Annotated in this window: 242 protein-coding genes, 4 tRNA genes and 2 pseudogenes (2 of these 248 running past the window's edge); 138 read left to right on the top strand and 110 right to left on the bottom strand. The window is 61.2% G+C overall.

Annotation, left to right across the window (positions count from 1 at the left end; all coding sequences use genetic code 11):
- Window positions 1-49: the 5' portion of an acyltransferase family protein gene (locus ACX82Z_RS11210; protein ID WP_459588781.1), read on the bottom strand. Its footprint begins 1,061 nt before the window's first position; only the first 49 of its 1,110 coding nucleotides appear in the window; it begins with the start codon at window positions 47-49; the stop codon falls past the left edge of the window.
- 278 nt (window positions 50-327) lie between these two features.
- Window positions 328-2,466: a histidine kinase dimerization/phosphoacceptor domain -containing protein gene (locus tag ACX82Z_RS11205; RefSeq protein WP_459588779.1), complete on the bottom strand. Its 2,139-nt coding sequence runs from the start codon at window positions 2,464-2,466 to the stop codon at window positions 328-330.
- Between ACX82Z_RS11205 and ACX82Z_RS11200 the strand changes: the two genes are divergently transcribed.
- Entirely contained in the window at window positions 2,413-3,273 is an 861-nt protein-coding gene (locus tag ACX82Z_RS11200) for a biliverdin-producing heme oxygenase (protein WP_459588777.1), read from the top strand. The genes ACX82Z_RS11205 and ACX82Z_RS11200 overlap by 54 nt on opposite strands.
- Here ACX82Z_RS11200 and ACX82Z_RS11195 read toward each other — a convergent pair.
- The gene (locus tag ACX82Z_RS11195; protein ID WP_459588775.1) at window positions 3,242-4,627 is read right to left on the bottom strand and encodes an MmgE/PrpD family protein; all 1,386 of its coding nucleotides are present in this window, start codon (window positions 4,625-4,627) and stop codon (window positions 3,242-3,244) included. The genes ACX82Z_RS11200 and ACX82Z_RS11195 overlap by 32 nt on opposite strands.
- 193 nt (window positions 4,628-4,820) lie before the next feature.
- On the opposite strand from ACX82Z_RS11195, the gene ACX82Z_RS11190 reads away from it, so the two are divergent.
- Complete coding sequence (locus tag ACX82Z_RS11190; protein WP_459588774.1) at window positions 4,821-5,795, top strand: tripartite tricarboxylate transporter substrate-binding protein; 975 nt, start codon at window positions 4,821-4,823, stop codon at window positions 5,793-5,795.
- Between the two features lie 53 nt (window positions 5,796-5,848).
- Here ACX82Z_RS11190 and ACX82Z_RS11185 read toward each other — a convergent pair whose 3' ends face one another.
- From ACX82Z_RS11185 to ACX82Z_RS11175, 3 genes are read right to left on the bottom strand one after another with little or no spacing between them, the layout of a single operon-like run.
- Window positions 5,849-6,694, bottom strand: a complete 846-nt coding sequence (locus ACX82Z_RS11185; protein WP_459588773.1) for an HTD2 family dehydratase — start codon at window positions 6,692-6,694, stop codon at window positions 5,849-5,851.
- Complete coding sequence (locus tag ACX82Z_RS11180; RefSeq protein WP_459588771.1) at window positions 6,691-7,815, bottom strand: CaiB/BaiF CoA transferase family protein; 1,125 nt, start codon at window positions 7,813-7,815, stop codon at window positions 6,691-6,693. Before ACX82Z_RS11180 ends, ACX82Z_RS11185 begins: the two co-directional genes overlap by 4 nt.
- Window positions 7,815-8,978, bottom strand: coding sequence for an acyl-CoA dehydrogenase family protein (locus ACX82Z_RS11175; protein ID WP_459588770.1), 1,164 nt, complete (start codon window positions 8,976-8,978; stop codon window positions 7,815-7,817). Before ACX82Z_RS11175 ends, ACX82Z_RS11180 begins: the two co-directional genes overlap by 1 nt.
- 134 nt (window positions 8,979-9,112) lie before the next feature.
- Here ACX82Z_RS11175 and ACX82Z_RS11170 point away from each other — a divergent pair, with 134 nt between their 5' ends.
- Window positions 9,113-10,060, top strand: coding sequence for a LysR family transcriptional regulator (locus ACX82Z_RS11170; protein ID WP_459588768.1), 948 nt, complete (start codon window positions 9,113-9,115; stop codon window positions 10,058-10,060).
- Here ACX82Z_RS11170 and ACX82Z_RS11165 read toward each other — a convergent pair.
- The gene (locus ACX82Z_RS11165; protein ID WP_459588767.1) at window positions 10,057-11,553 is read right to left on the bottom strand and encodes an argininosuccinate lyase; all 1,497 of its coding nucleotides are present in this window, start codon (window positions 11,551-11,553) and stop codon (window positions 10,057-10,059) included. The genes ACX82Z_RS11170 and ACX82Z_RS11165 overlap by 4 nt on opposite strands.
- Before the next feature lie 220 nt (window positions 11,554-11,773).
- Here ACX82Z_RS11165 and ACX82Z_RS11160 point away from each other — a divergent pair, with 220 nt between their 5' ends.
- Window positions 11,774-12,709, top strand: a complete 936-nt coding sequence (locus ACX82Z_RS11160; RefSeq protein WP_459588766.1) for a cation diffusion facilitator family transporter — start codon at window positions 11,774-11,776, stop codon at window positions 12,707-12,709.
- Here the strand turns inward: ACX82Z_RS11160 and ACX82Z_RS11155 are convergent.
- On the bottom strand, window positions 12,706-13,464 hold the full coding sequence (locus ACX82Z_RS11155; RefSeq protein ID WP_459588765.1) for an SDR family NAD(P)-dependent oxidoreductase: 759 nt from the start codon (window positions 13,462-13,464) through the stop codon (window positions 12,706-12,708). The two genes, ACX82Z_RS11160 and ACX82Z_RS11155, sit on opposite strands and share 4 nt — an antisense overlap.
- A gap of 157 nt (window positions 13,465-13,621) precedes the next feature.
- Here ACX82Z_RS11155 and ACX82Z_RS11150 point away from each other — a divergent pair, with 157 nt between their 5' ends.
- The 4 genes from ACX82Z_RS11150 (at window position 13,622) to ACX82Z_RS11135 (ending at window position 19,310) form a co-directional block, all read left to right on the top strand.
- Window positions 13,622-14,224, top strand: coding sequence for a TetR/AcrR family transcriptional regulator (locus ACX82Z_RS11150; RefSeq protein WP_459588763.1), 603 nt, complete (start codon window positions 13,622-13,624; stop codon window positions 14,222-14,224).
- Between the two features lie 113 nt (window positions 14,225-14,337).
- Window positions 14,338-14,943, top strand: a complete 606-nt coding sequence (locus ACX82Z_RS11145) for a TetR family transcriptional regulator (protein WP_459588761.1) — start codon at window positions 14,338-14,340, stop codon at window positions 14,941-14,943.
- A 57-nt stretch (window positions 14,944-15,000) separates the two neighbouring features.
- Window positions 15,001-16,134 carry an efflux RND transporter periplasmic adaptor subunit gene (locus tag ACX82Z_RS11140; RefSeq protein WP_459588759.1) on the top strand — a complete coding sequence of 378 codons (1,134 nt, stop codon included), beginning with the start codon at window positions 15,001-15,003 and terminating at the stop codon, window positions 16,132-16,134.
- A 32-nt stretch (window positions 16,135-16,166) separates the two neighbouring features.
- On the top strand, window positions 16,167-19,310 hold the full coding sequence (locus ACX82Z_RS11135; protein WP_459588757.1) for an efflux RND transporter permease subunit: 3,144 nt from the start codon (window positions 16,167-16,169) through the stop codon (window positions 19,308-19,310).
- 9 nt (window positions 19,311-19,319) lie between these two features.
- On the opposite strand, the gene ACX82Z_RS11130 is transcribed toward ACX82Z_RS11135, so the two are convergent.
- A tRNA-Ser gene (locus tag ACX82Z_RS11130) sits at window positions 19,320-19,410 on the bottom strand.
- A gap of 428 nt (window positions 19,411-19,838) precedes the next feature.
- Here ACX82Z_RS11130 and ACX82Z_RS11125 point away from each other — a divergent pair.
- Window positions 19,839-21,029 carry a porin gene (locus ACX82Z_RS11125; RefSeq protein ID WP_459588755.1) on the top strand — a complete coding sequence of 397 codons (1,191 nt, stop codon included), beginning with the start codon at window positions 19,839-19,841 and terminating at the stop codon, window positions 21,027-21,029.
- A gap of 851 nt (window positions 21,030-21,880) precedes the next feature.
- On the opposite strand, the gene ACX82Z_RS11120 is transcribed toward ACX82Z_RS11125, so the two are convergent.
- Window positions 21,881-23,977 carry a lytic transglycosylase domain-containing protein gene (locus ACX82Z_RS11120; RefSeq protein WP_459588753.1) on the bottom strand — a complete coding sequence of 699 codons (2,097 nt, stop codon included), beginning with the start codon at window positions 23,975-23,977 and terminating at the stop codon, window positions 21,881-21,883.
- Window positions 23,978-24,248: 271 nt separating this feature from the next.
- On the opposite strand from ACX82Z_RS11120, the gene dapA reads away from it, so the two are divergent.
- Together dapA and smpB are read left to right on the top strand one after the other, a co-directional pair.
- Entirely contained in the window at window positions 24,249-25,130 is an 882-nt protein-coding gene (gene dapA / locus ACX82Z_RS11115) for a 4-hydroxy-tetrahydrodipicolinate synthase (RefSeq protein ID WP_459588752.1), read from the top strand.
- Window positions 25,131-25,153: 23 nt separating this feature from the next.
- The gene (smpB, locus tag ACX82Z_RS11110) at window positions 25,154-25,627 is read left to right on the top strand and encodes an SsrA-binding protein SmpB (protein WP_459588750.1); all 474 of its coding nucleotides are present in this window, start codon (window positions 25,154-25,156) and stop codon (window positions 25,625-25,627) included.
- A 90-nt stretch (window positions 25,628-25,717) separates the two neighbouring features.
- Here the strand turns inward: smpB and ACX82Z_RS11105 are convergent, their stop codons facing one another.
- A complete protein-coding gene (locus ACX82Z_RS11105; RefSeq protein ID WP_459588748.1) occupies window positions 25,718-26,395 on the bottom strand; it encodes a uracil-DNA glycosylase in 678 nt (225 codons plus the stop codon).
- On the bottom strand, window positions 26,392-26,973 hold the full coding sequence (locus tag ACX82Z_RS11100; RefSeq protein ID WP_459588746.1) for a LabA-like NYN domain-containing protein: 582 nt from the start codon (window positions 26,971-26,973) through the stop codon (window positions 26,392-26,394). The genes ACX82Z_RS11105 and ACX82Z_RS11100 overlap by 4 nt, the downstream gene beginning before the upstream one ends.
- A gap of 204 nt (window positions 26,974-27,177) precedes the next feature.
- Here ACX82Z_RS11100 and rpoZ point away from each other — a divergent pair, with 204 nt between their 5' ends.
- The 9 genes from rpoZ (at window position 27,178) to ACX82Z_RS11055 (ending at window position 34,649) form a co-directional block, all read left to right on the top strand.
- On the top strand, window positions 27,178-27,576 hold the full coding sequence (rpoZ, locus tag ACX82Z_RS11095) for a DNA-directed RNA polymerase subunit omega (protein ID WP_459588744.1): 399 nt from the start codon (window positions 27,178-27,180) through the stop codon (window positions 27,574-27,576).
- A 111-nt stretch (window positions 27,577-27,687) separates the two neighbouring features.
- A complete protein-coding gene (locus ACX82Z_RS11090; RefSeq protein ID WP_459588742.1) occupies window positions 27,688-29,916 on the top strand; it encodes a RelA/SpoT family protein in 2,229 nt (742 codons plus the stop codon).
- Between the two features lie 10 nt (window positions 29,917-29,926).
- Window positions 29,927-30,502 (top strand): orotate phosphoribosyltransferase, encoded by a 576-nt coding sequence (gene pyrE / locus ACX82Z_RS11085; RefSeq protein ID WP_459911709.1) that lies wholly within the window; start codon window positions 29,927-29,929, stop codon window positions 30,500-30,502.
- Window positions 30,502-30,903: a holo-ACP synthase gene (gene acpS, locus ACX82Z_RS11080; RefSeq protein WP_459588740.1), complete on the top strand. Its 402-nt coding sequence runs from the start codon at window positions 30,502-30,504 to the stop codon at window positions 30,901-30,903. Before pyrE ends, acpS begins: the two co-directional genes overlap by 1 nt.
- An 83-nt stretch (window positions 30,904-30,986) precedes the next feature.
- Entirely contained in the window at window positions 30,987-31,730 is a 744-nt protein-coding gene (lepB, locus tag ACX82Z_RS11075) for a signal peptidase I (protein WP_459588738.1), read from the top strand.
- A complete protein-coding gene (gene rnc, locus ACX82Z_RS11070) occupies window positions 31,730-32,443 on the top strand; it encodes a ribonuclease III (protein WP_459588736.1) in 714 nt (237 codons plus the stop codon). Before lepB ends, rnc begins: the two co-directional genes overlap by 1 nt.
- Window positions 32,440-33,360, top strand: a complete 921-nt coding sequence (gene era / locus ACX82Z_RS11065) for a GTPase Era (RefSeq protein WP_459588734.1) — start codon at window positions 32,440-32,442, stop codon at window positions 33,358-33,360. The genes rnc and era overlap by 4 nt, the downstream gene beginning before the upstream one ends.
- An 18-nt stretch (window positions 33,361-33,378) precedes the next feature.
- Complete coding sequence (gene recO / locus ACX82Z_RS11060) at window positions 33,379-34,134, top strand: DNA repair protein RecO (RefSeq protein ID WP_459588732.1); 756 nt, start codon at window positions 33,379-33,381, stop codon at window positions 34,132-34,134.
- The gene (locus ACX82Z_RS11055) at window positions 34,131-34,649 is read left to right on the top strand and encodes a PaaI family thioesterase (protein WP_459588731.1); all 519 of its coding nucleotides are present in this window, start codon (window positions 34,131-34,133) and stop codon (window positions 34,647-34,649) included. Before recO ends, ACX82Z_RS11055 begins: the two co-directional genes overlap by 4 nt.
- Here ACX82Z_RS11055 and ACX82Z_RS11050 read toward each other — a convergent pair whose 3' ends face one another.
- Together ACX82Z_RS11050 and ACX82Z_RS11045 are read right to left on the bottom strand one after the other, a co-directional pair.
- Window positions 34,650-35,891, bottom strand: coding sequence for an MFS transporter (locus ACX82Z_RS11050; protein WP_459588729.1), 1,242 nt, complete (start codon window positions 35,889-35,891; stop codon window positions 34,650-34,652). It lies immediately after the preceding gene.
- A 104-nt stretch (window positions 35,892-35,995) separates the two neighbouring features.
- Window positions 35,996-36,433: a LysM peptidoglycan-binding domain-containing protein gene (locus ACX82Z_RS11045; protein WP_459588727.1), complete on the bottom strand. Its 438-nt coding sequence runs from the start codon at window positions 36,431-36,433 to the stop codon at window positions 35,996-35,998.
- 242 nt (window positions 36,434-36,675) lie between these two features.
- On the opposite strand from ACX82Z_RS11045, the gene ACX82Z_RS11040 reads away from it, so the two are divergent.
- Window positions 36,676-37,803 (top strand): GNAT family N-acetyltransferase/peptidase C39 family protein, encoded by a 1,128-nt coding sequence (locus ACX82Z_RS11040; protein ID WP_459588725.1) that lies wholly within the window; start codon window positions 36,676-36,678, stop codon window positions 37,801-37,803.
- Window positions 37,800-39,266 carry a RimK family protein gene (locus ACX82Z_RS11035; RefSeq protein WP_459588723.1) on the top strand — a complete coding sequence of 489 codons (1,467 nt, stop codon included), beginning with the start codon at window positions 37,800-37,802 and terminating at the stop codon, window positions 39,264-39,266. The genes ACX82Z_RS11040 and ACX82Z_RS11035 overlap by 4 nt, the downstream gene beginning before the upstream one ends.
- Window position 39,267: 1 nt before the next feature.
- Here ACX82Z_RS11035 and ACX82Z_RS11030 read toward each other — a convergent pair whose 3' ends face one another.
- The 6 genes from ACX82Z_RS11030 to ACX82Z_RS11005 all read right to left on the bottom strand — a co-directional run bounded on the left by ACX82Z_RS11030 (window position 39,268) and on the right by ACX82Z_RS11005 (window position 42,658).
- Entirely contained in the window at window positions 39,268-39,876 is a 609-nt protein-coding gene (locus ACX82Z_RS11030) for a YfbR-like 5'-deoxynucleotidase (protein ID WP_459911708.1), read from the bottom strand.
- Window positions 39,873-40,718, bottom strand: coding sequence for a CAF17-like 4Fe-4S cluster assembly/insertion protein YgfZ (ygfZ, locus tag ACX82Z_RS11025; protein WP_459588721.1), 846 nt, complete (start codon window positions 40,716-40,718; stop codon window positions 39,873-39,875). Before ygfZ ends, ACX82Z_RS11030 begins: the two co-directional genes overlap by 4 nt.
- Window positions 40,719-40,784: 66 nt before the next feature.
- A complete protein-coding gene (locus ACX82Z_RS11020; RefSeq protein ID WP_459588719.1) occupies window positions 40,785-41,420 on the bottom strand; it encodes a hypothetical protein in 636 nt (211 codons plus the stop codon).
- A 39-nt stretch (window positions 41,421-41,459) separates the two neighbouring features.
- Window positions 41,460-41,717 carry a hypothetical protein gene (locus ACX82Z_RS11015; protein WP_459588717.1) on the bottom strand — a complete coding sequence of 86 codons (258 nt, stop codon included), beginning with the start codon at window positions 41,715-41,717 and terminating at the stop codon, window positions 41,460-41,462.
- Window positions 41,718-41,840: 123 nt separating this feature from the next.
- On the bottom strand, window positions 41,841-42,215 hold the full coding sequence (locus ACX82Z_RS11010; RefSeq protein WP_459588715.1) for a TIGR02301 family protein: 375 nt from the start codon (window positions 42,213-42,215) through the stop codon (window positions 41,841-41,843).
- Window positions 42,212-42,658: an NUDIX hydrolase gene (locus ACX82Z_RS11005; protein WP_459588714.1), complete on the bottom strand. Its 447-nt coding sequence runs from the start codon at window positions 42,656-42,658 to the stop codon at window positions 42,212-42,214. The genes ACX82Z_RS11010 and ACX82Z_RS11005 overlap by 4 nt, the downstream gene beginning before the upstream one ends.
- A 44-nt stretch (window positions 42,659-42,702) precedes the next feature.
- Between ACX82Z_RS11005 and ACX82Z_RS11000 the strand changes: the two genes are divergently transcribed.
- The gene (locus ACX82Z_RS11000; RefSeq protein ID WP_459588713.1) at window positions 42,703-43,452 is read left to right on the top strand and encodes an SOS response-associated peptidase; all 750 of its coding nucleotides are present in this window, start codon (window positions 42,703-42,705) and stop codon (window positions 43,450-43,452) included.
- Between the two features lie 2 nt (window positions 43,453-43,454).
- Here the strand turns inward: ACX82Z_RS11000 and ACX82Z_RS10995 are convergent, their stop codons facing one another.
- On the bottom strand, window positions 43,455-43,625 hold the full coding sequence (locus ACX82Z_RS10995; RefSeq protein WP_459588712.1) for a transcriptional regulator: 171 nt from the start codon (window positions 43,623-43,625) through the stop codon (window positions 43,455-43,457).
- A 340-nt stretch (window positions 43,626-43,965) separates the two neighbouring features.
- Between ACX82Z_RS10995 and cysS the strand changes: the two genes are divergently transcribed.
- The 4 genes from cysS to rarD all read left to right on the top strand — a co-directional run bounded on the left by cysS (window position 43,966) and on the right by rarD (window position 48,533).
- Window positions 43,966-45,396 carry a cysteine--tRNA ligase gene (cysS, locus tag ACX82Z_RS10990; protein WP_459588710.1) on the top strand — a complete coding sequence of 477 codons (1,431 nt, stop codon included), beginning with the start codon at window positions 43,966-43,968 and terminating at the stop codon, window positions 45,394-45,396.
- On the top strand, window positions 45,393-45,881 hold the full coding sequence (locus ACX82Z_RS10985; protein ID WP_459588708.1) for a GFA family protein: 489 nt from the start codon (window positions 45,393-45,395) through the stop codon (window positions 45,879-45,881). Before cysS ends, ACX82Z_RS10985 begins: the two co-directional genes overlap by 4 nt.
- Window positions 45,881-47,494, top strand: a complete 1,614-nt coding sequence (cimA, locus tag ACX82Z_RS10980) for a citramalate synthase (protein ID WP_459588706.1) — start codon at window positions 45,881-45,883, stop codon at window positions 47,492-47,494. The genes ACX82Z_RS10985 and cimA overlap by 1 nt, the downstream gene beginning before the upstream one ends.
- Window positions 47,495-47,603: 109 nt before the next feature.
- Window positions 47,604-48,533, top strand: a complete 930-nt coding sequence (gene rarD, locus ACX82Z_RS10975) for an EamA family transporter RarD (protein ID WP_459588704.1) — start codon at window positions 47,604-47,606, stop codon at window positions 48,531-48,533.
- Here rarD and ACX82Z_RS10970 read toward each other — a convergent pair.
- On the bottom strand, window positions 48,517-49,128 hold the full coding sequence (locus ACX82Z_RS10970; protein ID WP_459588702.1) for an LOG family protein: 612 nt from the start codon (window positions 49,126-49,128) through the stop codon (window positions 48,517-48,519). The two genes, rarD and ACX82Z_RS10970, sit on opposite strands and share 17 nt — an antisense overlap.
- Window positions 49,129-49,254: 126 nt before the next feature.
- Here ACX82Z_RS10970 and ACX82Z_RS10965 point away from each other — a divergent pair, with 126 nt between their 5' ends.
- The 5 genes from ACX82Z_RS10965 (at window position 49,255) to ACX82Z_RS10945 (ending at window position 54,732) form a co-directional block, all read left to right on the top strand.
- Window positions 49,255-50,814, top strand: a complete 1,560-nt coding sequence (locus tag ACX82Z_RS10965; RefSeq protein WP_459588700.1) for a LysM peptidoglycan-binding domain-containing protein — start codon at window positions 49,255-49,257, stop codon at window positions 50,812-50,814.
- A gap of 62 nt (window positions 50,815-50,876) precedes the next feature.
- A complete protein-coding gene (locus ACX82Z_RS10960) occupies window positions 50,877-51,227 on the top strand; it encodes an ArsR/SmtB family transcription factor (protein ID WP_459588698.1) in 351 nt (116 codons plus the stop codon).
- Window positions 51,217-53,139 (top strand): ABCB family ABC transporter ATP-binding protein/permease, encoded by a 1,923-nt coding sequence (locus tag ACX82Z_RS10955; RefSeq protein WP_459588696.1) that lies wholly within the window; start codon window positions 51,217-51,219, stop codon window positions 53,137-53,139. Before ACX82Z_RS10960 ends, ACX82Z_RS10955 begins: the two co-directional genes overlap by 11 nt.
- Window positions 53,140-53,203: 64 nt before the next feature.
- Window positions 53,204-53,902, top strand: coding sequence for a phosphatidylserine decarboxylase (locus ACX82Z_RS10950; protein WP_459588694.1), 699 nt, complete (start codon window positions 53,204-53,206; stop codon window positions 53,900-53,902).
- Window positions 53,902-54,732, top strand: a complete 831-nt coding sequence (locus ACX82Z_RS10945; RefSeq protein WP_459588693.1) for a CDP-alcohol phosphatidyltransferase family protein — start codon at window positions 53,902-53,904, stop codon at window positions 54,730-54,732. The genes ACX82Z_RS10950 and ACX82Z_RS10945 overlap by 1 nt, the downstream gene beginning before the upstream one ends.
- Here the strand turns inward: ACX82Z_RS10945 and ACX82Z_RS10940 are convergent.
- The 11 genes from ACX82Z_RS10940 to rpsF form a co-directional block, all read right to left on the bottom strand.
- Window positions 54,715-56,922 carry an AMP-binding protein gene (locus ACX82Z_RS10940; RefSeq protein ID WP_459588691.1) on the bottom strand — a complete coding sequence of 736 codons (2,208 nt, stop codon included), beginning with the start codon at window positions 56,920-56,922 and terminating at the stop codon, window positions 54,715-54,717. The genes ACX82Z_RS10945 and ACX82Z_RS10940 overlap by 18 nt on opposite strands.
- A 113-nt stretch (window positions 56,923-57,035) precedes the next feature.
- Window positions 57,036-57,767 carry an SDR family NAD(P)-dependent oxidoreductase gene (locus ACX82Z_RS10935; RefSeq protein ID WP_459588689.1) on the bottom strand — a complete coding sequence of 244 codons (732 nt, stop codon included), beginning with the start codon at window positions 57,765-57,767 and terminating at the stop codon, window positions 57,036-57,038.
- 12 nt (window positions 57,768-57,779) lie between these two features.
- The gene (purF, locus tag ACX82Z_RS10930) at window positions 57,780-59,252 is read right to left on the bottom strand and encodes an amidophosphoribosyltransferase (RefSeq protein ID WP_459588687.1); all 1,473 of its coding nucleotides are present in this window, start codon (window positions 59,250-59,252) and stop codon (window positions 57,780-57,782) included.
- Window positions 59,253-59,314: 62 nt separating this feature from the next.
- Window positions 59,315-59,857 (bottom strand): CvpA family protein, encoded by a 543-nt coding sequence (locus tag ACX82Z_RS10925; protein ID WP_459588685.1) that lies wholly within the window; start codon window positions 59,855-59,857, stop codon window positions 59,315-59,317.
- A gap of 51 nt (window positions 59,858-59,908) precedes the next feature.
- Window positions 59,909-61,309, bottom strand: coding sequence for a DNA repair protein RadA (radA, locus tag ACX82Z_RS10920; protein WP_459588683.1), 1,401 nt, complete (start codon window positions 61,307-61,309; stop codon window positions 59,909-59,911).
- Window positions 61,302-62,486 (bottom strand): alanine racemase, encoded by a 1,185-nt coding sequence (gene alr / locus ACX82Z_RS10915; RefSeq protein WP_459588682.1) that lies wholly within the window; start codon window positions 62,484-62,486, stop codon window positions 61,302-61,304. Before alr ends, radA begins: the two co-directional genes overlap by 8 nt.
- Window positions 62,487-63,977: a replicative DNA helicase gene (locus tag ACX82Z_RS10910; RefSeq protein WP_459588681.1), complete on the bottom strand. Its 1,491-nt coding sequence runs from the start codon at window positions 63,975-63,977 to the stop codon at window positions 62,487-62,489.
- Window positions 63,978-64,172: 195 nt separating this feature from the next.
- Complete coding sequence (locus tag ACX82Z_RS10905; protein WP_459588679.1) at window positions 64,173-65,438, bottom strand: class I SAM-dependent methyltransferase; 1,266 nt, start codon at window positions 65,436-65,438, stop codon at window positions 64,173-64,175.
- A 140-nt stretch (window positions 65,439-65,578) separates the two neighbouring features.
- Window positions 65,579-66,190: a 50S ribosomal protein L9 gene (rplI, locus tag ACX82Z_RS10900; RefSeq protein ID WP_459588677.1), complete on the bottom strand. Its 612-nt coding sequence runs from the start codon at window positions 66,188-66,190 to the stop codon at window positions 65,579-65,581.
- A 196-nt stretch (window positions 66,191-66,386) separates the two neighbouring features.
- Window positions 66,387-66,635, bottom strand: coding sequence for a 30S ribosomal protein S18 (gene rpsR / locus ACX82Z_RS10895; RefSeq protein WP_252913465.1), 249 nt, complete (start codon window positions 66,633-66,635; stop codon window positions 66,387-66,389).
- A complete protein-coding gene (gene rpsF, locus ACX82Z_RS10890) occupies window positions 66,635-67,096 on the bottom strand; it encodes a 30S ribosomal protein S6 (protein ID WP_459588675.1) in 462 nt (153 codons plus the stop codon). Before rpsF ends, rpsR begins: the two co-directional genes overlap by 1 nt.
- A 334-nt stretch (window positions 67,097-67,430) precedes the next feature.
- Here rpsF and fabD point away from each other — a divergent pair, with 334 nt between their 5' ends.
- From fabD to gmk, 7 genes are all read left to right on the top strand, one after another.
- The gene (gene fabD / locus ACX82Z_RS10885) at window positions 67,431-68,372 is read left to right on the top strand and encodes an ACP S-malonyltransferase (RefSeq protein WP_459588673.1); all 942 of its coding nucleotides are present in this window, start codon (window positions 67,431-67,433) and stop codon (window positions 68,370-68,372) included.
- A gap of 23 nt (window positions 68,373-68,395) precedes the next feature.
- Window positions 68,396-69,133: a 3-oxoacyl-[acyl-carrier-protein] reductase gene (gene fabG / locus ACX82Z_RS10880; protein ID WP_459588671.1), complete on the top strand. Its 738-nt coding sequence runs from the start codon at window positions 68,396-68,398 to the stop codon at window positions 69,131-69,133.
- A 253-nt stretch (window positions 69,134-69,386) separates the two neighbouring features.
- Window positions 69,387-69,623, top strand: a complete 237-nt coding sequence (locus ACX82Z_RS10875) for an acyl carrier protein (protein ID WP_024586204.1) — start codon at window positions 69,387-69,389, stop codon at window positions 69,621-69,623.
- 55 nt (window positions 69,624-69,678) lie between these two features.
- A complete protein-coding gene (fabF, locus tag ACX82Z_RS10870; RefSeq protein WP_459588670.1) occupies window positions 69,679-70,941 on the top strand; it encodes a beta-ketoacyl-ACP synthase II in 1,263 nt (420 codons plus the stop codon).
- Between the two features lie 83 nt (window positions 70,942-71,024).
- Window positions 71,025-72,209: an endolytic transglycosylase MltG gene (gene mltG, locus ACX82Z_RS10865; protein WP_459588668.1), complete on the top strand. Its 1,185-nt coding sequence runs from the start codon at window positions 71,025-71,027 to the stop codon at window positions 72,207-72,209.
- A 25-nt stretch (window positions 72,210-72,234) separates the two neighbouring features.
- Window positions 72,235-73,125: a YicC/YloC family endoribonuclease gene (locus tag ACX82Z_RS10860; RefSeq protein WP_459588666.1), complete on the top strand. Its 891-nt coding sequence runs from the start codon at window positions 72,235-72,237 to the stop codon at window positions 73,123-73,125.
- A gap of 2 nt (window positions 73,126-73,127) precedes the next feature.
- Complete coding sequence (gmk, locus tag ACX82Z_RS10855) at window positions 73,128-73,784, top strand: guanylate kinase (protein ID WP_459588664.1); 657 nt, start codon at window positions 73,128-73,130, stop codon at window positions 73,782-73,784.
- Window positions 73,785-73,789: 5 nt separating this feature from the next.
- Here the strand turns inward: gmk and rsmA are convergent, their stop codons facing one another.
- The 6 genes from rsmA to lptF all read right to left on the bottom strand — a co-directional run bounded on the left by rsmA (window position 73,790) and on the right by lptF (window position 81,339).
- On the bottom strand, window positions 73,790-74,617 hold the full coding sequence (gene rsmA / locus ACX82Z_RS10850; protein ID WP_459588662.1) for a 16S rRNA (adenine(1518)-N(6)/adenine(1519)-N(6))-dimethyltransferase RsmA: 828 nt from the start codon (window positions 74,615-74,617) through the stop codon (window positions 73,790-73,792).
- On the bottom strand, window positions 74,614-75,621 hold the full coding sequence (gene pdxA, locus ACX82Z_RS10845; RefSeq protein ID WP_459588660.1) for a 4-hydroxythreonine-4-phosphate dehydrogenase PdxA: 1,008 nt from the start codon (window positions 75,619-75,621) through the stop codon (window positions 74,614-74,616). The genes rsmA and pdxA overlap by 4 nt, the downstream gene beginning before the upstream one ends.
- Window positions 75,622-75,623: 2 nt before the next feature.
- Window positions 75,624-76,547 carry a SurA N-terminal domain-containing protein gene (locus ACX82Z_RS10840; RefSeq protein ID WP_459588658.1) on the bottom strand — a complete coding sequence of 308 codons (924 nt, stop codon included), beginning with the start codon at window positions 76,545-76,547 and terminating at the stop codon, window positions 75,624-75,626.
- Window positions 76,548-76,640: 93 nt separating this feature from the next.
- Entirely contained in the window at window positions 76,641-79,049 is a 2,409-nt protein-coding gene (locus ACX82Z_RS10835; RefSeq protein ID WP_459588656.1) for an LPS-assembly protein LptD, read from the bottom strand.
- A gap of 20 nt (window positions 79,050-79,069) precedes the next feature.
- Complete coding sequence (lptG, locus tag ACX82Z_RS10830) at window positions 79,070-80,158, bottom strand: LPS export ABC transporter permease LptG (protein ID WP_459588654.1); 1,089 nt, start codon at window positions 80,156-80,158, stop codon at window positions 79,070-79,072.
- Entirely contained in the window at window positions 80,155-81,339 is a 1,185-nt protein-coding gene (gene lptF, locus ACX82Z_RS10825; protein ID WP_459588653.1) for an LPS export ABC transporter permease LptF, read from the bottom strand. The genes lptG and lptF overlap by 4 nt, the downstream gene beginning before the upstream one ends.
- 252 nt (window positions 81,340-81,591) lie before the next feature.
- On the opposite strand from lptF, the gene ACX82Z_RS10820 reads away from it, so the two are divergent.
- From ACX82Z_RS10820 to ACX82Z_RS10810, 3 genes are read left to right on the top strand one after another with little or no spacing between them, the layout of a single operon-like run.
- The gene (locus ACX82Z_RS10820; protein ID WP_459588651.1) at window positions 81,592-83,082 is read left to right on the top strand and encodes a leucyl aminopeptidase; all 1,491 of its coding nucleotides are present in this window, start codon (window positions 81,592-81,594) and stop codon (window positions 83,080-83,082) included.
- A 7-nt stretch (window positions 83,083-83,089) separates the two neighbouring features.
- Window positions 83,090-83,539, top strand: coding sequence for a DNA polymerase III subunit chi (locus ACX82Z_RS10815; RefSeq protein WP_459588650.1), 450 nt, complete (start codon window positions 83,090-83,092; stop codon window positions 83,537-83,539).
- An 18-nt stretch (window positions 83,540-83,557) separates the two neighbouring features.
- Window positions 83,558-83,977 (top strand): hypothetical protein, encoded by a 420-nt coding sequence (locus tag ACX82Z_RS10810; RefSeq protein ID WP_459588648.1) that lies wholly within the window; start codon window positions 83,558-83,560, stop codon window positions 83,975-83,977.
- Between the two features lie 5 nt (window positions 83,978-83,982).
- Here the strand turns inward: ACX82Z_RS10810 and ACX82Z_RS10805 are convergent, their stop codons facing one another.
- Genes ACX82Z_RS10805 through ACX82Z_RS10795 form a run of 3 tightly spaced genes read right to left on the bottom strand, consistent with a single transcriptional unit; the run spans window position 83,983 to window position 87,222 of the window.
- Window positions 83,983-84,789 (bottom strand): crotonase/enoyl-CoA hydratase family protein, encoded by an 807-nt coding sequence (locus ACX82Z_RS10805; protein WP_459588646.1) that lies wholly within the window; start codon window positions 84,787-84,789, stop codon window positions 83,983-83,985.
- Window positions 84,786-86,663, bottom strand: coding sequence for an ABC-F family ATP-binding cassette domain-containing protein (locus ACX82Z_RS10800; RefSeq protein ID WP_459588644.1), 1,878 nt, complete (start codon window positions 86,661-86,663; stop codon window positions 84,786-84,788). The genes ACX82Z_RS10805 and ACX82Z_RS10800 overlap by 4 nt, the downstream gene beginning before the upstream one ends.
- A gap of 46 nt (window positions 86,664-86,709) precedes the next feature.
- On the bottom strand, window positions 86,710-87,222 hold the full coding sequence (locus ACX82Z_RS10795) for a DinB family protein (RefSeq protein WP_459588642.1): 513 nt from the start codon (window positions 87,220-87,222) through the stop codon (window positions 86,710-86,712).
- A gap of 92 nt (window positions 87,223-87,314) precedes the next feature.
- Here ACX82Z_RS10795 and ACX82Z_RS10790 point away from each other — a divergent pair, with 92 nt between their 5' ends.
- Entirely contained in the window at window positions 87,315-88,043 is a 729-nt protein-coding gene (locus ACX82Z_RS10790; protein WP_459588641.1) for a glutathione S-transferase family protein, read from the top strand.
- 45 nt (window positions 88,044-88,088) lie between these two features.
- Window positions 88,089-88,511: a nucleoside-diphosphate kinase gene (gene ndk / locus ACX82Z_RS10785; protein ID WP_459588640.1), complete on the top strand. Its 423-nt coding sequence runs from the start codon at window positions 88,089-88,091 to the stop codon at window positions 88,509-88,511.
- A 71-nt stretch (window positions 88,512-88,582) separates the two neighbouring features.
- On the opposite strand, the gene ACX82Z_RS10780 is transcribed toward ndk, so the two are convergent.
- From ACX82Z_RS10780 to ACX82Z_RS10760, 5 genes are all read right to left on the bottom strand, one after another.
- Window positions 88,583-89,047, bottom strand: coding sequence for a molybdenum cofactor biosynthesis protein MoaE (locus ACX82Z_RS10780; RefSeq protein ID WP_459588638.1), 465 nt, complete (start codon window positions 89,045-89,047; stop codon window positions 88,583-88,585).
- A 4-nt stretch (window positions 89,048-89,051) separates the two neighbouring features.
- On the bottom strand, window positions 89,052-89,303 hold the full coding sequence (moaD, locus tag ACX82Z_RS10775; RefSeq protein ID WP_459588636.1) for a molybdopterin converting factor subunit 1: 252 nt from the start codon (window positions 89,301-89,303) through the stop codon (window positions 89,052-89,054).
- 1 nt (window position 89,304) lies between these two features.
- Entirely contained in the window at window positions 89,305-89,886 is a 582-nt protein-coding gene (pgsA, locus tag ACX82Z_RS10770) for a CDP-diacylglycerol--glycerol-3-phosphate 3-phosphatidyltransferase (RefSeq protein WP_459588635.1), read from the bottom strand.
- A 112-nt stretch (window positions 89,887-89,998) separates the two neighbouring features.
- The gene (gene uvrC / locus ACX82Z_RS10765; protein ID WP_459911706.1) at window positions 89,999-91,987 is read right to left on the bottom strand and encodes an excinuclease ABC subunit UvrC; all 1,989 of its coding nucleotides are present in this window, start codon (window positions 91,985-91,987) and stop codon (window positions 89,999-90,001) included.
- Between the two features lie 74 nt (window positions 91,988-92,061).
- On the bottom strand, window positions 92,062-92,826 hold the full coding sequence (locus ACX82Z_RS10760; RefSeq protein ID WP_459911704.1) for an SDR family oxidoreductase: 765 nt from the start codon (window positions 92,824-92,826) through the stop codon (window positions 92,062-92,064).
- Between the two features lie 387 nt (window positions 92,827-93,213).
- On the opposite strand from ACX82Z_RS10760, the gene ACX82Z_RS10755 reads away from it, so the two are divergent.
- A complete protein-coding gene (locus tag ACX82Z_RS10755; protein ID WP_459588633.1) occupies window positions 93,214-93,900 on the top strand; it encodes an outer membrane protein in 687 nt (228 codons plus the stop codon).
- Window positions 93,901-93,960: 60 nt separating this feature from the next.
- Here the strand turns inward: ACX82Z_RS10755 and ACX82Z_RS10750 are convergent, their stop codons facing one another.
- The 4 genes from ACX82Z_RS10750 to ACX82Z_RS10735 form a co-directional block, all read right to left on the bottom strand.
- On the bottom strand, window positions 93,961-94,557 hold the full coding sequence (locus ACX82Z_RS10750; protein WP_459588631.1) for a glutathione S-transferase: 597 nt from the start codon (window positions 94,555-94,557) through the stop codon (window positions 93,961-93,963).
- Window positions 94,558-94,625: 68 nt separating this feature from the next.
- Window positions 94,626-95,282 (bottom strand): ribonuclease T2 family protein, encoded by a 657-nt coding sequence (locus ACX82Z_RS10745; RefSeq protein ID WP_459588629.1) that lies wholly within the window; start codon window positions 95,280-95,282, stop codon window positions 94,626-94,628.
- Window positions 95,254-95,703 carry a hypothetical protein gene (locus ACX82Z_RS10740; protein WP_459588627.1) on the bottom strand — a complete coding sequence of 150 codons (450 nt, stop codon included), beginning with the start codon at window positions 95,701-95,703 and terminating at the stop codon, window positions 95,254-95,256. The genes ACX82Z_RS10745 and ACX82Z_RS10740 overlap by 29 nt, the downstream gene beginning before the upstream one ends.
- Window positions 95,704-95,775: 72 nt before the next feature.
- Complete coding sequence (locus tag ACX82Z_RS10735) at window positions 95,776-96,636, bottom strand: 23S rRNA (adenine(2030)-N(6))-methyltransferase RlmJ (protein WP_459588625.1); 861 nt, start codon at window positions 96,634-96,636, stop codon at window positions 95,776-95,778.
- 68 nt (window positions 96,637-96,704) lie between these two features.
- Here ACX82Z_RS10735 and ACX82Z_RS10730 point away from each other — a divergent pair, with 68 nt between their 5' ends.
- Window positions 96,705-98,810, top strand: a complete 2,106-nt coding sequence (locus ACX82Z_RS10730; protein ID WP_459588623.1) for a molybdopterin-containing oxidoreductase family protein — start codon at window positions 96,705-96,707, stop codon at window positions 98,808-98,810.
- Here the strand turns inward: ACX82Z_RS10730 and ACX82Z_RS10725 are convergent.
- Genes ACX82Z_RS10725 through purM form a run of 4 tightly spaced genes read right to left on the bottom strand, consistent with a single transcriptional unit; the run spans window position 98,802 to window position 101,177 of the window.
- On the bottom strand, window positions 98,802-99,086 hold the full coding sequence (locus ACX82Z_RS10725; protein WP_459911702.1) for a type II toxin-antitoxin system RelE/ParE family toxin: 285 nt from the start codon (window positions 99,084-99,086) through the stop codon (window positions 98,802-98,804). The genes ACX82Z_RS10730 and ACX82Z_RS10725 overlap by 9 nt on opposite strands.
- Window positions 99,086-99,358: a type II toxin-antitoxin system ParD family antitoxin gene (locus ACX82Z_RS10720; RefSeq protein WP_459588621.1), complete on the bottom strand. Its 273-nt coding sequence runs from the start codon at window positions 99,356-99,358 to the stop codon at window positions 99,086-99,088. The genes ACX82Z_RS10725 and ACX82Z_RS10720 overlap by 1 nt, the downstream gene beginning before the upstream one ends.
- A 56-nt stretch (window positions 99,359-99,414) precedes the next feature.
- Window positions 99,415-100,116, bottom strand: coding sequence for a phosphoribosylglycinamide formyltransferase (gene purN / locus ACX82Z_RS10715; protein ID WP_459588620.1), 702 nt, complete (start codon window positions 100,114-100,116; stop codon window positions 99,415-99,417).
- The gene (gene purM, locus ACX82Z_RS10710) at window positions 100,113-101,177 is read right to left on the bottom strand and encodes a phosphoribosylformylglycinamidine cyclo-ligase (protein ID WP_459588619.1); all 1,065 of its coding nucleotides are present in this window, start codon (window positions 101,175-101,177) and stop codon (window positions 100,113-100,115) included. The genes purN and purM overlap by 4 nt, the downstream gene beginning before the upstream one ends.
- A gap of 206 nt (window positions 101,178-101,383) precedes the next feature.
- On the opposite strand from purM, the gene ACX82Z_RS10705 reads away from it, so the two are divergent.
- The 4 genes from ACX82Z_RS10705 to ACX82Z_RS10690 all read left to right on the top strand — a co-directional run bounded on the left by ACX82Z_RS10705 (window position 101,384) and on the right by ACX82Z_RS10690 (window position 103,772).
- Window positions 101,384-102,463: an AI-2E family transporter gene (locus ACX82Z_RS10705; RefSeq protein WP_459588617.1), complete on the top strand. Its 1,080-nt coding sequence runs from the start codon at window positions 101,384-101,386 to the stop codon at window positions 102,461-102,463.
- A gap of 8 nt (window positions 102,464-102,471) precedes the next feature.
- A complete protein-coding gene (hdaA, locus tag ACX82Z_RS10700) occupies window positions 102,472-103,143 on the top strand; it encodes a DnaA regulatory inactivator HdaA (protein WP_459588616.1) in 672 nt (223 codons plus the stop codon).
- Window positions 103,144-103,228: 85 nt separating this feature from the next.
- The gene (locus ACX82Z_RS10695) at window positions 103,229-103,438 is read left to right on the top strand and encodes a hypothetical protein (protein ID WP_459588614.1); all 210 of its coding nucleotides are present in this window, start codon (window positions 103,229-103,231) and stop codon (window positions 103,436-103,438) included.
- A gap of 127 nt (window positions 103,439-103,565) precedes the next feature.
- Window positions 103,566-103,772: a hypothetical protein gene (locus tag ACX82Z_RS10690; protein ID WP_459588613.1), complete on the top strand. Its 207-nt coding sequence runs from the start codon at window positions 103,566-103,568 to the stop codon at window positions 103,770-103,772.
- A gap of 167 nt (window positions 103,773-103,939) precedes the next feature.
- On the opposite strand, the gene ACX82Z_RS10685 is transcribed toward ACX82Z_RS10690, so the two are convergent.
- Together ACX82Z_RS10685 and ACX82Z_RS10680 are read right to left on the bottom strand one after the other, a co-directional pair.
- Window positions 103,940-105,118, bottom strand: a complete 1,179-nt coding sequence (locus tag ACX82Z_RS10685; protein ID WP_459588611.1) for a tyrosine-type recombinase/integrase — start codon at window positions 105,116-105,118, stop codon at window positions 103,940-103,942.
- Window positions 105,115-105,681, bottom strand: a complete 567-nt coding sequence (locus tag ACX82Z_RS10680) for an Arc family DNA-binding protein (RefSeq protein ID WP_459588610.1) — start codon at window positions 105,679-105,681, stop codon at window positions 105,115-105,117. Before ACX82Z_RS10680 ends, ACX82Z_RS10685 begins: the two co-directional genes overlap by 4 nt.
- Before the next feature lie 107 nt (window positions 105,682-105,788).
- Between ACX82Z_RS10680 and ACX82Z_RS10675 the strand changes: the two genes are divergently transcribed.
- The 11 genes from ACX82Z_RS10675 (at window position 105,789) to ACX82Z_RS10625 (ending at window position 112,128) form a co-directional block, all read left to right on the top strand.
- The gene (locus ACX82Z_RS10675) at window positions 105,789-105,980 is read left to right on the top strand and encodes a hypothetical protein (protein WP_459588608.1); all 192 of its coding nucleotides are present in this window, start codon (window positions 105,789-105,791) and stop codon (window positions 105,978-105,980) included.
- Between the two features lie 134 nt (window positions 105,981-106,114).
- Entirely contained in the window at window positions 106,115-106,333 is a 219-nt protein-coding gene (locus ACX82Z_RS10670; RefSeq protein ID WP_459588606.1) for a hypothetical protein, read from the top strand.
- Window positions 106,333-106,545 (top strand): hypothetical protein, encoded by a 213-nt coding sequence (locus ACX82Z_RS10665; protein ID WP_459588605.1) that lies wholly within the window; start codon window positions 106,333-106,335, stop codon window positions 106,543-106,545. Before ACX82Z_RS10670 ends, ACX82Z_RS10665 begins: the two co-directional genes overlap by 1 nt.
- Window positions 106,542-106,826 (top strand): hypothetical protein, encoded by a 285-nt coding sequence (locus ACX82Z_RS10660; protein ID WP_459588603.1) that lies wholly within the window; start codon window positions 106,542-106,544, stop codon window positions 106,824-106,826. The genes ACX82Z_RS10665 and ACX82Z_RS10660 overlap by 4 nt, the downstream gene beginning before the upstream one ends.
- Complete coding sequence (locus ACX82Z_RS10655; RefSeq protein ID WP_459588601.1) at window positions 106,823-107,089, top strand: hypothetical protein; 267 nt, start codon at window positions 106,823-106,825, stop codon at window positions 107,087-107,089. The genes ACX82Z_RS10660 and ACX82Z_RS10655 overlap by 4 nt, the downstream gene beginning before the upstream one ends.
- On the top strand, window positions 107,086-107,973 hold the full coding sequence (locus ACX82Z_RS10650) for a ParB N-terminal domain-containing protein (RefSeq protein ID WP_459588600.1): 888 nt from the start codon (window positions 107,086-107,088) through the stop codon (window positions 107,971-107,973). Before ACX82Z_RS10655 ends, ACX82Z_RS10650 begins: the two co-directional genes overlap by 4 nt.
- Window positions 107,970-108,458 (top strand): YdaU family protein, encoded by a 489-nt coding sequence (locus ACX82Z_RS10645; protein WP_459588598.1) that lies wholly within the window; start codon window positions 107,970-107,972, stop codon window positions 108,456-108,458. The genes ACX82Z_RS10650 and ACX82Z_RS10645 overlap by 4 nt, the downstream gene beginning before the upstream one ends.
- Complete coding sequence (locus tag ACX82Z_RS10640) at window positions 108,455-109,945, top strand: DEAD/DEAH box helicase (protein WP_459588596.1); 1,491 nt, start codon at window positions 108,455-108,457, stop codon at window positions 109,943-109,945. Before ACX82Z_RS10645 ends, ACX82Z_RS10640 begins: the two co-directional genes overlap by 4 nt.
- Entirely contained in the window at window positions 109,935-110,888 is a 954-nt protein-coding gene (locus ACX82Z_RS10635) for a toprim domain-containing protein (RefSeq protein ID WP_459588594.1), read from the top strand. The genes ACX82Z_RS10640 and ACX82Z_RS10635 overlap by 11 nt, the downstream gene beginning before the upstream one ends.
- A gap of 77 nt (window positions 110,889-110,965) precedes the next feature.
- Window positions 110,966-111,532 (top strand): hypothetical protein, encoded by a 567-nt coding sequence (locus ACX82Z_RS10630; protein ID WP_459588592.1) that lies wholly within the window; start codon window positions 110,966-110,968, stop codon window positions 111,530-111,532.
- A gap of 179 nt (window positions 111,533-111,711) precedes the next feature.
- Window positions 111,712-112,128: a DUF983 domain-containing protein gene (locus tag ACX82Z_RS10625; protein ID WP_459588590.1), complete on the top strand. Its 417-nt coding sequence runs from the start codon at window positions 111,712-111,714 to the stop codon at window positions 112,126-112,128.
- Window positions 112,129-112,184: 56 nt separating this feature from the next.
- Here the strand turns inward: ACX82Z_RS10625 and ACX82Z_RS10620 are convergent, their stop codons facing one another.
- The 4 genes from ACX82Z_RS10620 to ACX82Z_RS10605 form a co-directional block, all read right to left on the bottom strand.
- Complete coding sequence (locus ACX82Z_RS10620; protein ID WP_459588589.1) at window positions 112,185-112,445, bottom strand: hypothetical protein; 261 nt, start codon at window positions 112,443-112,445, stop codon at window positions 112,185-112,187.
- Window positions 112,442-112,642, bottom strand: a complete 201-nt coding sequence (locus tag ACX82Z_RS10615; RefSeq protein ID WP_459588587.1) for a hypothetical protein — start codon at window positions 112,640-112,642, stop codon at window positions 112,442-112,444. The genes ACX82Z_RS10620 and ACX82Z_RS10615 overlap by 4 nt, the downstream gene beginning before the upstream one ends.
- Window positions 112,643-112,646: 4 nt before the next feature.
- A complete protein-coding gene (locus ACX82Z_RS10610) occupies window positions 112,647-112,820 on the bottom strand; it encodes a DUF3606 domain-containing protein (RefSeq protein WP_459588586.1) in 174 nt (57 codons plus the stop codon).
- A 108-nt stretch (window positions 112,821-112,928) separates the two neighbouring features.
- Complete coding sequence (locus ACX82Z_RS10605) at window positions 112,929-113,132, bottom strand: hypothetical protein (RefSeq protein ID WP_459588584.1); 204 nt, start codon at window positions 113,130-113,132, stop codon at window positions 112,929-112,931.
- A gap of 271 nt (window positions 113,133-113,403) precedes the next feature.
- On the opposite strand from ACX82Z_RS10605, the gene ACX82Z_RS10600 reads away from it, so the two are divergent.
- Entirely contained in the window at window positions 113,404-113,673 is a 270-nt protein-coding gene (locus ACX82Z_RS10600) for a PepSY domain-containing protein (protein ID WP_459588582.1), read from the top strand.
- Between the two features lie 85 nt (window positions 113,674-113,758).
- On the opposite strand, the gene ACX82Z_RS10595 is transcribed toward ACX82Z_RS10600, so the two are convergent.
- On the bottom strand, window positions 113,759-114,043 hold the full coding sequence (locus tag ACX82Z_RS10595) for a hypothetical protein (RefSeq protein WP_459588581.1): 285 nt from the start codon (window positions 114,041-114,043) through the stop codon (window positions 113,759-113,761).
- Window positions 114,044-114,561: 518 nt separating this feature from the next.
- Here ACX82Z_RS10595 and ACX82Z_RS10590 point away from each other — a divergent pair.
- From ACX82Z_RS10590 to ACX82Z_RS10520, 15 genes are all read left to right on the top strand, one after another.
- Window positions 114,562-114,765: a hypothetical protein gene (locus ACX82Z_RS10590; RefSeq protein WP_459588579.1), complete on the top strand. Its 204-nt coding sequence runs from the start codon at window positions 114,562-114,564 to the stop codon at window positions 114,763-114,765.
- A 156-nt stretch (window positions 114,766-114,921) separates the two neighbouring features.
- Window positions 114,922-115,401, top strand: a complete 480-nt coding sequence (locus ACX82Z_RS10585) for a P27 family phage terminase small subunit (protein ID WP_459588578.1) — start codon at window positions 114,922-114,924, stop codon at window positions 115,399-115,401.
- A complete protein-coding gene (locus tag ACX82Z_RS10580; protein ID WP_459588576.1) occupies window positions 115,370-117,085 on the top strand; it encodes a terminase large subunit in 1,716 nt (571 codons plus the stop codon). The genes ACX82Z_RS10585 and ACX82Z_RS10580 overlap by 32 nt, the downstream gene beginning before the upstream one ends.
- Window positions 117,085-118,299: a phage portal protein gene (locus ACX82Z_RS10575; protein WP_459588574.1), complete on the top strand. Its 1,215-nt coding sequence runs from the start codon at window positions 117,085-117,087 to the stop codon at window positions 118,297-118,299. Before ACX82Z_RS10580 ends, ACX82Z_RS10575 begins: the two co-directional genes overlap by 1 nt.
- Window positions 118,277-119,143, top strand: coding sequence for a head maturation protease, ClpP-related (locus tag ACX82Z_RS10570; RefSeq protein WP_459588572.1), 867 nt, complete (start codon window positions 118,277-118,279; stop codon window positions 119,141-119,143). The genes ACX82Z_RS10575 and ACX82Z_RS10570 overlap by 23 nt, the downstream gene beginning before the upstream one ends.
- 14 nt (window positions 119,144-119,157) lie before the next feature.
- Complete coding sequence (locus ACX82Z_RS10565; RefSeq protein WP_459588571.1) at window positions 119,158-120,375, top strand: phage major capsid protein; 1,218 nt, start codon at window positions 119,158-119,160, stop codon at window positions 120,373-120,375.
- 62 nt (window positions 120,376-120,437) lie between these two features.
- Entirely contained in the window at window positions 120,438-120,668 is a 231-nt protein-coding gene (locus tag ACX82Z_RS10560; RefSeq protein ID WP_459588569.1) for a hypothetical protein, read from the top strand.
- 2 nt (window positions 120,669-120,670) lie between these two features.
- Window positions 120,671-121,231, top strand: coding sequence for a hypothetical protein (locus ACX82Z_RS10555; protein WP_459588568.1), 561 nt, complete (start codon window positions 120,671-120,673; stop codon window positions 121,229-121,231).
- A complete protein-coding gene (locus tag ACX82Z_RS10550; RefSeq protein ID WP_459588567.1) occupies window positions 121,231-121,578 on the top strand; it encodes a hypothetical protein in 348 nt (115 codons plus the stop codon). Before ACX82Z_RS10555 ends, ACX82Z_RS10550 begins: the two co-directional genes overlap by 1 nt.
- On the top strand, window positions 121,575-122,231 hold the full coding sequence (locus tag ACX82Z_RS10545) for a hypothetical protein (protein WP_459588565.1): 657 nt from the start codon (window positions 121,575-121,577) through the stop codon (window positions 122,229-122,231). The genes ACX82Z_RS10550 and ACX82Z_RS10545 overlap by 4 nt, the downstream gene beginning before the upstream one ends.
- Complete coding sequence (locus ACX82Z_RS10540; protein ID WP_459588564.1) at window positions 122,231-122,641, top strand: phage tail terminator-like protein; 411 nt, start codon at window positions 122,231-122,233, stop codon at window positions 122,639-122,641. The genes ACX82Z_RS10545 and ACX82Z_RS10540 overlap by 1 nt, the downstream gene beginning before the upstream one ends.
- A 28-nt stretch (window positions 122,642-122,669) precedes the next feature.
- Complete coding sequence (locus tag ACX82Z_RS10535) at window positions 122,670-123,635, top strand: phage tail tube protein (RefSeq protein WP_459588562.1); 966 nt, start codon at window positions 122,670-122,672, stop codon at window positions 123,633-123,635.
- Window positions 123,635-123,793 (top strand): hypothetical protein, encoded by a 159-nt coding sequence (locus ACX82Z_RS10530; RefSeq protein WP_459588561.1) that lies wholly within the window; start codon window positions 123,635-123,637, stop codon window positions 123,791-123,793. The genes ACX82Z_RS10535 and ACX82Z_RS10530 overlap by 1 nt, the downstream gene beginning before the upstream one ends.
- Window positions 123,794-123,888: 95 nt before the next feature.
- Window positions 123,889-124,326 (top strand): hypothetical protein, encoded by a 438-nt coding sequence (locus ACX82Z_RS10525; protein WP_459588559.1) that lies wholly within the window; start codon window positions 123,889-123,891, stop codon window positions 124,324-124,326.
- Window positions 124,239-124,670, top strand: a complete 432-nt coding sequence (locus ACX82Z_RS10520; protein ID WP_459588557.1) for a phage tail assembly chaperone — start codon at window positions 124,239-124,241, stop codon at window positions 124,668-124,670. Before ACX82Z_RS10525 ends, ACX82Z_RS10520 begins: the two co-directional genes overlap by 88 nt.
- Here ACX82Z_RS10520 and ACX82Z_RS10515 read toward each other — a convergent pair.
- Window positions 124,628-125,041, bottom strand: coding sequence for a hypothetical protein (locus ACX82Z_RS10515; protein WP_459588556.1), 414 nt, complete (start codon window positions 125,039-125,041; stop codon window positions 124,628-124,630). The two genes, ACX82Z_RS10520 and ACX82Z_RS10515, sit on opposite strands and share 43 nt — an antisense overlap.
- 59 nt (window positions 125,042-125,100) lie before the next feature.
- Between ACX82Z_RS10515 and ACX82Z_RS10510 the strand changes: the two genes are divergently transcribed.
- Together ACX82Z_RS10510 and ACX82Z_RS10505 are read left to right on the top strand one after the other, a co-directional pair.
- Entirely contained in the window at window positions 125,101-127,821 is a 2,721-nt protein-coding gene (locus ACX82Z_RS10510) for a tape measure protein (protein WP_459588554.1), read from the top strand.
- On the top strand, window positions 127,821-128,465 hold the full coding sequence (locus ACX82Z_RS10505; RefSeq protein WP_459588552.1) for a hypothetical protein: 645 nt from the start codon (window positions 127,821-127,823) through the stop codon (window positions 128,463-128,465). The genes ACX82Z_RS10510 and ACX82Z_RS10505 overlap by 1 nt, the downstream gene beginning before the upstream one ends.
- Window positions 128,466-128,534: 69 nt before the next feature.
- Here ACX82Z_RS10505 and ACX82Z_RS10500 read toward each other — a convergent pair whose 3' ends face one another.
- On the bottom strand, window positions 128,535-128,954 hold the full coding sequence (locus ACX82Z_RS10500) for a hypothetical protein (RefSeq protein ID WP_459588550.1): 420 nt from the start codon (window positions 128,952-128,954) through the stop codon (window positions 128,535-128,537).
- A gap of 76 nt (window positions 128,955-129,030) precedes the next feature.
- On the opposite strand from ACX82Z_RS10500, the gene ACX82Z_RS10495 reads away from it, so the two are divergent.
- Genes ACX82Z_RS10495 through ACX82Z_RS10445 form a run of 11 tightly spaced genes read left to right on the top strand, consistent with a single transcriptional unit; the run spans window position 129,031 to window position 136,206 of the window.
- A complete protein-coding gene (locus ACX82Z_RS10495) occupies window positions 129,031-129,621 on the top strand; it encodes a DUF2163 domain-containing protein (RefSeq protein ID WP_459588548.1) in 591 nt (196 codons plus the stop codon).
- Window positions 129,618-130,013 (top strand): DUF6950 family protein, encoded by a 396-nt coding sequence (locus ACX82Z_RS10490; protein WP_459588547.1) that lies wholly within the window; start codon window positions 129,618-129,620, stop codon window positions 130,011-130,013. The genes ACX82Z_RS10495 and ACX82Z_RS10490 overlap by 4 nt, the downstream gene beginning before the upstream one ends.
- Window positions 130,014-130,020: 7 nt before the next feature.
- Window positions 130,021-132,585, top strand: coding sequence for a phage tail tip fiber protein (locus ACX82Z_RS10485; protein ID WP_459588545.1), 2,565 nt, complete (start codon window positions 130,021-130,023; stop codon window positions 132,583-132,585).
- Window positions 132,585-132,992, top strand: coding sequence for a hypothetical protein (locus tag ACX82Z_RS10480; protein ID WP_459588543.1), 408 nt, complete (start codon window positions 132,585-132,587; stop codon window positions 132,990-132,992). The genes ACX82Z_RS10485 and ACX82Z_RS10480 overlap by 1 nt, the downstream gene beginning before the upstream one ends.
- Window positions 132,989-133,432, top strand: a complete 444-nt coding sequence (locus ACX82Z_RS10475) for a hypothetical protein (RefSeq protein ID WP_459588542.1) — start codon at window positions 132,989-132,991, stop codon at window positions 133,430-133,432. The genes ACX82Z_RS10480 and ACX82Z_RS10475 overlap by 4 nt, the downstream gene beginning before the upstream one ends.
- 2 nt (window positions 133,433-133,434) lie before the next feature.
- Complete coding sequence (locus tag ACX82Z_RS10470) at window positions 133,435-133,893, top strand: hypothetical protein (protein ID WP_459588540.1); 459 nt, start codon at window positions 133,435-133,437, stop codon at window positions 133,891-133,893.
- 15 nt (window positions 133,894-133,908) lie between these two features.
- Window positions 133,909-134,115 (top strand): hypothetical protein, encoded by a 207-nt coding sequence (locus ACX82Z_RS10465; RefSeq protein WP_459588539.1) that lies wholly within the window; start codon window positions 133,909-133,911, stop codon window positions 134,113-134,115.
- Window positions 134,115-135,323, top strand: a complete 1,209-nt coding sequence (locus tag ACX82Z_RS10460; protein WP_459588538.1) for a pyocin knob domain-containing protein — start codon at window positions 134,115-134,117, stop codon at window positions 135,321-135,323. The genes ACX82Z_RS10465 and ACX82Z_RS10460 overlap by 1 nt, the downstream gene beginning before the upstream one ends.
- Window positions 135,323-135,649 carry a hypothetical protein gene (locus ACX82Z_RS10455; protein WP_459588536.1) on the top strand — a complete coding sequence of 109 codons (327 nt, stop codon included), beginning with the start codon at window positions 135,323-135,325 and terminating at the stop codon, window positions 135,647-135,649. The genes ACX82Z_RS10460 and ACX82Z_RS10455 overlap by 1 nt, the downstream gene beginning before the upstream one ends.
- Entirely contained in the window at window positions 135,639-135,887 is a 249-nt protein-coding gene (locus ACX82Z_RS10450) for a hypothetical protein (RefSeq protein ID WP_459588535.1), read from the top strand. The genes ACX82Z_RS10455 and ACX82Z_RS10450 overlap by 11 nt, the downstream gene beginning before the upstream one ends.
- Entirely contained in the window at window positions 135,874-136,206 is a 333-nt protein-coding gene (locus tag ACX82Z_RS10445; RefSeq protein ID WP_459588533.1) for a hypothetical protein, read from the top strand. The genes ACX82Z_RS10450 and ACX82Z_RS10445 overlap by 14 nt, the downstream gene beginning before the upstream one ends.
- A 791-nt stretch (window positions 136,207-136,997) precedes the next feature.
- Here the strand turns inward: ACX82Z_RS10445 and ACX82Z_RS10440 are convergent.
- Together ACX82Z_RS10440 and ACX82Z_RS10435 are read right to left on the bottom strand one after the other, a co-directional pair.
- The gene (locus ACX82Z_RS10440; protein ID WP_459588531.1) at window positions 136,998-137,294 is read right to left on the bottom strand and encodes a PRC-barrel domain containing protein; all 297 of its coding nucleotides are present in this window, start codon (window positions 137,292-137,294) and stop codon (window positions 136,998-137,000) included.
- Between the two features lie 55 nt (window positions 137,295-137,349).
- Window positions 137,350-137,475 carry a hypothetical protein gene (locus ACX82Z_RS10435; RefSeq protein ID WP_459588530.1) on the bottom strand — a complete coding sequence of 42 codons (126 nt, stop codon included), beginning with the start codon at window positions 137,473-137,475 and terminating at the stop codon, window positions 137,350-137,352.
- A 61-nt stretch (window positions 137,476-137,536) separates the two neighbouring features.
- Between ACX82Z_RS10435 and ACX82Z_RS10430 the strand changes: the two genes are divergently transcribed.
- From ACX82Z_RS10430 to ACX82Z_RS10410, 5 genes are all read left to right on the top strand, one after another.
- Window positions 137,537-138,385 carry an N-acetylmuramoyl-L-alanine amidase gene (locus tag ACX82Z_RS10430; protein WP_459588529.1) on the top strand — a complete coding sequence of 283 codons (849 nt, stop codon included), beginning with the start codon at window positions 137,537-137,539 and terminating at the stop codon, window positions 138,383-138,385.
- A 2-nt stretch (window positions 138,386-138,387) separates the two neighbouring features.
- Window positions 138,388-138,750, top strand: coding sequence for a hypothetical protein (locus ACX82Z_RS10425; protein WP_459588527.1), 363 nt, complete (start codon window positions 138,388-138,390; stop codon window positions 138,748-138,750).
- Complete coding sequence (locus ACX82Z_RS10420; RefSeq protein ID WP_459588526.1) at window positions 138,747-139,202, top strand: hypothetical protein; 456 nt, start codon at window positions 138,747-138,749, stop codon at window positions 139,200-139,202. The genes ACX82Z_RS10425 and ACX82Z_RS10420 overlap by 4 nt, the downstream gene beginning before the upstream one ends.
- On the top strand, window positions 139,202-139,516 hold the full coding sequence (locus tag ACX82Z_RS10415) for a hypothetical protein (protein WP_459588524.1): 315 nt from the start codon (window positions 139,202-139,204) through the stop codon (window positions 139,514-139,516). Before ACX82Z_RS10420 ends, ACX82Z_RS10415 begins: the two co-directional genes overlap by 1 nt.
- Window positions 139,517-139,819: 303 nt before the next feature.
- Entirely contained in the window at window positions 139,820-140,020 is a 201-nt protein-coding gene (locus tag ACX82Z_RS10410; protein ID WP_459588523.1) for a hypothetical protein, read from the top strand.
- A gap of 250 nt (window positions 140,021-140,270) precedes the next feature.
- On the opposite strand, the gene ACX82Z_RS10405 is transcribed toward ACX82Z_RS10410, so the two are convergent.
- The 7 genes from ACX82Z_RS10405 to ACX82Z_RS10375 all read right to left on the bottom strand — a co-directional run bounded on the left by ACX82Z_RS10405 (window position 140,271) and on the right by ACX82Z_RS10375 (window position 142,486).
- On the bottom strand, window positions 140,271-140,555 hold the full coding sequence (locus tag ACX82Z_RS10405; protein WP_459588522.1) for a DUF982 domain-containing protein: 285 nt from the start codon (window positions 140,553-140,555) through the stop codon (window positions 140,271-140,273).
- Window positions 140,556-140,588: 33 nt separating this feature from the next.
- Window positions 140,589-140,888, bottom strand: coding sequence for a DUF982 domain-containing protein (locus ACX82Z_RS10400; RefSeq protein WP_459588520.1), 300 nt, complete (start codon window positions 140,886-140,888; stop codon window positions 140,589-140,591).
- A 138-nt stretch (window positions 140,889-141,026) separates the two neighbouring features.
- Entirely contained in the window at window positions 141,027-141,362 is a 336-nt protein-coding gene (locus ACX82Z_RS10395; protein WP_459588519.1) for a hypothetical protein, read from the bottom strand.
- The gene (locus ACX82Z_RS10390) at window positions 141,359-141,535 is read right to left on the bottom strand and encodes a hypothetical protein (RefSeq protein ID WP_459588517.1); all 177 of its coding nucleotides are present in this window, start codon (window positions 141,533-141,535) and stop codon (window positions 141,359-141,361) included. The genes ACX82Z_RS10395 and ACX82Z_RS10390 overlap by 4 nt, the downstream gene beginning before the upstream one ends.
- Window positions 141,536-141,558: 23 nt before the next feature.
- On the bottom strand, window positions 141,559-141,846 hold the full coding sequence (locus ACX82Z_RS10385) for a hypothetical protein (protein ID WP_459588515.1): 288 nt from the start codon (window positions 141,844-141,846) through the stop codon (window positions 141,559-141,561).
- 58 nt (window positions 141,847-141,904) lie between these two features.
- A complete protein-coding gene (locus ACX82Z_RS10380) occupies window positions 141,905-142,129 on the bottom strand; it encodes a hypothetical protein (RefSeq protein WP_459588514.1) in 225 nt (74 codons plus the stop codon).
- Between the two features lie 96 nt (window positions 142,130-142,225).
- Window positions 142,226-142,486, bottom strand: coding sequence for a hypothetical protein (locus ACX82Z_RS10375; RefSeq protein ID WP_459588512.1), 261 nt, complete (start codon window positions 142,484-142,486; stop codon window positions 142,226-142,228).
- A 166-nt stretch (window positions 142,487-142,652) separates the two neighbouring features.
- Between ACX82Z_RS10375 and ACX82Z_RS10370 the strand changes: the two genes are divergently transcribed.
- Window positions 142,653-143,483 (top strand): DUF7946 domain-containing protein, encoded by an 831-nt coding sequence (locus ACX82Z_RS10370; protein WP_459588511.1) that lies wholly within the window; start codon window positions 142,653-142,655, stop codon window positions 143,481-143,483.
- On the opposite strand, the gene ACX82Z_RS10365 is transcribed toward ACX82Z_RS10370, so the two are convergent.
- The 8 genes from ACX82Z_RS10365 to ACX82Z_RS10330 form a co-directional block, all read right to left on the bottom strand.
- Entirely contained in the window at window positions 143,480-143,719 is a 240-nt protein-coding gene (locus ACX82Z_RS10365; RefSeq protein WP_459588510.1) for a hypothetical protein, read from the bottom strand. The two genes, ACX82Z_RS10370 and ACX82Z_RS10365, sit on opposite strands and share 4 nt — an antisense overlap.
- A 77-nt stretch (window positions 143,720-143,796) precedes the next feature.
- A complete protein-coding gene (locus ACX82Z_RS10360) occupies window positions 143,797-143,970 on the bottom strand; it encodes a hypothetical protein (protein ID WP_459588508.1) in 174 nt (57 codons plus the stop codon).
- 451 nt (window positions 143,971-144,421) lie between these two features.
- Window positions 144,422-144,853 carry a helix-turn-helix domain-containing protein gene (locus tag ACX82Z_RS10355; RefSeq protein ID WP_459588506.1) on the bottom strand — a complete coding sequence of 144 codons (432 nt, stop codon included), beginning with the start codon at window positions 144,851-144,853 and terminating at the stop codon, window positions 144,422-144,424.
- 155 nt (window positions 144,854-145,008) lie between these two features.
- Complete coding sequence (locus ACX82Z_RS10350) at window positions 145,009-145,317, bottom strand: hypothetical protein (RefSeq protein WP_459588504.1); 309 nt, start codon at window positions 145,315-145,317, stop codon at window positions 145,009-145,011.
- Between the two features lie 213 nt (window positions 145,318-145,530).
- Window positions 145,531-145,607 (bottom strand) — tRNA-Arg (locus ACX82Z_RS10345).
- Window positions 145,608-145,620: 13 nt separating this feature from the next.
- Window positions 145,621-145,926 carry an ETC complex I subunit gene (locus ACX82Z_RS10340; RefSeq protein WP_459588503.1) on the bottom strand — a complete coding sequence of 102 codons (306 nt, stop codon included), beginning with the start codon at window positions 145,924-145,926 and terminating at the stop codon, window positions 145,621-145,623.
- A gap of 22 nt (window positions 145,927-145,948) precedes the next feature.
- Window positions 145,949-146,025, bottom strand: a tRNA-Pro gene (locus tag ACX82Z_RS10335).
- An 81-nt stretch (window positions 146,026-146,106) separates the two neighbouring features.
- Window positions 146,107-147,273, bottom strand: coding sequence for a cystathionine beta-lyase (locus tag ACX82Z_RS10330; protein WP_459588502.1), 1,167 nt, complete (start codon window positions 147,271-147,273; stop codon window positions 146,107-146,109).
- Window positions 147,274-147,609: 336 nt separating this feature from the next.
- Here ACX82Z_RS10330 and ACX82Z_RS10325 point away from each other — a divergent pair, with 336 nt between their 5' ends.
- The 4 genes from ACX82Z_RS10325 to ACX82Z_RS10310 are packed head-to-tail and all read left to right on the top strand — an operon-like array spanning window position 147,610 to window position 151,882.
- A complete protein-coding gene (locus ACX82Z_RS10325) occupies window positions 147,610-148,638 on the top strand; it encodes an amino acid ABC transporter substrate-binding protein (protein WP_459588501.1) in 1,029 nt (342 codons plus the stop codon).
- A gap of 60 nt (window positions 148,639-148,698) precedes the next feature.
- Window positions 148,699-149,892 carry an amino acid ABC transporter permease gene (locus ACX82Z_RS10320; protein WP_459588499.1) on the top strand — a complete coding sequence of 398 codons (1,194 nt, stop codon included), beginning with the start codon at window positions 148,699-148,701 and terminating at the stop codon, window positions 149,890-149,892.
- A 4-nt stretch (window positions 149,893-149,896) separates the two neighbouring features.
- Window positions 149,897-151,054: an amino acid ABC transporter permease gene (locus ACX82Z_RS10315; protein ID WP_459588497.1), complete on the top strand. Its 1,158-nt coding sequence runs from the start codon at window positions 149,897-149,899 to the stop codon at window positions 151,052-151,054.
- 24 nt (window positions 151,055-151,078) lie between these two features.
- A complete protein-coding gene (locus ACX82Z_RS10310; RefSeq protein ID WP_459588495.1) occupies window positions 151,079-151,882 on the top strand; it encodes an amino acid ABC transporter ATP-binding protein in 804 nt (267 codons plus the stop codon).
- A gap of 9 nt (window positions 151,883-151,891) precedes the next feature.
- On the opposite strand, the gene ACX82Z_RS10305 is transcribed toward ACX82Z_RS10310, so the two are convergent.
- From ACX82Z_RS10305 to ACX82Z_RS10295, 3 genes are read right to left on the bottom strand one after another with little or no spacing between them, the layout of a single operon-like run.
- Window positions 151,892-152,356, bottom strand: a complete 465-nt coding sequence (locus tag ACX82Z_RS10305; RefSeq protein WP_459588494.1) for a GNAT family N-acetyltransferase — start codon at window positions 152,354-152,356, stop codon at window positions 151,892-151,894.
- On the bottom strand, window positions 152,356-153,573 hold the full coding sequence (locus ACX82Z_RS10300) for an FAD-dependent oxidoreductase (RefSeq protein WP_459588492.1): 1,218 nt from the start codon (window positions 153,571-153,573) through the stop codon (window positions 152,356-152,358). Before ACX82Z_RS10300 ends, ACX82Z_RS10305 begins: the two co-directional genes overlap by 1 nt.
- A gap of 1 nt (window position 153,574) precedes the next feature.
- Window positions 153,575-153,820, bottom strand: coding sequence for a zinc-finger domain-containing protein (locus tag ACX82Z_RS10295; protein WP_459588490.1), 246 nt, complete (start codon window positions 153,818-153,820; stop codon window positions 153,575-153,577).
- Between the two features lie 139 nt (window positions 153,821-153,959).
- Here ACX82Z_RS10295 and ACX82Z_RS10290 point away from each other — a divergent pair, with 139 nt between their 5' ends.
- The 4 genes and pseudogenes from ACX82Z_RS10290 to ACX82Z_RS10275 all read left to right on the top strand — a co-directional run bounded on the left by ACX82Z_RS10290 (window position 153,960) and on the right by ACX82Z_RS10275 (window position 158,994).
- A complete protein-coding gene (locus tag ACX82Z_RS10290; RefSeq protein ID WP_459588489.1) occupies window positions 153,960-156,158 on the top strand; it encodes an RNA degradosome polyphosphate kinase in 2,199 nt (732 codons plus the stop codon).
- 7 nt (window positions 156,159-156,165) lie between these two features.
- Window positions 156,166-157,678: pseudogene (ppx, locus tag ACX82Z_RS10285) on the top strand (exopolyphosphatase).
- Between the two features lie 28 nt (window positions 157,679-157,706).
- The gene (locus tag ACX82Z_RS10280; RefSeq protein ID WP_459588488.1) at window positions 157,707-158,081 is read left to right on the top strand and encodes a Rid family hydrolase; all 375 of its coding nucleotides are present in this window, start codon (window positions 157,707-157,709) and stop codon (window positions 158,079-158,081) included.
- A gap of 193 nt (window positions 158,082-158,274) precedes the next feature.
- Window positions 158,275-158,994 carry a DNA helicase gene (locus tag ACX82Z_RS10275; RefSeq protein WP_459588486.1) on the top strand — a complete coding sequence of 240 codons (720 nt, stop codon included), beginning with the start codon at window positions 158,275-158,277 and terminating at the stop codon, window positions 158,992-158,994.
- A 16-nt stretch (window positions 158,995-159,010) separates the two neighbouring features.
- Here ACX82Z_RS10275 and rnd read toward each other — a convergent pair whose 3' ends face one another.
- Both rnd and ACX82Z_RS10265 read right to left on the bottom strand, forming a co-directional pair.
- Entirely contained in the window at window positions 159,011-160,171 is a 1,161-nt protein-coding gene (gene rnd, locus ACX82Z_RS10270) for a ribonuclease D (protein WP_459588485.1), read from the bottom strand.
- Window positions 160,172-160,225: 54 nt separating this feature from the next.
- Window positions 160,226-161,461: an MFS transporter gene (locus tag ACX82Z_RS10265; RefSeq protein ID WP_459588484.1), complete on the bottom strand. Its 1,236-nt coding sequence runs from the start codon at window positions 161,459-161,461 to the stop codon at window positions 160,226-160,228.
- A gap of 142 nt (window positions 161,462-161,603) precedes the next feature.
- On the opposite strand from ACX82Z_RS10265, the gene ACX82Z_RS10260 reads away from it, so the two are divergent.
- The 5 genes from ACX82Z_RS10260 (at window position 161,604) to ACX82Z_RS10240 (ending at window position 165,296) form a co-directional block, all read left to right on the top strand.
- Window positions 161,604-161,882, top strand: coding sequence for a type II toxin-antitoxin system ParD family antitoxin (locus ACX82Z_RS10260; RefSeq protein ID WP_459588482.1), 279 nt, complete (start codon window positions 161,604-161,606; stop codon window positions 161,880-161,882).
- On the top strand, window positions 161,875-162,165 hold the full coding sequence (locus tag ACX82Z_RS10255) for a type II toxin-antitoxin system RelE/ParE family toxin (RefSeq protein WP_459588480.1): 291 nt from the start codon (window positions 161,875-161,877) through the stop codon (window positions 162,163-162,165). Before ACX82Z_RS10260 ends, ACX82Z_RS10255 begins: the two co-directional genes overlap by 8 nt.
- Window positions 162,166-162,284: 119 nt before the next feature.
- Entirely contained in the window at window positions 162,285-164,078 is a 1,794-nt protein-coding gene (gene aspS / locus ACX82Z_RS10250; protein ID WP_459588478.1) for an aspartate--tRNA ligase, read from the top strand.
- A gap of 4 nt (window positions 164,079-164,082) precedes the next feature.
- On the top strand, window positions 164,083-164,712 hold the full coding sequence (locus ACX82Z_RS10245) for a pyroglutamyl-peptidase I (protein WP_459588477.1): 630 nt from the start codon (window positions 164,083-164,085) through the stop codon (window positions 164,710-164,712).
- A complete protein-coding gene (locus ACX82Z_RS10240; protein WP_459588475.1) occupies window positions 164,709-165,296 on the top strand; it encodes a DUF922 domain-containing Zn-dependent protease in 588 nt (195 codons plus the stop codon). The genes ACX82Z_RS10245 and ACX82Z_RS10240 overlap by 4 nt, the downstream gene beginning before the upstream one ends.
- 13 nt (window positions 165,297-165,309) lie before the next feature.
- On the opposite strand, the gene ACX82Z_RS10235 is transcribed toward ACX82Z_RS10240, so the two are convergent.
- A complete protein-coding gene (locus ACX82Z_RS10235) occupies window positions 165,310-166,491 on the bottom strand; it encodes a hypothetical protein (RefSeq protein WP_459588473.1) in 1,182 nt (393 codons plus the stop codon).
- Between the two features lie 174 nt (window positions 166,492-166,665).
- Here ACX82Z_RS10235 and parC point away from each other — a divergent pair, with 174 nt between their 5' ends.
- The gene (parC, locus tag ACX82Z_RS10230) at window positions 166,666-168,951 is read left to right on the top strand and encodes a DNA topoisomerase IV subunit A (protein ID WP_459588471.1); all 2,286 of its coding nucleotides are present in this window, start codon (window positions 166,666-166,668) and stop codon (window positions 168,949-168,951) included.
- 41 nt (window positions 168,952-168,992) lie between these two features.
- Window positions 168,993-169,238: a PepSY domain-containing protein gene (locus ACX82Z_RS10225; RefSeq protein WP_459588469.1), complete on the top strand. Its 246-nt coding sequence runs from the start codon at window positions 168,993-168,995 to the stop codon at window positions 169,236-169,238.
- 29 nt (window positions 169,239-169,267) lie between these two features.
- Here the strand turns inward: ACX82Z_RS10225 and ACX82Z_RS10220 are convergent, their stop codons facing one another.
- From ACX82Z_RS10220 to ACX82Z_RS10200, 5 genes and pseudogenes are all read right to left on the bottom strand, one after another.
- Window positions 169,268-171,025 carry a DEAD/DEAH box helicase gene (locus ACX82Z_RS10220; RefSeq protein ID WP_459588467.1) on the bottom strand — a complete coding sequence of 586 codons (1,758 nt, stop codon included), beginning with the start codon at window positions 171,023-171,025 and terminating at the stop codon, window positions 169,268-169,270.
- A gap of 93 nt (window positions 171,026-171,118) precedes the next feature.
- Window positions 171,119-172,140 (bottom strand): annotated as a pseudogene (locus ACX82Z_RS10215) (sulfate/molybdate ABC transporter ATP-binding protein).
- Window positions 172,137-173,024 carry a sulfate ABC transporter permease subunit CysW gene (gene cysW, locus ACX82Z_RS10210; RefSeq protein ID WP_459588466.1) on the bottom strand — a complete coding sequence of 296 codons (888 nt, stop codon included), beginning with the start codon at window positions 173,022-173,024 and terminating at the stop codon, window positions 172,137-172,139. The pseudogene ACX82Z_RS10215 and the gene cysW overlap by 4 nt, the downstream one beginning before the upstream one ends.
- Before the next feature lies 1 nt (window position 173,025).
- Entirely contained in the window at window positions 173,026-173,850 is an 825-nt protein-coding gene (gene cysT, locus ACX82Z_RS10205; protein WP_459588465.1) for a sulfate ABC transporter permease subunit CysT, read from the bottom strand.
- 90 nt (window positions 173,851-173,940) lie between these two features.
- Window positions 173,941-174,942, bottom strand: a complete 1,002-nt coding sequence (locus ACX82Z_RS10200) for a sulfate ABC transporter substrate-binding protein (RefSeq protein ID WP_459588463.1) — start codon at window positions 174,940-174,942, stop codon at window positions 173,941-173,943.
- A 232-nt stretch (window positions 174,943-175,174) separates the two neighbouring features.
- Here ACX82Z_RS10200 and ACX82Z_RS10195 point away from each other — a divergent pair, with 232 nt between their 5' ends.
- A complete protein-coding gene (locus tag ACX82Z_RS10195) occupies window positions 175,175-175,654 on the top strand; it encodes a pyridoxamine 5'-phosphate oxidase family protein (protein WP_459588461.1) in 480 nt (159 codons plus the stop codon).
- Between the two features lie 137 nt (window positions 175,655-175,791).
- A complete protein-coding gene (locus tag ACX82Z_RS10190; RefSeq protein WP_459588459.1) occupies window positions 175,792-177,300 on the top strand; it encodes a helicase HerA domain-containing protein in 1,509 nt (502 codons plus the stop codon).
- Between the two features lie 3 nt (window positions 177,301-177,303).
- Here the strand turns inward: ACX82Z_RS10190 and ACX82Z_RS10185 are convergent, their stop codons facing one another.
- The 3 genes from ACX82Z_RS10185 to hemB form a co-directional block, all read right to left on the bottom strand.
- Window positions 177,304-178,050 (bottom strand): arginyltransferase, encoded by a 747-nt coding sequence (locus tag ACX82Z_RS10185; RefSeq protein WP_459588457.1) that lies wholly within the window; start codon window positions 178,048-178,050, stop codon window positions 177,304-177,306.
- 90 nt (window positions 178,051-178,140) lie between these two features.
- Window positions 178,141-178,620: an RDD family protein gene (locus ACX82Z_RS10180; protein WP_459588455.1), complete on the bottom strand. Its 480-nt coding sequence runs from the start codon at window positions 178,618-178,620 to the stop codon at window positions 178,141-178,143.
- A gap of 66 nt (window positions 178,621-178,686) precedes the next feature.
- The gene (hemB, locus tag ACX82Z_RS10175) at window positions 178,687-179,718 is read right to left on the bottom strand and encodes a porphobilinogen synthase (RefSeq protein WP_459588454.1); all 1,032 of its coding nucleotides are present in this window, start codon (window positions 179,716-179,718) and stop codon (window positions 178,687-178,689) included.
- Between the two features lie 100 nt (window positions 179,719-179,818).
- Between hemB and ACX82Z_RS10170 the strand changes: the two genes are divergently transcribed.
- The 11 genes from ACX82Z_RS10170 to ACX82Z_RS10120 all read left to right on the top strand — a co-directional run bounded on the left by ACX82Z_RS10170 (window position 179,819) and on the right by ACX82Z_RS10120 (window position 190,680).
- Entirely contained in the window at window positions 179,819-180,238 is a 420-nt protein-coding gene (locus tag ACX82Z_RS10170) for a DUF6163 family protein (RefSeq protein WP_459588453.1), read from the top strand.
- 159 nt (window positions 180,239-180,397) lie between these two features.
- A complete protein-coding gene (ldtR, locus tag ACX82Z_RS10165) occupies window positions 180,398-180,913 on the top strand; it encodes a transcriptional regulator LdtR (protein ID WP_459588452.1) in 516 nt (171 codons plus the stop codon).
- A 247-nt stretch (window positions 180,914-181,160) separates the two neighbouring features.
- Complete coding sequence (locus ACX82Z_RS10160; RefSeq protein ID WP_459588451.1) at window positions 181,161-182,411, top strand: L,D-transpeptidase family protein; 1,251 nt, start codon at window positions 181,161-181,163, stop codon at window positions 182,409-182,411.
- A 169-nt stretch (window positions 182,412-182,580) separates the two neighbouring features.
- Complete coding sequence (gene glyA / locus ACX82Z_RS10155; RefSeq protein ID WP_459588450.1) at window positions 182,581-183,894, top strand: serine hydroxymethyltransferase; 1,314 nt, start codon at window positions 182,581-182,583, stop codon at window positions 183,892-183,894.
- Between the two features lie 34 nt (window positions 183,895-183,928).
- Window positions 183,929-184,399 carry a transcriptional regulator NrdR gene (nrdR, locus tag ACX82Z_RS10150; protein ID WP_459588449.1) on the top strand — a complete coding sequence of 157 codons (471 nt, stop codon included), beginning with the start codon at window positions 183,929-183,931 and terminating at the stop codon, window positions 184,397-184,399.
- A 26-nt stretch (window positions 184,400-184,425) separates the two neighbouring features.
- Window positions 184,426-185,502, top strand: a complete 1,077-nt coding sequence (gene ribD, locus ACX82Z_RS10145) for a bifunctional diaminohydroxyphosphoribosylaminopyrimidine deaminase/5-amino-6-(5-phosphoribosylamino)uracil reductase RibD (protein WP_459588447.1) — start codon at window positions 184,426-184,428, stop codon at window positions 185,500-185,502.
- Window positions 185,502-186,113, top strand: coding sequence for a riboflavin synthase (locus tag ACX82Z_RS10140; protein ID WP_459588446.1), 612 nt, complete (start codon window positions 185,502-185,504; stop codon window positions 186,111-186,113). Before ribD ends, ACX82Z_RS10140 begins: the two co-directional genes overlap by 1 nt.
- Before the next feature lie 108 nt (window positions 186,114-186,221).
- Window positions 186,222-186,686 carry a 6,7-dimethyl-8-ribityllumazine synthase gene (gene ribH, locus ACX82Z_RS10135; RefSeq protein WP_459588445.1) on the top strand — a complete coding sequence of 155 codons (465 nt, stop codon included), beginning with the start codon at window positions 186,222-186,224 and terminating at the stop codon, window positions 186,684-186,686.
- Window positions 186,683-187,189, top strand: a complete 507-nt coding sequence (gene nusB / locus ACX82Z_RS10130) for a transcription antitermination factor NusB (protein ID WP_459588443.1) — start codon at window positions 186,683-186,685, stop codon at window positions 187,187-187,189. Before ribH ends, nusB begins: the two co-directional genes overlap by 4 nt.
- The gene (locus ACX82Z_RS10125; RefSeq protein ID WP_459588441.1) at window positions 187,186-188,394 is read left to right on the top strand and encodes an MFS transporter; all 1,209 of its coding nucleotides are present in this window, start codon (window positions 187,186-187,188) and stop codon (window positions 188,392-188,394) included. The genes nusB and ACX82Z_RS10125 overlap by 4 nt, the downstream gene beginning before the upstream one ends.
- Before the next feature lie 144 nt (window positions 188,395-188,538).
- A complete protein-coding gene (locus ACX82Z_RS10120) occupies window positions 188,539-190,680 on the top strand; it encodes a sodium-translocating pyrophosphatase (protein ID WP_459588439.1) in 2,142 nt (713 codons plus the stop codon).
- Window positions 190,681-190,749: 69 nt separating this feature from the next.
- Here the strand turns inward: ACX82Z_RS10120 and ACX82Z_RS10115 are convergent, their stop codons facing one another.
- Window positions 190,750-191,262, bottom strand: a complete 513-nt coding sequence (locus tag ACX82Z_RS10115; protein WP_459588437.1) for an outer membrane protein assembly factor BamE — start codon at window positions 191,260-191,262, stop codon at window positions 190,750-190,752.
- A gap of 132 nt (window positions 191,263-191,394) precedes the next feature.
- Between ACX82Z_RS10115 and ACX82Z_RS10110 the strand changes: the two genes are divergently transcribed.
- The 7 genes from ACX82Z_RS10110 to ACX82Z_RS10080 all read left to right on the top strand — a co-directional run bounded on the left by ACX82Z_RS10110 (window position 191,395) and on the right by ACX82Z_RS10080 (window position 196,197).
- Window positions 191,395-191,961 carry a ubiquinol-cytochrome C chaperone family protein gene (locus ACX82Z_RS10110; protein WP_459588436.1) on the top strand — a complete coding sequence of 189 codons (567 nt, stop codon included), beginning with the start codon at window positions 191,395-191,397 and terminating at the stop codon, window positions 191,959-191,961.
- A complete protein-coding gene (locus tag ACX82Z_RS10105; protein ID WP_459588434.1) occupies window positions 191,958-192,503 on the top strand; it encodes a YceD family protein in 546 nt (181 codons plus the stop codon). The genes ACX82Z_RS10110 and ACX82Z_RS10105 overlap by 4 nt, the downstream gene beginning before the upstream one ends.
- A gap of 152 nt (window positions 192,504-192,655) precedes the next feature.
- Complete coding sequence (plsX, locus tag ACX82Z_RS10100; RefSeq protein WP_459588432.1) at window positions 192,656-193,720, top strand: phosphate acyltransferase PlsX; 1,065 nt, start codon at window positions 192,656-192,658, stop codon at window positions 193,718-193,720.
- A gap of 10 nt (window positions 193,721-193,730) precedes the next feature.
- Window positions 193,731-194,702 carry a beta-ketoacyl-ACP synthase III gene (locus ACX82Z_RS10095; protein WP_459911701.1) on the top strand — a complete coding sequence of 324 codons (972 nt, stop codon included), beginning with the start codon at window positions 193,731-193,733 and terminating at the stop codon, window positions 194,700-194,702.
- A gap of 111 nt (window positions 194,703-194,813) precedes the next feature.
- The gene (locus ACX82Z_RS10090; protein WP_459588430.1) at window positions 194,814-195,155 is read left to right on the top strand and encodes an integration host factor subunit alpha; all 342 of its coding nucleotides are present in this window, start codon (window positions 194,814-194,816) and stop codon (window positions 195,153-195,155) included.
- 109 nt (window positions 195,156-195,264) lie between these two features.
- Window positions 195,265-195,807: a MerR family transcriptional regulator gene (locus tag ACX82Z_RS10085; protein WP_459588429.1), complete on the top strand. Its 543-nt coding sequence runs from the start codon at window positions 195,265-195,267 to the stop codon at window positions 195,805-195,807.
- Window positions 195,808-195,888: 81 nt separating this feature from the next.
- The gene (locus ACX82Z_RS10080; protein WP_459588428.1) at window positions 195,889-196,197 is read left to right on the top strand and encodes a hypothetical protein; all 309 of its coding nucleotides are present in this window, start codon (window positions 195,889-195,891) and stop codon (window positions 196,195-196,197) included.
- Between the two features lie 527 nt (window positions 196,198-196,724).
- On the opposite strand, the gene ACX82Z_RS10075 is transcribed toward ACX82Z_RS10080, so the two are convergent.
- The 5 genes from ACX82Z_RS10075 to ACX82Z_RS10055 all read right to left on the bottom strand — a co-directional run bounded on the left by ACX82Z_RS10075 (window position 196,725) and on the right by ACX82Z_RS10055 (window position 201,403).
- Window positions 196,725-196,801: transfer RNA gene (locus ACX82Z_RS10075), tRNA-Pro, on the bottom strand.
- A gap of 14 nt (window positions 196,802-196,815) precedes the next feature.
- Window positions 196,816-198,108, bottom strand: a complete 1,293-nt coding sequence (locus ACX82Z_RS10070) for an O-antigen ligase family protein (RefSeq protein WP_459588426.1) — start codon at window positions 198,106-198,108, stop codon at window positions 196,816-196,818.
- Window positions 198,105-199,643 (bottom strand): undecaprenyl-phosphate glucose phosphotransferase, encoded by a 1,539-nt coding sequence (locus ACX82Z_RS10065; RefSeq protein ID WP_459588424.1) that lies wholly within the window; start codon window positions 199,641-199,643, stop codon window positions 198,105-198,107. The genes ACX82Z_RS10070 and ACX82Z_RS10065 overlap by 4 nt, the downstream gene beginning before the upstream one ends.
- A gap of 76 nt (window positions 199,644-199,719) precedes the next feature.
- Window positions 199,720-200,823, bottom strand: a complete 1,104-nt coding sequence (locus tag ACX82Z_RS10060) for a glycosyltransferase family 4 protein (protein WP_459588422.1) — start codon at window positions 200,821-200,823, stop codon at window positions 199,720-199,722.
- Between the two features lie 22 nt (window positions 200,824-200,845).
- Complete coding sequence (locus ACX82Z_RS10055) at window positions 200,846-201,403, bottom strand: polysaccharide biosynthesis/export family protein (protein ID WP_459588420.1); 558 nt, start codon at window positions 201,401-201,403, stop codon at window positions 200,846-200,848.
- A 185-nt stretch (window positions 201,404-201,588) separates the two neighbouring features.
- On the opposite strand from ACX82Z_RS10055, the gene ACX82Z_RS10050 reads away from it, so the two are divergent.
- Window positions 201,589-203,637 (top strand): Wzz/FepE/Etk N-terminal domain-containing protein, encoded by a 2,049-nt coding sequence (locus ACX82Z_RS10050; protein WP_459588418.1) that lies wholly within the window; start codon window positions 201,589-201,591, stop codon window positions 203,635-203,637.
- A gap of 3 nt (window positions 203,638-203,640) precedes the next feature.
- On the opposite strand, the gene ACX82Z_RS10045 is transcribed toward ACX82Z_RS10050, so the two are convergent.
- Window positions 203,641-204,780, bottom strand: a complete 1,140-nt coding sequence (locus ACX82Z_RS10045) for a GNAT family N-acetyltransferase (RefSeq protein WP_459588416.1) — start codon at window positions 204,778-204,780, stop codon at window positions 203,641-203,643.
- 75 nt (window positions 204,781-204,855) lie between these two features.
- Between ACX82Z_RS10045 and ACX82Z_RS10040 the strand changes: the two genes are divergently transcribed.
- Entirely contained in the window at window positions 204,856-205,890 is a 1,035-nt protein-coding gene (locus ACX82Z_RS10040; RefSeq protein WP_459588414.1) for a polysaccharide deacetylase family protein, read from the top strand.
- On the opposite strand, the gene ACX82Z_RS10035 is transcribed toward ACX82Z_RS10040, so the two are convergent.
- Window positions 205,885-206,112 (bottom strand): DUF2842 domain-containing protein, encoded by a 228-nt coding sequence (locus ACX82Z_RS10035; RefSeq protein ID WP_459588411.1) that lies wholly within the window; start codon window positions 206,110-206,112, stop codon window positions 205,885-205,887. The two genes, ACX82Z_RS10040 and ACX82Z_RS10035, sit on opposite strands and share 6 nt — an antisense overlap.
- Before the next feature lie 146 nt (window positions 206,113-206,258).
- Between ACX82Z_RS10035 and ACX82Z_RS10030 the strand changes: the two genes are divergently transcribed.
- A complete protein-coding gene (locus ACX82Z_RS10030; RefSeq protein WP_459911699.1) occupies window positions 206,259-207,344 on the top strand; it encodes a COX15/CtaA family protein in 1,086 nt (361 codons plus the stop codon).
- A gap of 3 nt (window positions 207,345-207,347) precedes the next feature.
- Here ACX82Z_RS10030 and argC read toward each other — a convergent pair whose 3' ends face one another.
- The 7 genes from argC to ACX82Z_RS09995 form a co-directional block, all read right to left on the bottom strand.
- Window positions 207,348-208,289 (bottom strand): N-acetyl-gamma-glutamyl-phosphate reductase, encoded by a 942-nt coding sequence (gene argC, locus ACX82Z_RS10025; protein ID WP_459588408.1) that lies wholly within the window; start codon window positions 208,287-208,289, stop codon window positions 207,348-207,350.
- Between the two features lie 65 nt (window positions 208,290-208,354).
- Window positions 208,355-209,305 carry an agmatinase gene (gene speB, locus ACX82Z_RS10020; RefSeq protein ID WP_459588406.1) on the bottom strand — a complete coding sequence of 317 codons (951 nt, stop codon included), beginning with the start codon at window positions 209,303-209,305 and terminating at the stop codon, window positions 208,355-208,357.
- A gap of 14 nt (window positions 209,306-209,319) precedes the next feature.
- Complete coding sequence (locus ACX82Z_RS10015) at window positions 209,320-209,607, bottom strand: type II toxin-antitoxin system RelE/ParE family toxin (RefSeq protein ID WP_459588403.1); 288 nt, start codon at window positions 209,605-209,607, stop codon at window positions 209,320-209,322.
- On the bottom strand, window positions 209,604-209,888 hold the full coding sequence (locus ACX82Z_RS10010; RefSeq protein ID WP_459588401.1) for a ribbon-helix-helix domain-containing protein: 285 nt from the start codon (window positions 209,886-209,888) through the stop codon (window positions 209,604-209,606). Before ACX82Z_RS10010 ends, ACX82Z_RS10015 begins: the two co-directional genes overlap by 4 nt.
- 113 nt (window positions 209,889-210,001) lie before the next feature.
- Window positions 210,002-210,478: a 30S ribosomal protein S9 gene (gene rpsI / locus ACX82Z_RS10005; RefSeq protein WP_459588399.1), complete on the bottom strand. Its 477-nt coding sequence runs from the start codon at window positions 210,476-210,478 to the stop codon at window positions 210,002-210,004.
- Entirely contained in the window at window positions 210,478-210,945 is a 468-nt protein-coding gene (gene rplM / locus ACX82Z_RS10000; protein WP_459588396.1) for a 50S ribosomal protein L13, read from the bottom strand. Before rplM ends, rpsI begins: the two co-directional genes overlap by 1 nt.
- Before the next feature lie 215 nt (window positions 210,946-211,160).
- Window positions 211,161-211,610 (bottom strand): PaaI family thioesterase, encoded by a 450-nt coding sequence (locus ACX82Z_RS09995; protein ID WP_459588393.1) that lies wholly within the window; start codon window positions 211,608-211,610, stop codon window positions 211,161-211,163.
- A gap of 105 nt (window positions 211,611-211,715) precedes the next feature.
- Here ACX82Z_RS09995 and ACX82Z_RS09990 point away from each other — a divergent pair, with 105 nt between their 5' ends.
- From ACX82Z_RS09990 to ACX82Z_RS09975, 4 genes are all read left to right on the top strand, one after another.
- Window positions 211,716-212,528: an enoyl-CoA hydratase gene (locus ACX82Z_RS09990; RefSeq protein ID WP_459588392.1), complete on the top strand. Its 813-nt coding sequence runs from the start codon at window positions 211,716-211,718 to the stop codon at window positions 212,526-212,528.
- The gene (locus ACX82Z_RS09985) at window positions 212,525-213,046 is read left to right on the top strand and encodes a CoA-binding protein (RefSeq protein ID WP_459588390.1); all 522 of its coding nucleotides are present in this window, start codon (window positions 212,525-212,527) and stop codon (window positions 213,044-213,046) included. Before ACX82Z_RS09990 ends, ACX82Z_RS09985 begins: the two co-directional genes overlap by 4 nt.
- A gap of 136 nt (window positions 213,047-213,182) precedes the next feature.
- Entirely contained in the window at window positions 213,183-214,466 is a 1,284-nt protein-coding gene (locus ACX82Z_RS09980; RefSeq protein ID WP_459588388.1) for an O-acetylhomoserine aminocarboxypropyltransferase, read from the top strand.
- A 17-nt stretch (window positions 214,467-214,483) separates the two neighbouring features.
- Window positions 214,484-214,809 carry the 5' portion of a cupin domain-containing protein gene (locus tag ACX82Z_RS09975; protein ID WP_459588385.1) on the top strand. It continues 25 nt past the right edge of the window, so 326 of the gene's 351 nt are visible here — the first part of the coding sequence; it begins with the start codon at window positions 214,484-214,486; its stop codon lies beyond the right edge, outside the window.

Here is a 214,809-nt window from a genome sequence, read left to right as displayed (position 1 = left end):
GCGTGACAGAGAAGGCGCGCAGCGCATTGAAGCCGTAGATATGTTGCATTCGAGCCCCACCCAAAAAGCAGAGCGGGTTTAGCACCGGCAGAGGGGGGCGACAACTGACGGGGCGGGCCGAATTTCGGCTACAAAGCTGTCCGCATTTGATCTGTCGTCGTGCCGCATTTGAAATTGCGCGCTACACGTAATCGCCAAGCCATTCACCGAAAGCGGCTTTGCATCCGCCCTGAAATATCTTCAGGAGGGGATGTGCACACCGCCGCCCATCTCAGCTCAGCCGGGCAGCTTTATCGCGTCTCCGGCCTTTGCGGCGACCTGGCTCGACTAGCTCTTTTCTTTCGATATTTTGATCGGGGCCGCCACGATCGTCCGGAAGCCGGGCCGGTTGTCCTCATGGTCTATCGTGCCGTTCAGCCGGTCGACGAGGGCGGCGAGCATGCGTGAGCCGAAGCCCGTGCCCTCGATTTCGCCTTTATGTCCCTTGCCCCTGTCCGCGACGATCACCCGGAACGTCTCGCGGTGCTGTTCGAGGCTGACGAGAAGCGGGCCGGGTTCGCCGCCATAGGCGTATTTGACCGAATTGGTCAAAAGCTCGTTGACGATCAGGCCGACGCTCACCGCACGTTCCGTTTCGATCAGCATCGGTGCGAGGTCTAGCGTAATATGCTCCTGCCATGCCGGGTCCATGGCTGTCTGCAACTCGCCGACCAGTTCGTCCAAGTAGCGGGAAAGATCGATGATCTCCAGACTGTCGTCCTGATAGAGCCGGCGATGCACGAGCCCGACCGCCGTCAGCCGGTGTTCAGCCTGTGCGAGTTGTTCGCGGACTTCCGGTTCGGCGCTACGCGCCTGCATGCGAAGGAATGCGGAAACGAGCGACAGGCTGTTTTGAACGCGATGATTGACCTCCTTCAGAAGGAAGTCCTTTTGCTGGATCAGGCTTTCGTTTTCTTTCAGCGTCGTGGTCAGTTCGCGATTGAGCTTGCGCATGCGTCGGTTGTTGCGCGCTTCGAGCATCAGCCTGACGATCCGGGACGCCGATTCCGCCTCGGCATGGCTCCATTCGCGCGAGCGTCCCGATACCTGCTCGGACCACGCCTCGAACGACGAGCGGGGCATCAATACGGCACTTTTGTCGAACTCGACGTCCTTGTGCGGATTGCCCGCCCACTTCACGGTCTGAAGCTGTTCGGCTCGAAACCACATCAAAATCGTTGGGACTTCAGTGGACATCGTCACCGCCAGAAGGCCGCTGGCGGAGTCTTTGTAGGCGCTTGCCGCAGCGATCTCACTCGACAGATGGCTCGTCACGACAGGTTTGATCGATGCTGGCTTGCGCACATGTTCGCCGATCGCGCGAATGTCGATCGGATCGGGGCAGCGGCCAGCGCTGAAGAGATCGGGGCCTTGCATCGCGGCAAACCCGTCCGCACGCAGGAGATTGGCGAGATCTTCGCCGGACCGATTGAGGAATGCGGACAGTGAGTCGTCGGAACCCAGACGGCTGACGATCACGTCCTCCTGCCCGCGCAGGCGAATGCGTTCCCGGTAAAGATCGCCTTCCTCGCGAAGCCGTATCTGGCGGGCGAGCACCGTGGCGACGGTCTGGCAGGCGAGGCGCGTCGTCAGGGAAAGGGGGCGCGGCTGGTCATGGTGGCACGCGACGAGGCCCCACAAGATGCCGTCCTTGATGATCGACATCGACGCCGAGGCCGCGATGCCCATATTTTTCAGATATTGGATGTGGATCGGCGACACGCTACGCAGGGTCGAATCGCTCATGTCGATCGAGGTCAAATCCTGCGCGCCGCTGATGACGGGCTGCGGCGTGTAGTTGACGTCTGCGATGACGCGCACCTTGTTGCGCACATAAAGCGCTCGCGCCTGCTTCGGGATGTCCGATGCCGGGAAATGATGGTTCATGAACGCGCCGGAACCGTTCGCGATGCTTTCGCCGATCACCACGCCAGCGTCGTCCTCGATGAAGCGGTAGATCATGATCCGGCCGTAACCGGTCAGTTCCTGAAAGAGCTTGGCCGCCTGATGCGCCAGATCGGTCAGCGATGTCGAGCGCTCCAGAACGGCGCCCATGCCGTCGAGATGGGCAAGGAAAACCGAATCGAGACGCTTCCCGTCTTCATCGGCCGCCGTGAGTTCCATGATCGTGTGATCGCCGCTTCGATAGGCGACCGCGTCATGTTTCGTACCGGCCCAATCGGTCGATCCGAGAACCTTGATTCCCGTTTCCGGCAGATCGCCCAGCCTTTCAGCGAGGTCGGGACCGACCACGTCTTCGAGCCGCTTGGAGATGATCGCGGATGTTTCCTCGCCGCCGCCGGCATAGCCTGCGATGACGCCGTTGCCGTCGATGATCAGCATGATCCCGTAGGGCTGAATCGATCCCGGAATGTGGATCGGCTCAATATCGCAATTGGTCAGATCGGAGGCAGTACGTTCAAGCATCGGTTATTCCCACGGCTTTTGCAGGACGAAAAAACCGGTGCTTCGGCCAATTCGATAAGCGCTTGTAGCACGGTGTTTGGCAAAAGTTTGGATTTTGCATCGACGCGACTGCGGCATAAGACATCGGCGGTGGCGTGTCGGGACCGATTCCGTGTCACGGCCTTTGAAGGAAAGCAGTTCACGATGGTTTTCGCCACCTTGGAGATGCCTGCTCGCAAAAGCAGGGCCCAGCGCTTGAAGCAGGCAACTCATTCGACGCATGAGCGGCTGGACCATGCCGTCATGAGCCTCGAGCCCTTTGCAAGCCGGGAGCGCTATCGCCGGTTTCTCTATATTCAATATTTCTTTCACCGGGATATCGAAGCGCTCTACGCCGACACCAGCCTAAGCGCTTTGCTCCCGTCCATTGCGGGCAGCAGCCGGCTTTGCCTGATCGAACGGGATCTGGCTGATCTTGGGGCGGAAAATCCCGAAGCGGAGATTGCGCCGGCTTTCAGGGCGCACGCCGACATAGATTTGCCCATCGCGCTGGGTTGGCTTTATGTCGCCGAGGGTTCGAATCTCGGCGCGGCGTTTCTGCTCAAGGAAGCCAAACTGCTGGGATTGTCCGACGTTTTCGGCGCACGGCATCTGGCTGCGGCACCTGAGGGGCGGGGACTGCACTGGCGGACATTCAAAAACGAACTCGACGCCGTCGATCTGACGGCCCGACAGGAGGATTCCGTTGTCGAAGGCGCCATCGCCGCCTTCGCCCGTGTGCGGGCGGCGCTGGACGCTACCGGACCCGACCTGGCGCGGACGGCATGAGAGCGCTCAACGAATTGAGACCGGTGACCGCCCACAGTCGCGGCAACGCGTCACGCATCTCGCTTTCGCTTGCAGCACCGCTATAGGCGGCAAGGCCAGTCACCTTCGTTTCGATCTCGGCGCGCGACAGCGAATTGCCGGGATCACCCTTAGGTTCGTCGACCCGGGCGTGGAGCGTGCGCCCGTCGCGGGTTGTGACTTCGACCTTGCCGATCCAGCGCGCCGGGTAGGCTGCGTCCACCTCGGGGTCGAGCTGCATGTCCACGTTCTTGCGAAAATCCCCGATCGCCGATACCGCGTAGTCCGCGTCAAACTCGCCCATGCCTGCACGGCCGTGACGCGCGATGAGGCCGAGCGTGGTTCCCATCGAGAACTTCGCCTGATGGACGCTCGCCGGTTCGACGACAGGGCCGAGGACGTCAATAGCGCCCTGATGGACAAGCGCGGTGACATGAGCGATGTCGTCGATCCTGAGAGCGTGTTCGCTCATGGCCTTGAGCAGCGCATCGGCCGCCGGGTGCGTATGCCGGCACGAAGCGTGGAACTTGAACGACGTTTCTGCAAGCGCCCAGCGCGTGCCCAGCCCATCGGTGATCTTCGCCGGATCGGCGTCGCGCGACATGCCCGCGCCAAGCCCCTGCGCGCCTTCGAGGATCGCTCGCGCGCCAGTGAAACCGTCCTTGGCGAGATAGGCGGCCGTCAGCCCGTTGACCGAGGCCTTGGCGGTATGCAGCGGCTTGGAATCTGCTGCGTCCCGTAAGAACTCCCAAAGACCGGCCGCCTGCGTTCCCGCCGAGCCGAACGCGTTTAGCATCGCTTCGGCATCGAGGCCGAGCAGATGGCCGGATGCTGCGGCGGAGGCGAGGGCGCCTGCCGTCCCGGTGGTGTGAAACGTCTTGTAATGCGAGCGGCCGAGAAATTCGCCGACGCGGATGCCGGTTTCGTATCCGGCAATGGCGGCGGTGATGAAGTCCTTGCCCGACGCGCCGGTCGCCTGCGCGATGGCCAGTGCCGGTGGAAAGACGACAGCGGCGGGATGAAAGACGGAGCCATTGTGCACATCGTCCTGCTCGGCCACATGCGAGGCTGCGCCGTTCACCATCGCGGCGAAATAGGGCGTCGAACCGGATCGATCGAGAAGGATTTCACAAGGCCCGTCTACCGACCCCATGGCCCGGGCGAAAGCGGCGATCGTTTCGACCGGGCGCGATCCCTTGCCGGCCAGCGCCGAGCCGACCCAATCGACGAAGAGGTCTTCGGCGCGCGCGACGACGGACGCAGGAATGTCCTCGAACTTCAGGTCCGCGATGAAAGTGGCGAGTTCCGCGCTCGGTCCGGTGATCGAATTTCCCATGAAACGTGGCTCCTCCCTGATCCGGCTTTTCTTCTAGCAGCCGTCTCGTCGCGAAAGGCATATCATCTTGCTATAACTGATCGAGCCGAAAGGTATTTTACCGCGTAGCGCTTCCCTCCCTACGATCCGATGATGGCCTTTCCGAATGCGCGCGATTGCGCATCGGAGCGGACCGTCAAAAATTGGAGGAGACATGAAGAAATCGATTGCAGCGGCCTTTTTGGCCGCGACGGCTCTTGGCACCGGCATCGCCGGTGCGCAGGACTATCCCACCCAGCCCGTCACGCTCGTCATCCCGTTCGCGGCAGGCGGCCCGACCGACGTCATCGGCCGGATGATGGCCGAGACGATGTCGCGCGATCTTGGCCAGCAGGTGATCGTGGAGAACGTGACCGGCGCGGGCGGCACGCTCGCCTCGCGGCATCTGGCACAGGCCGCGCCGGATGGCTACACGGTGCTTTTGCACCATATGGGCATCACCACCAGCGCGACGCTCTATCGCGACCTGCCCTACGATCCGCTGACGGCCTTCGACTATATCGGGCAGGTTACCACGGTGCCCATGCTTCTTCTGGCCCGTAACGACCATCCCGCGAACAATCTGGCCGAACTTCTGGAAATCATCCGCGAAGACCCGGAAGCCACGATGCTCGCCAATGCGGGGCCGGGTGCCGTCTCGCATCTGTGCGGCATGCTGTTCCAGCAGATCATCGACGCGCAGGTGACGACAATCCCCTATCAGGGAACTGGCCCAGCGCTGACCGATCTGATGGGCGGTCAGGTCGATCTCCTGTGCGATCAGACGACCGGCGCGACCAACGCGGTGCAGCAAGGCTCCGTCAAGCCGATTGCGACGGCGACCACCGAGCGGATCGAAGTGCTGCCCGACGTGCCGACCGCCGTCGAGGAAGGACTGGAAGGCTTCGAGGTCGGTGTTTGGCACGGGCTCTACGTGCCGGCCGGAACGCCTGATGCGGTCAAGGAGCGCCTGACGCAGAGCCTGCAGACGACGTTGCAGGACGAACGCGTCATCGCCCGCTTCGCCGATCTCGGCACCGCGCCTGTATCGATGGAAGATGCGACGCCCGAATCGCTCGAAGCCCACTTCAAGAGCGAACTCGAATTCTGGCGTCCGATCATTCAGGAAGCCGGCGAATACGCCGACTGAGTTTCTGTCCGACGAAAGAAAAGGCCGGCGAAATCGCCGGCCTTTTTCATGTTTCAGTCGAAGGTCGCTTCTGCCGACATGGCGACCGGCCCGCCAGATCGCGCCGTCCAAAGGCGAAGCGCATCACCGTCTTCGCTGGCCGAAAGAACAAAGGGTTCGCCGTCGAACAGCGTGGAGGACGAGCGGAACGAGAATACCGCTGGCCTGCGTCCTTTGATCCGTGCGGCGAAGTGGGCCAGAAGTGTCGCCTGCAGCGGACCGTGTACGACGAGACCGGGATAGTTCTCCTCTTCGCGCGCATAGGGCGCGTCATAGTGGATGCGGTGCCCGTTGAAGGTCAGCGCCGAATACCGGAACAAAAGCGTGGGCGTCGGCTCAACGGTGAAGCTGTGTTCGCCTTTTGGCGCGGGCGCGGCGGCAGCCGGTTTTGCGGAAGCGCCGTCGGGTTGCCGATAGACGATGTCCTGCCGCTCGACGATTGCGGTCCTGCCATTCGCGACGATCGAATGTTCGACGGTGACGAAGCAAAGCGTGCCGGTGCGGCCCTCTTTGACGGCTACGTCGAGGATGCGCGAGCGCCGTGTGACCTCGTCGCCGACGCGTATGTCGTCCTCGAAGGTGAAGGCGCCGCCCGCCCACATGCGCCGTTGAAGGGGAACCGGTGGCAAAAACCCGCCGCGCGATGGATGCCCGTCCGGGCCGAGCGCGTCCATCGGAGCCGCTGGCGGGGCAAGGCACAGATGGATCAACAGCGGCGCGATAGCGCCCGCCGCCGGTTCCGTGACGGTGTCGAGCGTGGCGTCGAAGCGGGCGACGAGTTGCGGCGTGACGATGTCCGTCGCGCTTTCCTCGCGGCCGATCCAGCCTTTCAGATACTCGATGTCGATCGGTGCGCTCATGTCTTGCCTTTCGGTATCGGTTCAAGGCGCTCGCCCACCGCCGGAACCTTGCCGTAGGCTCGGCTTTCGCCGGTCAGGATCGTGGCGGGCGCGGGTATCGCAACCGGGCCGTTTTCGGTCTCGACCGTGATGCGGCGCAGATGCGGATGGCGCGCAAGTTCGGCCATGTCGTTGAGCGAGGCGAAAGCGATGTCGGCGCGTGCAAGCCGCGTCTTGGCTTCCACATCGTCCAACCCGGCGAAAACGGAAGCGATGAAAGCGTCCGTCTCAGTGCGGTTGGCAACACGCATGACATTTGTCGCAAAACGCGGCTCTCGCGCGGCCTCGGGTTTTTCGGCGAAGATTTCGCACAGTTTCACCCATTCCCGTTCGCTCTGGATCGAGATCAGAATGTCCTTGCCGTCGAGCGTGCGGAAAACGCCGTAAGGCGCGATGGAAGGATGGGCAAGCCCGACGCGGCGCGGCGACTTTCCGCCCTCGTGCTGGAGCAGCGGAACCGCCATCCAGTCGGCCATCACATCGAACATGGAGATGCGGATATCCGCACCCTTGCCGGTGATGCCGCGCCCGATCAGCGCTTCGAGGATCGCCGCATGAGCTGTCGCGCCGGTGGCGATGTCGACGATGGAAATGCCAACGCGCGCCGGCTCGCCTGGCCCGCCGGTGATCGAGCAAAGGCCGGATTCGGCCTGGATCAAAAGGTCGTATGCCTTGCGGTCCGCAAGCGGGCCGGTGTCCCCATAGCCGGAGATGGAACAGGCGATCAGGCGGGGATTGGCTGCGCACAAATCCTCGATCGGAAAGCCGAGCCGCGCGAGTGCGCCGGGTTTCAAATTCTGGACGAGAACGTCGGCTTCGCCGATCAGGCGCGCGAGTTCGGCCTTTCCGTCCGGCGAGGCGAGGTCGAGGACGATCGATTCCTTGCCGCGATTGAGCCAGACGAAATAGCTCGACTGCCCGGCGGCGACATCGTCATATCCGCGCGCGAAATCGCCCTCCGGCCGTTCCACCTTCAGAACGCGCGCGCCCGCGTCGGCAAGGCGCGACGTGCAAAAGGGCGCAGCGACGGCCTGCTCGATCGCCAGCACCGTCAGCCCTTCCAGCGGCAGTCGCACGTTCATCAGAACGACCTCGGCAGCCCGAGCACATGCTCGGCCACGTAGCTCATGATCAGATTAGTCGAGATCGGCGCGACCTGATAAAGCCGCGTTTCGCGGAACTTGCGCTCCACATCGTATTCGGAGGCGAAGCCGAAGCCGCCATGGAACTGAAGGCAGGCGTTCGCGGCTTCCCACGAGGCCTTGGCCGCGAGGTATTTCGCCATGTTGGCCTGCGTTCCACATGGCTGTCCCGCATCGTAGAGCCGACACGCCTCGAAGCGCATCAGATTGGCGGCTTCGACCTCGATGAATGAATCGGCAATGGGAAACTGGACGCCCTGATTCTGGCCGATAGGCCGGCCGAAAACCACGCGCTCCTTGGCGTAGGCGGTGATCTTGTCGACGAACCAGTATCCGTCGCCGATGCATTCGGCCGCGATCAGCGTGCGTTCGGCATTGAGGCCGGTGAGGATGTATTTGAAGCCCTGTCCTTCCTCGCCGATCAGATTTTCGGCGGGAATTTCCAGATCGTCGAAGAAAAGTTCGTTGGTCTCGTGGTTCACCATATTGGTGATCGGCTTGACGCTCATCCCCTTCTTTTCGGCCTCGCGCAGATCGACAAGGAAGATCGAAAGCCCCTCTGATTTCTTCTTGACCTGATCGAGCGGCGTCGTACGCGCCAAAAGGATCATCAGATCCGAATGCTGGATACGGCTGATCCAGACCTTCTGCCCGTTGACGACGTAGCGGTCGCCTTTCTTCACGGCGGTTGTCTTGATCTTGGTCGTGTCCGTGCCGGTCGTCGGTTCCGTGACGCCCATCGATTGCAGGCGCAACTCGCCGGCCGCGATTTTCGGCAGATATTTTTGCCGCTGCTCCTCAGATCCGTGCCGGATCAGCGTGTTCATATTGTACATCTGGCCGTGGCAGGCTCCCGAATTGCCGCCAGCCCGGTTGATCTCCTCCATGATGATGGACGCTTCCGTCAGACCGAGGCCCGACCCGCCATATTCTTCGGGAATGAGCGCGGCCATCCATCCGGCCTTCGTCAGCGCGTCGACGAATTCTTCGGGATAACCGCGGGCCTCGTCGACCTTGCGGTGATACTCCGCAGGAAACTCGGCGCACAGTGCGCGCACCGCTTCGCGGATTTCAATATGCTGGTCGTCGCCTACGGTTCGCATCTTTCAGACTCTCCGGATATGTGTCGCCTTCGCTGATACCGAAGCTGGCCGACAAATTCGAATAGCATTTCGGCTGAAAAGCTATGCCGATCGGGTATAGGATGAAGGCAGACTTCAAAAATGGACCCGGCGTCATGGAATTTCATCAGCTCAAGACGTTCATCCACGTTGCCGAACTCGGCAGCCTCAGCAAGGCGGCGGACCGTCTCAACATCGCGCAGCCGGCGCTCAGCCGCCAGATGCGGCTTCTTGAGGAAGAACTCGGCGTCAAGCTTTTCGAGCGTCACGGGCGCGGCATGGCGGTGACGGATATCGGCCGGGAGATTCTCGACCAGGCGGCCAATGTGCTGGCGGGTCTCGATTCCATCCGCAACATTGCCGCGTCCGGTCACACCCATATTCGCGGCGTCGTAATGGTGGGAATGCCGCCGACAGTGGCCGAGATCGTCACGGTGCCGCTCGTACGGCGCCTGCGCGAAAAACACCCCGAACTTGCCGTTCGATTTTCCTCTGCCTTCAGCGGCCATCTCCTCGACTGGCTCCAGCGCGGCGAACTTGAGGTGTCGCTTTCCTACGATCCCGAGCCGCAGCGATCCCTGACGATCACGCCCGTCATGGAGGAAAAGCTTCTCTACTTCGAAAAGGGCACGGGGAAGCCCGCCAAACTGCGAACGATCGGCTTTGCCGAGCTTGCGCGCACCGAACTCGTCCTGCCGAGCCCGCGCCACGGGCTTCGCAACCTGCTCGAATTTTACGCAAGGCAGGCGGGCGTGTCCCTTCGCCCGAGTGTCGAGGCGGAATCGCTGACGGCGATGGTCGATCTCGTCCGGGCCGGTCTCGGCGGTACGATCCTGCCGCTGGCACCGCTTCACGATTTGGTGGAGGAGGGCGCGCTCGCCGCCCATTCGATCGTCGATCCCGAGCCGGTGCGAAAACTCGTCGTCGCTTATCCCGCCGACAGACGCCGCACGCCGGCAGCGCGCGCCGTCGGGGCGACCTTCATCGAAATCGCGCGCGAACTGGTCGACCAGAAAATCTGGGCGGGCCGCATGCTCGATGCGGACCCGCCCATTGACGGTTAGTCTTCCTGCTGCTCTTCCGACGCGGCGTCGCCCAGTGCAGCAAAGTCGCTGTCGAGCGTGGCCAGAGCGGTTTCGATATGCTCGCGCTTAGATGCGATCCAGTCCTGCTGCGCATCGAGCTTTTCGCGGGCCTCGCCGAGCATGCGCTCGACTTCGTCGGCTTGCGGTCCGCCGGACGTGGCGCGGTTGCGGATGATGCTTGCCGGATCGAGCAGGGCGCGGAACTCGGCCTCGCTTAGCGGCATCTGCGGATCGTATTGCGTATCGGCGACGGTCTCTGCGTAGATGCGCTGCGCTTCGTCATAGGGGAAATCGAGAGGCGCGATACCGTTCGCCCGGGCATGGGTGACGATCTCCGAGGCGACCTCGTGACCCTCGCGGAACGGCAGGCCGTGGTCGCGCATGAGCACGTCCGCGACCTCCTGCGAGGCGGTCCAGTCGCTGTTGAGTTCCTCCAGCGCGCGATCCGCGTTGATCACCAACGCCTTCAGCACCCGGTCGAACCGCGAAAGGGCACTGACGCCTGCATCGACCATGGCCGAGTTCATGTCGACATCCTTCGGGTCACTCATTCCCGGCGTGATGTTGTGCGTCTGCCAGACTGGCCCCATCGCCAGCGTCACTGCATGGGAGGCGTCGACGCGTGCGTTGTTCAGAAGCCCCGGATTGCGCTTTTGCGGCATCGCCGATGAAACGAAGGTGTTTCCGTCCCCTTCCTCAAGCAAAATCCACGGACGTGTCTGCGCATATTGCGTCATCACGTCTTCGATGAAATTGCCGACATGCAGCGCGACGGACGTCACAATCGCGCCGACCTCGACCGGATGTTCCATCGAGGAAATCTGCGAGGCGTCATAGGCGTTATCGACGAGCGCGGCGAAGCCGAGATAATCGGCCATGCGCTGCCGGTTGAGCGGCCAGCTCGTACCGTTGAGCACGGTCGTGCCCATGGCCGAGCGGTCAACGCGGGCATAGGTCTCCCGGATGCGCTGGGCGTCGCGGTCGAAGCCGGCCGCGTGTCCGAGAAGATAATGCGCAAAGCTGTTGGGCTGCGCGGCCACGCCATTGGTATAGTTGGGAACGATCGTCTCGACATGGTCGGCGGCCAGATCGACCAGCGTTCGCGATGTCGCGTTGAGCTGGTCGGCAAGTTCCAGAAGCTTGTCGCGCAGGATTGCCGCGCGATAGGTGGCGTGCATGTCCTGGCTGGAGCGGCCGGCATGCAGCAGCGTCACCTCGACGCCGCCGGCATCGATCAAAAGCGGCTCGAAGCTGATGACGGTGGACGGGCGTTCCGCATCGGGCTGGCCGCCGGCTTCGATGACCTGCGAGATGGCCGCCGCGATGCCCGGAACGAGAGCTTCGTCGAGCAGTCCTTCCTGGCTGTTGATGACCGCCGTGGCCTTGTTGATTTCACCGAGCCAGAAAAATTCGTCTCTTTCCATGTCGGATGCCGCCGCCAGCGAAATCGATCCGGCGAAAACCCCTGCCATGACCGAATTGAAAGAAATGAAACGCGATGCGCGTTGAAACGGGAGCGCTCTCAAAGCCCTGCCTCCTCCTCTTAAAGCCTCCCACCCCGAAAAAGGGAACATAAATACCGTGCAGGAACAAGTGCGTTGACCTTCCGGGACGCGTTCCATGACATGCTGTCCGGAGCCGCTCGGAAATCTATATCTTCAGCATCGCCGAATGACGCAGCAGGGCAGAACGATGAACGAAGCCGACAGTGAGCACAGCCACGACGCGCATGATCATGGCAAGCATGGTCATTCCCATGTGCAGCGCGTGACCGCGGGAAACGAAAAGCGCATTCGCTTCGTGTTTTTCCTCACGGCCGGCTATGCGGTGATCCAGGCTGTCGGCGGCTGGCTTTCGGGCTCGCTCGCGCTGATCGCCGATTCTGGACATATGGCGTCGGACGCCGCGGCGCTGCTCCTCGCCTTGGTCGCCTATCGCGTAGCGCGCCGGCCCGCCGATGCGTCGCGCACCTACGGCTATCAGCGTGTGCGCGTACTTGCTGCCCTCGCCAACGGGGCGAGCCTTTTGATTCTCGTCGCATGGATCGTCTGGGAAGCGATCGCCCGCATCAACGAGCCGATCGAAGTGCTCGCAGGCCCGATGCTCGTGGTCGCGTTCATCGGTCTTCTCGTCAACCTTGCCGGCGCCTGGGTCCTGTGGTCCGGCAATCGTAGCGACACCAATCTCAAGGGAGCGTTCCTGCACGTCGTGGGCGATCTGCTCGGTTCCGTCGGCGCGATTGCAGCAGCCATCGGCATCATGCTGACCGGCTGGAGCGTTCTCGACCCGATCCTGTCCGCCTTCGTGGCGATCCTCATAGTCCGCTCCGCATGGAACCTCGTTTCGGATTCGCTGCGGGTCTTGATGCAGGCGATGCCGATCGGCCTCGACTCGGCGAAGGTCGAAGCCGATCTTGCAAGCCTTCCGCAGATTGCCGGGGCCGGACATTTTCACGCCTGGACGCTGAGCGACGACAGGATCGTCGCCACCATCCACGTTTCACCGGCCCCTGATGTCGATCCTCTGTCGCTTCCCGGGCTCGTCGCAAGCCGCCTGAAAGCAAACCATGCGATCGACCACGTCACGGTTCAGGTCGACCCGCCGGAAGTTCCGTCCGGATATCGTTAAATCCCGAAGCCGCCGGCGACGTTGATGGTTTCGCCAGTGATGTAGGCAGCAGACGGGCCTGCGAGAAACCGCACGGTATCGGCCACTTCCTCCAGCGTCGCGATGCGGCGGATCGGATGCATGTCGAGAATGGCCTCCCGATCCGGCAGCTTATCGGCGACCTCGGCGGCCATGTCGGTCGGCATGATGCCGGGCTGTACCACGTTCACGGTGATGTTGCGTGGGCCCAGATCCCTTGCGACGCCCTTAGCGTATCCGGCAAGCGCCCATTTCGTCCCGGCATAGTCGGCCACACCCATCATCGGCACTACCGACCCGAGGCCGGAGCCGATGAACACGATCCGCCCTCCGTCGCTTAGCTTGGGAGCGGCGGCACGGGTATTCGCGATCGTGCCCAGAACATTGACATGCCATTGGCGATTGTACGCCTCGCCATCGAGGTGGGGATCGTCGACGCGATGTCCCTGAACGGCGATTCCTGCATTGTTCACGAGGATGTCGAGCCTGCCGAAAGCCGACAGCACGCCCTCGATGAGCGGTTCGGCGCTCGAAGGATCGGACTGGTCGCTCTTAATGGCGATGGCGCGTGCACCTTTGGCTTTCAGCCGTTCGACGACGGCTTCCGCCTTTTCCTTGGAGGCGGCATAGCTGATTGCAACGTCCGCTCCCTGTTCGGCGAAGGCATCGGCGATTGCTGCCCCAAGCCCACGCGATCCGCCGGTGATGAGCACGGCCTTGTTTTTGAAAGTATCCATTTCAAGTGCCTTTTTCGGGTTCGAGAGCACAGGGAGCACACCCCGCGCATCCGTATTTGATATCGTAACGATCGTTACTAAATGCAGAGCTATTGAGCGTGACATCCAGTGTCAAGCGTTTTAATAATGATCGTTATGATGAAGTGGAGAACGAGACGTGGGACGACATCGCGCCTTCGACCCTGACACGGCGCTCGACAACATGCTGGCGGTCTTCTGGAAGAAGGGCTTCGAGGGCACGTCCTATGCCGACCTGACAAAGGCGGCTGGTGTCGAGCGACCCGCGCTCTATTCCGCCTTTGGCAACAAGGAGGCCCTGTTCGCCAAGGTCCTCGATCGATATTACGAGCAATATCTCGCTTATGTGCCTGCCGCGCTTGATCTGCCGACTGCGCGGGAGGCGGCCGCCCATGTGCTTTACGGTGCGGTCGATTTGAATACTCGATTTGATGATCATACCGGTTGCCTCGGCATTAACGGCGTTCTGGCCGGTTCTGACGATGCCGAGCCAATCCGGCAGGCGCTCATCGACGCGCGTGCGAAGGGGCGGGACGCGCTCGTGGAGCGTTTCAAGCGTGCCAGGCACGAGGGAGATTTGCCGGAAACGGCGTGTCCTGAAACGCTCGCAACTTTCGTCATGACAGTAACCCATGGCGTCGCCGTGCAGGCAAAGGCCGGTGTCAGCCGCGATGTTTTGACGGCAGTTGTCGATCAGGCGCTTTCGACATGGCCCACCAGCACCGCCTCTCAAACGGTTTGACCACCTGAGAATATCGCGACCAGCGACCCTGCAGCATTGACAAAAGTTCGAAATTTAATTTATGAGTGACGAAATTCAAAATTCGTCACTCATAAATCGTCATGGGACTTGCAATGAATCAGACGATCGCAGCCAGCCTGGAGCCCGGCCAGTCGGAGACGGTTGAGCGCATTCTCGAAACCGGCGAGCGCATGTTCCGCCACTACGGCTATTCGAAGACGACGGTCGCTGACATCGCCCGAGACCTCGGCATGTCGTCGGCCAATATCTACCGTTTCTTCGCATCCAAGGTCGAAATCCATCAGGCGATCTGCGGGCGCATGCTCGCGGCGAGCCTGAAAGAGATCGAGGAGGCGTCGAAGCTGCCGTTGCCGGCTCCCGAACGGCTTGCCCGCTGCATCATGGCCCAGTTCCGGATGACGGTTGACGCCATGCTCGACGAGCAGAAGGTGCATGAGATGGTGATCGTGGCGATCGAGCGCGACTGGCACGTCATCGAGCGCCACATCGACCGCATTCACGCCGTTTACGAGCGGGTCATTCGCGAAGGCATCGAGGCGGGTGAATTCCGCAAACAGGATGCCGAAATAGCCGCCCGATGCCTCGGTGCGAGCACCGCCATGCTTTGCCATCCGCAAATGGTGGCCCAGTGCCTTTCCAAGGAAAACCGGGCGACGCCCGAGCAGTTGATCGACTTCGCAATCAGGGCGCTTGGATAGACGGCGAACAGGTTCACTTTTGGCCGCCTCCGACGCATTTGCAACGGAACCACGACGATGACCTCGAACAAAACAACGCGCTTGGCGTCCATGCTGGCGCTCCTGATCGCCTCCGCAACCGCGCTCACCGCCTGCTCGGAAGCGCAGCCGGTCGCTGCCCCGGAAGTCGTGAGGCCGGTGAAGGTCGTGGAAATCGGCGCAACCCACGACTCGCGATTGCTCGAATATTCGGGTGCGGTGAGGGCGCGCCGGGAAGCTGCACTCGGTTTCCGCGTCGCAGGCAAGATCATCGAGCGCCCCGTCGATGTCGGCGACCGCGTTGAGCCCGGCGATCTGCTTGCGCGGATCGATGCGACCGATCTGGCGCTCGCCGTGACGATGGCTGAAGCCGAACTCACCGCTTCTGAAAAGCAGGTCGAAACGGCGGAGCTCGTTCTGGAACGTACGCGTCAGTTGCAGGCGAGGAACGTCGCTGCGCAATCGGTTCTCGACGAGGCCGCCTTGAGCCAACGGCAGGCAATTGCCGGGCGCGATGCTGCGGCCGCCGCGCTCCAGCAGGCCAAAAACCAGTTCGGTTATGCCGAGCTCAGGGCCGACGACGCTGGAATCGTCACAGCGGTCAGCGCCGATAGCGGTCAGGTCGTTGCGGTCGGCACGCCCGTCGTGACTGTTGCGGTCGACGGTGAAAAGGAAATCCAGATCGCGGTTCCCGAAACCGAGATTCTCGGCTTCCGCCGCGATATGGCGGTCGAGGTCGGCTTCTGGAATGACAATAATTTGAGGCTGGAAGGCCGGGTTCGCGAGGTTGCCGGCAGCGCTGACCCGCAATCGCGTACCTATTCGGTGCGGATCAGCCTGCCTGCGAATGCGCGCGTCCTCATCGGGATGACCGGCACTGTCAGGGCGGCCATCGGCATGGAACGTCCGCTGATCACGATTCCGCTTGAGGCGCTTGCCGAGAAGAATGGCGCAACGATCGTCTGGATTGCCGATCCGCAAAGCGGGACGGTGCATGCCCGCAATGTTGAAGTCGTCGATTTCGGACCTGGCGGCGTACGTGTGGCGCAAGGCCTGAACCAGCATGACCTCGTGGTCGCCGCCGGCACGCAGTTCATGGAAGAAAACCTCAAGGTGAAGCTCCAGCAGGAAAGCGACCTCCCATCGGTCGCGGCCGCCGGGCCGTCTCGCTGAAAACCATCCATCCACGCTGACTGGAGGCGGCCATGACGGGTTCCGCGGACGACAAGGTAGGCTTCAACCTTTCGCGCTGGGCAATCAGCCATCCGAGCATCGCGCGTTTCCTGTTCGCACTGATCTTCATTGCCGGTGGGCTTGGCCTTTGGCAGATGGGTCAGAGCGAGGACCCCGAATTCACCTTCCGGGTCATGGTCGTGCAGGCAGTCTGGCCGGGCGCTTCGCTCGAAGACATGCAGGATCAGGTCGTCAACAAGATCGAGCGCAAGCTTCAGGAGACGCCGCATCTCGATTTCGTGCGCTCATACGCGCGCGCCGGAAGCGCCGTCATCACCGTTCAGATCGAAGGAGCGGCCAGCGCGGCTGAGGTCGCGGACGCTTTTTATCAGGTGCGCAAGAAGGTCGGCGACATCGAGTCCGAATTGCCGCCGGGCCTGCTCGGTCCCTATTTCAACGACGAGTTCGGCGACACCTACATCACGCTGCATTCCGTCACAGGGGAGGGCTATACCTATCCCGAACTGAAGGATTTCGCGACGCAGGCGCGCGATGTGCTTCTGGCGACGCCCGGCGTTGAAAAGGCCGTCATTATCGGCGACCAGCCGCAGGTCATCTATATCGACATCGCATCGACCGCGCTGGCCGAGCGAGGCTTGACGCTGAACGACCTGCAGAGCGCCCTTGCGGGCCAGAACAGTGTCGATCCGGCCGGAGCCGTCGATACTGGCACACGCTCTGTCCGCATTTCGGTCGAGGGCGATATCGCACGTGTGGAAGACATCCGGGAATTACGCCTGCGATCAGGCGATAGCGTTACCCGACTTGGCGACATCGCTTCGGTGACCGCCGGTGTCGAAGACCCCTATCAGAGCAAATACCGTTTCAACGGTCATGACAGTGTACAGGTGGGCGTGGTCATGGCGAGCGGCTACAACGTCACTGACGTCGGCGCGAATGTCGAGGCGACCTACCGCGCTCTGGAGCAAACGATGCCTTACGGTGTCGAGATCGACCAGATCGCCAATCAGCCGGAAGTCGTCACTGATGCCATAAGCGAATTCATGAAGGTGCTTGGCGAGGCGCTGGCGATCGTGCTGGTCGTTTCCTTCCTTTCGATCGGCTGGCGGTCGGGGCTTGTCGTCGCCATCACCATCCCTCTGGTGCTCGCCGCGACCTTCGCTATCATGTACCAGCTTGGCATCGATCTGCAGCGCATCTCGCTCGGTGCGCTCATCATCGCTTTGGGTCTTCTGGTCGACGACGCGATGATCATCGTCGAAATGACCGAGCGCAAGCTTGAGGAAGGGCTGGTCAAGATCGAGGCGGCGAGCTTTGCCTACAGATCGACGGCCTTTCCGATGCTGACCGGAACGCTGATCACCACGGCGGGTTTCATCCCCGTCGGTTTCGCCCAGTCGGCTGCCGGCGAATATGTGCGTTCGCTGTTCTTCGTGGTCGCCATCGCGCTGGTGGTGTCGTGGTTCGTCGCTGTCTATTTGACCCCTTGGCTCGGCCACATGATCCTGAAGCAGCGCCAGCATGCGGGCGGCGCGCATCACGACGTGTTCGATACGCCCTTTTACCGGCGTCTTGGCGCGACTGTCGGCTGGGCCGTGCGCCACCGGATCGTGGTGATCGTTGCGACGCTGGCAATCTTCGCCGCGAGCCTTTGGAGCTTCCAGTTCATTCCGCAGAACTTCTTCCCGCGATCCGAGCGCCCGGAAATTCTCGTCGACATGTGGCTGCCAGAGGGCACCAGCGTCAGGGAAGTCGAAGCGCAGGTAGAGGCGCTGGAAGCGCGGATGATGGACGATCCCGACAAGCGCTTCATCGCCGCCTATATCGGCGAGGGCGCGCCGCGGTTCTTCCTGCCGCTCGACCAGCAATTGCGCAATCCGAATTATGCGCAGCTTCTCGTCATGGCGAATGACGAGCCGTCACGCGAACGGCTGATCGCCAAATTGAGAACGATTCTCGCCGAGGATTTCCCCTCGGTGCGGGCCAAGGTCGACCGCCTCTTTCTCGGGCCTCCCACCGGCTGGCCGGTCCAGATCCGCGTGATGGGGCCGGACCGTCAGGAAGTCCGTCGCCTGGCGGACGAGGTGAAAGCACGCTTCCATCAGGAACCGCTCCTCGGCGCGATACATGACGACTGGCTGGAGCCCGTGCAGACGATGCGGCTGGTAATCGATCAGGACAGGGCGCGTGCGCTCGGCGTTACCTCGCAGCGCGTGCGCCAGGCGTTGCAGGCGGCCATGTCCGGCCTGACGCTGGGCGAGTTTCGCGATGGCGAGGAGACGGTGTCGATCGTGGCGCGGGAGCCGGCAGACAGCCGCTCGCTGCTGTCGGCGGCAGGTTCGGTCTACGTGCCGACCGATTTCGGCGACTTCGTGCCGGTCTCGCAGATCGCCCGGCTGGTGCTGCAGATGGAGCAGGGCATTGAATGGCGGCGCAACCGCATGCCCACGATCACGGTTCGGGCAACTGTGCCGGATAATATCCAGCCTAACGACGTGACCATGCGTCTTGGCGCGCAGATGCAGGACCTTCGCGATAGCGCTCCGTCCGGCTACCGGATCGAGGTGCAGGGCGGAGCCGAGGACGCCGCCGAAAGTCAGGATTCGATTGCGGCCAGAGTGCCGATCATGCTCTTCGCGATCGTTCTTCTTTTGATGGTGCAATTGCAGCATTTCGGCAAAACGATGCTGGTGCTCGCCACCGGGCCGCTCGGAATCATCGGGGCGGCGGCGGCGCTGCTCATCAGCGGTGCGCCCTTCGGCTTCGTGGCGATTCTCGGCGTCATCGCGCTGCTCGGCATCATCATCCGCAACTCCGTCATTCTCATCGACCAGATCGATCAGGACATCGCCGCCGGCATCAAGCGTTCCGAGGCGATCGTCGGTGCGACGGTCCGGCGCTTCCGGCCGATCATGCTGACGGCGCTGACGGCGGTGCTGGCGTTGATCCCGATCTCGCGCAGCGTTTTCTGGGGGCCGCTCGCCTATGCCATGATGGGCGGCATTCTGGTGGCGACGGTGCTCACTATCCTCGTCCTTCCGGCCGCATACGCGCTTTTCTTCGGCAAGGAGAAGAGCGACGTGCCGGACCAGGCCGACAAAGAGGTGCTGGGAAGCGGAGAACGCATCGTCGGCAGCAGCGAGATATCTGCGTAGCTTGGGAAGTGGCGGAGAGGATGGGATTCGAACCCACGAGAGCCTTTTGAGCCCTACTCCCTTAGCAGGGGAGCGCCTTCGACCACTCGGCCACCTCTCCGGTGACCCGGTCGATAAAGAAGAAGCGCGGCACAATCAATACGGAGCTTCGATTCCGGTACGGAAAATCGCTGTCGCCTGACGATTCGCGAATCCGCTTCTCCAACACGTCCCGATTCCATCAGTTTTGAAGTGACCCGACGCGTTCCGGTCGCCGTTCGATGCCTCCCGGCGGCGTCAGCCCTTAACAGAATGTAAAGGCCGGGGGTCAAATCGTGGCTTTTGTGCAACAAGCCTTCCGCTAGCGAGGCTGCAAATGCCCGTTCGTGTGCAAACGCGGTTGATCGGGAAAATCTCCTGCGTATTGTCAGCATCGAGAAAGGGCGGACACAAACCTCCTTTTTCGGAATTGGGGATGGGGCAGGGAAACGCTGTCCTTCAGCAAAAAGAGCCCAGACCCGCTTAACAACTTTTGACTGGAGGTCAGAAATGAACATCAAGAGCCTTCTTCTCGGCTCCGCCGCAGGACTGGTTGCCGTATCGGGCGCCCAGGCTGCTGACGCCATCGTTTATGCAGAGCCGGAGCCCGTTGAGTACGTTCGCGTTTGCGACATGTACGGCGCTGGCTTCTTCTACATCCCGGGCACCGAGACCTGCCTGCGCATCGGCGGTGAAGTCCGTTACCAGATCGGTTTCGCTGACGACGGCGACATCGACAACTACCACGGCTTCGTCGACGACGGTTACAACAAGCTGGCCCGCGCCCGCGTCTTCTTCGACGCCCGTTCGGACACCGAGTGGGGCACGCTCCGCGGTTACATCCGCTGGGAAGGCAATGCCGGCAACGACACGTCCGTCGCCGGTCGCGGCAACGGTTCGGTCAATAACCAGCGCGCCTTCATCGAGCTCGGCGGCCTCAAGATGGGTCGTGACGACTCGCTCTGGGCTGTTGCCGGTGGTTCGCACTCGGATGGTGGCCTCTACTACGGCTTCCAGCGTCGCCAGCAGATCTCGTACACCTTCACCGGCGCCAACGGCTTCTTCGCTGCTGCCTCGGTCGAAGACAACAACAAGAACTTCGCTAGCCTTCCGTTCGCTGGCGGCACTGTTGCCTACGAGAACAACGGTTACACGCCTGACGTCGTTGCCCGCATCGGTATCGAGCAGGGCTGGGGTTCGGTCTGGGGTCAGGTCGGTTACGACAACGACCGTACGGGCGGCTTCAGCGGTGACGGCTTCAACGTCTACGGCCTCGGCAACGCGGCTGGCGTCGGTGGTGTTCCGGCATTCGACATCGACCAGGACGGCTGGGCTGCTTCGATCGGCGGCGAGTTCAACATCCCGAACTACGCTGGTTCGTCGCTCCGCCTGATCGGCTACTATGCCGACAGCGACAACATCTACAACGAGCACGGCGGCGAGTGGTCGGTCCTGGCTTCCTACTACCACCAGTTCACGCCGACCTTCGGCGCTTCGGTTGGCGGTCAGTGGATCAGCGACCTCTACGTTCCGGGCACCGACCTTTCGTCGGGTGTTGACGCCTGGGCCGTTGAAGGCAACTTGGTCTGGACCCCGGTCCGCGACTTCGCAGTCCGCACGGAAGTCGTCTACACGGATGTCGACTCCGATGTTGGCGGCAACGCGACCTCGGGCTTCGTTCGCTTCTCGCGCTTCTTCTAAGAAGTTCGAAAGTACCAAGCTTAAAGAGACCCCCGGTTCGCCGGGGGTTTTCTTTTTGTGCACTGGAGCGCCGGGGTGTGATCAATCCAGCCCGCCAAAGACTCGTCAAAGCGGGCATCGTCCGTATTTCAGGCTTCGCCTTGCGGGCGCAATCAGATGCGCAACGATCCAGGGCATCGGCGTAACGGTGCGCGACGGGCGATATCTTCGCTCATTCACGCATATTCATCGCCGCGCCTCAGCATCCGGCCATTGTCAAAGAACGGGAAGCGGGGCGCGCGGGCCGTGCCTTGCTATTGTGTTTAAAGTGGCGCGAACTGTGCACCCCGCGTTCGACGCTCGCAAAGCCAAATCTGTTGGCTTCGCGTCCGCTTCGCGGACCGCGTCTCACCTATCTGGCTGTTGACCGGTCACAAGAGCTTTTCCGCATGGCGTATGGCTTGTGAAGTGCAAGCAGCCCGCCACGCCGGCCTGTTCTTTGGCCCTTCGCTATGGCTCAGGGCGTTCGTCGTTGAAAGAGCCAAATCGTTGGCTTTCTCTCGGCCTTCGGCCGATCACTCCTCACATCCCCGATAGTGTCCGACGCCATCGGGGGAAGTCATCGCCGCCTTCCCGAGACCCGGTGCGCGCCGGTTCCCACGAGAGCGATGCGAGGGAGTATGGCGGAGGGGGATAAGTTTTCGACGTGATGAGCGTTAGTCGGCGAGACAGCACGATACCCGTCGTCCGACTTCGCTTCGCTCAGCCATCTTCTCCCCTTTTGGGTCTGAAGGACGGGTTGAGACCCGTGGCTCAATCTAGGGCGGTGGCCCGAAGGGTTGGATGAGGGGTAACGGCGCTAAACCGGCGCGTCAGCGCCGGCCGCCCGTCAGATCCGCCACCACGTCGGCGCGGCCCGAAATGCGCATCTTGTAGACCTGATAGTTTTCCATCACGCGCTGAACATAGGAACGTGTCTCATGAAAGGGGATGCGTTCGATCCAGTCGACGACCTGCTCGATATTCTGGCCGCGAGGGTCGCCGAAGCGCTGTACCCACTGGGCGGCGCGGCTCGGGCCGGCATTGTAGCCCGCGAAGGTGAGGATATAGGAGCCGTTGAAACGGTCGAGCTGTTCGCCGAGATAGGCGGCGCCGAGCGCTGCGTTGTAGCCGGCGTCTCGCGTCAAGCGCGCCTGATCGAACGAAACGCCCGTCTTGCGCGCCATGTCACGCGCGGTTCCCGGCAAAAGCTGGAGGATGCCGAGCGCGCCCGCGCCTGAGCGGGCCGAGATGTTGAATTCGCTTTCCTGCCTCGCGATCGCATAGGCGAGCGCCTTGCCGGCTGCCGAGATGTTGGCGTTACCGGGGATCGCGCCTACGGGATGAGCGAGCGCGCCGACATCGAGCCCGCGCCCAGCGGCCCATTTACCGACGCGCAGGGCCAGCGGATGATCGCCCCGACGCTCCGCCATGACGGCAAGGAGCGCCAGTTCGCCGACGCTGTCGAGTTGCAGTGCCAGATCGCGGTAGAGCGTGTTGGCCCGGCTCTGATGGCCTGCGCGCTCGAGCCGCCGGATCGCCTGTACGGCCTGCCGGCCCTCGAAATTGCGCCGGTCGGCGTCGGAGGGGGAGGGGAAGGAGGCCGAGATCGTCGTCGCGCTGAGTTTTGCGGCCGCAAGCTGGCCGTAAAACGCGGTGCCGTAACGCGCGCCGCGCTGGTAGTAGTCGCGTGCGTTGCCCGGACCACCGGCTTCCGCAGCGCGGCCGAGCCAGTAATAGCCGCGCGAAAGCGAGATCGGTCCTTCGGAAATCTGCACGATCCGGTTGAAATGATTATGCGCCGTGCGCGGGTCGTTCAGAAAGCGCAGCGCGAACCAGCCGGCATGAAACTCGGCGTCGACAGCGTTGGCCGGGCTTTCGGCCGAATGTCCGGCGGCGACCTGATAGGCGAGGCGGTTTTCGCCAAGGTCGATCAGTTCGCGCGCCAGAACGCGCCGCTCGATCCACCATGCATCGGGATTGACCAGATTGGCCGCACCCGTCGGGGCCTGCAAGATGGTTTGAGCCGCTTCCTTGTATCGCTCGGCACGGCGCTGATGGCGTGCCTGCGCGAAATAGAAACCGGCTTTCTTTTGCGCCTGCGGAACGGCTGCGAGCAGACGGCCCGCATTGTTTTCTCCGCGAATGACAGCCGCCCACGCCTTGGTCAGCGCCTCGCCGCCGGCAAGGCCCGCCACGCGTTCGGCAGAGGTGACGCGGTCGATATGGAGCATCGATTCCATGCGCGCCCAGTGATCGGACGCGGGAAGCAGGCGGCCGAATTCGCGGATCATCGAGGCTTCTTCGCCCGGTTCCATGCGCTCAGTACGCCAGAAAGGTGCGAGCGTTGCGCGGGCGGCCTGCGTGTTGCCGACGGACAGATGCGCGCGCGTCAGCGCGATGGTGCCCTCGCGCGTTTCGGGCTGCGAATCGCCGAATGCGCGCAAAACGGCCTGCGGGCCGGCATTTTCACGCAGGAGGGCGCGCTCGGAATTGCTGCGCAGGCGCGACATGCCCGGCCAGCCCTTGAGCGCGAAGGCCGCTTCGGCGATCTCGGAGGAGGGAACGCCGTCCGCCCCGCTCGTCGCGATTGCCCAGGCGAGAATCGCCCGGTCGAGTGAGTTGGCCGGCAAATTGTTGCGAGCGGTCCGGGCCTGCGAGACCCTGCCCGCCTGAAGCGCGTCGAGGCCGGCCTTCAGTCGGGAAACATCGCCAGTCACGACGAGGTCGGTCGCCATCGCCGCCGCCGATTGCGCGGCGATCGAACTGGTCGTGAACGCGTTGTCGACATTGCCGGCAACGGCCTGATAAGGGCGCTGGCTGGGCAATGGCGGGTTGGACGGTAGAGCCGGATCTGCAAAGCCGAGGCTGGACAAAAGGGCGAGAGTCAAGCCGGTGAGGGCGACGCGGGTCCTGATGGTTGGCTGCATTCGTTCGGTCCTGAGGCGTTCGTCGTGAATGTCGTGATCCGGCATCGGCTGATTGCAATGCTGGCTTCGGCAACCGGCAGGCTACAGCCTGACGAGTGAAGACGAGGTAAACGATTGGTTATCGGTCGCCATCAAATACGATGAATCTCCGTTTCTTCATGCGCGAATTCGCTTCGCGAGCCCGTCAAAGACTATGGTGCAAGCTGCCGCGATCGTCTAGAAGGCAGGCAGACTGGTGCTTTTGCGCTATTTTCCGAGGAGCTTTCCGATCATGTTCACAGGTTCGCTGACCGCGCTCGTCACTCCGTTTACCCGGGACGGCTCGCTCGACGAGAAAGCGTATCGCGACCTGATCGAATGGCAGATTTCCGAGGGAACGAACGGTCTCGTTCCTGTCGGTACGACGGGCGAATCGCCCACTTTGACCCATGAAGAGCATCGCCGCGCCGTCGAGCTGTGCATCGAGGCGGCGGACCACCGCGTTCCGGTGATCGCGGGAGCCGGTTCGAACAGCACCGCCGAGGCGGTCGAACTGGCCAAATTCGCCGAGAGCGCCGGCGCCGATGCCGTTCTGGTGGTGACGCCCTATTACAACAAGCCGAACCAGCGTGGCCTTTATGCGCATTTCGCGGCCGTAGCCGAAGCCGTGAAGCTGCCGATCATCATCTATAACATCCCTCCGCGCTCGGTCATCGACATGCTGCCCGAGACGATGGGTCGTCTGGCAAAGGACTTTTCCAACATCGTCGGCGTCAAGGATGCAACGGGCAAGATCGAGCGCGTCTCCGAGCAGCGAATCACCTGCGGCCCCGATTTCATCCAGCTTTCGGGCGAGGACGCATCGGCGCTCGGCTTCAACGCGCATGGCGGGCAGGGCGCGATTTCGGTCACGTCCAACATCGCGCCGCGACTTTGCGCCGAGTTCCAGCGCGCTTCGCTTTCGGGCGACCGCGAAAGGGCGATCGAGTTGCAGGACCGCCTGATGCCGCTTCACAAGGCGATCTTCATCGAGGCTGGCGTATCGGGTTCGAAATACGCGCTGTCGCGCCTCGGCAAGGTCGAGAACACGGTGCGTTCGCCGCTGGTAACCGTCGAAGCTTCGACTGCGCAGGCGATCGACGCGGCATTGGTCCATGCCGGCTTGATCAACTAGCCTTCGCGCACCACTTTCCCGCTATGGCAAAAGACACTGATAAAAATTCCAAGACGGTCGCCGAAAACCGCAAGGCGCGCTTCGCCTATGAGGTGACGGACACCTATGAGGCGGGCCTGTCGCTGACGGGGACGGAGGTGAAGTCGCTGCGCGAGGGGCAGGCCAATATCGGCGAATCCTACGCGTCAGCGGAGGGCGGCGAGATCTGGCTGATCAATTCCTACATTCCCGAATATACGCAAGGGAACCGCTTCAACCACGAGCCGCGCCGCCGCCGCAAACTCTTGTTGAAGAAGAAGGAAATGGCCCGTCTGGCGCAGGGCGTCGAGCGCGAGGGCATGACGATGGTCCCGTTGAAGATTTACTTCAACGAAAAGGGCCGCGCGAAGCTTCTGTTCGGGCTGGGCAAGGGCAAGAAACTGCACGACAAGCGCGAGACCGAGAAGAAACGCGACTGGAGCCGAGAGAAAGCACGGTTGCTCAAGGCGCACGGGTGAAGCTAAAGGGAAACAGGGAGGAGGGAAGTAGGGAAGGACGACAGACGTAATAACGTCGTCTTGCGGTCGGCAGATCGGTCGAATGATTCCCTATTCCCTATTCCCTCCAAGATACTCCCGTACCTTCCCGAACACATTGACGAACATTTCCTCCGTCAACCGGCCGGTGTTCGTGTTGTAGCGCGAGCAGTGATAGCTGGAGAAGACGCGCACGCCGCCAAGATTGGTCTCGGCTCCGTGACCGAAGGGGTGAGCGGCGACGCGTCCGCCCAATGCGCGCACCACCGATTGATGCGAGATCAGCCCCAGCGTAACGATCGCGCGCAGATTGGCGAACCGCGCGATGGTCGGGACGAGAAAGGTCCGGCAGGTGTTGATCTCTGCACCGACCGGCTTGTTCTCTGGGGGCACGCAACGCACGGCGTTGGTGACGGCTGCCCCGACCAGTTCGAGACTGTCATCTGGCCGCGCCTCGAATTCGCCCTTGGCGAAACCGAATCGTTTCAACGTCGAATAAAGAAGATCGCCCGCATAGTCGCCGGTAAACGGCCGTCCGGTGCGGTTGGCTCCGCGCACGCCCGGTGCAAGGCCGACGATCAGGAGCTCGACCTTGTCGTCACCGCGCTCATCGCGCCATGTGGGGACCGGCGCGTTGAACCAGCGCGGCTCTTTTGCCCGCCATTCGGCGATGAAGCCGTGAAGCCGCGGACATAGCGGGCAGTCGGGCGAAGGTTCCGCCGGGCCGATGCCGGCCACGCGCGCGCTCAATTGTCTTCGTCCTCTGCGGGATCGGCGACCGGCCGCCTTGCGACCCGCTCGGACCCTTCGCGCCCGATCGCGCCCTTGAGCGCGCTGATCTCGATGAAATGATCGGCCTGGCGGCGCAAATCGTCGGAAATCATCGGCGGCGTCGAAGTCGTCGTCGATGCGATCGTCACCTTGCGGCCCTTGCGCTGCAACGCATCGACCAGCGTGCGAAAGTCGCCGTCGCCGGAAAAGATCACATAGTGGTCGACCGTGCCGGCAAGTTCGAGAGCGTCGACGGTCAGTTCGATGTCCATGTTGCCCTTGATCTTGCGCCGGCCCGTTGCGTCGGTGAATTCCTTCGCCGGCTTGGTGACGACGGTGTAGCCATTGTAGTCGAGCCAATCGATCAACGGACGTATGGAGGAATATTCCTGATCCTCGATCAGCGCCGTGTAGTAATAGGCGCGAAGCAGATAGCCCTGGCTTTGGAAATGGCTGAGCAGCTTGCGGTAGTCGATGTCGAAGCCGAGCGCTCGCGATGTCGCGTAGAGATTGGCTCCGTCGATGAAAAGGGCGATCTTCTCGCGCGGATCGAACATGGCGAAGTTCCTTCTGAAATGGCTTTTGGATCGAAATGACGATTTGAAATATCGTCTCGACATAGTCCCGGTTTGGCTTTTCGCCAAGCGCTTCCGCCGATTTTTGATCTGGTGACGCGGGCGGTCGGATGCTTGTCAAGCCATGAAATTTTCGGTATGGAGCACGCAATCTCCCGATACTCGAAGACATGAAAGGGGCAGCCCATGGCCCGCGTCACCGTTGAGGATTGCATCGACAAGGTCGACAACCGGTTCGAGCTCGTTCTGCTCGCCGGCCACCGTGCTCGCCTGATCTCGCAGGGTGCGGCGATCACCATCGATCGCGACAATGACAAGAACCCGGTCGTCGCGCTTCGCGAAATCGCGGACGAGACGTTGTCTCCCGAAGACCTGAAGGAAGACCTGATCCACTCGCTGCAAAAGCATGTCGAGGTGGATGAACCAGAAGCGGAAGCCGCCCCGGCGCTTAGCTCCGAAACGGGCGCGGAAGCAGTTGTTGCCGACGAGCCGGACGACAACATCGCCTTCGATCGCATGACCGAGGAAGATTTGCTTGCCGGTATCGAAGGTCTTGTTGCACCGGAAAAGAGCGACGATTTCTGATCGTTAGACGGCGCGGCACTCTTTCGCTGCCGCCGCTCGACAGCTATCTAGTATAAGTGCCGCGCTGCCATCGGTCGCGCGGCACTTTTTTCTTGATGAGGTATCGTCTCCATGATGCGGCAGTACGAGCTTGTCGAGCGCGTCCAGCGCTACAAGCCCGACGTGAACGAAGCGCTCCTGAACAAGGCCTATGTCTATGCGATGCAAAAGCATGGGCACCAGAAGCGTGCATCCGGGGACCCATATTTCTCCCATCCGCTCGAAGTCGCGGCAATCCTGACGGATATGCATGTCGATGAAGCGACGATCGCGGTCGCGCTTCTCCATGACACCATTGAGGATACATCGGCGACCCGTCAGGAAATCGACACGCTGTTCGGCCCCGAGATGGGCAAGCTCGTCGAGGGTCTGACGAAGCTCAAGAAGCTCGATCTCGTTTCCAGAAAGGCCGAGCAGGCCGAGAATCTGCGCAAGCTCCTGCTCGCCATCGCCGAGGACGTGCGCGTTTTGCTCGTCAAGCTCGCCGACCGGCTGCACAACATGCGCACGCTGGAGCACATGCGCCAGGACAAGCGCGTGCGCATCGCCGAGGAGACGATGGAAATCTATGCGCCGCTCGCCGGGCGCATGGGCATGCAGGACATGCGCGAGGAACTGGAAGAACTCGCTTTCCGCACGATCAATCCCGAGGCGCATCGCGCGGTGACGGAGCGGCTTGCCGATATTTACGAGCGCTCGAAGGACGTGATCGGCGAGATCGAGAAATCGCTGTCCGTCCTTTTCGAAAAATACGATATCAAGGCGAGCGTGAAGAGCCGCCAGAAGAAGCCGTGGTCGGTCTTCCGCAAGATGGAGGCGAAGGCGCTCTCCTTCGAGCAATTGTCGGACATCTTCGGCTTCCGCGTGATTGTGGAGCGCGAGGAGGACTGCTACCGCGCTCTGTTCGCGATCCACACGACCTGGTCCATGGTGCCCGGCCGGTTCAAGGATTACATCTCGACGCCGAAGCAGAACGACTACCGGTCGATCCACACCACCATTGTCGGTCCGTCGCGCCAGCGCGTCGAATTGCAGATTCGTACCCGGCTGATGGAAGAAGTGGCGGAGTACGGCGTTGCCGCGCATACGCTTTACAAGGACGGGATGACGCAGGCCGGAAATGGCGGGCTGCGGCTTTCCAAGGACACCAACGCCTATGCCTGGCTGCGCCACACGATCGAGCAGCTTTCGGAAGGCGACAACCCGGAAGAATTCCTCGAAAACACCAAGCTGGAACTGTTTCAGGATCAGGTCTTCTGCTTCACGCCGAAAGGGCGGCTGATCGCCCTGCCGCGCGGCGCAACGCCGATCGATTTCGCCTATGCGGTCCATACCGATGTCGGCGACACCTGCGTCGGCGCGAAGATCAACGGCCGCATCATGCCGCTAATGACCGAACTGAAGAACGGCGACGAGGTCGAGATCATCCGCTCGAAGGCGCAAGTGCCGCCCGCCGCGTGGGAATCGGTCGTCGTCACCGGCAAGGCGCGCTCCGCCATCCGTCGCGCGACGAAGAATGCCATCCGCAAGCAATATTCCGGCCTTGGCATGCGCATTCTCGAACGTGCCTTCGAGCGCTCGGGCAAGAGTTTTTCCAAGGAACTTCTGAAGCCGGTTCTGCATCGTCTGGCGCGCAAGGATGTCGAGGACGTTCTGGCCGCTGTCGGTCGCGGCGAACTGGCTTCGCCCGACGTCGTGCGCGCCGTATACCCCGATCACAAGGACGAACGCGCCGCCCAGCCGCCGCGCCAGCGCGAGGAGGGGTGGTTCAACATCCGCAACGCCGCCGGCATGCTCTTCCAGATGCCCCGTTCGGCGACGCCGGAGAAAAAGGGAAAGCGCAGGAACAGCGGCGCGGTGCCCATCCGCGGCGTGCGCGGCGATCTGCCGGTCAAGTTCGCGCCGGAAGGAGCGGTTCCGGGCGACCGGATCGTCGGCATCATGCAGCCGGGCATGGGAATCACAATCTACCCGATCCAGTCGCCATCGCTGACCGCCTTCGACGACCAGCCCGAACGCTGGATCGATGTGCGCTGGGACATCGACGAGGACAATCACGAGCGTTTCCCGGCGCGTATATCCGTCACCGCGATCAACGAGCCGGGCTCGCTTGCGAATATCTCGCAGGTGATTGCATCGAACGACGCCAACATCCATACGCTGTCGATGCTGCGCACGGCGCCGGATTTCACCGAAATGGTCTTCGATCTCGAAGTGTGGGACCTGAAGCATCTCAACCGGCTGATGTCGCAGCTGAAGGAAAATGCGAGCGTTTCCGAAGTGCGCCGCGTCAATGGATAAAGGGGTGGCGATGCAGACCGAGGACGTATTGGCGATTTTCCGCGAGGCGGGCGCGATTCTGGAAGGGCATTTCATCTTGACCTCCGGCCTGCGCAGCCCCGTCTTCCTGCAAAAGGCGCGTGTCTTCATGCATGCGGACAAGACGGCGATCCTGTGCAAGGCGCTTGCCGAAAAGATCGAGGCAGCCGTCGGCAAGCCGGATTATGTCGTCGGTCCGGCCATTGGCGGCATCATTCCGGCCTATGAGACCTCGCGTCATCTGGGCGCGCCCGCGATCTGGGTCGAACGGGAAGGGGGGGAGTTTCGCCTTCGCCGCTTCGAGATCGAGAAAGGCGCGAAAATCGTTATTGTCGAGGACATCGTGACGACGGGCCTGTCGATCCGCGAGACAGTGGCCTGCATGCAGGCGCTCGGCGCGGACGCCGTGGCTGCCGCCTGCATCGTTGACCGTTCGGCGGGCAAGGCCGATGTCGGCGTGCCGCTCATCGCGCTTGCCGAATATGAAGTGCCCGCCTATCCGGCCGACGCGCTGCCGCCTGAGCTCGCAGCCATTCCCCCGGTGAAACCGGGAAGCCGGAATATCTGATGATCATCGGCATCGGCAGCGACCTGATCGACATCCGGCGCATCGAAAAGACGCTGGAGCGGCACGGCGAGCGTTTTACCAAGCGCGTCTTCACCGGTATCGAGCAGGCGAAGTCAGACCGGCGCAAATTGCGAGCGGCTTCCTACGCGAAGCGTTTCGCCGCCAAGGAAGCGTGCGCCAAGGCGCTCGGAACGGGTCTGTCGCGCGGCGTCTTCTGGCGCGACATGGGCGTCGTCAATCTGCCCGGCGGCAAGCCAACCATGCGCCTGACGAACGGTGCCGCCGACCGGCTTTACGCGCTGATGCCTGAGGGGCACGAACCTGTGATCCATCTGACGATCACAGACGATTTTCCGTTGGCTCAAGCGTTCGTCGTCATCGAGGCCATAGCTGCGGCGTGACGAAGCGACGCAACGGCGTTGCCGCAGGCTCTGGCAAGCGGTAAGACGAACCGCTCTTCGTAAAATTTTGAAAGAATCGCTGCGTGGCTGACCAGAACAAGAAGAAATCGGGTGGTTTCGGCGAAACCGTCAGCGTGATCATTCAGGCGCTGCTTTTGGCGCTCGTCATTCGCACGCTTCTGTTCCAGCCGTTTTCGATCCCTTCCGGCTCGATGCGCCCAACGCTGCTCGAAGGGGACTATCTCTTCGTGACCAAGTGGGCTTACGGCTATTCGCACCATTCGCTGCCGTTCTCGCCGCCGCTGTTCGAGGGCCGCATCTGGGGATCGGAGCCGGAGCGCGGCGACGTCGTCGTCTTCAAATTCCCACCGGACCCATCGCTCGACTATATCAAGCGCGTGATCGGCCTGCCGGGCGATACCGTGCAGATGCGCGAGGGCCAGCTTTTCATCAATGGCGAGGCGGTCGAGCGCGAACTGGTCGACGAAATCGACAATCCCGATATCACCGAGATGGCGCGGCCCGTCGAGGTCTGGCGCGAAACGCTGCCGAACGGCGTCTCCTATGACACGCTCGACCTGACGCCGAACTCGATCGGCGACAACACGCGCGAATTCAACGTGCCTGCCGGCCATTATTTCATGATGGGCGACAATCGCGACAACTCGACCGACAGCCGCTTCTCGGTCGGGTTCGTGCCCTACGACCATCTGGTCGGACGCGCCAACATCATCTTCTTCTCGATGGCCGGCGGCGCAAGTCCGCTGGAAATCTGGCGCTGGCCGACGGAACTGCGGTTCTCGCGCCTTTTGACGTCGGTCAATTGATGGCACGCGATACGCTCGACGGCGCGGCACTTGCCGCCGCCGTGGAAAAGATTACCGGCGTCGCCTTGTCCGATCATGCGCGGCTGGCACGTGCGCTGACCCATGCGAGCGCGCAGCCGGCGGCGGGCGGCCATTACGAACGGCTGGAATTTCTGGGCGACCGGGTGCTCGGCCTCGTCATCGCGCAGATGCTGTTCGAAGCCTATCCGGATGCGGATGAAGGCGAATTGTCGGTGCGCCTCAACGCGCTTGTCAATGCCGAGACGCTCGCCGAACTTGCCGACGAGATCGGCCTGACGCCGCTGATCCGAACCGGTGCCGAGTTCGGTTCGCTGTCCGGCAAGAAGCGGGTCAATACGCGCTCCGATGTCATGGAGGCGCTGATCGCCGCCATCTATCTCGAAAAGGGACTGGATGCGGCGCGCGACTTCATTTTGGCGAACTGGCAGAACCGTGCCGAAAGCACTTCGGCCGGCCGGCGAGATGCAAAGACCGAATTGCAGGAATGGGCGCATCAGCGCGTCAAGGCATCGCCGACCTATCGTGTGGACAGCCGCGAAGGACCGGATCATGATCCGGTGTTCACGGTTTCCGTGCTGATCGACGGCGTAAAGCCGGGCGCGGGCACCGGCCGCTCCAAGCGCGAAGCCGAGCAGGCTGCGGCGCAGATGATTTTGACGCGCGAAGGCGTGTGGAAGGACGAAACGGAATGAGTGACGAGAAAACCGGCATCGAAAGCCCCACGCGCTCGGGCTTCGTGGCGCTGATCGGCGCGCCGAACGCCGGCAAGTCCACGCTGCTCAACCAGCTCGTCGGCACCAAGGTCTCGATCGTGACGCACAAGGTGCAGACGACACGCGCCGTTGTGCGCGGCATCGCAACGCATAAAAACGCGCAGATCGTCTTTCTCGATACGCCCGGCATCTTCAAGCCGCGCCGCAAGCTCGACGAGGCCATGGTGACGACCGCCTGGGGCGGGGCGAAGGACGCCGATATGATCGCGCTCCTGATCGATGCGGAGCGCGGCATTCGCGGCGATGCCGAAACCATCCTCGAAAGGCTGGAAAATGTTCGCCAGCCGAAGATTTTGATCCTGAACAAGATTGATCAGGTCAAGCGCGAAGACCTTCTGGCGCTCGCCGCGAAGGCCAACGAGAAAGTCGGCTTCGAGCGCACCTTCATGGTCTCGGCGCTCAACGGCTCTGGCTGCGCGGACCTCCTCGACGATCTCGCCGAGACCGTCCAGGAAGGCCCGTGGTACTACCCGGAAGATCAGATTTCCGATCTGCCGATGCGCCAGCTTGCCGCCGAGATCACCCGCGAAAAGCTGTTCCTGCGCCTCCATCAGGAGCTTCCCTATTCGTCCCATGTCGAGACGGAGCGCTGGGAGGAAAAGAAGGACGGTTCGGTCAAGATCGAGCAGGTCATTTATGTCGAGCGCGACAGCCAGAAGAAGATCGTGCTCGGCAGGAAGGGCGAGACGATCCGCGCTATCGGGCAGGCCGCGCGCGAGGAACTGGCCGAAATCCTCGAGCAGAAGGTGCATCTGTTCCTGTTCGTGAAGGTGCGCGAAAACTGGATCAACGATCCCGAGCGCTATCGCGAGATGGGACTTGAATTTCCCCGATAACGCGCCGAACGTCACCTGATGGAATGGCGTGACGACGGCATCATCCTTGGCACGCGCCGGCACGGCGAGACGAGCGTCATCCTCGAAGTGATGACGCCGGGCCATGGCCGTCATCTTGGCCTCGTGCGCGGCGGACGCTCGCGCCGCATGCAGCCGGTTCTCCAGCCTGGCAACCGCGTCGAACTCGTCTGGCGTGCGCGGCTCGACGAGCATCTTGGCTTCTTCGCGGTGGAGCCGGTCGACCTCAAGGCCGCACGGCTGATGGAAAGCGCGGCGAGCGTCTACGGCCTGCAACTGATGGCGGCGCATCTGCGCCTGTTGCCCGAGCGCGACCCGCATCTTGGGCTTTACGAGACGCTGGGCGTCGTGCTCGATCACCTCGGCGATCCCGTGTCCGCAGCCGAACTCGTCGTGCGTTTCGAACTTCATATTCTCGAAGAACTCGGCTTCGGCCTCGATCTCGAACGCTGCGCGGCGACGGGAACGCGCGACGAACTGACCTACGTGTCGCCCAAAAGCGGGCGCGCCGTATCGCGCGAGGCAGGCGAACCCTGGCGCGACAAGATGCTGGCGCTGCCGCCGTTCCTGCAACGCGGCTCGCGCCTTTCCGCTGACGAGGCGGCGATATCCGATGCCTTTCGCCTGACCGGCTTTTTCCTGACGCGCCATATCTACGAGCCGCGCGGCATGGAGGAACCTGACGCGCGGATCGGCTTCATTGCCGCGCTTCGAAAAGCGCTCGCCAAATCGCACGATGGAGAAAACGCCTTATGACCGAAGTCGAGATTTTTCCTGGATATGTCGCTCCGCGCGGGCTCGGCACGATCCCGCATGAGGATGTGGAGCACTATACGGGGCTCGAACTCTTAAGCCGCGTGGTAGCGGGCGAATATCCCGCGCCGAGCATCGCCGCGCGCATGAATTTCGGTCTGGTCGAGGCGGAAGAGGGCAGGGTGGTGTTCAAGGGCATGCCCGGCGCGCGCCATTTCAACCCGCTCGGTTCGGTCCATGGCGGATGGGCGGCAACGGTGCTGGATTCGGCGCTCGGATGCGCCATCCACACATTGCTTGGCAAGGGTGAGGGCTATTCCACGGTCGAGATGAAGGTGAACTATCTGCGCCCCATCAGCGACAAGACCGGTATCGTCACCTGCGAGGGCAAAGTGGTCAACAAGGGCCGCACGCTGGCGGTGTCCGAAGCGCGAATGACCGACGAAAACGGCAAGCTCCTCGCCATCGGCACGGAGACCTGCGCGATTTTTCCGATTGCCAACATGGCGGCGCGGTAGCTACTCCGCGGCCACCAGCGCGGGGCGCTCAACCGGGCGCTCCCTGATCGGCCAGTGAACGATCGCGGCGAAGAGGCCGAGCACGACGCCCAGCCACCAGACCGGGTTATAGGTGCCGAAGACGTCGTAGAGATAGCCGCCGAGCCAGACGCCGAGGAACGAGCCGATCTGGTGCGACAGGAAGACGAGACCGCCCAGCATGCCGAGATAGCGCGTGCCGAACATGATCGCGACGAGCGCGTTGGTCGGCGGCACGGTCGACAGCCACAACAGACCCATGACGATCGAGAAGACGATCACCGAGGTCGGTGTCTGCGGCAAAAGCAGGAAGGCCGTGACAGCGATCGAGCGACCGATATAGATCAGCACGAGGAACATCGGCTTCGAATATTTCTGGCCGATCACGCCTGCCGCAAGCGATCCGATGATATTGAAGAAGCCGATAAAGGCGAGCGCGAGGACGGCATAGCTGGCGTCGATGCCGAGGTCGCCGATATAGGCGGGAAAGTGCGCCGTGATGAACGCGACCTGGAAGCCGCAGACGAAGAAGCCGGAAACGAGGAGGAGATAGCTCCTGTGGCCGAACGCTTCGCGCAAAGCTTCGCCCATCGACTGCTCATATTGCGCCTGCGGCACCGAACCGGTCTTCGAATTGCCGGCGAGCGGGATGGCGAGCACCGGAATGATGAGCATCATCGCGCTCATGATCATCAAGGTGTCGGACCAGCCATAAGCATCGATCAGCCCTTGGCTGACGGGCGCGAAGATGAACATTCCGGCCGAGCCGGCAGCGGTGCCGATGCCGAAGACAATCGAGCGCTTTTCAGGCGGTGTGTTGCGCCCGAATGAGGCGAGCACGATGGAGAATGAGCTTGCCGCAACGCCGAGGCCGACGAGCACGCCACCGCTGATGTGCAGCATCGTCGGCGTGTCGGCGACTGACATCAGTGCGAGGCCGCAAGCGTAGAGCAGACCGCCGAAGGCAAGCACGCGCCATGTGCCGTAACGGTCGGCGATTGCGCCGAAGACAGGCTGGCCGAGACCCCACAGGAGATTCTGGATCGCCATGGCGAGACCGAACGTCGTGCGGTCCCAGCCCTTTTCCGCCAGCATGGGCAACTGGAAGAAGCCCATCGCAGAACGCGGCCCGAATGCCATCGCCGCGATAATGCAGCCGCATATGATGAGGAGCCAGGGCACGGGGCGTGCGGCGGCTGGGCGGTCTGCGCTGATCGTCGTCATGGAGATATCTCGGTTTGAAGCCGGAGATTATCGCGGCGATCGATCAAACGGAAACGAATTGCGCCACTGTAAACATCAATTTCATTGAACTGACATTCTGGCCTTTATCGCAGCGGCAGGGGGTATCCAGGCGAGCCGGGCTGCCCGGGAAGCGGAACCTGTCCCGGCAGGGGCTGGCGGGTCGGATCGAAATAGATCGGCCGCTCCGTGCGGTATTCGCGGCCTTGTATGTTGGTCGGCGTCTGGATGCCGGGAGCGGTGGTCGTGATCGGCGGCGCGACAGTGACACGCGGCCGGTTGTAGGGAGCCTGCGAGGAGGGCAACGGTTCGGCGGGTACGGAAACGATCATGCCTGGCTGAAGACGGTTCGGCCGCAGACCGGGATTGGCCTGCATCAGCGTCTCGACATTGATGCCGCACGCTGCCGCGACGGCCGACAGCGTATCGCCGCGATTGATCGTGACCGTTTGCGGACACGCCGCCATAGCGGGCGCGGTGGTCAGCACCGGAAGCAAAGCGACGAAGGCGAGCATTCGTTTCATGCGATCAATCTAAGACATGAACGGTATCTTTTCAGCCGGCCTCGCCCGAATGTGATGGACAGGCAGTCAGTTTGTTCGAACCGCGCGCGCTTTTGCGGCCGCTTGACCACGTTTGCGGCTACGCCACAATAAGACCGCAATGGAGGCGCGAAAGCGAGTTTGCCGTCGCATCACGGGAGGCTTGCGGCGGCCCGGTGGTCAACGAGGCTACCGCGCATGATTCTCTCGAGGACATGGCCGCAATGGCATCCGCACCGACGACGATCCCCGGTATCGTCCTGCGCCCGGCACGTTCGGGCGACGAAAGCGAACTGGCAACGCTCGAAGCACGCGTCTTCGAGCATGACCGCATCTCGCGGCGGTCGTTTCATCAACTGATCGAACGGCCGACCGCCGAAACGATGATCGCGCAGGATCAGGGCGTGATCGTCGGCTATGCGATGGTGCTTTTTCGAAAGGGCAGCGGTGTTGCCCGGCTTTATTCGCTCGCCGTCGATCCCGAACACGGGCGAAGCGGCCTGGGGCGCACATTGCTGGCGGCGGCCGAACACGCCGCTTACGAGCACGGCCGGATGCTCCTTCGGCTCGAGGTTCGCGAGGACAATCCGCGTGCGATAGCGCTTTACGAGAAGAACCACTACCGGCGCATCGGCATCGAGAAGGGGTATTACGAGGATGGCGTTGCGGCAATCCGCATGGAAAAGCTTTTGCGCGGCGAAATCCGCTCGACGAAGGTGCCGTTCTACGAGCAGACCGCCGATTTCACCTGCGGACCCTGCTGCCTGATGATGGCGATGGCGCGTTTCGATCCCGAATATGTGCCGGACCCGGTCAATGAAATCCGCCTTTGGCGCGATGCGACTACGATCTTCATGATGTCTGGGCCGGGCGGTTGCGAGCCGTTCGGCATGGCCGTCGCGGCGCACGAAAACGGGATACCGGCAGAAATCTTCGTCTCGCAGGAAGGGCCCCTTTTCCTGCAGTCGGTACGCAACCATGAAAAGCGCCGCGTCATGCAACTTGCCCAGATCGATTTTCGCGCGCGGATCGCGAAATATGGCGTGCCGGTTCGCGAGCGGGCGTTCGTTCTGGAAGATATTCGCAAGGCGTTGAAACAAGGACGCCTCGTAATGGTTCTTATCTCGGGCTTCCTGATGTTCGGAAAAAAGGTGCCCCACTGGGTATTGGCGATCGACGATGACGGCGATCATATCTTCATTCACGACCCATGGGTCGAGGACGAGCATGGCGAGACGGCTGCCGACGCCGCCAACGTCCCGGTGCCCTATGAGATGTTCATGCGAATGGCCCAGTTCGGCCAGCCCGCTTTGCGGGCGGCTGTGATGCTTGGAGACAGAAAGAGAAAATGACCTGGGTCATCCTGACCGGCCGCAAGAGCGACCTCGACCAGTTCGAAACGCCTCACAAGATCATCACCAATCGCGATTACCTTTCGCATCCGTCTTTGTTTCGTGCGCAGCGCCCCAAGATCATCAATCTGTCGGGGTCTTACGCCTATCAAAGCCGCGGCTATTACGCGTCGCTTCTCGCCGGTTCGCGCGGTCACAGGATCATCCCCTCCGTCGAGACGATGATCGACCTGTCGGAAAAGAAGCTTTACGAGGCGGCGCTGCCCGAACTGGAGCAGGCGCTGAACCGTGCTCGCAAGGAGTTCGACGGCGCGTTTCCCACGCGCATCGCGATCTTTTTCGGTATCGGCCCGTCGCGGGCGTGCGACCGCTTCGCGCGGCTCCTGTTCGACTGGTTTCGCGCGCCCGCGCTCGAAGTAACCATCCGCGACAATGGCGAATGGGCGACGATATCGAAAATCGGCTTCCTGCCGCTGGCACGCATGAAGGAGGATGAGAAAAGCCGCTTTCTCGAATGCCTCGATATCTATACGGCCCGCGAATGGCGCGACACCAAGCAGCGCACGCCGGCGCGCTATTCCTTCGCTACGCTGGTCGATCCCAAGGAGGAACTGCCGCCGTCGTCGATCGCATCGCTGAAGCACTGGTCGCGCGTGGCCGCGAAGATGGGCGTCGAAGTGGAGCCGATAAGCAGGCGCGATCTGCCGAAGCTTGCCAATTACGACGCGCTCTTCATCCGCGAGACGACGTCGATCTCCAACCACACCTACCGCTTCGCGCGACGTGCGCAGCAGGAAGGCATGCCCGTCATCGACGATCCGCTGTCGATGATCCGCTGCACCAACAAGGTCTATCTGAACGAGTTGATGGACGCCAACAAGGTGCCGGTGCCGCCGACGGTGATGATCGCAGGCGCCGCCGACCTTCAGCTTGCCGCCGACACGCTGGGCTTCCCGCTGGTGCTGAAAATCCCGGACAGCGCTTTTTCGCGCGGGGTGAAGAAGGCGGCCGATTTCGAGGAATTGAAGACGCTCGCTGTCAAATGGCTTGAGGATTCCGACCTTCTGATCGCGCAGAAATATTCGCCGACCGATTACGACTGGCGCATCGGCGTGCTCGGCGGCCAGCCGCTCTTCGCCGTGCAATATCTGATGGCGAAGAAGCACTGGCAGATCGTCAATCACGACCGGCGCGGCAAACCGGACGAGGGCGGCTTTCGCGCCTTCACGCTGGCTGATGCGCCAGACCATGTGATCGACACCGCCGTGCGCGCTGCCCAGTGCGTCGGCGACGGGCTTTACGGTGTCGATCTGAAGGAAATGCCGAACGGCGAGATCTACGTCATCGAGGTCAACGACAATCCGAACCTTGAACACGGCGTGGAAGATGCGGGCGAAAAAGAGGAAGTCTGGCAGCGCCTGACGCAATGGTTCTTGAACCGTCTGGAGCGGCAGGGGCGATAAACTAGAGCGACGCTGCGATCTCGCCAAAGCGCGCCAGAAACGCATCTTGCACGACTGTCGCGGCCTGCGGTTCAAGTGACAACTCGCCAGCCGTCACGCCCGTCGGGCGGCCAAAGAACTTCACGGCTTCCACCATGCCGAACCCGGCCAGCCGTGTGGCCTCGTGATAGGCGGCGATTTGGTCGGCACGCTTGATCGCCTTTTTGATCGCGGCGGGCAGAACCGGCGGCAGACCGAAGCGCACATGGATCGCCGTTTGAAGACGCTGTTCGACGGCCCGGTAACTGTCGCCGATCTGGCGCTTGAAGGGCGAGATCATGTCGCCGATGACATATTCGGGCGCGTCGTGAAGCAGCGCGGCAAGCTGCCAGCGCGGCTCCAGATCGGCTTCGATCGAGCGGATCACCGCCTCCACGACGAGCGAATGCTGGGCGACTGAAAAGGCATGCGCTCCATGCGTCTGTCCATTCCAGCGTGCGACGCGGGCAAGACCATGCGCGATGTCGGAAATCTCGATATCGAGCGGGGAGGGATCGAGAAGGTCGAGCCTGCGGCCGGACAGCATCCGCTGCCAGGCACGCGCGGGAGCGCCGGGACGATCCGGCATCAGTCGTCGCTCTTGTCTGCGGGCAGCGTATAGTTCGCCCATGAAGGGATCGACAGCGCCAGCGGCGTGTCGCCCGCGACGATGGCCTCGCCCGCATCGAGCGCATCCTTCACGCGGTCAATTCGAACGATGGCGAGGCCCGCGCCGTTCGAGCCCGACCCCAGCTTGCCGATGCTGCGTCCGTTGACAGTGATGTCCGCACCCGCTTCGGGAAATTCGCCTTCGGCTGTCGCGATCATCACGCGGCGGCGCGCGGTGCCGCGATGCTGCATGCGCGAGACGACCTCCTGTCCGACGAAACATCCTTTCCTAAGCCCGATGCCACCATTCTGGTCGTAAAGAACGTCATGCGGGAAGACATCCGAGAGTTCGAAATCGGCCCCGCTTTCGGCGATGCCGCTGGCGGCGCGATAACCCGTCCAGGCCGTCTCGTCCGTGCTTGCTTCAAGCAACGATGTGTAATGGCGCATAACGGTCTGAGGAAAACGCATATCCCGCAAATTTGAATCGGAAACTGAAGCGCTCGATTCATCGTCCCATGAAACGGCGACAAGTTGTTCGTCCGGTTGGGAAATTTCGACTTTCGCTCTCAGTTTATAGATCGTCAGGCGCTTGACGAGGTCGGCGGCGATATCTGTACGGCATTCGATGACGAAGCCGTCGCCCGCGCGCGAAATCAGGAAGTCGAACAGGATCTTGCCCTGCGGCGTCAAAAGCGCGCTCGGACGTGCCTCGTTCATGCCAAGAGCGGCAAGATCCGTCGTGATCAGGTTTTGCAGGAAATGCTCGGCGTCAGGGCCGGTGACGGTGACAAGGGCGCGGTCAGCGAGATGGACGACGGGCATGAATCGGACCTTCGTGAGCGAAAGACCGATACCTAAGCGCCTGCCGGAGATCGAACAAGCCCGCGCCTATTCGCCGCCGACGAAGAATTCCCATTCGCCCTGCGGCGTGATGCCGACGCGGAAGAAGACATATGTGCCGTAGGCTTTCATTTCCTCATAGTCGCCTGCGGTGACGAGTTTGAAGAGTTCGACGCGTTGCGGCGGCGTCAGTTCGGCGATCGGCATGGCCACGAAATAGGGCCAGACGTAAAGCTCTTGCGGCGTGCCGACATCGAGATGGACGTACCCGGCGTCCAGAACCTCGTACAGGATCGCCAGGATTTCATGCCCTTCCTCGTCGCCGGAAAGCGTGCGCAGGAACTCGATCGGGTCGCCGTCCATCCCCGCAAGCGAAAGTTGTGTGGCGTTCGTGCCGGTCGACAGGAAAGCGCGAAGCGCCTCGATGTCGCCGGCCCGGCATGCCTCCATGATACGTTCGCGCATCCGCGCCACCGGCTCGGGAAGCGTTGATGAATCGTAGAAAATTTCCGGTGCGGCCTCTTCGGGAGCGTTGCCGGGCGTTCCCGGGCGCAGCGGATCGGGAAGGGGAACTTCGAAGGAAGGCGGATCGGTGACGTCGGGCGTTTCGCTGAACGCAAAAACGGGAATCGTCAGGATGGCGAGCAGGAATGCGGCAAGGATGGATCGGGCAGGTATCGACATGACGTCGATGCTAGCACAGGCAAAAACTGCGTGCGCAGGTCAATGAAGTTTCTTGTCGCCTTCGAAGGCGCCGGAAAGCGCAAGCTTGCGCATCTTTTCCAAAAGCAGCACAGCCGAATCTTCGCCCGATGTCTTGACCAGTTCGCGCAGGGCGGTCGCCAGCGCGGCCTCGGCGATGATCTCAGGTTCGATCCCGGCAGAAAGCCCCTCGGCCCATGCCTCGCTGTGACTTTCGACAGCCGTCAGGTGCTTTTCTTCGCGAATGATCGCGTCGATATCGTTGAGGCTGTAGTTCATCGCGCTTTACCTGACGCCGATTGACCGTCGGCATTTGAGTTGTGTTGTCGAGGACTGGTTAAGCCTTTTTAACACAACAAAAATGTCACGCATGAAGACTTTGATTAAAAAGTTAATCGAATGCTAATTACCGTAGCGGGCCGCGGTGTCGCGCGACAGCGTCTCGCCTTCCTTCATGTAGCGGTTGATCGCCTCGACGGCGGAAGGCGTGCAGCGCATATAGTTGCTTTCGAATGCCTGATAGCCGGCATTAAAGCTTGCCACGAAGCGCGCGCGGCGCGTGTCGTCCGGGTCTTCGGCTTCCAGCAATTGTTCCATATGCGCGAACCATTCATTGCTGGCTTCCCCGCAAAGATTGCGCAGGAAATGGAGCGAGCCGAGCACCTCGGACAACCGCACCAGATTGGCCTCGAAGGGCGAATCGTTAGCGCGCGCCACGCCGCCTACCGGCATCAGCAGCCCAGCTATCAGCACAATGCGGGAAAGAAGGCGTGTCATCGAGGCTCGCGCAGTGTTATGGCTGGCCTGTCTATTCGCCCGGCTCTCGGGCCGCAATGTGACGCGGCGAGTTCGCGCGCCATTTCCAACGTGGAGGATGTGATTTCGAGCGCTTCCATTTCCTCTGCCGCGTACCAACCCGCTTCCTCCGCATCATCGCCCGCAACCGCGTCGCCGCTGGCGTCGAGGCAAAGAAAGACGCTCAGCTCGTAAGATACGTCGCCACCGTCGATCTCGATCACACGGATGAGCGAGAGATCACCGGCCGTCAGGCCCGTTTCCTCGAAAAGCTCGCGGCGTGCGGCGTTCTGAGGCGTCTCTCCGGCCTCGAGCCGTCCGCCGGGAAACGCATATTGCCCTCGCGCCATCCCGCGTCCACGCCGAACGAGCAGGAAGCGACCGTCGCGGATGACGGCGAGCGATGCGGCGGATATGCGGTTCAATCCTTGCCCTCCCGTTCCGGTGCAAGAACGTCTACATAGGCCATATGTGTGGACGTTTCGTGCTCAACCAGACCGCCGCCGAGATCGAGGCGGTTTTCGGCATCATGGATCATGAAGGCGGCATCGCGCCGCGCTTCAACATCGCGCCGACGCAGCCCGTGCTGATGATGGCCAGAGGGCATCCGCGCGCGCCCGGTTCCAACTTGCCGGACAGGCGCGCGCTTTTGGTGCGCTGGGGGCTTTTGCCGTCCTGGGTGAAAGATGTGAAGGGCTTTCCGCTGCTGTTCAACGCACGCTCCGAAACGGCGGGCGAGAAAGCGACGTTTCGTGCGGCTCTTCGCCATCATCGCACGCTCGTGCCGGCAAGCGGCTTCTATGAATGGAAGCGAACGGGCAAGGGGACCGCGCAGCCCTTCTTCATCCGGCCGAGGCACGGAGGCGTCATCGCCTTTGCCGGGCTGATGGAAACCTATCTCGACCCGAATGGAAGCGAGATGGATACGGGCGCGATCCTGACGACCGGCGCGAACGAAACGCTTGCGCCGATTCACCACCGCATGCCGGTGGTCATTCATGAGGAAAATTTCGGACGCTGGCTCGATTGCGTGGGCAACGAGCCACGCGACGTCGCCGATCTCATGAGACCGGTCGGGGCGGACTTCTTCGAGGCGATTCCGGTTTCCGATCGCGTCAACAAGGTTGCCAATGACGATCCCGGTCTTCTCGATCCGGCACCAGAAGTGCCGGAACCCGCCGTGGAGACGCGAAAGCCCGATCAGCTTTCGCTGTTTTGATTTCAGCCGGCGTTTTTCACGAGCTGCGGGTTGTGGGCGTGCGACACGACCTGCTTGCGCGGTGAGAAGATGAGGGCTGCGAGAACGGCAGCCGGGCCGATGCCGCGATAATGGCTGGTCAGCGACTTGTATTCGACGCGTTGTCGTTCGGATTTGGGGGCGAGGATCGGCATTTCTTCTATTCCTGATGGCGAGGTTGCTGCGAACCATTTGAAGGTGGTGTTCGATTGAGACGAAACCTTGTCGCGGAGGTAGAGAAATCATGACAATTCTAACCAATTTCGACGGACATGCTTAACCAATTCTTTATGTGACTTTTCAGCCACGTAGCATGCCGGGCCGCTTGACGATTTCAGGCGGCGGCGCGATAAAGCAGGCATGAAAACGCGTGTCGCCATTATCGGCATTTGCATTATCGGCTAGCAGCCTGCTGGTCCGGACGTTTTCGCCTTTCCGATCGTGAACGAGAAAACCTCCCGGCCAGCCGGGCGATATGGTTTGGAAGGTTCGTTCATGACTGAAGCGCCGCATCTGCGCTTGACCAATACGCTGACGCGCACGAAGGAGCTTTTTCGGCCCATCGATCCGACGAATGTGCGCATGTATGTGTGCGGCCCGACGGTCTACGACTTCGCCCATATCGGCAATGCGCGCCCGGTCATCGTCTTCGACGTGATGTATCGCCTGCTGCGTCATCTCTATGGCGCTGAAAGCGTCACCTATGTGCGCAACATCACGGATGTGGACGACAAGATCAACGCGCGTGCCCTGCGCGACTTTCCTGATCTGCCGCTGAACGCCGCGATCCGCAAGGTGACCGAGACGACGGCCAACCAGTTCCATGCCGATGTCGCCGCGCTCGGGTGCCTGAAACCTACGCACGAACCCCGCGCGACCGAGTTCGTTCTGCCGCGCGAGGACGGCAAGGCCGATATGGTCACGCTGATTCAAAACCTCATCGATCGCGGCCATGCCTATGCGGTTCAAGGTGAAATCCTGTTCGACACGTCGTCGATGGACGATTACGGACGGCTCTCGGGCCGTAATCTCGAAGACCAGCGCGCCGGTGCGCGGGTCGCCGTCGATGCGCATAAGAAGCATCCGGGCGACTTCGTTTTGTGGAAGGCGTCGAGCGCCAGTGAACCGGGCTGGGATGCGACTTTCGAAATCAAAGGGGAACGTCTGGATATTCGCGGGCGTCCGGGCTGGCATATTGAGTGCTCGGCCATGTCGGCTGCCTATCTCGGCGAGGTCTTCGACATTCACGGCGGCGGGCTCGACCTGATCTTTCCGCATCATGAGAACGAGATCGCGCAGTCGCGCTGTGCCCACGGCACCGATGTCATGGCCAATTACTGGCTTCACAACGGCTTCGTGCAGGTCGAGGGCCGCAAGATGTCGAAGTCGGAAGGCAATTTCGTCACCATCAACGAGCTTCTGGCGACGGAAAAATTCGGCGGTCGCAAATGGCCGGGACAGGTGCTGCGCCTTGCCATGCTGATGACGCAATATCGCGAGCCGATCGATTTTTCGGTGCGGCGTCTGGAGGAGGCGGAGAACATTCTGCGCCGCTGGATGCGCGTCGCCGATCAGGCGCAAGGCGGGGGCGAAATATCGCCGGCCGTGCTCGGCGCGCTGTCCGACGATCTGGCGACCAGCGATGCGATCCATGCGCTGACGCAGCTTGCCGGCGAGGGGACGCCCGATGCCGCAGCGTCGCTGAAGGCAACGCTCTCTTTTCTGGGGCTGGAAGCCGAAGCGGTGCAAGTGGACGAGATGGCGGTCGCACGCTTTGTCACCGAGCGCCTCGCCTTCATCGCTGACAAGAACTGGGGCGAGGCCGACCGCATCCGCGACGAGCTTCTGGCGCAAGGCGTCCAGTTGAAGGATGGCAAGGACGCGGCGACCGGCGAGCGCGTGACCACATGGGAGATCAAACGATGAGCCTGCCCAACAAGCCGCTTTATAGCGGCGGCTGCCAGTGCGGTGCCGTGCGGTTTCGCATCGAAGGAGCGCTCGGCGACGCGTCCATCTGCCATTGCCGGATGTGCCAGAAGGCGTTCGGTGCGTTCTATGCGCCGCTCGCCTCGGTCCGTGGAGCAGCGCTGGAGTGGACGCGCGGCGAGCCTAAGCGCTTCCGCTCGTCAAACCATGTCCTGCGCGGCTTTTGTGCCGAATGCGGCACGCCGCTGACCTATGAGGCACCAGACGGCATCGCGCTCGCGATCGGCGCGTTCGACCAGCCCGAGGATATCGCCCCGCAAAAGCAGTGGGGCATCGAGGAAAAGCTGCCCTATGTCGACGGGCTTGCCGCCTTGCCCGGTTTTCCCACCGAAGGCGACGACAAGGCGACGTTCCTGTCCGATATCGTCTCCTGTCAGCATCCCGACCATGACACCGAAGTCTGGCCGCCGAAGGACGGGGTATGATGATGAAAGAACGAGTCTATCTCTTCGATACCACTCTTAGAGACGGCCAGCAGACGCCGGGGATCGACTTTTCCCTCGAAGACAAGATCGCGATAGCGGGGATGCTCGACGAATTCGGAATCGATTATGTCGAGGGCGGCTATCCCGGCGCGAACCCGACCGACACTGCGTTCTTTCAGAAGAAGCGGACGGGTAAATCTACCTTTGTCGCCTTCGGCATGACGAAGCGGGCGGGCGTTTCGGCTTCCAACGATCCGGGGCTGGCCGAGATTTTGCAGGCGAAGGCGGACGCAATCTGCTTCGTCGCCAAGAGCTGGGACTATCATGTGCGCGTCGCGCTTGGCTGCACGAACGACGAAAATCTCCATGCGATCCGCGCTTCGGTCGAGGCGGCGAAGGCGGCAGGGCGCGAGCCTCTTGTCGATTGCGAGCATTTCTTCGACGGCTTCAAGGCCAATCCGGACTATGCGCTTGCCTGTGCGCGGACGGCTTACGACGCAGGCGCGCGCTGGGTGGTACTGTGCGACACGAATGGCGGCACGCAGCCGGCGGAAATCCGCCAGATCGTTGCGAAGGTTATCGCGGCGGGCATTCCCGGCACAAATCTTGGCATTCATGCCCATGACGATACCGGGCAGGCGGTGGCGAATTCCCTTGCCGCCGTCGAAGCCGGTGTGCGGCAGGTGCAGGGCACACTGAACGGCATCGGCGAGCGTTGCGGCAACGCCAATCTCGTCACGCTGATCGCCACTTTGGCCCTCAAGCCTGCCTTCTCCGATCTTTATGAGACGGCGATCACGCCCGAAAAGCTGGAAGGGCTTGCGCGGCTGTCGCGTGCCTTTGACGAACTCCTGAACCGTGCTCCGAATGCGCAGGCGCCCTATGTCGGCGCGTCCGCCTTCGCGACCAAGGCCGGCATCCATGCCTCGGCGATCCTGAAGGAGCCGGAAACCTATGAGCATGTGCCGCCCGAAACGGTCGGCAACGAGCGTCGGGTTATGGTGTCGGATCAGGGCGGCAAGTCGAATTTCATCGCGGAACTGAAGCGACGTGGCGTTGCGGTCGACAAGGCCGATCCGCGTCTCGATACGCTGATTTCGCTGGTAAAGGAGCGCGAAGCTCAGGGCTATGCCTATGAGGGTGCGGATGCAAGTTTCGAGCTTCTGGCGCGGCGCACGCTGGGCCGCGTGCCGGATTTCTTCAAGGTCGAAAGCTTCCGCTGCATGGTCGAGCGCCGCTTCGACGCCAATGGCGAGCTGAAGACGGTTTCCGAAGCCATCGTGAAATTGATGGTCGATGGCGAGGAAAAGATGTCGGTCGCCGAGGGTCACGGCCCGATAAACGCGCTCGACCTGGCGCTACGCAAGGATCTCGGCAAGTTTCAGGCCGAGATCGAAGACCTCGAACTGGTCGACTACAAGGTGCGCATCCTCAATGGCGGTACGGAGGCGATCACACGCGTTCTGATCGAATCGCACGATTCGACCGGTGCGCGCTGGTGGACGGTGGGCGTGTCGGAAAACATCATCGACGCCTCGTTTCAGGCGCTCATGGATTCGATCGTCTACAAGCTTGTGAAGGCGAGCACCGCCAGCGAAGCTCGCGCGGCGTGATTGGTCCATCAGCAAATTGCGATGGGTACATCAATGATTTGCGATGGTGCTCAATGGGCGGCGCGTGCGACAGGGCAGGCATGAAAATCCCAGGCCAATGCCGACTGACATGACCGAAACGCCCAACGCCGAACAAAACGAATCCCTTCGAGGCGTCGCTTTTGCAGGTGGAGCCTATCTGCTGTGGGGATTTCTGCCCTTCTACATGAAGGCCGTCGCCCATATGCCGGCGTCCGAAGTGGTAGCGCATCGCGCTCTGTGGTCGCTGCCGATCGCCGGCCTCGTCCTGCTCTGGCTCGGGCGCACCGCCGATATCCGCACGGCGCTGGCGACGCCGCGGATGCTCGGCATGGCGGTCGTCACCGCCTCCATCATTTCGGTGAACTGGGGTATCTATATCTGGGCGATCGCCGTCGGTCGCACGGTCGAAGCGGCGCTCGGATACTACATCAACCCGCTTTTCAGCGTGTTTCTGGCAGCCCTTTTCCTCGGCGAGAAACTGAACCGCGCGCAGATCGTGGCGATCGGCTTCGCCGTCGTCGCGGTCTCGATCCTCACATGGGAACGGGGCGGCCTGCCATGGGTATCGGTCGCGCTGGCAGTGACATGGGGCTTTTACGCCATGTTCAAGCGGTCGCTGCCCATTGGCCCCAACCAAGGTTTTTTCCTTGAAGTGCTTTTGATCAGCATACCGGCGATCGGCTACATCGTCTGGCTGACCGCCAGCGGCAATTCGCATTTCGGCGGTCTTGGTTCGATCGACACATGGCTGCTCATGGCATCGGGACTGGTCACCGCCATCCCGCTGATGCTCTACGCCAACGGCGCCAAGCTCTTGAAGCTCTCGACCATCGGCATGATGCAGTATATTGCGCCGAGCATGATCTTTCTGGTCGCGGTCTTCGTCTTTCGTGAACCGTTCACGCTGACGACTTTCGTCGCGTTCCTGTTCATCTGGGCCGCGCTCGTCATTTTTACGTGGTCGATGCTGAAAGCACGCAGGGCGAGCGCCGCAGAAGCGGCTACAGCCGTTCGATGATTGCTTGATCGCCGTCCATGTCGATGCGCCGCTTCGCGGCCTCGATGATGGCGGGTACGATGTCGGCAGCTTCGTCGATGACGAGCGGTCGCACCAGATGCTGCGAATGGATGAAGCCTTCGCCCTTCATGTGGTCGATCAACGTCAGCATCGGGTTCCAGAAGCCTGCAATGTTGCCGAACACCATCGGCTTTTCATGCCGGCCAAGCTGCGCCCATGTCATGATCTCGACGATTTCCTCGACCGTGCCGATGCCGCCCGGCAGGGCGACGAAGGCGTTGGAGCGCTCGAACATGGCGTGTTTGCGCTCATGCATGTCCTCGGTGATGATCACCTCGTTGAGGTGTTCCAGCCCGGTGGCATCGCCTGCCTCCTTGCGGATGAGGAAACGCGGGATGATGCCGGTCACGGTGCCGCCTGCCTCGATCGTGCCTTTCGCGACCGCGCCCATGATACCTTTGAGGCCGCCGCCATAGACGAGCGATATGCCAGCTTCCGCCATCGCCCGGCCGAGCGTGCGGCCGGCTTCGAGATAGATGGGGCTGTTGCCCGGCGAAGACCCGCAATAAACGCAGATGGATCGAATCGTGCTCATCGGCGCATTGGGTAGGCGCATAACTGATCAGGTCAAGGGGAAGACTTGGCCTTTTTCTTGTGGCGCTTCAAGAAACGGGATAAACCGGGCTTTGCCGGTTTGTGTGCCGGTTTCGGGAAAGCACGAATGATTGCGAACTGGTTGAAAATCCTGCTGTTTGGCGCTGGCGTCGTGACGGCGGCTGTCGGAACGGTCTGGTACACGGGCATCTACGACCCGTGGGCGTCTCCGAATGCTGCTTCACAGGTCGCGTCTGCCCCCGATACCTCCACGGCTGGCGATACCCGGACGGACGAGAATGAGACCGCAGCGTCGGCGCAGGAAGGCTCGGCCGATACGCCCCAGGGCGATACAGGCGGGGCGGAGATCGCCGCTCCGGAAGCGGACGAACCAGGTGAAATGACGCAGACGGGCGAGGGCGAGAACCTGGCCATTCCGTCCTTCCATGTCGTGCGGGTGGAGCCCAACGGATCGATGGTGATTGCGGGCAGCGCCGAACCCAATTCGCAGGTCGAGGTCGTTGCAGGCGCCCATGTTATCGCACGCGCGGAGGTCGGTCCGAGCGGTGATTTCGCTGCCGTTCTTGATGACGCGCTCGATCCGGGCGACTACCAGATCGTCCTGCGTTCAACAGGGCCGGGCGAGGGCTCGGTGACGACTTCCGTCGAAACGGCGATCGTATCCGTTCCCGATGATGAATCCGGGCAGGTTCTGGCGCTCGTCGAGGAGCCGGGAGCAGCGTCGCGTCTCATCACCGTGCCAGAGGGCGAGGAGATGCAGGCCGAGGCAGCGGCGGACGAGGAGGCAGAGCGTCAGATCGCTGCGGCTGGAGCAGATGACGGCGCATCGTCAGAAGACGAGACGACGGCGGATACTGATACGTCCGGACCGCAGGCCGAGGCCGATGCGAGCGCTGGGGAGACTGCCTCTGCCGACACGCAAGGCGGCGAAACGCAATCGCGCCCGTCGACGCCGCGCAGCGCGCTTGCCGTCGAGGCGATCGAGATCGAGCGGGATGCGGTCTTCGTCGCGGGGCGCGGCACGGCCGGCACAACGATCCGCGTTTACGCGAACGACATGCTGCTTGGCGAAGCGCGCGTGTCGGAAGCAGGCCGCTTTCTGATCGAATCGCAGACCGATCTGCCCGTGGGCGACTATATCGTTCGCGCCGATGTGATCGGTCCGGGCGGTGAGGTGACGGCTCGTGCCGCAGTTCCTTTCCAGCGTGAGCCGGGCGAGACGGTCGCGGCGGTTGCACCGCGTGAACCGGCTGCAAATGCGCAAAACGAGGCGGGTGCGGAAACAGGTTCCGAGGGTAACGGTGCCCGGCAGGGTGGCTCCTCCGAATTAGCCCCGACTTCGGGGGCGGGTGGCTCGCCTTCGCAAGGTGCTGTTGCCGGGGCGGATTCCGCCTCGATCGAGGAAACGATGGCGCCTGGTCTGCAATCGGTCGACGGCTCCGTCATCATCCGGCGCGGGGATAGTCTGTGGCGCATCTCGCGCCGGGTCTACGGCCGTGGCGTAAGGTATTCGACGATCTATCTCGCCAATCAGGATCAGATCCGCAATCCCGACCGCATCTGGCCGGGGCAGATTTTCGAGGTGCCGGAGGAAACGGCCGAAGGCGAGCGCGCCGACATGAACGCCGTTTCGGACCAGATCGCGCCGCAGACATCCACCGAATAATCCAAAGGTCGCGTATGCGCGGCCTTGCCTTTGAGATATTCATCGTTTATCGGCGATGAACGATGAAAGATCATGCTCACAAACCGCCCACCGTCGATGAACATCTTGCGCGCCGCCTTTGCGCGCTCGCGCATCCGACGCGTCTGCACATCATGCAGCACCTTGCCGCGCGGCCTGCCTGCTGCTGCAAGGATGTCGTCGAATGCCTCGATCTGGCGCAGTCCACCGTTTCCCAGCACCTGAAAATTCTCGTCGAGGCCGGGCTCGTCACGTATAAGCCCGAACGTCCGAAGTCGGTCTATCGGGCGGACCTTGACGCGCTTGCCGGCCTCTCGACGATGTTTTCCGATTTCGTCGAATCGTGCCGTTCGGCCGAAAAACTATCCTGCAAGGACATGAGCGTTGGCGACTAAGCCCAAGACCGTATCTGCCGAATCCGGCTCCGTTTTTTCCACGCTCGTCAATCTGTGGCCCTATATGTGGCCGGACGAGCGGCCCGACCTGAAGATGCGCGTCGTCTGGGCCACAGTGTTTCTGGTCATCGCCAAGCTCATCCTCGTTCTCGTTCCCTATTTCTTCAAATGGGCGACCGATGCGCTGAATGGCGAGTTCGCCGCGCCGGACTATATTCCGGTCCTGCTCGTCGCACCGGTCATGCTGGTGCTCGCCTATAATGTCGTGCGCATCCTCCAACTCGGCTTCAACCAGTTGCGCGACGCGCTCTTTGCGCGTGTCGGGCAGTATGCGGTGCGCCAGCTTGCCCACAAGACCTTCGTTCACATGCACGAATTGTCGCTGCGCTTTCATCTGGAGCGGCGCACCGGCGGCCTTTCCCGCATCATCGAGCGTGGCACCAAGGGAATCGACGCGATCGTCCGCTTCACGATCCTCAACACGGTTCCGACCATTCTCGAATTCGCGCTGACGGCGATCATTTTCGCGGTGGCCTATGGCTGGGAATATGTCGCGATCATCGCCGCGACCGTGGTGCTCTACACATGGTTCACGGTGAAGGCGAGCGACTGGCGCATCGAAATCCGCCGCGAGATGAACGACAGCGACACGGACGCCAACACCAAGGCAATCGACTCGCTTCTGAATTTCGAGACGGTCAAATATTTCGGCAACGAGAAGATGGAGGCCGAGCGCTTCGACCGCTCGATGGCGCGCTACGAGGAAGCGGCGACGAAAACGTGGACTTCGCTCGGCTGGCTGAATTTCGGGCAGGGCGTCATCTTCGGCGTCGGCATGGCCGCCGTCATGGCGCTTTCGGCGTGGGAGGTTTCACAGGGCACGCACACGCTTGGCGACTTCGTTTTCGTCAACGCCATGCTGATGCAGCTTTCCATCCCGCTCAACTTCATCGGCTTCATCTATCGCGAAATCCGGCAGGGCCTGACCGACATCGAGAACATGTTCGATCTGCTCGACGTCCCGCAGGAGGTCGAGGATCGCGTCGATGCTCGCCCGCTGGCTGTCGACAGAGGCACCGTACGGTTCGACGATGTTCATTTCGCCTACGATCCGGCCCGTCCGATCCTCAAGGGCGTTTCGTTCGAAGTGCCCGCAGGGCGCACCGTCGCTATCGTCGGTCCTTCGGGAGCGGGCAAATCCACGATCTCGCGGCTGCTCTATCGCTTCTACGATATCGGTTCGGGCGCGATCACCGTGGATGGGCAGGACGTGCGTCAGGTGACGCAGGAATCGCTGCGCTCAGCGATCGGTATGGTCCCGCAGGATACGGTGCTTTTCAACGACACCATCGCCTACAACATTCGCTACGGGCGCATATCGGCCGGGGAGGATGAGGTGAAGCGCGCTGCCGAGCTTGCGCAGATCGGCCCGTTCATCGAGCGACTGCCGGAAGGCTATCGCGCCATGGTGGGCGAACGGGGATTGAAGCTGTCCGGCGGCGAAAAGCAGCGCGTGGCGATCGCGCGCACGATCCTGAAAGCACCGCCGATCCTCATTCTCGATGAGGCGACATCCGCACTCGACACGCATACCGAGCAGGAAATCCAGGCCGCGCTCGATCTCGTCTCGAAGGGGCGCACGACCATCGTCATCGCGCATCGCCTGTCCACGGTGATCGGTGCCGACGAGATCATCGTCCTCAAGGCCGGCGAGATCGCCGAGCGCGGCACACATGGCGAACTGCTGGAATCCGACGGGCTTTACGCGGCCATGTGGGCACGCCAGCGCGAGGCGACGGAGGCCGAGGAGAAGTTGCGTCAGGCGCGCGAGGAAGACGATCTCGGCGTCGTGGTTCGCCGCCGTACGCCGGAAGTCGAGCCGAGGGTCGAGACGGAACGCGAGGACGTGTGACGCGTTGCGACCGGGTGGGTATTGGGCTAATTGAGCCTTTTGCCAACTCCAGCCGGACGGTTTCATGAGCCTCGTCGACACGATCAGGAAGACTTTCGTTCCCATCAATCGGGAAGGCTACCCCTTCATTGCCGGCTTCGCGGTCGTCACGCTGATCCTGGCGATCTTTTCGACCACGCTGTTCTGGATCGGCCTGATCCTGACCGCGTGGTGTACCTACTTCTTCCGTGACCCCGAGCGCGTGACGCCGGTCGACGACAAACTCGTCGTCAGCCCCGCAGACGGAACGGTCTCGGCTGTCGGCCCGGTCGTCCCGCCCGTCGAGCTTGGTCTCGGTACGGTTGAAATGACCCGCGTTTCGGTCTTCATGAACGTCTTCAACTGCCATGTGAATCGCGCGCCGGTGCGTGGCCGCATCTCGAAGATCGAGTATCGCGCGGGCAAGTTCGTCAATGCCGAACTCGACAAGGCGAGTGTCGAAAACGAGCGCAATGGCCTCGTCATCGAGAGCCCGAACGGGCAGGTCGGCGTCGTGCAGGTGGCAGGCCTCGTCGCGCGCCGCATCGTGTGCTGGGCCGACGCCGACAGCGATATCGGTATCGGCGAGCGCTTCGGCATCATCCGCTTCGGCTCGCGGCTCGACGTCTATCTGCCGCGAAACGCCGTGACGCGCGTGCATGTCGGCCAGACGGCGATCGCCGGCGAGACGATCATCGCCGAATTCGACGCCGCGCGCACGCCGCCGCTGGTGCGGGTGTCCTGATGTGGCCTTTCGCGACGTATGAGACGAGCGCGCGTCGACGCAGCCCGCGCCTGCGCGAAATTCCGCTGCGGCTGATCTGGCCTAATCTCGTCACGGTGCTGGCGATATGCGCCGGCCTGTCAGGCATTCGGCTCGCCTTCGAAGGCCGCTTCGAAATCGCGATCGCGATGGTTTTGATCGCCGCGTTCCTCGACGCCGTCGATGGTCGTCTGGCGCGTATGCTGAAAGCGAGTTCGCCATTCGGCGCGCAGATGGATTCGCTGGCCGACATCATGAATTTCGGCGTCGCGCCGGCACTGGTGCTCTACGCGTTCGTGCTCAACGCGGCCGGCGCGTTCGGTTGGACGGCGGCGCTCGTCTTCGCAATCGCCTGTTGCCTTCGCCTTGCTCGGTTCAATGTCATGCTCGACGATCCGGATCGTCCGGCGTGGCAGAATGATTATTTCGTCGGCGTCCCGGCCCCGGCCGGCGCGCTTTTGGTGCTGATGCCTGTCTATCTCGGCCTGATCGGCGTTCCGGTGAACCAGACTTTTGGCTTCGTCTCTGCCGCCTTCACCATTTTCGTCGCGCTGCTGCTCGTCAGCCAGTTGCCGGTTTATTCGGGCAAGTCGAGCGGAATGCGCGTGCGCCGCGATCTCGTTTTGCCGCTGATCCTCGCCATCGTGGGCTATGTCGCGCTTTTGTTCAGCTACACCTGGACGACGCTCGCGCTGACGGCAGCGGCGTATTTCATGATGCTGCCGTTCAGCGTGCGCGCCTATGGACGGCGTGCCGAACGGGCAGAGCGCGAAGAGGTGGTGGCGGAAGAGAATTCAGGCGGCGCTGCTTAGATCACCGTCATCGTCGACGAGTGACGCCAGCCTGGCATAGTCGATCCGGCCATTCGTCGTCATCGGCATCGATTTCAGAGAAACGACAGCGGCGGGCAGGGCGGCCGTGTCGAAGCCGAGCTTCTTCCAGCGGCGCGACAAGGCGGCCCGGTCGGCCTCCGGTTCCGTCGTGAAAAGCACGATCCGGTCGCTTCCGTCGGCATTTTGCACCGCGACCGCGCCGTTCATCGCGTCGGGCCAAACGGCCTCCGCGCCCTCTTCGGTTAGGGTCAGCGGCACGACGGTGCCCGCGATCGTCACGAGACGCCCGAGACGGCCCACGATATTGATGTAGCCTTCGCGGTCGACGGAGACGATGTCGCCCGTGTCGAACCAGCCGTCTTTCAGGAGAGGCGTTTCCTCGCCCAGATAGCGCGGGGCGATGTTGGGACCCGATACCCACAAATGCTCGCCTTTTTCCAATCCCTCGACGGGTTCGAGGCGCATGCGCATGCCCGGCAGGAGGCGTCCGACCGTTCGGCTGCGTCCATGCGTAATCGAATTGACCGCAACGACGGGCGCCGTCTCGGTCATGCCGTAGCCTTCCATGATGGTCTTGCCGAAGCGTTCTTTCCAGAGCGTGCGCGTGACGTCGCGCAGCCGCGCTCCGCCGGAAATGATGAGGCGCAGACTATCGAAATCTGAGCTTTGCGCGGTCTTGCCATAGGCCAGAAGCAGGGCGTCGGTTGCAAACAGGATCGTCGGTCGGCGCGTCGCCGCCACCTGCGGGATCTGGCGGGTATGAAGCGGTGAAGGATAAGCGAGCGCGCGGACGCCCTTCATCAGGGGCAGGACGAGGCCGACGGTCAGCCCGAGCGAAGTGTGTTGCGGCAGGACGGCGAGCATCGTATCGCCGCGCGAGAGCACGAGCCGCGCCTCGATCTGGGCGGCATTGGCAATCAGGTTGGCATGTGTCAGTACCACGCCGCGCTGACCGCCCTCCGTGGTCTGTTTGAAGAGCACGACGGCCGGATCGTCGGCGTGCCGGGCCAGACGGCGTGCACGCCATGTCATCCAGCCGAGCATGCGGTCGAATGCGGTCAGAGACGCCTCGATATCCTCGATATGGACGATACGCGCGCCGGCCTGCGCCAGAGCCTCGATATCATCGAAAAGCCGCGCCTTCTCGACATGGGCGCGCGACGTGATGATTGTGCGGATCGCGCCGTTGCGAACGAGATCGACCGGACCAACGCCCGGCCCCATCATCGCGGCGACCCGTCCCGCCGATTGAAGGGCTAGGAAGGTGGCGAAGCTTTGCGTGCCGTTAGGCAGCATCAGCCCGACCGTGTCGCCCGCCGTGCCGATCTCGACCAGTTTTCCCGACAGCATCCGCGCCTTTGCGAAGAGGCCGCGATAGGACAGGTTCCTGCCTGCGACCTCTTCGACGATGATGCGGCCTGCGCCGTAAAGAAGCGCGGCGCTGCGTACGGCATGGAAGATGGTCTTGGGGCGTCCCTGGCTGAAAAACCGTGCCTCGGCGACCCTATCGAACAGGGCATTGGCGGTGGTCACGCCGACTGGACCTGCGGCGGCGACGAGTTCGTCGATCGTTTTCGGTGGCATCGCCATGATGCGCAGCTTGGGAAAAAGCTTTCGCGGTGTCTTGGCGGCGGGCTCGTACGCGCCGGGCAGATGGCTCGATCCGCGAATATAGATCGGCACGACCTTCGCGTCGGCAGCCAGCGCGATCTTGGCGACAGCACGATAAAGCCGGAAGCTCTTGACGTCCGGTTCGGCGTCGAACGGGAAATAGACTGCGAGGCGGCCCTTGGCCTTTAGCCGCCGCGTCAGGCGGCGGTTCACGAACACGTGCTTGGCCGTGAAGGTGATGGTCCGCGCGAGTTCACGCCACGGCTCCAGCCACGCGGTGCGCGAGGAGGCCTCGTCGAGAATGTGCAGCGTATCGTCCGGCAGGACGGAGAGCATCAGCGCCGGATCAAGCCCGGACTGGTGCGAAATCGCGTAGATGACCGGTCCGTCCGTCCGCGCAGCGCGCAGCGACGAATCGTCGATCCGGAAGGCGAGTTTCAGCGGCGCGTACAAAATAGCCTGGCGAAGCGAAATGCCCTGCCGGTTCACAAGGACGATCGCAAATGCCAGCCAGATGGCCGCAAAACCTGCGACGATGGACAACAAGGTCAGGAGCATGGCCGCACCTCCCTATTCGGGACCAAGCGGCTCTTTGCGGCCGTTGACACGGAGCCTAGCCGAATGGCCAACAGAATCAATCTGGCGAAAATAAAATGGTTCCGTCAGGACGACTAATCGACGAACCGGTCTTCGCGAATGGAGAAGGTCTTGCCGGTGACGTCGACCGCAGGAGAGGCAAGCGCTGCAATGCGACCGGCGATTTCCGAAGGATGGGGCACATCCATCGGGTTTTCGCCTGCCATGGCGAGCGCACGGTGGGCCGTGCGCGTCGGGCCGGGATCGACCAGGTTCACGCGCAGCGCCGAGTTCTGCGTTTCGAGCGCCCAGCTTTTCGTCATCGCGCTGACGGCAGCCTTGGACGCTGCAAAAGGCCCCCAATAGGCGCGCGGCGCGGTTCCAAGATCCGATGTCATGACGACAGCGCGGCCGGCGTCGGAGAGCTTCAGCAGCGGATCGACCGAGCGGATCACCCGCCATGTCGCGGTCACGTTCGTCGCGATGACCTGATCGAAGACCTTCGCCTTCACATGGCCGAGCGGCGCGATGATGCCCAGGATGCCGGCATTGGCGACAAGAATGTCGAGCTTTTTCCAGCGTTCGTGGATCGCGCCGCCAAGCCTGTCGACGCCGGGCGAATCCGTCAGGTCAAGCGGGACCAGCGTCGCCTGACCGCCTGCCGCCTGGATTTCGTCGTCGAGCTCTTCCAGCCCGCCCACCGTGCGCGCCACGGCGATGACATGCGCGCCCGCCGCCGCAAGTTCCTTGGCGACATGGTAGCCGATGCCGCGCGATGCCCCGGTGACGAGCGCCACGCGGCCGGTAAGATCGAGTTTTTCAGTCATGGTTTCCGTTGATTACTGGCCATTGTTCGCAAGCAGCGAGAGCGTGCGAACATTGTCGACGCCATCGAGATCGGTCAGGCGGGTCGGATATTGCTTGGTGAAGCAGGCATCGCAGAATTGCGGCTCGTCATTGTTGCGCTCAGCTTCGCCAACGGCGCGGTAAAGCCCGTCGATGGACAGAAAGCCGAGCGAATCAACGCGAATGAACTCTGCCATTTCCTCGACCGACATGCGGCTTGCCAGAAGTTTGGCGGTCTCGGGCGTGTCGACGCCGTAAAAGCACGACGCGCGCGTTGGCGGCGAGGCGATGCGCATGTGAACCTCGCGCGCGCCCGCGTCCCGAACCATCTGCACGATCTTCTGGCTCGTCGTGCCGCGCACGATCGAATCGTCGACCAGCACGACACGCTTGCCCTCGATGATCCGACGGTTGGCGTTGTGCTTGAGCTTCACGCCCATGTGGCGGATCGAGTCGGACGGCTGGATGAAGGTCCGGCCGACATAATGGTTGCGGATGATGCCGAGTTCGAAAGGAAGCCCGGCCTCCTGCGCGAAGCCGATTGCCGAGGGCGTTCCGGAATCGGGCACCGGAACGACGACGTCGGCTTCGACCGGATTTTCGCGCGCGAGTTCCGCGCCGATATTCTTGCGCACGTCATAGACGTTGCGACCTTCCAGCACCGAATCGGGTCGCGCGAAATAGACATATTCGAAGATGCAAAAACGCGGCTTGACCGGCTCGAACGGGAAGAAGCTTTCGACGCCGTGCGAGGTGACGACGACCATTTCGCCCGGCGCAAGGTCGCGAACGAAGCGCGCGCCCATGATGTCGAGCGCGCAGGTTTCGGAGGCAAGGATGTAGGCGCCATCGAGGTCGCCGAGAACCAGCGGGCGGATGCCGAGCGGATCGCGGCAGCCGATCATCTTCTTCGACGTCAGCGCGACGAGCGAAAACGCGCCTTCGAGCTGACGCACAGCTTCGATGAAGCGCGAACTGATATCGCGCTCCTTGGAGGTCGCGACGAGGTGCATGATTGTCTCGGTGTCCGAGGTGGACGAGAAGATCGCGCCTTCCTTCTGGAGCCGGCGCTGGACGGTCATCGCATTTGTAATGTTGCCGTTATGGGCGACGGCGAGGCCGCCATCGGCGAGTTCGGCAAAAAAGGGCTGAACGTTGCGCAGGCCCGAGCCGCCGGTCGTGGCATAACGCGTGTGGCCGATGGCGCGCGAACCGTGCAGGCGATCCATCACCGACTGCTTGGTGAAAGTGTCGCCGATCAGCCCGATATGACGCTCGACATGGAATTGAGCGCCGTCATAGGAAACGATACCGGCCGCTTCCTGCCCACGATGCTGGAGCGCGTGAAGGCCGAGCGTCACGATCGCGGCGGCGTCCTGTCGGCCGAAAATGCCGAAAACGCCGCATTCGTCATGGAAGCGGTCGTCGCCGTCTCCGGAGAAGGGAGTATCGTGTTCGTCTGCCATGGTCGGGGCCCTAGCGTCTTCCAGAACGAAATGAAGCGGCGCCTGTCGGCGCCGCGTGAAACTCAGTTGCCTGCAGGGGCTTCCTCGCCGGATGTGCGCTCGCCAATCCGGTCCAGAAGCGAATTTTCGGGGTCATCGGGCAAAACGCCTTCCAGCCACGTTCCGATGCCTTCGAGCAGCGGGCGCGATTTCGCCTCCGCCACCCAGCCCGGCTGATTGGTGCCGACCAGCCATGAGAAGAACAGGAAGGCGACCGCCACGACCAGAATGCCGCGCGCCGCGCCGTAGACGAAGCCAAGCGTCCGGTCGAGTGCGCCCACTCTGGAATCGATGATGAAATCGGCAAGCTTCATGGTGATGACGGTGACGATGATCAGCGCGATGAAAAAGACGATTGCCGCAGCCGCGAAAAGCGCCAGCTGCGCATTGTCTATATAGGGTTCGAGAAACGGTACTACGAGGGGGTGGAAATAGAATGCCGCCGCGGCGGCCGCGACCCACGAGGCGATCGACAAAACTTCGCGTGAAAAGCCGCGCACCATGGCGAGCATGGCCGAAACGAGGGTGAACCCGACGAGAATTCCGTCAAGCAGCGTTATCGGCATTTGAGCTCCATAGTCGTTCCGGCATCGGATCGTTCGCCGGCCAATCCCGTTCTAATCTTCGCCGGCTTGCGGCTTGCGCCGACCTGCGATGCGGGCCACGAGATCGGCAAGTTCTGAAAGCGGCACCGTGCGTGCGCCCGAAACCTTGTCCGTGTCGTCACCCGTCCGCGGCATGACGGCCTGAGCAAACCCCAGCTTTTCGGCTTCCTTGAGGCGTTGCTGCGCATGCGCGACAGGCCGTATGGCGCCCGAAAGGCTGATTTCGCCGAAATAGACGCAATCGGCTGGCAGGGCAAGTCCGGTGAGCGAGGAAACGAGCGCCGCCGCGACGGCCAGATCGGCGGCTGGCTCGGAAATGCGATAGCCGCCGGCAACGTTGAGATAAACATCGTGCGTTGCGAACCGCACCCCGCAATGCGCTTCGAGCACCGCGAGGATCATCGACAGGCGCGAATTGTCCCACCCCACGACCGCGCGGCGCGGCGTGCCGAGCGGTGAGGGCGCAACGAGTGCCTGAATCTCGACCAGCACCGGGCGCGTGCCCTCGATGCCGGCGAAGACGGCTGCGCCGGGCGCTTTCGTGGATCGCTCGCCCAAAAACAGCTCTGACGGATTGGACACCTCGCGCAAGCCCTTGTCCGACATCTCGAAGACGCCGATCTCGTCGGTCGGACCGAAGCGATTTTTCACCGTGCGCAGGATGCGGTAGTGGTGGCCGCCTTCGCCTTCGAAATAGAGAACACCGTCAACCATGTGCTCGACCACGCGCGGCCCGGCGATCTGGCCATCCTTGGTCACATGGCCGACGAGCACGATCGCGCAGCCGGTAGACTTGGCATAGCGGATCATTGCCTGCGCGGACGCACGCACCTGCGTCACCGTACCGGGTGCGGAATCGGCAAGGTCGGTCCACAAGGTCTGGATCGAATCCAGGATGACGAGATCGGGCCGCTTGCCCTCCGAAATCGTCGCCAGAATGTCCTCGACATTGGTTTCGGCGGCAAGCTCGACGCTGGTGTCGGCCGCGTGAAGTCGTTGTGCGCGAAGACGGATCTGCGCGACGGCTTCTTCGCCGGATACATAGACGATGCGATGGCCGTTGCGGGCAAGCGCGGCGGCGGCCTGCGTCAAAAGCGTGGACTTGCCGATGCCCGGATCGCCGCCGACGAGCAGCGCCGAACCGCGCACGAAACCGCCGCCGGTCGCCCGGTCGAGTTCGCCTATGCCGGTCGAAATGCGCGGTGCTTCCTCGATCTCGCCCGAAAGCGTGGTCAGCGCGACGACGCGGCCCTTACGCGACGACTGCAGCGCGCCGGGGCCTGCCCCGATGCCGGAGTTCGAGCCTTCCTCGACAAGCGTGTTCCACTCGCCGCAGGCATCGCATTTGCCCGCCCAGCGCGTATGCACCGTGCCGCAATTCTGGCAGATGAATTGTGTTCGGGATTTAGCCATCGGTCCTTCGGTCGCGGTTGACCACATGGCGGTGGTAGCGCGCGCCCAGCGAGGTCAGAAGTTCGTAGGGGATCGTTCCCGCCGCTGCGGCCGCTTCGTCGATCGTGATATTCGGCCCGAAAAGCTCGATCCAGTCGCCGTGATTGACGGCGCCCGGCCCAAGATCGGTGACGTCGAAGAGAGTCAAATCCATCGTGATGCGGCCAAGGATCGGCACGCGCTTCCCGGCAATAAAACCATGTCCGCCGGCGGGCAGAGCATCGCGTAATGGAACACCCGCACCCGACATGGAGCGGTGCAGTCCGTCCGCATAACCGGAAGCGGCGACGGCGATGATCGTGTCGCGTTCAAGCGCTTGCGGAGCGCCGTAGCCGACGGTGTCGTCCGCTTTGGCGCTGCGCACCTGAACGATCCGAGCCTCCACGGTCGCAACCGGTCGCATCGGATTGGCCGTGCCCGTCTGCGGTGCGCCTCCGTAAAGCGCGATGCCCGGCCGCACGATGTCGAAAGCGTAGTGGTCGCCTAGAAAGATGCCAGATGAATTGGCAAGGCTTGAATCGATGCCGGAGAAAAGCCGGTCAAAGGTCTGGAAAGATTCGAGTTGCCGCTGGTTCATCGGCGATGACGGATCGTCGGCGCAGGCGAGGTGGCTCATCAGGAGCCGCGGGCTAAGCGCGCGCGTCAGCTTGTTTTCGTGGAAGAAGCGATTGAGCTGCGCGTCGGTCAGCCCGAGCCGGTTCATGCCCGTATCGACATGGATGGCGCACGGGCGCGATACATCTTCGCCGTCCCAGCCATACGCCTCCCAGATCGAGATATCCGTCTCGTCGTTCAGAACGGGAATGAGTTCCGCCTCGCCGTAGGCCTGCGCCGCGTGGCTTTCGAACAGCCCCGCCAGAACGTAGATTTCAGCCTCGGGAAGCAAACCGCGCAACGCGATGCCCTCATGCGGCAGGGCGACGAAGAAGATGCGGCAGCCCTCCGCCCACAGAACCGGCGCGACGACATCGAGGCCGAGACCGTAGGCATTCGCCTTGACCACGCCGGCCGAGCGCGCCGGATGCGCCTTGGCGGCCAGCAATCGGTAATTGGCGGCAAGCGCCGCCACATCGATCGAGAGGCGCCCGCCGGCCAGACGTGGATCAGGACCCGTTATGTCACGCTCGCGAAACGGCAATTACTCGAACCGTTCCGGCAAATGGTGCTCTTCGGCCAGATCGGCAAAGCGCGTGAACTCGCCGACGAAGGAGAGCGACACCGTGCCTGTCGGACCGTGACGCTGTTTGGCGATGATCACTTCGGCCTTGCCGCGCACTTCGTTCAGCTTCGTCTCCCACTCCTGATGCTCGAGCGTTCCGCGATCGGGTTCCTTGTTCTTCATGTAGTATTCGTCGCGATAGACGAACAGCACCACGTCGGCGTCCTGCTCGATCGAGCCCGATTCGCGAAGGTCGGAGAGCTGCGGGCGCTTGTCGTCACGGCTTTCGACCTGACGCGAAAGCTGGGACAGCGCGATGATCGGAACGTTGAGTTCCTTGGCGAGCGACTTCAGGCCGGTGGTGATCTCGGTGATTTCCTGCACGCGATTTTGCGCCGACGCCTTGGACGAACCCTGCATGAGCTGCACATAGTCGATGACCAGAACATCGAGGCCGCGCTGGCGCTTTAGCCGTCGCGCGCGCGCCGAAAGTTGCGCGATGGAGATGCCGCCGGTCGCGTCGATGAAGAGCGGAATTTTCTGAAGCGTCTGCGTGCAGCCGACGAGCTTGGAAAAGTCAGCTTCGGTCAGGTCGCCGCGCCGGATCTTGGAGGAGGGCACTTCGGCCTGCTCTGAAATGATACGCGTGGCGAGCTGCTCGGCCGACATTTCGAGCGAGAAGAAGCCGATCACGCCGCCATTCTTGGCCTTGAAGGAGCCGTCCGCCTGCTGGTCCGGCTCGTAGGCGTGGGCGATGTTGAACGCGATATTGGTTGCGAGCGAGGTCTTGCCCATGCCCGGACGACCGGCGAGAATGATCAGATCCGACGGCTGGAGGCCGCCCATCTTGCCGTCGAGATCGCGAAGCCCTGAGGAAACGCCAGACAGATGCCCGTCGCGCTGATAGGCGGCGGCTGCCATGTCGATGGCGGTCTTGACGGCATCCGAAAAGCTTTCGAAGCCGCCATCGTAGCGGCCCGTTTCTGCGAGCTCGAACAGGCGGCGCTCGGCATCCTCGATCTGCGCGGCCGGCGACATATCGACCGGTGCGTCATAGGCGATGTTGACCATGTCCTCGCCGACGGTGATCAGTGCGCGGCGCGTGGCGAGATCGTAGATCGCGCGGCCGTAATCGGCGGCGTTGATGACGTTGACCGCTTCGGCGGCAAGGCGCGCGAGGTAGTGCGAGACGGTCAGGTCGCCGACCTTTTCCTCGGCCGGCAGGAAGGTCTTGAGCGTGACCGGGTTGGCCATCTTGCCCATGCGGATCAGTTCGCCCGCGACCTCGAAGATCTTGCGATGCAGCGGTTCGTGGAAATGCTGGGACTTGAGGAAGTCGGAGACGCGGTAGAACGCATCGTTGTTCACGAGAACGGCACCGAGTAGCGCCTGCTCGGCCTCGATATTGTGCGGCGCTTCGCGATAAAGCGGCTGTTCCACGGGAGCGAGCTTGCGAGCGGCTTCGGCCATTTCCATGTCCATCTGTCGGAAGCGCCGACGGAACGAGAAACGTGAATCGCGGCTGGTGCCAAGGTGTCTAGCGCGTCGAAGCGGGCACACCAAGGCGAATCAGACCATCAACATTATTTCACAGGGATGCGGGGAAGAAAGTGCGTTTTTGGGACCGTGCGACTTGACTCGTGCAGCGCTGCCACACCAGTCCGCTCAGGCCTTCTTGCGTCGGCGGGACTTCGGCGCTTTTGCGGCTTCCTCGTCATCGGCCAGCCGTTCCTCGACTTCGTGGATATAGTCGCGGGTAATAGGCAGCGTGTCGTTGCGGCGCGTAAGCTGAATCTGGAAGACCATCAGATCCTGCCAGCGGAAAGCACCTTCAGACGCGGCGAGATAGAACTCCCACATCCGGCAGAAGCGCTCATCGTAAAGCGCCTTCGCACGGTCGCGATTCGCCGCAAAGCGCTCGCGCCAGTGCCGCAGCGTCTCGGCGTAATGCAGGCGCAGGATTTCGACGTCGTTCACCATTAGCCCGGATCGTTCGATCGCGGGAAGCACCTCGGAAAGCGCCGGTATGTAGCCGCCGGGAAAGATGTGCTTGCGTATGAACGGCGCTGTCGCGGCGGGAGGACCGGAGCGACCGATCGAATGAAGCACCATCACCCCGTCCGGTTTCAACAGCTTGGCACAGGTGTCGAAGAAGGCGTGGTAGTGGTTGACGCCGACATGTTCGAACATGCCGACCGAGACGATCCGGTCGAAACGCTCCTGAAGGCTGCGATAGTCGCGAATTTCGAAATGGACGTGCCGGTCGAGGTCAAGCGCGTGCGCGCGTTCCGTCGCAACGCGGTGCTGTTCATCGGAAAGCGTCACGCCGAGCACGTCGGCCTCGAAGTGCTGTGCCAGATATATGCCGAGTCCGCCCCACCCGGAGCCGATGTCGAGAAGGCTCAGGCCCGGCTTCAGGGCGAGCTTGGCAGCGATGTGACGTTTCTTCGCCTTTTGCGCCTCGTCCAGCGTCATGTCGGGACGCTCGAAATAGGCGCAGGAATACTGCATGTCCTCGTCGAGAAAGAGCCGGTAGAGCTCTTCGGAGAGATCATAGTGGTGCTGGACATTCGCCCGCGAGCGCGAGGCCGGATTCCATTGGTGCAGCGGCTTGGCAAGCAACCGGCCTTTTTCCGCCGCGCGCATCAGTGGCGTGTGCGCTTCGGCAAGATCGAGATTGGCGTAGGCGAAGTGGATGAAATCGAGAAGATTGCCTTCGACGATATCGAGTTCGCCGTTCATGTAGGCTTCGGGGACGGCGTTTGCCGGGTTCAGAAGGATCGAGCGTTCCGCACGCGTGGTGCGCAACACTATGTGAATTGGCTTTCCTTCGCCGTTTCCGAACCGATTCCTGTCGCCACGCGAATCCGTCACGATCAGGTTGCCGGTTCTCACGATTCGGTTGCCAAGCTGTTTCAGCATCCAGAACATCGCAGACCCATGAGATCGACACGATCTACATAACGTAGGGTAATGTTGCGAACTCTTAAAGGGTCCCGAATGAGGCCACGAAATGCAAAACGCCCGAGCCAGAAGCCCGGGCGTTGGAATCGTCGCGATGAAAAGAACGCTTATTCGCGCTCTTCGCCTTCGTCCGCTACGACCTCTTCTTCCTCGTCGCCATATTCGGCGTCCGGGTCGAAGAAGGCGTCGGGACGTGCGTTCTCGTTGATGTCGTCGCCATAGATGGCTTCGGCCGAATCGAGCGTCTCGCCACGTGCCTGGCGCTCGGCTTCGTCAGCCGAACGGGCGATGTTCAGCGTGACCGTCACTTCGACTTCCGGGTGAAGCGCGATGGCGACGTTGGTCAGGCCGATGGTCTTGATGGGCTGGTTCAGCTCGACCTGGTTGCGGCCGACCGAGAAACCTTCTTCCGTCAGAAGCTCGGAGATGTCGCGCGTGGAGACCGAACCGTAAAGCTGGCCCGTCTCACCGGCCGAGCGGACGACGATGAACGTCTTGCCGTCGAGCTCGTCGGCGACCTTCTGGGCATCGTTCTTGCGCTCGAGGTCGCGAGCTTCGAGCTGGGCGCGCTGGCCTTCGAACTTCTTCTTGTTGGCTTCGTTGGCGCGCAGCGCCTTGCCCTGCGGCAGGAGGAAGTTACGGGCAAACCCGTCCTTCACCTTCACGGTCTCGCCCATCTGGCCGAGTTTGGCAACGCGTTCGAGCAGGATGACTTGCATGTCACTGTTCCTTTTTCATTCGTCGGCGGACCGACATGGCAGGAACAGGAGGAAGATGCGTAAATCGCGTCTTCGGGCGCTGTCCTGCCGGTTGGCAGTTAGAGATGGGAAAAGTCGCATCTCAACTCGGAATTTCGTCTCGCCGGCATGCCGATCACACCGGGAGAAAAGGGGCGGCGAGCCGCCCCTCGAAGTTTTACTTCACCACGTAAGGCAGCAGGCCGAGGAAACGTGCGCGCTTGATCGCCTTGGCGAGTTCGCGCTGCTTCTTCTGGCTGACCGCCGTGATGCGGGACGGAACGATCTTGCCGCGCTCGGAAATGTAGCGCTGCAGGAGCTTGACGTCCTTGTAGTCGATCTTCGGTGCGCCGGCGCCGGAGAACGGGCAGGTCTTGCGGCGGCGGTGAAACGGCCGGCGCGTCGGGATCTGGTTGATATCGACCATTATGCACCAGCTCCTTCTGCCTGGGCTTCACGGGGACGGCGCGGGCCGCGATCGTCGCGGTCGCCACGATCGCTGCGCGGGCCACGGTCGCGGTCGCCGCCGAAACGATCGCCGCGCGGGCCGCGATCACCGCGGTCGTCGCGCTTCTGCATCATCGCGGACGCGCCTTCCTCATGTGCTTCGACCTTGATGGTCATGAAGCGCAGAATGTCTTCTGACAGGCCCATCTGGCGTTCCATTTCCTGAATGGCGGCGGCCGGAGCCGTGATGTCCATCAGGTTGTAGTAGGCCTTGCGGTTCTTGTTGATGCGGTAGGTGAGGGACTTCAAGCCCCAGTTCTCGACCCGACCGACCGATCCGCCATGCGCTTCGATGACGCCCTTGTACTGTTCGACAAGAGCTTCGACCTGCTGCGCGGAGAGGTCCTGACGGGCAAGAAACACGTGTTCGTAAAGTGTCATGTTTTCTTAGCCTTTCTTCGTTTCCCTGCACGGTGCCCGCGGCAAAAGCCTCATCAACTTCCCAAGCGCCGCAAAGCGGGCAAGAAAGGCTGTGGTCGAGACGGTCGAGAGCGGAGACACGGGAGGCCGAAGGTACATGACCTTCTGCATGAACATGCCTTTCGGAACGCGCATGGCCCTCCGTTCAGCCCCCAGCAGGACCGGCAGAGTGGGGCGCTTATACATGATCGGAGCCGCATTGCAACGTCCCTTCGGTGCTCGGGACGCCGCTAGCCTTGACTTTTGAAGCGTGTCTGCGCCACACGGCAGGCGAAAAGTCGAAGGAGACCGAGCTTTGGCAATCGCATTCACCTTTCCCGGACAGGGCAGCCAGGCCGTCGGCATGGGCAAGGACCTTGCCGACGCCTTTCCCGAAGCGCGCGCCGTTTTCGAGGAGATTGATGAGGCGCTCGGCGAAAAGCTGTCGGCCACCATGTGGGACGGTCCCGAAGATGCGCTGACGCTCACCGCCAACGCGCAGCCCGCGCTGATGGCCGTATCGATGGCAGCGATCCGCGCCATGGAGGCGCGCGGCTTCGACATGAAGGCGAAGGTCGCTTACGTCGCGGGCCATTCGCTCGGCGAATATTCGGCGCTGTGCGCCGCCGGCATGTTCTCCATCGCGGATACCGCGCGCCTCTTGCGCATTCGCGGCAATGCGATGCAGGCTGCCGTTCCGGTCGGCGAGGGCGCAATGGCAGCCATCATCGGGCTGGAACACGATGTGGTGCAGTCGGCTTGCGAGGAAGCATCCGCCAAAGGTGCATGCCAGATTGCTAACGACAATGGCGGCGGACAGCTCGTGATCTCCGGCGCGAAGGCCGCCGTCGAGGAAGCTGCGCGTCTTGCAACCGAAAAGGGCGCCAAGCGCGCCTTGATGCTGCCGGTCTCCGCACCCTTCCATTCATCTTTGATGGCTCCGGCAGCCGACGCCATGCGCGAAGCGCTGGCAAAGGTGGAAAAGAATGCGCCGGTCGTTCCGGTAATCGCAAACGTCACCGTGTCGGCGCTGACCGACCCGGACGAAATCGCGCGCCGGTTGGTCGAGCAGGTGACGGGCCAGGTGCGCTGGCGCGAGACGATCGAATGGTTCGGCGCAAACGGCGTCACCACTCTTTATGAAGTGGGCACCGGCAAAGTCCTTTCAGGGCTCGCTCGCCGCATCGACCGGAACCTGACATCGCAGACGATCAACACGCCTCAGGACGTCGAGGCCGCGCTTGCGGCGCTCGGCTGAACCGAACAAGGAAAAACAAGAACATGTTCGATCTGACAGGAAAGAAGGCGCTCGTCACCGGCGCGACCGGCGGCCTCGGCGAGGCCATTGCGCGTGCGCTTCATGGCGCAGGCGCGACGCTCGGTATCCACGGCACGCGCGTCGAGAAGCTCGAGGCGCTGGCCGCCGATCTGGGTGAACGCGTAAAGGTGTTTCCGGCCGATCTTTCGGATCGCGCGGCGGTCGCCGAACTGGGAAAGAAGGTCGAAGCCGAACTCGACGGCGTCGATATTCTCGTCAACAATGCGGGTATCACGCGGGACGGGCTGTTCGTGCGTATGTCCGACGAAGATTGGGACGCAGTGCTCGAGGTGAACCTTGGAGCGGCTTTCCGCCTGACACGCGAGTTGACCCATCCGATGATGCGCCGCCGCTCGGGCCGCATCATCAACATCACGTCGGTCGTCGGCGTGATCGGCAATCCCGGGCAGGCGAATTACTGCGCGTCGAAAGCCGGGCTCGTCGGATTTTCCAAGTCGCTGGCTCAGGAGATCGCCACGCGCAATGTGACGGTAAACTGCGTTGCGCCCGGTTTCATCGAATCGGAGATGACGAACAAGCTCAACGACAAGCAGCGCGATGCGATCATGAGCACCATTCCCATGCGCAAGATGGGCAAGGGAAACGATGTGGCCGCTGCGGTCGTTTATCTGGCCTCCGATGCCGCCGGTTACATCACCGGGCAGACCATTCACGTCAATGGCGGCATGGCAATGATCTAGAGGCGGGCTGGTTTCCGGCGCTTTTGCGTTGGAAATCACCTTTTCGCCTTGGACGGCACGTCCAATTCGTGTAATCGGGCTGCCGAAATGACCGGTGACGAACCTATCCGTCGCCGTAAGGACCGTTGAAAAGGGCGCAGGCAATTCAAGGTATGGCGGAAAGCTTCCGTCGAAAGCCTGACATCTTTCAACTTGATTAGCCGTAAAGGTGCGGCTAACGAAGACCAATCAACCAACTTCGAGGTTTTTCGAAATGAGCGATACCGCAGAACGGGTCAAGAAGATCGTCGTCGAGCACCTGGGCGTCGAAGCCGACAAGGTGACGGAAGGCGCGAGCTTCATCGACGATCTGGGCGCAGACAGCCTGGACACTGTCGAACTCGTGATGGCCTTCGAGGAGGAATTCGGCGTGGAGATCCCCGACGATGCCGCCGAGACCATCCTGACGGTCGGTGACGCCGTCAAGTTCATCGAGAAGGCCACGGCCTGATCTCGTCAAGCCGCGCGGCTGCATTTCAGTGATTGCACTTGAGGGAGGATAGGCAATGAGACGCGTCGTCGTCACGGGCCTCGGTCTTCTGTCGCCATTCGGCGTCGGTGTGGAACACGGCTGGAAAGAGCTTCTTTCCGGGAAAAGTGCTGCGCGGCCGATCGATCAGTTCGAAACTGACGATCTTCCGGCCAGGATCGCCATGCCGATCCCGCGTGACAAGGCGCTTGCAGGTGCCTTCGATCCCGACGCTTTTCTGGAGCCGAAGGAACAACGCAAGGTCGGCGACTTTATCCTTTACGGCATTGCCGCCGCCGATATGGCGCTTGCGGATTCCGGCTGGGAACCGAAGACCGAAGACGACAGAAACGCCACAGGCGTCATGATCGGCTCGGGCATCGGCGGCATCGAGGGCATCGCGGAAAACGCGCTGATCCTCAAGGAGCGCGGCCCGCGCCGCATCAGCCCGTTCTTCATTCCCGGCAACATCATCAACCTCGTGTCGGGGCAGGTTTCGATCCGCCATGGCCTCAAGGGGCCGAACCACGCGGTCGTCACCGCCTGTTCGACCGGCGCGCACGCCATCGGCGACGCGGCGCGTCTTATCGCCTTCGGCGATGCGGACGTGATGCTGGCCGGTGGTGCCGAATCGCCGATCGCACGTTTGTCCATGGCCGGCTTCGCTGCCTGCAGGGCGCTTTCCACGCAGTATAACGACACGCCGGAAAAGGCGTCGCGGCCTTATGATCGCGATCGTGACGGCTTCGTCATGGGCGAGGGTGCCGGCGTTCTGGTTCTGGAAGAACTGGAGCACGCCAAGGCGCGCGGCGCGAAAATCTATGCCGAAATCGTCGGCTACGGGCTTTCGGGCGACGCACATCACATCACGGCTCCGGCCGAGGACGGCGACGGCGCGTTCCGCTGCATGAAGATGGCGCTGAAGCGCGCCGGGCTAGAAGCGGCCGATGTCGATTACATCAACGCCCATGGCACCTCCACCATGGCCGACACGATCGAACTGGGCGCAGTCGAGCGCCTTGTCGGCAATGCGGCTTCGAAGATTTCGATGTCCTCGACCAAATCGTCGATCGGCCATCTTCTGGGCGCGGCAGGTGCCGCCGAAGCGATTTTCTCGATCCTTGCGATCCGCGACAATATCGCGCCCGCGACGATCAATCTGGACAATCCGGCCGTGGAAACGGCCATCGATCTCGTGCCGCACAAGCCGCGCGAGCGCGAAATCAACGTGGCGTTGTCGAATTCGTTCGGGTTTGGCGGCACGAACGCGTCGTTGGTCTTCAAGCGCTTCGACGCCTGAGCACACGCCGTCGCAAAGATTTGCCATGTTTGGCGCTACCGTGCCGTAGCGATTCTACGTGCATCCTGACCTTTTGAGGCTCCATGACGACTGATTCTGCAGGCGCCCCGCCGCCCGGCCAGCCGCCGATTCATTCGAGGCCGAAATCGCCCGGCGAAACGCTGCGCACGAAGCCCGGCACGCCGCCGCCCGCGCTGCGGTCTCGCCGCTCGCGCAGTCAGTTCGTAATTTTCATGAATTTTGTCATGTCTTGCATCGTCTTCGCCACTTTGGCGGCTGGCGCGGCATGGTATTTCGGCAAAGTCCAGTTCGAGGGCCCCGGCCCGTCGACCGAGGCGCGAACGGTCTTGATCCAGCCCAATACGGGCGTCAGCGAGATCGCCACGACGCTTCAGCGCGAAGGCGTGATCACCAACGCGCAGATTTTCCGCTATGGGCTGCGGGTTTATGACCGGGACGCGATCTTGCGCGCAGGTGAATACGAGGTGCCGGCCGGCGCTTCGATGTACGACATCGCCGAACTCCTGAAGAGCGGACGTTCGGTTCAGCGCGCCTTGACCATTCCCGAGGGGTTCACGGTGCATCGCGCGTTCGAGCGCATCGCAGCGATGGAAGGGCTCGAGGGCGATATGCCGTCGGAACTTCCCCCGGAAGGGTCGATCGCGGCCGATACGATCAACTTTACGCGCGGCATGAACCGTCAGGAAATGATCGACCGGCTGTCTGCCAATCAGCAGCGCATGATCGAAACGATCTGGGAGGGCCGCGCCGATGATTTGCCCATCGAAACCGTCGAGGAATTCGTGACGCTGGCGTCCATCGTCGAGCGCGAAACGGGGCAGGCGGCCGAGCGTCCGCACGTCGCCTCGGTCTTCATCAACCGGCTGCGTCAGGGCATGCGGCTACAGTCCGATCCGACCTTCATCTATGGAATTTTCGGCGGCGAGGGTAAGCCGTCCGACCGCCCGATCTACCGTTCGGATATCGAATCCGACACGCCCTACAACACCTATCGCATCAACGGGCTGCCGCCCGGTCCGATCGCCATTCCCGGCCGCGCCGCGCTTGAGGCGGTCGCCAATCCGATCGAGACGGATGATCTTTACTTCGTCGCGGACGGGACGGGCGGCCATGCCTTCGCGCAGACGCTCGACGAGCACAATCGCAACGTCGCCCGCTGGCGGCAGGTCGAGCGCGAGCGCCGTGAGGCTGGCGAGGCTGTGACCGACGAGGACCCGGTTGCGGCGGGCGAGGTCGTGGAAGACTGATGCTTTTGGCTGCGTGGGGGCGGAAATGAGCGTTCAAAGCATGACGGGCTTTGCCCGCGCGTCAGGCAGTGCCGGCGGTGATGAGATTGCCTGGGAACTGAAATCCGTGAACGGCAAGGGGCTGGAAGCGCGCCTTCGCGTGCCGCCCGGCTTCGAGAGCGTCGAACAACTGGCGCGTCAGGCGATCCAGAAGGCGTTTCAGCGCGGCAACCTTCAGGCGACCTTGTCCATCTCACGAGTTGCCACCACGGAGTCTCGCGTTGCGGTCAATGAAATCCTGCTCGTCGAATTGGCCGCGCTGGCGCAAAGGCTGGAGCGCGAATTCGGAGCAGCTCCCGCCCGCGCCGACGGATTGCTTTCGCTGCGCGGTGTGATCGAAACGCAGGATACTGCACTGGACGACGAGGCGCGTGCGACGCGCGACCGCAAGATCCTCTCCCTGCTCGATGAAGCGCTCTCGCACCTGGCGGCGGCGCGAGGCGAGGAAGGCGCTGCGTTGCGTGGCCTGATGCTTGGCCATATCGACCAGATCGAAACACTGACGGATCGCGCGGAAGCCGATCCGGCGCGCGAACCACAGGCGATCCGCGCACGCCTTGCCGAGCAAGTCGAACTGCTTCTCAAGACAGGTGCGCCGCTCGACGAGGCACGGCTCAATGCGGAAGCGGCATTCCTGGCCACGAAAGCCGACATCAGGGAAGAGATCGACCGGCTGCGCACGCATATCGCGTCGGCCCGATCATTGCTGGCCGATGGTGGTGCCATCGGACGCCGGCTCGATTTTCTTTCGCAGGAATTTAACCGGGAATCGAATACGTTGTGCTCCAAATCGAACGCGGCGACGATTACGGCCATCGGTCTGGAACTGAAGGCAGTCATCGACCAGTTCCGCGAACAGGTCCAGAATCTGGAGTAGCAATGTCCAAGGAACTGCCGTCTGCCGCGATCCGTCGCCGTGGCCTGATGCTCGTCATCTCTTCGCCCTCGGGTGCGGGCAAGTCGACCATTGCGCGCAATCTTCTTGAAACCGATCCCGCTTTCCAGCTTTCGGTGAGCGTGACGACGCGCCAGCGCCGCCCGAGCGAGATCGAGGGCAATCATTATCATTTCCGCACGAAGCGCGAATTCGAGCTGATGCGCGACAACGACGCTTTGCTCGAATGGGCTGAAGTGCATGGCAATTTCTACGCGACGCCGCGCGAACCTGCAGAAGCGGCGATGGCTGCGGGACGCGACATGCTGTTCGACATCGACTGGCAGGGCGCGGTGCAGCTGCGCGAGAAAATGCGTGGGGATATCGTCTCGATCTTCATCCTGCCGCCGTCGATGCGCGAATTGAAATCGCGTTTGACGAGGCGCGCCGAAGATCATGAGGACGTCATCGAGGCACGGCTGAAAAACGCCCGCGTCGAGATCGAGCATTGGCGCGAATATGATTATGTGGTCGTCAATGACGACCTCGACCGGGCTTTCCATGCCGTCGAGGCGATCGTAAAGGCCGAGCGACTGCGCCGTGACCGACGTCCGGGCCTGTTCGAGTTCGTCTCGGACCTGCTTTCAGAACCCGTTGAGTAAAAAGCTTACAACTCGCGGGCTATCGCGACGAATTCCTCGACCGAAAGCGTCTCTGCTCGCCGGGTTGGGTCGATCCCGATCCGGGCCAGCAGTGCTTCGCCGCCGATCGGCTTGAGGCTCTGGCGCAGCATTTTGCGGCGCTGTCCGAATGCGAACTCCGTAACGCGAGAGAGCTTGGACGCTTCGACGGGGAGCGGCTTGGCGCGCGGTTCCAGATGCACGACGGCGGACGTGACCTTCGGCGGTGGGGTGAAGGCCTGCGGGGGAAGGTCGAACAGGATGTCGGCATGCGCCCGCCAGCCGGCAAGAACGGCAAGACGCCCATAGGCGTCGTCGCCCGGCTGCGCCACGATGCGCTGCGCGACTTCTTTCTGGAACATCAGCGTCAGCGAGCGCCAGTAGGGCGGCCACGGCTCGGTGGACAGCCAGCGCACGAGAAGTTCCGTGCCGATATTGTAGGGCAGATTGGCGACGATCCGCACATCGTTCTGGTCGGCGGCAAGTGCCGCAAAATCCGTTTCCAGCGCATCGCCCGAAATGATTTCGAGCCGGCCGGGATAATGGGATGAAATCTCATCGAGCGCGGCAAGACAGCGCTCGTCGCGTTCGATGGCGATGACATGGCGTACGCCGTTAAGAAGAAGCGCGCGGGTCAGTCCGCCCGGTCCCGGTCCGACTTCGATGACCGTTGCGTCGGTGAGGTTTCCGGCACCGCGCGCGACCTTCGACGTGATGTTCAGGTCGAGCAGAAAATTCTGCCCGAGCGACTTCTTGGCGCGCAGATCGTGGCGCGCGATCACGTCGCGCAGGGGCGGCAATCCATCGATGCTCATGCGGCATGGCTCCCGCTCATCCGGTCTGCAAGGCGGATGGCGGCGATCAAGCTGTCTGCGCGCGCAATGCCCTTGCCGGCGATGTCGAATGCCGTGCCATGGTCCGGCGAGGTGCGCACGAAGGGAAGGCCGAGCGTGACATTGACGCTTTCGTCGAAGGCGAGCGCCTTGGCGGGGATCAATGCCTGGTCGTGATACATGCAGATGGCGACGTCATAGCTCTCGCGCGCCCGGGCATGAAACATCGTGTCGGCGGGGAGAGGGCCGAAGGCGTCGATGCCTTCGGCGCGCAACATTTCGATGGCCGGTGCGATCGTCTCGATCTCCTCGCGCCCCATCGCCCCGCCTTCGCCGGCATGCGGATTGAGCCCGGATATGGCAAGGCGCGGCTTGGCAATCCCGAAGCGCGATCGCAGGTCGAAGGCGGCGATACGGCAGGTGTCGAGGATGAGTTCGCGCGTCAAAGCGGCGGGAACGTCGCTCAGCGCGATATGGATCGTCACCGGAATAGCGCGAAGCTGAGGCCCGGCCAGCATCATCACAGGCCTCGGCGCGCCGCCGAAGAGCTTTTCTGCAAGATGGCCGAGATATTCCGTATGGCCGGGAAAGCGAAAACCGGCATCATAAAGCGGCTTCTTGGCGATGGGGGCTGTAACGATCGCGCGCGCCTGTCCGCCGCGCACGAACCCGACGGCCCTGTCGATAGCCTCGATGACACCGGCTGCATTCGCAGTATTTGGCTCGCCGGGCGCATCGGAAAGCGGATGCGCAAGAGGGATGACCGGAAGTGCGTTGTCGAACACGCTATCGGCGAGCGTCATGTCCGTTTCTGTTATCGAAACGTCGACACCGATGCGTTCGCCGCGCGCGCGAAGCAGCGCAGGGTCGGCAAGCACTGCAAAGGACGCAAGCTCGTCCTGTCGACGCGTCGCCCATGCCTTGAGTATCAGTTCAGGCCCGACGCCCGAAGGCTCGCCGCATGTGATGACGAGAGGCGTCGGCAAGGTCAGCGTTGGACGATCTGGGCGCGTCCGCGCAATTCGTCGGTATATGTCTTGCTCAACGCGTCGGAATCTTCGCTGTTGCCGAGATTTTCGGCTTCGAACACCGCTTGTGCAACGGTGTCGTCGGAAACTTCACGTGCCGAGCAGATGCCGATGAACTCGACGCCCCGCTCGGTGTCACGAACCGGGGTCGCGGAGCCTGCGCGGGCCGCCTTGATCGGATCGGACCATTCGGGCGGCAGTCGCGGCTCGAGGACGCGACCGAGATCGCGAACCGTTACATCCACGAGGCCCTTGGCAAACTCGCGGGTCGTATCGCAACCCTGGAAGCGGGCACGCATTGCCTCTGCCTCGCGCCGGCGTGTCGCAAGACGGGCCCCGCGCTCGGCGGTCGGCACGACGAAAATGACCTGCTGAAGCGTGTATTCGGTCGCAGACGGCTTGTCGCCGCCCTGCTCGAGCATGCGCTGGACCACGTCCTGCTCGCTCATGCTCGTCTGATCGTGACGCGCGCGGGCCTGAAGCGCTTGTCCCCAGCCCATTTGCGAGCGGATGAAGTCGAGGAAGTGCTGTTTGGTCACGCCGGTTTCGGCCATGATCTGATCCATCTGCGCGATGCTCATATTGTTTGAGCTCGCGAAGCGCTGATATGCCTGCGCCACATCGTCATCGCTGACGCGAATGTTGAGGCGCTGGATTTCGGCACGGCGCAGTGTCTGGTCGATCAACTCCTGCGCTGCCGCTTCTTGTCCACCACCGCGACGCTGCAACTGCAGAAAAGCAGCGCGGCGCTGGATATCGTAGCTGGTGACCGGTGTATTGTTGACGATGTAGCGGATTTCGCTCGTCTGAGCCATCGCACCGTCGGGCAGGGCGGTGAAACCGATAGCGAGAGCCAGACCGGCTGTCAGCAGCAATGTCTTCATCCGTCAAAGCCTCCTTGAGCCGGCGCGCGACAATGTTCCACGATATTCAAGCCCTTGCAGTGCATGTTGGGCGAAACGATGTCAACCGGCAGATCAGAACGTGGAACTGTTGGACGTCGATTGCCCGAAATCACCCAATGTACGCAAGGTGATGTTCACGCCGAAGTCGCGGGTCAGGACGTCGTTCGTTCTGTTGTTTCGGGTTTCGGCATAGGTGAAGTTGATGCCGAAGCAATCGTCGTCATAGGCGAAACCGATACCGCGGCGAACCATGTGGTTCGTGTTGAGATCGAACGTGGCGTTACCGAAAACGCGCCAGTATTCATGGACCTGCGCTGAACCGCCCACGCGGACTTCATGACGGTCCTCGCTGAAGCCGTAGGACGGCTGCGCATCGATGAATGCGTATTGCGCGGACACGGTGGCGAATGCCGACGAATAGCTCGCGGCGACATCTGTGCGTCGAACCTCAAAGCCGTCCTTGTCGAAGCGGGCACCTGCCGCAAGCGATACGCCCAACGGCGTGGTGAGACCGACCGATCCGACATAGTCGGAAACGTCGTCCTCGAGGCCGGAATACGCTCCGGCATAGACGAGGTCGGGCGAGGCGAAGGGGTTGCGGCCGGCCAGATGATAGGACTGGCCCACGATTGCGTTTGCACCCCAGCCACCGCCAAGATCGCCGGTGTATCGCAGACCCAGATTGGCGCGTGTGCCGCCTTCGATCCGGTCATATCCGGAGAACTTGTCGCGTTCGAAAAGATTGCTGGCATCGAAAACGAGGCTTTGCGCGTCTTCGTTGGGAATGCCGAGTGAATTTCCGTACGGCTCGTTCGGACGGGCGAAGAGTTGCCCGGTCGGCTCAAGGATATGCGTGCTGCTGGACGTCGAGAACAGGATCGGCCAGCGCGCTTCAAGACCGGCCGTCGCCATCGAGCGATAGTAGGCGGAGCGGATGTCGGCCGTCGAGCCTTGCGCGGCCGCGACAGCCCCGACACCGCGCGCTGGATCGAACGCGCCGTCTCCAAAATTCACCCCGATACCATCCTGACGGGCATGGAGCATCGGCGTCAGCACGAGGCCGCCTTGCGTGATGAACGAGCGTTTCCACTCGGCCTCCGCCGTTATACGACCCGAGCCGCCGTCAAGTCCGCGACCGGATGGGAACGAACCGCCATTTCCGGTCAAGGAGCCGGGATCGCGCCCGTCGTAGCGGTCGCGCCAGAGCGCCTGACTATTGACGTCGATGGTCAGTTCGCCGCCTGCGATCGGCGTGTCGGGCGTCAGGCTGTAGTCGAAGGACGGCAGCACGACGGGCTGTAGCGGAGAGGATGCCGCAGGGTTGCGGGTGCCGTCAGGGCGGAAGTCGAGCGCGCTTTCCTGCGTCTGGAAATGATAGGCGCGCAGGTCGAAGAAATTCCGTCCGTCAAGGCCGGTCAGATAGATTTGCGAGGTAACGCGATACGCGCTCGCCTGCTCGATGTCGTACGTGTAGCCAAAATTCTTGTCGGACTGGATCATTCCGTCCCAGCCGAATTGCCAGCGCGGATTGATCGCGAAATTACCGCGCGAGGCGATCAGGCCGCGTGTCTCTTCATGTGCATCGACGGTGAATTGGTTGAACTCGTCGGGATTGCGCTGCGAGATGCCGGCGATCTTGAGGTTGTACTGGCCGTTATCGAAGCGCTGGCGCCATTCAGCCTCGGCCAGAAAGCCCTGCTTGGTGTAGCCGCTTCCATAGACCGTAAGGTCATAGGTGGGCGACAGCGCGAAATAATAAGGCACGCGCAAATACTGGCCGAGACGTTCTGAACTTCCATAGGTCGGCGCGAGAAAACCGCTTTTGCGCTCCACGGTCGGGTCGGCGATCTCGAAGGCGGGAAGGAAAGCGAGTGGCACGCCGAGAAACTCGAATCGCGCCCGTTCGAACCGGATGGTCTTCGTTTCACCGTTCCAGATGATCTTCTGGGCTTTGATATTCCACACCGGAGACTTGTCCGGATTTTCCTCGCAGGGCTCGCAGGCGGTGTAGACGCCGCGCTCGAACTCGGTCACCGCACCGTCGCGCCGCTCCGCGCGGTCCGCGCCGAAATAAGTGCGATCCGGTGTTTCGACGCGCAACGTGCGCACGAAGGCGTCGGCGAAATCATCGGTCACGTCGATTTCGTCGGCTTGAAAACGCGTTCCGTCTGGATCGATGATCTCGACACCGCCGCTGGCGATAAGCCGTGACGTTGCGCGATCATAGGTGACGCGCTGGGCGACCAGCCGGTTTCCGTCATATTCGATCTGGACCGAGCCGACTGCCGTGATGCGATTCTGGTCGTTGTCGTAGACGAGCGTATCGGCTTCGAGCAGCATGTCGGCGTCGGGATTGCCCGCTGCTGCAAGGTCGATCGTCTGCGCTGCCGCAGGCGTGTGGGCGAGCAAAGGCAATGCTGCCACGAAAGCGACAACAGCCGTAGCGCCGACAAGGCGTCTGGACAAACCGGCCTTACTCATGCCCGCAAGCACGCCCCTCACTAACCGTCCTCCCTGTAAAGCAGGAAGGTCACCCCGAAAAAGCCGGCAACGATGACCGGAAGCCATGCTGCGACGACAGGCGGCACAAGTCCGGCGCTCCCGAACGCCTTGACGAGTACCGTGACGACATAAAGCAGAAAGCCGGCAAGCACGCCACCCAGAATCATGGTCGATGACTGCCCCATACGTGCAAAACGCATCGACACTGTTGCAGCAATGAGCGTCATCGCGACGAGCAGCGCCGGCATCGCCAGCAACGAATGAAGATGCATGGAGAAACTATTGGCCGGCAGGCCGAACGAACGGGCGGCCGCGATCTTGCGGGGAAGCTCGAAAATCGGAATCGTCTCCGGAGTGGCCAGGCGTTCGAGGATGAATTCCGGCGTCAGATTGGTGGGTATGCTGTACGTTTCGAAGGGCTGGGGAGGAACCCCGCTCATCGTGCGCCGGCCGTTTTCCAAAAGCCATGACCCATTTTCCAGATGGGCTCGCTCCGCGTCGTAGCGCTCGATTGCGCTTGTATCAGCACCGACGACGATGAAGGTTGCGTTAACGAGCTGCAATCCATCGTCGAGAACGCCGGCTGCACCGATAAACGTTTCGGTGTCGCCCACGCGCTGCTTGATCCAAGGTGCGTCGGGGCCGGCGACCGGCGTTCCGGTTCCGCCGCGAATGTCGGCCTCCAGAAACTGCGTGCGCTGGAAGCCATAGGAGGCGACGGGATTGAGAACGAAAAGGGCAGCAAGCCCGAAACTCATCGCTCCCGCGCAGATGGGCAGCAGGAACTGCCATGCCGAAATGCCGGCCGCGCGCGCGACGACGAGTTCGTATTTGCGGTTTAGCGAGATCAGTGTCGCGATGCCCGAGACGAGCGCAATGAAAGGCACTGCCTGCTGCATGATGATGGGGGTCTGCATGGCCGCGAAGCTGATGCCCCACCAAAGGGAATAGTCCGGCAGATCACCAACGCGCCGCGATATTTCGGTGAAATTGATGATGAAGATCAGACCGAAAATGCCGGCGAAGAACCAGAAGGTGATGATCAGGTAGCGCCGCATGAAATAGGCGCCGAGCGTGCGTCCGATCATGACCCGCCTCCTTGCCCGGCGCTCCGGGGCGAGGGGGGTCGCGAAAAGGTCTGCTTCCAGATATCATAGAGCCGGTCGGTCCAGTTGACCGGTATTTCGAGCCGTCTGTTGGTGACGATCACCCAAAGGCAGATGGCGGCGGCGATGGCTGGAACGGCATACATGAGCGGCACCATGGCCGGACTGTCCTTGGCGGCATTGCCGATGACGAACCCCTCCCATCGCACGAAAAGGGCAACGATCGTGGTCGTGATCAATGGGTGGATTCGCGATTCGCGGAACGAGCGCGAATCGCCTGCGACCGCCAGTCCGACAAGCGCGAAGACGATCGGATAGACCCAGTCGGTCAGCCGGCGATGTAATTCGGCGGTGAAGGATTGCGGCGACGAGCGGAAAACCGGATCGTCGGGGTCGGGGTTCATGAGAAATCCGAGAGTGCGGTCCTTCGGCAGGTAGTTGATCGTCGCCGTGGCCGGCGCGAATTCCGCAAGGTCGAACGCGTAGGACTGATATCGTATGACCGAGACGTTGCCGGTGGCGTTGCGGCGATGAACGACGCCGTCCTGCATGACGAGCACATGCTCGTTGTCGAGCTCGATCGTCGCTCCCGTCTTTGCATAATAGATCAGCTCGGTCTCTTCCTCGCGCGTATCGGCCAGGAAGATGCCGCCGAAGCGTCCGTCAGGCAGATGTTCGCTGATCTGGATAACGAGACCGTCGTCGATCGTCTGGAAGGTGCCTTCCTGAACGACCGACGACAAAAGATCGGCACGCGCTTCCGAAACCAGCACGCGCAGGCGCTCGCGCGCAAACGGCTCGATGCCGTTCTCGATTGCGAATGAGGCGACCGAGGCGAGTGCTGCGACCAGCATGATGGGTCGCACGACGGTCGTCTTGGGGCTTCCCGATGCGGTGATGACGATGAGTTCGGAATCGGTGTTCATTGCGCTCAGCGTCTGCGCAACGGCGATCGCCAGCGCAAAGGGGATGACGATGGGAATCACCGAAGGCAAAACGAGTGCCGCGATCTCGAAAAAAGTCGTCGCCGACTGCCCGCTGCCCGTCACCAGATTGATCCGGGCGAGAATCTGCGTCGTCCAGACGATGGACAGCACCCACAGGAGCGTAATCGCGAAAATCGCGAATGTGCGCCGCATGATGTAGGTTTCGAGCACTTTCATGCGGTAGTCTGATCCGTTCAAATGGGGCCAACATGCGGCGAATCCGATTGCCGCAAGGTTGCCCGTCTGCGCTTTGCGGCACCGGTGAACCACACAATCGGTCACCTTGGCAAACAAATGCCGAAGACACATGGTTAACGATATGTTGACGGGCGCGCGCGCTCAACGCGGCCTTGAAATAACCGGTCCGAAGTTCTACCGCAGAATGAACGGCCTGCCGAGGCTCATATAACACGATACGAAGGATAGCTCATGTCCCAACGCCCGACGATCAGCTTTGCCAAGCCTTCTGCCCAGACCGAAGGTGTCGTGATTCTCCTGAGCGCGGAGGAGGGCGGACTGGCGAATTCCGCATCGACCTTCGATCCGCAAGGTGTCCTGCCGCGCGCCATCGAAGCGGCTTCCTTCAAGGGAAAGTCCGGTACGTCCGCCGATCTTCTGGCACCGCACGGCACCAGCCTCGACCGGCTGGTCGTGCTCGGGACCGGCAAGTCTTCGGCGCTTGACGAAACTGGCTGGCTGAAGCTCGGCGGGGCCGTGCAGGCGGCCGCACGCAAGGCAAGGCGCGTGACCGTGGTGCTCGATCTCGATGGCGTTGACATCTCCGCGCAGGACGCGGCCGGGGTCGCGATGGGCATTCTGCTTCGGGCCTATACGTTCGACAAATACAAGACGCGCAAGGACGACAATGGCGATGACGCCGAAAAGGATACGGCTTTCGTCATCGCCTGCGCCGACCCGCAAGCCGCGAAAAAAGCGTTCGCCGAACGCGAGGCGATTGCCGCCGGCGTGATGCTCGCTCGCGATCTGGTCAACGAGCCGGCGAACATTCTCGGCCCGGTCGAGTTCGCCGCCAAGGCGAAGGAACTTGAAAAACTCGGCGTCGAGGTCGAGGTTCTGAAGGCCGGCGAAATGGAAAAGCTGGGCATGGGCGCGCTTTTGGGCGTTGCGCAGGGCTCGGATCGTCCCGCGCGCCTCGTCGTCATGCAGTGGAAGGGTGGCAAGGCCAAGGACAAGCCGGTCGCCTTCGTCGGCAAGGGCGTTGTCTTCGATTCGGGCGGCATCTCGATCAAGCCCGCAGCCGGCATGGAAGACATGAAGGGCGACATGGGCGGTGCGGCTGCCGTGACCGGCCTGATGCATGCACTTGCCGCACGCAAGGCGAAGGTGAATGTGGTCGGCATCATCGGCTTGGTGGAAAATATGCTCGACGGCAAGGCGCAGCGCCCCGGCGACATCGTAACCTCCATGTCCGGCCAGACGATCGAAGTCTTGAACACCGACGCGGAAGGCCGTCTCGTTCTGGCCGACGCGCTCTGGTACTGCAATGACCGGTTCGAGCCGCGCTTCATGATCAATCTGGCAACGCTTACTGGCGCGATCCTCATCGCGCTCGGTCAGCAGCATGCCGGCCTTTTCTCCAACAATGACGAGCTTGCCGGGCGTCTCTTCACGGCCGGCCAGTCGACGGGGGAACGCGTCTGGCGCATGCCGATGGGACCGGACTACGACAAGCTGATCGATTCCAAGAACGCCGACATGAAGAATATCGGCGGCCGCCATGCCGGCGCGATCACGGCGGCTCAGTTCCTTCAGCGCTTCGTCAAGGACACGCCCTGGGCGCATCTCGATGTCGCCGGTACGGCGATGGCCTCGCCCGCAAACGAGATCAGCCAGTCCTGGGCGTCCGGTTACGGCGTGCGCCTGCTCGATCGCCTTGTTCGCGATCACTACGAGGGTTGATGGCGAATTGACCGACGTCCTGTTCTATCACCTGACCGAATCGACGCTCGAGGAGGCATTGCCCGCGCTCCTTGAAAAGTCGGTCGCAAGGGGGTGGAAGGCAGTGATCCAGACCGGCAGCGAGGAACGCCGCAACGCGCTCGACATGGCGTTGTGGACCTATCGCGAAGATTCGTTTCTGGCGCATGCGGTCGACGGAACCGAGCATGCCTCGGAAAATCCGGTCTTGCTTACCCTGACGGCGGAAAATGCAAATGGCGCGCAGATCCGCTTCATGGTCGATGGCGCGGAAGCGCCCGACCTGTCATCGTATGAGCGCGCGGTGTTCATGTTTGACGGACATGACGACGACCAGCTCCAGCGTGCGCGGGCAAGCTGGAAAGACCTGCGGCAGAAAAGCCACACCGTGACATATTGGCAGCAAACGCCTGAGCGGCGCTGGGAACGCAAGGCTTGAGCCGCGAGTTTTAGCGGCATGAAAAAAGTTTTGTCCGCGTTAGCGTTTGTCGCCTGCCCGCTGATTCTTTCGGCCTGCGGCGATGATTCACCGATCGCTCGAACCGCAGAAGCCGCGCCTCCTGTCGTGCAGACCGAACCGGACGTCAGCAACATCTATGGCCGCTGGGCGAGAAGCGCCGCCTTTTGCAATGCGCCCGGCGACGACAGGACGACGACGATCGCAGATGGGCGGCTGGCGACGGGTGACCGCACCTGCACTATGACGGCCCCCGAGCGCAACGGTGAAGGCTGGCTGGCGACACTCGAATGCTCGGGTACCGAGGCCGAGCCGGCAACCGAACGTGTCCGGTTCGTTCCGGCGCAAGATGCGCTCGAACTGAAATTCATCGACCGGATCGACAACAATGACGAGCGGCTTTCGCGCTGTCAGGGGTGACGCGTTCAGATGTCCGAGAAGTCGCCGCTACGTCCCTTGCCGTCACTGAAGCGCGCCGCGCCGGCGATGCCTTCCTGACTGTACGTCTCGGCACTTTTCCATTCGCCTGCGAGTGCGACGGGCAGAGAATGTGACCACTGATCGATGGCTGACCGTCGATCGGCGCGCATGCAGCGTTGCGGGTAGCGCGTCAGGTCCTGCGCCATCGCGATTGCCGTCTCCAGTGCCAAGCCGTCTGCACAGACCCTTGTGGCAAGCCCGATGGACAGACATTCTTGTGCGTCGACATGCCGGCCGGTCAGGATCAAATCCATCGCCCGACCGTGTCCGACGATGCGAGGCAGGCGCACCGTCCCGCCATCGATCAGCGGCACGCCCCAGCGCCGGCAATAAACACCCATATAAGCCGACTGTTCCATGATGCGCAGGTCGCACCACAAGGTCAGTTCCATTCCGCCCGCGACCGCCGCGCCACTGATCGCAGCTATGACTGGCTTGGAAAGATCGAGCCGTGTCGGGCCGATCGGTCCCTTGCGAGGCCGGTCGTTTTCCCTGTCGAAAGAGGCGTCCAGCGCATGTTCCGCGAACCAGCCTTCATCGACGCCTTCAGCGGCTGTCTTCAGATCAAAGCCGGCACAAAATGATCCACCCTCGCCAGTCAGAACGGCAACGCTTTGTGTCTCATCCGCATCGAAGGTGGTGAAGGCATCAAACAGCGCCTGCGCGGTCGCCGGATCGATGGCGTTGCGCCGTTCGGGACGATCGATGGTGATAATTGTGATTGCGCCTTGTCGCTCGCACCGAACTGTCATGCCGCAAGTCCCTCCTCATATTCACTCGACAGGTTCAGCCACGTCTCCTCATGGCGGTCGAGCGCGGCGGACTGGTCGGCGCGCTCCTTGGCAAGTTTGGCAGCCTTGGTAGCATCGCGCTCGTAAAGCGTGGGGTTTGCCAGTTCCGCGTCGAGCGCCTCGATCCGCTTGCGTGTGCGATCCATCAGCCCTTCCGTCGCCTTGATCTGCTTGGCGAGCGGCTCCAGCGCGGCACGTCGCTGCGCGGCCTCGCGACGCTTGTCGGCTTTCGACGCCTTGTCGGTGTCGCGCTTTTCGCGCCGTTCCGATGCGCCGCCCGTTACGATCTGGCGATAATCCGCCATGTCGCCATCGAACGGTCCGACATGCCCCTCCTTGACGAGCCACAGACGGTCGGCCGTCGCCTCGATCAGGTGTCGGTCGTGGCTGATGATCATGACCGCGCCGGAATAATCGTTGAGCGCGTGGATCAGCGCTTCGCGGCTGTCGATGTCGAGATGGTTGGTCGGCTCGTCGAGGATCAGGAGGTTCGGGCCTTCGAAAGCCGCAAGGCCCATGAGAAGCCGCGCCTTCTCGCCGCCCGAAAGGTCCTTGGCGGGCGTCGTCATCTTTTCGGTCGCCAGCCCCATCTGCGCGACACGCGCACGAACCTTGGCCTCCGGGGCTTCCGGCATGAGGCGGCGTACATGCTCGACGGCGTTTTCTTCCGGGCGCAGATCGTCGAGCTGGTGCTGCGCGAAGATCGCGACCTTCAGCCCCGGCGCGATGGTCATCGTCCCGCTTTCGAGCTTGAGCCGGCCCGACAACAACTTGGCGAAGGTCGACTTGCCGTTTCCGTTTGCGCCCAGGAGCGCGATCCGGTCGTCCTCGTCGATCCTGAGCGACATGCGGTTGAGGATCGGCTTGCCCGCCTGATAACCGACCGAGCCACCCGAAACCGCGATGATCGGCGAGGCAACCGTCTTTTCCGGCTCCGGAAACTTGAAAGGGCGTACGGCTTCGCCTGCAAAGCTGTCGATGGGCTTCAGCTTTTCCAGCGCCTTCAGCCGCGATTGCGCCTGCCGCGCCTTCGAGGCTTTATAGCGGAAGCGCTCGACGAACGCCTCCATGTGCTTGCGGTGCGCATCCTGCTTGACGCGTGATTTTTCCTGAAGCTCGGCCTGCTCGGCATATTGTCGCGCGAACTGGTCGTAACCGCCGCGCCAAAGCGTCAGCTTCTTGTTTTCGAGATGCACGATCGATGAGACCGCGCGATTGAGAAGATCGCGGTCGTGGCTGATGAGAAGGACCGTGTGCGGATAGCGCGACAGATAGTTTTCGAGCCAGAGCGTGCCTTCGAGATCGAGATAGTTGGTCGGCTCGTCGAGAAGCAGAAGGTCAGGCTCGGCAAAAAGCACCGCCGCCAGCGCCACGCGCATGCGCCAGCCGCCCGAAAAGGATGAGGCGGGACGCTTTTGCGCATCCTCGTCGAAGCCGAGACCGGCGAGGATCGTCGCCGCGCGCGCTTCGGCCGAATGCGCGTCGATGTCGGAAAGCCGCGTCTGGATTTCAGCGATGCGGTGAGCGTCATGCGCGGTCTCAGCCTCAGCCAGCAGCGCGGCGCGCTCGGTATCGGCCTTGAGCACGATGTCGATCAGCGGCTCCTCGGTGCCCGGCGCTTCCTGCGCGACCTGTCCGATGCGCGTGCTCTTCGGCATGCTGATCTTGCCGCTTTCGGTCGGCATGTCGCCGCAGATCGCCTTGAACAGCGTCGTCTTGCCGGTGCCGTTTCGCCCCACGATGCCAGCTTTTGAGCCAGCAGGCAGGGTGAGCGAGGCGTGGTCGATCAGGAGCCGACCGGCGATGCGTAGCGAGATATCGTCGAGAATAAGCATGGTGATGGCTGTTTGAACCTTTGGCGCAGCGCACGCAAGAGCCGCACTATGCGAAGGCGCGCCCCGCTTCGGTTCGCTGGAAGGCGCTGAGGTCGAGCGCGGGGGCTTTTCCGCCAAGACGCGTCAGCGCCGCATGCGCGTGTCCGCGATGATGGGTCTGGTGATTGAAGAAATGCGCCAGTGACGGGGCGAGCCGTTGCGAGATCGTGCGCATGTCTGTGACGGTCAGATAGGAAAACCGCCCGCGCAAATCCTCGGAAGTAAGCTCAGCGATGTAGTCTGCGATCCGCTGGTCCTCGGCCGCGCGCGCCTCGCGCAGGCGACCGATTTCGCCAAACAGGATGGTGTCGAGCGCGGCGGGTGCGTCGCCTTGCCCGGTAAAGCGCTTCAGCCAGATCCGGTCGGCGACGAGAATATGGTTCAGCGTGCCGCCGAGCGAGAAAAAGGCGAGGCCGACATCGCGCCAGAGCGCCTCGTCACCGACATCTGCGGCTGCGTCGTAAATCAACGCGTTGGCCCATGCGTTATAGGCCGCGAACATGGAAAAATGCTGCTTCATGGCTCCGAACGAAAAGATAGAACTGGAATGACCCAATACACTGTGGGCACTATCGGCGAAAGCGGGCGCAGCAGCCGACAAGGGGCTATTTCATGACGATACTTCTTTACGACTTGGTTGGCGAAGACCCATCCCGCCCTTTTAGCCCGCATTGCTGGAAGGTCGCGTTCGCGCTTGCCCATAAAGGGCTGGATTTTCAAAGCGTGCCGACGCCGTTCACCGCAGTCGCCGGCGTGGAAGGCGGGCGTCACGGGACCGTTCCGGTCATCCGCGACGGTGCGGAAACCGTCGGCGATTCCTTCCAGATCGCGCTCTATCTGGACAAGGCTTATCCTGACCGTCCGACGCTGTTCGCCGGGGCAGGGGGCGAGGCGATGGCACGGTTCGTCGAGCGCTGGTCGCAGACAGTCGTGCATGGATATCTCGGCGCGGCCGCACTGATGGACATCTATGATGTTCTTGCGCCCGAAGATCAGACGTTTTTTCGAAAATCGCGTGAAGCGCGGTTCGGCAAAAAGCTGGAGGATATTCCGGTCGGTCGCGACGCCGGGCTCGACGGATTTTCGAAAAGTCTTGAGCCGTTGCGTAGCACCTTGTCCTATCAACCCTTCATCGGCGGGCAGACACCGCTTTTTTGCGATTACATCGTCGCAAGCGCGTTCCAGTGGGTGCGGATCACGTCGCCATTCGCGTTCCTCACACGCGAAGACCCGGTTCATGAATGGTTCGAACGTTGCCTCGATCTCCACGACGGGCTGGGACGAAAGGTCTCGATGGCGCAAGCCGACGCCTCTTCACAGGAGCAGGCCGGGCCGCTATAGACGCGCCCACATCGAGTTCCCCAAATATCCTTAGGAAGACGAAACATGGCGATTGAACGCACCTTTTCCATGATCAAGCCGGATGCGACGAAGCGCAACCTGACCGGCGCCATCACCAAGATGCTGGAAGACGCAGGTCTCAGCGTCGTCGCGTCGCGTCGCGTGTGGATGAGCCGCCGTGAGGCCGAAGGCTTCTACGCGGTCCACAAGGATCGTCCGTTCTTCGGTGAACTCGTCGACGGCATGACGTCCGGCCCGACGGTCGTTCAGGTTCTGGAAGGCGAGAACGCCATCCTGAAAAACCGCGAGATCATGGGCGCGACGAACCCGGCCAACGCCGACGAAGGCACGATCCGCAAGACGCACGCTCTGTCGATCGGCGAAAACTCGGTTCACGGCTCGGATGCGCCGGAAACCGCAGCCCAGGAAATCAAGTACTGGTTCTCCGACACCGAAATCGTCGGCTGAATCTGTTTGGGCGCTGACGCGCCGAACGGTCTGAAATGACTATGAAAAGCCGCGGCACCTGTCGCGGCTTTTTATTTGCTCCAGCGCGCGCGCGCCTCGTCGTCGGCCTCGCGCGCGTCGACCCATTCGCCTGTCGCGCCGCCCACCAGATGCTCCTTTTTCCAGAACGGCGCGTTGGTTTTGAGGAAATCCATCAGAAAAGACGCGGCGTCGAAGGCGGCCTCCCGATGGCGCGACGCGGCGATGACGAGCACGATGTCGTCGCCCGGCGCGATCTTTCCATGACGGTGGATGACGCTCAGCGCGTCAACCGGCCAGCGCGTGGCGGCTTCCTTAGCGATGCGCGCGATTTCGGCCTCGGCCATGCCGGGATAATGTTCGAGTTCGAGCGCTTCGAGACGCCCGCTTTCATCGCGGCAGATGCCCGAAAAGGTGACGACCGCACCGACATCCGCGTCGTGCGCCTTGATCGCGGCGATTTCGCCTGCCGTGTCGAACGGCTCGGCCTGCACCACGATGCGGATCGCGCAGGGCATGGCGTCAGCCGCCGGTCATCGGCGGGAACAGAGCGATTTCGCGCGCGCCTGCGATCGGCTCGCGATGATCGACATGCTCCTGATTGATCGCAACGCGGATCACTTTCGGGTCGCGCAAGGCTTCGGCGTAGCCATCGCCGCGCGCGCGCAGGAAGGCGAGCAGGTCACCGGCTGTGTTTACATCGTCCGGCAGGTCGATCTCTTCCTCGGCGGTGCCGATGCGTTCGCGCACCCAGGCGAAGTAAATGAGTTTCATCTCAGTCCTCGAAATGCTTCACGCCCGCGCGGAAATAGTCATAGCCGGTGTAGAGCGTTAGGACGGCCGCGATCCACAGGAGCGTGATGCCCATTTCGGTCGTATAGGGCAGGATCTTGTCGCCCGCGGGGCCGGCGAGCAGAAAGCCGATGGCGACGAGCTGGATCGTGGTCTTCCACTTGGCAAGCTGCGTAACGGGGACGGATACTTTCAGCCCGGCAAGATATTCGCGCAGGCCCGACACGAGAATTTCGCGGCACAGAATGATGATAGCCGCCCAAAGCGTCCACCCAGCGATCGTGCCGTCGGCGGCAAGCAGAAGCAGGATGGAGGCGACGAGCAGTTTGTCGGCAATCGGATCGAGCACACGCCCGATATTCGATGTCTGCTTCCAGATTCGCGCGAGATAACCGTCGAGAAAATCTGTGATGCTGGCCACGATGAAGATCGTCAGCGCCGACCAGCGCGCGAAATCGCTCGATTGAAGCCGTCCTTCCAGAAAGAAGCACAGCACGATCAGCGGGACCGCCAGAATACGCCCGTAAGTGAGAAGGTTCGGGACGTTGAAGGCGCGGCTCGACATGAAATCCTGAAAGATATTGGTGTTGCGAACAAGGCCGTGTGGCCGGGCGGAAACTCGCGTTAGTGGCACGTCAAGTCAAGCGCCCTGAGGCGGCACCGGGGCAGTTTAACCGTCAGCCCTTCTCATGAAAATGGTCATATACGGTTTTGGCAACCGCCGCAGAGATGCCCGATACCGACATCAGGTCTTCGATACCCGCGCGGCTGACGGCCTTGGCGGTTCCGAAATGATGAAGCAGGGCACGTTTGCGTCCCGGCCCGATGCCTGCGATCTCGTCCAGCGGGTTCTTCACCATCTCCTTCTTGCGCCGCGCGCGGTGCGAGCCGATGGCGAAGCGATGCGCCTCGTCGCGCATGCGCTGCACGAAATACAGAACCGGGTCGCGCATCGGCAGCGAAAACGGCTCGCGGCCTGGAATGAAGAAGCGCTCGCGACCGGCGTCGCGGTCGACGCCCTTGGCAACGCCGATGGTCTGGACGGTATTTTCCAGCCCGAGATCGATCAGGATCTTGCGTACAGCCGATAGCTGGCCTTGCCCGCCATCGATCAAAAGCAGGTCCGGCCAGGCGGGGAAGTCATCATTGTCGGCTGGTTCCTGCGAGCGGTCGGGCACGCCATGTTCCTTGACGAGCCGCGAGAAGCGCCGCTCCATGACCTCGCGCATCATGCCGAAATCGTCGCCCGGCGTGATCTCGGTCGAGCGGATGTTGAACTTGCGGTACTGGTTTTTCATGAAGCCTTCTGGCCCCGCCACGATCATCGCGCCAACGGCGTTGGTGCCCATGATGTGTGAATTGTCGAATACCTCGATGCGGCGCGGCGTTCGCTCCAACCCGAACGTCTCAGCCAACCCCGCCAGAAGCCGCGCCTGCGACGAGGTTTCGGCGAGCCGTCGCCCGAGCGTCTGCCGCGCATTTTGAAGCGCGTGGTCGGTCAGGTCTTTTTTCTCTCCGCGCTGCGGCACCATGACAGTGACCTTGCGGCCTGCGCGCGTGGCCAGCGCCTGCGCCAGCAATTCCTGCTCCTCGACGGGCTGCGACAACAGGATCGTGCGCGGAACGGGCTTGTCGTCATAGAACTGCGCGAGAAATGCGCCCAGAACTTCCGCCGCCTCGATGGACGGATCAGCCTTCGGAAAATAGGCGCGGTTGCCCCAGTTCTGGCCGGTCCGGAAGAAAAACACCTCGATGCAGTTCTGTCCACCTTCCTGATGGATGGCGAAGACATCGGCTTCTTCCGTCGACTGCGTGTTGATGCCCTGATGGCTTTGTACGTGACTCAGCGCTGAAAGGCGGTCGCGATAGATCGCGGCACGCTCGAAATCGAGGTCTGCGGATGCGGCCTGCATGGCGGACGAGATTTCGGAGACGATCTTCGACGATTTGCCCGAGAGGAACGCCTTGGCTTCGCTCACCAGTTCCTCGTAGTCGTCCTTGGAGACTTCGTCGGTACAGGGGCCGGAGCACCGCTTGATCTGGTAGAGAAGGCACGGGCGCGTCCGCGTCTCGAACACCGAATCGGTGCAGGTGCGCAAAAGAAACGCCCGTTGCAATGAATTGATCGTGCGGCCCACCGCGCCGGCCGAGGCGAAGGGGCCGAAATAATCGCCCTTTCGCGAGCGCGCACCGCGATGCTTGAAGATGCCGGGCGAGGGGTGATCGCGCGTCAAAAGGATATAGGGAAACGACTTGTCGTCCCGCATCAGGACGTTGAAGCGCGGCCGCAGGCGCTTGATCAGGTTCGCTTCGAGAAGAAGCGCCTCGATCTCCGTGCGGGTGACGACAAATTCCATATGCGCCGTCTCGCGTACCATCCGGCCGATCCGGTTGGTGTGGCCGCGCCCTTGCGCGTAATTCGTCACGCGCTTCTTGAGGCTGCGTGCCTTGCCGACGTAAAGCACGTCGCCGGCGTTGTTGATCATCCGGTAGACGCCGGGCGCATTCGGCAGTCGCTTGACGAGCGTCTGGATGACCTCGATGCCGATCTTGCCTTCCGCGTCGCCCCGGTCGCTCTCCCAGGAAATGCCGAGATCGGTGCTCGCGGGCAGTGGCTCGGCCTCGATCTCGTCGCTTTCACTATCGTCGTCGTCACCGTTCGGCATGTAGCCGGCAACGTCATCGCGCGATCGCTCGGCGCGCTTCAGGGCCGTCGTGCCTTTTTCGGGTGTGGGCGGTTTCACTCGGCAACTCCCGAAACGTCCGGCGTTTCCCAGGCCAGATGCTGGCCGCCATCGAGCGCGATCATTTGGCCGGTGACCGATTTCATGTCCCACAGCCAACGGATGGTCGCGCCGAAATCGGCAAGATCAGGTCCGCGTTTCAGGATCAGCGCGTCGATCTGATTCTGGAAGTCATGATTGTCCTGTCGCGAATTCGGCAAGGTCGGACCGGGGCCGATGGCGTTGACGCGAATGCGCGGACCGAGCGCCTGCGCCAGCGTTTGAGTGGCCGTCCAAAGCGCGGATTTCGATAGCGTGTAGGAAAAAAAGCGTGGTGTCAGCGCCCAGACGCGCTGGTCGATCAAGTTGACAATAAGCCCTTCCTCGCCCGCCGGAAGCTGTGTGGCAAACGTTCTTGCAAGAAACGCAGGTGCCTCGACATGAACGGCGAAATGCCTGTCCCACACCTCCCATCCGAAATCACTTGCCCCATCGTCCTCGAATACGGACGCATTGTTCACGAGCAGATTTACCGGGCCGAGTTGCCGGGTGGCATCCTCGATCACGCCTGAAAGCGCCGCGCGCTCAGTCAGATCGGCCTGGACCACTGCCACGCCGCGTCCCGAACGCGCGAGGTCGCTAGCAAGAGCGTCGGCTTCGACGCGCGAACCGTTGCAATGAATAGCGACGGCAAAGCCATTCTCGGACAGGTTTTCAACGATGGCCCTGCCAATGCGCTTTGCGCCGCCGGTCACGAGAGCGACCCTGTTGTATTTTTGCATCATTCGATCGCGAAGTCGTTTCCAGATGCATCCGATATAGTCGTCTTGCCCTCTGGACTGAAGGGCCGTCTCTATGTTTTCCCGGCTTTGAACGGGGTATGGCTGGCGGCATAATCCGTGCCATTTTATTATTATTTTCCGTTTTTGAAAATGTATGATAAACAATACCTTAACAACGTCGCCTTCGTGCCTGTGGCATGAATGCAACGTCATATTCCTGCCTTTTTTCAGCCGGGGAATGACCCCTTTTCAGATGGGGTTCAGCCGCATTTCGACACGATGTTCGCCTCGGTCCGGCGCCGGAACCAATTGCCTCCCGTAAAGGTTCAGCGCTTGTCATTGAAGTCGGGAACCGAGTTTGGGTTCTCGCCGCTAAGGAGTAACAAAATGAAGAATTTCTATCGTCCCGCCGCTCTCGCTCTCGGCGTTGCCGTCATCTCGGCTCCGGCTTTCGCTGCCGACGTCGTTTACCAGGAGCCGCCGGCACCGGCTGCTCCGATGGAAATCGCACCGGTCAACACCTGGTCGGGTCCGTATGCTGGTCTCAGCGTCGGTTACGGCTTCGAAGGTGAAACCGATCCTGATCTGCCGGGCGTTGGCGCGGTCGACACGGACGGCTGGATGGGCGGTGCCTTCGGTGGTTACCAGGTCCAGAACGGCTCGCTCGTCTATGGTGCGGAAGTTGACGTCAACTACTCCGACCTCGAAGGTTCGACCGATCTCGGCGCTGGTTTCACCGGTACGTCGCGCACCACGGTTGACGGCTCGGTCCGCGGTCGCCTCGGCGTCACCGTCACCGAAGACATCCTCGTCTACGGTACGGCTGGTCTGGCCGCTGAGCGTCAGCGCATTTCCGTCGACGGCCCGGGCTACTCCGAGCGCGACACCAACGTCGCTCTCGGCTACACGGTCGGCGCCGGTGTCGATGCTCGCCTGACCGACCAGGTCTTCGCGCGTGCCGAATACCGTTACACGGACTACGGCAGCGAGACCTACGACCTGCCGGGCGTGACCCCGTTCGACGCCGACTCCAACAACCACCGCGTTACGGTTGGTCTTGGTGTGAAGTTCTAATCCAGTCTTCTGGATCGAACGGAAAAGGCCGGCGATTTCGCCGGCCTTTTTCTTTGCGCGCTATTTCGGGAGTGCCTCGACAAGGTCGGGAAAGCGTTCGTCGAAACGCTTCGCCCAGCGTGTCAGCTTCGAGCGGCCTCGCTCCCATTGTCCATCGAAGCGCAGCGCCAGATAACCAAGTGCGGCGCGCAGGGCGATGTGACCGCCAGTCGTCTTCTTCGTCAGTTTCGGTGGGTTCTCATTTAATTCGTCGAGCGCACGGATCGCCTTCGACCACTGCCGTTCGAGCCAGGGCAGATGGATTTTTTCCTCCGGCCGGAAACGTCGCTCGTAGACATGGGCGAGAAGGCAATCGCAAATGCCGTCGGCCAGCGCTTCGAGGCGCTCGGCTTCCAGCCGCTTGGCTGCATTGCGCGGATAGAGGGTGTTGCCGGTCTCGCGGCCGATATGCTGCATGATCACACGGCTGTCGAAAATCCCTTGTCCGTCATCGGTCACAAGACAGGGAATTTTGCCGAGCGGATTAGCGGAGATGAGATCGTCCGGATCTGCGTTCGTGTCGACTGTCTGGGCGGTGATCGAATAGCCGGTATGGATGGCCGCCATCCGAACCTTTGCGCTGTAGGGGGAAGAAGGCGAATAAAGCAGTCTCGGCATCGGGTCCTCCGGATGGATCGTTACGGGCAAGCTAAGCGAGCAATCGCAAAGCGGCAATCGCAATGAGTTCACATCGGCGGAATTCGAAGTCCTGACTGTCGGCAGGAGCGCGCGGCGACTTCCGGGCAGGCGCGAAACGCGAAGTCCGTTGTCATGCACAGCCTTACTTCCCGCAAGAGGCCGTCCGAGCAGGTGACCGCAATGCCGTCGTCCGGCAGATCGCGATTGGCACCGAGAAACGCGCTGCGGACTTCGGCGGCGGACATGCGCTCCTGCGACAGGCGAGGGATGGATACGGCTTCGAAGGCCGCGCGCGTCGCATCGAAATAGCCGTCTATGGTTAGACCGGTGCATGTGCCGTGCTTGCGCCATTGATGACGGATCAAACCGTCCGAAGGAATGACGTCGTCAATATTGTCGACCTGTCGGCGTGATGGCCGGGGCGCGTCGTCGTCACAATATTCCGGCCAGCCGCTCTCGAATTGCGGCCACAGACCATGGGCGACGAAACCCATATCGCGGTCGCATTGCTGCGGATCGGCGCGCGCGCCCTCGGCCGCGCAATAGCTCGGCGACCAGGACAGCGAAAGAACGTAGAAATCGAACGGCTTGTCGTCGTTTCGCGATTCATCGCCGCAAGCGGTTAGCGCCAGAAGCGCGGCGACGAGTGCGGCAGCTTCGAAACGCAATGGCCGATCAGCGCAGGACGCGGCAATTGCCGCCATATACCTTCCAGCGATCGAAGCCATTGACGCAGAATTCGACATTGCTGCCGATGCCGGCAAAGCCCATCGGATGCTCGATCAGATACCAGACGTCGCGCGTATAACCATCGGTCAGGGAAACACTCGCCTGACAATAGCGGCGCTCGATCGGCCAGTCCGGCTGCGAAGGCTGAAAGCGGTTTTCGCGGATATTCATGAATTCGGCGATGCCGACCTGCGGCAGGTTCGGGACATGGCGGACCTGATAGCCGAATTTCGAGCTGATCGTGCCGAGAACCCGCGTGTTGGCACAGACGCCCGGATCGGCCGCGTAGACGCCGCGTACCATGTCGGCAGCCGATGCCTGATACGTGAGTGCTCCGGCAAGAAGGGCCGCCGCCGTGAATATCGCTGCGCCGGCGCGACGGATGAGATTGGCCATTTTGGAGTCCCCGCACGTGATCATCGAGTCGGCAATGTCTGTCACCGACGCGTTCCGGTCAAGATGGACCGATCAAGATGGTATATGTTCACCCGCGAGCCATTCCAGACCGAACGAGGCTTGCGGCGATTCTCCGATGAGACGGGTCAGGACCGGTAGAATCTCGTTCATTTCGGCTTCGAGCGGGTAGGGCGGGTTGACGACGATCATGCCCGTGCCGTCGAAGCGCTCGGCCCCGGCCGAGGGACGGATGGAAAAGACGACGTCGAGCACCTTGGGAATGCCGGCCTGCCGCATGGCGTCGCGAAAGGCGGCGACAGCGCGCCGGTTCTTGATCGGATACCATAGAAGATAGGTGCCACCCGGCCAGCGTTTATGCGCTTTGGCCAGACCGTCGACCAGCCGGTCGAATTCGCCTTCCTTCTCGAAGGGGGGATCGACGATGACGAGGCCGCGCTTTTCCTTGGGCGGCAGATGCGCGCCGAGCGCGAGCCAGCCGTCGAGTTCGATGATACGTGTCTGGTAGTCGCCGGTGAAGCGATCCTTCAGCACCTTCGCGTCGGCCGGGTGCAGTTCGATTGCCGTCAGCCGATCCTGCGGGCGCAAAAGATGCCGCGCGATCGCGGGCGAACCAGGATAATAATTCAGGCCACCCTTGGGGTTTGCCGCGCGCACCGCTTCCAGATACGGCGCGATCAGGGCCGACACCTCGGGCGGAAGTGCGGCCTCGCGGAGCTTTCCGATGCCGTTTTGCCATTCGCCTGTCTTCTGTGCCTCGGCGGTGGACAGATCGTAGACGCCGATCCCGGCATGGGTGTCGATGACGCGGAACGCACCGGGCTTGCGCTTCATATATTCGATGCAGCGCGCAAGCACGATGTGCTTGACGACATCGGCGAAGTTTCCGGCATGATAGATATGGCGATAGTTCACGGCGCTGGCCCGGTCGATTTCGTCTGGGCGGTCTACACGCCGAAGGCGAATTCCGCTAGCGTGGCCCAATGAACCAGCACGCCAATATCCGCATCGGCCATTCTGCCTGCCCGCACGATTGCCCGTCCACCTGCGCGCTCGACGTGGAGGTGACGGAGGGGCGCGTCGGACGGCTCCACGGCGCGAAGGCAAACACCTATACGGATGGCGTCATCTGCGCCAAGGTCGCGCGCTACGCCGAGCGCCTTTACCATCCCGATCGCTTGATGAAGCCGCTTGTTCGCGCCGGGGCGAAGGGCGAGGGCATATGGAAGGAAGCAAGCTGGGATGCGGCGCTCGACCTGATCGCCGAAAAATTCGAGGCCGCCGAGGCGGCGCACGGCTCTGAAAGTATCTGGCCGTATTATTATGCCGGAACGATGGGCCTTGTGCAGCGCGACGGCATCCATCGCCTGCGTCATGCGAAGAAATATTCCGGTTTCTTCGACACGATCTGCACCAATCTCGCCTGGACCGGTTTTGTCATGGGTACGGGCGCGCTGAGCGGTCCCGATCCGCGCGAGATGGCGAAATCGGATTGCGTCGTCATCTGGGGCACGAACGCGGTCGTCACGCAGGTCAATGTGATGACCCACGCGATCAAGGCGCGCAAGGAACGCGGCGCGAAGATCGTCGTCATTGACGTTTACGACAACGCCACGATGAAGCAGGCCGATCTGGCGCTAATCCTGAAGCCGGGAACGGACGGAGCGCTCGCCTGCGCGGTGATGCATATTCTTTTCCGCGAGGGCCTCGCCGACCGCGCCTATCTTGAAAAATACACCGATGATCCGAAGGGACTGGAAGCGCATCTGGCGACGAAGACGCCTGAATGGGCAGCCGCGATCACGGGCCTGACGGTTGCCGAGATCGAAGCCTTCGCTCAGCTCGTCGGCGAAACGAAGCGTACGTTCTTCCGCCTTGGTTATGGCTTCACCCGTTCGCGCAACGGCGCGGCTAACATGCACGCAGCTTTGTCCATCGCGTCCGTTACGGGCGCCTGGCAATATGAAGGCGGAGGCGCGTTTCACTCCAATTCCGATATCTTCAAGCTCGACAAGACGGAACTCGAAGGCCGTCGCTTCCTCGATCCGAAAATTCGCCATCTCGACCAGTCGCGCATCGGCGCGATCCTGACGAACGATCCGGCGGCGCTGAACGGCGGACCAAAGGTCGCGGCCATGCTGATCCAGAATACGAATCCGGCCAACGTCGCGCCGGAGCAGCGTCTGGTGAAGGAGGGTTTTCTGCGCGACGATCTTTTCACCGCCGTCCACGAGCATTTCATGACGGATACGGCCATGCTCGCGGACGTGGTCATTCCCGCTACGATGTTCCTCGAGCACGACGATATCTATCGCGGCGGCGGCCAGCAGCACATCGTGCTCGGGCCGAAGGTCGTCGACGCCCCCGAAGGGCCGAAGACCAATCATTTCGTCATCGAGGAACTGGCCAAGCGTCTGGGCGTCGCGGATATGCCCGGTTTCGGGCTCACCGAGCAGCAGCATATCGACAAGATGCTGGAAAAACGCGGCCTCGGCACGTTCGAAAGCTTTGCCGAAGAGCGCTGGACTGACATGCAACCGGATTTCGAGACCGCGCATTTTCTGAACGGGTTCGGCCACAAGGATGGCAAGTTCCGCTTCAAGCCTGACTGGACGGGCACCGTCGCGCCGGCCAAGCCGCCGAAATCAGTCGGTCTGATGGGACGCTACGCCGAATTGCCAGTCTTCCCGGATCACGTCGAACTGATCGAAAGCGCCGACCTGGAACATCCGTTCCGGCTAGCGACGTCTCCAGCGCGCTCGTTCCTCAATTCGTCCTTCACCGAAATGCCGAGCTCGAAAAAGCGCGAAGGGCGGCCCGAACTTCTGCTGCACCCTGAAGATGCCGCCGGGCTTGGCCTCGGCTCCGGCGACAGGGTGGAAATCGGCAACATGCGTGGCGCGGTCGTGCTGCATGTCAAACTGTTCGACGGTATGAAGCGCGGTGTCGTCATCGCCGAGGGCATCTGGCCGAACGGCGCGCATGAGCGCGGCGAGGGGATCAACGTCCTTGTCGGTGCAGATCCTGCCGCACCTTATGGCGGCGCGGCGTTTCACGACACGAAAGTGTGGATCAGAGCCTTAAAATAGTACGCTGGCATCGCGCGCGCCATGGACGATGCGCACGATTTCGACGGCGTCGGGCAACACGCGATAAAGAATTACGTAGTTTTCAACGGGCAGCAGTCGCGCGTCGGGCGCAATGTCCGGACGCGCCACACCCAAAAAGGGGTGATCCTTTAGCGGCGTGATCCGATCGCCGATGGCGTCAAGCAGCCGGTCCGCCGCCTTTTGACTATCGGCTGCGATATAAAGCCAGATATTGATGAGATCCGCTTCGGCGGCGGGAGTGCGGATGATCCGCATCAACGGCCGCTATTGTCCAATCGGGCCTTTGCCTGACGTTTGATGGTATCGAGGTCGAGAGGTTGCGAGGCACCGCTTTCGATGCCCTCCTGCCATGCCGTTCGCAAACGCTCGACTTCCTGCCGACGCAGCGGCTCGCGCTGCTTCCATTCGCGCAGTGCTTCGCGCACCACTTCGCTGGCAGAACCATAACGGCCGCTTTCGACCGCGTTACGTACGCTCGATGCAAGTTCGGACGATAGTGAAATGCTGACTTTCTCGACTGTCGCCATTTGAAATCTCCGTGGTAGGAAATAATCCTACCACGTGTGCATCGTTCGGCAAGCGATCAAGGCGTCAGCCGGGCGAGGTTTTCCATGTCCAGCCCCTCGCGCGCCGGCATCGGCGACAACAGACTGCCGGACGCCGTCACATTCGTCAGCACCGCGCGTCCGTCTTCCATGCGTGCGCGACCTTCTGCGACAAGCTGCAGTGCCATCGGGTAAAGCTGATGCTCGGCCTTGAGCACGCGCGACGACAGCGAATCCGCATCGTCGCCCGGCATGACGGGTATTGCGGCCTGCGCGATGATCGGGCCGGCATCCATTTCGGCTGTAACGAAATGAACGGTGCAACCGTGCAGGCGCATGCCCGCCGCAAGCGCGCGGGCGTGTGTGTCGAGACCGGGGAAAAGCGGCAGGAGCGAGGGATGGATGTTGATGATGCGTCCGGCCCAGTTTTGTGTGAACTCAGGGGTCAGGAGCCGCATATAGCCGGCAAGACACACGATGTCGGCTTTAAGGCGCTTCAGTTCCGCGTCGAGCGCGGCGTCGAGCTTTTCCTTCGTCGGATGATCGGCCCGCGTGATCGCCTTCGCCTCGATATCGTGCGTTGCCGCAATCGCCAGACCGTGCGCGTCGGCCTTGTTGGAAATCACGCCGACGATCTTCGCAGGGAAATCGGCATGCTTTGCCGCTTCGATCAGCGCGGACATATTCGAACCGCGCCCGGAAATCAGGACGACGACACGCTTTTTCGCCACCCCGCTCATAGGCCGAGATGTCCGCGATAAACAACGCCGGTCTCGCGACGCGCGGCGATGCGACCGATGGTCATGACGCGCTCGCCTTCTTTTTGCAGCACCGCCGCGACCTGCGCGGCCTGACCCGAGGCGACGACGAGGATCATGCCGACGCCGCAATTGAAGGTGCGCTTCATCTCGATGGCCGAGACACCGCCGGTCTTTGCCAGCCACGAAAATACGGGTGGCACCTCGATCGCGTCGAGATCGAGCTCAGCCGCCAGGTCCTTCGGCAACACGCGCGGAATATTTTCGGGGAATCCGCCGCCGGTGATGTGCGCAAGCGCCTTGATGCCGTGGGTCGAGCGGATTGCGGCCAGAAGCGGCTTTACATAAATGCGCGTCGGTTCGAGCAGCGCCGCCCCGAGCGTGCGGCTTTCATCGAACGGAGCCTTGGCCGACCAGTCGAGACCGGAAAGCTCGACGATACGACGGACCAGCGAATACCCGTTGGAATGAACGCCCGACGAGGCGAGGCCGAGGATGACGTCGCCTTCGACCATATCGTCAGTGGGCAGAAGTTGTCCGCGCTCTGCTGCGCCGACCGCGAAGCCTGCGAGGTCGTAGTCGCCGTCGCGGTACATGCCCGGCATTTCGGCGGTTTCACCGCCGATCAGCGCGCAACCGGCCTGTCGGCAACCGTCGGCGATGCCCGAAACGATATCCGCGCCCTGCTCGGGATTGAGCTTGCCGGTCGCGAAATAGTCGAGGAAGAAGAGCGGCTCAGCGCCTTGGACGACGAGGTCGTTGACGCACATGGCGACGAGGTCGATGCCGACCGTGTCATGAATGCCGGCATCGATCGCGACCTTGAGTTTGGTTCCGACGCCGTCATTGGCCGCGACAAGCACCGGATCGGTAAAACCGGCCGCCTTGAGATCGAACAGGCCGCCGAAACCGCCGATCTCGCTGTCGGCACCCGGCCGGCGGGTCGAGCGCACCATCGGCTTGATCTTCTCGACCAGCGCGTTGCCGGCATCGATGTCGACGCCTGCCTGCGCATAGGTGAGGCCGTTCTTCTGGTCGCTCATCATCTTTACTCCCTGTCGATCGCCATGCGATCCAAGATCGTGCCGCTCTTGGCAGAAGCAGCGCCGGACTGCAAGGCGCGTTGCTCATCACGCCCACTTGACCGGCCGAAGGCGCGGTGCCTATGTCGTCGCTTTGCGCAGGAGCCGATCGGATCGCCATGAAAACGCCTACGCCTTCCGTTCCGCCTGTAATGGAGCCGCAACGAATGTCCTGGCGTCGGCAGGTCATGTTCTGGGTGATCGCCATCGCCGGCCTCGTCCTGTTCCTGTTCGTTTTTTCCTCGATTCTGTTGCCGTTCCTTGCCGGCATGATCCTCGCCTATTTTCTCGATCCGGTGGCCGACAGGCTGGAGCGGATCGGGTTTTCGCGGCTTTGGGCAGCGGTAACTATCCTCGTGGCGTTCGTGCTGATCCTTGCGGTCGGACTTGCCGTATTCGCGCCGATCATGGTGAACCAGCTCGCCGATTTCATCGCTGCGGTGCCGGATTACTTCGCGCGGCTGCGCAGCCTCGCCACCTCGTTCGATATCGAATGGCTTTCTTCGCGCGTCGGCATCGAGCCGCAGGGACTTGAAGAAGGCATCAATTCGATATTTTCAGGCGGCGCGGGTATCGTCACTGGCCTGCTCGGCTCGCTCTGGAGCGGCGGCCGTGCGCTGGTCGATATCGTAGGGCTTCTCGTCGTCACCCCGGTCGTTGCCTTCTACATGCTCGTCGATTGGGACCGGATGGTCGCGCGCGTCGATCAGTTGATCCCTCGCGATAATGTTCGTACCGTTCGCCGGCTGGCGCGCGAGATCGATCATTCGGTTGCCGGCTTTGTGCGCGGGCAGGGCGCGCTCTGCCTCATTTTAGGCACCATGTATGCCATCGGACTGACGCTTGCCGGGCTGAATTTCGGTCTGCTCATCGGCATGTTCGCCGGGCTGATCTCGTTCATCCCCTATGTCGGGTCGCTGACCGGTCTCGTGCTTTCGCTCGGCGTCGCGCTGGTCCAGTTCTGGCCGGAATGGCAGATGATTGCGCTCGTCGCGGCGATCTTCTTCGGCGGGCAGTTCATCGAAGGCAACATTCTCCAGCCCAATCTGGTGGGCAAGAGCGTGGGTCTGCACCCGGTGTGGCTGATGTTCGCGCTGTTCGCCTTCGGCTATCTCTTCGGCTTCGTGGGGTTGCTCGTCGCCGTGCCCGCTGCGGCAGCAGTGGCCGTTCTGGTGCGTTTTGCGATCGAGCGCTACGAGGCTTCGCCGCTTTATCACGGCGTGCGCAAGCGAAACGATCCTGCGTGAGCGCGACGATGAAGAGTCCGCAGCAATTGCCGTTCGATCTGGCGCATCGCGCGGCGACGAGCCGCGACGACATCGTGCCCTCCGTGTCGATCGCGCCGGCTCTTCACCTGATCGATCATTATCCGGACTGGCCGGCGGCCGTTGTCGTGCTCGTCGGCCCGGCCGGTTCGGGAAAGACGCATCTGGCGCACGCATGGCAGGACATGACGGGTGCGGTTTCACCAAGGCCCGGACATCTGGCCGCTGCCGCGCTGGATCTGGCCGAGGGCGGCCCGGTACTGATCGATGACGTGGACGTCGGCACGATCGACGAGACCGGCCTGTTCCATCTGATCAACGCGGTCCGGTCATCGGGCACGCATCTCTTGATGACCGCGAGCACCGCTCCGGCCTCATGGCCGATCACGCTTCCCGACCTCGCCTCGCGCCTTAAGGCTGCTTCGGTCGTCGAGATCGGCGCGCCCGACGACATGCTTCTCGAAGGCGTGTTGACCAAGCTGTTCGCCGACCGGCAGGTCGAAGTCGAGCCGTCCGTGGTGCAATACGTCGTCAAGCGAATGGAGCGTTCGCTGGAGGCGGCAGGTTTGCTGGTCGCCGAACTCGACCGGTTGGCGCTGGCGCGCAAGTCGCGCATCACGCGCGCGCTCGCTGCGGAGGTGGTCGACTATCGCCAGAGTTAACCGTTCTTTCGGCCAAGCCGCTGATCTTGTTGCGATTGTACGGATTTCCGCTAATCTTGCCTCAAGGTAATCTTGGAGAGGGGCCGTGCCGCTTTATCAAAAGGCAGAGGAAGCCGGAATCATTAAACCGGCGCAGCTTGCCCTGTTGTCGAGGGTCTTTCAGGCAACATCGCGGAACGACGAAAGTCAGACGGACCGGGAGGCGCGCGCCTCCCGCATCCTTGGCTACTATCTCGCCGGCATCGAGGACGAGGCGGAGCTTCGCACGTTGGCGAAGCAGCCCCTTCAGCGCTGATACCGGCAGCGCGCAGTCTGGCGTCACCTTATGAAGCTTTTTTCGTCACGAAACAGCGCGCGTGATCAGGAACCATCCGTCACGCTACGCCTTTGCATTTCATAACCATTTTTATCGAGGTCATGAAATGAAGAAGCAATTTGCCACGGCCGCCCTGGTCGCTTCCGCGCTTATGGTAACCGGCTGCACGACCGGCCAGCGTTCGCTCGGTGGAGCCGCCGTCGGTGGCGTCGGTGGAGCCGTAATCGGAAGTTCGGTAGCCGGCACAGGCGGTGCGATTGCAGGCGGCGTTGGCGGCGCAGTCATCGGCTCGGCGGTTGGGCAGAGCCTTTAACTCAAGCGGTTTTCAGCGAGCGCCCGTCGCTGAAAAACGCGGCGGGTGGCTGTTAGGAAATCTGGCGATCCCGGCAGGATTCGAACCTGCGACCATCGGCTTAGAAGGCCCATTCTAGACATTGTAATTGTTGATTATTTTGGCTCTATGTTGCGTCTATGTTGCGCCTAGCTGATCAGGGCGCTTGCGGCGTCAGCCATTTCCTTCCCGTCATCCTTACGCGGAAACAGGTGCGAATAGACATCTGCCGTAACCACGATTGACGAGTGCCCCATGCGCGCCTGCACGGTCTTCATGTCGAGGCCCAGCCCGCCCGCCTCCTTCGGATTGATCAGCCACGACGCATAGAAGTGTCGCAGATCGTGAAGCCCTGAGTAACGGGCGGCGATGATTGGCTCGCCATCGTCGTTCTTCTTGCCAGTGTCGAGCGTCAGGCCGGCGCGCTTCATGGCGGGGGTCAAGCCGCGATTGATGATATTCGAATGGGACTCGGGATTTCCCTGCCCATTAGGGAACACTAGTTCGCCGGTCGGACAAGCCAGCTTCCACTCCTTCAGCGCATTCATCACGACCGGTGGGACGGGGAGGGTGCGCTGGCTCGAATGTGATTTAGTCGCGCCGATCTCTCCGTAGCGGTCGGTGCGCTGGCGGACTGATATCTCTGCCTTCACGAAGTCCACATCCTGCCACCGTAACCCGCGAAGCTCCGACGAGCGCAAGCCGGTGAAAACGGCGGTCAGCAGCACCGGTCGCCATTTGCCATCCAGTGCTGCGAGGAACGCCTTAATCTCTTCGGGTAGAGGGATATCGACTCCGGGCTGTAGGAGGCGCTTGCTGCGCTTCTCCGATCCATTCCGGCGACGGCTCATTTCCTTGACCGCATTCCGTGTGACTAGGCCACGCTCCTGCGCATCTGACAGTATCGCACCGAGCGCGGTGAGTGCCTTCTTCACCATCGCTGGTGAGCGGCCTTCCTCTCGAAGTCGGTCAGCGAATGACCGGACGACCGGAACGGTGATCTTCGACAGCTTCTCCGTGCCGATGAAGGGCGCAACGTGAAGGTTTAGTCGCGCGCGATAGGTATCTACGGTCACGCGCTCAAGCCCGGTCGCCTCACTCGTCGCGATCCACAGCTTGCCCGCCGACGCAACCGTCACGGTTTCTCGGTCGGCAACGTGCGTTCCCTCCCGCACCTCTACCGAGGCCGTCGCGGCGAACTCGTCAGCCTTCTTTTTCAGCTTGAACGATTTCAGCCGGCGCTTGCCTTGACCGTCCACATAATCGACCACCCATGCCGATTTAGGGCCAGTCTTTGGATCGGGCCACAGGCGTTTGCGGACGCTCATTCGTCAAGACCTGCGCTGGCTTTGCGAAACGCCTCCACGAAGCTCTCAAGTTCGCCTTGGTTGCCTTTCGCGGCCTCTTCTATGGCTTTGCCGACAGTGACCATAGCGCGTTGGACCTCTGCAAATTGCTCTCTGAGACCATTCATTGTCTCACGTTGATCCCCTTGAGAGCGCATAATGGCCCACACCTCGCGAAGCTCATCGCGAAGAGCGTTAATCTCGAATTCCCGATGTTCGAGCGTTTTGTCAAAAGCCTCTTTGGCAATTCGCGAACTTCTGATCTCAGCCAGGTAGTTAACCTCACGCTCTTGCTGGCGCTTGATCTGTTGGTCCATCTCCTCAATCTGATCTTGGAGGCCGATGTTGTCGTCACCTTGACGGCGAATATCAGATTGAAGTCGCTGTTCACGAGCCTCGAAAACGAAGCTGTCTTCAAGTCGCGCCACCATCTCAGCATTCATCGAGCGACCGTTGCTTTCAGCAGCCGCTTTTATCCGCTGACGCATCCCATCTGGCATGCGGAGGACGTACTTGTCTTCTGGTTGCAATGGTGTTTTCCCCATGAATGGCTTTTAGCCACGATAAACCGTTTGACACAAGGCTGGCTGTTAGCCAGTATCGATTATGGCTAATAGCCATGGTTACTGATTTGCAAACGAGCGGAGTGCACATGCCATCGTCAAACGAATGTCTCGACCTCATCTGGGGTGTCGAGGAAATCGGCAAGATTATCGGCCGCAACTACCAGCAAACCTACCACATGATCGCTACCGGCAAGCTGCCGATGGTGAAGCAGATCGGCGAACGATACGTCGTCAGCCGCGCGAAGCTGATCACGTTCTTCATGGAGGACGCGGCTTAATGGCATCAGAAATGTCACGCGCGACACGAACGATGTCACCCGCAACAGATACGGCATGCCAGAAAACGAAAGGCCCGGCAGAGGCGGCAACCTCTCCGAGCCAGGAACAATCCAACTCCCCAGAAGGAATGGAAATGAACACGAACGGATATAGCGCGGGCGCACCTGCGTCTGCAAGCCCCCAGACAATGAGCGCGCAGGAGCGCTTGGACTTCCACGCGAAGGAGTTCGCTAAGGCGGCAAGGGAACTGGATCCGACTGCGGAAATCATGTGGCTCGGCAACGCTGTTCCCGGCCTACCCGGTGGGCCTCGCTTCTCGGTCATCGTCTCAGCCAAGCAGGAGGCGCGGTGATGCAGACCACAGATAAGTTCGCCGCTGTCGTCGCCGTCGACCACTTGGACCAGCTTAATGACGATCTCATGATTGCGTGGCTGGCGATTAACAGCCCGCAGACAGCCGAGGGAGAGTACATAAAATACATAGGTGAAGTGATCCATGGCATCCGCATGCGGCTCACTTCGGTGCGTGAGGAACTGTACGACGCAGTTGGGGGTGCGCGATGACCGACCCGTTGCTTAACCTCATCACCGAATACCGGAAGCAGAGCGCTGTTTTCGCCGCCATCCCTGACGACGTTCTCACCAAGCAGAACGAGCCGGAATTCGTCGCGTCGACCTACGGGCCGTCAATGTGTCTCCTTGCCGACGAAGCACCGGAAGCCACCAGTCTTGCTGGCGTTCGCGAAGCTATCCGGTTGGCGTTCGATGAAGACGCCTTTGTTTGTAGGCTGTCTGAAAATGCTCTGCGTTCCGCCCTGGCTTATCTGGACGGAGGCGCATCATGAGCGGCAACCTCGCGGACTGCCCCATTTCCATCACGAACATGACCGTGCGGGACGAAGCAATGAACGCCGAACAGGAGTGCCTGTTCATCGAGTGGCGCGATCTGCATCAAAAGGCACAGCAGACGCTTGATCCTGCGGACGCCCACGCATCCGGGCAAGCGTATCGCCGCTTTTATGAATCGTATCTGGCCAACACCGATTGCCCTTCAACGAAGGTGGTCACGTTCCCGCGCCAGCATCCCGATTGCGGCGGCACAGCATGAGCAGCGCACGGTTCATTTCCCTGAAAGACATCCGCCGCCGCCCCGATGCGCGCGAGATCAACCGCGAAAATGTGGAAGGCATCAAGGCCAGCATCCAAGAAGTTGGCTTGCTGTCACCGGTCATCGTCAGACATGCCGCAGGAAGCACGTTCGAACTGATCGCCGGCAACCATCGGTTCATGGCCGTGCAGGAGCTTGGCGAGCCCGATATTCTGGCGCTCGACCTTGCCGACCTCGACGACCTCAAGGCCGAACTGGCAATGATCGATGAGAACCTTCGCAGGGCCGATCCATCACCCGCTGAACGGAGCGCACAAGTCGCGAGGCGAAAGGCAATCTACGAGGAGCTGCATCCAGAAGCACGCCACGGCGGAGACAGATCGGAACCAAATCGCAAATCTTGCGACTTGAAATCGCAAAGTGAAAACAGCGACGTAGAACGTTTCACAGTCAACACGGCGGCCGCTACCGGGCGCTCCGAACGTGCAGTTCAACTTGACGCAGAGCGCGGGGAGAAGGTCATCCCCGAAGCCCTGAACATGGTGCGCGGGACCAAGCTCGATACTGGCGCTTATCTCGACAAGCTCAAGCGCCTTCCGCCAAACGATCAGGTGCACGCCGTCAAGCGCGATCTGGTTGACCGGCCGCCACCGCGCGAGCCTCAAGACGCATCGCGCTCGGGGGGCATCGCTGCCCGATATTCAAGCTCAACACAGCCGACAACTTCGACACTCGAACGGTTCATTGCGCATACCGACCAGATCGAGGCGATGACGATTGACGACTTGGTCAGAGATGCTGGGCGCAAGCGCTCTACCCTGACGCAGCGCGCGTCAGGTCTCATTGACCGGCTGACTGAAATTCTGGCGAGGGCGGACCAATGAGCCAACGTCCATGGATGAAATTCTTCCCCGCCGATTACATCGCCGACACGACGCACATGACCACCGTACAGCATGGCGCGTACCTACTTTTGATCATGCACTACTGGCGTAACGAGGGTGTGCCTGACGACGATCAGATGCTGTCCCGGGTCACCGGCCTTTCGATGACCGAGTGGCGGAAAATGCGCCCCATCATCCGCGAAATGTTCAACGAAGGATGGCGTCACAAGCGTATCGATCGCGACATTCGCGAAGCCAAGGAAGCCTACGAACGCCGCGCAAAAGCCGGTCGAAAGGGCGGCAAAACAGCAAGCAATGCTCAAGCAATGCTTAAGCCATCAGAATCAGAATCAGATAATGGTCGGGGCCAAGGGACGAACAGCTTCAACGTTGAAGGTAGTAGCTACGTTGAAGGTAGGGCACAGGACAGGCCACGGCTGGCGGTAGTGAACGGAAGCTTCGATACGTCGGAGGTGCCGTTTTGAAGTTCACGCTGCACACGCATCAGGAGCGGGCGCTGGACCTGCTGCGTTCGTCCATTGGCTCCGGCAAGCGCCGCCCCATGCTTCAGGCACCAACGGGCTTCGGCAAGACGCTGATATCGGCGGCAATCGTCGAGGGCGCACTGGCGAAGGGCAACGCGGTTACGTTCGTCGTGCCTTTCCTGTCGCTTGTCGACCAGACGCTTGAGCGGTTTGCTGAGCAAGGCATCACCTGCACGGGCGTCATCCAGTCAAACCATCCGGCGACCGACCCGGACCAACCCGTACAGATCGCTACAGTCCAATCCCTGAAAAACCGCCCGTTGCCGAAAGCGGGCATCGTCGTGATCGACGAGGCGCACAAATGGTTCGACTTCTACGGGACATGGATGGCTATGCCGAATTGGCAGAAGGTGCCGTTCGTCGGCCTGAGCGCCACGCCTTGGACGAAGGGTCTCGGCAAGCACTACGATGATTTGCTGATCCCGACGACGACCAAGCAACTGATCGCCACCGGGTTTCTGTCGCCGTTTAAAGTCTACGCGCCGTCGCACCCTGACCTCTCCAAGGTCCGCACCGTCGCGGGTGATTACCACGAAGGCGAGTTGTCCAAAGCGATGAGCGAGCCGGTGCTGATCGCGGACACCGTGGCAACCTGGCTGAAGCTGGGCGAGGATCGACCGTCGCTTTGCTTCGCCGTCGATCGCGCTCATGCACGCAAGCTCTCGGACGAGTTTGAAGCGGCGGGCGTTCCGACCGGCTACGTCGACATGGACACGCCGGCATCGGAACGCCAGCAAATCGGGGAGCGTCTTCGCAACGGTCAGATCAAGGTGGTGTGCAACGTCTACACGCTGACGACCGGTGTTGATTGGGATGTGCGCTGCATCATCCTCGCACGCCCCACAAAATCGGAAATGCTTTTCACGCAGATCATCGGGCGCGGCCTTCGAACCGCAAATGGCAAAGCGGATTGCCTGATCCTCGACCATAGCGACACGACGCTTCGTCTCGGCTTCGTCGACGACATCCATCACGATCAACTCGACATGGGCAAGCATCAGCGAAGCAGCGGCAAGCCATCGCGGGAGAAGCAACTGTCGCTGCCGAAGGAATGCAAGTCCTGCTCGGCTCTCAAGCCTGCCGGCGTGCATGCCTGCCCCGCATGTGGGTTCGCGCCTGAACGTCAGTCGTTCATCGAGGAGAAGAACGGCGACCTGATCCAGATCAGGGGCGGCAAGCGGTCGAAACAGGATGCGACACCGCATTCGCCACAGGAAGTTTTTTCGATGCTGCTGTGGGTCCAGAAGCAGCGCGGCTACTCGAATAACTTCGCCAAAGCGAAATTCTACGCCCGTTACGACCAGTGGCCGGACGGCCTTAGCCACCATGCGATGCCGCCGGATGCGGTGTTCGGGAATTGGCTCAAGCACGAACAGATCAAATACGCGAAAGGCAAGCAGAAGGAGCAGCGTCGAAATGCGGCATGAACCGTTGAAAGACCGCGCTGTTGGACGCTGGCATGGTATCCTGTCGGGTGTAGGTATCCCGTCAAAGATGCTGCGCAACAAGCACGGCCCTTGCCCGACGTGTGGAGGTAAAGACCGTTTTCGGTTCGACGACAAGGGCGGTCGCGGCACATGGATTTGCAGCCACTGCGGCGCTGGTGACGGCATCGAGCTTGTGAAGCAATTCTTGCGTTGCGACTTCAGAGCCGCCGCGGTTGAGATTGAAAGGCACATCGGTACCTCGCCGGTCATCGCCGCCAATGGTCAGCCGGCGCAGGACGACCAAAAGACCCGCGATTTGATGCGCAAGATGTGGGAGCGGGCGCAGCCGCTGGATTTGCAGGACGCTGCCGGCCGTTACATCAACGCCCGTACCGGACTGATCAATTTCCCGACGACGCTGCGCTTCGCCAAGGACGAGCGATATTCAGACGCTGGGCAAAGGGCGTCGTGGCATCCAGCCCTGCTGGCGAAGGTGGATCCTTGTGATGCCGCAATCGCTGACGGCGAACGCGCCGCTCTTCATCGGACCTATCTCGACGGTCTGGGTGACAAGGCCGATCTGCCAACCCCGCGCAAGATGATGGGATCTATGCCGACCGGTGCCGCCGTTCGTTTGTCACCCGCTGCATCAACCATGGGTATTGCTGAGGGCATCGAGACAGCGCTGTCTGCCTCGATCCTGTTCAACATCCCGGTTTGGGCCGCGCTGACTGCTGGCCTGCTTCAGGACTGGCTACCGCCAGCCGTCGCGCGGACGGTTTTCATCTTCGGTGACAACGACCACAGCCACACCGGGCAAGCGGCTGCGTTTGCGCTGGCCCAGCGGCTGAAAGCGAAAGACTTCGACCCGATCGTTCAACTGCCGCCGCGCACTGGCGAAGACTGGAACGACGTTCTCAAGGCAAAGGGGAAGGCAGCTTGACCACGACTCGCAAACCGTCTGTACGCATCGACGGCGGAAACCGACGCGACCTAGATAAAGAACGGGTCGCATTACGAATGGCAGGCCTTCCGACGCAGCGTCCGACAACCGCTAAGACGCTGGCTCGTAAGGCCGCGATGGCGAAGCGCGACAAAGCTGAGAAAAAAGCAGCGCGCCGTGGTGGTGACGGAACGGTTGTCGAGACGGTCGAAATCAAGGTGTCGGACAATCGCAAGAGACAGCAGTCGATGCGGTGCCGTCCCGGCACGTTCGAATGGCGGTATGGTCGAAACAAGCAGGGCGCGTTGTTCCACGCCGGCAACCATCTCGCAATCTTGTGGGAGCGGGCTGGTATGACCATCGCCAGTTCGGCCAACTTCCTGCGCGGCACATCATCGGGCTATGCAACTGGCCTTGGCGACGGCCGGGCGAACGCAATCGACAAGCTCGAAGGCTTCCGCGAAAAACTCGGTGAACTCCCCGCAAGCAGGCTCGTCGATTACTGCGTTGCCGGCCTCACCGGAGCCGAGATAGCCCGTAAGCACGGGACGAAGGAGCGGGACATGGCCCCGGTTCTTCATCAGCATCTGCGAGACTGTGCAATTCACTTCGGCATGCTTGGCCCGAACGCGAAAGAGTGTTGACTTTCGTCGCGAAGCACCTCAGGTATTGGTCATCTTCGCAAAGTTGCGACGCAGCGACCCGCCCCCTACGAGGCGGGTTTCGTGTTTCTGACGCTCTCTTGTCAGAACGTCGCAACGCTCAAATGACGCATAGGAACATCGTCACGACCAAGCCATTCTCCTGCCAAAGGAGACGCGCAATGGTCGACCCGAAATATGTGCCGACAGACAACCCGATGCTGACTGGTATCAAGGGGCGATGCCCCCAATGTCAGCAGGGCCATTTGTTCAATGGGCTTCTCCAACTTGCACCTCGTTGCGAGGTGTGCGGGTTGGATTACAGCTTCGCCGATCCGGCTGATGGCCCGGCGTTTTTCGCGATGACTATCGCCTGCGTACCGGCACTGGCATTTGCTGTTTGGGTGCAGTCGAATTTCGAGCCGCCGCTCTGGGTTCACATTGTGACGACGCTGCCGCTGATCGTGGCGTGCTGCATAGCGCTGCTACGACCGCTCAAGGGATGGCTGGTATGCTCGCAGTATTTCCACAAGGCTGCAGAGGGCACGATTGACCGCCAGTGGCATGCCGACGCGAGCAAGAAGCAAGATGACCGGTAGGACATGACACCAAAACCCGCCTGGTTGAGGGGCGGGTTTTGTGTTGGAGCGCCAACCTAAGCTGCGCTGCCCTTATCGCCGCCGACTATCGGCTTATCGGTCGGACGGGGAGTAGCGCCCGCTTCACGAGCACCTTCGGTATTCCGATCGACGGTCTTATTGATGAAAGGCTCTTTGCCACGCTCGGGTACGCCGCTTGTTTTCGGCGCTTTGCTGTCCTGATCGGCTTCGGTGTTCATTAGGTCGCGCTTATTGGATTCGGGCACGCCGGTAGCTTCGGTATCGCGAACAGGCGGTGTCGATTGACTGTGGTTCATTTGTCTGACTTTCGCTCGACGCCTGATACGCTGTTGCGATCGGGGTCGTCGTTGTTCTCACCGGCCGCGTCACGATCCGTATTCGGGTCATCCTTCGCTGGGAGATAGCCACGGGGGCGGTTTTCGGGCGGGCCTTCCCACCTCGGCTTTTCGTCGGTAGTGCCGGCGGCGGGATCATTCTTGGGTTCGTCTGTCATCGGATCAGCTCGCAGCTTTGTCGCAGGCATCCCGAGAAGGACCGTGCTTCTCGATGATGTCGCGTGCCTGTTGTTGGGAAAGCCCGTGCTTCTGGGCAAAGTATGCAACTTCGTATGGCTGCTTCGCTGAGACGCGGGCTCGGTCCTGAGCGCCTTGGTCACTTTTATCGTCTACCATGGTGATCTCCTCGCTATTGGAAAGAGCCTAACAATCACTGCAGGCGTGTGTTCCGGCAAAGGTGCGCTGAAAACCCGCCCTAACCGGCGAGCTTTTCGTTAAAAGTGATCAGTCGAAAATTTTTGATCCTTGGTCTACCGAAGTTTGTTCTGAAGAACCCACAGCGTTAGTCGGGGTGCCACCCAGGTAGTTGAGGTAGACCGCGCCGCCGACGATCAGTCCCAGCAGCGCAGCAAGAGCTAGCAGCACTGCGTTGATGGTACGCGGGCGCATATCACTCGCGCTCGTCGTACTGGCGATGTGTCCCAGCATCTTGGGCGCGCTTCTCGTTCCGTGACAAGCGACGTCGTCCAAGAAGTACGTAAGCGATACCGGCAGCGAGCAAGATTGGAGCGCCGACTATCACGAGTGACCAAAACTGACCTTCCATATCGCGATCCTTTCGAGGTTGCTTAGGAGGTCAACTTCTTGGTCGCGCAAATGATCCGAAAGCAGTTCGGACCGGCGACAATGCCACGATTATGGGAACCTCATGCCTACCGCCTCGTTCGACATGCTCTTACCAAAAAGGAGCGTCGATACGATGAAGAAGCTTATGGTTTTGTGCGTTGCTGGGATGGTCGTAAGCGGCCCTGCTATGGCGCAAGATATTGACCCTACTGCCAAGGCCGAGAACGGCAAACGACCTTCCGAAATCCTGACATCCATCGAAGACAGGGAAGACTTTCGCTACCTGGAAGAAATGGAATGGAATGACGATGGCTACTACAGCATTGTCTATCACACGGCCGACAAGGCACGCGTAGAAATCCATATCGATGCGCTGTCGGGCGAACCTGTCGATAATCGGTGATATCACCGGTCGTCCTGACCACGTTACGGCTGTAGCTCGTGAAGTAGAAAAGCAGCCGATCGCGCCCGTTGCGGGGTGCGGTTTATCAACCGTCTAGGTTGACCCGCCGTTGGCGTTTATGACTGCATCCTTCAGTAGAGCAGACATAGTTGTGGAATTCGGTGTCGCCCATCCAGTGCGTCTCGACATTCGACAGCTTCATCTCGCCATGGCAGAGCGGACAAACTTCAGGTGCCGGTCGCCTCGCCAACTCTGCTTCCAACTCGCTGACACGCTTTTCGAGCGCGTCCAGCTTCCCCGGCAGCGCCTTCAACGACTTCCACACGGGAATCTGATCGAGGACTTTCAGTATGTCGGATACCGTAAACACCGTGCCGCGCCCCCTTGGCTGGTCGATACGTGATCGGGCGGTACAGCACCACACAATCTCGGCTCTGTCGATTCAGGTCACGAAGATGGATGGAGGCGATCGGTACGTTGAGATTGTAGACGACGACAGGATCGTATTCGGAAAGCGTTTGACCGCAACCGCTGCTTTCGACCTAGCTCGATTTCTGACTGACTGATGCCCCACAAGCCACCACGCCACCGCCCTGCCGGTCAAGCATCTCGTGCAGAGCAGAAGCGCCAGCACGACCAGAAGCGGAACCGCGAGCAGCCATGGCGGTCATGGTACTGGACCGCGAGATGGCGACGGATGGCGAAGGCCCAGCTTGCAGCCCAGCCGCTCTGTCGCATGTGCGAGAAGGCGGGACGCATCACGGCCGCGACGACATGCGACCACGTCGAGCGACATGCCGGTGACCCGATCAAGTTCTGGACCGGACCATTCCAGTCACTGTGCACGCCCTGCCACTCACGAGACAAGCAGCGGGAAGAGAAACGAGCATGACGCGCTACGTTGCGATCCGACCGACAGCCGACAGCGATTGGGATGCGAAGGCAACCGACAGCCTCGCTAGCACCCTGCACGAGACGGAGCGCAAGCCCATCGACACGGGATTGCTCAATGCGAGCGGTGCCAAGCTCTACCGAATGGAAGATCAAGCGCCCATCGGCTTCATTCACCACGCCGTCATGCGAGGCCGCTGAGAGGCATCACGACCCGGACGACCAGACGGACGGTCCGAACCCGAAACGAGCCCTGACGGCCGCGAGGGGTGGGGGGATGTCAAAGTTGGGGCGTCTAGGGGGCTGCACCGGCGGGGTAGCGATTTTTTGACCCGTGCAAAATGAAAGACATTTTCCATGACCGGTCGCAAGCGTACTCCTGATCATCTGAAGGTTGTCGCTGGAACGGCCCAGCCATGCCGGATGAACCCTGATGCGCCTGTCGCCTTAGTGACCTTGCCCGAAGCTCCAGAATGGCTGTCGGGCCGCGCAACGGAAATCTTCGAGCAACTTGTCGGCATCACTGGGCAGATGGGCGTCGGCTCGGCGTCGGACACTGCGATGTTGGCGATGGCGGCATCCCGGCTGGAGGAAGTGGAGATTTGCACGGCTATCATCGAGGACGGCGGGCGGACCTTCTGTAGCTCGATGGAGTACGACGACGAGGGCCGCGTCACCAGCCAGCAGATCAAGGGCCACCCGGCAGTCGCGCAGCGCAGTGAGGCAATGCGTCACGCTCAATCGCTGCTCGTCGAATTCGGCCTGTCGCCTGCCGCGCGCTCCAAGGTATCGGCGACGAAGACCAATGACAAAAACCCGTTCGCCGCGCTCGGCTGAATACCCACACGTCGAGGCCGGTAACCGATACGCGCGCGAGGTCGTCAAAGGAAAAATCCCGGCGTGCAAGTGGATCCGCCTAGCGTGCCAGCGTCACCTTGACGATCTGGAAGTCAGCAAGAGGCGGGCCTCCGCATATCGCTTCGATGCCAAAACGGCAGAGAAGTGGTGCATCTTCATCGAACTCTTGCCGCACACAAAGGGAGAGTGGGCGCGGCGCGGAGAGAAGCTGAAGCTGGAGCCTTGGCAGTGCTTCAAAACGATCTGCATCTTCGGATGGCTGCGCAAGGATGACGGGCTGCGGCGCTTTCGCAAGGCGCTGATCCTTGAGCCGAGAAAGAACGCGAAATCGACGTGGGCGGCTGGCGTCGGCCTCGGGATGATGACGATCGACGGCGACCACGGCGCGGAGGTCTATTCCGGCGCTACGACGGAAAAGCAGGCTTGGGAAGTGTTCAAGCCGGCGCGGCTTATGGCGATGAAGACGCCGGCGTTCCTGTCGCACTACGGCGTCACTGTTGGTGCCAAGAACCTGCACCGGCTGGGAGACGGTTCGAAGTTCGAGCCGATGATCGGTGATCCTGGCGACGGTGCATCGCCCTCCATGGCGATCGTCGACGAGTATCACGAGCACGCCACTGACCGGATGGTCGACACGATGGAAACGGGCATGGGCGCGCGCGAGCAGCCGCTGATGCTGATCATCACCACGGCCGGCGACAACCTGGCAGGACCATGCTTCGCCGCAGTTCAGGAGGCAGAGAAGGTTCTGGAGGGGCTGGTCGAGAACGACGAGCTTTTCGCTCTGATCTACACGGTCGACCCCGACGATGATTGGTCGTCCGAGATCGCATTGCGGAAGGCCAACCCAAATTACGACATCAGCGTCAAGGCCGACTTCCTGCGAAGCCGTCAGCGCGACGCGAAACAGAACTCGCGAAAGATCGGCGTATTCAAGACGAAGCATCTCAACATGTGGGTGCAGGCGCGTGACGCCTATTTCGACATCACGAGGTGGCGGGAAAGCGCTAAGCCCGAATTGCAGCTGGACGACTTCAAAGGCAAGCCCTGTCGCCTTGCGCTGGATCTGGCGTCGACCATCGACATCGCGGCCATGGAACTGACGTTCGAGCATGAAGGCGGATACGCCCGCTTCGGTCGGTACTACCTGCCAGAGGCAACAATCGAACTGCCGGAGAACCAGCACTATCGTGGATGGCGGGACGCTCCGGAACGGTGGATCACCCAGACCGATGGCGACATGATCGACTATGTGGCGATCCGCGACGACATCCTCGGGCTGCGCGATGCCGGTTTCATGATCGATGAGATCGCCTTTGATCCGCATCAGGCGCACATGATGATGGCTGAGCTTCGCGATGAAGGCTTCGAGACGCTCGAGGTGCGGCCGCTGGTGCTGAACTTCTCGCCAGCAATGAAGCAGATGGACGGGCTAATCCGGTCGCGGAAGATCGCCCACAATGGGGACCCGGTCTTTACGTGGATGCTGTCGAACGTCGTCGCCAAGGCCGACGCGAAGGACAACGTCTATCCGCGCAAGGATCGCAACGAGAACAAGATCGACGGTCCCGTGGCGCACATGATGGCGCTGGCGCGGTGGATGTCGGTGGACGAAGTGGAAGCTGACATGAATGACGTCATTTCCAACGCGGTGTTCGTCTAATGGGCCTTTGGCAGCGATTGTTTGGCAGAAAGCGGACGGCCCGCGATAGCGAGCTGTACGAATATTTTGACGGTGGCGACACGTGGGCCGGCGAGTCGGTATCAACGCACAGCGCGCTCAACCTGTCTGCCTTCTGGGCTTGCACCCGCGTAACGGCTCAGACGGTCGCCAGCATGTCGCTGGAAGTCATGGAGCGGCGTTCGGACGGTGCGCGCGTTCGCGTCTCGGATCATCCACTTCAGGAGCTTCTGGACGACGCTCCGAACGCAGACCAAACCTCGATCGAGTTCTGGGAAGGCCGCGTTCTCGGTCTCTGCACGAGCGGCAACGGCTTCGCTGAAAAGGTTTACCAGGGTGATCGGCTCATTGCCCTAAACCCGATGCCATACGATACGAGCGTTGAGCGCCTGGGGTCGGGAGATCTGCGCTATTCGTTCAATGATCGCGGCAAGACAATCGTGCTGCCGGAGAAGAAGGTCTTCCATCTGAAGGCGTTCGGTGACGGCGATGTTGGCATGTCGCCAGTGTCCTACGCTCGCCAGACCATCGGCACTTCTATCGCGTCTGAGCGCGCGGCTGGCCAGACGTTTGGCAAGGGAATGCGGGCCAAGGGTTTCTTCACCTTCCCAACGCAGCTCACGCCGGAGCAGCGCGAACAGGCGAAGAAGAATTTCGCTGAACGCTATTCGGGGCCGAATGCCCCAGGCGTTGGCATTCTCGAAGCGGGTGTCGACTTCAAGGCGGTGAACATCTCCCCGCGCGATGCCGAATTGATAATGAACCGCCGCTTCAACGTCGAGGAAATCTGTCGCTGGCTGGGCGTGCCGCCGATTGTCATTGGTCATGCCGGTGAAGGCCAGACCATGTGGGGCACTGGCGTTTCCGCGATCATGCAAAGCTGGCTAAACCTTGGCTTGCGGTCGCAGTTGAAGCGCATTGAGAAGGCCATCTCCAAGAGGATCATGACGGCGGAAGAACGCCGCCGGTTCAAGGTCCGGTTCAACTATGAAGACCTTCTTCGTGGCGATGCTGCGGCCCGCTCGGCATTCTACACAGCGCTGCTCAATGCAGGCGTCATGACGATCAACGAAGTTCGCAAGCTAGAAGGCTTGCCGCCTGTCGAGGGCGGCGACGTTCCGCGCATGCAGATGCAGAACGTGCCGATCACCGACGCCGGAAAGGAGACGGCCAATGAGCCTTCGCAATCTACCTGAACTGCCATGCCCCGAAGGCCTCAATGGCGGGATCAAGCTATCGGACAAGGCCGCGCGCATGTTCACTCGGATGGACGCGCCGCAAAGCCTGGCTGCCGACGGATCGGAGACGATCACCATTCTGGACGTCATCGGCTATGACTGGTGGACCGGTGAAGGCGTCACGGCCAAGCGCGTCGAAGCGGCGCTTCGTCAGATCGGCAATAAGCCCGTCACGGTGCTAATCAATTCGCCCGGTGGCGATTTCTTCGAAGGCGTGACGATCTACAACATGCTTCGAGCACACCCGGCCAAGGTGACGGTGCAGATACTCGGCATCGCGGCTTCGGCTGCATCGGCCATCGCCATGGCAGGCGATGAAATTCAGATTGCAAAGCTCGGCTTCATGATGATCCACAACACGCAGTGGGTTGCGGCCGGCGATCGCCACGTCATGAACGAGACCGGCGAAATCATGGCTGTGTTCGATCAGGCAGCAGCCGAAATGTATGCCGAGCGCACCGGAACCGATGTCGAGGCCGTGAAGGCCATGCTTGACGCGGAAACGTGGATGGCAGGGCAGGGCGCGGTCGATAAGGGCTTCGCAGACTCCACCGCAAATTTCGAGGTGTCCGAGGCCGAAGTGAGCAATTCGACTTCTGCACTTTATCGTATCGAGGCCGCTCTTGCGGCTGGCAAGCCTGTGCCGCGCTCCGAGCGCCGCAAGCTGATGAAAGAGATTGTCGAGGCCACGCCGAGCGCTGGCCACGATCACGCCAAGCCGGGCGCTGGCGCAACCGCTGTAGAGGATGACAGCACGTCACTGACCCTTGCCCTTGCGCGATTGAAGCTCGCTCGGGCCTGACAAGGAACACAACAATGTCGAAGACCACGCAGGAGCTCCTTTCGGAGGTCTCCAACGAACTCGTGCGCGTGAGCGATGAGTTCTCCCGCAAGGCTGAAGCGGCCATGACCGAGGTCAAGAACTACGGCAAGCTCTCCGAGGATACGAAGGGCGTTGTCGATGAATTGGCCACCACGCAGACCGCACTGACCGGCGCTGTTGACGACCTCAAGGCTCGCCTTGGTGAAGTCGAACAGAAGTCGGCTCGTCGGGGTGGCGATGCCGCTGACCGTCCGAAATCGCTTGGCCAGCAGGCCATCGAGAACCAGGCGCTCAAGGACTTTGCCCACAGCGTGCAGGGCGGCCGGCGCGTTAGCGTTCCGGTGAAGAACGTTACGACCTCGCCGGACATTGCCGAGGGCGTCGTGGAGCCGCAGCGTCTGCCCGGTATCGACGTGATGCCAAAGCAGCGTCTGTTCATCCGCGACCTGATCGCACCGGGCCGCACGACTTCGCCGGCAATCTTCTGGGTCCAGCAGACCGGCTTCACGAATGCCGCTGCTGTCATCCCCACGGAAGGCACGGCCAAGCCCTATAGCGACATCGAGTTCGCCACCAAGATCACGCCGGTCGCAACGATCGCGCACATGTTCAAGGCGTCGAAGCAGATCCTCGATGACTTCACGCAGCTTCAGTCCATGATCGACGCGGAAATGCGTTATGGCCTGAAGTTCGTGGAAGAGCAGGAAATCCTGTTCGGCTCGGGCACCGGTGGACACCTCGAAGGCATCGTGCCGCAGGCGCAGACGTTCAATCCGGCGTTCGAAGTCGAGAACAAGACGGCGATCGATGACCTTCGTCTGGCGATGTTGCAGTCGCAGCTTGCTCGCCTTCCGGCTACCGGCTTCGTCCTGCACTTCATCGATTGGGCGAAGATCGAACTGACCAAGGACACCCTTGGCCGATACATTATCGGCAATCCGCTCAGCCTTGCCGGCCCGACCCTGTGGGGTTTGCCGGTCGTGGCGACGGAAGCACCGGAGTTCGAGGGTGAGTTCCTTACCGGTGCGTTCCAGACGGCAGCGCAGATCTTTGATCGGGAAGACGCCAATGTCGTCGTGTCCACGGAGAATGCGGACGACTTCGAGAAGAACCTGATCTCGATCCGTTGCGAAGAGCGCCTTGCTCTCGCGGTCAAGCGTCCAGAGGCATTTGTTACTGGCCCGTTCACAGCAGCTCCGGCCGGCGGCTGATCACTCGGCTCATCAAGGCAGGCGGCTTCGGTCGCCTGCTCTATGAACCGAAGGAGCGCATCATGAAACTCACCGCACTGAAAACCTTCCGGCATGGTCCGCAGACGTTCCGTCGTGGTCAGGCCGTCGAGATGTCCGATGCCCAGGCCAAACCGCTTCTGGCGAAGAAGTTCGTGGAAGAGGTCAGAACGTCGAAGTCGACGAAGAACGCTGACCGCGATCCTCTCGACCATGATGGCGATGGTCGCAAGGGTGGTAGCCTGCCGAAGGCCCAGCGCGAGACCAAGGACTGATCATGTCGACGCGCATCATCGAACCTCCTACACCGATCGTGACGCCGGCTGACATCCCCGGCGATCACGCTGCCGATGATGCGTTTATCACTTTGTTGATTGGTGGCGTTCAGTCGGAGATCGACGGTGCGCGCGGTTGGCTTGGTCGTGCGCTCGGCGTCCAGACCATCGAACTGACCGGTGACTGCATGCCAGATCGTCTGCCGTTTCAGCCGATCATCGAGGTTATTTCGGTGACGGTCGACGGCGAAGAAGTCGACGTGCCTGCATGGGAGCAGGATGGCCGATTGACATGGGACCGCAGAATCGGCAGCGGCACGACGGTCATTCGCTACCGTGCCGGTTACGACGCCGACAAGACCGGACCCGTCCCGCCGAATGCCAAGGCTGCGATCATCCTCGCCACCAACCTTCTGAAATCGATGGGTGAAGGCGACATCTTCCAGCAGCAGGAATCGGTCGTTGGCATCGGGGCAACGTCGCGTAACGTGACGCCATATGTCGCCGAGACAATCGAGAAGGCGGTTGGCAATCTGCTCGCGCCGTTGCGGGTGTACCGCTGATGTTGCCCTCGAAGGCAATCGCCAAGCTCGACCGGCTGATCACGAAGCACGGGCAGACGATCGCCCTTCGCCGGGCCGTGGCGAACGCACCTGCGATCGAGGCGACGGTGCGCGGCTCAATGCGCGGCTACCGCCCAGAGGAAATCACGGACGGCATCGCTGTCGGCTCCAGCCAGGTCATCTTGTCGCCGACGGTTTTGAAAGGCACGCCTTTCGAAGACGAATCGAACTGGCCGAGGAAGAACGATAAGGTCGTCATCAACGGTCGTGTCCGCAATATCGAGGCACCTGACCCTGTCAAGATCGACGACGTATTGGTGCGGCTGAACCTGACGGTGGCGGGATGACGGTTCGGGCGCGCATCCCGACGATCAATCGCGACATCGAACTGATGATCGCCGAGACGTTGTCACCGGAGGCACAAGGCCAGCACCTTGCCGACTATGCGCGCGAGCAGCTTATCGTGGCTCAGGATCAGAACCGCGCCGCGCTGGGCCGGGTGCCGACACATGAAACATTCGTCGACGGGCAAGAGCGCAATGATATCGGTGAAGTGCGGGCGAACAGCCAGATCACATTCGAGTTCGCACTTCTCGGCGAAGTTTTGGAATGGATCGGCGAGCAACTTGTCGCGAACTCTCCAGTGCTGTCAGGGCGATATGCAAACTCTCATCGTGTTTTTGCGGATGGCGTCGAGGCTGTGCCGGGTGCGGTGCCACTGGACGCCAGCGAGTTCGTCTTCGTGAATATCATGCCATACGCCCGCAAGATCGAGCGTGGCCAGAGCCCGCAGGCTCCCGATGGCGTCTACGAGGCTGTGTCGGCCGTTGCATCTCGGCGCTTCGGGAACATTGCGCGCGTCCGCTTTTCATTCCGATCGATACAGAATGGCGGCATGCAAGCCTATGTGCCGGTCAACCGGCAGTCGTCGGCAGAGACGCGCGCGGCACATCGCCGTGAAACCGACACCCGCCAGCCGGCAATCGTGGTGACGCTCTGATGGCAAGACAGTCTGTAGTGGATACGGTCGAGGCGTACCTTGCGGCCGAATGGTCGGTCGTGCCGGTCTTCGGTGAGAACGTGGAAGGCGAAACGCCAGAGGATGGCTCGCCCTTTATCGTTTTGCAGTACCCGTATGTCACCTCGCGGCAGGTCAGCCTCGGCGCGCCGGGCGCGAACATCTGGCGCGACGATGGCGCGTTCCGTGTCGTCATCCACGTTGAGCGTGGCTCCGGTGTGAAAGTCGGTCGGCAATGGGCTGACGAAATCGCCGACATTTTTCGGGGCAAGGATCTTGGCATCCTTCAGACATGGGCACCGACCGCCCCTGTGACCGACGACCGGAACCCGGCCGCCACGTACTACATCCTGAGCTTTTCCGTGCCTTACACGCACGACTATTTCGGCTGACCAACCCCTTCCAACTGGAGAAACTGCCATGGCCACGACCGGCATTCGAGCCGGCGCGAATGCGTCGGACACGCGCCTTGCATTCGTTCCTGAAGCCGCCTGGGCGACGACCCCGGCAACACCTGCCTTCGAGCTTTTGCGCTTCACGGGCGAAAATATCCAGCCTGCCAAGGCGACGGTGCGCTCGAACGAGATCAGGCCCGACCGCAACGTGACCGACGAAATCCTCGTCGGCCGCAACGTTGCCGGCAATGCCGATTTCGAACTGTCCTACGGCACCTTCGATCCGATCCTCGAATCGCTGTTCTTTTCCGAATGGGATGACGACGTGATCAAGAACGGCGCAGGTGCTGGTCAGTCGTTCACGGCTGAGCGCACGCTACGGCTTGAAGGCGGCTCGTCGCACTACGCACGGTTCCTCGGGCTCGTCGCCAACTCGATGTCGCTGTCGATCACGGCTGGCCAGCTTGTGACCGGTTCCTTCGATTTCATGGGCAAGTTCGGCGGTGCGGGAACGGCTGCCATTGCAGGTGCGACCTATGCAGAAGCGCCTCAGTCCCGTGTCATCAACGCGGCTTCGCACTTCGCCGCGCTGTCAGTCTCCGGCATCGCCGAGGCACCGCCAATTCGATCGCTCAGCCTCTCGATGACGAACAATCTGCGGCAGCAGCAGGCGGTCGGCGAAACGGATGCCATCGGTATCGGTGCTGGTCGCTTCGAGGTCACCGGCTCGATGGAGGCTTATTTCAAGTCGGGCGCTTTGCTTCAGGCCTTCCTCGACCATGACGATCTGAGCCTTGCGTTCACACTCGGCACGGAGGTAGGCAGCCGCTACCGCATCACGATCCCGACCATTGTCCTGACCGGATCACCGGGCGGCAACGCGTCCTCGAACAATGACGACGTGATGGCGACGATGGCCTTCACCGCCGTGTTCGACCGCATCTCGGCCGAGCCTATCGGCGCAACGGTGCAGATCGAGCGAGGCGTGTGATGCAGGTCAAGATCACCAAGTCGTTCCACGTCGATAGCGCTTCGGGCCGCACCGATTACGTCAAGGGCCAGATCGTCCCGAACGGTCAAAAAAACTGGATCGACAAGGGCCTTGCCATCGCGGACGCGCCGAAGCCCGAACCGAAATCAGCCGACTGACCTCTCCTCCCAAGCCGGCTGACAGCGTCGGCGGTTTCGTCGAGGGCCGCCGGCGCACCTTTCACCTCGACAGGACACCACAAGGAACCCTCGACATGAAATTGAGCGAAATCCGCATAGATCCCGACAAGCTCGAACAGGGCGACTGGGTCGGCGACATTCCCGAAATGGGCAAGCTTCGACTGAAAGTGCGCGGCCTCGGCAATTCCGATTTCCGTCGTATGCAGGCCAAGCTCACAGAAGCAGAGCCGCGGCAGTATCGCATTTCCGGCCGCCTCCCTCCCGAACGTCAGGATGCGATCACGGCGCAGTGTCTTCTTCATACCGTGCTGATCGATTGGGATGGCGTTCTTGGCGATGATGATCAGCCGATCCCGTATTCGCAGGACTTTGCCTGCGAGCTTCTGACAAAGCCTGAGTTCAGGCGCTTCCGTGAAGCGGTGGCATGGGCCGCGACAGTCGTTGCCGAGAACATCAGCGAGGCGACGGACGACGTGGGAAACGGCTCGAAGAAGCGCTCGTCTGGCAGCTAGAATGGGGCGATAAGGCGGACTGGCTGGAAAAGCTTGCCGAGGACATAGGCGAGACGCCAGCTGCGCTTGAGCGGCGTCCGGAACTTCCAGCCTGGCTGTCCTTCTGCTGGCAGGCGTTTTGGGACTTGCATACGGATCGTCCCTCCAGTTTCGGAGGTGCGTTGCCTATCCCGTTCTCGTCGGTCGATAGGTATGCCCAGCGTTACGGCATCGGAGCAGTAGATCACTTCGACAGCTTTGCCGATGTCATCCGCAGAATGGACCGAGCCTATCTGAAATGGGCAGGAAAGCAGAAGCCGGGTCAGGCGTCTTCGTCAAATTCGACGACTGTGCCATCGACGTAGACGATCGCCATAGTGCATGTATCCACTCGAACGTCGGATCGTTCAAGTTCGGCAAGCCTTGGTAGCCTTGGTCCAAACGAAGTGATTTCAAGCTTGGAAGCCTGCCCCGGCTCCAGTCCTGCATCACGGTCGATGCGAACGACTGCGATCAGGCTTCCAAGCGCGTCGGAGAACGTGACGGTGCTGTCGATCATTCGAAACGGTGCATCGCCGTCATATGCATAGGACAGCGAAATTGTTGTCGTGACCGTGCCGTCCGCAGTGGTCGAATTTACCGCAGTCCAATCATCCTGCACCGAAATCAGATCGGTATTGCACGCAAACGCCGACGATCCCGTCAGCATCGCTACAGCCACAATGAAAGTTCGCATGCCTGCCTCCTGCCATTTAGGCGGGACGGTAGCGCGCGGGAATTGTCGGAGCAATCTCTATGGCAGCACAAAACGCCGTCCGGATCGTCCACATCCGAGGCACGTCTGAAGGACTGGCAGAGCTTGAGCAGGATTTGCGTGCGGTTTCCGACGCGCAAGACAATCTTGCGAAGACTAGCGAGACGACGGCGCGCACGACCGAGACTACGTCGCGGCGTCAGCTTTCGGCAGCCAGTGCGTATGACCGTCTACGCGGCCAGATTGATCAGCAGTACCGTGCGCAGCGCCAGCTTGAGCGTGGACAGCAGACGCTTGATCGGGCGTTCCAGCAGGGCATTGCGACGCAGGGTGAATATGACCGAGCAATGGCGCAGTTGCGCGAGCGCTATATGTCGGCCGCTGCGGCAAACGACAATTTCAAGGCGGCGAACGACAATGTCGCACGATCTGTCGAGCAGTCCACCGGCCTTATCGACCGGCTGAAAAGCTCGGTGTCGCAACTGGTGCTGGCCTATGTGAGCATCCAAGGCGTTCGGATGCTTGGCGACATGGCGGACCAATGGTCCGAAATACAGGCCCGTGTCGTCAATGCCACCGGGTCGTTCGAAGGCGGGCAGGCCGTTCTCGAACGCCTCGGCGAAATGGCGAGGCGAACCTACAGCGACCTCGACCGCACGGCGGAAAGCTGGCTCTCGAGTTCGACATCGCTGACCGCGCTCGGCGTCTCGATCAGCGACCAACTCGATCTGGTCGAGAGTTTCAACAACGCGCTCGTCATCAGTGCAACGCGCGGCCAGCGAGCCGAGAGTGTCCAGCGCGCATGGTCCGATGCGATCTCGCTCGGCAAGATGAACATGGACCAGTTCAACACGGTGATGACGGGCAGCGACCGGCTCGCACAAGCGCTTGCCGACTCGATGGGCGTCAACGTCCTTGAACTGCGCAAGATGGCTTCCGATGGAAAGATTACTCGCGATGCGATGCTTGGTCTTTCCTCGCAGCTTGGCACGCTTCGCGAAGAAGCAGACCGCATGCCGGCAACGATCGCGGACGGCATGACGCTGATCCGCAACGCGCTGCTGATGACCATCGGCATGATGGATCAGGCGGGGGGCGCTTCGGAAAGCTTTGCGGCGGGCCTCGTCGTCATCGCTGACAACATGCAGCGGATCGTCACCTATGCCGGCATGGCCGTGACAGCTTACGGCGTCTACTACGTCGGCGCGATGGTCGCAGCTCGTGTTGCCACGCTGGGCTTGACGGGGGCTCTCGCGTTGCTTCGAACCGCACTGATCCGCCTCGGCATCGGCGCACTCGTGGTTGCGGCCGGAGAGCTTATCTACCAGTTCACGCGTCTTTCAAGCGCGGCCGGCGGCTTTGGTGAGGCCATGGCCCTGCTTGGCGACGTTGCTTCGGAGGTATGGGACCGGATCAAGCTGGATGGACAGTCGCTCGTCCTCGACCTTCAGTCCGTATGGGAGAGCATCAAGGCGGGGTTCTTGTCCATGATCGCTGCGATGCAGAAGCGATGGGCAGAATTCCTCTATTATATGGCCGATTCAGCGCCCACAGCTTCTATGGCGAAAATGCTGGAAGATGCCGGAATGAAGGCCGGCAGTGCATATTTGGAAACTGAACGTGCCGCCTCCGCTGCTCGCGAAGAGGCCGAACGCCTTGGCAATGCGGCGCAGGAAGCCGCTGAAAAGTCCCGCGCTCCGCTCGAAAGCATCGCGGCGCTTCGCAAGGCGCTTGCCGATGCCGGATCAGCCGAACTACCCGGTGGCAGCAGCAGGGTCACGCTGCCATCCGATATCGACAGCAAGGCCGCTGACAAGGCCGCTCGTGAAGCGAAGAAACTAGAGGAAGCCTACGAGCGGCTGACTTCGCGCGCGCACGATTTCATCGCGTCGCAGGAGCTTGAAGCATCCGTTATCGGCATGTCGGAGCAAGCTGCACAGGCGCTCCGGTTTGAATTTGATCTTCTGAATGATGCGCGCCGCGCTGGCCTCACGCTGACAGAGTCCGACAGGGCCGGATTCAAAGCGCTTGCCGATGCGATGGCGGAAGCGGAGGCTCGGACAAGAAGCCTTCAGGAGCAGTTCAAATTCATAAAGGACATAACGACCGGGTTCTTCAACGATTTTCGATCTGACCTGATGAACAATATGCAGCAGGGCATGTCGTTCTGGGATGCTACCTGGAATGCGATGGCATCTGCGGCAGTGAAGGCGATCGACAAGATTATCGACAAGCTCATGAGCGACTTGATGGACGCCATGTTCGAAGTCGGGAATTCGTCGGGTGGGGGTGGCGGCTGGCTTGGCAGCCTGTTCGGCGGGATCTTCGGTGGCGGTCGCGGTGGCTTCCCTGCCGCGCCGGCACCTATCACCGGGCTGTGGGCCAATGGCGGTGTTTTCGAGAGCTTGCGCCCTACGCCATTTGCCATGGGCGGTGCATTCACGAACTCCATCGTCAATCAGCCGACGCTGTTCCCGTTCGCGGACGGCGTGGGAATGATGGGCGAGGCGGGTCCGGAGGCGATCATGCCGCTGCGACGTGGTCCGGACGGTCGACTTGGCGTCTCGGCGGCGAACTCGAATGGCCTGGCACCTAGCAGGGTTCAGGTAGAGGTTGAGGTCTTCGTCAATGATGATGGAACCCTCGGCGCGATTGCACGGACAGCCGGCGGTGAAGCGGCTGACGTGAAGGTGCGGCAGGGTCTTGAGGCGTACGACAAAGCGCGCAGCAACCGTTACGCCAACGGCGCGGAGTTCGGCTGATGGTGGATGTCATCAACCTGCCCGATATCGGATGGGAAGACGTGCGGTTTGATCCAGTCCAGCCGCGCAACGCCTCGCGCATGGAGGGCCGCCGTACTGAAGCGCAGACATTCGGGACACCGTACTGGGTGGCGTCCTACGGCGCGACCTTCCTCAAGCCGCACCAGTACGGCCTGATGGATGCGTTCATGATGCGTGCAGGAGACGGGCAGGAGGTGTTTCGCGCGCACGATCCGCTCCGGCCTCGACCGGTTCACTACATCCTACCGTTGTCGGGCACTCGGGCAGGTGGTGGCGCGTTCGACGGCACCGCGACTATCACCGCGCGCACCGCGACCTCGCTGACCATCTCGGGCTTACCGGCTGCGTTCCGGTTTCGGGCGGGCGATTATGTCGAGGTGCGCAAGTCGGCGTCTCTGATCTCGCTGCACCGGATTATGGCCGATGCCACGGCCAACGGCTCGGGCGTCGTCACGCTGTCGATCCGCTATCCCCTCGATCTCCAGACCTTCACGCTGCCGCTGACGGCAAACTTCGAGAAAGCGTCTTGCCTGATGCAGATCGATGCCGGCTCCTATCAGGGCCAAAAGTCGTGGTCGTCGCGCTCGCCGTCGTTCACGGCGATGGAGGTATTCTACTCATGAGTGGGGAAGGCTCCGTGCATGTCCGGCCGAGCGAACCCGCTCGTTGCGGTTTCATCTGCCGGTACGAACTCAGGCAGGGTAAAATTCAAAAAAGCTATCAGTTCGCTTGTCTAGAACAAGGCGTCCTGTATCCAGCACGTTCATCCCAAGAATTGCCTCAACGCCCGCCACTCCAAGAGGATGCCCGATCTTCATAGCATCCATCGAGACAGCTTGCGTTGGTAGCGCGGCAAACCTCGCGGCCATCTTAAAAGTCTCTTCATCGCTATCGCCCAAGTGGGAGCTTGCGCGAGTTGTCCCGCTGGGCTGAATACCCATGCTCGTCAACAGAGCCAGCTCTATCGCACTCAGGAAGAAACCGGTGTCGAGCATCGCGATTGTGTTGCGCCACTCAAATGAACCGTCGTCACGCAGGACCGATAATTCGATGCGCGCAAACGGCATCGGGTGATCCGGTATCCAGATAACCGGCACTTTAAGAGCATTCATTTTCGCCCCCTCCATCCCTCGCCAATCGAAGCACGCCGGGCGGCGGCTGTCGAATCCTCTCGACCATAGGTGACCCATGGCACTCGATCCGGCCGTAGAAACTGCGCTCGACAGCGGGCAGATTCGTCGCCTCGACCTGATCCGTTTTGACCTTCCGGGCAAGAGCGTCGGCTATTACCGAGGCGGTCGACCATACACTTACAACGGCCTGACCTATCTTCCCAACCGCTGGCTTCAGACGGGTGGCATGAATTCGGCTCTCGGTGTGGCAGTGACGACGCGCACGATCGTGTTCAGCAATGTGCCGGTCGATAATCCAGACGACGCAATCGCCAGATTGGAAAACTACGCATATCAGAACGCGCCCGTCATCATATCGCACCTCGCCGGCGATCCCGTAACGAGCACTGTTCTAGGCATCCTTGCGTCATCCATCTACGAAATCGATCAGGTGTCCTACGACAAGAGCGCCGCCGGCGATAATGGCGAGCGCACGCTGACAATCTCGATCGATCTCCAGCCGCCTGGCCGTTCGGCGCGCGGGGCAACGCTGGTCAAGCGATCTCCGGCCGAACAGAACTTCGATAACAGTACGACAGACACGAGCCTTGAATATGTGGCCGTCAACGCTCAGTGGCCGCTCGAATGGGGGCAGCGTCAGGGATGACCCGTTTTGAGAAGGTTCAGGCCGTTGTCGCCAAGGAACTCGACAAGTCCTATGTGGTGGGCAAGTCCGACTGCTTTCTTATGGGGCTGCGCGTAGCGGCGGCTCTCGGGGCGAAGGGGATCATCTCGCAATATGCTGGCCGATACTCGACGCTGAAAGGCGCGCAACGCGTGCTTCGGCGTTTAGGTCACAAGAGCCTTGTCACTTTGATGGCAACCCATCTTGAGCCGTGCGCGCCGGCAATGGCCCGCATGGGCGACCTTGTCGTGCTTCAGGTCAGCGAAGCCGAGCATCTTGGCGTCTGCGTTGGCGCAAGGTTTCTGACCAAAACGGAAGCCGGTCTTTCCTACCACGACATCACAGCCGTGACTGCGGCCTTCCGCGCGGGATAAGCATTTCATGGCAATCTTTACAGCTATCGGCGGTGCAATTGCCGCCGCGATAGGTGCTGCTGCATGGGTCGGTACAGCTATCGCGGGCGGGTTGGCGTTCGGTGCGCGGTATCTGCTCGGCAGCTATCTCAATCGGCAGAAGAAACGCAGCTATACCGCAGTCCAAGGCGAGGTACAGTTCGGCGGCAATGTGCCGGTCGGCGCGATGTTCGGCACGGGCCTCGTTAAGGGGCAGCGCATCTATTACACGAAGTGGGGAAGCGGCAATAAATTCAACGCTGAAGTCTTCGCGCTCTCGAACGGCTGGTGTGACGGGCTGGAGCCTGAAGTCTACTTCTACGGCAAGCGCCACTTTCTGACGCCAGTTGCGACCATCTCGAATGAGGTTGCCAGATATCAGGTATCCGGCTTCGGTAACAAACTGACGATCCGTTTTTATGATGGTCGCCCAGGTCAGCAGGCTGACGGTCGGCTGGTCAGCGTTACGACCGGATTATTCGGATCCACCGGGTCGCCGTGGAAGGCGACAAGCACCTGCGCTGGCATGGCTTACGTGGTCGTCGAGCGCGAGTTCGATGAAGAGCTTTTCGAGCAGGGTGTCCCTGAACTCAGCTTCATCCTGCGCGGTCTTCGCCTTTACGATCCGCGCAAGGATACCACAGTTGCTGGCGGCTCGGGTGCACATCGCATCGGCAATCCTGCGACATGGCAGTTCAGCCAGAACCCAGCTCTCCAGCGGCTGAACTATCAGCTCGGTTTGCGCGGCCTCATCCAGACACGCACGCTCATTGGTGAGGGAAAGTCGCTAGGTCAACTGGACCTTGGCACCTACTTCGCCGCAATGAACGTCTGCGATCAGATGCGTGGGGGCAAGCCGACCTATCAGGCCGCACTCTATGTCGTCTCGGACGACGATCACACGGAGGTCCTGAAAGAGTTCGACGACGCCATGGCCGGGTATGGCCTCAACCGGCGCGGGTTGTCTGGTGTTCTCGTTGGCGCACCGCAGATCCCGGTCGCGACCATCACGGCGCGCGACATCCCGATCGAACGCGCCCAGCAGATCCAGCTTCGGAAATCGTCGTTCGATCTCTACAATCACTTGTCCGGCCAGTTCATCTCGAAGGAGGATCAGTGGAACCCGGCGAGCCTTAAGCCGGTCTATGTGAATGCTGACATTGCAGCAGACGGGCGCACGCGGCAGACCTCAAATGATTTCCTTCAGGTCTCCGATCCCGACATTGCGCAGTATCTTCTCTCGATCCGCTATAGGCAGAACCGAAAGGGTGGATCGGCAACGGTGCCGATATCGCGCCGACTCGGCCTGCGGGTTCAGGAAGGTGAGTGGATCGTCTTTGAAGGTCGTACATGGCTGATCCGCGAATGGCAGTGCGACGAAAGTTTCAACATCACTCTGGTGCTGGCTGAGACCGGCGCGGACATTTACTCCGAAGCAGGCATCGAGCCGGGGCCGATCATTATCCCGTCGACGCCGCCCTTCAATCCAAGCGTTCTGTCGACTGTCCAGAATTTCGCGGTTGAGGTCGGATTGATTGAGGGTGCGCCGGGCTTTCAGGTTCCGGCGCTTCGGTTCACATGGACGCCACCAGATGACCCGACCATAACCAGCGTCCGGTTCCGATATCAGGTCGGTGTCGTTCCGAATGCCGCAGATATTTATGAAGATTCAACGCTCGACGTAGAGCGCGGCGAGTACATCACGACCAAGGATGTTGTTTCCGGCGAGTACTATGTCGCGGGAGCTTCTATTACGACGCAGCCGGATCGCTTCAAGACCTGGACACCGTGGTATGCGACGATCGCGCCCACGGGCTTCCTTACGATCTATCAGGACATCGACCTGGAAGAGATCAACGACCTGATCTCGGACAGCACTGAATGGATTCGCGAAGGCACGCGCGACCTGATCGACGAGATGTTGCAGGTCGCGAATACGGCAGCGGATCAGGAGCTTGGCAATTACCTCGACCGGCAGCAGCTTCGCATCGAACTGTCGTCGGGCCTTGCGGAGACACGCGCTTCTTATCTCCTTGCCATCGACGTTGCGACCGGTCCGGGGTCGGCGCTGGCGCAGCGTATCGAAAGCCTTGAAGTTGCGATTGAGGAAGACATCGCAACGGCAGTGGATGCGCTGACGACGCAAATCAGCACGGTCGATGGGCGCGTCACGGCGAATGCAAACAGCATCACGGCATTGTCGACGACCGTCGGCAATGTCGAGGCCAACGTCACAATGCGCGGCACCGCTCAAGCGTCGCCCGGCGGCGGGTGGGCACGATGGGGTGTCGAGGTCCGGACTGGTGTGGGCGGCGCGTGGTCGTCCGCTGCATTCTTCCTCGATACGGCTGGCTCGTTGAGCCGCGCAGTCTTCGTCGCAGATCAGTTCGTCATTCGCTCGCCGGGGTCGGAAGACTATCCCTTCGTGTTCGCAGGCGGCCAGCTTCGGCTCAACATGGCGCATATCGGCACCGTCACGGCCGGCATCATCCGGTCGCCTGACAGCCGTTTCATCATCAACCTCGCGAATGGCAGTCAGGAGTGGTTCGACTGATGCCCGGCTTTATCAAGGACATCGGTGGATCGAAGCGGATGCGCTTCGTGAAGCCGGGGCAGGACCCGAACAACCTTAATCTCGATCCGAATCTTGTCATCTTCGACAGCGACACGATCGGCAATCTCTCTGTTCTGGCGCATGGCGAGAACTTCTCCCCCCAGCCGGCGAACACCAGCGCCACGCGAACGACGCAACTGGCCTCATGGTCTTTGCCGTACACGCCGATGGTCATGGCGCAGATCAAGCTACAGTCTGATCCTGACAGCACTTGGTCGAACGTTTTCCATGGCATTCAGCTCGCCTATCTAGAAGCCACTCCATCCGGCCTCTGGTTCGTTCATGGTGGTTCGACAGCGAATGCTGATCTTCTCATTCGCTGGACGGCTTACAGGTTTCCCATATGAAGCGCGCCGTTATCGACAAGACGCGGTTTCGCATATCGCGGCCGGGCTTCGATGTGGACGCTGCTTCGATTGAAAACTTACTTCTCCATGAGAGCTTCTTCTACTCGCAGCCATTCCTCTTTCGATTTGTGGCTTGCCCGTTCGCCAGTTTCGTTGGTGACGGGATACGGGATGAGAGTGCCCCTGCGATCAGTTTCGTCAATCCCGGACCTCAACTGCCGTCCGTCGCACTGTTTCCTGTCGACACCGATGGCATCACGACATTCCCCGCCCGAAACTCGATCTCCAGCGGCTCCAATCAAAGCGGCTGGCCAAGCCTTCGTTACTGGCAGGTGACGCACAGCCTCACAAGCACAAGCATCACGGTTCGGTTTCGCAAGGGCGCGCGCTCGCACGTCTCACCGGCAGGCGCATACATCGTGCTATTCAGGAAGGGGTGAGCATGCCTCGACAGCGTCTATCGAAAGACGGCCCGCAGATCGCGCGGCCGGGGCATGACGTGGATACCGCATCCCCGGCGAACATGCTGTTCGACCCGCGACTGGTTGCTGCAACTGTATATGCGACTGGCACCGTCACCACGGCCGATTACTCTGGTGGCGACGGGATGGGTGGCTATCTTCGACGCGCCATTGTGGGCCACGGCCGAACCTTCCCGATGCCGCCGATCGTCATCCCATACGAAATTGTTGGTTCGGCTAGGCGTCTGCACTTTGCCATGAGCCAGATATTTCCGGATGCGGCAACGACGGTCGCGGGGTGCGCGGGGTCCGTGCGGGTGAGCGCCACAGGCTTCGAACTTTACTCGGGCAAGCCTCCGCTTTTTACCGGAAGTGTCTTCCCGGCGCCCGGCACAGCTTGGCGGTACGTGACCCTCTCTAACACGCTCGCGAACTCCTAACAGGAAGACCATCACATGACCGAACCTACCGACGCTGGCGGCTCGCCGGCACAATCCCGCGTGCATCCAATGGCGATGCTCGAGGAACTGGCTGCTGAGAACGACTTCCTTCGCAAGCGCTGCATGTTGCTCGCGAATGAGCTTCACACGTCGCGCGCTGCGGTTGCTGAGTTGCAGGCTGCGGTGGCTGCGGCACCCGAGAGCACCGGGGAGGCCGGCTGATGGCGCTGATTTCGTACTACAGCCAGGGCACGGCAAGCGTTGCGGCGAATGGCACGGTCGTCACTGGACAAGGCACGCTTTGGGTTGGTTCGGTCAAGCCGGGTGATCAGTTCCGGGCGGGCGGTCTGACTGAGCGCATTCTGTCGGTGAACAGCAATACGAGCTTGACGCTGGCGCGCGGCTGGCCCGGTGCGGCTCGCACGGCTGCGGCCTACGAAGTCTATGTCGTTCCGGCACCGTCCGAAATTGTCGGCACGACACGCACGCTGCTTACATCGCTATCGAGCGGCGTCCTGTCTGCATTCGCCGGCCTGACGAGCGCTGCGAACAAGCTGCCGTTCTTCACCGGCTCCGGCACGATGGACGTGACGGATCTGAGCGCTAAGGGCCGGGAGATTATCGGTGCAGCGGATAGTGCGGCAGCGCGCAGTGCAGTCGGGGCAATGCAAAACCTTGACGCCCCCAACGAGGGTGGCGCACCACTCGACAGCAACTTCAACGATTACACCGATCCGGGGCCTGCACCCCTATTGCTTCGGTCTGCATCGGGTGGGCCAAACGCAGCTACCGCACCTGTCGTTAATACATACTTCTACGTATTGAACTTTGCATATGGCGCAAATCGAACGCAGGTCGCATTTCCATATGGGTCTGCGGACTACACAGTCTATTCACGAACTAGAACTGGTGCCAGTTGGAGCGAGTGGCGAGCAGTCGTCTCGGACGCGACCAACATCATCAGCGGGGTGTTCGATGCAGCACGCATACCAGGGTTAGATGCATCGAAGATCATCAGCGGGGTGTTCGATGCAGCACGCATACCAGGGTTAGATGCATCGAAGATCATCAGCGGGGTGTTCGATGCAGCACGCATACCGCAGATCATCGAATACGGCATCAATGGAAATGGTCGGTACATCCGGTTTAGCAACGGTGTGCAGATTTGCTGGCAAGTTTATGCGGCAACCAGTCGTGCGATGACAACCGCTTACGGAAGCATCTTTACCGGACCTACGCTGTCCAGAATATTTCCAGTTAACTTTAGTGCAATTCCTGCCTTTTTTCCCAGCATTTGGGATTCCGGGGGTGGTAGGCCCGATGCTAGAACGACCATAGTTTCAAATGCCGGTGCCAGTTACGTCTTAAGCCACCCTCAATCAAACACCTTGTCGGTCGGTGATTGCTGGGTGGCAGTGGGGAATTACTGATGCGCATATCGTTCTCACCTCAGCGCCGCGATGACAGCCTGACGCTCGAAAAGACTTCGGGTGACCGGCTTCGGATCAACGGTGAACTGTTCAACTTCAACACGCTGAACAACGGTGACGTGATCCCAGAGGTTCCTTGCGACTGGATCGTCGGACCAGTCGAGAAGGTGGATGGCGAGGTCCATCTGACGCTGATCCTGCCGCATGGCCCGAACCCGTCGCAGGTTGTTGCGTTTCCAGAACCGGTCACCGCGACGGAAGACGGGCCGATCAACGTGCCTTATGACGAGCCGGCCGCAGACGAGGAGAATGATGATGAAGCTTGACCTGTACCCAATCGAGAGTGCCCCGAATGTTTTCGAGGACGGGCGTGAATGCCTAGCCTGCGATTTTCTTGGCACATGGCGCGTCGTAAAGTTCGACCGAAATGTTGGCTGGGTTTATTACAACACCGGTGACGAGCCGTTTTCTTCATACCCATACGAAACGGAAACGATAACGCCGGTCTTCATTGCAGAACTGCCACACATCAGCGACGTGGAGCCTGCCAATGTGGACGCCTGAGCCAAGCCAGATCATCACCGCAGCTCAGCGTGCGGTCGAAGCGAAGGCCGCGACCGTCGAAACCTTCCGCGCGGCGATCCAGCAGCACGTCGACGCTCAAGCTCAGTCGCGCAGATACGACAATGGCAATTCGCTCGCCAGCTACGTCGCCAGCACGAACGAGACATGGGCCGCAGAGGCGCAGGTGTTCGTCGCGTGGCGTGATGCCGTCTGGCAGCATGCCTATGCAGAACTCGACAAGGTCATGGAAGGCGAGCGCGAGCAGCCGAGTGTCGCGGACTTTATCGGTGAGTTGCCGGTGATCGATTGGGGGAATTGACCCTGTCGGCCGGCGCATCGTGGTGTGGGTGGGGGTGGCTATCGAGCGCCGGCCGCAGCGGCTCTCAGGAACGCCGCGCCCACATTCTAACAGACTACCGCACGTCGGCAATCGATCAATCCGGTGGTAGCCATCCGAGTTCATTGAGGGCGTTATGAAGCTCGGTCCCAGCTTCCGTGAGGACGAGCGAACTGACACCGTTCACACGGTAAACGGCGAGGCCAGCATTCAGCAGATACTGCCGGCTTTGCGGGCCGACACCCCATTGACCCGCATGGCCGGTGGCAATTCGCATTAGCGCTCTGCGTTGATGGTATCTCAGCGAACGCGCCTGCTCCCTTAGCTCCTTGCTGATTTTCATGTGCCAGCCCTCAACCCGGGCGGCATCTTACCCCTACGTAATCAAGCGATCTACTTGGAGATCAAAGGATGGTTTACATGCGCGTTGATTTGAACGTGGCGATGGAAGTCGCTGCGCGTGGCCGGCGAGCGTGAGCAGCCCAGCGTCGAGGATTTCATCGGTGAGTTTCCGGTTATTGAGTGGGCGTCGCCTAGCTCATAGTGTTCCAGACGAACACCATCAGAGCTGCGATAGCTATCACCGTCCCGATCCATGTCGAGATCGTAACCCTTGGTGAACCGTTCGGGTCTTTGTCGTAGCCACTGGTCACGTGATGCCCTCATGAAGGTGCGAGGCCGACCGTCTCAACCTGGAGGGTTTTGGCAACCGACCTCGCTGGCAACTGCTGCGTCGCCAAGAGCATATTAGCGATCGAGAATTCAGCCGCAAGCTAGTGCGTGTGTTCGGGCATTTCCTTCAGCTGATCCTTAGTCCAAGTCGTCACCGCGTGGACGTGATGGCCTTCATCGCGCATGAATTCCAACTGCCCAACAGGCACCGCTACTGGCTTCGCACCAATGCCGAGGAAGCCGCCGACGTCGATTACAGCCTCTGCATCAGGTCCCATTCCGTGCAGATGCGAAACGTGGCCGATCTTCTCATCGCCCGGACCGTAAATTGTTGCGGAGGCGAGATTGTCCTCGGTCAGCTCGGCGGGGGTGAGACGAACGTGCTTTGAGTGATCCATTGTGTTCTCCAATTGATGTTCGGGAATCGCTACCTGAAACTGAAATCGATGATCGTCAGAAGACGAACATGACGAGCAGGATCACCACGATGAGCGGTACGCCCATCAACCATAAAATTCCGCCTTTCAGCATCTGATATCTCCTGAGGTTTGCGGCTTCCGATAGAGGCGCGTCGCTCACCAACATCTCAACACAACCAAACGTTCCAGCATCACGCCGTCGCGGCGGGAAAGGACTTGTCATGACGTCTGTCATCCCGGCGGCGTGGATGCCGCGCGTGCCCATGAAGCGGATCATCGGTCATTGGACGGCTGGCAATCACGCAGCCAGCGACACCGACAAGAAGGCCTACCACGTCCTCGTTGAGGGAAGCGGTAAGGTTATCCGTGGCACGCCTTCGATTGATCTGAATTCTGGCTCGATCAAGAACGGCTACGCGGCTCACACGCTGAACTGCAACACCGATAGCATCGGCATTTCGATGTGCGGGATGGCAGGCGCGGTCGAAAGCCCTTTCAATGCGGGTCGCGCGCCGCTGACGGCGGTTCAGTGGGATGCCTTCGTACGCGTCGTTGCCGAACATGCGCGGTTCTATCAGATCCCGGTCTCTGACAAGACCATCCTGTTCCATGCCGAGGTGCCGCCGAACCTGGGCATCACGCAACGTGCCAAATGGGACGTGATCCGGTTGCCGTTTGACCCGTCCGTCACTGGCGGGCGAGCGGTGGGCGACAAGCTTCGACGTGAGGTTGCCGCGCTTTTGGCTGCTGACGCTCCAGCCGCGCCACGAGAGCCTGTCCCGGCCGGTGGCATCGGTCGTGTGACCGCACCTGTCCTCAATACGCGCAATAGCCCGAACGGCGATGTCACTGGCTCGCTGAAGGCAGGGACGCTTGTCGAGATCAATGGTCTCGATGGCGTCTGGCTGAACGCCACCACGCCGGCCGGTTTCTCGGTCTGGGTCCATCGCGATCATGTCGAGATGATTGACGGACCTCCTGCGCTTGAGCCGACGAAGCCCAGCCCCCACCGCGCCATCATCGATCGCATCCGCCGCGAACTGGACGAACTCGAAGCCCTTGGAGCCTGAATATGTGGAACACTCTGCTTGAAATCCTTGCGCCCGTCATTGCGGCGCTGCTCGCCATTCTCGTGCCAGCGCTCGTCACCGCGCTTGTGCGGTGGTTCCAGAAGCTAGGCCTCGATATTGAGGAAAAGCACCGTGACGCTTTGCAATCAGCGCTAACCAACGCAGCGCTGGCTGCGCTCGCACGCGGTTCACGTAATGGCGCTAACGGCGTAGCGATAGACTACGTTCGAAAGTCGGTCCCTGACGCGGTCAAAAAATTCGGCCTCGATGATGGGCGCATACTCGAACTCGTCCGACCACATATCACCGCCGCGCGGATCGAGGCAGCGAAGACGCAGACGGTCGAACCGGGAGCGGTCGGTTGATTATAGTTCGCGTCATCCGGGGCGTCACCGACCATTTCCCGATCCGCGTTACTGAATGGATCATGCTGTGGCCGTCATTCCTGCTCTGGGCTTCGCTGGTTGGCACACCTGACATGTTCGATGTCAGCCCGAGCTATGCTTATCTCGCCTATTGGGCTGATGAAGCGGTCTGGGCGATGCTGATCGGTCTTTGCGCAGTCGTGCGCATGCTGGCCCTGACGATCAACGGCACCTTCAAGGGATTTGCCTTCTCGCCGCATATCCGTGCCACCGCCTCGATCATCAGCGTCATAGTCTGGTCGCAGGTCTCGCTCGGCTTCCTGATGGCATGGCTGAACGTTGGTGGCGCACCGTCTGGTGTCGTCGCCTGGTCGACAATGGTGCTGGTCGAAGTCGTCAACACGTACCGGTCATGGGCCGATGTCGGGAAGAATGCTGCGGAGCGGGCTTGATGGAATGGATTGCCGGACTGGACTTCGAACGGCTCGCCAATGCCATCGTCATTCTCATCACCGGCCTTGCAGTCGGTCTCGGCTTCCGCAATGGCAAGCGGGCACCGCAACCAAAGACAGAAGATGCGACGGTCGCGGTCGCGGGCGCGCTTGTCGACGGCTCATCCGTGCGGCAGCTCGCGGAAGTCGTCGAGCATTATCGGCAGGATCAGGAACGCGCCCGCAAGATCGGCCATGAACTTGTCGAGGCTGTGGAAGGCATGACGCGCGAGATGAGCGAAATGCGGGCCGAAATGCGCATGCAGCGCCGTTGACCGGCAAGCCAACGCACTTTTTCGCGGTCACCATGTCATTTACTATTGAGCGATGATGCAATCTCAATATGAGCATAACCTAAAAAGGAGCTGGGTTATGCCAATTCGTTCGAAACTATCCGGCACACTGGACGAAGAGGATTTGGCGATGCTAGACGCCGTGCTCATGCGTCTGGGTAACACCGAACCTGAAAAGCGAGAAAACGACGCTTTACAGATCATCCGGCTCTTTCAATCCGGTACTACCGACCCAGATGAGATTGTTCGACGGGTACAAAACTCATTATAGCTGAAAGGGTCGGCATGCCGAAATTCCACCGCGACGAAGTTTCGAAGCTGGAGGACATTGAAGCACTTCTTGTCACGGCCCGTGATTTGTCAGAGCGATTCAAGCTGCATCAGCTTGATGAAACCACCCGCGCGATTCGCAACACGCTTGCAACCCTACGCGTCGCGAAAAACGATTTGGTCGAAGAGTGGTGGGCGATGGATAATGACCGCTGAAAATCGTTGAAGTGCTGAACGCTTTAATGCGGACCGCGCTCATCAGAATTGCGTGCTCTTGCGTTCAGATCTTTTCTGATGCCGCACGTCGCTTGGGCTTCGAGTGGCTTCATGCGCACCCAACGCCGCATCAGCAGCCTCCCGTTCCAGCCGTGCGATCTAGAGGCTTTCCGTCTCGCTACCACTTTGTCATCCATCACAGCGCGAATGGAGGGCGGCGTGCCAGACCGCCCTCGCATCTGTAGATGGATTAAACGTGGTTATCGCTTCCGATAATGTTCAGGGGCGGCAAACTACCGTCTTCAACTAGAATGTCCTTCTTCTGTGCAAAGGCAACGAACGCACCTCGCGCAGTCTCGGCATTCACGTCCCCAGCCAGAGCAGACTTGCAGGCGCGGATCGCTGCTTTCTGCTCCGGGCTGTTGCCGCACCAGTTCAAAAGCATCTGGTAGGCATCAGCAACTGTGTTGAGCTGTCTGGGAAATCCCAGCCCTGTCAATACCCGGATGGGCTTCTCGAATGGCTTCGCAAGCATTGCATCCTCCTATGCAGGATCACAGCGAATGGCTCAGGCAGGCACGCGCCCACCAGGGCCGGGCTTGACCATCCACGGGTGGGCCGTGGCTTCATTTTCAAGAATTCCCTTGCGCAAAGCAAAGCCGCGAAGAGCGTCGCGAGCCACTTTCACGGGTTTCAGCCCGTCACTTGCCATGATGCATGTTCGAAGCGTCGCTTCGTGCATCGCGTCACATTTGTCGTCCGGCCAATCCATCAGGAATTCGACCGCATCCTCCAGATTGGTGATTTCCCGCACGAGGGTCTTCCCATCCTTCAGATAGACCGGTTTCGCGAAGGTTCTGCTCGTCATCTCATCCTCTCATTTGTTGAGCGTTTACAGCAACTAATCCGCCATCACCGGGCGGCGATGAAATATTTTGGTACGGCATTTTCGAAGTTCAAGGGCTGAAGTCGTTGTCACGCTCAGCGGGACGCGGCCTTGTGCCGATTACGTCTGGACTGGACTAAGGGTTATAAGCGCTACCGCTATCACAGCAAGGACTAGCCCAGCCATCTGCACGGGGGTGACGCGCTCACCAAAGAACGCAATCGCCACGACATTTACTGCGACAAGTTGCACAACGGCCGACAAGCTCAGTGCAACACCCATGCCAACGTCGCGGATCAATCGGAGCATAATCAGATTGCCGATCGTGTAGAGGGCGAGGGTGAGCGCAAGCCACGCGATGCTGTTGGCTGACAGCGCCCATGCTTTTGCCGAACTCGCTGCGCCGACAAAGATCATTATGGATGTGGCAAGGAGCGCGAAGCTGCTTAGTGTCACGCCCCGCCTTCCTCGCGCACTCTATGCGGCATGTCTCGCTTGAGCAGATCAGCCAGAACGTGTGCCGCTTCCCGCAGGAGCTTGCGCTGTTCGTCGGCAGAGAATTGCTCGACGTGTTCGGCTGCCTCAAGAAGCTCCACAACAAGTTCAATGCCTTTAGAATGTAGTTTCATCTGGCCCTCCCGCCTGTCTACATTCAGTCATCATTGGCTGCATTCAGATCTTCCGGCCGAGTGCCTTCTTCAGCCGTGTCGTCCTCTGTATCGTCCGGCTCGGCCAAAGCCGCAGCAGCGTCCAACAAGGCCTGACGCACAGCTGCCTTGGCAAATCCACGAATATCGCCGGCAGATAGCATCATCACTGGCACCTCGCCGTTGATGACAATAGCCGTATTGTCGAAGCTGCGACGCATCGAGAATTCCACGACCTCGCGCTCTCTGTTGTACCCCAGCTTGTTAAGCTGCATATCAGTTGTGAAAGTCATGCCCCGTACCCCTGAACTCGAATCGAGCCTGATAGGCCCGTCGACCTTCTACCCGATATCACGCCTCATAGCGCTTGCCTTTGACCGTTCTCGGCATCTCATGTTCTAGCGCGCGGTGGTGCTCCGCAACAATCTTGATCCATATGCCGGTCGTCATTGGGATTTCGGCATTGCCATCGAGCCATGCGTGAACGAGTGACACGTCGCATCCCAGCGCGCGGGCAAGAATATCCGGCGTCCAGCGAATCGTGTGCAGCGCACGGTCAAGGTCGTCTGGCGTCATGCTGTCACCGGCTGCATGGAGGCATTAATGTAAACATCGAAGCACCAACCGCTCGGCATCACAAGACTGCCTTGCGCTTGGGCAAAGTACTATTGTCTATTCCATGTCCGGCACGTCGCCGCTGACGAACAGCGTCGTCGGTTCGCCATATTCGCCGATATCGGGATTGGCCTCACGGCTCCATGCGATGACGCCGGCATGGCTCGGTGCAATGGTCTTTGCTTGACGGATCGCGCGGTCCTCGGTGGCATAGTCCTGCGGCCCGAACGCCGTCACCAACTCGCCATCGTCGGTCCGGTCGAACGCAATCACGACGATTAGTTTCGGTGTTTTGGGTTGGGCATGGTTGCCGGTCATGGTGGAACTCCGGTGGGCGTCGATGATGCCGCTGCCACGACGAGAAGTCCATCAGGCTCAGAGATAGAAGGTTATATCTCTAGGGGCAGGTGAGAAATCGGCCCTCGAAGACTCCACAACCTTAAGCTGATCTGCTTCCATGCTATCGGGGCATGGGAGAGATAAATTGCATCAACTGAAGTTTGAGTTCGATGGTCGCGAGGCTTTGCACCATGTGGTTGACGCACGGCAACTTGGCGCGAGCTTGATCGGCCTCGACAAGGCCGTTTCAACAAGCCTGGTTATTCTAATTCACGGGCGGCTGCCGAAGGGTCGCGAGCGTGTTCCAGACCTATACATCGCGGCAGGAGCGCCAGAAAAGGGGTCTGTGACGATCCCGGCAATCATTGAGAATGTACCTTGGGTTTTACCGCTTGTCGGTGAAGTTATTAAGACATATGGTGTTGATTTTATTAGGAACTTCCTCTCTTGGCTGTTATTATGGCATGGAGGTCGGAAGAGCGATGCGCAGGTCTATATGGACGCCATGACGGAAGTTCTAAAAGAGAACAATCGCAGCTATGAAGCGACCACGGAAGCTTGGCAGCGCACGCTGTTGGCTGTTGTCGAGCAGCTTGCCCCGGCAGCAAAGCAGATGGTGGAGCCGGTTGGGCGCACGGCGTCGGAGCTTCGGATCGGTGACGCCTCTGGAAGCCAGACGATCATTGACGAGCCAACTGCCGAGGCGATCCGTTCGCGAGAGGAAATCGAATTGACTGACAAGGAAACACTCGTCGTCACTGTCGATGGCGTCATAAAAAGATCGAAGGCCCTTCGACTGGTCTTGGAGGGTGACGAGTATCAAGCCGCTGAAATTCGCGATCCAGAGTTTGATGTTACGCCAAACATTTACCTAGATGCCTTGGCTTCAGGGTTCCCGATCAAGATCACAGCGAGGCGTGCGCTCCGGGCCGGCAAACTGTACCGTCTATACGTTCTGGAAGCTGAGAAAGCCTAGGCCTCGCCTTCCTCGCGCACCTTTCGGCCCTTCTCAGTTAGCCGAAACCAGAACTGCATCCCGCGTCCCGGCACCAACTCGACCAGCCCCAGGTCAACGAGCCGCGCGACAGTCATGTGATCCGGGCCTTTGATGTCCTCAAGCTCGCGGCCCACGCTGTCCTCGTGCGGGAAGCCGTCGTCCAGCTTCGCCATCATGCGGATTTGCGCGGTGGATAGGTCGGAGAGGCGGGTCATAAGCCTAACGAAGCATGCCGTGCTTTGAGTCGCAAGCCACACATATTCAAGGCTTCAACTCGTTGACAACGCGCGCTTTAGAACCTGACTACGATATCATCATCAACAGTCTTGAGAACAGTTGCATGTGTTTCTGGAAGCAACCGCACGACTACGCCATCGATCACAACTTCCGCAACGAACCCCGCTTCTGCCGCACCTTTGCAAATAGCGGTGATCTGCGCTGCAGATATCGCCAAGCGCTTTGTCAAGATTTCCCCTTAGTCGCGCGGGCCGCCTCTTTGCGCTTTTGAAGCATCCGCCTCACGGCATTCTGCCCCGAGGACCGTAAAGCAACGGCGTTATTTTTTGCAGCAGCATTCGCTATGGCAGCCCGGTCAGCCGACGGCAGTAGGTCTCGATGCACTTGACCTTTTTCATAGCCTTGACCATCTGGCACCACCCTGCATTTCTCGCGCATTGCATCAATCGCAGCGAGCGTCACGAAATCTCTGCGGCCTATTCTCTCAATCACAAGGCGTCCGCGAGACGCTTCTGCCCGAAGTGTAGCAGGCGAGATCTTTCCTCTAAATACGATTTCGCAAGCCTCTTTGAGCGTTAGGGGTGTGTCATGTTCAATGGGGGGGCGGTTATCGCTCACTACGTGTAACCTATCTTTGGACCATCTGAATTCTGTTAGCACTAAACGCACGTCGCGCCGCACTACGCCTTGGAGGCATTCGGATAAATCATATTATTCGCTTCATATCGCTCGACTTCTTCCGTTGAAATACGGAGCAGCTTTCCAAGGTGGAAGCTTGTCAGCTCTCCCCTGTCGATCATGTTGCGCACGTGTCCGTCAGAGCAGCGCCAGCGCTCCGCAAGGGTTCGCGGCGAGTAAGCCCGTGGCTTGCCCTGGACATCAACGTCCCGCCGTCCTGCTTGAGCGCTGTTGCCGCTTTGTGTCTCTGGCAACTTCGTGAAGGCAGTATCAATAGCCACCCGATCCCAAACGATAGAGCAATCGAGTTTCTTGGGACGGGGCATTCGACCGTCTTGCACCATGTCATCGAACGTCATCACGCGGACGCCGATGTAGCGGGCCGCCGCTTCGCGACTGAGGCCGCGCGGTGGGTAAGCGAACCGATCGTCCATGAGGAAACTTTCTTGGTTTGAGATAAGAGACGGCCGGTGCTGGGGGAGCACCGACCGTCCATACTTACTCAGGAGTTGTCACTGCGACGCGGGGGACATCGAGCAAGCGACAACACAGTAACCACGATAGCTTGCGATTGTTCCGCTCTCGGCACTTAGTCCGAACGCCGTTTGGATGAGCGAGCTAGCGGATTTGCAACTGGCGGAACAGTGCTGCGCTTTCGCCTTCCTGACCGCTCTGTCGGTGACGGCTGGGCTACAGGCTCGAACGAGCACGGGTTCTCGATCATCTTCTCGGCAAGCATTACGATTTGCTCCTGGCGAAGTTTGACCGTGCGCCCGCATCGAACGAACGGTATGGCGTGACGGCGGATCAAATGGCGTACGTGGCGCTTGGGATCGGGAACGTCATCGCTGGTTATGCTGAGCTTTGCGGCAACTTCTTCAAGGGTGAAAGCGATCATACTCCCTCCTTCGGCATAAAGGCATTGCCGTCATGGCAACATCAATCAGCTGGCGTTCGTGTCATACGAGCACGCAAGCCAGGTTTTTTGTTGCGTTCATGTCGCGTCGAGTAGCCGCGCGTCAATGAAAACCCTTGCAAACCAAGGATCGTCAGTTGCAACATGGCGCGACATGAGGGTGAAAGGGTAGGGAGGTTAAGTCGTTGATTTTATTGGCGATCCCGGCAGGATTCGAACCTGCGACCATCGGCTTAGAAGGCCGGTGCTCTATCCAACTGAGCTACGGGACCAAACCTGCCGGGACTAATGCGTCCAGGGGATTTTGCGATCGTAGCGGAAGTTTTCCGCATAGGAAATCTGGCGGCGGCGCGCGTCCTTGGGCTCCTGGATGCGGAACTCGATGCCGTTGCGCATCGCATAGGCAATCGCCTCATCCTTCGTCTCGAAGGTGAGGCGGATCTGGCTCTTCATGTCGCCCGAGCTCGTATATCCCATCAGGGGATCGATCTTGCGCGGCTGCTCGGGATCGAATTCGAGGACCCAGAAGCCGGTCTTGGCCTTGCCGGACTGCATGGCGGTCTTGGATGGGCTGAAAATGCGTGCGGACATCTTGGTCTCCGTTCCGTCCCGATGGTCGGAGCGGCAGGATTCGAACCTGCGACCCTCTGGTCCCAAACCAGATGCGCTACCAGGCTGCGCTACGCTCCGACTGCCGGGCTGATGTTTGCCTGACTAGTGGGTCACGCAACGCTTCGCAAGGGGCAAAATACGCTTTTGCCGTCGCCTTTGTCATGAGGTGACGGCGGAGAGCCCCCGTTCGATGTCGGCCTTGATGTCTGCAACGTCCTCAAGGCCGATTTGAAGCCGGATCACCGGCCCGCCATAATCCTTGCGCGAAACGGTCCGGTCGGAAAGGTCGACATGGACGGCTAGGCTTTCATAGCCGCCCCAGGAATAGCCGAGGCCGAAAATCTGCAATGCATCGAGGAATGCGTGCGCCTCGCGGGTGCCGCCGTTCGCCAGGACGATCGAAAAGATGCCGCTCGAACCCTTGAAGTCCCGTTTGAACAGTTCGTGATCGGGATGGCTTTCGAGCGCGGGATGCAGAACCTGCGCAACTTCCTCGCGGCTTTCCAGCCAGCTTGCAAGCGTAAGCGCGCTTTCCCGATGGCGCTCAAGCCGAACCCCCATCGTGCGCAGGCCGCGCAGAACCTGATAGACGTCATCGGGCGCAGCACACACGCCCATCGTTAGATAAGTGTCCCAGAGCGTTTCCCATGTCGCTGCATTGGCCGAAACGGTGCCCAAAAGAACATCGGAATGGCCCGCGGGATATTTGGTCGCGGCATGGATGGAAATGTCGACGCCGTGGTCGAGCGGCCGGAAATAGAGCGGCGTTGCCCATGTGTTGTCCATCATGACGACCGCGCCGCCTGAATGGGCGGCCTTGGCGATTGCCGGAATGTCCTGCATTTCGAAGGTGTTGGAGCCGGGCGCCTCGGTAAAGACGACCTTGGTGTTCGGTTTCATCCGCGCGGCGATCCCGGCACCGATATCCGGTTCGTAATATTCGACCTCGATGCCAAGGCGCGTCAGCATCGTATCGGCGAAACGGCGTGTGGGATTGTAGATCGAATCGACCAGAAGCACGTGGTCGCCCGCGCTGCAAAACGCCAGAAGCGGGATGGTGACGGCGGCAAGGCCTGACGGCACAGCGATCGTCCCCACTGAGCCTTCGAGTTCGTTGATCGCATCGCAAAGCGCGTCGCTCGTGGGCGTACCGCGCGTGCCATAGGTGTATTTTTGACTGCGCGCCGCCATGGTCGCGGCATCCTTGAAAAGCACGGTCGAGGCATGGACAACGGGCGGATTGACGAACCCATGAAAGTCGCGCGGCTGGTAGCCGCTATGGGCGAGGCGGGTATTCGGTCCGCGACGGTCGTGATCCTTGGTCATGCTTATCCACCACTTGTTGCAATCTCGCCGCCAAGCCATAGCGCTCTGCCCGATTCCGTGCAACGCAAGCGATGTGCTCAACCGCTGGGCAATGGCGCGCATCTGCGCGACGTTAGGGAACGTGTCGAAATCATGACGTTCGGACAGGGCCACAGACGCTTTCAGGCTTGACCCAGCAAAATTTATGGCCTTCGATGCCGGTTGTGGATGGGAGCACAATGTCGGTCGCCGACAATGAGGCGATGTCGTGACGGTCAGGCGACCGAGCGGCCGCTTCCGGAAATATAACAAGACGAAGCATAGGAACATGCTTCGAAATCAGAGGGTAAGTGGGCAATGAACAAGCTTTTGGTGGGTATTCTCGGAGGCGCCGTCATGGCGCTCGGCGTTTCGGCTGCTTCGGCGCAGACGCTGAACGACGTCAAGTCGGCCGGCTCCGTGAAGTGCGGCGTCCATACCGGCCTTGCCGGTTTCGCCGCGCCGAACGACGCTGGTGAATGGGCCGGCTTCGACGCAGATTTCTGCCGCGTGGTGGCTGCCGCCGTCTTCGGTGACGGCGAAGCCGTGACCTTCGTTCCGACCAACGCGACCGAGCGCTTCACCGCGCTGCAGTCGGGCGAGATCGATCTTCTGTCGCGCAACACGACCTGGACTCTCAGCCGCGACACGACGCTGGGTCTGACCTTTGCGGGCGTCAACTACTATGACGGCCAGGGCTTCATGATCAACTCGACCGCCCTGCCGGACATCAACTCGGCGCTTCAGCTTTCCGGTGCGGCCGTCTGCGTCCAGTCGGGCACGACGACCGAACTGAACCTTGCGGACTATTTCGCGGCCAATAACATGGAATACAACCCCGTTGTTTTCCAGGGCTTCGAAGAGACCAACGCCGCTTATGAAGCAGGCCGTTGCGACGCCTACACGACCGACGCATCGGGCCTTTACGCGCTGCGCCTGACGCTTGCCAACCCGGACGAGCACGTCGTTCTTCCCGAGATCATCTCGAAGGAGCCGCTTGGACCTGCCGTTCGCCAGGGCGACGACCAATGGTTCAACGTCGTCAAGTGGTCGCTCTACGCGATGATCCAGGCTGAGGAACTGGGTATCACCCAGGACAATCTGGAAGAGATGATGAATTCGGAAAATCCGGAAATCCGTCGTATTCTCGGCCAGGAAGACGATTCCACCATCGGTGAGGGTCTCGGTCTCGAAAACGACTGGGTCGTCAACATCATCCGCGAAGTTGGCAATTACGGCGAGATCTTTGACCGCAACATCGGTGCGGGCAGCCCGCTTGCGATCTCGCGCGGCCTGAACGCCTTGTGGACCGACGGCGGTCTGCAATACGCGATGCCGATCCGCTGATCCTCGATTGATCTACGGAAGGCGGGATTGTCCCGCCTTCCGCCTTTTGCGGCCGGAGGGATGATGGCTTCGCAAACCCAAGTGCGCGGCGCTGAGCCTGCGCGCGCGTCACTGATCAACGATCCGAAAATTCGTGGAATTTTCTTTCAGATCGTCGTCGCTGTCGCGATTGTCGCTTTTATCTGGTGGATCGTCGGCAACACGACCGAGAACCTGCGCCGCGCGAATATCGCGTCCGGCTTTGGCTTCCTGAATGGTCGCAGCGGCTTCGATCTTAGCCAATCGCTGATCGCCTATTCGTCGAATTCGACTTTCGGACGCGCACTGATCGTCGGGCTGTTGAACACGATGCTCATCGCGGTGACAGGCATCGTTACCGCCACCATCGTCGGTTTCATCGTCGGCATCGGTCGTCTGTCCAAGAACTGGCTGATCGCACGCATCTGCACGGTCTATGTGGAGGTATTCCGCAACATCCCGCCGCTGCTCGTCATCTTCTTCTGGTATCTCGGCGTTCTGTCGGTGCTGCCCGGGCCGCGTGACAGCGTCGATCTTCCGCTCGGCTCCTACCTCAACAATCGCGGCCTCTTCTTGCCGCGGATCATCTGGTCGGAAGCAGCCTGGGTCATCCTCGCGGCGATCGTCGCGGCTGTCGTGATCATTATCGGCCTCAGCATCTGGGGACGCCGGCGACAGGCCGCAACGGGCAAGATTTTCCCGATGTTCCGGGTCGGCCTCGCCATCTTTATCGGTCTGCCGGTCATCACTTATTTTCTGGCTGGCTCCCCCGCCACGGTCGAACTGCCGGAACTGTCGACCTTCAATATTCGCGGCGGCTGGACTATCCGGCCGGAGTTCCTGTCGCTCTATCTGGCGCTTTCCTTCTACACGGCCTCGTTCATCGCCGAGATCGTTCGCGCCGGTGTGCTCGGCGTGTCGAAAGGGCAGTCGGAGGCGGCCTATTCGCTCGGCCTGTCGCCGCGCCGCACCTTACGACTAGTGGTCGTGCCGCAGGCGCTGCGCATCATCATCCCACCGCTGACCAGCCAGTATCTCAATTTGACGAAGAACTCGTCACTCGCGATCGCAGTCGGCTATGCGGATCTGGTGGCGATCGGTCAGACAACTATGAACCAAACCGGCCAAGCGATCGAGGTCGTTGCGATCTGGATGGTGGTCTATCTGGGGCTGAGTCTTCTCACCTCTGGCTTCATGAACTGGTACAACGCCAAAATGGCGCTGGTGGAAAGGTAAGACCATGCAGGAACATGATCTCTCCTATGTCCGCATGGAAATGATCAATGCGCAGTCGGCGCCGCAACGGGATCGCGGCGTCGTCAAATGGCTGCGCAAGAATCTTTTCGCCACGCCGATCGACGCCGTACTGACGCTTTTTGCGATATTGATCCTGGCCTACACCTTGCCGAACTTCCTGCGCTGGGCCTTCGTCGATTCCGTGTGGACCGGCGCGAACCGCGAGGTCTGTGCCACGGTCAGCCAGGGCGGCATCCAGCCTGACGGCTGGTCGGGCGCGTGCTGGGCTTTCGTGAATGCGAAGTTCTCGCAGTTCATGTATGGCCGCTACCCGGTGTTCGAGCGTTGGCGGGTCGACTACACGGCGATCGCTTTCGTCGCGCTTCTCGTGCCGCTCTTGATCCCGCGCATTCCCTTCAAGGCGATCAATGCCGCACTCTTCTTCGTCGTGTTTCCGATTGCCGCCTATTTCCTTCTGGTCGGCGGTCATTTCGGATTGCGCTACGTTCCGACTTCGCTGTGGGGCGGGCTGCTCGTCACCATGGTCCTGTCCTTCGTCGCGATCGTCGTTTCGCTGCCGATGGGTATCCTTCTGGCGCTCGGACGGCGATCGAAGCTGCCCGTCATCAAGATGATCTGCGTGATCATCATCGAGACGGTACGTGGCGTGCCGCTGGTGTCGGTCCTGTTTATGGCGAGCGTCATGCTCCCGCTTTTCCTGCCGGCCGGCATGACGTTCGACCGCTTCCTGCGCGCGCTCGTCGGCCTGTCGATTTTCGCGTCCGCTTATATGGCGGAAGTGGTGCGCGGCGGTTTGCAGGCGATCCCGAAGGGGCAGTATGAAGGCGCGGCCTCGCTCGGGCTCGGCTATTGGCAATCCATGCGGCTTATCGTTTTGCCGCAGGCGCTGAAGCTCGTCATCCCGGGCATCGTCAACACCTTCATCGGCCTCTTCAAGGATACAAGCCTCGTCTACATCATCGGCATGTTCGATCTGCTCGGCATCGTGCGCCAGAACTTCGCCGATGCGAGCTGGGCGTCGCCGCAGACCCCGATGTCGGGCCTGATCTTCGCAGGCTTTGTCTTCTGGCTGTTCTGCTTCGGCATGTCGAGATACTCGATCTTCATGGAACGTCGGCTCGACACCGGGCACAAAAAATAAGGCCACGCGCCAAGGGGAATGAACATGGCTACCGAAAACGCAGTCGCTGCCGACAACCGTTCGATCGATCGTTCCAAAATGCAGGTGTCCGACACGGACGTGGCGATCGAGATCGTCGACATGCATAAATGGTATGGCGATTTCCACGTCCTTAGGGACATCAACTTGAAGGTCATGCAAGGCGAGCGCATCGTCGTCTGCGGGCCTTCGGGTTCGGGAAAATCGACCATGATCCGCTGCATCAACCGTCTGGAAGAGCACCAGAAGGGCCAGATCATCGTCGACGGCAAGGAACTGACGAACGACCTGAAGAAGATCGACGAGGTGCGCCGCGAAGTCGGCATGGTGTTCCAGCACTTCAACCTGTTCCCGCATCTGACGATTTTGGAAAACTGCACGCTCGCGCCGATCTGGGTTCGCAAGATGCCCAGGAAGAAGGCCGAGGAAATCGCGATGCACTATCTCGAGCGCGTCAAGATTCCCGAGCAGGCCAGCAAATATCCGGGTCAGCTTTCCGGCGGTCAGCAGCAGCGCGTCGCGATCGCCCGCTCGCTGTGCATGAACCCGCGCATCATGCTGTTCGACGAGCCGACCTCCGCGCTCGATCCCGAAATGATCAAGGAAGTGCTGGAAACGATGGTGGGCCTTGCCGAAGAAGGCATGACCATGATCTGCGTGACCCACGAAATGGGCTTCGCGCGTCAGGTCGCCAACCGCGTGATCTTCATGGATCAGGGCCAGATTGTCGAGCAGAACACGCCGGAGAAGTTCTTCGACAATCCGCAGCACGAGCGTACGAAGCTGTTCCTCAGCCAGATTCTACACTGACGCTGATCGTCAAAGGTTCTTTCGCATGATGGAAAAGGGCGTCACGCCCTTTTCGAAGGTTTCGGCTGTCTGCCACCCGGCTTTCTCGTAAAGCTCTTGCGCAGAGGCGGTATAAAGCCAGAGCTGATCGATGCCGCCAGTGAGTGCAAACGCCTCGAGCGCTTCGATCAGCAATCGCGAATGGCCTCGGCCACGATGGGCCGGCTCGACATAAAGTCCTGCAAGCCATGGGTTGAGGTCCGGGCGACCGTCCAGATCGTCCAGACATAACGCCACCATGCCGACCGGCTGCTCGTCATCCAGAAGGACGAGAACCGTCGGAAAAAGATCGTCCCGTGCAGCGGCGATCTTTTCCTGCTGCTGGATATCAAAAAGATCGATGCCGTCTTCCCGAAAGAACGCGTCCCAGCGCCATCGGGCGGTAATCGCAGCAAGCTCCGGTCTATCGGAAAGTTTGACGATAGCAGTGGTCATCAGCCATCCGCTTCAGTTCTCCATCCATAGAGCCAGTCGAGATCGGCCGCGAGCTTCTCTGGCGAGCGTGTTCCGAGGAAGAGATTGCGCGCCAGCGCGACGGGGCCTTTCGCATGCCATGCGAACTGATTGAGGCCACCGCGCAGTCCCACGCGTCGTATCCGCGGACGGCGCAGCGCGACATAGCGGGCGAGGGCGTCGGTGAGTTCGTTTTCGGCCACCAGCCCCGCAAGAACGTCGGCGTCTTCGATCGCCATGGCCGCACCCTGCGCAGCGAACGGTGCCATGGCATGGGCGGCGTCGCCGATCAGCGCGAGGCCGTTCGGATGCGTCCAGCCGCAATTGGGATTGGCGATGTGGAGCGGCCACATCGTCCAATTCGGCACCGCAGATACGAGTTCGGCAATCGCCGGATGCGCGCTTTCGATGAGACGCGAAAGCAATTCGGGATCGCCCTCGCGCACCCAGCCGGTGCGGGACAGCGTCCCGCTGGTGATGATGACGACGTTGAGCGCGCCGTCGCCAAGTGGATAGGCGACCGCATGGAATTTCGGCGACGCGAATGTCGTCACGCGGTCGTCGGTCGCGATCCGGCGAAACGCCGCGCCTTCCCCTATGCCGAGCGTCGCGCGCCAGGCAACGGTGCCGATGGCGCGCGTCTGACCTTCCGGTCCGCCATGATCGCGGATTGTGGACCACACCCCGTCCGCGCCGACGATGAGACGCGTCGGCAACGTTTGCTCCGTGCCGTTCTCGTCGAAAACCAGATGCGGCAACGCGTTGTCGACGTTGAAATCCTTGACGTCGACGCCGGTGGTCAGCGTGATCAGCTTTTCGTGCTTTACCCGCGAGAGCAGCGCCGATTGCAACGCGCCGCGCGCCGCGACGAGATAGGGCGCACCCCAGCGTTCGCGGCCGAACGTGCCAAGCCGCACCTCGGCGATCTGCTTGAGACTGGCGGCGTCAAGAATGGTGACGGCTTCGGGCGCCGCATAGCGGCCGTCGAGCGCGTCGATGACGCCGAGCCTGTCGAGGATGCGCGTGGCGTTCGGGGAAATCTGAAGACCGGCGCCGATTTCGCGAAGTTCCGGTGCGCGTTCAAGCACGTGAACCGGCAGGCCTCGTTCGGCGAAGGCGAGGGCGGCTGTCAGCCCGGCGATGCCACCGCCGACAATGGCAATCGGATGCTCGGTGAAGGCCGCGTCCGCTTGCGCCACGTCAGGCGGCAGGTTCGCGATAAAGTGCGCCGGCCGGCACCGTCTCGGTCGCCTTCAGCGAAGGATCGAACCGATAGAGCGTCGAGCAATAAGGGCAGACCTTTTCGTTGTCGTCACCCATATCGAGGAAGACATGCGGATGGTCGAAGGGCGCGTTCGCGCCCACGCACATGAATTCCTTCACGCCGATCTCGATTGACGCGTGTCCTGCGTCGTTCTGGAAGTGCGGAATTGCGTGGCCGGCCATGACGGACTCCGAAGTTCTTTGGAATTCAGGCTTTGAGCGTTTGCAGCATTGGCCCCGTCAATGCAAGATAGCCGATATGAAACTGTCGCAAAAGGCTGGCAGGAGTGGGTAAACCTCGCTCAAGGAACGGTTCGGACCCATGAATGAAATGAAGCCGGTAGAACGCAGTTTCGCCAGCCCCGTGGCTCAATTGGCCAAGTCGCCGGAGGAAAATCCCGATCGCTTCGTCAATCGCGAGTTTTCCTGGCTCCAGTTCAATCGTCGTGTCCTGGAAGAGTCGCACAATGCGAACCATCCGCTTCTCGAGCGGCTGCGCTTCCTGTCCATCTCGGCCGCCAATCTCGACGAGTTCTTCATGGTACGCGTGGCCGGTCTCGCCGGTCAGGTCCGTGCCGGAATCGCGATCAAGAGCCCGGACGGGCGAACGCCAGAGGAGCAGCTTGAGCAGATATTGCTCGAGGTTTCGATCCTGCAGGCGGATCAGCAAAAAAGCTTTTCACTTTTGGCTGAACTTTTGCGCAAGCAGCGGATCGAGATCGTGCGCTCTGCCCCCTTGTCGAAGGAGGACAAGTCGTGGCTCGAGGATCACTTTCTAGAAGCGATCTTCCCGGTTCTGACGCCGCTGTCGGTCGATCCGGCGCATCCGTTTCCGTTCATTCCCAATCTCGGCTTCTCGATGGCGCTGCAATTGCGCCACCGCAAGAACGGGGAGGAGATGTCCGCGCTTTTGCGCCTGCCGCAGGCGCTCAATCGCTTCATTCGCCTGCCCGACAGGCGCGGCAACGTCCGCTTCATTGCGCTTGAGGATGCGGTCGAGCTTTTCATCGGCCGTCTTTTCCCCGGCTACGAGGTCAAGGGATCGGGCACCTTCCGCATCATTCGCGACTCGGACATCGAGGTCGAGGAGGAGGCCGAGGATCTGGTGCGGCTTTTCGAGAGCGCCTTGAAACGCCGCCGGCGCGGACAGGTGATCCGCATCGAGTTCGACGACGAAATGCCGGCCGCGCTGCGCGACTTCGTCGCCTCGCAACTCAGCGTGGGGCCGTCGCGCATTTCGGTCCTGACCGGGCCGCTCGCGATCAGCCAGATTTCGGAGATCGTTTCGCTGCCGCGCGACGATCTGAAGTTCCGTCCGTTCAACCCGCGCTTTCCCGAGCGCATTCGCGAGCATGGCGGGGATTGCTTCGCCGCAATTCGCGAGAAGGACATCGTCGTCCACCATCCGTACGAATCCTTCGACGTCGTCGTGCAGTTCCTGCGTCAGGCTGCGCTCGATCCCGAAGTCGTCGCCATCAAGCAGACGCTTTACCGCACGTCGAATGACAGCCCGATCGTGCGTGCGCTGATCGATGCGTCAGAAGCGGGCAAATCGGTCACCGCGCTTGTGGAATTGAAGGCGCGGTTTGATGAGGAGGCGAATATCCGCTGGGCGCGAGATCTGGAACGCGCAGGCGTGCAGGTCGTCTTCGGGTTCATCGAATTGAAGACCCATGCCAAGATGTCGCTCGTCGTGCGCCGCGAAGATGGCAAATTGCGCAATTACGTCCATCTGGGCACCGGCAATTATCACCCGATCACTGCGCGCATCTACACCGACCTTTCCTATTTCACGTCGGACCCGCAGATCGCGCGCGATGTCGCGCAGGTGTTCAATTTCATCACCGGCTACGCCGAGCCGACCGACCACATGAAACTGGCGATCTCGCCGTTTACGCTGCGCCAGCGCCTGCTCGACCACATCAATGCGGAAATCGAATTCGCCAAGGCCGGCAAGCCGGCGCAAATCTGGCTGAAGATGAATTCGCTTGTCGATCCCATCGTCATCGACGCGCTTTACGAGGCGAGCCGCGCCGGGGTGGAGATCGATGTCGTCGTGCGCGGCATCTGCTGCCTGCGTCCGCAGGTGCCGGGACTGTCCGACAACATAAGGGCGAAATCGATCATCGGCCGGTTTCTCGAACATTCGCGGATTTATTGCTTCGGCAACGGCCATGGCCTGCCGTCCGATGAGGCGATCCTCTATATTTCGTCGGCAGACATCATGCCGCGCAATCTCGACCGGCGTGTCGAAACCATGGTTCCGATCACCAATCCGACGGTCCATGAGCAGGTTCTGGGCCAGATCATGCTTGGAAACCTGATGGACAACCAGCAAAGTTTCGAAGTATTGCCGGATGGGACCTCGCGGCGGATGACGCCCGAGGAGGGGGAGGAGCCCTTCAATGCGCAGGAATATTTCATGACCAATCCGTCGCTGTCCGGTCGCGGTAATGCCTTGAAGTCGCATGCGCCAAAGCGTATCGCGCGCCATCGTCGCAAGAAGCAACAGGCTGACTGACCACCGCATGATTGCAAATTCGCAGGGCCGCCTGCCGGATCGCCGTCCGGTATCGATCATCGATATCGGTTCGAATTCGATTCGTCTGGTCATCTACGAGGGCGTCGCGCGCTCGCCGACCGTCCTCTTTAACGAGAAGATGCTGGCCGGGCTTGGCCGTGGCATCGTGACGACTGGCAAGCTCGACCCTGACGGCGTACGCCGCGCCGTGGAGGAATTCGGGCGGTTCCGCTCTCTCTCAGCAGGCCGGTGCCGAAAGCCTGCACGTCATCGCGACGGCCGCTGCGCGCGAGGCGGAAAACGGACCGGATTTCATCCACCGGGCCGAGGAAATTCTTGGAACGCCCATCAAGGTGCTGACGGGTCGGCAGGAAGCCTATTATTCCGCGCTCGGAATCATTTCCGGGTTTCACAAGCCGGACGGCATCGCCGGTGATCTTGGCGGCGGCAGCCTCGAACTGGTCGATATCCGCGACAGGACGATCGGCGACGGGATCACGCTGCCGCTCGGCGGGCTGCGCCTGCAGGAAATGGCGCAGAATTCGCAAACGGCGGCGACGCGCATCGCGCGGACCGAGTTGCTTCGCGCCAAGCTTTTGAAGGAAGGGCAGGGGCGTACCTTCTATTGCGTCGGCGGCACCTGGCGAAACCTTGCACGCCTGCACATGATCGTTCGCGGCTATCCGCTCAACGTCATGCACAATTACGAAATGCCGGTGGAGGGGCTTGCCGATTTCCTGAGGCAGGTCGCCGCCGGGGAACTCGACAAGACCAAGGGGATCGAGCGCATTTCCAAGAGCCGCCGCGCGCTTTTGCCCTATGGCGCGACGACGCTGCTCGAAGTCCTGCGGGCCATGAAACCCGGTAAGGTCATCGTTTCCGCCCAGGGCGTGCGCGAAGGCTACCTCTACTCCCTGTTGTCCGAAGACCAACAGGTCGAAGACCCGTTGATATCGGCCGCTGAGGAGCTTGCTGTGCTGCGCGCACGCTCCGTTCGGCACTCGCGAGAACTGGCGGGTTGGGTCGGCGAAACATTCCGCGTCTTCGATATCGAGGAGACGGAAGACGACGCCCGCTACCGCCATGCCGCCTGTCTGCTGGCGGATATCGGCTGGCGCGCGCATCCCGAATATCGTGGCACGCAGTCGCTCAACATCATCGCGCACGCGTCGTTCATCGGTGTGGACCATCCCGGCCGCGCCTTCATCGCGCTTGCCAATATGTTTCGTCACGAGGGCGTCTCCGCCGATGGCGTTTCACCGGAAATGCGCACATTGGCGACGCCATATTATGTCGAGCGCGCACGTGTGCTCGGCGCACTTTTGCGCGTCGTCTATCTGCTCTCCGCGTCGATGCCGGGCATCATTCCTGGTCTCAAATGGGAAAAGAGCGGCGACGGTACCCTGCGCCTGGTCGTTCCGAAGGAACATTCCGGCCTGATGGGCGAGCGCCCCGCCGGTCGCATGGCGCAACTATCCAAGGTGCTCGGTAAACCGATGGAATTGGTGGTCGGGTCGTGATGATGATCGAAATGCGAGCAAGCACCGAATGAGACGGAATTTTTCTTCAGGCTACCCGAATGAAGACGCGTATGGATATTCGCGTGCCGTCAGGGTCGGGAACCAGATTTTCGTCTCCGGAACGACCGCTCGCGCGCCGCATCTTGACGGTGATGCCTACGTTCAGTTGAGCGCGGCGCTTTCGATCGTGGAGGAAACGCTTGGCGAAGCGGGCGCTGAACTTCGCCATGTGGTGCGAACAGTCGTTTATGCGCGCGACATGGCGGACGAACCTTTGATAGCGCGCGCCCATGCCGAGCGCTTTGCAACGATACGTCCGGCGAGCACGATCGTCGAAGTAGCGAGCCTGTCGCCGCGCGAGGCGCGCGTTGAAATCGAGATAACGGCCGTTCTGGACGATTGATTTCGCCGACTCTGAACGGCTGACGCGTATTCCCGCTCTCATCGAATCGTGTATTCTCGATGCAGGGTGACGCCTGCGCCTCCTCCCTCCTTAGGGAAAGCAGTTTTCATGCAAGGTGACTGACCGAAAAGCCGACTATTCGAGCGCGCGCATAAGGAGGGGTTGCGGCTATCGCTCGGCATAGGAGGTTTCGTTGAAACTCAGCCGTCCCATTTTTCATTTGAAACGCGATGCGCGGATCGCTGCAAAAACGCACGGCCTCGCCCTTCACAGCGCCCTCGATAAAACGGCTGCTCGGGAAGGATATAAAAGCTGGGGTCAGTTGGCGGCTGCACATGCGCGCCTTCGGCCCGAAGAACGTCTTCACGCTCGCCTGAAACCTGGAAACCTCGTGCTTGTCGGTGGTCGACCGGGGCAAGGCAAGACGCTGATGGCACTGAAACTGGCCGCGCAAGCGGCGGCAGCAGGGAACGAGAGCGTGTTTTTCACGCTGGAATATTCGGCTCGAAACGTTTTCGAGCGGCTGGAGCGGATCGACATGCCGCCGCAAAGCGAGCATCTTTTCCATGCCGATTGCTCCAACGATATATGCGCGAACTACATCGAGGACCGGTTAAGAACGGCGCGACCCGGAACGCTGGCCGTTGTCGATTATCTGCAAATCCTCGATCAGCGGCGCGAGACGCCGCCGCTGACACGGCAGGTCGGGTCGCTCAGGGACTTTGCGGGGCGCAATGGGCTTATCGTCGCCTTCATATCGCAGGTCGATCGTGCGTTCGACGCTTCGGGTCGCGGGTGTCCCGACCTGAGCGACGTTCGGCTGCCCAACCCCCTCGATCTATCCGTGTTCGACCATACGATGTTCGTGCATGGCGACCAGGTGACCATCTCGCAGCCGGGCCGTTCGATCTGATCGGTCAGGATTGGAGCTAATCGTTGGCGATATCGAACGCGGCGATCCGGCGTTTCTCGAATTTGATGCCGATTTCGCCGCGTACGAGCCTGAGCGCCTTTTCGCCGAAAACCTCGCGCCGCCAGCCTGACAAGGCAGGCACGTTCGCCTTCTCGCCCTCGCCGGCTATCTTGTCGAGATCGTCGCTGGAGGCGAGCACCTTGGGCGCGACGCCTTCCTGCTCGGCCGTCATTTTCAAGAGCACCTTCAAAAGTTCGACCGCCGCGCCCGAACCTTCCGGCTGGTGAGCCTGCTTCGGCATCTTCGGCAACTGATCCTTCGGGATTTCCAGCACCTTGCCGACAACTTCGAGAAGCGAGGCGGCGGTGGAAGAGCGCTCCCAACCTTTCGGTATCGAACGCAGCCGCCCGAGTGCGGTCTGGTCTCGCGGGGCCTGCTGGGCGATTTCGTAGATCGCATCGTCCTTGATGACCCGGCTGCGTGGAACGTCCCGCTCGCGCGCCTCGCGATCACGCCACGCGGCCACGGCCTGCACGATGGCGAGTTCCAGCGGCTTGCGCATGCGCATCTTGAGACGTTTCCACGCATCGTCGGGATGCGGATCGTAAGTCTCGCGCGCGGTGAGGATTTCCATTTCCTCGTTGAGCCAGTGCGCGCGGTCCTCGCGTTCGAGTTCGGCCGTCAGGTGTTGGTAGACGTCGATAAGGTGCGTGACGTCGGCCAGCGCATATTCGAGCTGCCGGTCGGTCAGCGGGCGATGCCGCCAGTCGGTGAAACGCGACGACTTGTCGAGCCGCTCGCCCGTGATCTTCTGGACGAGCTGATCGTAGGAGACGCTGTCGCCGAAGCCGCAGACCATGGCGGCGACCTGCGTGTCGAAAACCGGATGGGGGATGAGATCGCCCAGATGAAAAATGATCTCGATATCCTGCCGCGCGGCATGGAAGACCTTGGTGATCTTCTCGTTCGCCATCAGCTTGAAGAAGGGTTTCAGATCGATGCCCTTGGCGAGCGGATCGACGAGCGCGGTGACGCCGGGAGCTGCCATCTGGATCAGGCACAGAACAGGCCAGAAAGTCGTCTCGCGGATGAACTCGGTGTCGACGGTGACGAAATCCGACTTTTCGAGTTCGGCGATGACGGCTTCGAGTTCGGCCTGATCCTGAATGAGATGCATGTGCGGCAGCGTTTCCTGTCTTTTACCTTTCCTTTCCAGTCGGGGACAGGCGCGTCAACCGCTATCTTTGTTTCGCGGCTTATGTGCCAGCTTGGCGAAGAAGGGCGAGGTGCGGATCAACGCGGTAAAGCGCCCGCGCTCTTCGGGCGGCGGCGCGGCCCGCACGCGCATCCGATAGAGCGTGATGGCGATGAACAGCGCATAGACCCCGGCGAGGTAGTAGAAGAGCGCGGCATTACCGAACTGCGTGAGAAGCAATGACGAGGCAAGCGGGCCGATAACGGCGCCGATCGCGTAGAAGAACATCAGCGCGGCGGCGACCTTAACGTAGCCGCCTTCGCCCGCATTGTCGTTGCCATGCGCGGCGGCGAGCGAATAGATCGGCATCGCAAAGGCGGAGAAGATGAAGATGAGCGCGAACTGTGCGAGCGCTCCGCTTTGCGTCGTCAACGCGATGGCCAGAGCCGTCAGCATGGCGGCGGCCGACGTCATCACCAGCACCTTGCGCCGGTCCCAACGATCCGACAGCGACCCGAGCGGATATTGCAGAACCACGCCGCCGATGACGCCGAGCGAGATGAACGTGGCGATCTGGCTCACGCTCAAGCCGATCGCCTGCGCATAAAGCGGGCCGACGAGACGGAACGCGCTGTTGGCGAGGCCCGCGACGGCCGAGCCAATGCAGGCGAGAGGCGAGATGACCCAAACGCTTTTCAGGTCGAGCTTCAGTTCCTTGGGCGGGCTGGGATTGGAGCGATCGCCGAGCGAGACCGGCACCAGTGACAGCGTGATCATGATCGCCATCACTCCGAAGATCGTGAACCCGGCCGTGCCGAAAAGCGGAATCATGAATTGGGAGAGCGTGGTCGCGACCAGATCTATGACGCGGTAGACGGACGTCGCGCGCCCGCGAACGGCGTTGCCGACGGACGAATTGATCCAGCTTTCCATGACCGTGAAAAGGCCGGCGAAGCAAAAGCCGATCAGGAAGCGCAACACGATCCACATAACCGGATCGATGAAGAGCACGAGCGCCAGCGTGCCGCTCGCAGCTATGGCAGCAAGCGCGGCGAAGGCACGGATGTGCCCCACCGCACGCAGCATTTGCGTGATGGTCAGGCAGCCGAAGAAGAAACCGGCGAAATAGGCCGCGCCGACGATGCCGATCAGGGCGGCAGAAAATCCCTCCTGCTGGCCGCGCAGGGCGATGAGCGTGCCTTGCAAACCGTTGCCGGCCAGCAAAATGCCGGCGGCTATGAGAAGCGGAAGGAGAGGGCGTATGGAAGGCATCGCAGACCCGGTTGCGTCGCCTGTTCATCGCACGATCCACGCCGCGCGACCATGAGCCAAACATCCTCGGCTATTCACCCAATCCCGATTTGTGAATTTTGCTTATTTACTGCATAATAATTGACAATTAAAGGAGGCCATCATGGCGACGATGACGATTTCCCTTCCGGAGAAAATGAAGGAATGGGTCGAGCATCAGCTCGAATCCGGCGATTTCGCCAGCTCGAGCGACTATGTGCGCGACCTGATCCGCCGCGACCGCGACCGCCGCGAGCACGAGCGTGACAAAGCGCGGCGGCTGGCGGAACTGCGTGCAATGGTGGATGAGGGCTGGGAAGGCGCTTTTACTAAACTGGACACCGAACAGATATTCCAAAAAGCGGTCGAGATAGCAAAGGCGCGAGGCACCTATCGTGCATGAAATCGTCGTCGGTCCGCGAGCTATAGCCGATCTGCTGGATCTCTACCTTTTTGGAATCGAAAGGTTCGGCCCTCTACAGGCTAACCGTTGCCGGGCCGAGCTTGATGAGGTGTTCGATAAACTTGGTGCGTTTCCGCATATGGGGCGGGCCGCGTCGGGTATGGGAGATGGCGTTCGCCGTCATGAGCACGGAAGTCATGTCATCTTTTATCGCGAGAACGGCGAAACCATTTTTATCGCGCGCATTATACATGCACGCAGCGTCCGCGACCTTGAACGCTGACGGGAAAGTAGGGCGCTCCGACAAAACTTGACAAAAGCGCCCCTCCATGCGCTTTTCGCGCCGATTTTCCGGGCTTCATTTGCCCGACGAACAGCCACGAAATTCCGAAAGACCAGCCCATGCACGCCTATCGCAGCCATAATTGCGCACAACTTCGCAAAACCGATGTCGGCGCCAATGTCCGCCTCTCCGGCTGGGTGCATCGCGTGCGCGATCATGGCGGGCTGCTGTTCATCGACATGCGTGACCATTACGGCCTGACGCAGATCGTCGCCGATCCCGATTCGCCCTGCTTCAAGGTGGCTGAGACCGTGCGCGGCGAGTGGGTCATTCGCGTCGATGGTGAGGTTAAGGCGCGCACGGCGGAGACGACGAACGCCAACCTGCCGACCGGCGAAATCGAGATTTTTGCCCGCGAGATGGAAGTCCTGTCGAAGGCGAAGGAACTGCCGCTGCCGGTCTTCGGCGAGCCGGACTATCCTGAGGATATCCGCCTCAAATACCGCTTCCTCGATCTTCGCCGCGAAACGCTTCACCGCAACATCGTCCAGCGCACGAAGATCATCTCCGAGATGCGCAAGCGCATGGGTGATGTCGGCTTCACCGAATTTTCGACGCCGATCCTGACAGCCTCGTCGCCGGAAGGCGCGCGCGACTTCCTGGTCCCGTCGCGCCTGCACGAAGGCTCGTTCTATGCGCTGCCGCAGGCTCCGCAGATCTACAAGCAGTTGATCATGGTGTCCGGCTTCGACCGCTATTTCCAGATCGCGCCCTGCTTCCGCGACGAAGACCCGCGTGCTGACCGCCTGCCGGGCGAGTTCTACCAGCTCGACCTCGAAATGAGCTTCGTCGAGCAGGAAGACGTGCTGTCGACCATGGAACCGGTGCTGCGCCAGGTATTCGAGACCTTCGCCGACGGCAAGCCGGTGACGCAGGAATTCCCGCGCATCGCCTATGACGACGCCATGCGTAAATACGGTTCCGACAAGCCGGACCTGCGCAATCCCATCGTCATGGAAACGGTTTCCGAGCATTTCGCCGGTTCCGGGTTCAAGGTGTTCGCGAATATTCTCGCAAATGACGCGAAAGCCGAAGTCTGGGCGATCCCGGCACGAACCGGCGGCTCCAGAGCGTTCTGCGACCGGATGAATTCATGGGCGCAGGGCGAGGGACAGCCGGGCCTCGGCTATATTTTCTGGCGCAAGGAAGGCGACAAGCTCGAAGGCGCGGGACCGATCGCCAAGAACATTGGCGAGGAGCGCACGGCGGCCATCGCCGCCCAACTTGGCCTGGGTGACGGTGACGCCTGCTTCTTCGTGGCGGGTGACCCGAAAAAGTTCGTGGCCTTCGCAGGCTCCGCGCGCACCCGTGCGGGCGAGGAACTGAACCTCGTCGACCGCGACCGGTTCGAACTGTGTTGGATCGTTGATTTCCCGTTCTTTGAATGGAACGAGGACGAGAAGAAGATCGATTTCGCACACAACCCATTCTCGATGCCGCAAGGCGGCATGGAGGGTCTGGAAGGTGGCGAGCCGCTGTCGCTCAAGGCGTACCAGTATGACATGGTCTGCAACGGCTTCGAGATCGCGTCGGGCGGTATCCGCAACCATCTGCCCGAGACCATGGTGAAGGCTTTCGAAATGGTCGGCCTGTCCCGCGAGACGGTCGAGGAACGTTTCGGCGGCCTTTACCGCGCATTCCAGTATGGTGCGCCTCCCCATGGCGGCATGGCGGCCGGCATCGACCGCATCGTCATGCTGCTCGTCGGCGCGAAGAATTTGCGCGAAGTCACCATGTTCCCGATGAACCAGCAGGCGCAGGATCTTCTGATGAACGCGCCCTCGCAGGCGACCCCGCAGCAATTGCGCGAACTGCATCTGCGCGTTGCACCGACGGCGAAGAAAGACGCCTGACGATATGGACGCGGGCGGCATAAGCGAAAGCGGTCGCCCGCGCGTTCTCCTGACCGGCTTTTCGGTGTTTCCCGGTGCGCCAAGCAATCCGACCGAGGCGCTGGTCAAAAGCCTTTGCGACGACCCGCCAGAAGTCGAAGCGGAGTTGCGTGCAGCGGTCTTGGCGGTCGAATACGAGACGATCGCCGCGCAGCTTGCAGACATCTCCCGGGATTTTCAGCTGGATATCGCGCTTCATTTCGGGCTCGCCCGCGAATGCAAAGGCTTCCGCCTCGAACGCGTTGCAAGAAACACGAACGCGCATGCGCGGCCGGACAATCTCGGTAATCTCCCGGCTTCAGTCGCGATATGCAAGGGGCCGGAGACGTTGGCTTCAACCTTACCGCTGCAACGGATCGCTCGCGCGCTCGACGCTGCCAGTCTACCGGTGGAATGGTCGGACGACGCAGGCGGCTATATGTGCAACACCGTTTTCACGCTGTCCGCAGCGCATGCGTGCGAGGGGCTGTCGCCGTCGATGACCGGCTTCATCCATGTGCCGGCGTCCGACAGATTGCCGCTCGATGATCTGCGGCGTGGCGCGCTGATCGCGCTCGATGCGTGCCTCGATGCCTGGCGGGAGAAAAGCCGATGAGACGTTTCTGGACGGTCGCCTGTCTGGCGCTCGCACCTTTTGCCGCGCATGCGAACTGGCAGGCGACGGAGCGCGTGGAAACCTATTCGATTTCAGGGACCTCCGGCATCGGCCTTTATCAGTCGATCGGTGAGCAGGGCCCGAAGATCGGCATCGGCCGGGCGATCGCGCACACCAATTTCGAGCTTTTGTGGTCGCGCGACTATCGCCCCCAGGCGGACGGCTCATGCGTCCTGGCAACCGCTCGCCCGAGCCTCGTCATCACCTATACCTTGCCGAAACCGTCGAACGATCTGCCACCGCATCTGGCGCGCAACTGGGAGACTTTCATCGAGGGCATCCGGGTTCACGAGCGCGTTCACGGCCGCGACATTATCGAGATGGTCGAGGCGATCGAAGCTTATTCGGTCGGCCTTCGCGCGGAGGCCGATCCGGGCTGCCAGAAGGTGCGCCAGAAGCTTCAGGCGCGGCTCGGCGAGCTTTCACAGGCGCAACGCCAGAGAAGCCGGGACTTCGACCGCGTCGAGATGGGAGATGGCGGAAACATCCACCAACTCATCCTGTCCCTCGTCAACGGCGGATAGAAGCCGCTTGCTGTCAGTCGTTCGCCGTTATGGTCAGCCCGAGTTGCTGAACCAGCATGTCAGGCGCGGCTGCTCCCGCGGCAAGCACCATCGCGAACGGAACCGGCGCTGCGGGCGCGGCGCGGATCGTCAGTGACTGCGGATCGTCGAGATAGGTCGAAATCGCACCCGAGGCCATCTGCATGAGCTGCGGCGCATTCAGCTGAGCCAGCATGAGCGGCACGACTGCCTTCGTCTGGTTGACGACATCGGCGCGTGTGGCTCCCTGATCTTCGGCGGCGAAGTCGAGGATGCGGTTGGTAAGCGAAGCGTCGTCGAACCGGACTTCCAGCCCGTGAATGTTGATCTGCTGCATCAGGCCGAGCAACGCCAGACCCTGCGCGGACTGATCGCCTTCCGGATTGGCCGCCATGCGCTCGGTGGTCTCGCGCAGAGCCTTGATGAAGTCGGTCGTGTAGCCGCTGATGTCGAGCGTGATACCAAGTGTCCCGACGTCTTCGGCCACGAAATCATACTGCGAAAAGCGCAGCCGGCCGTCGCTGGCCGCCCAGCTTCCGGCAAATTCCATCCTGCCGGAAACCTGTTCGTAGCCGAGCCGTGAAATGACTTCCTGCTGCTCCGGATTGTCGGTAGCCGCAAGGTCCACGGAAAACCGCTCTGCACCGCCGGTGAAGGCGAGCTCGCCATCATCCTCCGGCGGCGTGATCTCGACATTCATATCGACCATCGAGAAGATTTCGCGGTCGTCCATTTCGAATTTGACTTCGCCGACCGACGCGCGTTCGTAAAAGAAGATTTCCGCCCCGGCGGGTTCGACGCCTTCGTCGGGCAGGACGACATTGTCCATGAAAACGTCCGTAACGGTGACGGTGCCGCCCGCGTCGCTCATCGTGTAGCTGGGCATGGCGATCTGATCGACGAGGTATCCGTCATCGTTTCTGGAAACGCCGTTGAAGTCGATATCGCCCATCGGTTGCTGGCCGCCTTCGGCCGTGACTGTCACACCGGTCAGCGTCGCGCTATCGTCGTCGATAGCGGCATCAGCCCAGTCGATTGTCACGCCCTGTTCGCTCATCAGCGCCTTGAAGCGCTCGAGCGCGGCATCGACTTCCTGCGCATGGGCGCAGGTGAAAGAAATTGCCGAAAGGGCGGCGCCGAGCGCCAGCGTCTTCATTCGATGTGCAATGAGTTGCATATTTCCTACCCGATGATCTTTTCTGGTTGAGCGACACATGAACGCATGCGCTTGGAAAAGGCAAACGATCAATCTGCAACGCAGTTTCATGGGGCGACGCTTTTCGGTGGATTGACAAGCCCTGTGTCAACCCTGCACTTGCCGCGAATCTCCCCCTTTTGCTAAGGCGAACCCATGGGAAAGAGCCTTTTGCCGCCTGGCGCCGGAGATGGCGACCACATCGAGCCTGTCGACCTGAAGAAGGCGCTGGAAGAGCGTTATCTCGCCTATGCGCTGTCGACGATCATGCACCGCGCTCTGCCGGACGTGCGCGACGGGCTGAAGCCCGTCCATCGGCGCATCGTCCATTCGATGCGGCTCTTGCGGCTGAACCCCGATCAGGGCTTCGCCAAATGCGCGCGCATCGTCGGCGAAGTGATGGGCAAGTTCCATCCGCATGGTGATCAGTCGATCTACGATGCGCTGGTGCGCCTCGCACAGTCTTTTTCGGTGCGTTATCCGCTGGTCGACGGTCAGGGCAATTTCGGCAATATCGACGGCGATAACGCCGCCGCAATGCGCTACACCGAAGCGCGCATGACCGAGGTCACGACCGAACTTCTGGCCGGCATCACCGAGGACGCAGTCGATTTTCGCCCGACCTACAACGAGGAAGACGAGGAGCCGGTCGTTCTGCCGGGCGCGTTCCCGAACATCCTCGCCAACGGATCGTCCGGTATCGCTGTCGGCATGGCAACGTCTATCCCGCCGCACAATCTGGCCGAGCTTTGCAAAGCGGCGCTGCATCTGATCGACCATCCGGACGCGGAAGTGGAAGATTTGCTGACGCATGAGCCGCATGCGACCGATCCCGACGAGAACATGGTGCGCGGGCCAGATTTCCCGACAGGCGGCATCATCGTCGACGATTTCGCCAGCATCGTGAACGCCTACAAGACCGGACGCGGTTCGTTCCGCGTTCGCGCCAGATGGGAGCAGGAGGAACAGGGACGCGGCACATACCAGATCGTCGTCACCGAAATTCCATACGGCGTTCAAAAGTCGCGTCTCGTCGAAAAGATCGCCGAACTGCTTCTGGCGCGAAAGCTGCCGCTGCTCGACGACGTGCGCGACGAAAGCGCGGAAGACATCCGCCTCGTTCTGGTTCCCAAGAGCCGCGCGGTCGATCCGGCGATCCTGATGGAATCGCTGTTCAAGCTGACGGAACTGGAAAGCCGCTTCCCGCTCAACCTGAATGTGCTGACGCGCGGCAAGATTCCCAATGTCTTGTCGCTCAAGGGCGTGCTTGTCGAATGGCTGGAACATCGCAAGGAAGTGCTGATCCGCCGGTCGCGCCACCGGCTCGGCGAGATCGAGCGGCGTCTGGAAATCCTCGGCGGTCTTCTGATCGCGTATCTCAACATCGACGAGGTCATCCGCATCATCCGCGAGGAGGATGAGCCGAAGAAGGTGATGATCGCGCGCTGGGATCTCACCGATATTCAGGCCGAGGCGATCCTCAATATGCGCCTGCGCAATTTGCGCAAGCTGGAAGAATTCGAAATCCGCAAGGAGCACGAGGCGCTGACGGCCGAGAAGGCCTCGATCGAGGCGCTTCTGGCGTCCGACGAGAAGAAGTGGAAGACGATCCGCTGGGAAGTCGAGAAAATTCGCGACAGGTTCGGCTCGCACACCGATCTCGGCAAGCGCCGGACCCAGTTCGCCGATGCGCCCGAACACGATATCGGAGACATCCATCACGCGATGATCGAGAAGGAGCCGGTGACGATCGTCGTGTCCGAAAAGGGCTGGCTGCGTGCGTTGCGTGGACATCTGGCGGACTTTTCGACCTTGTCCTTCAAGGAAGGCGACAAGCTCAGGCTCGCTTTCCATGCGCAGACGACCGACAAGATCATCGTCTACACGACCGGCGGCAAATTTTACACGCTCGGCGCGGACCGACTGCCGGGCGGGCGCGGGCATGGCGAGCCGATCCGCATCATGGTCGACATGGAAAACGATCAGGACATTCTGACTGCGTTTGTCCACGATCCGGCGCGCAAGCTGCTTCTGGTCAGCAAGGGCGGCTACGGATTTGCCGTGCCAGAAGCCGAGATCGTCGCCAACACCCGCAAGGGCCGACAGGTGATGAACGTCAAGTTGCCGGACGAAGCGTGCCTTTGCCTGCCATTGACGGGCGATCATCTCGCCATCGTCGGCGAGAATCGCAAGATGCTGGTCTTCCCGCTGATCGAACTGCCGGAGATGACGCGCGGCAAGGGCGTGCGGCTACAGCGCTACAAGGATGGCGGCGTTTCCGACGCGCGACCGTTCGCGATGGAAGCTGGCCTGTCATGGACGGATTCGGCAGGCCGCATCTTCACGCGCAGCCGGGAAGAGCTCGTGGAATGGATGGGCAATCGTGCAGCGGCGGGGCGGATGGTGCCCAAGGGGTTCCCCCGTTCGGGCAAGTTCGGTTAGCATCGCGGAAACCGACATCGTCCACCGATATGGAGACTGCCTTGAGAACGTTACTCGCCGCCGCCTTTCTGTCTACATTTGTCGCCGCTCCGGCCTTCGCACAGCCGCCATCGGGCGCGATGCCGCTGTCGGAAATTCTGGCTGGGATCGAGGCCGAGGCCGGTTTCGGATATTTCGACGAAATCGACTGGGATAGCGACGGCTATTGGGAGATCGAATACTACCGGGCCGATGGCGCAAGGGTCGAGATCGATATCGACCCGGTCTCTGGGCAGGCTCGCAGGTAAAGAAAAGGGCGCTTTGAGCGCCCTTTTTATCAGTCCCGCTTCGGCTTCCTCTTTTTGAAGCCTTCGCCCTTCGGCTTGTCGAACTTGGCCTTACCCGGCTTCTTCGACCAGTCCTTCCCGTCCGGCTTCGGTCCCTTGCCGCGGTGCGGCTTCTTCTCGCTACGTCCGGCAGCGAAGTCGGGCGTGCCTTCGACGCGCTTCACGCGGATGCCGCGCTCCAGATCGCCCTTCTTCCCGATGACTGCGGCGAAGCGGTCGGCCGAACCTTCCGCGATTTCCACGAACGTCTCTTCCGGCATCATCTTGATCGCGCCGATGTCGCGCTTGGTCAGATTGCCGTTGCGGCACAGCATCGGGATCAGCCAGCGCGGCTCGGCGTTCTGCTTGCGCCCGACCGAAAGCGAGAACCAGACGGCGGGGCCGAAATCCTCGCGCTCGCGCGCTGGCTTGGCGTCTTCGAAGGAGCCGGGCTTGACGTCCATCAAATCTTCCGGGGCCGAGCGGCCTGCGCGATAGGCGCGTACGAAGGCAGCGGCTACCTGTTCAGCGCTGTGGGTTTCCAGAATGCGCTTGACGAAATCGGCTTCATCCTCGCCAACCGGCTGGCTGAGCGCCGGATCGGCCAAAAGGCGCTTGTCGTCGCGCTGCATCACCTCTTCGGCGGTCGGCGGCTTGCCCCATTGCGCGGTGATGCCCGCGCCCTGAAGCAGGCGGCTCGCGCGCTTGCCGGCCCGGTTCGGCACGATAAGCACGCTCATGCCCTTGCGGCCCGCGCGGCCCGTGCGGCCCGAACGGTGCAGCAGCGTTTCCTTGTTGGTCGGCAGGTCCGCATGTACCACGAGTTCGAGGTTTGGCAGGTCGATGCCACGCGCGGCGACGTCGGTTGCGATACACACCTGCGCGCGCCCGTCGCGCATCGCCTGAAGTGCGTGCGTGCGCTCGTTCTGGCTAAGCTCACCGGAAAGAGCGACGACGGAAAAGCCGCGATTGTTGAACCGCGCGGTCATGTGGTTCACCGCCGCGCGCGTGGCGCAGAAGACAAGCGCGTTGGTCGGCTCGTAATAGCGAAGCACGTTGATGATGGCGTTCTCGCGGTCGGACTCGGCCACGCTCAGGGCGCGATATTCGATGTCGCCGTGCTGGCGTGCTTCGGTCGAGGCGGTCGAAATGCGCTTCGCGTCACGCTGGTAGGACTTGGCGAGTTCGGCGATCGGCTTCGACACCGTGGCCGAGAACATCAGCGTGCGGCGGTCTTCGGGCGCGGCTTCGAGGATGAATTCGAGGTCTTCGCGAAACCCGAGGTCGAGCATCTCGTCGGCTTCATCGAGCACCACGGCACGAATGTCGTCCATGTCGAGCGAGCCGCGCGTGATGTGGTCGCGCAAACGTCCCGGCGTACCGACGACGATCTGCGCGCCGCGTTCGAGCGCGCGGCGTTCCGAGCGCATGTCCATGCCGCCGACGCAGGACGCGACCGTCGCGCCTGCCTCGGCGTAGAGCCATTCGAGTTCGCGCTTGACCTGGAGCGCCAGTTCGCGCGTCGGTGCGACCGCGAGCGCCAGCGGTGCCGCCGCCGGCGCGAAGCTCGATTCGTCGCCGAGCAAAGTCGGGGCGAGCGCGAGGCCGAAGGCGACCGTCTTGCCCGAGCCGGTCTGCGCGGAGACAAGAGCGTCTCCGTCGCCGATTTCAGGGCCGGTGACGGCCTTTTGCACGGGGGTCAGCGACGTGTAGCCACGTTTTGTCAGTGCGGCGGCCAGCGCCGGCAAAATGCCTTCGAATTCGCTCATCGATCATCTTTCGGGAGTGGGCGCGCAAGCATGGGAGGCGGCGCGAATTTGCGCGCCTTCTACCTTGCAAATGCCCGAATGTACAGGCGCGCGCTATTCGGCCGCGAAAAGCTGTGCCCGCTCGATCCGAACGAAGCCGCGATCGCCAGCTTTCACGTCGACTTCCGGCGGTACGTCGAATTCGAGCGGTTCGCCACGCTCGGTTGCCGCGATCACCCGGCGGTTGCCCGGCCGGTCGATCACTCGCTCGACGCTTGCCGGAATGCCGCCGCCCGTCGCAGACCACGAAAGGTCGCCGGGCCGCAAATAGGCATCGGCCTTGCCGTCGGGGATGGACGGCGCGGCAAGCGATGCGCCGCCAAGATCGGCCGTGCCGTTCGCCACATTGGCCGAAAGCGTGTTGGTGTCGCCGAGGAAGCGGACGACGAAGGCCGATTGCGGGTTGCGCGTCACCTCTTGCGGCGTGCCCTGCTGCACGATCTTGCCTTCGTCAAGAATGACGACGCGGTCGGCCAGATCGAGCGCTTCTTCCTGATCGTGGGTGACGAAAAGCGTGGTGATCCCGAGTTCGGAATGGATTTCGCGCAGCCAGCGACGAAGGTCGCGCCGCACATTGGCGTCGAGCGCGCCGAACGGTTCGTCGAGAAGCAACACCTTCGGATCGACGGCGAGCGCGCGGGCGAGCGCCACACGTTGACGCTGACCGCCCGATATCTGACTCGGAAACCGGTTCGCGAGGCCTTCGAGCTTCACGAGGCGCAAAAGTTCATCGACGCGCGCGGCGATCTCGGCCTTGGAGCGTTTTTTCTTCGACACCTTCATGCCGAAGGCGACGTTTTCGCCGACCGTCATGTGCGGGAAGAGCGCATAATGCTGGAAGACAAAGCCGACGCCGCGCTCGCGCACGGGAATGTCGGTCGCGTCCTCGTCGCCGAAGAAGATCTGGCCTTCGTCGGCATATTCGAGACCGGCGACCATGCGAAGGATCGTCGTCTTGCCCGAGCCGGAGGGACCGAGCAGCGCGACGAGTTCGCCGCTTTCGATGTCGAGAGAGCGCCGCGCACAGCGCGGAACGTGTCGAAGGTCTTGGCGATGTTGTTCAGGCGGATTTTCATTTTGTCTGCTCCGCGACGACGGGTCCGGCAAGGGCGGGGCGCGCGCGTCGGCCGGCGCCCTGACGCTCGAGCAGCACCTTTGCGATGATGGTGACGACGGCAAGGCCGGCGAGAATGAACGCGGCGGCGAACGCGCCGACGGTGTTGTAGTCCTGATAGAGAAGTTCGATGTGCAGCGGCAGCGTGTTGGTCTGGCCGCGAATGTTGCCCGACACGATCGACACTGCGCCGAATTCGCCCATCACACGCGCATTGCACAAGATGACGCCGTAAAGCAGCGCCCATTTGATGTTGGGCAGCGTCACCGACCAGAAGGTGCGAAGGCCCGATGCGCCGAGCGAGGTCGCCGCTTCTTCGAGGTCACGCCCCTGAGCCTGCATCAGCGGAATGAGTTCGCGCGCGACGAACGGCGCTGTCACGAACATCGACGCAAGCACGATGCCGGGCAGGGCGAACAGCACGCGGATGCCCGCATCCTGGAACATCGGGCCGAAGATGCCCTGAAGACCGTAGACGAAAAGATAGGCGACACCGGCGACGATCGGCGAGATCGAGAACGGAATTTCGATCACGACGATGAGGAGGCGCTTGCCCCAGAAATCGAATTTCGTCACCGCCCATGCGGCCGCCACGCCGAAGATCGTGTTGATGGGCACCGCGATGAGCGCGGTGACGACCGTCAGGAAGATCGCGCTGCGCGTATCGTCATTGGCGATGGTTTCCGCGAAATAGCCGTAGCCGCGCGAGAACGCCTGAACGGCGATGATTGCGAGCGGCGCGAGAACGAGAAGCGCTCCAGCGATCAAAGTCAGAGTGATCAGCGTGCGCCGGAAAAGCGCGCTATCGCCGATGCGTGGTGGTTTGGTGTGCGTTGGGCGGCTCATCTCAGGACCTCGCCGTATATCGAAGGCCGCGCGCCTGAAGAAGGTTCGTGACGATCAGCATGACGAAAGCGGTCAGAAGAATGACCGACGCGATGGCAGCGGCAGCGGCATAGTCGTATTCTTCGAGGCGGATATAGGTCAAAAGCGCCGTGATCTCGGTGCGGAACGGTTGGTTGCCGGCGATGAAGATGATCGCGCCGAATTCGCCGAGGCTGCGCGCGAAGGCAAGCGATACGCCCGCCAGAATGGAGGGGCCGAGGATCGGCAGGATCACGCGCACGAAGATCGAAACGTCGCTTGCGCCAAGAGATTGCGCGGCTTCCTCGAGCGCCGGGTCGAGGTCTTCCAGAACAGGCTGCACAGTGCGCACGATGAACGGAACGCTGGTGAACGCCATCGCGATCATGATGCCAAGCGGCGTATAGGCGACACGGATGCCGGCGTCGGCCAGCGGCGCGCCGAACCATCCGTTGGGTGCGAACAGCGCCGTTAGCGCGATGCCGGCAACGGCGGTGGGCAGCGCGAAAGGCAGGTCGACGATCGCATCCACCAGACGGCGTCCGGGAAAGCTGTAGCGCACCAGAATCCAGGCAAGCGCCACGCCGAAGACGAGGTTGAAGGCGGTTGCAAGGGCAGCCGCCGTCACCGTGACGCGATAGCTCGCCACCGCGCGTTCGGACGAAACGATGTTCCAGTAGGCCTCGGGGCCGAGGCTGGCTGCCTTGAAGATCAGCGCGCCGAGCGGCAGCGCCACGATCAGCGCGACATAGAAGAGCGTGATACCGAGCGACAGCTTCAGGCCGGGCAGAACGTTGCGCGCTCTCATGCTGGGGTGTCCAAGTGGGGCATCATGCGTTCCGAAAACGAGACCGGCGGGTCTTCACCCGCCGGCCAATTACAGCAATCGTGGTTGAGGTCAACGCTGACCGTAAAGCTGATCGAGAATCGCGCCGGACGCGAAGTGATCCTGCTGGATCTCGTTCCACCCGCCGAACACATCCTCGACGGTCACGAGGCGCACTTCTGGAAAGCTGTCGGCAAATTCGGCCGACACCGTCTCGTCATGGACGCGGTGACCGTTTTCGGCGGCGATGCGCTGACCGTCTTCGGTATAGAGGAAGTCGAGATACGCTTTGGAAAGCTCGGTCGAGCCGCGCGCTTCAGCGACACGGTCGACGATGGCGACCGGGAATTCGGCGAGAAGGCTGACGGAGGGCGTAACGAGATCGAACTGGTCTTCGCCGAATTCCTTTTCGATGCCCTTGGTCTCGGCCTCGAAGGTAATCAGCACGTCGCCGATCTGGCGCTCGACGAAGGTCGTCGTCGCGGCACGGCCGCCCGTGTCGAAGACGGGGACGTTGTCGAAGATCTTGCTGACGAAGGCCTGCGTCTGCTCGGCGTCGCCGTCGAAGGCCTCCAAGCCGTAGGCGTAGGCGGCAAGATAGGTGTAGCGCGCGTTGCCCGAGGTCTTCGGGTTCGGGAAGATGACCTCGACATCGTCGCGGGCCAGATCGTCCCAGTCCTCGATACCTTTCGGGTTGCCTTCGCGAACGATGAACGAGGGCAGCGAGTAGAAGGGCGACGCCTGGTTCGGAAACTCGCTTTGCCAGTCTTCGGAAACGAACCCGTTCTGGACGAGGAAGTCGATGTCGGTGACCTGGTTGAAGGTGACGACGTCGGCTTCCAGACCCTCGACGATCGCACGTGCCTGACGCGAAGTGCCGGCATGGCTCTGGTCGATCGTGACGTCCTGTCCGGTCTGTTCCTTGTAGGCGGGCACGAAAGCAGCGTTCACGGCGGCGAAAAGCTCGCGTGCGATGTCGTAGGATGCGTTGAGGATGGAGTTCGCCTGCTGCGCTTGTGCGGGCGCGCTGAACAGGAGAGCGGCTGCGACGCCGGCAAGCAGAATGCGCTTCATTGGAAAATTCCTCGTCTGAAAGGCGGATAACTGAAATCACAATCTACTGTTCCTTCGATGAGGGCAGAAGGGAGACAAAAACGTTGCAAGCATTCAGCGTGGAATGAAATGCCAATAATCGCCGTCGGTGTAGAAGAAAAATCCCTTCGACGGATCGTGGCTTCCGCGACGAGGAACGCGCGCCCCTCTTGCGAGTTGGTGGTGCAGACACTTCCATTTCACGAGGATCATGATGAGCGATCACGACAAGACCGATCACGTCTGGAAACTGATGAAGAAGATCGGCTTTTGCATGCTGGCGACGAAGGACGGGCAGGACATTCGCGCGCGGCCGATGGCAGCGCATCTGGAGCGTGACGAACACGCTCTTTATTTCCTGACGGATGCCGAAAGCCACAAGGACAACGAGATCGAGCGCGATCCCCATGTCGGTCTTTTCTTCGCCGATTCCGGTGGCCAGAAATACGTATCCGTCACGGGTCGTGCCGTGGTTTCCAACGATCGCGCGAAAATCAAGGAGTTGTGGTCGACCCCGGCCAAAGCCTGGTGGGACGATCCCGAAGACCCGTCAATCCGCGTTTTGAAGGTTACGCCGAACGATGCGCAATACTGGGATAGCCCCGGCACTGTCGTCAGCTACATCAAGATGTTGAGCGCTGCGGTCTCGGATTCGCGTCCTGATATGAGCGACAACGAAAAAGTGAAGCTGTAGTTTTCAGCTACGCATCAAAAGGCCCGCATCGCGCGGGCCTTTTTTTCGTTTTGAACGGACCTGTGGATTGCGCTGCGTTGGGTCGCGCTCTGGCGCTGCCGGATGCTAGAAGGATCGTCTCTGATCGGAGACGCGCATTGAAAGTCGGCATCGATATGGGCAAGGGCGCACGCAGCGCACCGGCCATGATGGACCTTGAGGAACTGCTCGCCACGCGCCTGCTCGTGCAGGGCAATTCCGGCTCGGGCAAGTCGCATCTCCTGCGTCGTCTGCTCGAACAAAGCGCCCCATGGGTGCAGCAATGCATCGTTGACCCAGAAGGCGATTTCGTCACGCTCGCCGATAAATTCGGCCATGTGGTCGTCGATGCGGCGCGCACGGAAGCCGAGCTTGTGCGTATCGCGGGGCGCATCCGCCAGCATCGCGTGTCGGTCATTCTTAATCTCGAAGGGCTCGACGCGGACCAGCAGATGAAGGCCGCCGCCGCATTCCTGAACGGCATGTTCGACGCCGAGCGCGAATTCTGGTTCCCGGTTCTGGTCGTGGTCGACGAGGCGCAGCTTTTCGCGCCTGCCGCAGCCGGCGAGGTTTCGGACGAGGCGCGGCGCGTTTCGCTGGCCGCGATGACGAATTTGATGTGCCGTGGGCGAAAGCGCGGCCTGGCCGGCGTCATCGCGACGCAGCGTCTGGCCAAGCTTGCCAAGAATGTCGCGGCCGAGGCGTCGAACTTCCTGATGGGCCGCACCTTCCTCGACATCGACATGGCGCGCGCCGCCGATCTTCTCGGCATGGATCGTCGGCAAGCCGAGCAGTTTCGCGATCTTCAGCGCGGCTCCTTCGTCGCACTCGGGCCGGCCCTGTCGCGCCGTCCGATGCCGGTCACGATCGGCGATGTGGAAACGTCCGCCCGGTCCGTCAGCCCGAAGCTGATGCCTCTTCCCGAAACCAGCGAGGAAGCTCGAGAGGCGATCTTCGAACGTGCGCCGGAGGAAATCCGCCAGCCGGTGCGCCGCTATACGCCTCCGCCGCCGACACCGACGGCGGATATTCTGGAACAGCTTTCGCAGCCGCGCGAAGTGGCCGAAGAATCCGTCCAGCCCCTGTTTCCCGAAATCGATACCGTCGAGCGCGAGCGGCTTTTGGTGCTCGTCATGAGCGAGATCGCGGATGATCCGGAACTGCCGTTCCGCACGTCTGCCGTGCTCTATCAGGATTTTCTGGTTCGCTGCCGTATCCGTCGCGTGCCCGGCAATACGGTCGATTTGCCCGACTTCAAGCGGCGTCTGGCGATCGCGCGCACCGGCGTCTCGCAGGAAACTGCACAAAGCGATGCCTGGCGCATCGCGCTCGATCTGTCGAAGGGGCTGGCCGAGGATATTCAGCCGATCTTCCTCATCATCGCGCTTGCGGCGGTGGAAAGGCGGCCCTGTCCGGCAAATGTCGCGCTCGCGCGCGCCTATGGCAGCCATTCAGCAAATCGAGCGCGCCGTCTGCTCACCTATTTCGAGGAACGCGATCTGATCGTGGTCAGGACCGATCTGACCGGCAAGCGCATCGTCGTCTTTCCCGATCTGGGCTGCGAGACCGCGCCGGACCAGCCAGACCGTGCCGAAGACGCGATCCAACCGCGCGAGGCGGCGGAGTAGGGGTTACTCCACTCGGTCCCAGCCTTGCGGGCCGAGATGCTCCTGCGGCTTGAAGCGCACCTTGTAGCCCATCTTGCGCGAACCGTTGACCCAGTAGCCGAGATAGACATGCGGCAGGCCGAGCGCCTTGGCGCGGGCGATGTGGTCGAGGATCATGAAGGTGCCAAGCGAGCGTTCCTCCATGTCGGGTCGGAAAAACGAATAGACCATCGAAAGGCCGTCCGCCATCCGGTCGGAGAGCGCAACCGCGATCAGTTCGCCATGCCCTTGTCCGGTCATGAAGGTGTCTGGTCCGCGCCGGCGGTATTCGATGATACGTGTGTCGACATGGCTGTCCTCGACCATCATCGCATAGTCGAGCACGGTCATGTCCGACATGCCGCCACGCTTGTGGCGCGCGTCGAGATAGGAGCGGAAGAGGGAATATTGTTCGCTTGACGGTTCCGCCTTGTGCTCGGCGCCGACCAGATCCGCGTTGCGCGCGATAACGCGCTTCATATTGCGCGTCGGCTGGAATTCGCCGGCAAGAATGCGCACCGAAACGCAGGCCCGGCAGGTCTCGCAAGCTGGACGATAGGCGATGTTTTGCGAACGGCGAAAGCCGCCCTGCGTCAACAGATCGTTGAGTTCCGGTGCCTTCTCGCCGACGAGATGGGTGAAGACCTTACGCTCGAATTCGCCTTCGATGTAAGGGCAGGGTGAGGGAGCCGTCAGGAAGAACTGGGGCGACTGCTTTGGCTGGTGCGTCATGAAACGGTCGAGTCGGGATTGTCTGCCGCGTTGGCGACTATGAAATCCCTGCGCGGGCGACTTGGCAAGCGGTCTCGAAAAGAAACGCGATCAACGATCGGTGCGCGCGACAACGGTGCCGAGAAGAAGGTCGTGAACCGCGCGCTTGCGGTCGAGGAAAAGCGTTGCAAGCAGGATGAAAGGCGTCAGCAGCGCATTGCCTGCCCAGAACAGGATGGAGTGCAGGATTGCGAGCGCGCCCTCGACGCGTCCGCCATCCAGCCGTTCGAGGCGAATGTTCATCATGCGCATGCCGATGGTCGCCTGCGCGGGGCTGCCGAGCGTGTACCAGATGTAGGCGAGCGCGACGAGCGGGAAGAGAACGCCGAAAAGTACCCATCCGAGGCCGAGTGTGAGCACGCCGAGAACGGCGATGACGATCGCCGGCAGGATCATCAGAAGACCGACGATCAGATAATCTATGCAAAAGGCAAGGACGCGGCGCGTGCGCACACCGTCATAGACACGCGCGTCGTCGAGACGATCGCTCAAAATCTCGCCCGTGTGGATGTGATCGCTCGAAGAAGTCATTCGTCAGTCCTTGCGTTGCCTTGCGCTTAAATGGGAAACGGCAAGGTGTCGTGCAAGTTGCGAGGGTCAGCCTTTGAGCAACTCGGCAACGCGCGGCGCGAAATAGGTCAGGATGCCGTCGCATCCGGCGCGCTTGAAGCAAAGCAGGCTTTCCATCATCGCGCGTTCGCCGTCGATCCAGCCATTGGCCGAAGCGGCTTCGATCATCGCGTACTCGCCCGACACCTGATAGGCGAAGGTCGGCAGGTCGAATTCATCCTTCATCTGCCGGATGACGTCGAGATAGGGCAGGCCGGGCTTGACCATCAGCATGTCCGCGCCTTCGAGCACGTCCTGCTCGGCTTCGCGCAAGGCTTCCGAAGCGTTGGCGGCGTCCAGATAGTAAGTCTTCTTGTCGCCCTTCAGGAGTCCACTGGTGCCGATAGCCTCGCGGTAAGGGCCATAGAAAGCAGACGCGAACTTCGCCGCGTAGGACATGATCGTCACGTCCTGAAAGCCAGCCTGATCGAGCGCGTCGCGCACCGCACCGATCCGCCCGTCCATCATGTCGGAAGGAGCGATAATGTCGGCGCCGGCTGCAGCCTGAAGCACCGCTGCGGCGGCAACCTGTGCTACGGTCTCGTCATTGACGATGATGCCGTCTCGCAGGATGCCGTCATGGCCGTGGCTGGTGAAGGGGTCGAGAGCGGCGTCCGTGATGACACCAATTTCCGGCACCGCTTCCTTGATCGCGCGCGTTGCGCGGTTGATGAGGTTGTCCGGATCGAGAATGTGCGAGCCGGTCTGGTCGCGCAGACCGATCTCGATATTCGGAAAGATGGCGAGCGCAGGAATGCCAAGTTTTGCTGCGCGTTCGGCTTCGGCAACGGCGACATCGACCGAGAACCGTTCGACATGCGGCATCGATCCCAGCGGGTCGCGCCGGTTTTCCCCATCGACCACGAAGATCGGCCAGATCAGATCGTCGACCGTCACCTGCGTTTCACGCACCATGCGCCGGGACCAGTCCGCCTTGCGCGAACGACGCAGCCGACGCGAACCGGTGATCTCATCCACCGTTCGCGGGCTGTTCGCAGCAATGCGGGTCATCTTGTTCATAATCATGTCTCCTGATGGCGCGGATGTATCATGAGCGCGTGGTTCGGTCCAATATGCGCCGCGCATCCGAAACCCTTCCGCATACCCGGGGAAACACGCATTGATTCGTCCGCTCTATCCCGCCGTGCCACGTGTTTCCTCGGCCGACGCCCTCTACGCGATTTTCATCAGGTCGGTGGCCGCCCTGTGCGCAGGGCTTGGTCTTCTCTACTGGATACGGCTCATCGGCTTTTACGACGGCCTGACATGGCGCTTCGACCTGATGCCGATTCATTGGCAGATCGCGGCCGTCTGCCTTGCGGTGCTTTATCCGTTCGCGGCGAGCGGGCTTTGGATGCTCGCCTCCTGGGGTCCTGTCGTCTGGTTCGTCTGCGCCGCTGCCGAGACCATCATGTATGCCGGCTTTCCCAGGATGTACGGCAACCGTGACATCGTCCTCATTGTCCACGCGCTGACGGCCGTCATTTATATAGGCTTCCGCCTGCACAGGCTTGCACGGCGGCGTAGAGAGGAAAAATGAACCTTTCGGTTTGACTCCTGCTTAACCGTGAAATGCGCAACTTCCCGGTAAGCTCATGTTAAGCCTGCGGTTTAAGTCGAATTTTAGATGCATTGCGTAGGGTCGTGACCAAGGTGAGATCAAAAACAAAATCACCGGCGTTTAACGAGAGGCACGACAATGATCAATTCGCGTACGACGTCGAAGAACGTCCAGAACAACGAAGGCGAGAACGAGAGCATCCGTTCGCTTTATCTTGAATCACTTCAGCTGGTCGAACGCCTGCACCGCCGTCTTCTTGACGTTATCAAGGACGAGTTCGACCGCAACGGCCGCAGTGACATCAATGCTATCCAGGCGCTGCTGCTCTTCAATATCGGTTCGTCCGAACTGACGGCCGGCGAACTGCGCTCGCGCGGCTACTATCTCGGCTCAAACGTTTCCTACAATCTGAAGAAGCTGGTCGATCTCGACTTCATTCATCATCAGCGCTCGCGCGTCGACCGTCGTTCGGTCCGTGTCAGCCTGACGCCGAAAGGTCGCGAGATCGCCGAACTGGTGGGCGCGCTCTACGACCGCCACATCGGCTCGATCGAGAAGGTTGGCGGCATCGGTGAAGACGAATTCCAGCAGATGAACAAGGCTCTCCAGCGCCTCGACCGCTTCTGGAACGATACGATCGCCTACCGTATGTAAGGCTTCATACGCATCTCGTGCCCTTTGCTGCGCGGCGAGCATCACTGTCGCTCTTGAGCAACACCGCTCGCCCGCATGCCCTTTGGTCACGATGACGCCATATTGCCGCTACATCGGGAAAGCACGCGGGTGGCCTTGGGCCGCACCGTCGGCTGGACCGGTCGCTTTTCATTAAGGTTAACCGCGTAGTCTTGCCGTTCGGACCGCATTTGCAGTCGCCGTCATGTCTGAAGCGTCGGGAACCACGATGAAAACCAGCCGCAGAACCTTCCTCACCGGTGCAGGCGCGCTTGCCGCAGCCGCCATTTCGCAAAGCGCACATGCGCAGGCAGGCATCGATCAGATCATCGGCGCGACACGGCGCGGATGGGACGACCAGTTCGATGCGCAAGGCTCGGCCGGCGCACAGGTCGCCACGACCCGCCCGATCTTCAGCCCCGATACGCTCGGCCACGTTCAAAATGCGATCGGCCAGTATCAGAACATCGTTGCAGGTGGCGGCTGGCCATCGGTTCCCGATCAGAACAAGCTTCAGCTCGGCGTCGTCCATCCAGATGTCGAGACCATGCGCCGCCGTCTGATGATCTCCGGCGACCTGTCGGAAGGAGCAGGCATTTCGCCGTCCTTCGACACCTATGTCGATGCGGCGCTCAAGCGCTTCCAGACGCGTCACGGAATTCCTGCCGACGGCGTCACCGGCCCCTACACCTATCGTTCGTTGAATGCGTCTGCCGATGTCCGCCTCGGCCAGCTCCAGCGCAACCTCGACCGGCTGGGCGAGACGGTCGGCTCGACGGCCAACCGTTATGTGATGGTGAACATTCCCGCTGCAGAGATCGAGGCTGTCGAGGCCGGGCGCGTGGTGTCGCGCCACGTTGCGGTGGTCGGTAAAATCGATCGCCAGACGCCGATCCTCAAGTCGAACATCCACCAGATCGTCGTCAATCCGTATTGGAACGCGCCCGAATCGATCGTGCGCCGTGACATCATTCCGCTGGTCCGGCAGAACCCGAATTATCTCGAGGAAAACGGCATCCGCATTCTCGGCTCAGACGGGCAGGAGGTCGATCCGCTGACGATCAACTGGCAAACGGAAGAAGCTGCACGCCTGCGCTTCCGTCAGGACCCGGGCCGGATCAACGCGATGGCATCGGTCAAGATCGATTTCCACAATCCGCACGCGGTCTATATGCACGATACGCCGCAGCAGAGCCTTTTCGCCGATCAGGGCCGGTTCCACTCCTCGGGCTGCGTACGCGTCCAGAATGTGCGCGACCTCGTCACTTGGATTCTGCGTGAGACCGATGGCTGGGACCGCAACCGTTTCGAACAAACGATCGTCAACGACTCGGACGTCAAGGTGGCCGTCTCCAATCCGGTACAGGTGCATTTCAGCTATGTCTCGGCATGGTCCAGCAGCGATGGCGTGGTCCAGTTCCGCGACGATATCTACGCGCTCGACGGTTCGTCCGAGTTGCAGATATCGGACGCGACCTGAGCGTGCCCATCCGCATTTCGAAAGGCCGCCCACGGGCGGCCTTTTTCGTTTCGGCCGGTCGCTGCCAAGACAACAAATACCGTGCCGAGACCGTGGAAGAAGGCGCGATAGTATGATAATCGCGCCGCTTCACGATCTTCGATATCAAGCGCCAAAGGGTTGATCTGACATGGCCATCGCGACCGCTGCTTCCGCTCAGGCAAACGGCTTCTTCACGCAAACGCTCGCCGAGCGCGATCCGGACATTTTCGATGCTATCGAAAAGGAACTCGGTCGCCAGCGCCACGAGATCGAACTGATCGCTTCGGAAAATATCGTTTCCCGCGCCGTTCTTGAGGCGCAGGGTTCGATCATGACGAACAAATATGCCGAGGGGTATCCCGGCAAGCGCTATTACGGCGGCTGCCAGTTCGTCGACATCGCCGAGGAACTGGCGATCGAGCGCGCCAAGAAGCTCTTCGGCTGCAATTTCGCCAACGTACAGCCGAACTCTGGCTCGCAGATGAACCAGGCCGTGTTTCTGGCTTTGCTCCAGCCGGGCGACACCTTCATGGGGCTCGACCTCAATTCGGGCGGGCACCTGACGCATGGCTCGCCGGTCAACATGTCCGGCAAATGGTTCAACGTCGTGTCCTACGGCGTGCGCGAAGACGATCACCTTCTCGACATGGACGAGGTGGAGCGCCTTGCCCATGAAACGAAGCCCAAGCTGATTCTTGCCGGCGGCACGGCCTATTCGCGCATCTGGGACTGGAAGCGCTTCCGCGAGATCGCCGATGCGGTCGGTGCGTATCTGATGGTCGACATGGCGCATATAGCCGGCCTCGTTGCGGGCGGCGTTCATCCGTCGCCGATCCCGCATGCTCATGTCGTCACCACCACGACGCACAAATCCCTGCGCGGTCCGCGCGGCGGCATGATCCTGTCGAATGACGAGGCCATCGCCAAGAAGATCAATTCGGCCGTGTTCCCCGGCTTGCAGGGCGGCCCGCTGATGCACGTCATCGCCGCCAAGGCTGTGGCGTTCGGCGAAGCGTTGCAGCCCGAGTTCAAATCCTATGCGGCCGATGTCGTCGCCAACGCCAAGGCGCTGGCCGAAAGCCTCAAGGAAACCGGCCTCGACATCGTCTCGGGCGGCACCGACAACCATCTGATGCTGGTCGATCTTCGCCCGAAGAATGCGACCGGCAAGCGTGCTGAAGCCGCGCTTGGCCGCGCCAATATCACCTGCAACAAGAACGGCATTCCGTTCGATCCCGAAAAGCCGTTCGTCACCTCCGGCATCCGTCTCGGCACGCCTGCCGGAACGACGCGTGGCTTCGGGGTTGCCGAATTCCGCGAGATCGGCAAGCTGATCGCCGAAGTGCTCGACGGGCTGAAGGCCGCCAATTCCGACGAAGGTAACGCTGCCGTGGAAGCGGCGGTGCAGAAGAAGATTGTCGCGCTCACCGACCGCTTTCCGCTTTACCCCTATATGGGCTAAGGGAACGGGCAGCACTCGATAACGAAGGCATTCCATGCGCTGCCCATATTGCCAGTCGGAAGACACACAGGTGAAGGATTCGCGGCCTGCCGAGGATGGGCAAGCCATCCGGCGCAGGCGCGTCTGTCCCGTCTGCGGCGGACGCTTCACCACTTTCGAGCGCGTCCAGTTGCGCGATCTCGTCGTCATCAAGCGGTCGGGACGCAAGGTGCCGTTCGACCGCGACAAGCTGATGCGCTCGGTCGAAACCGCATTGCGTAAGCGCAATGTCGAGCCCGAGCGGATCGACCGCGCCGTCACCGGCATCGTGCGGCAACTCGAAAGCTCGGGCGAGACGGAAATTCCGTCCGACGAGATCGGTCTGCTCGTCATGGAGGCGCTGAAGACGCTTGACGATGTTGCCTATGTGCGCTTCGCATCCGTCTACCGCAATTTCCGGGAAGCCAAGGACTTTCACGAGTTGCTCGGTGAATTGAAGGGCGACGACGACCCTGTCCGCGAATGAGGCCTGAGGAAACGGATCGTCGCTTCATGGCGTCCGCGATCCGTCTGTCACGGCGCAATCTTGGCCTGACGGGGACCAATCCTTCGGTTGGAACGCTGATCGTGCGTGATGACGGGCAGGGACCGCGCATCGTCGGTCGGGGCGTTACTGCCATCGGCGGGCGGCCGCATGCCGAGGCCGAAGCGCTTGGCGAGGCCGGTGAGCTTGCACGCGGCGCGACCGCCTATGTCACGCTCGAACCTTGCGCACATCATGGTCGCACACCGCCTTGCGCCGAAGCGCTGGTGCGCGCCGGGATCAGCCGTCTCGTCGGCGCGGCAGCCGATCCCGACCTGCGTGTGGCTGGTAAGGGCTATGCGATCCTCGAAAGCGCAGGCGTGAGCGTAACGCGCGGAGTGCTGGCTGACGAAGCTGCCGATCTTCTACGCGGTTACCTCACTCGCTCGGTTAAAAAACGGCCGGAAGTGACTCTGAAACTGGCTGTTTCGGCGGACGGAATGATCGGCCGGGCAGGTGAGGGCCAGGTTTCTATTTCCGGCCCGGTCTCCCGCAGGCAGGCGCATTTGATGCGCGTCGAAAGCGACGCGATCCTCGTCGGTATTGGAACTGCCGAAGCCGACGATCCGGAATTGACGTGCCGTCTGCCAGGTCTCGAGCGGCGCTCGCCCGTTCGCATCGTGCTCGATCGCAGCGCGCGCCTGTCGCTTTCCTCCAAACTTGTCAAAGGCGCGCGCCAGACCCAGCTTTTGCTTGCTTCCGGCATCGAGGCGGATGCGGATCGCCGCGCGGCGCTGGAAGGTTCCGGCGTCGGGTTCATCGCGAGCGACGCGCATGAGGGCCGCATCGCGCTTCCCGAACTGCTGGAGGACCTAGCCGCGCGAGGCGTCTTGACGCTTCTCGTCGAAGGTGGTGCGGCGACGGCCCGCCATTTTCTCGACGAGGGGCTTGTCGACCGTCTGGTTCTGTTCGAGAGCAAGATTCTTGTCGGCGCGAATGGCATCGCCTCGCCGATCAAGCCTGACGCGGTGCCGAAGGAATTTACGCTCACGCGCCGGGATCGCCTCGGCGACGATATCCGACATGAATATGTAAGGCCGTTTTGATGTTCACTGGCATAGTCACCGACATTGGCGAAGTCGAGCGCGTCGAACCGCGCGACAAGGGCGTGCGGCTGCGTATCGGTACTGTCTACGATCCCGCGACGATCGATATCGGCGCGTCGATAGCCTGTTCGGGCGTGTGCCTCACGGTTGTCGCGCTGCCCGATCCGTCATCCAACGCGCGTTGGTTCGAGGTCGAAGCGTGGGAAGAGGCGCTTCGCTTGACCACAGCGGGAAACTGGCAGGCGGCAACGCGGCTCAACCTCGAACGCGCTCTCAAGATGGGGGATGAACTCGGCGGTCACATCGTTTCGGGCCATGTCGATGGGCTCGCCGAAATCGTCGAACGCAAGGACGAGGGAGAGGCGGTGCGCTTCCGGCTTCGCGCACCGGCACATCTGGCAAAATTCATCGCGCCGAAGGGGTCCGTCGCGCTGGACGGCACGTCGTTGACGGTCAACGCCGTCGAGGGCGACGAGTTCGACGTCCTGCTCATCCATCATTCCCTGCATGTGACGACTTGGGGCGAGCGGCAGGCGGGGGATCATGTCAATCTCGAGGTCGATACGATGGCGCGCTACGCGGCACGCCTGATGGAAGCGGGTCGAACTTGATCGGCACGAGCGCTCGCTGAAGCGCTGACGACCAGTCATTTTTGCTAGTTCCGGCTTGCGAAGGCGGTCGGATCGGCCTAAGTCACCGGGCCAATCCCGGAGACGACCATGCCCAATCAGGAACCCCTCAAAGTTCTGATCGTCGAAGCGCGCTTCTATGACGATCTTGCCGACGCGTTGCTCGACGGCGCCAAAGCGGCGCTCGACGCGGCCGGTGCCGCTTACGATGTGGTGACCGTTCCGGGCGCGCTTGAAATTCCGGCGGTCGTTTCACTCGCGCTCGATGGTGCGGATTCCGGCGGCAAAGACTACGATGCCTTCGTGGCGCTCGGTTGCGTCATCCGTGGCGAAACCTATCATTTCGATATCGTCGCAAACGAATCCTGTCGCGCGCTGATGGACCTTTCGGTCAATGAATCGCTCGCGATCGGAAACGGTATTCTGACCGTCGAAAACGAAGACCAAGCGTGGGCGCGTGCCCGCAAGAGCGAAGGCGACAAGGGCGGCTTTGCGGCGCGCGCTGCGCTCACCATGGTCGATATCCGCAAGCGGCTTTCGGGAGCCGCCCGATGAGCGATGCCAAGGAAGTCGGCGGCACGCCACCCGTCCGCCAGGCAAACAAGCGTGGTGCGGCGCGGCTCGCTGCTGTTCAGGCGCTCTACCAGATGGACGTGGTCGGCACCGGCCTTCTCGAAATCGCGGCCGAATACGAGGCGCATCGTCTCGGCAAGGAAGTCGACGGCGAGGTCTATCGCGAGGCCGACGCGCAATGGTTCCGGGCGATCCTTTCGGGCGTCGTCGAGGAACAGAAGACGATCGATCCCGTCATCCGCCAGTCGCTGACAGATGACTGGCCGCTGTCGCGCCTCGACTCTACACTCCGCGCGATCCTGCGTGCAGGCGTCTACGAATTGATGAAGCGTGCCGACGTTCCCGTCGCCGTGATCGTCACCGAATATGTCGATATCGCCAAGGCCTTCTATACCGAAGACGAGCCGAAGCTCGTCAACGCCGTGCTCGATCGGGTCGCCCGCCGCGTGCGCAATGAAGGGCGTGGAGGCTCACCGAAAGAATGAGTTCCGGCGAAGCCCGTGACGCGCGCAGCACGGCCGTCATTTTGGCCGCCGCTCAAGCCATCGTCGGGTCCGCAGCGCCGATCGCCATCTCCATAGGCGGTCTTGCCGGCTACTACCTTCTCGGTTCCGACAAGAGCCTGGCCACTGTCCCGGTAACGGGCTTTACGGTTGGTGTGGCCCTTGGTGCGATACCCGCCGCCATGTTCTTGAAATGGCTCGGGCTTCGCCAGGGCTTTATGTGGGGGACGGCTGCGACGGCCGCTGGCGGCATCGTGGCGACCGTGGCGCTCTTCAACGCGAGCTTCTGGCTGTTCGCTTTCGGCCTGCTTCTGATCGGCATCGGCAACGCGTTCGTTCAACAGTTTCGTTTTGCGGCGGCCGAGACAGCCCCGCCTGAATTCAAGGCACGGGCGATTTCTTTCGTGCTTGCGGGCGGTGTGCTTACCGCCATTATCGGCCCGCAAATTGTCATCTTCACCCGCGAACTCTTCGCACCGGTCATGTTCGCCGGTTCTTTTGCGTCGGTATTGATCATAGCGGCGGCGGGTGCGATCGTTCTCTCTTTCCTCCGGGCGGGGCAACAGGCGAGCGCCGAGGGTACGTCCGATACGCGACCTGCGCGGCCGCTCGGCGAAATCACACGCCAGCCCGCTTATGCGGTTGGTCTTCTCTGCGGTGTCGGTACTTACGCGCTTATGAGCTTCGTCATGACGGGTGCGCCGCTTGCCATGGTCGGGTGCGGTTTCACGACAGATCAGGCGACGCTGGGCATATCCTGGCACGTGATGGCGATGTTCGCGCCAAGCTTTTTCACCGGCAAGCTGATCGCGCGTTTCGGCAAGGAGCGCATCGTGGCGGCGGGTCTTGCACTTTTGATCCTGTGTGCCGTCGTCGCCTTGTCCGGCATCGCGCTGTGGCAGTTCTGGACATCGCTCATCCTGCTCGGCATCGGCTGGAATTTCGGTTTCATCGGCGCGACCGCCATGGTCGCCGAAACGTACCGCTCTTCCGAAAAAGGTCGGGCGTTGGGCTTTCACGATTTCATGCTGTTCTCGTCGGTTGCCTTCGGTTCTTTCATGTCCGGTCAGGTCTATAATATGTCCGGCTGGGATATGCTGAACTGGATCGTCTTCCCGGTCGCGCTTCTATGCCTGGCCGCGCTCGGCATCCTTGCGATGCTGCGCAGGCGCGCCGCCATGGCGTGACGTTACCCAAGGTCAGAATAACTCCTTGATGTTGGCGAAACGCTTCGCATAAGCTGCCGGAGAAAGCCGGTTGCCTAGCGATTCCGGCTTCGTCCAACAGGCTCGGGAGGGGATCTGCGGGCCAGAATTCAGGGAAAAATCGGCATGACCATGCTTTACGTCGTCATTGCCTGCGGTTTGCTGTCCATCGTTTACGCGATCTGGGCGACCCAATCGGTTCTTGCGGCCGATCAGGGCAATGCACGCATGCAGGAGATTGCAGGCGCGATCCGGGAGGGCGCGCAGGCTTATCTCGCTCGTCAATACACAACCATCGCCATTGTCGGCGTCGTCGTCTTTCTTCTGACATGGTGGCTCCTGTCGGGCACGGCCGCGATCGGCTTCCTGATCGGCGCGGTCCTTTCGGGCGTCGCGGGCTTCATCGGAATGCACGTCTCCGTGCGCGCGAATGTGCGTACCGCACAGGCGGCTTCCAACAGTCTCTCCGCCGGCCTCGACATCGCCTTCAAGGCGGGCGCGATCACCGGCATGCTGGTCGCCGGTCTCGCGCTTCTCGCGGTCTCTGTCTATTACTGGGTTCTGGTCGGCCCGATGGGCGCGGCACCCTCGGACCGCACGGTCATCGACGCGCTCGTCGCTCTCGGTTTTGGCGCATCGCTGATTTCGATCTTCGCGCGTCTCGGCGGCGGCATCTTCACCAAGGGCGCGGATGTCGGCGGCGATCTCGTCGGCAAGGTCGAGGCAGGCATTCCCGAGGACGACCCGCGCAATCCTGCCACCATCGCGGACAATGTCGGCGACAATGTCGGCGACTGCGCCGGCATGGCGGCCGATCTGTTCGAGACCTACGCGGTGACGGTCGTCGCCACGATGGTTCTGGCTGCCATCTTTTTCATTGGATCGGACGTTCTCGCCAGCGTCATGATCTATCCGCTGGCGATCTGCGGCGCATGTATCATCACGTCGATCGTCGGAACCTTCTTCGTCAAGCTCGGCTCGAACGCGTCGATCATGGGTGCGCTTTATCGCGGCCTGATCGTCACCGGGCTTTTGACGGTCGTCGGCATCGCCGCCGCCACTTCGCTGACCATCGGTTGGGGTTCGATCGGCACCGTGGGTGGCATCGACATCACCGGCACGAATCTGTTCATCTGCGGGCTGATCGGCCTCGTTGTCACCGCACTGATCGTCGTTATCACCGAATATTATACGGGAACGAACAAGCGTCCGGTGAACTCGATCGCGCAGGCGTCCGTGACCGGCCATGGCACGAACGTTATTCAGGGGCTGGCCGTTTCGCTCGAATCCACCGCGCTGCCCGCGATCGTCATCATCGGCGGTATTTTGGCGACGTTCCAGCTTGCCGGCCTGTTCGGAACCGCGATCGCGGTGACGACCATGCTCGGTCTTGCCGGTATGATCGTTGCGCTCGACGCGTTCGGGCCGGTTACCGACAATGCGGGCGGCATCGCCGAAATGTCGGGCCTGCCGCCGGAAGTGCGTCAGTCTACCGACGCGCTCGACGCTGTCGGCAACACGACGAAAGCGGTGACGAAGGGTTACGCGATCGGTTCCGCCGGTTTGGGCGCGCTGGTTCTGTTCGCGGCCTATTCCTATGATCTGGAATATTTCATCGCGAACCCGGACCAGTATCCGTATTTCGCCGGCATGGAGGACGTGTCCTTCTCGCTGTCCAACCCCTATGTGGTGGCCGGCCTGCTTTTCGGCGGCCTCATCCCGTATCTTTTCGGCGGCATCGCCATGACTGCCGTCGGCCGTGCGGCTGGCGCAATCGTGGAGGAGGTGCGTCGTCAATTCCGCGAGGACCCGGGCATCATGGCCGGAACGTCCAAGCCGAACTACGCACGCGCGGTCGATCTTCTAACCCGGGCGGCGATCAAGGAAATGATCGTCCCCTCGCTGCTGCCCGTACTGGCACCACTGGTCGTCTATTTCGGCGTGCTTCTGGTGTCAGGGTCGAAAGCGGCCGCGTTCGCCGCGCTCGGCGCGACGCTTCTGGGCGTCATCGTCAATGGGTTGTTCGTCGCCATTTCGATGACGTCGGGCGGCGGTGCCTGGGACAATGCCAAGAAGTCCTTCGAAGACGGCTTCGTCGACAAGGACGGTACGCGGCATTTGAAGGGTTCGGACGCACACAAGGCGTCGGTGACGGGCGACACCGTGGGCGATCCCTACAAGGATACGGCAGGTCCCGCCGTCAATCCGGCGATCAAGATCACCAACATCATGGCGCTTCTTCTGCTAGCCGTGCTCGCGCACGGTTGAGCGGAGGTCATAAACGAAAAAAGCCGCGGGTTTCCCGCGGCTTTTTTGTTTTCCGAAGTCGCCTGACGGTCAGAACCCGACCGAACCCGGTGAACTGCCCGGCGTCGGAGCGCCGCCGCCACCGACACCTGCGATCAGCTGCTGGATGAATCCCATGTCGCGTCCGCCGGTGGGCGTGGTGCGCGAGATGAAGTCGAACACCCGTCCGTCCTGCAGGCCGTAATTGGATATCTGGGTGACCCGATTGTCCGCACCGAAATAGACCGCGAGAATTCGCCGGTCGACGACGCGCGGGTTCTGGAACGCCACGCTGCGAACCGCAGTCTGCGAAATGTAGTAGTAGGTCTCGTTGTCGAATGTCGCAGTCGTTGTCGGCGTGCCGAGCGCAAGCTGGACCTGCTCGCGGCTGGAGCCGACCGGGACGAGTTCGAGCATCTGCTCATCGATCACGTAGCCTTGCGTGAAGGTCTGACGCGGATTGAAATCGTCCGAGACGGAGCAGCCGGCAACGCTCAGTGCGAGGAGGCCAGCGAGCCCCGAAGTGACGAGCCGTGCGCGGCTCTTGAAATTCCGTCCTAGCAACGACAACTCCCTGACTTGGAACAGGACGACGCTTGCGCCCGCGGGCAAAAGCGGTAAACCAGCTTGCGCGCCGATGCAACATATCGAGGCCGAAACCCGTCCCGACAAAAACGCTCACAGGAGCCTTGTGCGATGTTCAGTCGATTGTTCGGCAAGCGCCGAAACGAAAACGCCAGGATCGTCGGCAAGCTCTATGATCGGGTCGTCGTGGCCGCACGTCAACCGACTTTCTATGCGGATTGGAACGTACCCGATACGCCGCTTGGCCGCTACGAAATGATGGCGCTGCACATGTTTCTGTTCCTTCACCGCACGCGCAGCGCCACCGGGAGCCTAGCAGAGGTCGCGCAGGAACTGACGGACGAATTTTTCAAGGATGTGGACCATTCGTTGCGCGAACTCGGCATTGGCGATGTCGGCGTCCCGAAACGCATGAAAAAACTTGCCCGCATGTTTTACGGCCGCGCCGAATCATATGGAGCCGCAGTCGATGCAGGCGACCGCGCGGTTTTAATGGAGGCGCTCTCCCGCAATATTTTGCCGGGGGGAGAGCCGTGGCCGCAGGCCGGCAACATGGCCGATTACATCATGGCGTCCGTCGATGCATTGCGCGGCCAGAGTGATGACGCGCTCGCTGCCGGCGAGGTGGTCTACCTGCCTGCCGATGCGGCCGCGCAGCAGGAAGGATCGGCAGCATGACCACGACGGACAGCCCCATTTCCTTCGGCGTCAACGTGTTGCGGCTACCCGCCAGCGGTATGCCGGTCAGGTTTGAGGCCGATGACGAACAAAAGGCGGCGCTTGCAAATGCGCATAGCCTCGTCGGGATGAAAACGTTTCACGCCGACTTGCTGGTCGCCAACTGGAAGCGCGATGGCGTTAAGGTGACGGGCCGTGTCAAGGCATCCATCGTCCAGACTTGCGGCGTTTCGCTTGAGCCTCTCGACGCGGTGGTCGATAGCGAAATTCACGCGCTGTTCGTGCCGGAAGGATCGCGGCTTGCGCGGCCGGACGTTCTGGAGGGCGGCGAAATGCTTCTAGACGCGGAGGGTGAAGACGGGCCGGAACCGTTTTCCGGCGATACGATCGACGTGGGCGCGCTTGCCGAAGAATTTTTCGCGCTTGGGATCGATCCCTATCCGCGCAAGGCGGGCAGCGCGGCGTCTGTCGCCGTTGATGAGGACGACGAGGCGCGCGGTCCTCTCTATGAAAAGTTGAAGGGCCTGAAGGGCAAGGTCTGATCCGGTGCCTGCGTTGGCGAGTATATCCCTGCAACGGAGACACGCGCGGCTTGCCTGTGCATAAGCAGGTTGCCTGATGGAGTGAAAACGGTATTTTCGCCGCACTTTGCTGAAATTTCGCCCGTCTCGGGTCAATGAAAGACGATTCACGCGTGATACGCATTTCCATCGACGCCATGGGCGGAGACCACGGACCGAAAACGACGCTTGCCGGCCTGGCGCGCGTCGCCGAGCGTCGTCCGGACGTCCGCTTCCTGATCTACGGCCGCGAGGACGAGGTGAAGCCGGTCCTCGACGGATTGCCGAAGCTGGCCGCGGTTTCGCAGTTCTTCCACAGCGAAATCTCCGTGCGGATGGACGACAAGCCAAGCCAGGCCTTGCGTCAGGGACGCTGGAAATCGTCGATGTGGAAGGCGATCGATGCCGTCAAGAACGACGAGGCCGATGTGTGCGTGTCGGCCGGCAATACCGGCGCGCTGATGGCGATGTCGAAATTCTGCCTGCGCACCATGGCGAATGTCGAGCGCCCCGCGATCGCGGCGATCTGGCCGACCGTGCGCGGCGAAAGCGTCGTTCTCGATGTCGGCGCGACGATCGGCGCGGACGCGCATCAGCTGATCGACTTCGCCATTCTCGGCTCGGCCATGGCCCGCGCGCTGTTCGATATCGAGCGCCCGTCCGTCGGCCTTCTCAATGTCGGCGTCGAGGAGATCAAGGGACAGGAAGAGGTCAAGGAAGCGGGCCGCATCCTGCGTGAGATCGACCTCAAATCGATGGATTATCGCGGCTTCGTCGAAGGTGACGATCTTGGCAAGGGCACGGTCGACGTCGTCGTGACCGAAGGCTTTGCCGGTAACATCGCACTGAAGACTGCCGAGGGCACGGCACGGCAGATCGCGCAATATCTGCGCGAGGCCATGTCGAGCAGCATGATGTCGAAAATGGGCTACCTGCTCGCCAGGGGCGCCTTCGCGCTGCTGCGCGAGAAGATGGATGTGCGCAAGGCCAATGGCGGCGTGTTCCTCGGCCTCAACGGCATCGTCGTCAAAAGCCATGGCGGCACCGACGAGGAAGGGTTCGCAGCCGCGGTTGAGCTTGGCTATGACATGGCCAGGGGCAAGCTGAAGGACCGGATCGATTCGGAGCTAAGGCAGTTCCACGGACGCCTGCGCCCTTCGCGCGACGAAAAGGAAGAGCCGGCAACGGCCGGAAAGTGAGATGAGTTCAATGATCAGATCGGTCGTCCGGTCGGTGGGCAAATCCCTGCCTCGCCGCGTGGTTAAGAATGCCGAACTCGAAGGTATGATCGAAACTTCCGATGCCTGGATCGTTCAGCGAACCGGTATCCGGCAGCGTTACATCGCGGCAGATGACGAGACAACGGCATCGCTTGGCGAGGCGGCCGCGCGCGCCGCGCTGGATGCAGCAGGGCTGACGATCGACGACATCGACCTCATCGTTCTGGCGACCTCCACGCCGAACAACACCTTTCCCGCCACGGCTGTCGAGATCCAGGAGCGGCTCGGCATGCGCCACGGCTTCGCCTTCGACATGCAGGCGGTGTGTTCCGGCTTCGTCTACGCGGTCAATACGGCCGATCTTTATCTGCGCGGCGGCATGGCCAAGCGTGTCATCGTCATCGGTTCGGAAACGTTCTCGCGCATTCTCGATTGGGAAGACCGCTCGACCTGCGTTCTCTTCGGCGACGGTGCCGGCGCTGTCATTCTTGAGGCGCAGGAAGGCGAGGGGACGATTGCGGACCGCGGAATTCTGGCAGCTAGCCTGCGCTCCGACGGCTCGCACCGCGAAAAGCTCTATGTCGACGGCGGGCCGTCGACGACGCGTACCGTGGGCGTCCTGCGCATGGAAGGTCGCGAGGTGTTCAAGCATGCGGTCGGCATGATCACCGACGTGATCGTCTCCGTATTCGACCAGGCCGGCGTGACGGCTGACGACATCGACTGGTTCGTGCCGCATCAGGCCAACAAGCGTATCATCGATGCGTCGGCGAAGAAGCTCGGAATTGCCGAGGAGAAGGTCGTCATCACCGTCGATCAGCACGGCAACACGTCGGCTGCCTCCGTGCCGCTCGCTTTGTGCGAGGGCGTCGAGACGGGGCGCATCAAGCAGGGCGATCTCGTTCTTCTCGAAGCGATGGGCGGCGGCTTTACCTGGGGCGCCGTGCTTGTCCGTTGGTAAGGAGCGGATAAAGCCAGCGTCGCCAATGGGTTCTTGACCTCGACACCCCAATTTTCTAACGTCTCGGCCGGATTGATAATTTCCAGTTTTCCAGAATGGTTGGGACGACCGATGGGGGGAACGACTTTAACGCGTGCCGATCTTGCGGAGACGGTCTACCGACAGGTGGGATTGTCTCGCACGGAGTCCGCGCAACTTGTCGAGATGGTTCTCGACGAGATCTGCGACGCGATCGTTCGCGGTGAGACTGTCAAGCTGTCCTCATTTGCGACCTTTCAGGTTCGTTCCAAGAACGAACGCGTCGGCCGCAACCCCAAAACGGGTGAGGAAGTCCCCATTCTTCCGCGCAGGGTCATGACATTCAAGGCGTCGAACGTTCTCAAGGAGCGTATTCTCGACGCGCATCGCGCCGCGTCCCTTCCCGAAAAAACGGCGAAGGTCGCCAAGGGCTGACCTCCCGTTCATCAACATCATTTGCTGGCTGTCGGCCGACAGGTGCTTGAATATTTTCGGCTAAGGGACTGTAATAAGCGGCGAATCGCGAGCCGAAAGCGAATCCGCCATGGAAAAGTCCCCCGACGCCTTCCGCACCATCAGTGAAGTTGCGGACGATCTAGACCTGCCCCAGCACGTTCTACGTTTCTGGGAGACACGGTTCACGCAGATCAAACCGATGAAACGCGGCGGCGGTCGCCGTTATTATCGTCCGCAGGATGTCGAACTGATTAAAGGCATCCGGCACATGCTCTACGATCAGGGCTACACCATCAAGGGCGTACAGAAGCTCCTGCGCGAGAACGGCAACCAGTTCGTGGTTGCGATCGGCAATGGCGATCTGGCAGCCGTCGAGGCCATTGCGCAGCGCAAGCAGGCCGAGGCGCAAGCAGCCGAACCATTGCCGGTGGGCGATGACGATGACGGAGAGATCGTCGTCGGGCAGGCAAGGGCAAAGCCCGCCAGACGGTTTTTCGGGCTGGGACGCTCGGAAGAGGACGGCCCCGTCGCCGCCGATGGCGAACGCCTGTCGCGCGACAACCGAGCACTTTTGCAGGAGGCTCTTTTCGACCTTCTGGAGTGCAAGCGTCTTCTCGATCAGGTCCGATAGTTCGATCGCGTAGGGTCAGGTGGAACCAAGCGCATTCGCTGCCGTTGTCAGGCAACCACGTGGCGGATGGAAGGACCACTTATGTCATATTCGATTTTCGGCGGGCGACGTTCCTGGGACGATGAACTCGAGCACAGGATTTCCCACCTCACCAAGGAATTGAACTCGCTGTCGCGTGAAGCGCGCAAGCGCGGTTCTCATCTTTATGACGACACCCGCGAGACCGCGTCGGACGCCTATGGCGAATTAAGCGACCGCATTCACGACTGGATGCCGGTCGTGCGCAAGCAGGCCCGCCATGCCGAGCAGGCCGCGCGCGATAATCCGGCGCTGGTCCTTGCCGGCGTGGCAGCTATCGGACTCGCGGCGGCGCTGCTTTTACGTCGCTGATATCGGATGAGAAAATTGAGAAAGGGCCGGATTCACCGGCCCTTTTTGCATGGGCGATCAGAAATATGATTGGAACGACCGACGAGGTCGCGCGTGTTCACGCTCAGGATTCGCCAAAATCCCAGGTTGCCCACATCAAGCATACGGCAGCACTGACGAGCACGATCTCGAACCATCCGAAGTAACTTAGTATAGACATCTCAATCCTCCCAGATTGACGGCCCTCCCAAGCCGATACTGACGCAACGTAATTTCATGAATTTGGTTGCGCCTGAAGCCTATAATCGCACATTTTTGATCGTTTGTCGAAAGAGTACGCCTCGCTCATTCCGAATTGTTCTTGGAATGATAAAGACTCGCCAGTTTTTATTGGGCGAGCACGAGCGGATATGGCGAACACGCTCTGAAAATGTTTGCCGTGTTCGACCACGCGCCCGAGTGGCCGGGGGTCGCCTCGGCGAGCACCCGCAATGAGGTTGGCAATGTGTGATGCTAATCAACGATGGTAGCTAAGTCGTTGATTTAAATGGTCGGAGCGGCGGGATTCGAACCCACGACCCCTTGACCCCCAGTCAAGTGCGCTACCGGGCTGCGCTACGCTCCGAACCGGGGCAAGCTCTAATTGTTCGGCCGGGGCAAGGCAAGCGCATAATTGCCGCCCGCGCGTAAAAGCCCCGGTGCCGTTCGGGAAGCCTCGCGCTGATATCGGACTTCCAGCGCCATACAACCCCAGATGATTCCCATCAGAAGATAGAAATGCCGCCAGTGATCCATATCGATCACCGTGCCAAGGAGGATGTGCCCGACGAAGACCAGCCAGGCGCACAGGAGATAGGGCTGCCACGGACGCTCGCGAAACAGGATTCGAAAGCCGCCGGCGACCGTCCAGATCAGAAGCGTCGAATAGGCGGCAAACCCGATCCATCCATAATCCATCAGCGACTTGAGCCAGATATTGTGCGTGTCTTCGCCGAAGATCGTGCCGAACACGAGCGGCCCGATGCCGAGCGGCCGTTCGGCGGCGAGTGCGAAACCCATGCCGAACCGGGCAAATCGCCCTAGCCGAGCGCCGTCATAGTCCTGCACGAGCTGCGCGCGCTCGAGAAACAGACCCGCAACGGCCGGAATTTGAAGGGCGACGACGATGGCAAGCGCTACGAGGCCAATCGCGAGAAGCCCCATGGTCAATATGCGCAATCTGAGCCGGTTGCTGGACGAGCGCACGAAGAGCGTCATGCAAAGCAGGATCGCAGTAACGGCATAAAGTCCCCATGCGCCGCGCGAGAACGACAGGAAGATCGCCATGCTGAGAACCAGAAGGCCGATTGCCGGCACGATCATCCGGCCTGGGCGGCTGGTTATCAGAGCATGGAGAAGCCATATCGCCGGCATGACGAGGAACGGCCCGAAGACGTTTGGGTCCTTGAACGCGCCCGAAGCGCGATTGTAGAGCGTAAAGCGATCGGCACCGGGAAATGCGTTGAAATAGCCCAGAATGCCGAGCATCGCGGTCAGGCATGCCGCCAATGTCCAGCCGATGAAGATCGGGCGCAGCAATTCGTGCCGCTTTTCGATGATGGCCGCGAAAAAGACCGCGCTGAGTGCGAGAAATGCTGTGACGGCCAGATAAAGCGGTGTGCCGCCATAATCGGACATGCGGGTCATCGAGATCATGCCGCCGATGAGGTAGACGACCCAAAGCGCGAGGAGAGGCGCGACGGTGCGCGAGATGGTGAGGCCCAAAAGCGCCCAAACACCGATGAGCCCGACCATGTAGAGTTCATAAGGCGCGGGCTCGTTCTGGACGAACCCGGCCAGCGCCACGCCGAGACCGACCGCGACGGGGATCGCGAGCGAGACGAGCTTGGCGTCTATCGCCGATCGGGGCAGGGGATGCGTGGACGCCTTCAATATGCGTTCTCCGTATTGAGGAGACGAACAGGCGTCAAAAACAGGATTTTGAGGTCGAAGCCGAGCGACCAGTTCTCGATATAGTCGAGATCGTATTCGGTACGGCGGCGGATCTTGTCGTCATTGTCGATTTCGCCACGAAGACCATTGATCTGCGCCCACCCGGTGACGCCGGGCTTCACGCGGTGGCGCGCGAAATAGCCGTCGACGACTTCTTCGAAAAGCCGGTTTTGCGAAAAACCCTTCAACGCATGCGGGCGCGGACCGACAAGCGAAAGCGATCCGCCAAGCGCGTTGAAGAATTGCGGCAACTCGTCAATCGACGTCTTGCGGATGAAGCGGCCGACGCGGGTAACGCGCGGATCGCCTTTGGTGACGACGCGCCGGGCATGAGGATCGTTCTGGTCGGCATACATCGAGCGGAATTTCCAGACCTCGATGACCTCGTTGTTGAAGCCGTGCCGCTTCTGCTTGAAGAAGACCGGGCCTTTGCTGTCGAGCTTGATGGCGATCGCGGTCGCAATCATGATCGGCGAGAAGACGAGAAGTCCGGCCAGGCTGAAGACGATGTCGAAGAGCCGCTTGGCGACCGAGTCCCAATCGTTGATCGGCTTGTCGAAGATATCGAGCATCGGCACCGAGCCGACATAGGAATAGGCGCGGGGGCGAAAGCGCAATTGGCTCGAATGCGCCGACAGGCGGATGTCGACCGGCAAAACCCAAAGCCGCTTGAGAAGCGACAAGACGCGCGATTGCGCGCTGAGGGGCAGCGAGACGATGAGCATGTCGACGCGGGCCATGCGGGCGAATTCGACCAGTTCGGCAACGGAGCCGAGCTTGGGATATCCGGCGACGACCGCAGGCGAGCGGGTATCGTCGCGATCGTCGAAGATGCCGCAAATGCGGATGTCGTTGTCGGGGTCCTGCTCGATCATGCGGATCAGCGTTTCGGCCGGCTTGCCCCCGCCTACGATGAGCGCGCGTCGTTCCATCGTTCCATCGCGTGCCCAGCGCCGGATCAGCGCGGCCAGAACAAGCCGTGTGAGGAGCATGAGCGTCAGCGCGGTGACGAGCCAGCCCGCGAACCAGACGCGCGAAAACTCGGCCGATATTTTCAGGAAGAACCCGGCCATGGCGAGCAGCGCGAAGGATGCCGTCACGATCAGCGCCATTTTCGGCAGATATCTCAAGGGGCGGCGCAAAACGCCGAGCTGGTAGAGATTGGCCAGTTCGAGCAGGAACACGGTGAGCGCCGAACCGGCGAGAATGACGAGCGGATAGGCATAAGTCAGCCCGATCGAAGCACCCGTATAGACGATGAAAACGGCAATTCCGCCAAGCGTCACGAGCGCGAATTCGGTAAGCCGAAGTAGTCCGCTGATCATAACCGGCGATGTCGTGTTGCGCCGGTATTGCGAGGCGATCTGGCGCGCGACCGGATTGAGCTCTACCGGAGCAGACGTCGATGCGCCTTCCTTGAAGGCGTGAACGGCTTCTGCCGTGAACGGATGATGGCTTGGTTTGGACTTGTTCATCGAAACGCTCGCAAATTCCCGGGAACGCTAGCGTTGCGCGCCTAAGAAAGCCTTGAAATGCGAGATCGGGCCAGCGTCAGACGCTTTTACGGTAAACGCTTTCGATACGCTGCGCCATCGCCGATGCGCTGAAACGATCGCGCAAAATATCTGTCGGCGGCATCAGGGCGGGCAACCATTGGGGGTCGGCCATTGCCTGGCTCATCTTTTCGGCAAGATCGACAACGGTTGGCCGCGTCAGCGCGTCGCTGGTCTTTCCCAGAATTTCGGGAATGCCGCCGACTGCGCTCGCGATCATGGCACGCCCGGCCGCCAGCGCTTCAAGGACGATGTAGGGCATCGCTTCGGCACGCGAGGGCACGACCATGAATCGGGCCAAGGCGAACGCCTCACGTGCCGGCATCGCTGGATGAAATTTGATGTCGAGGCCGAGTTCGGCCGCGCGTGCCCGGTAGCGCGGTACCCCTTCGCCGTCGCCCACCATATGAGCGCGAACGTCCGGAAAACGCGTACGTGCCTGCGCAAGCGCTTCGATGAAGAGGTCCGGACCCTTCAGGTCGCGCATCATGCCGATATAAAGAAAATCGGCAGCGTCGGTAGCAGTATCGACAGGCTCGAACTCGATTTCCTGAACCCCGTTATAGACGAGGCTTTCGGCCGCGCGCGGCTCGCCGATCTTGTCGATATAAGTCTGGCGCTCGAACTGCGAGACGAAAAGAATGTGGTCGCAGAACCGTTCAAGCTGGCGTTCAAGGAAGAAATAGTTGCGCCCGGACCTCGAATTTCGATCGTAATGCAGCACGCCGCCATGCGGCGAATAAAGCCGCACCAGCGACCGGTTACGGCGTTTGATGAGCGAGCCGAAGACGCGTGAATAAGCGCCGCCTTTCGCGCCGTGGCCGTGAAGCACGTCCGGTTTGAGCGCGCTTATGGTGCGGTATGTGCGGATTGCCGCGGACAAGTCGCCCATGCCGATCTGGCGTTGCATGGCAATGCGATGAACGCCCAGCGAAAGGTAGGGCGCGACGTTTTGGAAGAGACGGTCCTCGTGTTCACCGCCGGTGCTGGAATCGCACACGATAGCGACTTCGTGCCCTGCGGCGTGCTGTGCCATTGCAAGGTCGCGGACATGGCGGAAGATGCCGCCGACAGGAGATCTGAACGCGTGAACGATACGCATTCCACTTTATAGGCAGCGAACTCTAAAAGAACCGTTCGCGGATATAGAGCGTATCGCCGGGCAGAACCGGGTCGCTGGTGCTCACGCGTCCGGTCATGACTTCACCATTGATCTGGCGGGTGATGTCTACGTCGCGTTGCTGTGCGCGCGGCGTGAAGCCTCCCGCCGACGCGATGGCTTTCTGGACGGTCATTCCGGGCACGAAGGAATATTGTCCGGCCGCGCCTACCTCGCCCATGATGAAAACGGGTCGGTAGCGATCGACTTCGGCGGTCACGTCGGGATCGCGCAGATAGCCGTTGCGCAGCATCGTCGCGATCTGGCGCTCGATCTGCTGAAGCGTGTGACCACGGGCGGCGACGGGCCCGATCAAAGGGAAGGCAATATAGCCGGACTGGTCGACGGAATAGGTGTTGGTCAGCGAGTCCTGCTCGAAGACGGAAATGCGCAGACGGTCACCCGCATCTAGAACGTAGGGTTGGTTGATCGCCTCATGAAACGCGTGTGGTGCCGGCTGATAGCTCGCGCACGATGCCAGCGGGGCAACGGCAAGCAAACAGTATAGAGTGTAGCGTTTCATCGCCGTTAGGTGTCCCCTGAGCCGCGAAGCGACCATGTTTCCCGACAGTTCCGTTATCAGCTCGTTAAGGTTAATGCCGGGTAAAGATCAGGCGCGAAGATCTCAGGCCTGCGTCGACTTCATTAACCTCGTGGTTACCATGTGTATTTACTTGTTGTGCAAACTGGCCGGAGAGTGGATTCGCCATGAGTTCGACGCAGATGGGTGGCAGTGACGTCGACATCGACCTTCGACGCCTCGCGATAAGCGTGCGCGAGAGATGGCGCATCATACTATCCGTTGCCCTGTTGGCTTCGCTGGCCGGCTATCTTCTCGTTTATTTCTCCACGCCGCTCTATCAGGCCGAGACACGCATTTTGATCGAGGCGCGCGAATCCGCCTATACGCGCACCGCCGGGCAGGGCGATGGCGAGCGGCCGATCTTCGACGACGAGGGCGTAACGAGCCAGGTCGAGGTGATCCGCTCAAGCGACATCCTGCGGCGCGTTTCAGAGGAGCTAGCCCTTTCCGAGCGCGAGGAATTCCGGTCCGGCGGCCTCATGGTCAGGCTCGGCCTGCGCGCCCCCGACGAACTTATGCGCGACCAGCAGACCATCGACATCATGCGTGAAAAGCTCGATGTCTACCGCATCGACAATTCGCGCGTCATCGTCATCCGCTTTTCGTCGGAGGATCGGCAGCTTGCCGCCGATGTCCCGAACGCGATCGCGGACGCCTATATCGAGGAGCAGCGCGCGGCAAAGCTTCTGTCGAACGAGGACGCGACCGGATGGCTGGCGCCCGAAATCGCCGATCTGCGCGAGCGTGTTCGCGATGCCGAGGCCGCCGTTGCCTCATATCGCGCGAATACTGGACTTCTCGTCGGTCAGAACAACTCGACCCTGACCAGTCAGCAGCTTTCGGAGCTTTCGTCCGAACTGTCGCGTGTTCGCGCGAGCCGTTCGCAAGCTGAATCGCGCGCTGAAGGCGTGCGGCAGGCACTGGAGACGGGTGGGCCGCTCGATGCCGTGCCTGAAGTCCTGAATTCGCCCGTCGTGCAGCGGCTGCGTGAACGCGAGGTCCAGTTGCAGGCAGAGATCGCCGAGCTTTCGACGACGCTGCTCGACAATCACCCGCGCTTGCGCGGTCTGCGCTCGCAACTTGCCGATCTGTCGAACCGCATCCGTGAAGAGGCGCGGACCGTGCTCGTCAGCCTGGAAAACGAGGCGCTGGCCGCCCGGCGCAGCGAAACGCGCCTTCAGGGCGAACTCGATACTTTGATGGCGACGTCCGCGACGGCTGGGTCCGAAGAGGTCGAATTGCGCGCTCTGGAGCGCGAGGCGACGGCCCAGCGCGAGTTGCTCGAATCCTATCTGACCCGTTTTCGCGAGGCGAGCGCGCGCGGAGACCGCAACTATCTGCCCGTCGATGCGCGCATCTTCGCCCGCGCGACACCTCCCGTATCGTCCTACTATCCAAGGCTTGTGCCTATCGTCGGTGCGGCATTCGCAGGTTCGCTTCTGCTCATGATCATCGGCACGCTGCTTGGCGAACTGTTCAGCGGCCGCGCCATGCAGCCCGCGCCACGCGCCAATCGCGCGGAGCCCGGGCCGCGGATGGTTTTGCCCGCTGCAGCCTCGATGACGACGCCCGCAAACGAAACGCCGCTCGACCTGTCCGTTCAGACGGCAGCAGCGCATCTGATCGACACCAATGCCTCCCGTGCCGTTTTCCTGTCGCCGGAGGGCGAGGAGGCGTCGACGGCTTCGGTGATGGTGGCGCGCGAACTGGCCGATGCGGGAATGCGCGTGCTTTACCTCGATCTAACCGTATCCGGCACGCCATCGAGCCATATGCTCGAAAGCCGCACCTATACAGGCATTACGAATCTTCTGGCCGCTGAGGCTCAGTTCACCGAGACGATCCATGGCGACCTTTATTCGGATTGCCATGTCATCCCGGTCGGAACCGCCGAAGCGCGCCGGGCGATGCGTGCCGCCGACCGGCTGCCGATTATCCTGACGTCGCTGACGACGGCATACGACATCGTCGTGGTCGAATGCGGACCGACGCAGCTTGACGGGCTGCGCCGCGTGATCGGTCAGGCGACGGAAATCATGATCGGCGCGATTGACGGACAGGACCCGCGCGTGGAAAAAGCCGCGCGCAACCTGTTCGAGGCCGGCTATGGCGAGACGATGCGCGTCATCCCCAGTTCGCCGCTGGAGCAGGGCGACAGCCGCACGGTCGCATAGACTCTACCGCAACCGGCGCAGCGCTTTTGCAGCTTTCAGAAGCTGTGGATTCGATTTCACGCGTTGCTTGGCATCGGCGAAAAGGTTCGACCCGGCAACCGCCATTCGCCCCACCGTCGAAAGCGGGAGGACGACGTCGAAATGGGTGATTTCGGTGTCGCACCATGAGCGCTTGTAGGCTTCGTCGCCGACGCTGAAATCGTAATAGCTTCGCCCCTTCGCGCAGGCCGTCTCGATATTGGAGTAAGCCAGAAACTCGCCGGGGCTGGTCGAGGTCAGGTCGTCGTCTTCTATCGCACCGAATTCGCATATGCTGCGATCTACCAGAAGCGATGACCCGGTGATCGCCCTTGGCGTTCCACCCACAGACAGCATTTCGAGGCTGAACGGACCGGCCGGATCGCCAAGGCTCGCAACGAACAGTTCCCGCCAGAATTTCTGGATATGCGGTTCGGCGAACACATCGGGAATGCCTGCCTTTTCGAAGCGGGCGCGCTTCATGCGGAAAAAGGCGTCGATGATCTCGTCCACTTCCGCCGCCGTCGCCGCGGTTTTCAGTTCCGTGCCGCCCGCTTCCTCGAAGCGGCGAAACTGCATGCGGCGCTTTTTCGATTTCTTCTTGCCGTTGGCGCGTTCGAGTAGCCCCGGAAACCCGCCTTCAAGGCTGGCAGCGAGCGCGATGTTGCCGCTTGATCGCGTTGCCAGATCGGCAAGGAAATTCTCTTGACCGGCAAGAACGCTATGCTGCCGTTCGAGTGAAAGCATGAGTGCAGCCGGTACGACCGCTTTAACCGCTTGCCCCAGTGCCTTTGCCGGGACGTGGAGATCGGGCTGTGAAGATGGGCAGAAGTTTCCGTTGGCATGGCCGCCGCCGGCAAATTCCAGCACGGACAAACCGTTGCGGCGTGTCGTTGCAAGCGGAAGCGCTGCTACCGGTTGGCCCTTGCCGAAAAGCCAGACGATATAGCCGGTTTGCCCAGAGGTTCTGAGCCAGGTTTCGTACCAGAGCGGCGTCTGGGCCGCGCCGGTGACGCGCTGGTCTGCGAAGCTGCGATATTGCGCGCATGCCTGTTCGTCGGCCGTCTGGACGACGATTTCGAGGTCGGAGCCATCGCTCCGTGCTCTCGCCAGCGCATCAACCATGCTTCAACTCTTCGCCTCTAGTTTCAATTCACAACCATACCGTGTCGCCGGAAATTAGAACATAAAGGTTTCCAAATGACCGATACCCGCGAGCGAGTTCGCAAATTCGTGTTATCGGCCTCACGGTGGACTGGCGCTGCTCGCCTTGCCGCGCCGCGTCTGGCGGGCGTCGGCGCGATCCTGATGCTGCATAGCGTAACCGCGCAGCCGCGCAAGGCGCTCGGGATCAATGCCCATCTGACCGTGACGCCCGATTTTCTCGACTGCGCTATCGCCGACATGAAGCGGGGCGGCTACGACTTCGTTTCGCTCGACGAAATGGTCGATGCGACGGTCGCCAAACCGACCCGCCGTCTCGCCAGCATTACGCTCGACGACGCGTATCTCGACAACTACTTCGAGGCTCTGCCCGTTTTCGAAAAGCACGGCGTGCCCTTCACCATCTTCGTTGCGCCCGGCCTGATCGACGGTACGGTTCAGCCTTGGTGGGAAGTGATCGAGGCGCTTGCGCTTGAGCGGGAAATCATCACGCTGCCTCAAGAGGCGGGGCGAGGCGAACTGCCCTGCCGTACAACTGAGCAGAAGATGGCGGCAGTCGCCACGCTGATGAACAAGATGACCTTGGAGATCGCCGAGAGGGATCGTCAGTCGGTTCTCGACGCCATGGGCGGGCGCGACACCCAGACCAGCGCCTTCATGTCGTGGGATCAGATCGTGGAAATCGACCGTCACCCGCTCGGAACGATCGGCGCGCATACGGTGCATCACTACAATCTCGCCCGTCTCGAGGAGGAGACGGCACGGCTTGAAATGCGCAATTCGGCTGACATTCTGGAAAAACGGCTTGGCCACCGGCCGGTCCATTTCGCCTATCCCTATGGATATGCTGCGGCGGTCGGCGCACGTGAGGTGAAGCTTGCTAGGGAAGAGGGTTTCAGGACGGCGGTGACGACACGCCACGGCACGATCCAGCCGGAGCATCGCGATCATCTTCACGCGCTGCCGCGTATCTCGCTCAACGGGAACTATCAGGAACTTGGGCATCTGCGCACGATGCTGACCGGGTTCTCCGCTTTCATCAATTCGCGCAGGCGCGTCGTGACCTTATAGGTCGCGGGCTAGGTCCCGCTTCGACGGCTTCGTCATCCAGCTTATGATGAACATCGCCGGAATGACCCACAGAAAGCCGGTGAAGAAGAAATAGGCCAGATGGACCCACGCGCTCGACTCGGCAAGCTGGGCGACAGCGATGATCGTGGCGAGGATCGCATAGACGGCGACGAGGAGAACCAGAAGAAAGGTTCCGATGAGCTTCTTGACGCGGACGGGCATGGTCGATTTCCTTATGCGCGCTCAATAATCCAAAGCGCATCGCGAGGCAAACGCGACCCCGGGTCGCGGGGGGAAGCCTTGCAACCGCAGCAATGATGCGGCACTGCTTCGCCACGCAAATTTCCCTGAAGGACATCGTCATGGCCATGGCGGCACACGAAGGCATCCGGCCCGTCGGCCTGAGCGTCGAAGAACGCAATCGGCGGATGGTACGCTATTGGCTCTATCTGGTGCTGCTCGTTCTGTTCGCGCTGTTCGTGGTCGGCGGCGCGACGCGCCTGACCGGTTCGGGCCTCTCGATCACCGAATGGAAGCCGATCCATGGCGTCATTCCGCCGATCGGCGAAGCGCAATGGCAGGAGGAACTGGCGAAGTACCGCCAGATTCCGCAGTATCAGGAAATCAACCGGGGCATGAGCCTCGACGAGTTCAAGACCATCTTCTGGTGGGAATGGGCGCACCGCATTCTGGCGCGCGGGGTCGGCTTTCTTGTTGCTTTCCCTCTGGCCTTCTTCTGGCTGACCGGCCGGCTTGAAAGCCATTTGAAGCCGAAGCTTCTCGGGCTTCTTGCGCTTGGTGGGCTGCAAGGCTTCATCGGCTGGTGGATGGTCGCCTCTGGCCTTTCCGAGCGCGTCTCCGTCAGCCAGTACCGGCTTGCCGTGCATCTCGTTCTCGCCTGCGTGATCTTCACTGCGACGATGCTGATCGCGCGCGGCCTTGCGCCACATTCGGTCGGGCCATCGGGGGACCGCACGCGCAAACAGGCTGGCTGGCTTCTCGTGCTTGTACTCTTCCAGATTTATCTTGGCGCGCTGGTCGCCGGGCTTCATGCCGGTTTGACCTTCAACACATGGCCGCTGATGGACGGCCAGGTCTGGCCGGGCGGGCTACTGGTCATGGACCCGGCATGGGTCAATTTCTTCGAGAACCCGAAGACGGTCCAGTTCATGCACCGTATGGGCGCCTATGTCTTGTTTGCACTGTCGATCTGGCACGTCATCGACGCGCGGCGAGAAGCCTCCGGATCGCCGCACGCACGCCGCGCGATGCTCATGTTTGGTTTGGTGCTGGCGCAGGCGATCATCGGCATCAAGACGCTGGTGATGGTCGTGCCGCTCGGGCTGGCGTTGACGCACCACGCCTTCGCCATCGTCGTGCTCGGCTTTGCCGCCGCCCATTGGCGCGCGACGAAGGGGCCGTATCCGCTGCCTTCCGAAACCGTGCGAGCCTGACCGTCAGGCCGCGCGTTTCGATAGCATCAGGTCCATGTTCTGGACGGCAGCGCCCGACGCGCCCTTGCCGAGATTGTCGAGGACAGCGACGAGGTTCGCCTGGCCCTTGCCCTCGGTGCCGAAGACGAAAAGCTTCATGCGGTTGGTATCGTTGAGTTCGGTCGGATCGATGCGCGCCAACTTCGCGCTGTCGGCCAAGGGCACGACTTCCACCACATCCTGACCGGCATAGTGCGCTTCAAGCGCGGCGTGCAGATCGCCGAGCGATGGATTGCCGTTGAGATCGGCCAGATGCAGTGGCACCTGCACGATCATGCCCTGCGCGAAGCGACCGACGCTCGGCGCGAATATAGGCGCGCGGTCGAGCAGGCCATGCGTCTGCATTTCCGGCATATGCTTGTGGGTGAGGGTGAGTCCGTAAAGGAAATGCGGCGAGGCGATATGATCGGCCGCATCCTCGTTTTCCATCTGCGCGATGAGCTGCTTGCCGCCGCCCGTATAGCCCGACACCGCGTTGACGCTGACCGGATAGTCCGACGGAAGGATACCGGCCTTGACCAGCGGGCGGATCAGACCGATCGCGCCTGTCGGGTAACATCCGGGATTGGCGACCAGCCGCGCGGACGCGATCTTTTCGGCCTGACCCTCGTCGAGCTCGGCAAAACCGTACGCCCAATCGGGATTGATGCGGTTCGCGGTCGAGGTGTCGATCACGCGCGTCGAGTTGTTGCCATCGAGCATCGCGACAGCCTGCTTCGCGGCGTCGTCCGGGAGGCACAGGATCGCAATATCGGCGGATTTGAGCATTTCCTCGCGCAACGCATCGTTGCGACGTTCGGCTTCGGGGATCGACAGCATGTCGAGATCGCCACGGCCGGCAAGGCGCTGCCGGATCTGAAGGCCGGTCGTGCCGTGTTCGCCGTCGATGAAAATTTTCGGTTTCATGGAAATGCTCACTCAATTTCAAAGAGATGCGGCCGCATCCCGATTCAATATACAAACGGGTTGAATCAACGCTTCAGGCGTCTCTCCAGAACCAGCCCGATATAATGCTGCGCAACGGTCGCGCCCGCGATGGCCGTGATATCGGCATGGTCGTAGGCGGGTGCAACCTCGACGATGTCGGCCCCGACGATGTCGAGTGCGCCGAGACCGCGCAGGACGGACAGCATCTTCGCAGATGTAGGGCCGCCTGCGACCGGCGTGCCGGTGCCGGGCGCGAATGCCGGGTCGAGGCAATCGATATCGAAGGTCAGATAGGTCTTCGCATCGCCGACGCGTTCCTTGATGATGCCAGCAATCTCGCCGGACTTCATTTCCTCGACTTCGTGCCCGTAGATGATCTTGATGCCGAAATCGTCAGGCGCATGTGTGCGGATGCCGATCTGGATCGAGCGTTCAGGATCGATCACGCCGTCGCGCACCGCACGAGCGACGAATGAGCCGTGGTCGATGCGCTTGCCGTCATCGAACCATGTGTCCTGATGCGCGTCGAACTGGACGAGCGCCAGCGGGCCGTATTTCGCCGCGTGGGCTTTCAGAAGAGGCCATGTGACGAAGTGGTCCCCGCCCATGGAGAGCAGAAACGCGCCATCGGCTATGAGCTTTTCCGCCTCGCGCTCGATGGTCGCGGGCGTTTCCTGATGATTTCCATAATCGAGCAGGCAATCGCCATAGTCGACGACTGCCAGATCCTCGAAGAGGTCAGCATCAAACGGATATTGCGGGTCATTATCGAAGATCGCGGAAGCGCGGCGGATCGCCTGCGGCCCGAAACGCGCACCCGGACGGTTCGAGACGGCAGCGTCGAACGGAATGCCCCAGACCACGACGTCTGCGCCCGCGATGTCCTTCGAATATCTGCGGCGCATGAACGACAGCGCCCCAGCATGGGTCGGATCGCTCGCCGCACCCTTGAGGGCAGGGGCCGTGAAGGCGTTATCGATGGTTTTTTGGGGCATTGAGCGGGTCGCCTTTATAAAAGCTTTTCGTAGTCTCGGGCGCCGTGAAGAATGTGCAGCACTTCAACGACGTCATCACGACATCGATAGAAAATCAGATATTTGCCGTAGATGCGCCGCCTGATCCCGAGATGTTCGTAGCCGTTGACGATCGGAAATGCCAACGCGTTATCTCCAAGAGATCGACATCGTTCGTGAAGGGCGTCGATGAGGCGCTCGGCTACGATCGGTCGTTCCATCGATACTGCGCGAAAAATATCTGCAAGGTCGCTCCACGCCGCATCGGCGATGACAACTTTCATCCGCGACGCTTGCGCTCTTGTGCAAACGTGTCGCGTAGCCGAGAAAAGGCCTCATCCACCGGCAGCGCCCGACCAGCTTCCACGTCAGCGAGGCCTTTGGCGATGGCTGCGTCCAAATTGCTGCGGCGCTCAGCGCGATCGCGCTCTTCAAAAAAACGCTCGCGAATGAGCGTGCGTACATATTCGCTATTGGAGGCGAAGGCGCCCTTGCGGGTCTGATCGCGAACAAACTTTTCGAGATCGTCGGTAAGCGTCAATGTCATTTGCCCGGCAGAACGCATTACAGCCTCCACGTCTACAGTGATTTACAGTGTAGGTGGCTTTGGCCAAAATCCAAAACGAAAAAAGCGGACCCGAAGGCCCGCTCTTTCGAATTCCGTATGTCCGAAAGCGCTTAGCGCTTCGAGAACTGGAACGAACGGCGAGCCTTGGCGCGGCCGTACTTCTTGCGCTCGACCGTACGCGAGTCGCGGGTCAGGAAGCCGCCCTTCTTGAGCACGGGGCGAAGGCCCGGCTCGTAGTAGGTCAGTGCCTTGGAGATGCCGTGACGAACGGCACCGGCCTGACCCGAAAGTCCGCCGCCGGCGACGGTCGCGATGATGTCGTACTGACCGGCGCGGTCAGCGGCGACGATCGGCTGCTGGAGCACCATCTGGAGAACCGGACGCGCGAAATAGGCGCCGAATTCCTTGTCGTTGACGATGATCTTGCCCGAACCCGGCTTGACCCAGACGCGCGCAATGGCGTCCTTGCGCTTGCCGGTGGCATAGGCGCGGCCCTGCTTGTCGAGCTTCTGGACGTGGACGGGAGCGGCCTGCTCGGTCGCGCCGGTCGCCTGGCCCAGATCCTGGAGAGAATTGAGTTCAGCCATTATTTGAAGACCCTTGTGTTCTTCTTGTTCAGGCCGGCGACGTCGAGCGTCTCAGGCGTCTGAGCGGTGTGAGGATGTTCGGAGCCAGCGTAGACGCGCAGGTTCTTCATCTGGCGACGGCCGAGCGGGCCGCGCGGGATCATGCGCTCGACAGCCTTCTCGAGAACGCGCTCGGGAAAGCGGCCTTCGAGAATCTGGCGCGCTGTGCGCTCCTTGATGCCGCCCGGGTGGCCGGTGTGCCAGTAGTACACCTTGTCGGTGAACTTCTTGCCGGTGAAAACGGCCTTGTCGGCATTGATGATGATGACGTTGTCACCATCGTCGACATGCGGCGTGAAGGTCGGCTTGTGCTTGCCGCGCAGACGGTTGGCGACGATAGTGGCGAGGCGGCCGACGACGATGTTCTCGGCGTCGATCACGACCCACTTCTTCACCACGTCCGCAGGCTTCTGCGAAAAGGTTTTCATGGTTGGTAGGCTTCCGTTTTTAACCTTCAACGAGGAAGGCGTTTCTTGTTGCTTGTGTTGCCGGTTGCCCGACAACAAAACGGCTCCCGGAAACCGGAAGCGCGTCTGGATGGGCTTATAGGCATGAGGTTCCGCCTCGTCAAGCTATCGTTATGACCATGCGCGCTAAAATAGATAGTTAAATCAGCGTCTTATAAATAGGGTATTATTTTACCCTATTGTGATGATCGCTTTGGCGGGATCGAATAGGTGCCGGTAGCGTGCGCGACGACGTGGCGATCGGCTCCGCTGACCATCTCGATGTCGAAGACCATGAGCGCGCGCCCGAGTTTCAATATGCGGCAGCGGCCCTCGACAGGCCCGGCATCGGCTTTGCGCATGAAGTTGATGTTGAGATTGGTGGTAACCGAAAGCGCATCCGGTCCGGCATGGGAGAGCACGCACACATAGCCGCCGATATCGGCTAGCGTGAAAAGGGACGGCCCGGAAATCGTGTCGCCCGGCCGCAAATGGCGTTGATCGGCGTTGAGTCGCACGACGCATCCGCCGGGAAAGATTTCCGTCGCCTCGTAGGCAGCGAAATCATCGTTCAGTTGCGGATAGACTTGTCTGAGAAACGCGTTGACCTCGTCGGCATCCATGACCGGTTCCAGCGGTCGGCTCATATGTCCCTCCCATTTCCGTTTGCGTAAACGTCAACCAACTGTCGTCGTTTTGATCCTGTTCATCAAGCACTGCCGTGCTAGCCTTATGAACAAAGGAATTGACGCATGACACATCTGCACGCCGTTCAGGCGACATCTCCTGTCCACGCCGATATCGACGCCGGCATCTGCCGCCTGACGCTGGATTCGCCGCCCGCCAACGCTCTGTCGATGGAAATGATCGCGACCTTGCGGGCGCATCTGGCGCGCGCGGCTGACGACGATGCAGTGCGCGTCGTCGTGATCGGTGCGACCGGCAAGGTCTTTTCGGCGGGGCATGATTTGAAGGAGATCGCCGCACATCGCGTTGACGCCGACAAGGGCCGCGCGTTTTTCAGCGAATTGATGGCCGAATGCAGTGCGTTGATGCAGGAGATCGTGCGCCACCCAAAGCCTGTTATCGCCGCTGTCGCAGGCGTCGCCACGGCGGCCGGCTGCCAACTCGTCGCAAGCTGTGATCTTGCCATCGCGACGACCGAGGCGACGTTTGCCACGCCCGGCGTCAATATCGGCCTTTTCTGCTCCACGCCGATGGTCGCGCTCTCGCGCAACGTCTCGCGCAAGCAGGCGATGGAGATGCTTTTGACCGGCGAGATCATCGAGGCGACGACGGCGCGCGAGTTCGGTCTCGTCAATCGGGTCGTGCCGCCGGAATACCTGAATCAGATTGTCGGAAAATACGCGCAAGCCATTGCGTCGAAATCGGCATTGACGCTGAAGATCGGCAAGGAGGCTTTCTATGTGCAGGCCGAGATGGATCTCTCCGATGCTTATGAATATGCGGGCCGCGTGATGGTCGAGAACATGCTTGCGCGGGACGCCGAGGAAGGGATTGGCGCGTTCATCGAAAAGCGCAGGCCGCAGTGGACGGACGAATGAACCACGATACCTATGACAATTCCTACATTTCCCGTATCCTCAACGAGGTGAAGACGGTCGCCATCATCGGCGCGTCGGCCAACGACGTTCGACCGTCCTTCTTCGTTGCCAAATATCTGATCGACAAGGGCTACATGGTCCATCCCGTCAATCCGGGCCAGGCGGGTAAATCTATCCTCGGTCGCACGGCCTATGCGCGGCTTGCCGACATTCCCGAACCGGTCGACATGGTCGACGTTTTCCGCGCGTCCGATGCGGTCCCCGGCATTGTCGAGGAGGTACTGACGCTCGGGTCCTTGCCAAAAGTGGTCTGGATGCAGCTTGGCGTACGCGACGACGCGTCGGCCGCAAAGCTGGAGGAAGCGGGCATCAAGGTGGTGATGAACCGCTGCCCCAAGATCGAATATGCGCGCCTTGCCGGCGAGATCGGCTGGAACGGTGTCAACAGCGGCGTCATCTCGTCCAAAAAGCCGGTGATGCGTGCCGGCTTCCAGAGCTTCGGCATCCGCCCGCGGTAGGAACGGATTTCTCCAATCCGCATGAAAGCGATCGCGCAGGTGCGCATCGACGTGGATTCGGCGGAATAATCGTCTTTGCTTTTGGCTCGGCCCTTTGCGATGAATGACGCCTCGATTTGCATCAGGAGGACGTTTCATGGCGCAGCGCGCACCCGGTTTCAACACTCTGGCGGTTCATGCGGGCGCACAGCCCGACCCGGCGACAGGCGCGCGCGCCACGCCGATCTACCAGACGACGTCCTTCGTCTTCGACGATGCCGACCACGCCGCCTCGCTGTTCGGGCTGAAAGCGTTCGGCAACATCTACACCCGTATCATGAATCCGACGCAGGCGGTGCTCGAAGAGCGTGTCGCCGCGCTTGAAGGCGGCACGGCGGCGCTGGCGACAGCCTCGGGCCATGCCGCCCAGCTTCTGATCTTCCACACGATCCTGAAGCCGGGCGACAATTTCGTCGCCGCGCGCAAGCTCTACGGCGGCTCGATCAACCAGTTCGGTCATGCCTTCAAGAATTTCGGTTGGGAAGTTCGCTGGGGCGACACGACCGATCTGTCGACCTTCGAAAACCAGATCGACGAGAAGACGCGCGCAATCTTCATCGAAAGCCTCGCCAATCCGGGCGGCACTTTCGTCGATATCGCGGCCATTGCCGAGATCGCGCACAAGCACGGCCTCCCGCTGATCGTGGACAACACGATGGCTTCGCCTTACCTCCTGCGCCCGATCGAGCATGGCGCGGACGTCGTCGTTCATTCGCTGACCAAGTTCATCGGTGGCCACGGCAATTCGATGGGCGGCGTTATCGTGGATGGAGGCACGTTCGACTGGTCGGCCTCCGGCAACTATCCGATGCTTTCTGAGCCACGTCCCGAATATGGCGGCATCGTCCTCCACGAAACCTTTGGCAATTTCGCCTTTGCCATTGCCTGCCGCGTACTGGGCCTGCGCGATTTCGGCCCGTCTATCTCGCCCTTCAATGCTTTCATGATCCTGACCGGCCTCGAAACGCTGCCCCTGAGAATGCAGCGCCATTGCGACAACGCGCTGAAGGTGGCCGAATGGCTGGTGAAGCACGATAAGGTGGAGTGGGTGTCCTATCCCGGTCTGGCGGACGATCCGAACAACGCCCTGCACAAGAGATACTCGCCGAAAGGCGCGGGTGCGGTCTTCACCTTCGGTCTGAAGGGCGGCTACGAGGCGGGTGTGAAAATCGTCGAAGGCGTCGAGCTTTTTTCGCATCTCGCCAACATCGGCGACACGAAATCGCTTATCATCCACCCCGCGTCCACCACGCACCGCCAACTCGATCCCGAGCAGCAGACGGCGGCAGGCGCGGGGCCGGACGTCATTCGCCTGTCAGTCGGCATCGAGGATGTCGAGGACATCATCGCCGATCTGGAGCAGGCATTGGCGAAAGCCTGAGGATCAGGGAGGATGCCATGTATGTCAGCCGTATCGTCGGACTGGGAATTTCCGGCCTCGAAGCCGAAACGGGCCAGCCGGCTGAAGGTAGGGTAATTGAAGGTGCCCCGCAGTTCCGGACGTGGAATGTCGAAGAGGCCGGCAACGGCCTTTTCGCCGGCGTGTGGGAAGCGACGCCCGGCAAGTGGCGCATCGAATATGACGAGTGGGAGTTCTGCCGCATCCTCTCCGGCGTATCGGTGATCGCGGAGGAGGGCGGCGCATCCCGTACGGTGAAAACTGGCGACAGTTTTATCCTGCGCCCCGGTTTCAAGGGCACATGGGAGGTCGTCGAGACGACGCG

The sequence above is a fragment of the Aliihoeflea sp. PC F10.4 genome, assembly GCF_054612275.1.
This window is presented reverse-complemented; position numbering and strand designations above follow the sequence as displayed.

Excerpts from the sequence above, each read along its gene's own strand:
- ACX82Z_RS11205 (WP_459588779.1), bottom strand. The coding sequence starts at position 2,466 with ATGCTTGAACGTACTGCCTCCGATCTGACCAATTGCGATATTGAGCCG.
- ACX82Z_RS11195 (WP_459588775.1), bottom strand. The coding sequence starts at position 4,627 with ATGGGAAATTCGATCACCGGACCGAGCGCGGAACTCGCCACTTTCATC.
- ACX82Z_RS11190 (WP_459588774.1), top strand. The coding sequence starts at position 4,821 with ATGAAGAAATCGATTGCAGCGGCCTTTTTGGCCGCGACGGCTCTTGGC.
- ACX82Z_RS11185 (WP_459588773.1), bottom strand. The coding sequence starts at position 6,694 with ATGAGCGCACCGATCGACATCGAGTATCTGAAAGGCTGGATCGGCCGC.
- ACX82Z_RS11180 (WP_459588771.1), bottom strand. The coding sequence starts at position 7,815 with ATGAACGTGCGACTGCCGCTGGAAGGGCTGACGGTGCTGGCGATCGAG.
- ACX82Z_RS11175 (WP_459588770.1), bottom strand. The coding sequence starts at position 8,978 with ATGCGAACCGTAGGCGACGACCAGCATATTGAAATCCGCGAAGCGGTG.
- ACX82Z_RS11170 (WP_459588768.1), top strand. The coding sequence starts at position 9,113 with ATGGAATTTCATCAGCTCAAGACGTTCATCCACGTTGCCGAACTCGGC.
- ACX82Z_RS11165 (WP_459588767.1), bottom strand. The coding sequence starts at position 11,553 with ATGGCAGGGGTTTTCGCCGGATCGATTTCGCTGGCGGCGGCATCCGAC.
- ACX82Z_RS11160 (WP_459588766.1), top strand. The coding sequence starts at position 11,774 with ATGAACGAAGCCGACAGTGAGCACAGCCACGACGCGCATGATCATGGC.
- ACX82Z_RS11155 (WP_459588765.1), bottom strand. The coding sequence starts at position 13,464 with ATGGATACTTTCAAAAACAAGGCCGTGCTCATCACCGGCGGATCGCGT.
- ACX82Z_RS11145 (WP_459588761.1), top strand. The coding sequence starts at position 14,338 with ATGAATCAGACGATCGCAGCCAGCCTGGAGCCCGGCCAGTCGGAGACG.
- ACX82Z_RS11140 (WP_459588759.1), top strand. The coding sequence starts at position 15,001 with ATGACCTCGAACAAAACAACGCGCTTGGCGTCCATGCTGGCGCTCCTG.
- ACX82Z_RS11135 (WP_459588757.1), top strand. The coding sequence starts at position 16,167 with ATGACGGGTTCCGCGGACGACAAGGTAGGCTTCAACCTTTCGCGCTGG.
- ACX82Z_RS11125 (WP_459588755.1), top strand. The coding sequence starts at position 19,839 with ATGAACATCAAGAGCCTTCTTCTCGGCTCCGCCGCAGGACTGGTTGCC.
- ACX82Z_RS11120 (WP_459588753.1), bottom strand. The coding sequence starts at position 23,977 with ATGCAGCCAACCATCAGGACCCGCGTCGCCCTCACCGGCTTGACTCTC.
- dapA (WP_459588752.1), top strand. The coding sequence starts at position 24,249 with ATGTTCACAGGTTCGCTGACCGCGCTCGTCACTCCGTTTACCCGGGAC.
- smpB (WP_459588750.1), top strand. The coding sequence starts at position 25,154 with ATGGCAAAAGACACTGATAAAAATTCCAAGACGGTCGCCGAAAACCGC.
- ACX82Z_RS11100 (WP_459588746.1), bottom strand. The coding sequence starts at position 26,973 with ATGTTCGATCCGCGCGAGAAGATCGCCCTTTTCATCGACGGAGCCAAT.
- rpoZ (WP_459588744.1), top strand. The coding sequence starts at position 27,178 with ATGGCCCGCGTCACCGTTGAGGATTGCATCGACAAGGTCGACAACCGG.
- ACX82Z_RS11090 (WP_459588742.1), top strand. The coding sequence starts at position 27,688 with ATGATGCGGCAGTACGAGCTTGTCGAGCGCGTCCAGCGCTACAAGCCC.
- pyrE (WP_459911709.1), top strand. The coding sequence starts at position 29,927 with ATGCAGACCGAGGACGTATTGGCGATTTTCCGCGAGGCGGGCGCGATT.
- acpS (WP_459588740.1), top strand. The coding sequence starts at position 30,502 with ATGATCATCGGCATCGGCAGCGACCTGATCGACATCCGGCGCATCGAA.
- rnc (WP_459588736.1), top strand. The coding sequence starts at position 31,730 with ATGGCACGCGATACGCTCGACGGCGCGGCACTTGCCGCCGCCGTGGAA.
- era (WP_459588734.1), top strand. The coding sequence starts at position 32,440 with ATGAGTGACGAGAAAACCGGCATCGAAAGCCCCACGCGCTCGGGCTTC.
- recO (WP_459588732.1), top strand. The coding sequence starts at position 33,379 with ATGGAATGGCGTGACGACGGCATCATCCTTGGCACGCGCCGGCACGGC.
- ACX82Z_RS11055 (WP_459588731.1), top strand. The coding sequence starts at position 34,131 with ATGACCGAAGTCGAGATTTTTCCTGGATATGTCGCTCCGCGCGGGCTC.
- ACX82Z_RS11050 (WP_459588729.1), bottom strand. The coding sequence starts at position 35,891 with ATGACGACGATCAGCGCAGACCGCCCAGCCGCCGCACGCCCCGTGCCC.
- ACX82Z_RS11045 (WP_459588727.1), bottom strand. The coding sequence starts at position 36,433 with ATGAAACGAATGCTCGCCTTCGTCGCTTTGCTTCCGGTGCTGACCACC.
- ACX82Z_RS11040 (WP_459588725.1), top strand. The coding sequence starts at position 36,676 with ATGGCATCCGCACCGACGACGATCCCCGGTATCGTCCTGCGCCCGGCA.
- ACX82Z_RS11035 (WP_459588723.1), top strand. The coding sequence starts at position 37,800 with ATGACCTGGGTCATCCTGACCGGCCGCAAGAGCGACCTCGACCAGTTC.
- ygfZ (WP_459588721.1), bottom strand. The coding sequence starts at position 40,718 with ATGCCCGTCGTCCATCTCGCTGACCGCGCCCTTGTCACCGTCACCGGC.
- ACX82Z_RS11020 (WP_459588719.1), bottom strand. The coding sequence starts at position 41,420 with ATGTCGATACCTGCCCGATCCATCCTTGCCGCATTCCTGCTCGCCATC.
- ACX82Z_RS11015 (WP_459588717.1), bottom strand. The coding sequence starts at position 41,717 with ATGAACTACAGCCTCAACGATATCGACGCGATCATTCGCGAAGAAAAG.
- ACX82Z_RS11010 (WP_459588715.1), bottom strand. The coding sequence starts at position 42,215 with ATGACACGCCTTCTTTCCCGCATTGTGCTGATAGCTGGGCTGCTGATG.
- ACX82Z_RS11000 (WP_459588713.1), top strand. The coding sequence starts at position 42,703 with ATGTGTGGACGTTTCGTGCTCAACCAGACCGCCGCCGAGATCGAGGCG.
- ACX82Z_RS10995 (WP_459588712.1), bottom strand. The coding sequence starts at position 43,625 with ATGCCGATCCTCGCCCCCAAATCCGAACGACAACGCGTCGAATACAAG.
- cysS (WP_459588710.1), top strand. The coding sequence starts at position 43,966 with ATGACTGAAGCGCCGCATCTGCGCTTGACCAATACGCTGACGCGCACG.
- ACX82Z_RS10985 (WP_459588708.1), top strand. The coding sequence starts at position 45,393 with ATGAGCCTGCCCAACAAGCCGCTTTATAGCGGCGGCTGCCAGTGCGGT.
- cimA (WP_459588706.1), top strand. The coding sequence starts at position 45,881 with ATGATGAAAGAACGAGTCTATCTCTTCGATACCACTCTTAGAGACGGC.
- rarD (WP_459588704.1), top strand. The coding sequence starts at position 47,604 with ATGACCGAAACGCCCAACGCCGAACAAAACGAATCCCTTCGAGGCGTC.
- ACX82Z_RS10970 (WP_459588702.1), bottom strand. The coding sequence starts at position 49,128 with ATGAGCACGATTCGATCCATCTGCGTTTATTGCGGGTCTTCGCCGGGC.
- ACX82Z_RS10965 (WP_459588700.1), top strand. The coding sequence starts at position 49,255 with ATGATTGCGAACTGGTTGAAAATCCTGCTGTTTGGCGCTGGCGTCGTG.
- ACX82Z_RS10960 (WP_459588698.1), top strand. The coding sequence starts at position 50,877 with ATGAAAGATCATGCTCACAAACCGCCCACCGTCGATGAACATCTTGCG.
- ACX82Z_RS10950 (WP_459588694.1), top strand. The coding sequence starts at position 53,204 with ATGAGCCTCGTCGACACGATCAGGAAGACTTTCGTTCCCATCAATCGG.
- ACX82Z_RS10945 (WP_459588693.1), top strand. The coding sequence starts at position 53,902 with ATGTGGCCTTTCGCGACGTATGAGACGAGCGCGCGTCGACGCAGCCCG.
- ACX82Z_RS10940 (WP_459588691.1), bottom strand. The coding sequence starts at position 56,922 with ATGCTCCTGACCTTGTTGTCCATCGTCGCAGGTTTTGCGGCCATCTGG.
- ACX82Z_RS10935 (WP_459588689.1), bottom strand. The coding sequence starts at position 57,767 with ATGACTGAAAAACTCGATCTTACCGGCCGCGTGGCGCTCGTCACCGGG.
- purF (WP_459588687.1), bottom strand. The coding sequence starts at position 59,252 with ATGGCAGACGAACACGATACTCCCTTCTCCGGAGACGGCGACGACCGC.
- ACX82Z_RS10925 (WP_459588685.1), bottom strand. The coding sequence starts at position 59,857 with ATGCCGATAACGCTGCTTGACGGAATTCTCGTCGGGTTCACCCTCGTT.
- radA (WP_459588683.1), bottom strand. The coding sequence starts at position 61,309 with ATGGCTAAATCCCGAACACAATTCATCTGCCAGAATTGCGGCACGGTG.
- ACX82Z_RS10910 (WP_459588681.1), bottom strand. The coding sequence starts at position 63,977 with ATGGCCGAAGCCGCTCGCAAGCTCGCTCCCGTGGAACAGCCGCTTTAT.
- ACX82Z_RS10905 (WP_459588679.1), bottom strand. The coding sequence starts at position 65,438 with ATGTTCTGGATGCTGAAACAGCTTGGCAACCGAATCGTGAGAACCGGC.
- rplI (WP_459588677.1), bottom strand. The coding sequence starts at position 66,190 with ATGCAAGTCATCCTGCTCGAACGCGTTGCCAAACTCGGCCAGATGGGC.
- rpsR (WP_252913465.1), bottom strand. The coding sequence starts at position 66,635 with ATGGTCGATATCAACCAGATCCCGACGCGCCGGCCGTTTCACCGCCGC.
- rpsF (WP_459588675.1), bottom strand. The coding sequence starts at position 67,096 with ATGACACTTTACGAACACGTGTTTCTTGCCCGTCAGGACCTCTCCGCG.
- fabG (WP_459588671.1), top strand. The coding sequence starts at position 68,396 with ATGTTCGATCTGACAGGAAAGAAGGCGCTCGTCACCGGCGCGACCGGC.
- ACX82Z_RS10875 (WP_024586204.1), top strand. The coding sequence starts at position 69,387 with ATGAGCGATACCGCAGAACGGGTCAAGAAGATCGTCGTCGAGCACCTG.
- fabF (WP_459588670.1), top strand. The coding sequence starts at position 69,679 with ATGAGACGCGTCGTCGTCACGGGCCTCGGTCTTCTGTCGCCATTCGGC.
- mltG (WP_459588668.1), top strand. The coding sequence starts at position 71,025 with ATGACGACTGATTCTGCAGGCGCCCCGCCGCCCGGCCAGCCGCCGATT.
- ACX82Z_RS10860 (WP_459588666.1), top strand. The coding sequence starts at position 72,235 with ATGAGCGTTCAAAGCATGACGGGCTTTGCCCGCGCGTCAGGCAGTGCC.
- gmk (WP_459588664.1), top strand. The coding sequence starts at position 73,128 with ATGTCCAAGGAACTGCCGTCTGCCGCGATCCGTCGCCGTGGCCTGATG.
- rsmA (WP_459588662.1), bottom strand. The coding sequence starts at position 74,617 with ATGAGCATCGATGGATTGCCGCCCCTGCGCGACGTGATCGCGCGCCAC.
- ACX82Z_RS10840 (WP_459588658.1), bottom strand. The coding sequence starts at position 76,547 with ATGAAGACATTGCTGCTGACAGCCGGTCTGGCTCTCGCTATCGGTTTC.
- ACX82Z_RS10835 (WP_459588656.1), bottom strand. The coding sequence starts at position 79,049 with ATGAGTAAGGCCGGTTTGTCCAGACGCCTTGTCGGCGCTACGGCTGTT.
- lptG (WP_459588654.1), bottom strand. The coding sequence starts at position 80,158 with ATGATCGGACGCACGCTCGGCGCCTATTTCATGCGGCGCTACCTGATC.
- lptF (WP_459588653.1), bottom strand. The coding sequence starts at position 81,339 with ATGAAAGTGCTCGAAACCTACATCATGCGGCGCACATTCGCGATTTTC.
- ACX82Z_RS10820 (WP_459588651.1), top strand. The coding sequence starts at position 81,592 with ATGTCCCAACGCCCGACGATCAGCTTTGCCAAGCCTTCTGCCCAGACC.
- ACX82Z_RS10810 (WP_459588648.1), top strand. The coding sequence starts at position 83,558 with ATGAAAAAAGTTTTGTCCGCGTTAGCGTTTGTCGCCTGCCCGCTGATT.
- ACX82Z_RS10805 (WP_459588646.1), bottom strand. The coding sequence starts at position 84,789 with ATGACAGTTCGGTGCGAGCGACAAGGCGCAATCACAATTATCACCATC.
- ACX82Z_RS10800 (WP_459588644.1), bottom strand. The coding sequence starts at position 86,663 with ATGCTTATTCTCGACGATATCTCGCTACGCATCGCCGGTCGGCTCCTG.
- ACX82Z_RS10795 (WP_459588642.1), bottom strand. The coding sequence starts at position 87,222 with ATGAAGCAGCATTTTTCCATGTTCGCGGCCTATAACGCATGGGCCAAC.
- ACX82Z_RS10790 (WP_459588641.1), top strand. The coding sequence starts at position 87,315 with ATGACGATACTTCTTTACGACTTGGTTGGCGAAGACCCATCCCGCCCT.
- ndk (WP_459588640.1), top strand. The coding sequence starts at position 88,089 with ATGGCGATTGAACGCACCTTTTCCATGATCAAGCCGGATGCGACGAAG.
- ACX82Z_RS10780 (WP_459588638.1), bottom strand. The coding sequence starts at position 89,047 with ATGCCCTGCGCGATCCGCATCGTGGTGCAGGCCGAGCCGTTCGACACG.
- moaD (WP_459588636.1), bottom strand. The coding sequence starts at position 89,303 with ATGAAACTCATTTACTTCGCCTGGGTGCGCGAACGCATCGGCACCGCC.
- pgsA (WP_459588635.1), bottom strand. The coding sequence starts at position 89,886 with ATGTCGAGCCGCGCCTTCAACGTCCCGAACCTTCTCACTTACGGGCGT.
- uvrC (WP_459911706.1), bottom strand. The coding sequence starts at position 91,987 with ATGCCGAACGGTGACGACGACGATAGTGAAAGCGACGAGATCGAGGCC.
- ACX82Z_RS10760 (WP_459911704.1), bottom strand. The coding sequence starts at position 92,826 with ATGCAAAAATACAACAGGGTCGCTCTCGTGACCGGCGGCGCAAAGCGC.
- ACX82Z_RS10755 (WP_459588633.1), top strand. The coding sequence starts at position 93,214 with ATGAAGAATTTCTATCGTCCCGCCGCTCTCGCTCTCGGCGTTGCCGTC.
- ACX82Z_RS10750 (WP_459588631.1), bottom strand. The coding sequence starts at position 94,557 with ATGCCGAGACTGCTTTATTCGCCTTCTTCCCCCTACAGCGCAAAGGTT.
- ACX82Z_RS10745 (WP_459588629.1), bottom strand. The coding sequence starts at position 95,282 with ATGGCGGCAATTGCCGCGTCCTGCGCTGATCGGCCATTGCGTTTCGAA.
- ACX82Z_RS10740 (WP_459588627.1), bottom strand. The coding sequence starts at position 95,703 with ATGGCCAATCTCATCCGTCGCGCCGGCGCAGCGATATTCACGGCGGCG.
- ACX82Z_RS10730 (WP_459588623.1), top strand. The coding sequence starts at position 96,705 with ATGAACCAGCACGCCAATATCCGCATCGGCCATTCTGCCTGCCCGCAC.
- ACX82Z_RS10725 (WP_459911702.1), bottom strand. The coding sequence starts at position 99,086 with ATGCGGATCATCCGCACTCCCGCCGCCGAAGCGGATCTCATCAATATC.
- ACX82Z_RS10720 (WP_459588621.1), bottom strand. The coding sequence starts at position 99,358 with ATGGCGACAGTCGAGAAAGTCAGCATTTCACTATCGTCCGAACTTGCA.
- purN (WP_459588620.1), bottom strand. The coding sequence starts at position 100,116 with ATGAGCGGGGTGGCGAAAAAGCGTGTCGTCGTCCTGATTTCCGGGCGC.
- purM (WP_459588619.1), bottom strand. The coding sequence starts at position 101,177 with ATGAGCGACCAGAAGAACGGCCTCACCTATGCGCAGGCAGGCGTCGAC.
- ACX82Z_RS10705 (WP_459588617.1), top strand. The coding sequence starts at position 101,384 with ATGTCCTGGCGTCGGCAGGTCATGTTCTGGGTGATCGCCATCGCCGGC.
- hdaA (WP_459588616.1), top strand. The coding sequence starts at position 102,472 with ATGAAGAGTCCGCAGCAATTGCCGTTCGATCTGGCGCATCGCGCGGCG.
- ACX82Z_RS10690 (WP_459588613.1), top strand. The coding sequence starts at position 103,566 with ATGAAGAAGCAATTTGCCACGGCCGCCCTGGTCGCTTCCGCGCTTATG.
- ACX82Z_RS10685 (WP_459588611.1), bottom strand. The coding sequence starts at position 105,118 with ATGAGCGTCCGCAAACGCCTGTGGCCCGATCCAAAGACTGGCCCTAAA.
- ACX82Z_RS10680 (WP_459588610.1), bottom strand. The coding sequence starts at position 105,681 with ATGGGGAAAACACCATTGCAACCAGAAGACAAGTACGTCCTCCGCATG.
- ACX82Z_RS10675 (WP_459588608.1), top strand. The coding sequence starts at position 105,789 with ATGCCATCGTCAAACGAATGTCTCGACCTCATCTGGGGTGTCGAGGAA.
- ACX82Z_RS10670 (WP_459588606.1), top strand. The coding sequence starts at position 106,115 with ATGAACACGAACGGATATAGCGCGGGCGCACCTGCGTCTGCAAGCCCC.
- ACX82Z_RS10665 (WP_459588605.1), top strand. The coding sequence starts at position 106,333 with ATGCAGACCACAGATAAGTTCGCCGCTGTCGTCGCCGTCGACCACTTG.
- ACX82Z_RS10660 (WP_459588603.1), top strand. The coding sequence starts at position 106,542 with ATGACCGACCCGTTGCTTAACCTCATCACCGAATACCGGAAGCAGAGC.
- ACX82Z_RS10655 (WP_459588601.1), top strand. The coding sequence starts at position 106,823 with ATGAGCGGCAACCTCGCGGACTGCCCCATTTCCATCACGAACATGACC.
- ACX82Z_RS10650 (WP_459588600.1), top strand. The coding sequence starts at position 107,086 with ATGAGCAGCGCACGGTTCATTTCCCTGAAAGACATCCGCCGCCGCCCC.
- ACX82Z_RS10645 (WP_459588598.1), top strand. The coding sequence starts at position 107,970 with ATGAGCCAACGTCCATGGATGAAATTCTTCCCCGCCGATTACATCGCC.
- ACX82Z_RS10635 (WP_459588594.1), top strand. The coding sequence starts at position 109,935 with ATGCGGCATGAACCGTTGAAAGACCGCGCTGTTGGACGCTGGCATGGT.
- ACX82Z_RS10630 (WP_459588592.1), top strand. The coding sequence starts at position 110,966 with ATGGCAGGCCTTCCGACGCAGCGTCCGACAACCGCTAAGACGCTGGCT.
- ACX82Z_RS10625 (WP_459588590.1), top strand. The coding sequence starts at position 111,712 with ATGGTCGACCCGAAATATGTGCCGACAGACAACCCGATGCTGACTGGT.
- ACX82Z_RS10620 (WP_459588589.1), bottom strand. The coding sequence starts at position 112,445 with ATGAACCACAGTCAATCGACACCGCCTGTTCGCGATACCGAAGCTACC.
- ACX82Z_RS10615 (WP_459588587.1), bottom strand. The coding sequence starts at position 112,642 with ATGACAGACGAACCCAAGAATGATCCCGCCGCCGGCACTACCGACGAA.
- ACX82Z_RS10610 (WP_459588586.1), bottom strand. The coding sequence starts at position 112,820 with ATGGTAGACGATAAAAGTGACCAAGGCGCTCAGGACCGAGCCCGCGTC.
- ACX82Z_RS10605 (WP_459588584.1), bottom strand. The coding sequence starts at position 113,132 with ATGCTGGGACACATCGCCAGTACGACGAGCGCGAGTGATATGCGCCCG.
- ACX82Z_RS10600 (WP_459588582.1), top strand. The coding sequence starts at position 113,404 with ATGAAGAAGCTTATGGTTTTGTGCGTTGCTGGGATGGTCGTAAGCGGC.
- ACX82Z_RS10590 (WP_459588579.1), top strand. The coding sequence starts at position 114,562 with ATGACGCGCTACGTTGCGATCCGACCGACAGCCGACAGCGATTGGGAT.
- ACX82Z_RS10585 (WP_459588578.1), top strand. The coding sequence starts at position 114,922 with ATGACCGGTCGCAAGCGTACTCCTGATCATCTGAAGGTTGTCGCTGGA.
- ACX82Z_RS10580 (WP_459588576.1), top strand. The coding sequence starts at position 115,370 with ATGACAAAAACCCGTTCGCCGCGCTCGGCTGAATACCCACACGTCGAG.
- ACX82Z_RS10575 (WP_459588574.1), top strand. The coding sequence starts at position 117,085 with ATGGGCCTTTGGCAGCGATTGTTTGGCAGAAAGCGGACGGCCCGCGAT.
- ACX82Z_RS10570 (WP_459588572.1), top strand. The coding sequence starts at position 118,277 with ATGAGCCTTCGCAATCTACCTGAACTGCCATGCCCCGAAGGCCTCAAT.
- ACX82Z_RS10565 (WP_459588571.1), top strand. The coding sequence starts at position 119,158 with ATGTCGAAGACCACGCAGGAGCTCCTTTCGGAGGTCTCCAACGAACTC.
- ACX82Z_RS10560 (WP_459588569.1), top strand. The coding sequence starts at position 120,438 with ATGAAACTCACCGCACTGAAAACCTTCCGGCATGGTCCGCAGACGTTC.
- ACX82Z_RS10555 (WP_459588568.1), top strand. The coding sequence starts at position 120,671 with ATGTCGACGCGCATCATCGAACCTCCTACACCGATCGTGACGCCGGCT.
- ACX82Z_RS10550 (WP_459588567.1), top strand. The coding sequence starts at position 121,231 with ATGTTGCCCTCGAAGGCAATCGCCAAGCTCGACCGGCTGATCACGAAG.
- ACX82Z_RS10545 (WP_459588565.1), top strand. The coding sequence starts at position 121,575 with ATGACGGTTCGGGCGCGCATCCCGACGATCAATCGCGACATCGAACTG.
- ACX82Z_RS10540 (WP_459588564.1), top strand. The coding sequence starts at position 122,231 with ATGGCAAGACAGTCTGTAGTGGATACGGTCGAGGCGTACCTTGCGGCC.
- ACX82Z_RS10535 (WP_459588562.1), top strand. The coding sequence starts at position 122,670 with ATGGCCACGACCGGCATTCGAGCCGGCGCGAATGCGTCGGACACGCGC.
- ACX82Z_RS10530 (WP_459588561.1), top strand. The coding sequence starts at position 123,635 with ATGCAGGTCAAGATCACCAAGTCGTTCCACGTCGATAGCGCTTCGGGC.
- ACX82Z_RS10525 (WP_459588559.1), top strand. The coding sequence starts at position 123,889 with ATGAAATTGAGCGAAATCCGCATAGATCCCGACAAGCTCGAACAGGGC.
- ACX82Z_RS10520 (WP_459588557.1), top strand. The coding sequence starts at position 124,239 with ATGGGCCGCGACAGTCGTTGCCGAGAACATCAGCGAGGCGACGGACGA.
- ACX82Z_RS10515 (WP_459588556.1), bottom strand. The coding sequence starts at position 125,041 with ATGCGAACTTTCATTGTGGCTGTAGCGATGCTGACGGGATCGTCGGCG.
- ACX82Z_RS10510 (WP_459588554.1), top strand. The coding sequence starts at position 125,101 with ATGGCAGCACAAAACGCCGTCCGGATCGTCCACATCCGAGGCACGTCT.
- ACX82Z_RS10505 (WP_459588552.1), top strand. The coding sequence starts at position 127,821 with ATGGTGGATGTCATCAACCTGCCCGATATCGGATGGGAAGACGTGCGG.
- ACX82Z_RS10500 (WP_459588550.1), bottom strand. The coding sequence starts at position 128,954 with ATGAATGCTCTTAAAGTGCCGGTTATCTGGATACCGGATCACCCGATG.
- ACX82Z_RS10495 (WP_459588548.1), top strand. The coding sequence starts at position 129,031 with ATGGCACTCGATCCGGCCGTAGAAACTGCGCTCGACAGCGGGCAGATT.
- ACX82Z_RS10490 (WP_459588547.1), top strand. The coding sequence starts at position 129,618 with ATGACCCGTTTTGAGAAGGTTCAGGCCGTTGTCGCCAAGGAACTCGAC.
- ACX82Z_RS10485 (WP_459588545.1), top strand. The coding sequence starts at position 130,021 with ATGGCAATCTTTACAGCTATCGGCGGTGCAATTGCCGCCGCGATAGGT.
- ACX82Z_RS10480 (WP_459588543.1), top strand. The coding sequence starts at position 132,585 with ATGCCCGGCTTTATCAAGGACATCGGTGGATCGAAGCGGATGCGCTTC.
- ACX82Z_RS10475 (WP_459588542.1), top strand. The coding sequence starts at position 132,989 with ATGAAGCGCGCCGTTATCGACAAGACGCGGTTTCGCATATCGCGGCCG.
- ACX82Z_RS10470 (WP_459588540.1), top strand. The coding sequence starts at position 133,435 with ATGCCTCGACAGCGTCTATCGAAAGACGGCCCGCAGATCGCGCGGCCG.
- ACX82Z_RS10465 (WP_459588539.1), top strand. The coding sequence starts at position 133,909 with ATGACCGAACCTACCGACGCTGGCGGCTCGCCGGCACAATCCCGCGTG.
- ACX82Z_RS10460 (WP_459588538.1), top strand. The coding sequence starts at position 134,115 with ATGGCGCTGATTTCGTACTACAGCCAGGGCACGGCAAGCGTTGCGGCG.
- ACX82Z_RS10455 (WP_459588536.1), top strand. The coding sequence starts at position 135,323 with ATGCGCATATCGTTCTCACCTCAGCGCCGCGATGACAGCCTGACGCTC.
- ACX82Z_RS10450 (WP_459588535.1), top strand. The coding sequence starts at position 135,639 with ATGAAGCTTGACCTGTACCCAATCGAGAGTGCCCCGAATGTTTTCGAG.
- ACX82Z_RS10445 (WP_459588533.1), top strand. The coding sequence starts at position 135,874 with ATGTGGACGCCTGAGCCAAGCCAGATCATCACCGCAGCTCAGCGTGCG.
- ACX82Z_RS10440 (WP_459588531.1), bottom strand. The coding sequence starts at position 137,294 with ATGGATCACTCAAAGCACGTTCGTCTCACCCCCGCCGAGCTGACCGAG.
- ACX82Z_RS10430 (WP_459588529.1), top strand. The coding sequence starts at position 137,537 with ATGACGTCTGTCATCCCGGCGGCGTGGATGCCGCGCGTGCCCATGAAG.
- ACX82Z_RS10425 (WP_459588527.1), top strand. The coding sequence starts at position 138,388 with ATGTGGAACACTCTGCTTGAAATCCTTGCGCCCGTCATTGCGGCGCTG.
- ACX82Z_RS10415 (WP_459588524.1), top strand. The coding sequence starts at position 139,202 with ATGGAATGGATTGCCGGACTGGACTTCGAACGGCTCGCCAATGCCATC.
- ACX82Z_RS10410 (WP_459588523.1), top strand. The coding sequence starts at position 139,820 with ATGCCGAAATTCCACCGCGACGAAGTTTCGAAGCTGGAGGACATTGAA.
- ACX82Z_RS10405 (WP_459588522.1), bottom strand. The coding sequence starts at position 140,555 with ATGCTTGCGAAGCCATTCGAGAAGCCCATCCGGGTATTGACAGGGCTG.
- ACX82Z_RS10400 (WP_459588520.1), bottom strand. The coding sequence starts at position 140,888 with ATGACGAGCAGAACCTTCGCGAAACCGGTCTATCTGAAGGATGGGAAG.
- ACX82Z_RS10390 (WP_459588517.1), bottom strand. The coding sequence starts at position 141,535 with ATGAAACTACATTCTAAAGGCATTGAACTTGTTGTGGAGCTTCTTGAG.
- ACX82Z_RS10385 (WP_459588515.1), bottom strand. The coding sequence starts at position 141,846 with ATGACTTTCACAACTGATATGCAGCTTAACAAGCTGGGGTACAACAGA.
- ACX82Z_RS10380 (WP_459588514.1), bottom strand. The coding sequence starts at position 142,129 with ATGACGCCAGACGACCTTGACCGTGCGCTGCACACGATTCGCTGGACG.
- ACX82Z_RS10375 (WP_459588512.1), bottom strand. The coding sequence starts at position 142,486 with ATGACCGGCAACCATGCCCAACCCAAAACACCGAAACTAATCGTCGTG.
- ACX82Z_RS10365 (WP_459588510.1), bottom strand. The coding sequence starts at position 143,719 with ATGACCCGCCTCTCCGACCTATCCACCGCGCAAATCCGCATGATGGCG.
- ACX82Z_RS10355 (WP_459588506.1), bottom strand. The coding sequence starts at position 144,853 with ATGGACGATCGGTTCGCTTACCCACCGCGCGGCCTCAGTCGCGAAGCG.
- ACX82Z_RS10350 (WP_459588504.1), bottom strand. The coding sequence starts at position 145,317 with ATGATCGCTTTCACCCTTGAAGAAGTTGCCGCAAAGCTCAGCATAACC.
- ACX82Z_RS10340 (WP_459588503.1), bottom strand. The coding sequence starts at position 145,926 with ATGTCCGCACGCATTTTCAGCCCATCCAAGACCGCCATGCAGTCCGGC.
- ACX82Z_RS10330 (WP_459588502.1), bottom strand. The coding sequence starts at position 147,273 with ATGACCAAGGATCACGACCGTCGCGGACCGAATACCCGCCTCGCCCAT.
- ACX82Z_RS10325 (WP_459588501.1), top strand. The coding sequence starts at position 147,610 with ATGAACAAGCTTTTGGTGGGTATTCTCGGAGGCGCCGTCATGGCGCTC.
- ACX82Z_RS10320 (WP_459588499.1), top strand. The coding sequence starts at position 148,699 with ATGATGGCTTCGCAAACCCAAGTGCGCGGCGCTGAGCCTGCGCGCGCG.
- ACX82Z_RS10315 (WP_459588497.1), top strand. The coding sequence starts at position 149,897 with ATGCAGGAACATGATCTCTCCTATGTCCGCATGGAAATGATCAATGCG.
- ACX82Z_RS10310 (WP_459588495.1), top strand. The coding sequence starts at position 151,079 with ATGGCTACCGAAAACGCAGTCGCTGCCGACAACCGTTCGATCGATCGT.
- ACX82Z_RS10305 (WP_459588494.1), bottom strand. The coding sequence starts at position 152,356 with ATGACCACTGCTATCGTCAAACTTTCCGATAGACCGGAGCTTGCTGCG.
- ACX82Z_RS10295 (WP_459588490.1), bottom strand. The coding sequence starts at position 153,820 with ATGGCCGGCCACGCAATTCCGCACTTCCAGAACGACGCAGGACACGCG.
- ACX82Z_RS10290 (WP_459588489.1), top strand. The coding sequence starts at position 153,960 with ATGAATGAAATGAAGCCGGTAGAACGCAGTTTCGCCAGCCCCGTGGCT.
- ACX82Z_RS10280 (WP_459588488.1), top strand. The coding sequence starts at position 157,707 with ATGAGACGGAATTTTTCTTCAGGCTACCCGAATGAAGACGCGTATGGA.
- rnd (WP_459588485.1), bottom strand. The coding sequence starts at position 160,171 with ATGCATCTCATTCAGGATCAGGCCGAACTCGAAGCCGTCATCGCCGAA.
- ACX82Z_RS10265 (WP_459588484.1), bottom strand. The coding sequence starts at position 161,461 with ATGCCTTCCATACGCCCTCTCCTTCCGCTTCTCATAGCCGCCGGCATT.
- ACX82Z_RS10260 (WP_459588482.1), top strand. The coding sequence starts at position 161,604 with ATGGCGACGATGACGATTTCCCTTCCGGAGAAAATGAAGGAATGGGTC.
- aspS (WP_459588478.1), top strand. The coding sequence starts at position 162,285 with ATGCACGCCTATCGCAGCCATAATTGCGCACAACTTCGCAAAACCGAT.
- ACX82Z_RS10245 (WP_459588477.1), top strand. The coding sequence starts at position 164,083 with ATGGACGCGGGCGGCATAAGCGAAAGCGGTCGCCCGCGCGTTCTCCTG.
- ACX82Z_RS10240 (WP_459588475.1), top strand. The coding sequence starts at position 164,709 with ATGAGACGTTTCTGGACGGTCGCCTGTCTGGCGCTCGCACCTTTTGCC.
- ACX82Z_RS10235 (WP_459588473.1), bottom strand. The coding sequence starts at position 166,491 with ATGCAACTCATTGCACATCGAATGAAGACGCTGGCGCTCGGCGCCGCC.
- parC (WP_459588471.1), top strand. The coding sequence starts at position 166,666 with ATGGGAAAGAGCCTTTTGCCGCCTGGCGCCGGAGATGGCGACCACATC.
- ACX82Z_RS10220 (WP_459588467.1), bottom strand. The coding sequence starts at position 171,025 with ATGAGCGAATTCGAAGGCATTTTGCCGGCGCTGGCCGCCGCACTGACA.
- cysW (WP_459588466.1), bottom strand. The coding sequence starts at position 173,024 with ATGAGCCGCCCAACGCACACCAAACCACCACGCATCGGCGATAGCGCG.
- cysT (WP_459588465.1), bottom strand. The coding sequence starts at position 173,850 with ATGAGAGCGCGCAACGTTCTGCCCGGCCTGAAGCTGTCGCTCGGTATC.
- ACX82Z_RS10200 (WP_459588463.1), bottom strand. The coding sequence starts at position 174,942 with ATGAAGCGCATTCTGCTTGCCGGCGTCGCAGCCGCTCTCCTGTTCAGC.
- ACX82Z_RS10195 (WP_459588461.1), top strand. The coding sequence starts at position 175,175 with ATGAGCGATCACGACAAGACCGATCACGTCTGGAAACTGATGAAGAAG.
- ACX82Z_RS10185 (WP_459588457.1), bottom strand. The coding sequence starts at position 178,050 with ATGACGCACCAGCCAAAGCAGTCGCCCCAGTTCTTCCTGACGGCTCCC.
- ACX82Z_RS10180 (WP_459588455.1), bottom strand. The coding sequence starts at position 178,620 with ATGACTTCTTCGAGCGATCACATCCACACGGGCGAGATTTTGAGCGAT.
- hemB (WP_459588454.1), bottom strand. The coding sequence starts at position 179,718 with ATGAACAAGATGACCCGCATTGCTGCGAACAGCCCGCGAACGGTGGAT.
- ldtR (WP_459588452.1), top strand. The coding sequence starts at position 180,398 with ATGATCAATTCGCGTACGACGTCGAAGAACGTCCAGAACAACGAAGGC.
- ACX82Z_RS10160 (WP_459588451.1), top strand. The coding sequence starts at position 181,161 with ATGAAAACCAGCCGCAGAACCTTCCTCACCGGTGCAGGCGCGCTTGCC.
- glyA (WP_459588450.1), top strand. The coding sequence starts at position 182,581 with ATGGCCATCGCGACCGCTGCTTCCGCTCAGGCAAACGGCTTCTTCACG.
- nrdR (WP_459588449.1), top strand. The coding sequence starts at position 183,929 with ATGCGCTGCCCATATTGCCAGTCGGAAGACACACAGGTGAAGGATTCG.
- ribD (WP_459588447.1), top strand. The coding sequence starts at position 184,426 with ATGGCGTCCGCGATCCGTCTGTCACGGCGCAATCTTGGCCTGACGGGG.
- ACX82Z_RS10140 (WP_459588446.1), top strand. The coding sequence starts at position 185,502 with ATGTTCACTGGCATAGTCACCGACATTGGCGAAGTCGAGCGCGTCGAA.
- ribH (WP_459588445.1), top strand. The coding sequence starts at position 186,222 with ATGCCCAATCAGGAACCCCTCAAAGTTCTGATCGTCGAAGCGCGCTTC.
- nusB (WP_459588443.1), top strand. The coding sequence starts at position 186,683 with ATGAGCGATGCCAAGGAAGTCGGCGGCACGCCACCCGTCCGCCAGGCA.
- ACX82Z_RS10125 (WP_459588441.1), top strand. The coding sequence starts at position 187,186 with ATGAGTTCCGGCGAAGCCCGTGACGCGCGCAGCACGGCCGTCATTTTG.
- ACX82Z_RS10120 (WP_459588439.1), top strand. The coding sequence starts at position 188,539 with ATGACCATGCTTTACGTCGTCATTGCCTGCGGTTTGCTGTCCATCGTT.
- ACX82Z_RS10110 (WP_459588436.1), top strand. The coding sequence starts at position 191,395 with ATGTTCAGTCGATTGTTCGGCAAGCGCCGAAACGAAAACGCCAGGATC.
- ACX82Z_RS10105 (WP_459588434.1), top strand. The coding sequence starts at position 191,958 with ATGACCACGACGGACAGCCCCATTTCCTTCGGCGTCAACGTGTTGCGG.
- ACX82Z_RS10095 (WP_459911701.1), top strand. The coding sequence starts at position 193,731 with ATGATCAGATCGGTCGTCCGGTCGGTGGGCAAATCCCTGCCTCGCCGC.
- ACX82Z_RS10090 (WP_459588430.1), top strand. The coding sequence starts at position 194,814 with ATGGGGGGAACGACTTTAACGCGTGCCGATCTTGCGGAGACGGTCTAC.
- ACX82Z_RS10085 (WP_459588429.1), top strand. The coding sequence starts at position 195,265 with ATGGAAAAGTCCCCCGACGCCTTCCGCACCATCAGTGAAGTTGCGGAC.
- ACX82Z_RS10080 (WP_459588428.1), top strand. The coding sequence starts at position 195,889 with ATGTCATATTCGATTTTCGGCGGGCGACGTTCCTGGGACGATGAACTC.
- ACX82Z_RS10065 (WP_459588424.1), bottom strand. The coding sequence starts at position 199,643 with ATGAACAAGTCCAAACCAAGCCATCATCCGTTCACGGCAGAAGCCGTT.
- ACX82Z_RS10060 (WP_459588422.1), bottom strand. The coding sequence starts at position 200,823 with ATGCGTATCGTTCACGCGTTCAGATCTCCTGTCGGCGGCATCTTCCGC.
- ACX82Z_RS10055 (WP_459588420.1), bottom strand. The coding sequence starts at position 201,403 with ATGAAACGCTACACTCTATACTGTTTGCTTGCCGTTGCCCCGCTGGCA.
- ACX82Z_RS10050 (WP_459588418.1), top strand. The coding sequence starts at position 201,589 with ATGAGTTCGACGCAGATGGGTGGCAGTGACGTCGACATCGACCTTCGA.
- ACX82Z_RS10045 (WP_459588416.1), bottom strand. The coding sequence starts at position 204,780 with ATGGTTGATGCGCTGGCGAGAGCACGGAGCGATGGCTCCGACCTCGAA.
- ACX82Z_RS10040 (WP_459588414.1), top strand. The coding sequence starts at position 204,856 with ATGACCGATACCCGCGAGCGAGTTCGCAAATTCGTGTTATCGGCCTCA.
- ACX82Z_RS10035 (WP_459588411.1), bottom strand. The coding sequence starts at position 206,112 with ATGCCCGTCCGCGTCAAGAAGCTCATCGGAACCTTTCTTCTGGTTCTC.
- ACX82Z_RS10030 (WP_459911699.1), top strand. The coding sequence starts at position 206,259 with ATGGCGGCACACGAAGGCATCCGGCCCGTCGGCCTGAGCGTCGAAGAA.
- argC (WP_459588408.1), bottom strand. The coding sequence starts at position 208,289 with ATGAAACCGAAAATTTTCATCGACGGCGAACACGGCACGACCGGCCTT.
- speB (WP_459588406.1), bottom strand. The coding sequence starts at position 209,305 with ATGCCCCAAAAAACCATCGATAACGCCTTCACGGCCCCTGCCCTCAAG.
- ACX82Z_RS10015 (WP_459588403.1), bottom strand. The coding sequence starts at position 209,607 with ATGAAAGTTGTCATCGCCGATGCGGCGTGGAGCGACCTTGCAGATATT.
- ACX82Z_RS10010 (WP_459588401.1), bottom strand. The coding sequence starts at position 209,888 with ATGCGTTCTGCCGGGCAAATGACATTGACGCTTACCGACGATCTCGAA.
- rpsI (WP_459588399.1), bottom strand. The coding sequence starts at position 210,478 with ATGGCTGAACTCAATTCTCTCCAGGATCTGGGCCAGGCGACCGGCGCG.
- rplM (WP_459588396.1), bottom strand. The coding sequence starts at position 210,945 with ATGAAAACCTTTTCGCAGAAGCCTGCGGACGTGGTGAAGAAGTGGGTC.
- ACX82Z_RS09995 (WP_459588393.1), bottom strand. The coding sequence starts at position 211,610 with ATGAGCCGACCGCTGGAACCGGTCATGGATGCCGACGAGGTCAACGCG.
- ACX82Z_RS09990 (WP_459588392.1), top strand. The coding sequence starts at position 211,716 with ATGACACATCTGCACGCCGTTCAGGCGACATCTCCTGTCCACGCCGAT.
- ACX82Z_RS09985 (WP_459588390.1), top strand. The coding sequence starts at position 212,525 with ATGAACCACGATACCTATGACAATTCCTACATTTCCCGTATCCTCAAC.
- ACX82Z_RS09980 (WP_459588388.1), top strand. The coding sequence starts at position 213,183 with ATGGCGCAGCGCGCACCCGGTTTCAACACTCTGGCGGTTCATGCGGGC.